Genomic DNA, 226,567 nt, shown 5'->3' with positions numbered 1-226,567 from the left:
CCGTGGCAATACCCGTACCCGCGATTACGTCATTCGCCGCGAATTCGATTTCAGCGAAGGCGATGCCTTCAACCAGGAAATGATTTCGCGCGCAAAGCGTCGTCTTGAGGCGCTCGGTTACTTCACGTCGGTCAATATCTCGACGACGCAGGGTACCGCTGCTGACCGCGTTGTCGTGGTCGTCGATGTCGAAGATCAGTCGACCGGTTCGTTCGGTATCGGCGCCGGTTACTCCGCCGGTGGTGACGGCTTCATTCTCGAAGCCTCCGTCGAAGAAAAGAACTTCCTTGGTCGCGGCCAGTATGTTCGCGTTGCTGCCGGTGGTGGCCTGAACGATTCGCGCACTTACTCGCTGTCGTTCACCGAGCCTTACTTCCTCGGTTATCGTCTGGCCGCAGGCTTTGACGTCTTCCGCAGCGAAACGTCGTCGAACGATAACTACGACTACTCGGAACAGGGCTTCACGCTGCGCGTGACGGCGCCAATCACCGAAGATCTGGCGACGACCCTCCGGTACACGTACAAGGAAATCGAATACGAAAGCGATGGCAACGACTTTGCCGATCTGTCGCCGATCTATCAGGATCTCGTCAATCACGGTAAGTACACGCAGTCGTCGGTCGCTCAGACACTGACCTACAACACGCTCGACAGCCAGACGATGGCACGTGAAGGTATCTATGCAACCTTCACGCATGAATTTGCCGGTCTGGGTGGTGATTCGGAGTTCTACAAGATTTCCGGACGTGCGCGCTACTATCAGACGCTTTCGACCGAAGCTGACCTTATCGGCTCGATCGCAGTCGGTGCAGGACATGTGTTCGGCACTGGCGACAATCTGAACGTCTTCGACCAGTTTACGCTTGGCGGACGTCAGGTTCGCGGTTTCGACAATAATGGTATCGGCCCGCGTACGAAGGAAGATGGCGACGCAATCGGTGGCACGACCTACTTCACCGTCTCTGCTGACGCTTCCATGCCAATGCCTGCCGTTCCGGAAGACATCGGTCTGCGCCTTGCTGCTTTCGCTGATGCAGGCACCCTGTACGGTAACGACGTAAAGACGACTGGCACTGCGATCGAAGGCACAGGCATGTCCTGGCGTGCGTCCGTCGGTGTCGGCGTCATGTGGGCTTCGCCGTTCGGTAATATCCGGATGGATTACGCGATCCCGGTTCTCAAGGAAGACTTCGACGAGACCCAGGAATTCCGCTTCAGCATGGCAAACCAGTTCTGATCGTTTCCGGCCGCGAAAGCGGCCGGAAGCCTGTTCTGGAGCTTTATCCTTATGGATCAGAATAATTTCTTTCCGCCCCATGATGGCGTTAGCCTGCGCGAGCTGGCGGCCCATCTTGGGGCTGAGCTTTTGGATGAAACCGCTGGCGATCGCATGATCCGCTCTGTGGCGCCGGTTGCGCGTGCGCAGGAGGGGCAGGTCTGTTACATCCTGTCGCGGAAGAACCGCCAGGAGCTCGATACCTGCAAGGCTTCCGCTATCCTTTGTGATCCCGGCCTTGCGAATATCGTTCCATCGCATATTGCCGTTCTGCAGACGAAGACGCCGCATTCAGCCTTCGCTATGGCTGGAGCGTTTCTGCATCCACTGGCGATGCGTCCCAGCCCGGTGACGTCTGAAGGCGAGGGAATTTCCCCTTCTGCCTATGTGGATCCCACGGCGCGTCTGGAAGACGGTGTGACGGTTGAGCCAATGGCTGTCATCGGCGCTCGCGTCCACATCGGTTCGGGCACGCGTATCGGAGCGGGTTCGGTTGTCGGCGCCGACGTTCAGATCGGCCGCAATTGCAGCATAGCCGCCGGCGCGAGTGTCGTGGCCGCGTTGATCGGTAACAATGTGATCATTCACAATGGTGTCCGTATAGGCCAGGACGGTTTCGGTTTCGCGCCTGGACCGCGCGGCATGCTGAAGATCGTGCAGATCGGCCGTGTGATCATCCAGGATAACGTGGAGATCGGTGCGAATACGACCATCGACCGTGGAGCCATGGATGACACGGTGATTGGCGAAGGTACGAAAATCGACAACCAGGTCCAGATCGCCCACAACGTCCATATCGGGCGTCATTGCGGTATCGCTTCGGGTGCCGGTATCGCCGGATCGACAAAGATCGGCAACGGCGTCTTGATCGGCGGCGCGTCCGGCATAAATGGGCATATCACAATCGGAGATGGTGTTCAGATCGCTGCCATGAGCGGCGTTGTGGCAAATATCCCGGCCGGCCTTACCTATGGCGGAATACCGGCGCGGCCGATGAGAGACTTTCTCCGTGAGATGGCGGAAAAAATGTCCCAGGTGGACGACAGGGCAAAACGCAGAGGAGACAAAAACAATGACTGATGAGACCAAGCCGGAGCTCGGCGCGGCCGACATTCAGGAAATCATGAAGCTTTTGCCTCATCGCTATCCGTTTCTGCTCGTGGACAAGATCATCGATATCGATGGCGATAATTCGGCTATCGGCATCAAGAATGTGACGGCCAACGAGCCGCAATTCCAGGGGCACTTTCCTGAGCGTCCGATCATGCCGGGCGTTCTTCTGGTCGAGGCGATGGCGCAGACCGCCGGCGCGATCTGTGCGCGAAAGGAAGGCGAAGGTGGAAACCTCGTCTACTTCATGACCATCGACAATGCCCGTTTCCGCAAGCCGGTCGTGCCGGGCGACAGGGTGGAATTCCACGTCGCGAAGCAGAAGCAGCGCGGCAATATCTGGAAATTCCATTGTGACGCCAAGGTGGAAGGCGTGCTCGTGGCAGAAGCTGATATCGGCGCCATGATTGTCCGTAAGGAAGGCGAATGAGCACGATTGCAGCCAGCGCACGCATTCATCCGATGGCGATCGTCGAGGATGGCGCTGTTATCGGTGAAAACGTTGTCGTCGGACCGTTCAGCCATGTGGGTCCTCGCGTCGTGCTCAAGGACAATGTCGAGCTTGTGTCGCATGCGATCGTGACCGGCAAGACGGAGATCGGCAAGGGTTGCCGGATTTTCCCGATGGCTGTCATCGGCGGCGTTTCGCAGAGCCTTCACGAGGCGGGCGAAGAGTCGAGCCTGACGGTCGGTGACAACTGCACCATGCGTGAAGGCGTGACGATGAATACCGGCACGGTCGGTGGCGGCGGCACGACGGTTGTCGGCAGCGATTGCCTGTTTCTGGCCAACAGCCATGTGGCGCATGATTGCCAGCTCGGTAGCGGCATCATCATGTCGAACAATGTGATGCTGGCCGGACACGTGCATGTCGGCGATCGCGCCATTCTCGGCGGCGGCTGTGCCGTGCATCAGTTTACCCACATCGGCCGCCAGGCCTTTATCGGTGGGCTTTCGGCGGTGAATTATGACGTCATTCCGTACGGCATGCTGAACGGCAATCCCGGTCTGCTCGGCGGTCTCAACATTGTCGGCATGACGCGGGCTGGCATGGACAAGAAGACGCTCCATCGTGTTCGCCGTGCCTTCAAGGATATTTTCGAAGGCGAGGGCAATGTGCGTGCAAACGCTGCTGCCATTCGTGACGATTATACCGATTGCAAGGAAGCGATGGAGATCATCGACTTCATCACTGTCGACAACGACCGTGCGATTTCCTCTCCCTTCCGCCGGAAGGGCTGAGGCTGATGAGCGGCCCGTCTGATGGCCGCCTGGCCATTATCGCTGGCCGGGGGCTTTTGCCGCTCCATCTGGCACGGGCTGCCAGGGGTGAAGGCGAAAATCCCTTCATCGTCGTTCTGGCGGACGAGGCTGATCACCGCTTCGATGATTTCGAAACCATTTCCGTCGGCGTCGGAAATCTTGCTGCGATCGAGAAAGCCTTCCGCGATCTGAAGATCGGTCGCGTCGTCATGTCCGGTGGTGTCGCCCGAAGGCCAGAATGGCGGGACATCCGACCTACATTCAAGACAATTTTGAAAATGCCGTCTGTCGTGCGGACGTTGATGTCACATGGCGATGACACGGTCCTGCAGATGGTCATCAAGCTCATCGAGGCCATGGGCTGCACCGTTATCGGCGCTCATGAAATCGCGCCCGGTCTGCTTGCGCGATCCGGACCATTGGGAAGCGTGTCTCCTGCTGGTGACGATCTGCGCGATATAGCGAGAGGAACCGAGGCGGCGTTGACGCTCGGCCGGCTGGACATCGGGCAGGGTGCCGTTTCCGTTGGTGGCAGGGTCGTCGCCCTGGAGGGTGTCGAAGGCACCGACGCCATGATGCAGCGCGTTGCCGATCTGCGAAGTGCAGGCAGGATTTCGGCGCGCAGGCGCGGTGTTCTCGTCAAACTTTGCAAACCACAGCAGGACATGCGCGCCGACCTTCCGACAATCGGCCCTTCAACGGTCGAGAATGCGGTTCGGGCGGGGCTCGCCGGTATCGCGGTCGAGGCGGGCAGGGCGCTTGTGCTTGAAGAGCAGGCTATGATCGCTGCCGCTGATGCGGCGGGTATCTTCGTGTGCGGGATCGAGCCGACCCTGGAGAATGGAGGGCTTCAATGAGCCGTGTCCTGAAGGTTGCCGTCATCGCCGGCGAAGTCTCGGGTGATCTTCTCGGTGGCGATCTGATCGCTGCCCTCAAGGTCGCTCATGACGGGCCGGTCGAGCTTTTAGGCGTCGGCGGCGATGCGCTGACCGCGCAGGGGCTGCAATCGCTTTTCGATTTTTCCGAACTGTCGATCATGGGGCTGACGCAGGTATTGTCGCGACTGCCGAACCTGATCAAGCGCATCAACCAGACGGCAAGCGCGATCATCGCTGCACAGCCGGATGTCCTTATCATCATCGACAGCCCCGATTTTACCCATCGCGTGGCAAAGAAGGTGAGAGCGGCATTGCCTCAGCTTCCAATCGTCAACTACGTTTGCCCCAGCGTGTGGGCATGGAAGGAATATCGCGCCAAGGCGATGCTTGCCTATGTCGATCGCGTGCTGGCGGTCCTGCCGTTTGAGCCCGAGGCGATGAAGCGGCTGGGAGGGCCTGAGACGATCTTTGTCGGTCATCGCCTGACCAATGATCCGGACCTTCTGAGGGTGAGAGGCTTGCGCTCCGCCCGCCCGGTAAAATCCGTAGAGGAGAGGAAAACGATCCTGCTTCTTCCTGGCTCAAGGTCGGCGGAAATCAAAAGTCTGCTGCCTGTCTTCGGTGAAGCCGCGAAAGAGTTTGTCGAGCGCAACGGCGATACACGTTTCCTGCTGCCCACCGTTCCGCGTCGCGAAGCGCTGGTTCGCGAGATCGCCGCGAAGCTTCCTGTGCCGGTCGAGGTAAGTTCTGGCGTTGAAGCAAAGTGGAATGCCTTTGCCGAGGCGGATGCCGCGATGGCGGCCTCGGGCACGGTCATCCTCGAGCTTGGCCTTGCGACCGTGCCGGTTGTCTCCGCCTACAAGACCGATTGGCTGATCAAGTTGCTCGCAGGCAAGATCAAGATATGGACCGGGGCATTGCCCAATCTGATTGCGGACTATGCCGTCGTACCGGAATATATCAATGAAGTGGTCCGACCCGGCAGTCTGTGCCGTTGGTCCGAGCAGCTGTCGAGCGATACCTCACAACGTCGGGCAATGTTGGAAGGTTTTGATATCGCATGGCAGCGACTGCAGGTTCCCGTGCCACCAGGTGAAACTGCAGCCGCGGCTGTGCTTGATCTATTGAAACAACGCCTCTGAAATTCGCGCTAATTTCGCCGGGCGGGGTTCTTCGCGGGCAAGTTCAGGCATAAAAAAACCGGCCATTTCTGGCCGGTTTTTTGTTCGTCTATGTTCTCTCGCGCTTAGCGCTTGGAAACCGGCACGTAGTCGCGCTTGGCTTCGCCCGTGTAGAGCTGGCGCGGACGACCGATGCGCTGCTGCGGATCTTCGATCATCTCGGCCCACTGGGCAATCCAGCCGACGGTGCGGGCAAGTGCGAAGAGCACGGTGAACATGGTCGTGGGGAAGCCCATCGCTTTCAGCGTGATGCCCGAGTAGAAATCGATATTCGGATAGAGCTTCTTCTCGACGAAATACTCGTCCGTCAGCGCGATCTTCTCGAGTTCCATGGCGACCTGCAGCAGCGGGTCATCCTTGTGGCCGAGCTCGGCCAGAACTTCATGCGTGGTCTTCTGCATGATCTTGGCGCGCGGGTCGTAGTTCTTGTAGACGCGATGACCGAAGCCCATCAGGCGGAACGGATCGTTCTTGTCCTTGGCGCGCGCGATATATTCCGGGATCTTGTCGACCGAGCCGATTTCCTGAAGCATGTTGAGCGCTGCTTCATTGGCACCACCATGCGCCGGACCCCACAGGCAGGCGATGCCGGCGGCGATACAGGCAAACGGATTGGCTCCGGAAGAACCGGCGAGACGAACGGTCGAGGTGGAAGCGTTCTGCTCGTGGTCTGCGTGAAGGATGAAGATGCGGTCCATGGCGCGGGCCAGAACCGGGTTCACCTTGTATTCCTCGCAAGGAACGGCAAAGCACATGCGCAGGAAGTTCGACGAATAGTCGAGATTGTTCTGCGGATAAACGAAAGGCTGGCCGATATGGTACTTATAGGCCATCGCCGCGATCGTCGGCATCTTTGCGATCATGCGCAGCGACGCAACCATGCGCTGGTGCGGATCGGTGATGTCGGTCGAGTCGTGATAGAAGGCGGAGAGGGCGCCGACACAGCCGCACATGACAGCCATCGGATGCGCGTCGCGACGGAAGCCGGTGAAGAAACGGCTCATCTGCTCGTGAACCATGGTGTGGTTCGTTACGCGATGATCGAAATCCTTCTTCTGCGCTGCGGTCGGGAGTTCCCCGTAAAGAAGCAGATAGCAGGTCTCGAGGAAATCGCCCTGTTCGGCGAGTTGCTCGATCGGATAGCCGCGGTGGAGAAGTACACCTTCATCGCCGTCGATATAGGTGATCTTCGATTCACACGAGGCAGTCGAAGTAAACCCCGGGTCGTAGGTGAAGGCACCTGTCTGCTTGTAGAGCGCGCCGATATCGATAACGTCCGGACCGATCGTACCGGACTTTACCGGCAGGTCGACTTTCTTGTCACCGAGAGCAAGATTTGCGCTTGTTTCCGTCATTCTGATCCTCCAACCGGTTGGCGGCATGACGCCTCAAAAGCGCCATAAGCATTAAGCGTTCCACGTTTAGCTATATGATCCTTTAGCAGATGCCAAGCTGTTCTGACGGCAAATTGTGCAGCGCGGCACGATAATGGGCACCGACATTTCCCCCTGTGGCCAACCCCTTGTTGCAATCGGAAAAACGTGTCTGACGGCAAGTCCACGTGCGTCAGGTTGACGCACATAAAAAGAACGCTCAGGTTGTATTTTGCTGGTGGGGCGGGTGGGCGAATGCGGTCGGGAAGTTTCGATAAGATAGATACCAAAACCTTGAAATTTGAGCCGGATATCGTTGCCGGCGCGACCCCGCGTTCCCGAACGGAGGCGGATGAGGCGCTCATGGAGATAGCTGTCTCTCCACGCGGTACAGCAAGCAGGTCTATTCCTCTTCGACCAAGGCTGGTTGCCCGACTGGCTCATGTGCGAAGGTCTGTTTCAGTCTCGATCGAAGAGGAACGACGCCATGGTCACGGCTTCCTTTTTGTGCCGGTTGCCATAGGCCTTGGTTCAGCGATCTGGTTTCTCAATCCAATGGCTCTGTCGCCTTGGATATCCGGCCTGATTGTCCTAGTGCTGGTATTAGCAACTTTGACTGTTCGGCATGGCCGGCCACGTATCGTTCTCACATTTGCGTGTCTGGTCTTCGTCGGAACGGCACTGGCCGGGATAGAGACCTGGCGCCGCTCTACGATCATTCTCGATTCGCCTGTCACTACTGATGTGGAAGGAGTGGTGGAGCGCAGCGAGGCTGCGGGGCCGGGTCGTCTGCGCTATGTCGTTGCTCTCCGGCAGACTACAAATCCTATCGTGAAGCGTCCTCCTCGCCGGGTTTCACTGCTGGCAAGAGCGCAGCACGAGCCTTTTGAAAATGGAGCGGTTATTTCGGGACGAGCGAGGCTCTCGCCTCCCTCGGGGCCGGCTTTGCCGGGTTTGCATGACTTTGCGTTTTCTTCCTATTTCGATGGTATCGGCGCAGTCGGCTATTTCTATCGTGCTCCGCAGCAGGCAAATGAAAGCGAACCGGACGTCGGATGGTCGGAGCTTGCCTTGCGCAAGCTTTTCGAATTGCGCCGACAGATCGGCAATCGCATCCGCGAGACGCTACCAGGGGATGCCGGCGCCTTTGCTGCGGCGATTGTCACCGATGAGAGACGCGCGATTTCCGATGACACGGTGGAGGCGTTACGGATATCCGGGCTCGCTCATATCGTAGCGATCTCCGGCCTGAATATGGCGCTGGCCGCCGGAATTTTCTTCGTCGGCTTACGCAGCGTCCTTGCGCTTATTCCAGGCTTCGCCCAGGCGTGGCCGATCAAAAAGATGGCGGCCGGCGGAGCACTGGCAATGGTGACCGCATATTATCTGATTTCCGGTTTCGGCGTGTCTGCGCAACGCGCGTATATCATGATGGCTGTGATGCTGGTCGCCGTTCTGTTGGACAGACCTTCCATAAGTTTGCGAAACGTCGCCTTATCCGCGTTGATCATACTCGTCTGGAGCCCTTCCGAAATCCTGGGGGCGAGCTTTCAGATGTCGTTTGCTGCGACGGTCGCGCTGGTGGCCGGTTATTCCGCTTGGTCGCGGCGCAGTCACGATAAAGACGATGAGCCGTTTCCTGTTTCTCGCCTGCTGGTGACATGGATTGCGTCCGGTTGGCGCTTTGTCTTCGGTATCATTGCGACATCCCTGATCGGCAGCCTGGCAACGACGATGTTTTCCGTCGAGCATTTTCACCGCATCGCGACTTACGGGCTTGCTGCCAATCTTGCGGCAATGCCGATCATCAGCTTTCTGGTGATGCCGGCGGGGCTGGTCGCCATGCTGCTGATGCCTTTCGGCCTCGATGGGCCGTTCATCAGGATCATGGCCCAAAGCCTTGAGTGGGTCATTGCGATTGCCAAGCATGTTGCAGGATGGGGAGGGGATGTTGTCGTTGGACAGCAGCATCCGTGGTTTCTGCCGCTCGGGGTCTGTGGCTTCCTGTTGCTGACGCTGTTGAGAACCTGGATCAGGTATTCAGGCCTGCCGTTTCTGGCGGCCGCAATCATCCTGTTCCAAGTCGGGGTTCCTCAACCCGCCGCAAGCCTTTTCATTGCCGAAGATGGCAGCCTGGTTGCTCATCGAAATGGCGAGCGGGTGGCCGTTAACAGAAAGCGCCCTTCGGAATTCATCTTCAGGCAGTGGACGCATGCCCGGCAGCTCGCTAGTCCGTCAATGCCAACGATGCTTGATGTCCATCCTCTCGTGAAGCAGACCGCTGCCCCGACAGAGCGGTTGCCACAATCCATCCTTGCCGATGCAAGAAAGCGAATGAGAGAAGCCGATAGCGACACATTTCTGTGTCAGCCCAAGGCCTGGTGCGCATTGATGTCACCGGAAGGTGTCTTGATCGTCGTCGTCGATGACGGCCGATACGCAGGAGTGGCCTGTGATGTTGCCGGCCTTGTGATCGCACCACGGGCGCGCTTCAATGATTGCCGGTCCGGTGCGCCGATGCTGGGCGGCGCGACGCTTCGCAAGACTGGTTCTATCGAAATCGACTTTTCCGCATCCATCAAGGCTGAAGACTGGCAGGTCATGACTGCAATGGCTGACACGGTTCAGCCCTGGAGTATCCATCGCCGATATGACTGGCGACGCGACATCTATGATCCGAACTTGCCGTCATGGCTTACCGCGCGAAAAAACAAAATCCGTGACGATGACAGGCCTACATCTGCAAATCAGCCTGATCGAGGCTCTCATTCACGATCTTCAACAGACGCCGCAGACGAATTCGGTGTCAGTGATAGCGACGAATAAGGCCGACCAGCTTACCCTGCACCTTCACCCGGTCCGGTGGGAAAATGCGGGTCTCGTAGGCCGGGTTTGCCGCTTCGAGCGCAATCGATCCACCCTTGCGGCGGAAGCGCTTCAGGGTCGCCTCTTCATCATCGACGAGCGCAACGACGATATCGCCCGGATTGGCCGTGTTGCCGTTGCGGATGATGACGGTGTCGCCATCCAGGATCCCCGCCTCGATCATCGAATCACCCTTGACCTCGAGCGCGTAATGCTCACCGGATCCCAACATCTCTACGGGAACGGAAATATCGTGCGTGTTGTTCTGGATCGCCGAGATCGGCACGCCAGCTGCAATGCGCCCCATGACAGGGACGCTTGCCGAAGCGCTGTCATTGGCGGAAACCGGTGGCGCGGCAGCAGGTGCCGGCTTCTTTCCGAGGCTTCCCTCGATGACGCTCGGTGAAAAGCCACGCTTCGGCTGCAGTGTCGGGACGTAAGCTTCCGGGAGCTTGATGACTTCGAGTGCGCGAGCCCTGTTCGGCAGGCGGCGAATGAAGCCGCGTTCTTCGAGAGCCGTGATCAGCCGGTGAATGCCCGACTTCGATGCGAGGTCGAGAGCGTCCTTCATTTCGTCGAAGGAAGGAGGCACGCCGGACTCTTTCATCCGTTCGTGAATGAACAGAAGTAGTTCCTGTTGCTTGCGAGTCAGCATGTGTGGCGCACCCTCAGATTTGAAACAAATGCAGAACGAACACTATATGTTCCATATGTGTTCCGCAAGCCTTAAATTTTCGTGACATCATGATCAGTTTCTTAGATGCCGAGTAACATTCTCAGTCGGAATCTACTTGCGCTCGGCGGCGCGCTGCTCAATCTACGTCAAGCGGATCTGAAGTCTGGGGGACATGCGTGACTGCTAGGAAAATCGATCATCTCGTTCTGCCTGTCGGCGACCTCGCCAAGGCACGCGAGCGGTTGTCATTATTGGGATTTACCGTCGCGCCGGATGGGCAGCATCCATTCGGCACGGCGAATGCCTGCATCTTCTTGGAAGATGGAACTTATCTGGAGCCGATCGCGGTTAGCGACAGGCGGAAGGCTGGTTTGGCGGCGAAGCGAGGCAATATCTTCCTCGAACGCGATCTGGCCTATCGAGGTCGCCGCGGGCGCGAGGGGTTCTCTGCCGTTGTGGTTTCAAGCGATGATGCGGCGGGCGATCACGAGCACTATGTGGCAGCCGGTTTCTCTGGTGGTGAGCCGCTAGAGTTTGGCAGAGCCTTCAAGTCTCCGGGCGGTGATGAGGTGGAGGCGCGTTTTCGTCTCGCTTTCGCCGCCATGGATGGTGCGCCTGATTTCTTTGCTTTCGCATGTCAGCGACTGGTGTCCTTTCCGCAAGATCTGGATGGTCTGCGCACGCATGCGAATGCGGTCTGCGGCTTGAAGGAGGTGGTTCTGGCGAGCGGCGATCCGAATGCTTCGTCGCCATTCTTTGAAGCTGTGCTGAGGACATCTGCCACGGAAGTCGATGGCGGCCTTGCATTTCAGGCAGAGGCCGGACATGTGCGCGTTCTCAATCATGAGCAGGTTACGCATGAGTTCGGTCTTTCCGCTGCAGCTGTCGGCGAAGGGTTCGTCGGACGGGCCGTGATATTTCGCACGGCTGATCTGGCCGTGACAGAGATCATCCTTGCTGCTAATGACGTCGCATTCATTCGCCGGGATGGCCGCGTGCTCGTGTCGCCGTCGCCCGGCCAGGGCGTTTTGTTCGGCTTCGAGGAATAGATTATGGCAGTTTCCCCCAATTCAGCAGTGTCGGTCGGCGAAGGCGACAAGAAGGTCGTGTTCTGCAATGCGGATCGGCTTTCGCTGATCGCGGGGCCCTGCCAGATGGAAAGCCGCGATCATGCTTTCATGATCGCCGGCACACTGTCTGAGCTTTGCGCGAAACTGGGTATCGGGCTGGTTTACAAGTCCTCTTATGACAAGGCCAACCGCACGTCACTTTCCGGCAAGCGCGGAATCGGGCTCGAAACCGCGATGGAAATCTTTGCCGACCTTAAAAAGGAATTCGGCTTTCCGGTTTTGACCGATATCCACACGGAAGAGCAGTGCGCGCTTGTCGCGCCGACCGTCGATGTGTTGCAGATCCCGGCCTTCCTGTCGCGCCAGACGGACCTTCTGGTTGCTGCCGCGAAGACCGGTCGGGCGATCAACGTCAAGAAGGGCCAGTTCCTGGCGCCCTGGGACATGAAGAATGTCCAGGCCAAGCTGATCGAAAGCGGCAATCCGAACGTGATGCTGTGCGAACGCGGCGCCTCCTTCGGCTACAATACGCTGGTTTCCGACATGCGCTCGCTGCCGATCATGGCGTCGCTCGGTTCGCCCGTCGTCTTCGATGCGACGCATTCGGTGCAGCAGCCGGGCGGGCAGGGCGGTTCGACCGGCGGACAACGCGAGTTCGTCGAAACGCTGGCGCGTGCGGCGGTTGCCGTCGGTATTGCCGGCCTGTTCGTCGAAACCCATGAGGATCCCGACAATGCCCCGTCGGATGGTCCCAACATGGTGCATCTGAAAGACATGCCGCGGCTTCTGGAGAAGCTGATGGCTTTCGATGCGGTGGCCAAGGCCACCTGAACTTCGAAAAGCGCTTGAGCGTTGTCAAAGCGCAGAAAGCGCGCGCACTGTAATTGGCGTGTCATTGAACGTGATACATTTTCAATGACCGCATGGACTTAACTCTGAGGAGAGACCCTTGACTGCTATTACCGATATTATCGCTCGCGAAATCCTCGATAGCCGTGGCAACCCGACCGTCGAAGTCGACGTTTACCTGGAAGACGGCTCGATGGGCCGCGCCGCTGTTCCGTCGGGCGCATCGACGGGTGCCCACGAAGCTGTCGAGCTGCGCGATGGCGGCAAGCGCTACGGCGGCAAGGGTGTCGAGAAGGCCGTTGAAGCGGTCAATACGGAAATCTTCGACGCAATCGGTGGCTTCGATGCCGAAAGCCAGATTCATATCGACAAGACGATGATCGCGCTCGACGGCACGCCGAACAAGTCGCGTCTCGGCGCAAACGCCATCCTCGGCGTTTCTCTGGCTGTTGCAAAGGCTGCTGCCGAATCGGCCGGCCTGCCGCTCTACCGTTACGTCGGCGGTGCCGGCGCTCACATCCTGCCGGTTCCGATGATGAACATCATCAACGGCGGCGCGCATGCCGACAACCCGATCGATTTCCAGGAATTCATGATCATGCCGGTCGGCGCCGAAACGCTGAAGGATTCGGTCCGGATCGGTGCTGAAATCTTCCACGTTCTGAAGAAGGAACTGGGTGCACAGGGCCACAACACCAATGTTGGTGACGAAGGTGGTTTTGCACCCGGCCTGAAGAGCGCGCCGGAAGCACTCGACTTCATCGTCAAGTCGATCGAAAAGGCAGGCTACAAGCCGGGCGAAGACGTGTTCCTCGGCCTCGATTGCGCCTCGACCGAATTCTTCAAGGACGGCAAGTACGTCATGGAAGGTGAAGGCCGCACGCTTGAGCCGGAAGCCATGGCTGATTATCTTGCAGAACTTGCTGCCAAGTATCCGATCATCTCGATCGAAGACGGCATGGCCGAAGACGACTGGGATGGCTGGAAGTACCTGACCGACAAGATCGGTTCCAAGGTTCAGCTGGTCGGCGACGACCTGTTCGTCACCAACTCGGCTCGTCTGCGCGACGGTATCAAGATGGGTACCGCCAACTCGATCCTCGTCAAGGTCAACCAGATCGGTTCGCTGACGGAAACGCTCGATGCCGTCGAGACGGCGCACAAGGCTGCCTACACCGCCGTCATGTCGCACCGCTCGGGTGAAACGGAAGATTCGACGATCGCCGATCTCGCCGTTGCCACCAATTGCGGACAGATCAAGACCGGCTCGCTGTCGCGCTCCGACCGTCTGGCCAAGTACAACCAGCTCATCCGCATTGAGGAAATGCTCGGCCCGCAGGCTGTTTATGCCGGCCGCTCTATTCTCAAGGGCTAAGGAAGGGTTGGCCGAAAGGCCACTCTTCTGAAAAGCAGAATGACATTCGAAGAAGCCCGCGTCCCCGACGCGGGCTTCTTCATATATGCGCTGCAGTGCGGCGAGCGAAACGAATGCTTAAGCAAGTTCTGCGATTTTCAGATCCTATCCCCGGGACGCTGAATCGCTCCCGCCGCGTAAGCTCAAGGTGTTAAGAACAGGCATGTGGACAAGACATCACAAACAGAGAAAGTTTGGCCGTTTCATCCTGCCTGCAATCACCGTCGCGTTTCTTTCCTATTTCGGCTATCATTCGATCCATGGCGATCTCGGCCTGATCGCGACCGAAGAGTTTGAGAAGCAGCGCATCGCGCGCAGCAACGAGCTTGCGGCGCTGACTGCAAAGCGTGAGGCGCTTGAGCGTCAGGTCCATCTGATGAGTGATGGCTCGCTCGACAAAGACATGCTCGATGAAATTGCGCGTTATCAATTAAATGTCTCGCGCCCGGACGAAATAGTCATATTTAACAATTATTTCTGAGTTAACCGAAATCCGGTTAACTGTACTTTTCGTGATTTATTTCAGTGGCTTATGTGGAATGAGAGCCATGCAAATATGTCATTGCTGGGGCGCGCTTTCTTCCCTATGTTAGATGCAGAAACCCGAGCGGGTTGAGGTGCGCTTTTGCTCGCCTCGATGCCGCTCTTTCAATGCAGCACATAGGGAGGGATCGATGGCGCAAACCAAATCCGCGTCTGCATCCGGCCGCAAGCCAGCGGCAAAATCTGCCAGCAAAACAACCTCGAAAGAATTCACCGGCAAGAACACGCCGGAATTCGGCAAGGAAGACGATCTGCACGCGTATCGCGAGATGCTGCTGATCCGTCGTTTCGAAGAGAAGGCCGGCCAGCTCTATGGTATGGGCTTCATCGGCGGTTTCTGCCACCTCTATATCGGCCAGGAAGCTGTCGTTGTCGGCATGCAGATGGCGCAGCAGGAAGGTGATCAGGTCATTACCGCCTATCGCGACCACGGCCACATGCTTGCTTGCGGCATGAGCCCGCGTGGCGTCATGGCCGAGCTTACCGGTCGTCGCGGCGGCTTGTCTAAGGGCAAGGGCGGCTCGATGCACATGTTCTCCAAGGAGAAGCATTTCTACGGCGGTCACGGCATCGTTGGCGCGCAGGTGTCGCTCGGCACAGGCCTCGCATTCGCCAATGCCTATCGCAACAATGACAGCGTTTCGGTCGCCTATTTCGGTGACGGCGCTGCAAACCAGGGCCAGGTCTACGAGAGCTTCAATATGGCTGCTCTCTGGAAACTGCCGATCATCTACATCGTCGAGAACAACCGTTACGCCATGGGTACGTCGACTGCCCGCGCAACCGCACAGTCGAACTATTCGATGCGCGGCGTCGGCTTCGGCATTCCGGGCGTCCAGGTGGACGGCATGGATGTTCGCGCCGTCAAGGCTGCAGCCGATGAGGCGCTCGCCCATTGCCGTGCCGGCAAGGGTCCGATCATTCTCGAAATGCTGACCTATCGTTACCGCGGTCACTCGATGTCCGACCCGGCAAAGTACCGCTCCAAGGAAGAGGTGCAGAAGATGCGCTCGGAGCAGGATCCGATCGAACAGGTTCGCAACCGCCTGCTCGAAAAGGGCTGGGCGTCCGAGGACGAGCTGAAGGCGATCGACAAGGTTATCCGCGACATCGTTACGGATAGCGCCGACTTCGCTCAGAACGATCCGGAGCCGGATGCATCCGAGCTCTACACCGATATCCTGCTCTAAGCGCGGGGAGGAAAGAACCTATGCCTATCGATATCCTGATGCCTGCACTTTCTCCGACGATGGAGGAAGGCACGCTTTCCAAATGGGTCAAGAAGGAAGGCGACACCGTCAAGTCCGGCGATGTCATTGCTGAAATCGAGACCGACAAGGCAACCATGGAAGTGGAAGCCGTCGATGAAGGCGTGATCGGCAAGCTGCTGGTCGAAGCCGGCACCGAGAACGTCAAGGTCAACACCAAGATCGCAATCCTGCTCGCCGAAGGTGAAAGCGCCGATGCGATCGGTTCTTCCGCCCCGGCCGCTGAGGCTCCGAAGGCTGAAGCACCCGCTGCTGCTGAAGAAGCCAAGCCTGCATCCGCTTCGGTTCCGGCTCAGCCGAAGGTCGAAGTCGCTGCCGATCCGGATATTCCGGCTGGCACGGAAATGGTTTCGACGACCGTTCGCGAAGCTCTGCGCGACGCAATGGCCGAAGAAATGCGCCGCGATGGCGACGTATTCGTCATGGGTGAAGAAGTCGCCGAATATCAGGGCGCCTACAAGATCACTCAAGGGCTGCTGCAGGAATTCGGCGCCAAGCGCGTTGTCGATACTCCGATCACCGAACACGGCTTTGCCGGTATCGGCGTCGGTGCGGCCATGTCCGGCCTAAAGCCGATCGTCGAGTTCATGACCTTCAACTTCGCCATGCAGGCGATCGACCAGATCATCAACTCCGCTGCCAAGACGCTCTACATGTCCGGCGGCCAGATGGGCGCTCCGATCGTGTTCCGCGGCCCGAACGGTGCTGCTGCCCGCGTTGGCGCACAGCACAGCCAGGACTTCTCCTCGTGGTACAGCCAGATCCCGGGCCTCAAGGTCATCATGCCGTACACGGCTGCTGACGCAAAGGGTCTGCTCAAGGCTGCAATCCGCGATCCGAACCCGGTCGTCTTCCTCGAAAACGAAATCCTCTACGGTCAGCACTTCGACGTGCCGAAGCTGGATGATTTCGTTCTGCCGATCGGCAAGGCGCGTATCCACCGCAAGGGCAAGGATGCGACGATCGTTTCCTTCGGTATCGGCATGACCTACGCCGTGAAGGCGGTTGCCGAACTCGAGAAGGAAGGCATCGATGTCGAACTGATCGACCTTCGCACGATCCGTCCGATGGACCTGCCGACGGTTATCGAATCCGTCAAGAAGACCGGTCGCCTCGTTACCGTCGAGGAAGGTTACCCGCAGAACTCGGTCGGCACCGAAATTGCCACCCGCGTCATGCAGCAGGCCTTCGACTATCTCGATGCCCCGGTTCTGACGATCGCCGGCAAGGACGTTCCGATGCCTTACGCCGCGAACCTCGAAAAGCTGGCTCTGCCGACCGTCGGTGAAGTCGTCGAGGCGGTCAAAACCGTCTGCTACAAGTAAGGGAAGGGTGATAGGATGCCTATCAACATCACCATGCCTGCCCTTTCTCCGACCATGGAAGAGGGCAACCTCGCAAAGTGGCTGGTCAAGGAAGGCGACAAGATCAAGTCCGGTGACGTGATCGCAGAAATCGAAACCGACAAGGCGACGATGGAAGTCGAAGCCGTCGACGAAGGCGTGATCGCCAAGATCGTCGTTCCGGCCGGCACCGAAGCGGTCAAGGTCAATGCGTTGATCGCCATCATCGCCGAAGAAGGCGAAGACGTTGCTGCCGTTGCTGCCGGTGCGGGTTCCGCGCCGAAGGCTGAGGCTGCTCCGGCTGAAAAGACCGCTGAAGCTCCGAAGGTTGCCGTTCCGGTCACTGACGCTGCTCCGGCACCGTCGACGCCTGCTCCGGTTGCCGATGGCAAGCGCGTGTTTTCCTCGCCGCTCGCCCGTCGTCTCGCCAAGGAAGCTGGTCTCGATCTGTCCGCCGTCACCGGCACCGGCCCGCATGGCCGTGTCGTCAAGGCGGACGTCGAAAAGGCTGCCGCTGGCGGTACTGCAAAGGCTGCTCCGGCTGCTGCACAGTCCGCTGCCGCTCCGGCTCCTGCTGTCGCGAAGGGTCCGTCGGACGATGCAACGCTCAAGCTGTTTGCGGAAGGCTCCTACGAGCTTCTGCCGCATGACGGCATGCGCAAGACAATCGCCGCACGCCTGACCGAGTCCACCCAGACGGTTCCGTCCTACACGGTGTCGATGGATTGCGAACTCGATGCGCTGATGGCTCTTAGAGCAGAGATCAACAAGTCGGCTCCGGTGAAGAAGACAGAGAAGGGCGAGGTTCCGGCCTTCAAGCTCTCCGTCAACGACTTCATCATCAAGGCAATGGCTCTGGCGCTGCGCGATGTTCCGATGGCAAACGCCTCCTGGACCTCGACCGCACGCGTGCTGCACAAGCATTCCGACGTCGGTGTAGCTGTTTCGATCCCGGACGGCCTGATCACGCCGATCGTTCGCAAGGCAGAAACCAAGGCTCTGTCAGTCATCTCCAACGAGGTGAAGGACATGGCCAAGCGCGCCCGCGACAAGAAGCTGAAGCCGGAAGAATACCAGGGCGGCACGACTTCCGTGTCCAACCTCGGCATGTTCGGCGTTTCTTCGTTCACCTCGATCGTTAATCTGCCGCAGGCTTCGATCGTGTCGATCGGCGCCGGCGTCGAGAAGCCGGTCGTCCGTAACGGCAAGATCGAAGTCGGTACGGTGATGTCGGCGACCTTCGCCTTCGACCACCGCGTCATCGATGGCGCGCTCGGCGCGGAACTCGCATCCGCCTTCAAGCGCTACATCGAAAACCCGATGTCGATGCTGGTCTAACGGCAAAAGGACGGCGGGATGAAAACCGTTCTCTGCTTCGGCGACAGTCTCACCTGGGGGTATAACCCCGAAGGGCCGGGACGGCATGCTTTCGAGGATCGCTGGCCAAGCGTCCTCGGGGCGGCCCTCGGGCCTGGTGTGACGGTGATCGCCGATGGATTGAACGGCCGCACGACCGGCTATGACGATCACCTGGCCGATTGTGATCGCAACGGTGTGAAGAACCTTCCAACGGTGCTTCACACCCATATGCCGCTTGATCTCGTCGTCATCATGCTCGGTACCAACGATATGAAGCCGGCGATTGCCGGGACCGCCTATGCGGCCCGTGCCGGCCTGCAGAGGCTTGTGGGGCTGATCCGCCACCACGAGTATTCGTTCGATTATGATGCGCCGGAAATCCTGATCGTTTCACCGCCGCCACTCTGCGAAACGGCCGATCCGGTGTTTTCGGCAATGTTCCGCGACGGTGTCGGGGAATCGGTCATGCTCGCGTCGCTCTACCGCGATCTTGCCGATGATCTTGGCTGCGGTTTCTTCGATGCAGGGTCGGTTGCCCGTACCAGTCCGGTTGATGGCGTACACCTGACGCCTGAGGGTACTCGGGCAATTGGTCGCGGTCTGGAGCCGATCGTTCGAATGATGCTTGGCCTTTGATCTGGATCAACGGAGGTAATTTTAGGCGGACCTAGCGTGGACACTTCCTCACTAATAAAGGGATTTGTTCGATGTCTGGCACGCTGCATGAACTGGCCGCAGATTTTCCGGATTTCAGGGCGCTGGTGCGCCATCTCCAGGAGACGGATGGGCATTTCGCCCGACTGTGCCGGAGTTATGAAGATCTGAGCCGGAGAGTTCACCTGGCCGAGAGACGTAACGAGCCCGCAGGCGATGCAATGCTCATCGACATGTGCAAGCAGCGCAGGCAGCTCAAGGAAGAAATCTACGGGATGCTGGTTCAGCCTGAACCGGAAGCTGAAGTGATCAAGCTGGCGGTCTGACCTCCAGGCGCTTTCATCCCGTGTAGACCTCAGGGCCTTTGCCCGGGTCTCGACAGAAGAGGATTGGAAGCGCTCATGTCCAACGCTTATGACGTTATTGTAATCGGCTCCGGCCCTGGTGGTTATATCGCTGCGATCAGGGCCTCGCAGCTCGGCATGAAGGTCGCCGTCGTCGAACGCGAGCATCTTGCCGGCATTTGCTCCAACTGGGGCTGCATTCCGACCAAGGCGCTGCTGCGCTCGGCCGATGTCATGCACACCGCTACTCACGCCAAGGATTACGGCCTGACGCTCGAAGGCTCGATCAAGCCGGACGTCAAGGCGATCGTTGCGCGTTCGCGTGGTATTGCCGCGCGGATGAACAACGGTGTGGGATTCCTGTTCAAGAAGAACAAGGTCGACATCATCTGGGGTGAAGCCAAGATCGTGAAGGCGGGTGAGATCGTTGTCGGCAAGTCGACCAAGCCGGTTGTTCAGCCGCAGGGTCCGGTTCCGAAGAATACGCTGGGTGAGGGCACCTACACTGCCAAGCACATCATCGTCGCCACCGGCGCCCGCCCGCGCGCGCTTCCCGGCATCGAACCCGATGGCAAGCTGATCTGGACCTATTTCGAAGCGATGAAGCCGGAAGAGCTGCCGAAGTCGCTGCTGGTCATGGGCTCGGGCGCGATCGGCATCGAATTCGCATCCTTCTATCGCACGATGGGCGTCGACGTTACCGTCGTCGAAATCATGAGCCAGGTCATGCCGGTCGAAGACGCGGAAATCTCCGCCTTCGCCAAGAAGCAGTTCGAAAAGCAGGGCATCAAGATCCTTCTCGAAGCTAAGGTCGCCAAGATCGAGAAGGGTGCGAACTCCGTCACCGCTACTATCGAGAAGAAGGACGGTTCGTCTGAAAAGATCACAGCCGACCGGATGATCTCGGCTGTTGGCGTTCAGGCAAACATCGAAAACATCGGCCTCGAGGCTGCTGGCGTAAAAACCGATCGTGGCTTCATCGTCATCGACGGTTACGGCAAGACTAACGTTCCCGGCATCTACGCTATCGGTGACGTTGCCGGTGGTCCGCTGCTCGCCCACAAGGCCGAGCATGAAGCCGTCGTCTGCGTCGAGAAGATCGCCGGCCTGCCGAACGTCCATGCCACCGACAAGAGCAAAATCCCGGGCTGCACCTATTGCAACCCGCAGGTCGCCTCGGTCGGTCTTACCGAAGCCAAGGCCAAGGAACAGGGTCGCGACATCCGCGTCGGCCGCTTCTCCTTTGCCGCGAACGGCAAGGCCGTGGCGCTCGGCGAAGACCAGGGCATGGTCAAGACTATCTTTGACAAGAAGACCGGCGAACTCTTGGGCGCCCACATGGTCGGTGCGGAAGTTACCGAACTGATCCAGGGCTTCGTTGTCGCGATGAACCTCGAGACGACCGAAGAAGACCTGATGGACACGATCTTCCCGCATCCGACCATTTCGGAATCGATGAAGGAAAGCGTTCTGGATGCCTACGGGCGTGTGCTGAACGCTTAATTGGTGTTTGGGGCTTGCCCCTCACCCTAGCCCTCTCCCCGCAGGCGGGGGGAGTGGACTTGCCCGAATTGAGGCTGGGAGAATGCGGCTAGCGTCCTTCTCCCCGTCTCTACGGGGAGAAGGTGGCGGCAGCCGGATGAGGGGCAGCTCCCTCGTCAATAGTCGGAGGGCAGCTTAAATGCTGGCGGAGTTTTCAGGAGGAATGATGGAAAGCGTTGGCTGGATCGGAGCAATTATCATCGGCGGACTGGCAGGCTGGCTTGCCGGCAAGCTGATGGATATCCGCTTCGGCATCTTCATGAACATCATTCTGGGTATCGTCGGTTCCGTCGTCGCCATCGCGGTTTTGGGAACCTTCGACATTGCCGTGAAAGACAGCCGTCTCGGCTATTTCGTCACGGCTTTCCTTGGCGCGAGCCTTTTGCTATTCGTCGCCAAAATCGTCAGACGCTAATGTAGCGGCCTGACAGGTTATACCGCGCAAAGATTTGCCGCGGTTCATGCATAGAGAATTTCCGAACGACAACATGCTCCGACATGAGTGCGGAGTTGAAGGCAGGATTTCATGGTCACCATTCTCGACAGGACCAATCTCTCCGAAGAGAAGCGCATCCGCCACCCGGAAAAGGCGCATCGGCCCGATACCGAAGTCATGCGCAAGCCGGACTGGATCCGCGTCAAGGCGCCGGTATCGAAGGGTTACCAGGAAACCCGCGCGATCGTTCGTGAAAACAAGCTGGTGACGGTCTGCGAAGAGGCGGGCTGTCCCAACATCGGTGAGTGCTGGGACAAGAAGCACGCCACCTTCATGATCATGGGCGAGATCTGTACTCGCGCCTGTGCGTTCTGCAATGTCGCGACAGGCAAGCCGAACCCGCTCGACATGTCTGAGCCGGAAAGCGTCGCGCGCGCCGTCAAGGAAATGGGCTTGCAACACGTCGTCATCACCTCCGTCGACCGCGACGATCTGGATGACGGCGGTGCCGAGCATTTCGAAAAGGTGATCTGGGCGATCCGTGCCGCATCACCGCTGACGACGATCGAAATCCTGACGCCTGACTTCCTGAAGAAACCCGGTGCGCTGGAGCGTGTCGTTGCCGCCAAGCCGGACGTCTTCAACCACAATATGGAAACCGTTCCCGGCAACTACCTCACGGTTCGCCCTGGTGCGCGTTATTTCCACTCGATCCGGCTTTTGCAGCGGGTGAAGGAACTCGACCCGACGATGTTCACCAAGTCCGGCATCATGGTGGGCTTAGGCGAAGAGCGCAACGAAGTGCTGCAGTTGATGGATGATCTGAGAACCGCCGATGTCGACTTCCTGACGATCGGCCAGTATCTGCAGCCGACGCGCAAGCATCACAAGGTCGAGAAATTCGTCACGCCGGAAGAGTTCAAGTCTTACGAGACCGTGGCTTACACGAAGGGCTTCCTGATGGTCGCTTCAAGCCCGCTCACGCGTTCGTCGCATCACGCCGGTGACGACTTTGCCCGGCTGCGGGCTGCGCGTGAAAAGAAGCTACTGGCTGCCGCCGAATAGGGCGGCAACCTCTCTCTGATTATTCGGCGGCCTCGATCTTGGGGCGCTTGTCCTGACCGTGCCTGCGTTCACGCAGCGTGCCCTTCTGCCCGCGTGCTTCGCCTTTTGCCATTTCGATGAAATAGGCGAGCATCGGCATGCCGTTCATATCCGCAAGCTGCTTCGCGGATTCGAGCAGCTTTATCATCTGTGCGAAATCGTCCATGGGTATGCGTCTTTCGGATCGATAGATTTTAGAATGTTGCAATGCACCAATATAGGCAGGATTGCGACGAGGGAATATTACAACTCCCCCCAAGCTACATTAAATTTCTTTAACTTGAAAATCGTCAAACCGAAAGTGTGCGTTGCATCGGACACATAACAGGTGGGAAATCAGTTGCGGATTGTCAATGTGGAGGACGGAGCAGAAGTGCTTCATGCCTCGAAGCGCGTGCTGGTGATCGGTTGTTCCGGAGGCGGCAAGTCGACGCTCTCACGGAAGCTGAGCGACGGATTGCGGTTGTCCTATATCTCAATGGACAGAGATTTTTACTGGCTTCCGGGCTGGGTGAAGCGGGATCGTGAGACGACGCGGGCCTTGATCTCGGAAGCCGTATCCGGAGATCGCTGGATCATGGATGGCACGGGTTCGTCCAGTTTCGAGCTGAGAATGCCGCGTGCCGATGCGATCATCTGGGTGCGGATGCCACGCTGGCTTTGCCTGTGGAGTGTCTTTTCCAGAAGCATTCGTCATATGGGGCAAACACGGCCGGATATGGCGGCGGGATGTCCTGAACGGCTGTTCGATCGCGAATTCTTCTCCTTCATCTGGAATTTCGAGCGGCAGACCTCTCCTCGGATCGTGGACGGGGTTCAGCGTTTCAATGCCGACTGCCCCGTATTGATCCTGACGTCGCGCGGCCAGATGCGGCAGCTTCTCTCCCTCGTCGGGGCTTGATCTTCCAAAGACCTCAGCTTAACTCCACACCATGCCAAAGTTCGATATTCGCCGCCCGGTCAAGCATAGTCCCGAAAAGATGTACGCCCTCGTTGCGGATATCGAACGCTATCCGGAATTCCTGCCGCTTTGCGAGGCGCTCAGCATACGCAGTTCCAAGGAGCGGGACGGCAAGACCCTGCTGCTGGCGGACATGACTGTGGGCTACAAGGCGATCAAGGAAACCTTCACCACCCAGGTGCTGCTCAATCCGGCCGAACAGGCGATCGACGTCAAATATATCGAAGGGCCGTTCAAGTATCTCGATAACCGCTGGCGTTTTGAACCTGCGCCCGACGGCGGCGAGGGCTGCATCGTGCATTTCTACATCGACTACGAGTTCAAGAGCATGATTCTCGGCGCGCTGATGGGCTCGATGTTCGATCGCGCCTTCCGCATGTTCACCGATGCCTTCGAAAGCCGCGCAGACAAGATCTACGCGGCTGCCTGAATACGTTCAGACGCCGGCAACTTCACACAGCATCTCGAAGGCCGTGCGCACCGTCGCCAGCCGGACTTCAATGCGACCGATATCGCCGTAACGCATTTCCCGGTGAATGATCATGCCCGAGCGGTTGCGGGCGGCAAGATGCACGAGACCCACCGGCTTTTCGGTTGAGCCGCCGCCGGGGCCGGCGATGCCGGTGACGGCGACCGCAAGATCGGCCCTGGAGCGGAAGAGGGCGCCCTGCGCCATCTGTCTTGCGGTCTGTTCCGACACGGCGCCATAGGTGCCGAGCGTTGCCGCATTGACGCCCAGAAGGTCCATCTTGGCTTCGTTCGTGTAAGTGACGAATCCGCGATCGACGACGGCAGACGAGCCGGCGATATCCGTCAGGGCGCCGACAATGAGGCCGCCGGTGCAGGATTCTGCGGTGGAGATCATCAATCTCCGTTCAGCGAATTCCCAAACGATCCGGCGCGCTTCGTCTTCTATGTCTAATGGAAACAGGCTCATACCTGAGATCCGCGATAGACGACGGTAGCGGTTGCGATCGCGGCAATGCCTTCGCGACGGCCGACAAAGCCGATCGTCTCGTTGGTCGTCGCCTTGACCGAACAGCGGTCCAGCGAAATGCCGAGGATGTCTGCCATGTTCTGGCGCATCCTGTCGCGATGGGGGCCGACCTTCGGTGCTTCGGCAATCAGCGAGACGTCGGCATTCATGATCGTGCCGCCCTTTTCGCGCACGATCCTTGCCGCATGTTCGAGGAAGATTTTCGACGGCGCGCCCTTCCACTGCATGTCCGATGGCGGAAAATGATCGCCGATATCACCGGCGCCGCAGGTGGCGAGCAGGGCATCCGTCAGGGCATGCAGCGCAACATCTGCGTCCGAGTGGCCGGACAGTTTCTGGTTATGGGGAATGAAGACGCCGCACAGCGTCACGCCATCGCCTTCAACCAGTTGATGCACGTCGTAGCCGTTGCCGGTGCGCACGTCGGGGAGGGCGGCGGCTGAAAGCCTTTCATCGGCCATGGTCATGTCCCGTTTTACGGTCAGCTTGATATTGTCTACGGAGCCTTCGACGATGGAAACCGGCAGTCCGGCCCATTCGGCGATCGCCGCGTCATCGGTAAAATCGTCGCGGCGAAGCGCCGCAGCCTTTTCATGCGCCGAGCGGATTTCCGACAGGAGAAAGCTCTGTGGCGTCTGGGCGGCATAGAGCCCGGCGCGCGGAACCGTCTCGTGGACGAGGCCATCTGAGCCGCCACGCTTCAGTGTATCCGTCACGCTGACTGCCGGCAGCACGGCCTCGACGCCGTTGTCGAAGGCGTCAGCGATGCGGTCAAGCATTGCGTGATCGACAAACGGACGTGCCGCATCGTGAATCATCACATGGGTTGCCTCGGTGGACGAAAGAGCCTTCAGGCCTTCATAAACAGAGCGTTGCCGCGTATCTCCGCCGAAGGCGAGGGTGATGTCTGGCGCTGAAAGCCCGGCCGTTGCTGCCGCATACAGTTCCTCGTCGTCCGGATGGATGACGACGACGATCGGTCCGCGCCTTTGCCAGCGAATAAACGTGTCGAGCGTGTGGGCGATGACCGGGCGGCCGCCGATGGGGCGGTATTGCTTCGGCCCCTCGTCCGGCGAGCCAGCTCTTTCCCCTCGTCCTGCCGCGACGATGACGATGCCGATTGTCATGGAGCTGCTGTTCCCGTTCTGTATGAAATTGGCCAGTATCGATTTGGATTGACAGGGCGAGAACTATAGCCTCAAAAGCCGTATTTCCAGCACGTCGCTCAAAAATAGCGCATTTCACGAATAGCTCTTGGCAAACGCTCAAGGGCTGAATAAAAATAGTGCATAATGCGAATTTGCCTGAAAGATCATCAATTGCATTGCAGCGACCTTGCCAGACCATTTCAGATCGGATCGGTCACTGTCCGCAATAGGATGGTGCTCGCGCCGATGTCCGGCGTGACCGATCTCGCCTTCCGCAAGCTTGCCTGGCGCTTTGGTGCCGGCCTTGTTGTCACCGAAATGGTGGCAAGCCGGGAGCTTGCCATGAACAAGGGCGAATCCTGGGCGCGGCTGAAGAATGCCGGCATGACGCCGCATATGGTGCAGCTTGCCGGTCGTGAAGCCCACTGGATGGCGGAAGCGGCAAGGATTTCGGCCGATAATGGCGCCGATATCATCGATATCAATATGGGCTGTCCGGCCAAGAAGGTGATCGGCGGCTATTCCGGCTCGGCGTTGATGCGCGATCCCGATCACGCCTTGTCACTGATCGAGGCAACGGTGAAAGCCGTCTCCGTTCCTGTCACCGTCAAGATGCGGCTCGGCTGGGATCATGACAGCCTCAATGCGCCGCTGATTGCGCGTCGCGCGCAGGAGGCGGGCGTGCAGCTTGTCACCGTGCATGGACGTACCCGCATGCAGTTCTATGAAGGCAAGGCGGATTGGGACGCCATTCACGCCGTGCGTGACGTGCTCTCCATTCCGCTAATCGCCAATGGCGACGTTCAGACGCCCGAAGATGCGACGGAAATCCTTCGCCGCTCCGGTGCCGATGCCGTCATGGTCGGGCGCGGTGCGCAGGGCCGGCCCTGGCATGTCGGCTGGCTTGCCGGTCACGCCGCGCCGTCACAGGCGGAGGTCGGCGCCATCGTCATCGAACATTACGAGGCAATGTTGGATTTCTACGGGGTCGAAGCCGGTCTTCGGCATGCCCGCAAACAGCTCGGCTGGTATATCGACCGCCAGGGTTGCGACATTGCGTCAGAGGACAAGGCGGCGATCATGATGTCTCGTGATCCGGCAGATGTTATCCGGCGTCTGTCGACGATTTTTGGAAATGACGCATTCCTATCAGCCCGCAAGGAGGCTGCATGACAAAGTCCGCCATTCAGGACACTGCCCATGGGCAGGCATTGGCCATGGCCGTCCTCAACTCGGTTCAGAACCCGGTCATTCTGGTCGATCAGGCCGGAAAGATCGCGTTCGCCAACTGGGAAGCGGAATCCTTCTTCGGCGCAAGTGCCTCGCATCTGGCAAAATACAAGATTTCGAGCTTTATTCCGTTCGGCAGCCCGCTTCTGGCCTTGATCGACCAGGTTCGCGAGCGCAAGGCTCCGGTCAACGAGTATCGCGTCGATCTGTCCTCGCCGAAACTCGGTCAGGAAAAGCTGGTCGATCTTTATGTCGCACCTGTCGTCAGCGAACCCGGTTCCGTCGTCGTTGTGTTTCAGGAACGCTCGATGGCGGACAAGATTGATCGACAGCTGACCCATCGCGCCGCTGCGCGTTCGGTGACGGGGCTCGCTTCGATGCTGGCGCATGAAATCAAGAACCCGCTTTCCGGCATCCGTGGTGCTGCCCAGCTGCTTGAAACCGTGGTTCCGGATGACGATCGTCCGCTGACGCGGCTGATCTGCGACGAGACGGACAGGATCGTTTCGCTGGTCGACCGGATGGAAGTGTTTTCCGACGAGCGCCCGGTCGATCGCGTGCCGCTCAACATCCACTCCGTGCTCGATCACGTGAAGGCGGTGGCCAAGGCCGGTTTCGCCCGCGAGATCAAGATTTCCGAGATGTACGACCCGTCGCTGCCGCCGGTCTATGCCAATCGCGACCAATTGGTTCAGGTGTTTCTCAACCTGATCAAGAATGCGTCCGAAGCCGTGGACGGTCAGCCTGACGCTGAAATCATGCTGACGACAGCCTACCGTCCCGGCATCCGCCTTTCGGTTGCGGGCACGCGGGAAAAAATCTCGCTGCCGCTCGAATTCTGCGTCATCGACAATGGTCCCGGCGTGCCTGCCGACCTCGTTCCGAACCTTTTCGACCCGTTCATCACCACCAAGACCAACGGTTCCGGCCTCGGGCTGGCGCTGGTCGCCAAGATCATCGGCGGCCATGGCGGCATTGTCGAATGCGACAGCCAGGCGCGCCGGACCATATTCCGTGTTCTGATGCCCATGCACAAGGAAGAGGCCGGTGACGGCCGCGCCTTGAACCCCACAGGAAGCGAAACATGACTGCCACGATCCTTGTCGCCGACGACGACGCGGCCATCCGTACCGTCCTGAACCAGGCCCTGACGCGGGCCGGTTACGAGGTACGCATCACCTCCAATGCCGCCACCCTCTGGCGTTGGGTTTCGGCCGGCGAAGGCGATCTCGTCGTCACCGACGTCGTCATGCCGGATGAAAATGCCTTCGATCTGCTTCCGCGTATCAAGAAGGCGCGGCCGGACCTGCCTGTGCTTGTCATGAGCGCGCAGAACACATTCATGACGGCGATCCGTGCTTCGGAAAAAGGCGCATATGACTATCTGCCGAAGCCGTTCGACCTGACGGAGCTAATTGCGATCATCGGCCGGGCGCTGGCCGAGCCGAAGCGCAAGCCGGCGCGTCTCGACGACGACATGCAGGATGGGATGCCGCTGGTCGGCCGCTCTGCTGCGATGCAGGAAATCTATCGTGTTCTCGCCCGCCTGATGCAGACGGACCTGACGCTGATGATTACCGGTGAATCGGGTACCGGCAAGGAACTGGTCGCCAAGGCTCTTCACGATTACGGCAAGCGCCGCAACGGTCCGTTCGTGGCGATCAACATGGCGGCCATCCCGCGCGACCTGATCGAATCGGAACTGTTCGGCCACGAGAAGGGCGCCTTTACCGGCGCACAGAACCGGTCCACCGGCCGTTTCGAGCAGGCCGAGGGCGGCACGCTATTTCTCGATGAAATCGGCGATATGCCGATGGATGCGCAGACACGCCTTCTGCGCGTGCTGCAGCAGGGTGAATATACGACGGTCGGCGGACGTACACCGATCCGCACCGACGTGCGCATCGTTGCCGCCACCAACAAGGACCTGAAGCACCTGATCAATCAGGGGCTTTTCCGCGAAGACCTCTATTACCGCCTCAATGTCGTGCCGCTGCGCCTGCCGCCGCTGCGCGACCGTGCCGAGGATATTCCAGATCTCGTGCGCCACTTCATGCAGATGGCCGAGAAGGAAGGGCTCGACGGCAAGCGTTTCGACAACGAGGCGCTGGACGTGATGAAGGCCTATGCCTGGCCGGGTAACGTGCGCGAGTTGGAAAACCTGGTACGCCGCCTGATGGCGCTCTATCCGCAGGATGTCATTACCCGCGAAATCGTCGATACCGAGTTGCGGTCTGATGTTCCCGATAGCCCGATCGACAAGGCTGCCCCGCGCAGTGGCTCTCTGACCATCGCCCAGGCGGTCGAAGAAAACATGCGCAGCTATTTCGCGAGCTTCGGCGATAACCTGCCGCCTCCGGGACTGTATGACCGGGTGCTGACCGAGATGGAATATCCGCTGATCCTTGCTGCGCTGACGGCCACCCGCGGCAACCAGATCAAGGCGGCCGATCTGCTCGGGCTCAACCGCAACACGCTGCGCAAGAAGATCCGCGAACTGGGCGTCTCCGTCTATCGCAGTTCGCGTTCCGCCTGACTTTTGAAAAAAAAAGACGCCGGATTTTGTCCGGCGTCCTGACATCAAACCGATCGCAACTGGCTAAAGTAGTGTGCTACGGATTTTCCTGACGGCTTCGTCAGGATCTGCGCCGTAGGGGATGAGACCTTTCAGGCGCCCGTCAGCGCCGATCAGGAAAAGGTCCATCGTGTGGCTCATCGAATAGCCGCCGCTCTTGTTCGGCACCTTTTCCGCAAATGCCTTCCAGCCGTAGACTACCCGCCTCATCTCTTCTGCAGTGCCCGTCACACCGGTGATCCGGTCTGAAAAGGCGGTAACGTAGCTCTTCATGATCTCTGGCGTATCCCGTTCCGGATCAACCGTGAACAGGTAGCTCTTGATCGATGCGCCATCCTCTCCAAGTGCCTTCAGGTATCCGGCGACTTCGAACAGCGTCGTCGGGCAGACTTCGGGGCAGTGCGTATAGCCGAAATAGACCAGCGACGGATTGCCCTTGAAGATTGTCTCGTCGACCTTTTCTCCCTGGTCGTTGACCAGGGAGAAGGCGGCGTTGAACCTGCTGTTTCGCGGCTCGTCCTTGAAGGTGAAAAACAGGATACCGACCAGGACGCAAAAGAAGATCGTGCAGAGTGCCGTGGCAATCAGCATGAACGGATTTTTGGTGGTCATTTTCCGTGCTCCGAATGTGCCGCGTGCCCCTTGTCGCCTGCGACCGGACCTACGGAAAATTCGACATCGACCGATCCTGCCTTCTCGAAGACAAGCGTCGCCTTGATCATTTCGTCTTGCTTGAAAGGCTGTGTCACATTCATGAACATCAGGTGATAGCTGCCGGGCTTCAGTTCGACGGTGCTATTGGCTGGGATCGCGAGGCCGCCATCCAGTTCACGCATTTCCATCACAGCGCCGTTCATCTTCATTTCATGGATTTCCACTGTCGTGGCGCGCTCGGATGTGATGCCGATGAGGCGATCGGCTGGTCCGCTGTTGGTGATTTTCAGATAGCCGCCGCCCACCTTGGCCATGGGCAGCATCGCGCGGGAATAGGGGTGACCGATCTCGAGTTGGCCGAGCTTGAATTCATGGGCCTGGGTCGAGCCGAAGGCGAGCACGGAGCCGAGCAGCGCGTAGGCAACGATCTTCTTGTTGAACATGGATTTCTCCGAAAGGAACCTGTTGGTTGGCTCTGGTCTGCCGGAATGTGGGCAATATGGTCCGGTGACGGCCGACGATATAAGGGGAGGGCGATAATTGCCTGATTTCATGGCCGGATGCGCATGGCGCATGGCCTGTCTTCACGAAATGACGGGTGGTCCGCGGGCGTCGGCCAGAATGCCTCGACGCGTTGGTGCAGGCATCTCCAGGCTTGGAAAAGCGATGTTTTCCGATGTGAACACCGAGAATTGCAGGAGCAATACGCCCGGCGTGAGGATGACGGGGGCAATGGAGGACGCCAGGCGGCACAGGCTTGCGCAGGGGCAATCCGTGGCTCTTTTCAACGGATTGTCGGCACTTGCCGGATCTGCTTCGACGATACCGGTAGAACCGCACAAGACGTGGAGCGGATCCTGGGCGGCTATTGCCGTCGATGCTTTAGCGAGATTTCCGGTAAATCCCTGAAATGCCAACAGATAGGCGAGGACTACCGCAAACGCGGTCGCCAGCATCCTGTCAGAGAGGATTTGCCGTATCGCTTTCATGAAATCTCCATGCCACAGGCTGGAGTTAAAGTCACCGGTGCGATGAAATTGCTCATGTGGCAGTTTGCCGCTTTTTCGTGGTGAAAGTCTTTTTCGGAATATACTCAGATAATACCTCCGCCAACGTCTAATTCCGTGGACATCCGTGTATTGTGATGGACCGGGATTGCTGGCTGCTTGACAGCTTGTAATGATCGTTGCATTTTCGCCACAATGCGTTGCTTAGAGGTCACGCAGGTGCCCTAGCTGAACCGGCGGCGTTTTTTTTCGGTCAGAGCGACGGACATCCTATTTCGGCGATTTCAAAAGCGTCTTTCCACAGTGTGGTCAGGCGATAAGGCAGTTGGCCCCAAAGCGGGAGGGACATGATGGTGGACGGCGGGACGGCACCACTTGCCGACGCTCAATCTGCGACCTTCATTCAGGATCGCCGCGCGTCCTTCGCCTTGCCGGGTATCCTGCTTGCCGGTGGCGCGCTGCTTTGCGCCATCCTGACACTGCTGGTCCTCCTCGGCCTTACTCCCATTGCACCTACGGGCAACGTGGTCATCGCCTCCGCTGTGATCAATTCGCTGTTCATTCTGGGGCTGATGTATCTCATCGGCCGCGAAGTTTCCCGGTTGCTCAAGGCGCGGAACAGGGGCAGGGCGGCGGCACGTCTGCACGTTCGGATCGTTGCCCTGTTTTCCATCGTCGCGATCACGCCTGCGGTTCTCGTGGCGATTTTTGCCAGCCTGACACTGAATGTCGGCCTCGATCGCTGGTTTTCGCTGCGCACTCAGTCGATCGTGCAATCATCGCAGGATATAGCGCGCGCCTACATGATGGAGAATGCGAGCTATCTGCAGGGACAGACGGTTTCGATGTCTAACGACCTCGAGCGAAACCGCGCTATGTTCTATCTCGATCGCACCGGGTTTCTGGATCTGATGACCCGACAGGCTCGCGGGCGCGGCATGCTTGGGGCATTCCTGGTGCGGGAAGACGGTCAGGCGATTGCGCAGGCCGATATCAAGACCGAGCGGCCGCTGCCTGCGATTCCCGCCGACGCGCTCAAATCTGCCGCGGGTGGTCAGCCGACACTCATTCCTCCCGGAATCACCAATCTTGTCGGTGCCGTCATGAAGACGGATGCGATATCCGGGACCTTCCTTTATACGATCCGCGCCGTCGACCCGAAGGTCATGAACGCGATGCGGCTGATGGAGGAGAATACGGCCGAATACAAGGCGATGGAGGCAGGCCGTTCGTCGCTGCAGTTCGCCTTTGCCGTGCTCTATCTCGGCTTTGCACTGATCGTTCTTCTGGCTGCCATCTGGGCTGCAATCGCGGTTGCCGACCGCATCGTGCGGCCGATCCGTCTTCTTATCAGCGCCGCCGATGCAGTCGGCAGCGGCAATCTCAATGTCGTTGTTCCCGTTCGCGCGGCCGATGGCGATGTCGGCAGCCTGTCGCGTACCTTCAACAAGATGATTTCCGAGATCCGTACGCAGCAGGACGAGATTCTTGAAGCGAAGGACGAGGTCGATGACCGCCGCCGCTTCATCGAGGCCGTGCTTTCCGGCGTAACTGCTGCCGTCATCGGCGTTGATGATCGCCGGATCAGCATCGTCAACCCTTCGGCAGAGCAGATGCTTGGCATCAGTGCCGATGATCTTATCGGCAAGACCTTGCAGGACATCGTTCCCGAGGTCGATCAGGTTCTCACCGAAGCCACCACGCGTGCCCGCGGCGACTTCCGCAAGGAGGTCAACCTGATGCGTGGCGGCAAGGAGCGGACTTTGTCCGTGCAGGTCACCCGCGAGGAACAACGCACGACGAGCGACAGCTACGTCATCACGCTCGATGATATTACCGACCTTGTCATCGCGCAGCGTTCGACCGCCTGGGCGGATGTGGCGCGCCGTATTGCGCATGAAATCAAGAACCCGCTCACCCCGATCCAGCTGTCGGCCGAGCGGCTGAAGCGCCGTTACGGCAAGCAGATCGATGAGAGCGACCGGGCCGTGTTCGACCAGTGCACGGATACGATCGTGCGGCAGGTCGGCGATATCGGCCGCATGGTCGACGAGTTCTCTTCGTTTGCGCGTATGCCCAAGCCATCCAAGGAGATCACCGATCTCCGGGGCATTCTGAAAGATTCGATCTTCCTGCGCGAAATGGGCACGAGCCATGTAGATTTCATCCGCGAACTCGGCGACGAACCGCTCAACGGCCTGTTCGACGGTCGGATGCTCGGTCAGGCTTTCGGCAATCTCGTCAAGAATGCCGTCGAGGCTCTCGAGATGGTGCCTGCTGACGAGGAGCGTGACGGGCGCAAGGTGATGGTGCGCTCCAGTTTTGACAAGGCACGCGATCTTTTCGTGGTGGACGTGATCGACAACGGCATCGGACTGCCGACCGAGAACCGCCACCGTATACTCGAACCCTATATGACGATGCGCGAAAAGGGCACAGGGCTCGGCCTCGCCATCGTCAAGAAGATCATTGAAGAACATGGGGGGCAGCTCGAGTTGCACGATGCCCCTGCCGATTTTGATCATGGCAAGGGCGCCATGATCAGGGTGCTTCTGCCGCATGCCGATGCGGCTGCCACGCCCATGACGGATAAAGACAAGGAAATTGCTTATGGCGTCTGACATTCTGGTCGTTGATGACGAGGCGGATATTCGCGAGATCGTTTCTGGCATCCTCTCGGACGAGGGCCACGAGACACGAATGGCGCATGACAGCGACAGCGCGCTTGCGGCGATTTCCGACCGCGTGCCGCGGCTGGTCTTCCTCGATATCTGGATGCAGGGCTCGAAGCTGGATGGTTTGGCGTTGCTGGACGAGATCAAGAGCCGTCATCCCGAGCTTCCGGTGGTGATGATTTCCGGCCATGGCAATGTCGAGACTGCCGTTTCGGCGATCAAGCGCGGCGCGTTCGACTTCATCGAAAAGCCGTTCAAGGCCGACCGCCTGATCCTGATCGCCGAACGGGCGCTGGAAAACTCCAAGCTCAAGCGCGAGGTTTCCGAGCTGAAGAAGCGCACCGGTGATGCGGCCGAGCTGGTCGGAACCTCGGTTGCCGTTTCCCAGCTGCGCCAAACGATCGAGAAGGTCGCTCCGACCAACAGCCGCATCATGATCCTCGGTCCCTCCGGCTCCGGCAAGGAACTCGTTGCCCGGATGATCCACCGCAAGTCTTCGCGTGCGACGGGGCCGTTCGTGGCACTCAATGCCGCGACGATCACGCCCGACCGGATGGAAATCGCCCTGTTCGGCACCGAGGGCACGCCCGGCCAGCCGCGCAAGATCGGCGCGCTGGAGGAGGCGCATCGCGGCATTCTCTATCTCGACGAAATCGGCGAAATGCCGCGCGAGACGCAGAACAAGATCCTGCGCGTGCTGGTCGACCAGCAGTTCGAGCGTGTCGGCGGTTCGAAGCGGGTGAAGGTGGATGTCCGCATCATCTCCTCGACCGCCTACAATCTGGAGAGCCTGATTTCCGAAGGCGCTTTCCGTGAGGATCTCTACCACCGTCTCGCTGTCGTGCCGGTCAAGGTTCCAGCCTTGGCGGAACGGCGCGAGGATATCCCGTTCCTCGTCGACATGTTCATGCGGCAAGTCTCCGAACAGGCGGGCATCCGTGCGCGCAAGATCGGCGACGATGCGATGGCGGTGCTGCAGGCGCATGACTGGCCGGGCAATATCCGCCAGCTGCGCAACAATATCGAGCGGCTGATGATCCTTGCCCGCACGGATGGGCCGGATACCGCGATCTCCGCCGACATGCTGCCGACCGATCTCGGGGATATGCTGCCGAAGGTCTCCTCGAAGGGCGACGTCCACATCATGACGCTGCCGCTGAGAGAGGCGCGTGAAATGTTCGAGCGTGATTATCTGATCGCGCAGATCAACCGCTTTGGCGGCAACATTTCCCGCACCGCCGAATTCGTCGGCATGGAGCGCTCGGCGCTGCACCGCAAGCTTAAGTCGCTCGGCGTCTGAGGTCTTTGCCCGGCTATCGGGGTCGCATCCGTGCGGCCCCACGTGTCTTTGACCACGGTTTCGCGCAGACTGCCGAAATCTGCATTCCAATCGTTTCAATCGATGGAAGACAGCGCCGGTGGACATCAAGGCAGTGTCGCATCGGATATGCGCGACGCCTTTTTCGAGATTGCGGAAAAGACGCCGATTTGGTAACCAGACTTGTGGGGGAAGGGAAACACGGGGCGTTTCTCCATCATCTCTTATCACGTGAGATCATTATCCCGGCAGATTGCCGGCAAGAAAGAAAGAATCGGCGCCATGGCGGAACGTTCTCAGAACCTGCAGGATTTATTTCTCAATACCGTTCGCAAGCAGAAGATTTCCCTGACTATATTCCTCATCAACGGGGTAAAGCTCACGGGTGTCGTCACTTCGTTCGACAACTTCTGCGTCCTTCTTCGTCGTGACGGGCACTCCCAGCTCGTGTATAAGCACGCGATCTCCACCATCATGCCGGGCCAGCCTATGCAGATGTTCGAGACCGAAGAAAACGCAGCCTAAGGACAAAGACAGATTTCTATCCGAGATACGTCTAACGAATCACTCGTCCCGGAAGCCGAAAAGCACCGGGACGATATGCGCGCAGTGGTCGTCGTGCCGGTGCTGAAACAGGCTCGGCCGAAGGCAGGGCAGGGCGACAGCCCGATCGTCGCCGCGCCGCAGCGTTCCAATGAGGCGCGCCTGGAAGAGGCGACCGGGCTTGCCCGCGCCATCGATCTCGAGATCGCCCAAGGCCTGATCGTGACGGTCAGCCAGCCGCGTCCTGCAACGCTGATGGGCACCGGCAAGATCGAGGAAATCAAGGCGCTTCTCGACGAGAAGGATGCCGGCCTCGTCATAGTCGATCATCCGCTGACCCCGGTGCAGCAGCGCAATCTCGAAAAAGAACTGAATGCCAAGGTTATCGACCGCACTGGCCTCATTCTCGAAATTTTCGGCCGCCGTGCCTCCACCAAGGAAGGCACGCTGCAGGTCGATCTGGCGCATCTGAATTATCAGAAGGGCCGTCTGGTCCGGTCCTGGACCCACCTTGAGCGCCAGCGCGGCGGTGGCGGGTTCATGGGCGGTCCGGGTGAAACCCAGATCGAAGCCGACCGTCGCCTGCTTCAGGACCGTATTGTCAAGCTGGAGCGCGAGCTGGAACAGGTCGTGCGCACCCGCCAGCTTCACCGCGCCAAGCGCCGCAAGGTGCCGCATCCGATCGTGGCGCTGGTCGGTTATACCAATGCCGGCAAGTCGACCCTGTTCAACCGCATTACCGGTGCGGGGGTTCTCGCCGAAGACATGCTGTTTGCAACGCTCGACCCGACACTGCGCCGGATGAAGCTGCCGCATGGCCGCACCGTCATCCTGTCTGACACCGTCGGTTTCATCTCCGACCTTCCGACCCATCTCGTCGCCGCCTTCCGCGCGACGCTGGAAGAGGTGCTGGAAGCCGATCTGATCCTGCATGTGCGCGATATGTCCGATCCGGACAATGCCGCCCAGTCGCATGACGTTTTGCGCATTCTCGCCGATCTCGGCATCGACGAGAAGGAAAGCTCCGAGCGCATCATCGAGGTTTGGAACAAGATCGACCGGCTCGACCCGGAAACCCATGACGCGCTGTTTGACCGCGTCAGAGACCGCGACAACATCATGGCGCTGTCGGCGATCACCGGCGAAGGTCTTGATCCATTGATGGACGAGATCGCCAAGCGCCTTTCCGGCGTGCTTACCGAAACCACGATCACCATTCCGACCGACAAGTTGGCGCTCGTCTCCTGGATCTACGGCAACTCGATCGTCGACGGCCGCAAGGACAATGAGGACGGTTCGGTGACGATGGATGTGCGCATGTCGGAAGCCCAGGCGACCGAGCTGGAGCGCCGATTGGGCAATGGCCCGAAGCGCGAGAAGGAAGACTGGGAGCGGTAAAAGCTCTCTGTCGTCATCCTCGGGCTTGTCCCGAGGATCTAATCACGTCGCATTTTTTGATACGTTGGTAGATGCTCGGGACAAGCCCGAGCATGACGGAGGTTATAATTGCCCGGCCCTTCGCTATGGCTCGCGGCGTTCGTCACTGCAATCGATTCACTGGATCGATTGCTCGGGCTCCGCCCGACCGTTCCTCACCCAACGAAAGCCCGCTCGATAACGAATTCGCTCGGCTTGTTGTTCGCGCCCTCGGTCAATCCTGCCCTTTCGAGCAGTTCCTTGGTGTCCTTCAGCATCGCAGCCGAGCCGCAGATCATGCCGCGGTCGACGGCCGGGTCTAGCGGCGGCACGCCGAGGTCGGAGAACATTTTGCCGTTTTCGATCAGATCGGTGATGCGGCCGGTGAAGGGGTAGTCTTCGCGGGTGACCGTCGAATAGAGTTTTAGCTTGTCGCCGACCAGTTCGGAGAGGAACTCGTGGTTCCTGATCTCTTCCATTAGGTCCTGGCCGTATTTCAGCTCGGACACTTCGCGGCAGGTATGGGTGAGGATGACTTCCTCGAATTTTTCGTAGGTTTCCGGATCGCGGATCAGGCTGGCGAAGGGCGCAATGCCGGTGCCGGTCGAGAACATGTAGAGACGCTTGCCCGGCGTCAGCGCATCGAGAACCAGCGTGCCGGTCGGCTTCTTGCGCATCAGCACGGTATCACCCGGCTTGATCTTCTGCAGGTGCGAGGTCAGCGGGCCGTCCGGCACCTTGATCGAGAAGAATTCCAGTTCCTCGTCCCAGGCCGGGCTCGCGATCGAATAGGCGCGGTAGATCGGCTTTTCTCCGACCATCAGGCCGATCATGGCAAATTCACCCGAGCGAAAACGGAAGCCGGCTGGGCGCGTCATGCGGAAGCGGAACAGCCGGTCGGTATAGTGCTGCACGTCCAGCACCGTCTCGGCGTAGACGCCATCCGGGATTTTTACGGCAAATTCTTCGTTCTTTGCAGGAGCGTTCATCGCGATCGGTCTTCCAGTCTCATCGTTCTGACAGCCAGATATACTATCAAGCTGCGCATTTGAAGGCATCCCCGCCCAATGTCGCGGAAAGCATAGAAAATATGTGTATGAAAGTCACCTTTAACTCTTCGCTTCGAGGAGAGTGTCAGGCCGAGCGGCGCCGCCAGCTGTAGCCTTCGCCGGGCTCGGCATGGCGTGCCGTGGGCTGGTAATGCATGGCAATGCCGGGCAGGCGCCCTTCCGACAGTCGCTTCAGCGCCGTCGCGTTGGTGACGGCAAAGCTGTCGATCCCACAGCGGAGCATCAACGGCACCTGATCGATCAGGACGTCGCCGACAGCGCGCAACTCGTTCCTGTATGACAGGCGATCGCGCAACAGCGAGGCGTGGCTGAAGGCGCGGCCGTCGTTGAAGGCCGGGAAATCCACCGCGACGATCTCGATGCGATAGAGATAGGGCTCCAGCTTGGTGACGTCGTCGGCGGGCTTGATCAGCACGCCGAGGCCGACATCATTGCTGGCCTCCGCCTTCTCGATAAACTGATCAAGCGGTAAAAGCGCCTTCTGCTCGCCTTCAGCTTTCACCTCATCGCTTTCGATGATCCACGGATCGTTCTCGACGAAACCGGTCTCTCTCCAGGTTTTTGTCATCACGCAGCCTCCGCCTTGGCATCACCATAAAGCGCATCCTTGAACGGCTGCGGGCCGACACGTCGATAGGCATCGAGGAATTTCTCGTCCTTGCTCTCACGCAGGCCGAGATAGGTATCGACGATGGTCTCGATCGCGTCCGTTACCTTGGAAGGCTCGAAACCGCGGCCGATGATTTCGCCGATCGAGGTGTTTTCGTCGCCGGAACCCCCAAGCGTGATCTGGTAGAGTTCGGCCCCCTTCTTCTCCACGCCCAGAAGACCGATATGGCCGACATGGTGATGGCCGCAGGCATTGATGCAGCCGGAGATTTTTATCTTGAGTTCACCAATCTCGGCCTGCCTTTCAGGCGCGCCGAAGCGTGAAGAAATTTCCTGGGCTACCGGGATCGAACGGGCGTTCGCCAAGGCGCAGTAGTCCAGGCCGGGACAGGCTATGATGTCCGTGATCAGGTTGGAATTTGCCGTTTCCAGCCCATGTGCCGTCAGAGCCCGATAGAGCGGCTCGAGATCGGCCAGCGCCACATGCGGGAAAATGACGTTCTGCTCGTGGCTGATGCGGATTTCGTCATGGGCGAATTCTTCCGCCAGATCGGCGATCACGTCCATCTGCACGTCGGATGCATCGCCCGGAATCCCGCCGATGGGTTTCAGCGAAATTGTCACCATGCCGTAGTCGGGGTGCTTGTGCGGCTGCACGTTCTGGTTCACCCAGCGGGCAAAGGCCTCGTCCTGCTTTTTCCAGCCGGCCAACTGCGCCCAGCCTTCGCCACGGTCGGGCAGGGCGGGCGGTGCGAAATAGGCGGTGATTGCCGCGACATCAGCTTCTGGCAGCTTCAGTTCGCTTTCCTGCAGATGGGAGAATTCTTCCTCCACCTGACGGGTCAGTTCCTCTACGCCCGTTTCATGCACGAGAATCTTGATGCGTGCCTTGTACTTGTTGTCGCGACGGCCATGCAGATTGTACACGCGCATGATCGCGGTGATGTAGGACAAGAGATCCTGCTCAGGTAGGAAGTCGTTGATCTTCTTGGCGATCAGCGGCGTGCGGCCCTGTCCGCCACCGACATAGACGGCAAAGCCGATCTGCCCTTGGTCATTCTTCTTCAAGTGCAGGCCGATATCGTGGACCTGGATCGCGGCACGGTCGCGCTCGGCGCCGGTCACTGCGATCTTGAACTTTCGCGGCAGGAAGGAGAATTCCGGGTGGACGGAGGACCACTGGCGCAGGATTTCGGCATAGGGGCGGGGGTCGGCCACCTCGTCTGCTGCCGCACCGGCAAAATGGTCGGCCGTGACATTGCGAATGCAGTTGCCGGAGGTCTGCAGCGCATGCATTTCGACGCTTGCCAGTTCGGCCAGAATATCCGGCGTGTCGGAAAGTTTCGGCCAGTTGTACTGAATGTTCTGGCGGGTGGTGAAATGACCGTAACCGCGGTCATATTTGCGGGCGATACGCGCCAGCATCCGCATCTGCTTCGAGTTCAGCGTGCCGTAGGGGATCGCGACGCGCAGCATATAGGCGTGAAGCTGCAGATAAACGCCGTTCATCAGACGCAGCGGCTTGAACGCATCCTCGGCGAGCTCGCCGGAAAGACGGCGCTCGACCTGATCGCGAAACTGTTCCACGCGGCTCGAAACAAAGGCGTGGTCGAATTCATCGTAACGATACATGGGGTTCCAGAACTCTTAAGTGTCAGACTGCGATGAAGGCTGCGTCGGCTTTGCCATAGCCGCTCGCGTAATTCATGGTGGGGCCAGCGGCGCGGATACGCTCGCGAAGGCGGGTCGGCCAAAGCACGCCATTGGTTTCCTCGACATCGATCACGGCGACATCAACAACCTTGTTGTCGGCGAAATCGCGCTTGCCGATCGCTTCCAGCGACGAGACTGCTTCCGCATGACGGGCGACCAGCGCATCCTGCAGGTTTTCCGTCCAGTGGCCTGCGGCATCCAGCCAGACGGCGATACCATCGGAAAGGCGGTTGGCGGTCAGAACCTTGTCGGTCATTGCTGGATTCCTTGTTTCTGGCCGTTTTCCTGGCCTGCATCTTCCGCTTGGCGAACGGATTTTCTGAAGGCGGAGAGCGGTTCGGATTTGTCAAAATTCGCGCCGGCGACCGCTTCGCCGATGATCACCATGACAGGGCCATCGAGGTCGTCACGCGCTTCCAGTGACGGCAGCTCGCTCAGCACGCCATGGAAGAGCTTGCGGTCGGTGCGGCTGGCATTCTCGATCACGGCAACGGTCGTGTCGCGGCTCAAGCCCGCATCCATCAAGCGTTCGGAGACCGAGGCTGCGACCGTGCGGCCCATATAGACGGCGATGGTGGCGCCGGAGATGGCAAGGCTTGCCCAGTCCGGCAGCACATCGCCGGTCAGGTCATGGCCGGTAGTAAAGATCAGGGACGAGGCGACGCCACGCAGGGTCAGCGGCAGGTCGAAATCGGCGGCAGCGGCGAAAGCTGAGGTGATGCCAGGCACGATCTCGTAAGCGATGCCGGCTTCACGAAGGGCTGCCATTTCCTCACCTGCACGGCCGTAAACCAGCGGATCGCCGGATTTCAGCCGCACGACGCGCTTGCCCTGGCGACCGAGATCGACCAGCAGGCGGTTGATCTCGTCCTGGCTTTTGGAGTGACAGTTCTTGCGCTTGCCGACTGACAGGCGCTCCGCATCGCGGCGACCCATGTCGACGATAGCCTGGGGCACGAGCGCGTCATAGACGATCGCGTCGGCTTCCATCAGCACGCGCTGCGCCCGAAGCGTCAGCAGGTCTTCGGCACCGGGACCGGCACCGACCAGCCATATCTTGCCCTCGGCCTGACCGGAGGTCGACAGAAGCACATTGGCCGCACGACGGGCGGAGGCATGGTCGTTCGCTTCGATCGCATCGGCGACATCGCCGGAGAAGAACCGCCGCCAGAAGATGCGGCGGGAGACACCGCGCGGAACGAGACGTTCGGCGGCATCACGGTAATCGGAAGCAAGGTTTGCAAGGCGGCCGAGAGACGGCGACAGCATCTGGTCGATGCGGGCACGGATCATCTGAGCCAAAACCGGGCCGGCACCTTCGGTGCCGATAGCGATGGCGACCGGCGCGCGGTTGACGAGGGCCGGGGTGAAGAAGTCGCAATAATCGGGCTGGTCCACGGCATTGGCCGGGATTTTTTGCGCACGGGCGGCGGTGACGATCGTCTGGTCCTGCTCAGCTTTACCGGTTGCGGCAAAAACCAGTACGGCACCCTTTACCTGCTCGGCGGAGAATTCGGCACGGATGACCTTGATCCCCTGCGCCTCGAGCCAGGCAGCATAATCCGCTTCCGGCTCGTCGGCATAGGCGACGATCTCGGCATCGGTATTTCGGAGCAAGCGGGCTTTGGCATAGGCTTCGTCGCCGTTGCCGAAGACCGCCACGGTTTTTCCATGTACACGGAAAAAGGCCGGGAAGGCTGACAGGCGTTGATGGCTGGCTGACATGCGGTTATCCTGAAACATATGACAGGAATATCCATAATCGGACGCAGGTTTTGAAGAAATGGATATGCGAAGTGGATTGGCCGCGGGTATTTCTGTTTCTCAATCAACCTGTTCTTGAGCAAAAGCCACCGCAGAGGATATTTTTCCAGTATTTCTGTAGAATACTAGGTTTTTGCCTCGATCGGTTCGGTCCACGTTATAAATTGCCTAGACATACCAGCCATAAAGAGCCTTCATGACCATTGCCGCCACACTCGCCCCCCGGCTTCTCGACGTTATCGAACACGACATCCTGCCGCTTACGCATGTGGGTGTTGCTGCCGGCAACAAGGTGTTCGGGGCGGCGATCCTGAAAAAATCCGATCTTTCGCTGGTGATTGCCGAGACGAATAACGAGCTCGAAAATCCGCTCTGGCACGGTGAAGTTCACACGCTGAAGCGCTTTTATGAAAAGACTTTAGGACTTTCCACCAAGGATCTGATTTTCCTGTCAACTCATGAGCCGTGCACGATGTGCATGTCGGCCATCACCTGGGCCGGTTTCGACAATTTCTATTCCTTCTTCAGCCATGAGGATTCGCGCGACGCGTTTGCCATCCCGCACGATCTGAAGATCCTCAAGGAAGTGTTCGGGCTGGAGCCCGGCGGTTATCGCCGGTCTAACGCGTTCTGGAATTCCTACTTCATTGCCGATCTAGTGGAGACGGAGCAGGACCCGCTGCGACAGCAATTGCGCGAACAGACGTCCCGGATCAAACAGACCTATCAGCGCCTTTCGGACAGCTATCAGTCCGGCAAGGGCGAAAACGACATACCGCTCAATTGAGCGCCCAAGGACATTTCACAATGGAAGCTTCAAAGGATATTTCGCGCCTGATCGAGATCATGGCGGCGCTGCGCACGCCCGTCACCGGCTGCCCCTGGGATCTCGAACAGGATTTCACGTCGATCAAGCCCTATACGATCGAGGAGGCCTATGAGGTCGCCGACGCGATCGAACGCAACGACATGGACGATCTCTGCGAGGAGTTGGGCGACCTGCTGCTGCAGGTGGTCTTTCACGCCCGCATGGCGGAAGAGGCGGGCGACTTTGCCTTTGGCGATGTGGTGGAAGCGGTGACGAGAAAGATGATCCGTCGGCATCCGCATGTGTTTGCCCGTTCCGATGCCGATACACCCGGTGCGGTGAAAATCCAATGGGACGATATCAAACAGGAGGAAAAGCGCGAGCGGGCCGAGCGGCGCTTGAGCCGGGGCATTACCGAGGATTTCAAGGCTGGTTTTCTCGGGTCGGTGCATCGCAGCCAGCCGGCGCTGACCGAGGCGCTGAAACTGCAGGAACGCGCCGCCAAGGTTGGCTTCGATTGGTCGCAGCCCGAGCCGATCCTCGACAAGATAGAGGAGGAGGTGCGGGAATTGCGTGAGGCGCTGCAGACAGGCCATTCGGAAAAAGTGTCCGACGAGCTTGGTGATCTGATCTTCGCGGTGGTCAATATCGGCCGTCATGTCGGCACGGATCCGGAAAACGCGCTGCGCGGGACGAATACGAAATTCCGGCGTCGGTTCAATCATATAGAGACGGAACTTGAAAAATCAGGCGAGAGCCTTGAGGGCGCTTCTTTGGAGCGGATGGAAGATCTGTGGCAGGCCGCCAAAGCCATCGAACGGCAGCTGGGTTGAGCGCGTGAACGTCGCGGACGGGACCCTGTCATGAAGATCGATGGGCTGGAAGTCGCAATCGCCGGTGCCGGTATCGGCGGGTTGTCGCTTGCGACGATGCTTGCCCGGCGCGGCGCGAAAGTCGTGGTCTATGACCAGATGGCTGCACCCCAGCCGATCGGCTCCGGCTTCGTGCTGCAGCCGACGGGGCTGGCAATCCTGAAGGCGATGGGCCTGTTCGATGCGATCGCGGCTCGCGGGCAGGTCATTACCCGTATGCACGGAGCTTTGGCCGGCGGATCGTCCGAGCCGGGAAAGACGGTGCTGGAGATCAGCTATCCGGGCGACGGTCATGGCATCGCCATCCAGCGGGTGGCCTTGTTCGATCTGCTGCTATCGGCGGCAATTTCTGCAGGCGTTCGGTTCGAGACGAAGGCGAGAACGACTGGCGCCATCGAAGGCGGCAGACCGGCACTGGTGCTCGATGGCGGGCGCGCAACGCCATCAGCAGATCTCGTCGTCGACGCCATGGGCGCAAGCTCACCGATCGGCCACGATCCGGCTAAGGAGCTGAACTACGGCGCGCTTTGGGCGACGGTGCCATGGCCGGAGAACGGACCGTTTCAGCCTCACGAGCTGGAGCAGCGTTACGAGCGGGCGAGCCATATGGCCGGCGTCCTGCCGGTCGGGACGGCGAGGGACGGGGCCGTACCGATGGCGACTTTCTTCTGGAGCCTGCGCAACCGCGATATCGATGCGTGGCGCAATGCGGGTCGGGAGGCGTGGCTGGAGCGGGTGAACGCACTCTGGCCGCAGGCAGTGTCGCTTGCCGAAGTGGCCGAGCCGGTGCATGCCCGCTATCGTCACCACACGCGAAAGCCGGTGGCCGGGCGCGGTGTCATCCGCATCGGCGATGCATGGCATGCGACAAGCCCGCAATTGGGCCAGGGCGCCAATATGGCGATGATCGATGCCGCTTCACTGGCCTCTGCGCTTTCCCGCGCACCGTCGATCGACGAGGCTTTTGCGCTGCATCTGCGCCAGCGCGGGCCGCATGTCTGGCTCTACCAGGCACTCAGTCTCGTGCTGACGCCGTTTTATCAGTCCGACAGCCGCATTCTGCCGGCGATGCGCGATATCGCGATCGGCCCGACGACGCGGATGCCGCTGGTGCGGCAACTCGTCAGCCGATTGGTCACGGGCGATTTCCTCAGCCCGATCAAGCGCATCGGGCTCGAGGAGCTTTAGGTGTTGTTTCAGGCGGGCCGAAGCGTGATGACCGTCAGTTCCGAAGGCACGCCGAGCCGAAGCGCAAAGCCGATCCACAAGGCCGTGCCGTTGTTGACGTAAAGCTGCATGTCGCCGACGTCGTAGCGGCCAGAGACGAAACCGTTGTTGAAGCGCGCAACCAGCCGATCCATGCCGAGGATCATGCCGCCATGCGTATGGCCGGAAAGCTGCAGGTCTGCACCGGCTTCCGCTGCAAGTCGCGCATTGCGCGGCTGGTGGTCCAGAAGGATGACCGGGGTTTCCGGCGGCCCGCCGGCCAAAGCCTTTGCGACATCCGGTCCTTCGAGGCCGAAACGGGTGGCGTTGACGTCATTGACGCCGGCAAGCGTCAGCTTCGCATCTCCGCGCGACAGCAGGACATGGCCGTTGGAGATGGTCTTGAGGCCAAGCTCCTGATATTTCGCCATCCAGCCGTCATGGCCGAAGTAATATTCGTGATTGCCCGGAATGGTGTAGACGCCATCGGTGGCTTTCAGCTTCGCCAGTGGTGCCACGTCATCCGTTCGGGCCTGAAGGTCGCCGTCGATCAGGTCGCCGGTAATGACGATCAGATCGGCGTTCTGCGCATTGGCCTTCGCAACCGTCTCTTCGACCCAGGGGGCCTGAAACAGGCGGCTGATATGCAAATCTGTGAGCTGGATCATCCGGTAGCCGTCGAATTCAGCCGGGAGATCCTTGATGCGAATTTCTACTTCCTTGACCGGCGGGACGCGGATTGCATGGGAAACGGCGAAGGCTGCCAGCGACATGGTCAGGATGCCGACGCCATAGCGCAGCCGAGGCGCGATCGAGATGCGCCGGCGTTTCAGGGCGGCGATCAGCAAGGCAACGATGTCGATTGCAAGCTGGCAGACGGCGGTGAGCAGCACGAAACCGGCAAGCCAGTTCACCAGGATCATCGCGACCCGCGGCACTTCCGGCGAGAACATCGTGCCGAAGACGAGAAGGCTGATCAGACTGTGCTGGAACACCACCATCAGGATGACGGCGAGAAATCCCTTCAGCCAGTTCGGCCAGGGCAGGGGATAAATGAAACGGGCAACGACATAGAGGCAAAGGATGGCTTTGAAGAGATGAAACAAGGCTGAATGCTCTGGGTCTTGGGAAAGGAGACCTCTCTTCTTCGAGTTCGCCGTATAACTCAACTGCCCAAGCCAATCGGCTGACGCGATTTTGATCGCGTCGAGACCTCCGTTCGCATCAATCGCGCTTGATGGTCAGCAGCAGGTCCCACATGTCTGCACCGGTTTCGAAGACGGCTGCATTGGCGGCAAAGCCTTGTTCGGCCGTCATCACGTCGATCATTTCGCTTGCCGGCTCGACGTCGTATCCGGGTGTTGAAGCATTGGCGATGTTGTTTGCAGCCGTGCCGAGGCGCTGGGATTGTGTCTGCATGCCGGAGACGGAAATGCTCATTGCTGCCGAAATCGTCATGGTCTTGCCTTCATCGTCGTTCGCCATCGTTATGACGGACAGCGACGAATGAAGGGTGAAGGGACAGGGTTAAGCCTCGGCATCGCTTATCCCGTCTCCTGTTTCGATCAGGGACAAGGATCCCGCAGCACGCATTGTTTCCGATTTGGGCCGCTCCCCATAATGGCCGCATTCATCGCCAAAACATCCGGTTCATGTCGATCCGACCGACTGCAACGCTCGATCGGAATTCGAGAGAAGTGTCAGATTTAGGGATTGCCCTAAAAACGCATGGGCCTATGTCGGTATTGCACTGCAATATTTCCGATGCCGGCTGAAGGAGCTGTTCATGGCGGGTAAAGCAGCAATCCCGAGAATTATCGGGATAGATCTGACCCGGTCGGTCGCCATCTTTTTCGCCATGCTCAGCCATGTCTGGGTCGTCACCAATATGGACACATTCTGGAGCGGTGCTTCGGCGGATTTCCTGCGTGCCTTGATGGCGCTCGCTACCCCGACATTCATCCTGTTGTTCGGCACGATGCTCGAGATTGTCTATCGGCCACGTTTTGTTGCCGGTGAGCAGGAGCGGGTCGCGGTCCGGCTGTTTTCCCGCGCGATACAGTGCTGGCTTCTCTACTGCGTCTCGGTCTTCGTCCTCTACCTGTTTGCCGATGGCTATTCGCTGAAGTTCTCGCTGGCGACTATGATGTTGATCGGTGTTACGCCGTTCACCGATATCCTCAAATTCTATGCCGTCGTGCTTTTCCTGGCGCCCTTCCTCTTGTGGCTGCGCTGCAGGGTCGGCTTGCTGCCGCTGGTGGTCATGGCGCTCATCGTTCATGCCGCCCATCCAGTCATTCGCGGGCTTCCTAGCCCCCTCGATTTCCATCTGGGCATGTATGCCGAGCGAGTGGTGACCTTCCTCTTCGGTGTCGGCGATGCCAAGCTTGGCGGTCCGTCGATCCTGCATGGAACAAGCCTGATCATCGCCGGAATGGCGTTCGGTCGGCTGATTGCCGGAGACAGGACGGTGCAATCCGACAAGCCGCCTATCGGTGTCGTCACAAGGGCGTCCTATCTCCTGGCGGGCTCGGCTTTGGTAATTGCTCTCGGCATCCTGTTCTGCGATGAGAAGTCGCTGGCGGAACTCGGCGACATGTCGCTGCGGATGGATAGCGATCCGCTTTATTTCGCAGCAGGCCTTTGCGGTGCGGTTGCGATGACGAGCCTTGCGGTTCTGCTTACCCAGCGCCTGTCGCCCGAGGTTAAGCAGCGGCTGGAAAAGCCGGTCTTCTTCGGCCGCACCAGCCTGTTCACCTTCGCCTTCGGCAACATGCTGCTCTACGGCTGGCCCGGTGAGCCGGATAATCTGCATTCTGCCGTCTTCCAGGTGGTGCTGATCAGCATTGTGATCACGCTGCTCAGCTATCTGTTCGACCGGGAAGTGCGCCGGGGCGGTACGTTGGCAGCCGTTGTGAAATGGATGCAGGCGCGGATCACATCGTTGGTCAACATGCTTGTCGGATGGAGAACGCCGCGGGTCAGGCAGGCCTGAAGGGAGGTCTTCAGGCGGCCTTCAGTTTCCGCATAAGGGTTTCCAGCTCCTCTGACTCGGGGAGCGGCGTCGCAGGGCCGGATTTCAGGTTGTTGCGGTCGCCCAGCTCGAACTGGTACCAGTTCATCAGCCCCGATGCGATCGCCTGGGCCTGCTCGCTTTCCGGCGAGACATCGTTTTCCTCGCACCAGGCCTCCAGAAACCGTTGCAGAAGCTCGAGATCATCCGATCCGAGTACGATGTTAGACGAAACCTTATCCCTAAACATTTCTGCCCTCACAACCATTCTGGAGTTTCCGAAAGAGCGCCTTTCCGCTGCGGGTTCGGAAACGGGAGGGTGCCGCTAGGACATGGCACCCATCGGATACATCTGATCATCCTCGATGCATCCGGCCTTGCGCCTATAATGCGCGACAGCGCAAATGGTTCATTTTGATACAGAAAAGGCGGCCCGAGGCCGCCTTTTCCAATCTTCTTGTACCTGTCCGTTTACTCGGCAGCTTCCGCATAATCCTCCAGCGGAGGGCAGGAGCAGACGAGGTTTCGGTCGCCATAAACGTTGTCGATACGGTTGACCGACGACCAGTATTTGTCGACGCGGAACGAGCCGGGCGGGAAGCAGGCCTGTTCACGGGAGTAAGGACGATCCCACTCGCCGACGAGGTCTTCCACCGTATGCGGAGCGTTCTTCAGCGGGTTGTTCAGCTTGTCTGAACGACCTTCCTCGATGTCACGGGCTTCCTCGCGGATCGCCAGCATCGCTTCGCAGAAGCGGTCGAGTTCGGCCTTGGTTTCCGACTCCGTCGGCTCGATCATCAGCGTGCCGGCAACCGGCCAGCTCATGGTCGGTGCGTGGAAGCCGCAGTCGATCAGGCGTTTCGCCACGTCGTCCACCGTCACGCCGGCAGAGGCGTTGAGCGGACGGGTGTCGATGATGCATTCATGCGCCACGCGGCCGGCTTCCGACTTGTAGAGCACGTCATAGGCACCCTTGAGCCGAGCCGCGATGTAGTTGGCGTTGAGGATCGCAACCTTGGTTGCCTGCATCAGGCCTTCACCGCCCATCATCAAACAGTAGGACCAGGAGATCGGCAGGATCGACGGGGAACCGAACGGAGCAGCAGACACCGCACCCTCGCGACCATCGCTTGCCACATGACCCGGCAGGTAAGGAGCAAGATGCGCCTTGACGCCGATCGGGCCCATGCCGGGGCCGCCGCCGCCATGCGGAATGCAGAAGGTCTTGTGCAGGTTGAGGTGGGATACGTCGGAGCCGATGTCGCCGGGGCGGGCGAGGCCGACCATGGCGTTCATGTTGGCGCCGTCGAGATAGACCTGACCGCCATGCTTATGCGTGATGTCGCAGATTTCCTTGACCGTTTCCTCGAACACGCCATGCGTGGACGGGTAGGTGATCATGCAGCAGGAAAGATTTGCGGCATGTTCTTCGGCCTTCAAACGGAAATCGTCGAGATCGATATCGCCATTGTCACGAACCTTGACGACCACGACCTTCATGCCGACCATCTGTGCCGAGGCCGGGTTGGTGCCGTGGGCGGATGTCGGGATCAGGCAGACGTTGCGATGCGTGTCGCCATTGGCAATGTGGTAATTGCGAATGGTGAGCAGGCCCGCATATTCGCCCTGCGCGCCGGAATTCGGCTGCATGGAGAAGGCGTCGTAACCGGTAACCTGGCAGAGCTTTTCCGACAGGTCGTCGATCATTTCCTTGTAGCCGAGCGCCTGGTCCTGCGGAACGAACGGATGGATATCCGAAAACTCAGGCCAGGTGATCGGCAGCATTTCCGCTGTCGCATTGAGTTTCATCGTGCAGGATCCGAGCGGGATCATCGCACGGTCGAGCGCGAGGTCACGGTCCGACAGGCGGCGGATGTAGCGGGTCATCTCGCTTTCGGCGCGGTTCATGTGGAAGATCGGATGGGTCATGTAATCCGATTTCCGCAGAAGCGCCGTCGGCAGGCGGTATTCGACTTCGAAGTCGGAGACCTTGAAATTGCCGCCGAATGCGCGCCAGACGGCTTCGAGCGTGACTGGGCGGGTGCGCTCATCGAGCGACATGCCGATCTTCGTCTCGCCGACCTTGCGCAGGTTGACGCCTTCGGCAACGGCTGCACGCAGGATAAGGCCCTGCATGTGGCCTACCTCGACCGTGATCGTGTCGAAGAAGTTCTCCTGCTCTATTCTGTAGCCAAGCTTTTCCAGGCCCTTTGCCATCAGCACGGCCTTCCTGTGGACCTGCTGGGCAATCGCCTTCAGGCCCTGAGGCCCATGGAAGACGCCGTACATGGAGGCCATGACGGCGAGCAGAACCTGCGCGGTGCAGATGTTCGACGTCGCCTTTTCGCGGCGGATATGCTGTTCGCGGGTCTGCAGCGACAGGCGATAGGCACGGTTGCCGCGGGCATCGACCGAAACGCCGACCAGACGGCCGGGCATGGCGCGCTTGTGGGCGTCCTTGACGGCCATATAGGCGGCGTGCGGACCACCGTAACCGACCGGAACGCCGAAGCGCTGCGAGGAGCCGATGGCGATATCTGCGCCCATCTCACCGGGAGACTTCAGAAGCGTCAGGGCCAGAAGGTCGGCAGCGACCGCGGCCAGCGCACCGGTCTGGTGCAGGCGGGAGATCAGGCCGGTGAAGTCGCGGACTTCGCCATGGGTGCCCGGATACTGGAAGATCGCGCCGAACACGTCAACCGGATCGAGATCGGTCATCGGGTCGCCGATGATGACGCTCCAGCCGAGCGGGGCGGCGCGGGTTTCGATCAGGGCGATGGTCTGCGGGTGGCAGGCCTTGTCTACGAAGAAAGCGGTTGCCTTGGTCTTTGCCTGGCGCTGGCAGAGTGCCATGGCTTCGGCCGCCGCGGTCGCCTCATCGAGAAGCGAGGCGTTGGCGACGTCGAGGCCGGTCAGGTCGGCGATCATCGTCTGGAAGTTCAGGAGCGCTTCGAGACGGCCCTGGCTGATTTCCGGCTGGTAAGGCGTGTAGGCCGTGTACCAGGCCGGGTTTTCCAGAATGGTGCGCTGGATGACCGGCGGGGTGATGGTGCCGTAATAGCCTTGGCCGATGAGAGAGGTCAGGACCTGGTTCTTGTTGGCCGTCTCGCGCAGCTTGTCGAGCGCTTCGCGTTCCGAGAGCGCTGCACCCCAGGTGAGCGGGACCTGCTGGCGGATCGAGGAAGGCACGGTGGCATCGATCAGAGCATCGAGCGACTTATAGCCGATGACCTTCAGCATTTCGGTCATTTCAGCCGGTGAGGGGCCGATATGACGCCGGTTGGCGAAGTCATACGGATTGTAGTCGGTGAAATGGAAATCGGTATTTTCGGTCATCCGATCAGGTCCTTGTAGGCGGCTTCGTCCATCAGGCCTTCGACGTCGGAAACGTTCTTCAGCTTCAGCTTGAAGAACCATGCGGCGCCCTGCGGATCGGAATTGACGAGCGACGGGTCATCAACGATCGCCTGGTTGACTTCGGTGACTTCGCCGTCGAGCGGAGAATAGACGTCGGATGCAGCCTTGACGCTCTCAACGGTGGAAGCATTGCCGTCCTTGACGAGTTCTGCGCCGATTTCCGGCAGTTCGACGAAAACCAGGTCGCCGAGCTGGTCGGCCGCATGCTGGGTGATGCCGACGGTTGCGACATCGCCCTCAAGTTTCAGCCATTCGTGTTCAGCGGTAAATTTCAACATTTTGGTTCTCTCCGGAGGATTTCTTAGCGTTTATAGGTGGGTGTGATGAAGGGAAGGGCAGAGACGGTCATCGGCAGATACTTGCCGCGGACTTCCGCATAGACCTGTGTGCCGGCGTTTGCGTGGCTGACCGGCAGATACCCCATGGCGACCGGGCCTTCGACGCTCGGGCCGAATGTGCCGGACGTGACTTCGCCGAGTTCGACCTTGCCTTCCGCATCGGCAAAAAGCTTTGCATGTGAGCGGACCGGTGCCTTGCCTTCCGGCTTCAGGCCAACGCGGCGGCGGGTCGTGCCGTTTGCGAGCTCGCCGAGAATGCGCTCAGCACCCGGAAAACCGCCTTCGCGGTCACCGCCGGCCTTGCGGGCCTTCTGCAGCGCCCATTCGAGAGAGGCTTCGATCGGCGAGGTGGTGGTGTCGATATCGTTTCCGTAGAGACACAGGCCGGCTTCAAGACGTAGTGAATCACGGGCGCCGAGGCCGATCGCCTCACAATCTGGATGCTCCAGAAGCGCCTTGGCAATCTCGACAGCGTTGTCGGACGGCACGGAGATCTCAAAACCGTCCTCGCCGGAATAGCCGGAACGGGAAACGATGCAGGGCACGTCGTGAAGCGGGACTTCGCGCACATCCATGAACTTCATGGCCGATACGCCGGCCCAGAGTTCGGCCAGAACCGCCTGCGCACGCGGACCCTGAAGGGCGATCAGCGCGCGATCTTCCAGAAGTGTGACGTCGCAATCGACGAGGTTGGCCTTCATGTGGGCCACGTCCTGGTCCTTGCAGGCAGCGTTGACGACGACGAGAAGATGATCGCCGCGATTGGTGATCATCAGGTCATCGAGGATGCAGCCGTTGGCGTCGGTGAAGAAGCCATAACGCTGGCGGCCTTCCTTGAGGCCCAGAATGTCGACCGGGACGAGCTTTTCGAGCGCCAGCGCCGCGTCGGCATAGTCGCCGGATTTCGCCTTCACGATCACCTGGCCCATGTGAGACACATCGAACAGGCCGGCAGCAGTGCGGGTATGAAGGTGTTCCTTCATCACGCCGAGCGGATATTGTACCGGCATGTCATAGCCTGCGAACGGCACCATTTTTGCGCCGAGCGAAATATGCAATGCATGAAGCGGAGTGGTGCGCAGAACTGCTTGATCGTCCAAAAGACGCCTCCAGGTTTTTGGCGCGCGCTGAATGAAAACAGCTCGCACGCCGGCTCAGATTAGGACACGGGTCTGCCCCAAAGGGTTTCCCTTGTCGGTTTCGAGCCCCCTCTGTCCCTTTCGCCTGAGATTGTTATCCCTTCGGCGAGCCTCCGAAAAACGGCTGCTACTCTCCAGAGTTCCTGCAGTCTACCCGTGGTCCTTTTGCCTGAGAGTTTCCGGGGCGGTTGCTCCTTCGGCACCGCACTGAAGCGGCTTCTCCCTACGGGTCGCGCTCATTATCGTTGCAGCATACGGTTTGGCAAGGGCCGCATGTCGAAACCAGCACGATTTATGTCGCAGGACCGGTATGGATTGATCTGGTTCAATGACAGGTGATTGCGGCGATGTGCCGTGACCGGTGCGGTGGTGCGTGATCGACAATTTCCGATGGGAGGAATAAAGCGGCAGGCAGCGAAAAAATGGTGCGACGGGCCCGGCCGCTCTGTGCAAAAAAAATCAGTCTTCGAAGTCGCGATAGGCCGCCTGGACCTGCTGCAGCGTATATTGCTGCTGAGGCTGTTTGCCAGTTGTCAGCACATCGATACTGACCTTGATTGCCGGGACCATGGAATCTACTGCTTCGGGATCGCTGACGTTTTCTCTGGCCTTGGCGTTCAGGTCGGAGTCCGCCTTGACATCGGCCACCTGGTCCTTCACGGAAACGCGACGCGGCGTGCGGAGCGCTTCGATATTCAAAGCCGCCGTACTTGCAGAAATGGTCACGATCTGGGTCATTTGCCTCACCTTCGATCTTCCACCCTTACGGGAAGGGGTGTTCTTCGATGTTTAAGCGGAACCATTGCTTTTTAACGATGTGTGCTTTTAGTCGCGCAGTCAAGGGTTGAGGTCATGACGAATATTCTACTGGCTGCATTTGGTGGCGCTATCGGATCAGTTCTTCGTTATCTGGTGGGCGTCTTTTCAGTCCGTTGGTTCGGGCCGAGCTTTCCCTGGGGAACGCTTGCAGTAAACGTCGTCGGTTCCTTCATCATTGGCCTGATGGTGGAAATGATCGCGCGCCGCTTCAATGCCTCGATGGAATTGCGGGTGTTTATCGTCACCGGCATGCTCGGCGGCTTCACCACATGGTCGTCGTTTTCACTCGATACGATGGTGCTGTTCGAGCGCGGTGCTATCGCGGCTGCTGCCGCTTACGTGATCGGCAGCCTTGTGGTTTCCTTCGCCGCGGTCTTTGCCGGGCTGGCGCTCGGGCGGGCAATGTTCTAAAGACCGCGCATCACGAAGATATAAGAAAGAGCTTTGATGGCAGGCATCGAGCATATCCGCGTCGAGGCGGACGAGGCAGGCATGCGCCTCGACCGTTGGTTCAAGATCCACTATCCGGGTCTTGGCTTCGGCCCGTTGCAGAAATTGCTGCGCTCCGGTCAGGTGCGCGTCGATGGCGGTCGCGTCAAGACCGACACGCGCGTCGAGCCCGGCCAGACCGTGCGCGTACCGCCCATGGATACGGATTCCAAAAAAGGTCCGATTGCGTCGAAGGACCTGAAGCATGCCGGCGATTACGAGCTCTTGCAGCGCATGGTTCTGCATGAGGACGACAAGGTGATCGTCTTGAACAAGCCTGCCGGTCTTGCCGTGCAGGGCGGTTCCGGCGTGACGCGCCATATCGACCAGATGCTCGAATCCTGGATCAGCCCTAAGGGTGAGAAGCCGCGTCTGGTTCACCGTCTCGACCGCGATACGTCAGGTGTTCTAGTCATCGCCCGTACCCGCGGAGCCGCGCAGAAGCTGACGGCCGCGTTTCGCGAGCGCGATACCAAGAAGACCTACTGGTCGCTGGTCAAGGGCGTGCCGCGCAAGCGCGAGGACAAGCTGTCCTCCTGGCTGGTCAAGATTCAGACTCCGGATGGTGACAAGATGCGGATCGCCAAGCATGGCGAGGAGGGAGCCGATCACGCCATCTCCTATTACCGCGTGCTTGAAACGGCAGCGCAGTCGCTCGCCTGGCTGGAGATGGAGCCTTATACCGGGCGTACCCACCAGCTTCGCGTCCACGCGCTTTCCATCGGCCATCCGATCATCGGCGATCCGAAATATTTCGACGACGATATCAACTGGCCGTTCCCCGGCGGCATCCAGAAGAAGCTGCATCTGCATGCGCGCCATATCGACATCCCTCATCCGAACGGTGGTCGCCTGAAGGTGACCGCGCCGCTGCCGCCGCATATGGTGCAGACTTGGAACCTGCTCGGCTTCGACATGGAAAACGGTGCAAGGGACGACGACGAATGAAACTGGTTCTTTTCGATTGCGACGGCACGCTGGTTGATAGCGCGAGCCTGATCCACGAAACCATGCGCCGGACGTTTCTTCATTTCGGCAAGCCCGAGCCGACGGTCGAAGACACGAAGTCGATCATCGGGTTGACGCTCGATATCGCGATTGCCCGTATGCAGGGAAAACAGCATGCGGATGAGGAGGCTGTCGAGATGATGGCCTATTACAAGTCGCTGTTTTCCGTCGTGCGCGGCGATATGGATTATCGCGAACCGCTGTTTCCCGGCATTCTCGACCTGATGAACACGCTTGAAGGCCGTGACGAAATCATTCTCGGCGCCGTTACCGGAAAGTCCCGCCGCGGTCTCGATTCCGTCCGGGAAACCCACGGGTTCAAGTTCGTCGCCTCGCGCACGGCCGATGATTGCCCGTCCAAGCCGCATCCGGCGATGGTGACGGAATGCTGCGACGAGACCGGCATGCGGCCAACCGATACCTATGTAATCGGCGATGCCATTTACGATATGCAGATGGCAAAGGCGGCTGGTGCAACAGCCATCGGTGTTTCCTGGGGCTATGCCTCGGTCAACGAACTCAGAGAAGCTGGTGCCGACGTGATCGTCGATCATCCGAGCGAGATACTGGCCCATATCGGCTGAGGAATTATCACATGCGCGAACTTTTCCCCGACCCATCGGACGCGATGAGCCATCCGGACCCGACACGGCGGGCGCAGATTCAGATGCAGAAGCCGCTGCCGAAGCGCTTCTACACCGAGGTCTCGATCGTCGAAGGCGAGGGTGGGCATGCGGTACATCTCGACGGTCGCCCGGTGAAAACACCTGCGAAGGCTGCACTGGCCGTTCCGACTGTACGGCTTGCGGAATTGCTGCGTGACGAATGGGCGAACCAGGTCGAGGTCATCGATCCGCGCACCATGCCGGTGACGCGCCTGATCAATACCGCCATCGATGGTGTTGCCGTCGAAGCCCAGGCAGTGTTCGAGGATATTCTCCGTTTCTCGTCCAGCGACATGCTGTGCTACCGCGCCGAAAGCCCGGAAAATCTCGTTCTTCGCCAGCAGCAGCAATGGGATCCGATCCTCGACTGGGTGGCAAACCAGCACGGCGCGCGTTTCGAACTGATCGAAGGCGTGATGCCGAAGGATCAGCCGCGTGATGCGACGGCTGCATTTTCCTCGGTGTTGAGAAAATACGATACGGCGATCGAACTTGCCGTTCTCCATACGGTGACAACGCTGACCGGCTCCGCCATTCTGGCGCTAGCCTTTGCCGAGAGCCACCTTGCAGCCGAGGATATCTGGCGGCTTGCCCATCTGGAAGAGGACTGGACAGCCGAGCATTGGGGCGAGGATGCGGAAGCGCAGAACCGTCGGGAAAAACGGCATGCCGAATTCCAGGCAGCTGTGGCTGTTTTTCAGGCGTTGAAGCCCTCGGTTTAAGGCTTCACTAACCCTAAGCGGGGAGTATGCGGGCTCGTTGTTCCGGGTGTCTGCATGTCTCTTCGCCGTTTCCGTGTTGCTGCCGTCCTGCCGTTGGCCATGTTGATGCTGACCGGCTTTCGCATGCCGGCAGCAGAGGAGCAGGCGGAGCGCATGCTCTATGATGTGCGCGGAGCCTTCGTGACGGCACAGCCCGATGTCTCGCGCGATCTGATCACCGGCACCGATATCCTGGTCGATTCCGCGATCCGCGCCACATCGCGGTCGATGATGCTGCCGCGGACTATCCTGACGGTGAGGTTGTCGGATACGCGCCGATCCCCTGTTCTTTTCGGCCATCGTTACTCTGCGAAAGTCACGGTCAAGGTCATCTCGGTCGGGTCAGGCGAACCGGTTGCCGAGGGCGAGTTCGAGACGTCGGTCATGAGCTTCAGCAAGGAGCCTGCCGACAGTCCGCTTGCGGAAAAGATCGCCACTCGAATCGCGTCGGAATTCCAGCTTGGGCGGCCGCATCGTGCCGCACTGCTTACATCTCTTGCGAGTGGCGGAACTCCCTAAAGGCTTGCTTAAATCGGATTTACAACTTCTAAGGATGGTGTCGGAAAGTTGATTTCTGGCAAAAATGGCCGGGAACTAACGCTGTGCCGCTTATTCATCCGGGGAGATATCCGATGGCACTTTTCGATCGTCTGGCAGTCTATAGGGAACAAGGTCTCGCTGCCTTAAGAATCATGACCGGTCTTCTGTTCATCGAACACGGGACCATGAAGCTCTTTTCATTTCCGGTGCCGCAGGGCGATGGTGGGCCGCTTTCCACACTGATACTGTTTGCCGCGCTTCTCGAATTTATTGGCGGCATCCTGATCACCATCGGTTTCCTCACGCGCCCGGTGGCTTTCATTCTATCCGGCCAGATGGCGGTAGCCTATTTCATGGCGCATGCATCCAGAGGTTTCTGGCCGGCACCGAACGGCGGCGAAGCCGCAATCCTGTTCTGCTTCATCTTCCTCTACCTGTTCTTTGCAGGCGCGGGTGCATGGTCCGTGGATAAGCGATAAACAAAAACGCCCGCACCGGATGGCTCCGTGCGGGCGGTATATCACCGGGGTGACGGGCTCATAACAGCCAGTCGGCAAGTCGTGTGGCAACCTTCTGGTTCATCAGGTAGCCATAAAGGTCGTGCGGGTTGGATGTTGTCGTGCCGTCATGGATATCGTCGTATATCCAGCAGTTATAGATTTCGGTGTCGGTGATCTTGGGAAAACCTTGCTTGTCCTGCATGGCGCGATAGGTGGGTCCCATGTTTTCCCGGTGGGAAATGAAGTCATCCACGGCATAAAAATTCGCCCAGTTCCGGACCTGGCCGCTCGGGTACCGATCTTCCTCGGGGTAGCGTCCATCGAGGAGGTTTTGTCTGACCCCCGGTTCAGCCAGCGGATTGCCGATCGTCAGCCATAACGAGACCGGGTCTTGTTTCTTGCGGAACTGTTCGTACTCACTCTGGTGAGCGAATTTCCACAAAACGTCATAGGCGACCATGCAGCCCATGCTGTGTGTGAGCAGGCAGACGTCCTCCTTGGCGGCCAGCGCCTTTTCCAGCGTCACGCTCAATCGACTGCGTATCGACGAACCGATACTGTGCGAGGTCAGATATGCGCCAAGATCTTTCGTGGTGACGTTTATCGCAAGCTTGTTGAACAGGCCGCCGGTGAGCAACGCGCCGAAAAGGGAAAACGTGTCGGCGAGTTCATCGATGTAGCGGGCGTCACGGGCCTCGTTCAGCACCTTTTTATAGGCCGCCTTATCGAAAATTTTCGAGCGCGCATCGGTTAAGCCGAAAGCGGCGTGTAACTCCGCGGCCGCGAAGCAGGGTGCCCCGCCATGAGCAGGATCGCTCGCCGTCAATTTGCTCTTTTCAGTTTTGCTACTCTTGGCGAGGATATCGTTGCTAATGTCGCCATAATAGCCGAGCGAGACTTTTATCTCATCGAATGCTGCGAACGCATCCGGCCGCTTGGCACGACCGAATCCGCTCTTGATGGCTTTGATCGACAGATCCCGTATGACCTGCTCTGCGGGTTTTACGGCCCGTCCATGAACGATGATCAGATGCTTTTTTGACATGCAAAACACCCCGTTCTCATAACGCACTGCATCGTATGAGGGTGTTTTTGTGTTTTGCAATCTTTATTTTATGAGCCGCTCGGCATGCCAGCGCAGGTGATCGTCCATGAAGGTGGAGATGAAATAATAGGAATGGTCGTAACGCTCGTGCATCCTGAGCGTCAGGCCAATATCAGTATCCTTCACGGCATCTTCGAACAGCCACGGGCGCAGGCCATTTTCGAGAAAGCCGTCGGCCTTGCCCTGGTCGATCAGGAAATCGGGGAAGCGTGCGCCATCGGCTACCAGCGCGCAGGCATCATATTGGCGCCATAGAGCCTTGTCCGTCCCGAGATACTTTTCATAAGCCGGTGCCGACCAGTCGGCGGTCGACGGCTCGACGATCGGCGCGAAGGCCGAGCAGCTTTTGAAGCGGTCCGGATTCTTCAGAGCGATGGTCATGGCGCCATGGCCGCCCATCGAATGGCCGAAAATGCCTTGCCTTTCCATATCGACGCGGAACTGCTCGCTGATGAGCTTCGGCAGTTCCTGCGTGATGTAGGTATACATCTGGTAGTTTTCGGCCCAGGGCTTTTCGGTGGCGTCGAGATAGAAGCCTGCGCCCTTGCCCATCTGCCAGTTGGTCAGTTCGTCGGGCACGTCATTGCCGCGCGGGCTGACATCCGGGCAGACGATGATCAGGCCAAGCTCGGCTGCAAGGCGGCGATACTCGCCCTTTTCCATGACGTTGGCATGGGTGCAGGTCAGGCCAGAAAGATACCAGAGCACCGGACGCGGTTCGGCAATTGCCTGCGGCGGCACGAAGACCGCAAAGGTCATCTCGCATTTGCAGGCGTCCGACTCGTGGGTGAAGACGCCCTGCATGCCACCGAAGGCGGTGTTCTGGGAAATGATCTTCATGGAGATAGTCCTTTCGGGCTTTTGGTTCTTGCGTCTTCAGGTCGCCAGCGAGACGACGGCATTGACCGCTGCGGCTACCAGTATCGTATTGAAAAAGAAAGACACGACCGCATGCAGGAGATTGATTTTGCGCATGTCGGTGGCGGTGATCGCGACATCCGAAGTCTGGGCGGTCATGCCGATGACGTAACCGAAATAGAGAAAATCAAAGGCTCCGGGTCGCTCCGTCTGCGGGAAATCCAGCCCGCCGACCGACTTACCGTCATCCTTGTCGCCGGGCCGCCAGTAGAGATGGGCGTAATGCAGGGAAAACATCGTGTGGATGGAAAACCAACCGAGAATGACGGCGGCAAAACCCACGGTCACGTCCAGCAGGCCAGAGGGTTGCTTCTGGTTCAACGCTTCGAACAGGGTGATGAGTGCCGCGATGGCTGCGAGGAGGGTGACGGCAAGGATAATGGGAGCCGGCTCATCGGTATTCTGGCCGCTCGCCTGCAGCCGGTCGGCATCGAGATGACGAATGCGCAGGCCGATCAAGACTAGATAGATGACGAAAAAGATTATCGCGGTCAGGGCTGCCGAGATTTCCGGTAACACAACGATCAGGACGGGCAGGGCGACAAGGGCGGCGATTGCGGCCGCGAAAAACGGCCCATGGCGGTGGTGACCCCAATGCCGTTTTCTGTTGCCGCCACTCGTCTTCGCCATCTGCGATGTTCACCAATATGCTCAGCCGGCCGATTTTGCCCTGCGGCAGAGCCGGTCGAGGGTTTCCAGAAACGCCGAGCGATCCCTCGGCGAGAAGGCTGCGTTATAACCCTTGCTCTCGCCTGTCTCACGCAAGTGGGCGCCGAGATCACGCATCGCGGTTGCCATGCCGATATTGGTCTTGTCGAACAGGCGGCCGGTCGGGCCGGTGACGAAAGCACCTGCCGCCACGCAACGTCCGGCAAGCGGCACGTCGGCGGTCACGACGATGTCGCCCGAGGTCGCTCGCTCAGCGATCCAGTCATCCGCTGCGTCGAAGGCGCCCGAGACAATCACGTTCTTCACCATCGGATCGCGGGAAGGGCGCAGGCCGGAATTGGCGACAAATGTCACTTCAAGGCCGTGGCGTTCCGCAACCTTCAATATTTCCGGCTTCACCGGGCAGGCATCGGCATCGACATAGATCAAGACTGTTCGCTTCCTCGTAGACAGATTTAACAAGGAAGCGACTTAGCAGATCATGCCACGGCTGTCGTCTGGTCGTCGACAGTTGCGCCGGGTGCGTTCTTCTTGATGGATTCGATGGCCGCTATGGCTGAGGCCTTGGCCGCGTAACCTTCGGAGGAAAACATGCTTTGGCCATTGGAGGCCTTGAACCGGAAACGGAACTCGCCTGCCTTATCCTTGTAGACTTCGAATTTGTACATGGTGGCTTCCTCTCTCTACTTCCCGGATGGGATGATAGATCGGGGCATAGGAAAAGCAAGCGGGGCGGTTGGCTATGGATACGCTTCAGTCGTCGAAATAGCGATGATAGTCTCTTGCAGAATGGAGTAGTCGGATCAGCTCTATTCCGGCCTGATCCTGCAGAGGCGTGTAGATGATCAGGTAGCTGCGATAGGGGAATATCCGCATCGCCGGATATTTCGGAAAGCGGGCCGTGCCGAGCGCAGGATTTTCCGCCAGCATTCTGTATCGTTTTTCGAGTTCGAATACGAATTTATCGGCTTGTGTTTCGTCATCCCTGGCAATGAAGCGCCAAACCTCTCTCAGATCCTCGACGAATTGCGGGCGCCGAAGAAGAGTGGCCATCGATCTATCGATTCTTCCGAAATTCTGAGATCAGTTCTTCAGCGCTCTCCATCGCAATCGCAGGGCCGCTTGAGAGGCCGATTTCGACTTCGGCCTCCAGATCCTGTGTGAATGCCTGGGCATTGCGTTCGCGCTCTTCCACGAGCTTCAAGCCCATTGCCACGACATCACTTGCGCCGTCGTACCGACCTGTCTCAACCAGACGGTCAACGAGTTGCTGCTGCTTGTCATCCAGCGAAATAGCCTGGTTGCGCGACATCTAACCTCCAGATTACCGCGCCAGACCTCAGTATGTCAAAGGGCCTGACACGAGGGTCGACTTAACCTATCACTGCGCTGACGGCCTGACCATATCCACATGTGGAATCCCATCTTCCAGATATTCTTCCGACGTCCGTTCAAAGCCGAACGAGCGGTAGAATTTCTGCAGATGCGCCTGGGCGGAAATCTCGATCGCCTCGCCGGGATAGGCCTTTTCGCATTCGGTTATCGCCTCGCGCATCAGTGCGTCGCCGAGACGCTTGCCACGATGGTTCGGCGATACAGCCACGCGGCCGATGCGGGGCAGGTGGTCCTGCGTCGGACGCCAGAGACGGGCGCAGGCGAGCAGGTCCTCGCCATCGATCAGCCGCAGATGCAGACAGTCAGGATCGTTGCCGTCAAGCTCGGGATAGGGGCATGTCTGCTCGACGACGAAGACGTCGACGCGCATTTTTAGCATGGCGTAAAGATCGAGTGCGGAGAACTCGTCGAGCCTCCGCACATCAACCGTGTATGAGGGCAGGGCGGTCAATAGACCACCACGCCACGGATCGATTCACCCTTGTGCATCAGGTCGAAGCCCTTGTTGATGTCTTCGAGGGGCATGGTGTGGGTGATCATCGGATCGATCTGGATCTTGCCTTCCATGTACCAGTCGACGATCTTCGGCACGTCGGTGCGGCCGCGTGCGCCGCCGAATGCCGTGCCCATCCAGTTGCGGCCGGTGACCAGCTGGAACGGACGCGTCGAGATTTCCTGGCCGGCACCTGCAACGCCGATGATGACGGACTTGCCCCAGCCGCGATGCGAGCATTCCAGCGCCTGGCGCATGACCTTGGTATTGCCGGTGCAGTCGAATGTGTAGTCGGCGCCGCCGATCAGGTCGCCATGACGCTTGGTCATGTTGACCAGATAAGGAACGATATCCTCGCCGACTTCCTTCGGGTTGACGAAATGGGTCATGCCGAACTTTTCGCCCCATTCCTTGCGGTCCGGGTTGATGTCGACGCCGATGATCATGTCGGCGCCGGCAAGACGCAGGCCCTGAAGCACGTTGAGGCCGATACCACCGAGGCCAAAGACGATCGCGGTCGAGCCAATCTCGACCTTGGCCGTGTTGATGACGGCACCGATGCCGGTCGTCACGCCGCAACCGATATAGCAGACCTTGTCGAAGGGCGCGTCGGGATTGATTTTTGCAAGCGCGATTTCCGGCAGGACGGTGAAGTTCGCGAAGGTCGAGCAGCCCATATAGTGGTGGATCTTGTCCTTGCCGATCGAGAAGCGCGAGGTGCCGTCCGGCATGACGCCCTGGCCCTGGGTAGAGCGGATCGAGGTGCAGAGATTGGTCTTGCGCGACGTGCAGGAATAGCACTCGCGGCATTCCGGCGTGTAGAGCGGAATGACGTGATCGCCCTTCTTCAGCGAGGTGACGCCGGGGCCGACATCGACGACGATGCCAGCGCCTTCATGGCCGAGAATGGCCGGAAACAGGCCTTCCGGGTCTGCGCCCGAGAGGGTGAAATCGTCGGTGTGGCAAATGCCGGTGGCCTTGATCTCGACCAGCACTTCGCCGGCCTTCGGCCCGTCGAGCTGGACCGTCATCACTTCCAGCGGTTTACCTGCCTGAACGGCAACAGCGGCGCGGACATCCATCGTGTCACTCCCTTTGTTTGAAATCTGAAATTGTTGTTACTGAATTAGAATCTGCGCGGACTTTTGCACGCTGGAACGATGCGGCTCAAGCCGAAACCTGACGTGGCTTGCCGCAAAAACGACAGGTGCCGATCACGCTTTGATCAGCGCGGTTCGATGATCGGCACGTGAGGGGCGAGATTGCGCGCCATGCGGCCATCGAGCCGCGGGTCGTCGCAAATCTCGACCATGAAGGCATAAGGTGTGAAGCCGGAGCGCTGATAGAAGGCGAGCGCCGCCGGATGGTCGAAATTGCAGGTATGGACCCAGAAGCGCCTGATCGGCCGCGACCAGGCCGTCTCGATCGCTGCATTCATCAGAATGCGGCCCGCGCCATTGCCGATCGCTTCCGGCACAACGCCGAAAAAGGCGATCTCGCATTCGCCCTCTTCGCGGAAGTCGAGTTCCAGGAGCCCCAGCCGGCGCTTTCCGTCGGTCAGCACATATATCTCGATCAGTGGATCGGTGATGATCGCCTGCAGTTCCGCATCCGGCATCACGATGCGCGATACCCACAGCCAATCCTCGCCGACACGACGATAGAGATCGCGATAGTCGGCGACCGAAGGAGCTTCCCAGCGTTCGACCCGCAGGCCGGTTTCCGGCGGCAGGGGCCGGGCAGCCGGGCGCTCGAACATTTCGAGGCAGGTGACCATGTTGGCGAGCTTTCCCGCAGGAACGGGAGAGTAGCCGAAGGGGAGCGTGGGATTGGACGTTTGCATGCGCTCTTGGACTGTTTTGCCCGGCGCATGTCAACCGTTGCCAATGAAAAATCGCCGTCAGGCGACGCGTTCATCCCACGCTTCGGAGGGTTCGCTGCTGCGCAGCCATGGATGAGAACGAAGGCCGTCAATATGGCGTTCTTCACTTGCCACGTGATCCAAGACCTCCTGCCATCCCGGATGGTTATCGCGATGCCTTACCACGTCGTCGATCATGGCGAGGCTGGAAGCTTCCAGCGCCGAAATGAACAGACGGCCGCCGTCGATCCGGCAGCGCAACAGCCGCCAGATATAGGTCATGTCATCGGCTGTTATGCCGGCATGACGGCGTGCCGTCGCGCCATAGGATGTGTTCGACGGCGCAAGAAGTCTGTGGCGCAACTGGTCGAGCGCGAAGGCCGACAGGATATCAGGACAGGTTTCGGCGCGCTCGATGGCATGCAGAAGGGTTTCCAGCTGCAATGGATTTTCAACCCGACCTTCGAGCGCCAGCGCACGGATCAGCCATGCGGACTTTGCCGCATCCAGCCGTCCTCGGGGAGGCGCGTTATCCACGATGAATGCCGTCAACTGCTCGACGAAATAGCTCGGCCATTCCTCGCAATGAACCGGACACATGTCGTTCAAGGCTAGAAGCAGGAGCGCGTCGTCGTAACCACGGATTCCGTTCGTGAAGGCGTATTTTCGCAGAATCAACAGATCATGCCTGTCGATGCGGCCCTTTCCGGCGATCACACATGCCGGAAAAGAAAAGCGTATGCCGCTCATCTCTTTCTCCGTTTCATCATGAAACTGATATTGCTCTTAATTCGGAGAAGTTGAGAGGCCGACAACAAGGGCAGTTAACGAAAGCTAGCCAAGCGGTGGTTCGGCCGAAATCTGTCTCACCCTGACACGTTCGCGCCAGATAATGAACAGGCCGGAGGCGACGATGATGGCGATGCCGAGCCATTTGGAGGCCGTCGGGAAGTCGGCAAACAGCAGATATCCGAGCACGGTTGCCGAGATGATTTCGAAATACTGGAACGGTGCAAGCAGTGACAGCGGCGCCATGCGGAAGGCGCGGACCACCAGAAGGTGAACATAACCGGACAGGCTGCCGAGAATGATCAGCAGAACCAGCCCGAGGCTGGATGAGGGCAGGGAGGCTTCGAACTCCACCGGGTAGACGAAATGGCCGACGAAAAGCGCCGCGGTCATGAACAGTGTTCCGCCAACGCCTGCGACGAACTGCATCGTCAACGGCGAATCAGCGTCACCGATCGCGCGGTTGAGAAACAGATAGAGCGTATAGAGAAAGGCACAGAGCACCGGCAGCAGGGCCGTCCAGCCGAAAATCTCGTAGCTTGGCTGGATGACGATCATCGCGCCGCCGAAGCCGATGGCAATGGCGAGCCACCTGCGCCAGCCGACCTTTTCACCGAGGAACAGTGCCGACATCATCGTCAGCATGAAGGGCTCGACGAAATAGATGGCGAACACGTCTGCGAGCGGCATGTATTTGACCGCCATGAAAAACATCAGGCTGGCCGCGGCATGCAGCGCGCCACGTAACAGGTTCATCCAGGGACGTTTGCCGCCACGGATGGCGCCGGGAACGAAAAAGGCGATCGGCAGCAGCGCCAGAAACTGGAAGAAGAACCGGTAGAAGGTAACCTGGCCCGGCGACATGGTCTCAAAAGTCGCCATGTATTTGGCGATCGCATCCATCATCGGCAGCACGACCATGCAGGCCGCCATGATCGCCATGCCTTTAATCGGATTTTGCGGATGAGAATCGGGCATGGGCAACACTCTGAAGGGGTTTGAATTTCAACCATAGCCGCGAGGTGGGTTCAAGCCTGTGCCGAGAGCGGTAATTGCGTCGCCCTACTGGCGCGGCTCATCCGGCATCCCTATCTCCCCGTCAGAACTCAGGAGAGCGAGCTTGTCGGAATTCATTAGTTATCTATTCGCAATATTCGTCGTGACGCCGCTTCAGGCGGAACTGTCGGAACGTCTGCAAGGCGTGCCTTCGCAGGAACTCGTCGAGGCCGGCAAGGCGTGTATTTCCGTCGAGGCGCCGGAACTGTTGCGTTATGCGCAGGAAAACTGGGGTTGGGCTGCTGCCAATGCAATCGGCGTCGGCGCCGGTCTGGTCGATCCCATAACGCTGCTTCCGCAAGGGAACGAGAACTGCCGTCTGGTGATCCAATCCCTGGCTGTCGAAGGCTCTCGCAACGCCTGATGTTGCGTCGTCTCTGTCGCAAATAGGCAAGCCGTCCGGGTGTCCCGCAATGATTTGGCATGCGGGACGCCGTATCAGGTAACTCATTGCCAGAAAACAAAAAACCCGGCCGAAGCCGGGTTAATTTGGTGCGGTCGAGAAGACTCGAACTTCCACGGGTTGCCCCACAGCGACCTCAACGCTGCGCGTCTACCAATTCCGCCACGACCGCATCGTGGTAGGCCGATTTGCTTCGGCGAGGGAGCATCTAGCAAATGGATTCCGGCTGCACAAGTGTGCCGTGACAGTTTTTTGAAAGAAAAAACAATGTCCACAGCCGCCGCCTTTCGCGGTTCATATGAAGCCCTTGTTTTGCGGGCTTTAGAGGCGCATTGCAAAATCACAATCTTCTTGTCAGAAGGCCTGTCATGCAGACACGTACCGATCTCGACCACCAGATGTTTCCTGCCGCGCACTGTCCGCCGGTACGCTGGCGCATCTCGGACTGTCCCGTACCCTATGAAGAAGCGCTCGAGATAATGGAGCGCGAAGTCGCCGCCATTGCCGACGGCAAGGCGGATGAACTCGTCTGGCTGCTGGAACACCCACCACTTTATACGGCAGGCACCAGCGCCAACTCCGCCGACCTGATCGAGCCGAACCGATTCCCGGTTCATGAAACCGGCCGCGGCGGCGAATATACCTATCATGGTCCCGGCCAGCGGGTTGCCTATGTGATGCTGGACCTCAAGCGTCGCCGTCAGGATGTGCGCGCCTATGTGGCGGCCCTCGAGCAACTGGTGATCCAGACGCTCGAACTGATGAATGTTCGTGGCGAACGGCGCGAGGACCGAGTCGGCGTCTGGGTTCAGCGACCGGAAAAGCCGCGCCTGCCGGATGGCAGCATGGCGGAGGACAAGATCGCCGCTTTCGGCATTCGCCTTCGGCGCTGGGTTAGCTTTCACGGCCTGTCGCTCAATGTCGATCCGGACCTGTCGCATTTCTCCGGCATCGTTCCCTGTGGGGTAACAGCCTACGGCGTGACGAGCCTCGTCGATCTCGGCATGCTCGTGATGATGGAGGATGTGGATATTCGTCTGCGTGAGGCGTTCGAAGACATTTTCGGGCCAACGGTTATCGAGAAAGCGTAAAGCATGGTCGATCTGAAAATAAAGAAGCGCCCGATCGGGGCCGTTGCCAAGCTCCAGCGCAACGGTCACCCGCAGGTGACGAGCCGAACAGGCGGTGAAATCGGCGTCGTTACCGGCGCGTCGGAGGAAGGCTTCAATCCGCTCGACCTGATGTTCGCATCACTTTCCGCCTGCCTTGTTCTCAGTGCGCGGATCGCGGCCAGCAAGCTTTCGCTGCTCGAACGGTTTGATGGCGCGTCGGCCGATGTAACAGGTGAGAAATCATCTGAAGAGCCATACCGAATCGAGCGGTTTATCGTCGAAATCACGATCGATGGTGATCTTACGGCAGACGAGCGCCGCGATATCGTTCATATGGCCGAAGATATCTGCACGGTGAGCAACACCTTGAAGGTGCCGCCGGCCATCTCCCTCCGTATTCCCTGACCTGTTCAGTCTTCATCCGGAATGCGGCTGTCGACGCCGGCGAGGCGCAGGTGGTTGATGATCCTGCCGATACCGCTTACCTTCTGGGCTGCTCTAACGATGGCGTGTGAGGTGGCGGCATCGTCGACCTGACCTTCGATCGTGACATTGTTCCGGTCGACATGGATGTCGATCAGATCCATATCGATAATGCCCAAGGCGTCGATCGCGTCGGTGACGCGTTCCTCCAGATCGTCCCAGTTCTCAAGGCCTGTCGTGCCGGGCCGCAGGCTGTCGCGCTGCGGTTCTTGAAGTCCGTCGAAGCCTGCTTCATCGATAAGAAAGCCCGGATTTCGGCCTGTCTCCGTCTCGGGATTTGTATTGCCATAGGCGGCATTATCGACCGGGCCGGCCGCCTGGCCGGGCTTGTCGGCATAGGGCCATCCGTCATCAACGTTGCGATCGTCGAAGTCGCGAAAATCCTCTTCGCGGGAGATGTCGTTTACGTCTCTTTTCGGTGACATGATGCCTCCGTTGGGAATTCCGTTTGTGCAGCGACCTGCAGAACGCTCGTTTCTAGCTCTGCAAACCTGTCTTGGTGCCAGTCAGTGTCAGATGATTTTCCACATCATGGACACCATCGACCGTTTCCGTCGCCAGAATAACCTTGCGCGCCGTCATGATCGTATCGACAGCACCCTCCAGAACCACAGTCGTGCCCTCCATATGAGGTTCGACGGCGGACGTATCTATATCCGGCAATGAGGCAATGCGTGCCGCGACATCACTACTGAGTTTGCTGTCTTCGATCTTGGATGTTTCCGTCATGGTCTTTCTCCTCGTTCAACCATGAGCGGGTAACGCGCGAGTCTCCCCAGGGTTCGCAGGAAAATGCTATTTTTCCTTCAGCCACTTTTTCACTAGCCGCTCCCGCTTCAGTCGCGACAGCCGCTTCAGCCAGAAAATGCCATCGAGCTGATCGATTTCGTGCTGGATGCAGACGGCATGAAAATCCTTGGCCTCTTCCTCGTGGAAATTGCCGGACAGATCCTGATAACGAATCCTGATATGGCGAGGGCGCTCCACGTCATCTGTCGCACCGGGCATCGAAACGCTGCCTTCCGTATGCCGGATGATTTCTTCGCCTGCCCATAGAATCTCGGGGTTCACGTAATAAAGCGGCCCCTGGGTCGGAGAGAGTTCCAGCACGAAGATACGCTGGAAGACGCCGATATGCGCGGCCGTGATGCCAATGCCGGGTGCGGCGCGCATCGTTTCGAGCAAATCCTGCGCCAGTGTCGATAGCTCTGTATCGAAGCTTGTAACCGGCTCGCAGATCGTCGAAAGGCCTGGATCGGGATAGGTCAGAATGGTGCGGACAGTCATGTCGTTTCTCTTGATCTTGGCATGGCGGCAGATCTGCCACTCCATAAGGAAATGCGCATCGAAAGCCATATTGCGGCTGTCGATAAAATTGCTTCAGTCTTTCATGCTATCTGATTGTTGACTATATGTTTTCCGTCGCTGCTCCGGCTGCGGCAATCGTGCAAGGCGAGGGCGGTTGATGAGTGATATGGAAGACGACACCCTCATCAGCCCGAAAGTCGGCGGCGAAGGGCACGATATCTATTCCGAAGACGGTTCGATCCGGTCCGACTTTCTGGCGCGCGTCGGCGCAGCCGTTGCCGATCGCGATGTGCTTTTCCTTCGCCAGAATGTCGCCAGACTGCACGAATCCGAACTCGGTGACCTGCTCGAATCGATCCTGCCGGATCAGCGACTTGCGCTGGTCAAATTGCTCGGCAAGGATTTCGACCTCACGGCGCTTACCGAAGTCGACGAAGCCATCCGTATGGAAATCGTCGACCAGATGCCGAACGCGCAGATCGCAGCGGCGATCGGCGATCTCGATTCGGACGATGCCGTCTATATTCTCGAAGACCTCGACCATCAGGACCGGGAAGAAATTCTCGCGCAACTGCCGTTTACCGAGCGGGTTCGCTTAAGGCGCGCGCTGGATTATCCGGAAAGCTCCGCCGGCCGGCGCATGCAGACGGAATTCGTCGCCGTGCCGCCATTCTGGACCGTCGGTCAGACGATCGATTACCTGCGCGACGAGGAAAACCTGCCGGACAGTTTTTCGCAGATTTTTGTCATCGACCCGACTTTCCGGCTTCTCGGCATCATCGACCTCGACCGCATTCTGCGCTGCAAGCGGCAAATCCGCATCGAGACGATCATGCGGGAGACCAACCATCCGATCCCGGCCGACATGGACCAGGAAGAAGCGGCCCAGATTTTCGAACAATACGACCTTCTGTCCGCCGCCGTCGTCGATGACAATGGCCGCCTCGTTGGCGTGCTGACGATTGATGACGTGGTCGACGTGATCCAGGAAGAGGCGGAAGAGGATCTTCGGCTTCTTTCCGGTGTCGGTGACGAAGAACTGTCCGATTCGGTCAAAGATACGTCGCGCTCGCGCGTGCCGTGGCTGATGGTCAATCTGGTGACCGCTTTTCTTTCGGCATCCGTGATCGGACTGTTCGAGGCGACGATCGAGGAAATCGTGGCGCTCGCAATCCTGATGCCGATCGTTGCCGGCATGGGCGGCAATGCCGGGTCGCAGACGATGACTGTGACGGTGCGCGCTCTCGCTACCCGCGATCTCGATATTCACAATGCCTGGCGCGTCGTGCGGCGCGAAGCGGGCGTCGGGCTTATCAACGGCATGCTGTTCGGCACGGTTGTCGGGTCGGTCGCCGGCTGGTGGTTTGCCGATTTTCACCTCGGAATGGTGATTGCATCGGCGATGATGATCAACATGTTTGCCGCCGCAATGGCTGGTATGATGATCCCGCTTCTGCTCGACAAGGCCGGAACCGACCCGGCGGTTTCGTCGGCGGTATTCGTGACCGCGATCACCGATATGACCGGCTTCATGAGTTTCCTCGGTCTTGCGACACTGTGGCTGCTACATTAGGCGCGATTTGACTGTTACGTAAAAGTCAATTATTTTCGCGGGCCACAGCAGGGATACGACGTGGACAAATATTACAGCATTACCGAACTGACCCGCGAATTCGGCGTATCGACGCGTACGTTGCGGTTTTACGAGGACGAAGGGCTACTCCATCCCGAACGCCGCGGTCGGACACGTCTGTTCCGGGCAGCGGACCGCCGCCTGCTTCTGGAAATATTGCGTGGACGCCGTATCGGCTTCACGATCTCCGAAATTCGCGAGATCATTCAGGTCTACAGGGAGCCGCCCGGCGAAATGGGCCAGCTCAAGCTGCTGATGAAACGCGTTGACGAAAAGCGCGACGAGCTTCGCCAGAAGCGCAAGGATATCGACGAGACACTGGCCGAACTCGACAATGTCGAAGAGGCCTGCCTTACGCGTCTGGCTGAGATCGGCGTCGGCACCTGAGGCTTTCCGGCCTCATGGCTGCGCGGCGCTGATCGAGCATTCCTGAGCCATAATCCCAATCCGGTTGTCCTGCGCACTGATCTCGCCGTTCTGCAACGGCGTCATTAGTTGCTCAGTGATCAGCTTGTCGGCCGTGCAACCGCAAAAACGCTCGCAGAGAGCTTTATCGCTGGTTTCGCGCAGGCAGCTCGGTTGGCAGCTGTTCATGTAGACGACCCGTGGATCAGGCGCGGGTGCCGGGGAAACAAGCGAAAAGAGATAGACGAGAGCAAGCAGGATCGGCTGGTGTACCAGATAAACGATCAGGCTGTGACGCCCGGCCTTGGCGAGTATCGTGTCGTTGCGTTGAACATCGGCCAGCCGTCCGGTCCAGCCGCGGACGATCGAAAGCCGGGCGACTGCTATCCCCGTCAGAAGTGCGGCCAGCCAGGGGAACAGCGGTACGTAGTCGTTCGAGCGCGGCGGGAATTCCGCAAAGCCGATCCAGGCAAGCCAACGTGTATCGAACAGCGATGACTGCAGCATGCCTGGTATGGCCGTGGCATCGATAGCCATGCCGATGACGATCAGGATCGGCACCGCGAAGGCGAAAGCGAGGGGCAGTTGCAGGAAGGCCAAGCCGATCAGGCTCGATAGGGCAATATTGTGCAATATGCCGAAGAAGATCCATTCCTGCGGAAAGGCGAAAAGCGTTGCGATGCTGATGGCGATGGCCGCGCCTGCGACGATTGCCAGCCTTTTGCGGAATGCCGGCCAGCGTATGCCGCGGCCATGCGCCAGAACCAGGCTTACGCCAGCGAGAAACAGGAAGGAGCTGGCGATCGCGCGGGCATAGAGGCGGAAGAAGCCCTGTGTCGCCGTGCCGGGGTCGACATAGCCGAAAAATTCCAGATCCCAGGTGAAGTGGTATGTCGCCATAGCGATCAAGGCTATGCCGCGAAGTGTGTCGATCAACAAAATACGCGGCGGACGCTCGCCTGTCGGCTGCGTTTGGGTGTCGGCTGCAGTCAATCTACTCAATCCTTAGTCGTCATCCATGATGGCGAGCCGTGCCTCGGAAAAATACTGGCGACGGATCAGCGCGACGATGATGATCACCGTCGTTGCCATGAACACATAGGGTCCGGCGAACCAACCGAGATAGCCGATCGACAGAAAAAGTGTCCTCAGGCCGGAATTGAAGTGTTTCGCGGCGATCATGTTCATCCTGATCACATGATTGGCCGCTTTTCGCGCAGCCTCGGGATCGGCCTCGGCTTCCTTGGTCATCGGCAGCGCGCCGAACAGGATCGTGCAGTAGTTGAACAGCCGATAGGCCCAGCCGAACTTGAAGAAAGCATGGCCGAGAAGAAAGGCCAGTCCGCCAACCTTCAACTCGAAAACGGCTTGTCCGCCATAGGGCACGAAGGGCAGGTGGGAGAAGATCGCGTTCACCTTGTCGGTCGAGCCGAGAAGCGCGAAGCAGCTGCCCAGCGCGAAGATCGACGAGGTGGCGAAAAAGGCCGTTCCATTCTGCAATCCTGCAAAGATCTGTGTGTCGATCATCCGCAGTTCGCGCTTCAGGGAATTGTAGATCCAGCGATGGCGGCGCTCGACCATCGCCTGGTTAAGGCTCTGCCGTGGCAGATATTTTCCGCCCGAACCCGCTGAAAACCAGGAATAGGCCGTCCACAGAAAGGCGAAGAGGGCGAGCGCAATGTAATCTGCCAGAATCATGGAAAACTGCCGGGAGCCGAAATCGTGTGATCCGACTTTTGCGTTGTTTCATTCGCGGCGGCAAGGGGAGCGGACAATTCCTGACAACAGTTTGTCCGGACTTGCGCATCCATGGTCGAGGCAGCATATGGGATGCGCGTGTGATGTCGTTGATGTCCAATAGGGTGTCGGACTGCCAACATGACGGCACACTCATATGACATAGGCTGTGATCGTTCCCTCTCGGGCAGTCAGTATCTGGCCAATATCTGGATTGAAGAAATTCCATGTTCCTATCCGTCTTCGACGTTTTCAAGATCGGCATCGGCCCGTCGAGTTCCCACACGATGGGACCGATGTCGGCGGCTAACCGGTTTCTCGACCTTATTCTCTCGGACGACTGGCCGCGTCCTGCCGGTGCCCATGTCGCGGCCCTTCAGGCTTCGCTGCACGGCTCGCTCGCCTTCACCGGCATCGGTCACGGAACGGGAAGGGCGGTTATTCTCGGCCTGATGGGCGAATCACCGAATACGGTCGATCCTGACCGGATGGATGCTATCATCGAAGAGGTGGAGCGGATCGGTCGCGTTACGCCGCCCGGCCATCCGACTTATGATTTTCAGCCGAAGACGGACCTGATCTTCGACAAGAAGCAGGCTCTGCCCGGCCACGCCAACGGCATGAGCTTTTCGGCGCTCGACAAAAACGGCAGGCTGCTCCTCAAGCGTATCTATTATTCGATCGGCGGCGGTTTCGTCGTCACCGATACCGAGCTTGAGGCCATGCGCGCAACGAAGGATGCAGGCGGCGGCGAGCGCGTGCCTTATCCGTTTGCGACCGCCCGACAGATGCTCGACATGTCGCATGGCGCAGGTCTGTCGATCGCGCAGATGAAGCGCGCCAACGAGTTGACCCGGACGAATGAGCAGGCGCTCAACGAAGGGATCGACGCGATCTGGGAGGCGATGAACGGCTGTATCGATCGCGGCTTGAAGGTCGATGGCATCATGCCGGGCGGGCTCAAGGTCAAGCGGCGGGCGAGGGCGATCCATGATCGGCTCAACGAAGAATGGCGCAGCAACAGGCCCAATCCCCTCCTCGCCAACGACTGGCTGTCGGTTTACGCCATGGCGGTGAACGAGGAAAATGCCGGCGGTGGGCGTGTCGTGACCGCGCCGACCAATGGTGCTGCCGGCGTCATTCCGGCGACGCTCAAATATTACCTGCATTTCCATGATGATGCGACGAAGGATGATATCCGCGAGTTCCTGCTGACGGCTGCCGCGATCGGCGGCATCATCAAGCACAATGCCTCGATCTCCGGTGCAGAGGTCGGCTGTCAGGGCGAGGTGGGGTCTGCTGCTGCTATGGCCGCTGCCGGGCTTGCGGCCGTGATGGGCGGCTCACCGGAGCAGATCGAGAATGCTGCGGAAATTGCGCTAGAACACCATCTCGGCATGACCTGCGATCCGATTGCAGGCCTCGTTCAGGTCCCGTGTATCGAACGCAATGCCTTGGGCGCGGTAAAGGCCGTGACTGCAGCCTCGCTTGCCATCAAGGGCGACGGCACGCATTTCGTGCCGCTCGATGCCTGTATCGAGACGATGCGCCAGACCGGCAATGACATGAGCGAGAAGTACAAGGAAACCTCCACCGGCGGGCTTGCCGTCAATGTGGTGGAGTGCTGAACGCATTGATGATTGTGGACCCGGTCGGGATTTGACTTGACTGGCGGCCTTCGCGGGTCTTCAAGCCACTCATGGCTCTTCATCTCATCAAGCTTTGCGTCGGCGCCGACAGTATCCAGGATCTCAGGGACTGGGTTTCGGAGCGATCCCTGACCGCCATGGCTGCCGGCCTTGAGCCGCACAGCATCCACACCACCCGCATGGTTCCGAAGCGGGTGGACGAGCTGCTCGATGGCGGATCGCTTTATTGGGTCATCAAGGGGCAGGTTTCAGCGCGGCAGAAGCTGCTTGATCTACGCACCTTTAACGGTGGTGACGGCATTCAGAGATGCGAACTGGTTCTTGGCCCCGAAGTCATTGAAACGGCGTCGCAGCCGAAGCGGCCATTTCAGGGCTGGCGCTATCTGAAAGACGAGGAAAAGCCGCGCGATCTCGGTGCGCTGGGCGACGATGTCGCGGCGCTTCCCGAGGATCTGCGCCGCGAACTGTCCGATCTGGGCCTGCTTTAAGCCACCGTTTTGAGCGGCAGTTTCATCCGCACCGGTGCACGGCCGGAATGTGCCGATACGTGCAGATGGATGCCGACTTCGGGCTGGGACTGACGCCAGGCGCGTGCGCCATGGCTCAACAGAAGTGAGACCAGATCCCGTGTCTTTTCCTTCGAGCGGGTCAGGCCGAGGCCGGCCAGCCGCATCGCCGCTTCGTGAAGCGGATTGAGTGCCACGCCCCTGGCCCGAGACAGATGGGCCGTTCCGAGATTGGCGCTATTTTCATTCATTCCCATCGGAAACCCCGTTTACACATTACAATTCGAGATTTCGCCGAGCTGTTACCAACTCGGTGTCGAGGCGAGGGCTTTTCGCCCTCACGCTCATTGCATGGCTGCCCAGCAGCTTACTCCGCTCTTTTTCAGGGCGTTGCAGGCATTGACCGCAGTCTTCTGGTCATCAAATCCACCGAACCGAGCACGGTAGATCTGTTGGCCATTGCTGTTGAAGGCAACCGCAAAGGGTTTGGCGGAACGCAATACCTTGCCGCCTTTATCCTGCGCATTGTGCAGGAGATCGAGAGCCATCTTCTCACTCGGAGAGACGCCAATCTGAATGACCCAGCCGGACATGGCGGAGGCCGATGTCGGCGTGCGGGTCGAAGCCGTGGTGACCTGATCGACAGGTTCGGACGGCATGTCACGCTTGGTGGCAGCCGCTTCGCGCTTCGGCACAGATGCCGGAGGTGTGATTGCGGCCAGTGCCTGGGTCGCGGTTCTGCTCTGCGCGCTTTCACCGGCAAAGGCCGAAGCGGAAGCTGCAGCGATTTTCGGAACGGCAAGCGGTGCGGTCGGGCGGGCTTCGCGCTGTTCGTAACGGGCATCGAGACGGGGGCCACTGTCGGGCAGATCCATTGCCGCGACCTGGCGGCTTTCGGAAGCGTCAGCTGCAATTGCGGGCTGGCGCGGAACCGGAATGGCGGGATCTGCAATCGGCGCACGGGACGCTATAAGATTGGTGCGGCCTCCGCGGGACGCCTTCGGCAAATATTCGGCCACGAGTTTGCGCATCGTGGCATCGCGCGCTGCGCTGGAACGGCCGCCGAGAACGACTGCGACGATCGAGCGCCCGTCCAGTTCGGCGGAGGTGGCGAGGTTGCTGCCTGCTGCGCGCGTATAGCCAGTCTTGATACCGTCGACACCGCGGACCGTGCCGACGAGGCGGTTGTGGTTGCCGATGGTTACCTTGCCGTACTGAAAGGAGCGAATGCCGAAATAGGGATAATATTGCGGGAAGTGCTGACGCAATGCCATGCCGAGACGCGCCTGGTCGCGTGCGGTGGTCATCTGTGCGGTATTCGGCAAACCATGAGCGTTGCGATAGGTTGTGCGTGTCATGCCCAGCGCGCGTGCCTTATTCGTCATCATCTGTGCGAAGCGCGGTTCCGAGCCGCCGATAAATTCGCCCAGCGCCGTGGCAATGTCGTTTGCCGAGCGGGTCACCAGAGCGCGGATTGCCTGATCCACCGTGACGCTGCCACCTGCTTTGACATAAAGCTTGGACGGCGGTTCCTTGGCGGCATTGGCGGAGACGGGAACCTTGGAGTCGAGCGAGAAGCGGCCAGCTTCAAGCGCTTCGAATGTCAGGTAAAGTGTCATCATCTTGGTGAGGGAGGCCGGATAGCGCAAGCCATCAGGATCTTCGCCATAGAGAACCTTGCCCGATTTGGCATCAACCACGATGCCGGCATATTTGGGATCCGCGTGCGCCGACTGCGCCACAGCGGATAACGACAACGCAATTGCGAAGAGATATCCTAGGCGTTTCGCCTGGGTCTTCACTGCACCCTTGGGGAGGGACGCCGGGAACATGGTTTTCAACACTGCCGCACTCATCGATTTTGTCATTTTTCAATAGATCCGGACGTGCCCCCACCCCGGATTGCTGAGAGAGCAATCTAGGAGAACAGCGTTACCAAGAGGTTTATGATGAACGGCGACTTACTTCGATTTGAAGCATTTTAGTCGTCTTTCGAGGCAGAGTTGCTGTCGGATGCGTCAAGTCGCGCGCCGACAAAAGACCTAACTGCGGCATCAATATGGTCCCAGTCCTTCAAAATGCTCGAGGAGAATCGGTAGAGAACGGTGAGGTCGCGGCCGAGGTGAATATCGCGCTGGCAATCGCCGCTCGTGGCGCGCTCGCCTGTGGACGGCAGGAGGCAACGTACGGCATATGTCGGTTGGCCCGGATGCTCCGCCGTCAAAAGAACTTCCTGTCCGTAGCCGCTTGTGTTCTTGAGGTGATGGAGCGTCAATCCATTGCCGTAAGGCTCCGAAGGGCCGTCGAAGAGCTGGGTGTAGATGGGGGTGAGTCGCCCGGACATGTCCTTCGACATCGTGCTCTGGGAAATCTGCAGGAAGAGCAGCCTGTCGGGGCGTTCGATATTGTCGAAACTGTCGCGCCGCTCGGAGCTGTAGCCCATCATTCCCGGCCATGTGAGGTGGATGTCTACACGCTCGGCGGTGCCGGAGCGGCGCTGTTCTGCGAAGCGGACCGTATTTTCCGGGACTTTAAGTGTGTCCTCGCCGATCGTGACGGTAAGGATCGCCCCGCTTTCCGAGTGGCCGCCAAGGGCCATGCCTTGGCCAAGCCAGCGACCGCCAATGCTGATAGCCAGCGTGATGATGATGAGCAGGACGACGGCAAGCGTCAGGCGCAGCACGAACCGGTCGGAAATCAGTGGCAGCTCTTGCTGCGGCGGCGCTGAAGCGCGGCGTATCATGGTCTTGCCCCGTGTCCATGTGTCGTTATGCGGGACCAAAACAGCATACACGGGGTCCAAACGCCTCTGCCCGCGATAGTCTCGCGGGCAAGGTTAATTTTCGGTGAATTTATTGCGCCTGCTTACTGGCTGACGCTGCCGACGGCGATGGCGCGGCCGTCCTGAAGTTTTACCCAGCGCGACGGGTCAACCGTGTCCTGGCGCTTCAGGTAGGTGTATTCGGTGTCCATCCAGGGAAGGACTTTGTTGCGCATGTTGTCGAGGATGTAGTCGCCGCGATCGGTGCGAACGGTCAGAACTGCGTGGCCTTCGCCATTCGGCTGCAGCACTACGGTGATCAGCAGGTCGGATGCATCGAAACCCTTCTGCATCAGCATTTTGCGCTTCAGGAGAACGAAGTCCTCGCAATCGCCGGCAGTGGTCGGGTAGGTCCAGAATTCCTCGACGCCATAGAGTTCCTGGTCGGTCATTGGGGTGATTTCGGTATTGACCGTATAGTTGACGTCAAGGATCGTGCGCCACTTGTCTTCCGTCAGTGCTACCGGGCCGGCATCGCCCTTGAGCGGCTTGCATTCGCTGGCGTAGTTCTTGCAAAACTCATAGTGGCCGATCGGCGGGCTGGCCTTGCCGATGACGCGCATGGCTCCTGTCGACATTGCGAGCGACGGTGCGGCTGCTGCGATGGCGATGGCGGCGGTCAGGAATACCTGTGCAAGTCTTTTCGGAAGCGTCATTTTGCTGTCTCCCCGTGGTTGGTGAGACAATGCTTCAAAGCCTTTGATCGAACGCAAAATAGCGCCGTAAAATCAGATGCTTATTGTAATAGAATTTGACGAAAAACCGAATAAAACACGCGCAGTATTCGACTAAAACAAGCCGAAAATTCTCAGCAAATTTATCTAAAATTCGAGATAAATTCGCTGCATCGGGGCGCAAGTTATTGGATTTTCGAGAGGTTGGCTTGTTCGCGTTTCATCCGGCCGGCTGCTGATCGGGCGTCGGAGTTCTTCATTCAAGGCTGGATACGGTGAGTTGATCGGCCAAAAAAGGGGCTGAAATGCCCCTTTATGCGTCCGAAATGGCCTCGAAAAAAAATCCCGAAAAGATACATTTTTTTTCGAACATGGCCCGTTTCCGGATTCAGGAACGCGGAAAAGCGCCCCTGCCGTGCCAATTCTGGACGCGATAGCGGACGTTGGGTCTGCAGGAATTAGGATTGGATGACTTAGAGGAAGTCCCGCAGGGCTTCGCGTGACTGCACCGAGGCGAACTCGATCGCGACGCCTTCCATGAAGTGACGGACGACGCGGCCGCGCATGTTGCCGAGCCTTACCGGCGTTCCGATGACCGGGCGGATTTCGATGTCGACTGCGGCGCCGGACAGCGAAAGGTCCATCAGACGACAGGCGTAACGGCTGCCGTCTTCGAGTGTCAGTTCGGTCAGCGTGCTGCGCGGCGTCAGACGGTCGTGGCGACGGTCTTCGGGCAGGCCGAGCTCATGCTTGTTGGCAATCCAGGTCAGTTGGGCCGCCAGCTTCTCGCGTTTGCGCTCGGTTGCATTGATCGACATGACGAAGCCGTCATTCGACAGGCTGATGACGTTGCCTTCAAGGCGTCCGAGGTGATCGAGGTAAGCAATGACGCGCTCGTTGACGCGTGGTTGCCCGACGCAGACAAAGCTTACGTCGCCCGGCGACATGTCGATAACCGAGCAGGGGTATTCCTCGTGATCGGCCAGCATCAGTCTTCCTTCGACATTGACCGTGACACGCTGAAACGAGCGCTGGGCAGCGATCACGTTCGTCGGTTGGGTCTGTGCCGGCTGGAAGGAAAACATGTGTCGGTTCGGCTCTGAGCTAATATTGAGCCAGATAGATAACATTAGGCAGTTAACAGATGGTTGTTTTTGAGGTTTGCACTATCGTCCGGGTTGGGCGAAACGTTGTCCGACCAGTCGCCGGAAGAAGGTGACCGGCACCGAGGTGGATATATGACCATCGACGCTGATGGACGGCCGTGTTCCATCAGGTTTGACGAAACCCCAGCTTTCAAACGCCAGCCCGCGCACCGGAAGGGCGGTGAAGGGGAGTTGGGTTTCGCGGGCAATGAGAGCGCCTAGAACGCGATCGCTGCGGTAGCCCTGCGATCGCATGGGCATCAGAAGCAGGTCGTAAGCATAGCTCTCTTCTGCATAGGGCAGGCGAATATCCAGCAGTGCCGGCCTTTCATAAAAGAGAACGTGATTGAGGATCGCTGTCGGCGTATCATCCCCGGCACCCAGCCACATGGATGCGTAATCGAGGCCACGAAGTTCGCGGTCGAAGAGTTCACATATGCGTGTGCCGGCAAGCGCGAAAGTCGGGGTGTTGGTGATGGTCGCGTTGATGATGAACAGATGTGGCAGAAAACGGCGCAAGGCTGACGGATCGATCTCGGAGCGCAGCGGAGCCGGCCGAGTTCCTCTCAAGCCGTTCCAGTAGTTAAAGATTTCTTGTGTCGCCGTGTTCAACATGTGCTGATCCTGTCCGATAATGACCCAGAATCCCCCTTGGAATCGCGTGGTTGAGCTTGACGCAGCGAAAACCGTGCCAGTTGGCGCAGTCGTGTGGTCGGGGAATGGCGCGGGGCTCTCGACGTCAGGTGCTTCGCGCGGCTTTTCAACCCCTTGAGGCTGCTGTATGCCTGCTTGACTGGTGATGATGGAAGGATTGGCCATGGACGATAGGCCCGACATGGCCCCCGATAACAACGCGTTTTCGGAAAATGAAGAAAGCCAGAGGCAGCCGGTCTTCAATATGCCGGGCATTCTTCTTGCCAGCATGGCGCTGCTGGCCGGGCTCTATGTCGTGCAGGAATATCTGCTGAGTGAGCGTACTTATGGGTGGTTCATCTACACGCTTGCCTTCATACCCATCCGCTATCAATTTCCACTGCTGGAGCAGGGTTATGAATGGCTTTGGACGCCAGTCACCTACTCATTTGTTCATGGCAGCGTCGAGCATATCGCGTTTAATGCGCTTTGGCTTGCCGCCTTCGGCACGCCGGTGGTGCGGCGTATTGGTACTCTTCGCTTTCTTGTCTTCTGGGTTCTTGCTGCGGCAGCTTCAGCCTTTTTTCATGCGGGACTGGATTGGGGCAGTCAGGTGCCGTTGATCGGCGCATCCGGTGTGGTCTCGGCGCTGATGGGCGCTGCCTGCCGTTTCGCCTTTCCCGATGGCGGCGGTTATGACCGAACTTACGGGCATCTTTATCCGCGCCAGTCCATCCTCGGAGCGTTTTCGAACCGCACTGTCGTCATGTTCACGGCGATGTGGTTCCTCGGAAATATTCTCGTGGCGGTCGGACTGCCGCTGATCGGCAGCGATGCGGGTGATATTGCCTGGGACGCCCATATCGGCGGTTTTCTTTTCGGCTTCCTTCTGTTCGGGCTTTTTGATCCCATTCGCTACCGTGAGGTGTAGTGGCTGCCGCTTGAACTCGTCATAAGGCCGATCTACAATTCCAGATGTATGGAGAAAGTGCCGGAACTCTCGGAGGAGGAGAGGCCCGGTACGTTGTTTGGCCATGTGGATTGGTAAGGAGAAGGCATGTCGACTACCGTGAAGATGATGCTTGATGCCAAGGGACGCGCAGTTCAGACGGTCGAGCCCGACCGCAAGCTGCTGGAGGTTGCTACGGTCCTGAACGAAAAAAAGATCGGTGCCGTTGTGGTGGCCGGTCTTGAGGGACGTATCGCCGGCATCTTTACTGAACGTGATCTGGTCAGAACGATTGCGACCCACGGCGTTGCCGCGCTGGAAAAGCCGGTTCAGGCGATGATGACGACAGGTGTGACGCGCTGTCGTGAGGAGCAGACGGTGGACGAGGTCATGGAAATGATGACCGCCGGCCGTTTCCGCCACGTTCCCGTCGAAACCGATGGAAAGCTCTCCGGGATCATTTCGATCGGCGACGTGGTCAAGGCCCGCATGCGCGAGGTCGAGCACGAAGCCGAACAGATGAAGGCCTATATCGCCAGCTGAACCGTGAGAGTGCGATCTGAAAACCGCTTCGCCCGTGTCAGCGGGCGAAGACTTCCTGCATGCGCTTCAATGCGCCGATCTGCGCCATGGTTTCCTCGTAGCCGCGCTCGATCGCTTCGCCGGCACGGTGGAATTCCGAAAGGCCGATATCGCTCAGGCGCGGATGAAGCGCCAGATCCGGCGGATCGCCTGCAAGGCGAGCACGCGAGATGCGTTCCTGGATGATGTTGAACGCCTGCACCATTGTCGCGGTCATGCCGACGCGGCCTGCGTCCGACTTTTCCCGGATCACTTCATCGAATGTCTGGACGCTGGCATTGTGCTTGACCACCGCCGAGCGGCCAAAAATGTCGTAGTTGAGGTTCACCGCCACGACGAGCGGCTGCTCATAGGCGCGGCAGACCGACGTCGGCACCGGATTGACCAGTGCGCCGTCGACCAGTGTGCGATTGTTGCATTTCACCGGTTCGAAAATGCCCGGCAGGGCATAGGACGCGCGCAGGCCGGTGATCAGCGAGCCGCTGGAGATCCAGATCTCATGACCCGTGAGGAGTTCGGTTGCAACGGCAACGAAAGGACGGTCGAGGTCTTCGATGCTGAGGCCTTCGAGATGTTCCTGCATCCGCTTGGTCAGGCGCATGCCGCCAAGCAGCCCGCCGCCGCCAATGGTGAGATCGAGAAGCGCTGCGATGCGGCGCATGGTGAGAGAGCGGGCAAAGGCTTCCAGTTCATCGAGCTTGCCGGAGAGGTAGCAGCCGCCGACCAGCGCGCCGATCGAAGTGCCGGCGATCATGCCGACTTCGATGCCGGCTTCGTCGAGAGCCCGAAGCACGCCGATATGCGCCCAGCCGCGGGCGGCACCGCCACCAAGGGCAAGCGAGAGTTTTGCTTTGCGGGGAGGGACGATCACTGCAGGCGGCGTCGGGGTTTCCGCGCCTGTCGTGCCTGCATCTGGCGATGCGGACTGACGATCCTGACGGTTCCAGGTCCAGTTCAGCATTGATCCATACCCTCCTGAGCCGATCACTGCGTAATCGCCAATTAACGCATCGGATGGTTTCGAAAGCGTTTACTCTGGCGACAGCTGGATCGGAACGAGGCGGGTTACCTATTCGGTCGGCTTGCTGGAATACACGGCTTCAGGATCAAAATGACGCGCATCATCCCTGATTTCAAGGATGGTCCTATCGTCATCTTTTGTTACCGCCCGATAGAAACAGGAGCGGCGGCCGGTGTGGCAGGTGGCGTCATGGCCTGAAACAGAAACCTTCAGCCAGATCGCGTCCTGATCACAATCGGTTCGGATCTCGTGCACGGTCTGCAGGTTTCCCGACGTTTCGCCCTTCTTCCAGAGCGATTTGCGCGAGCGGCTGTAATAATGGGCGATGCCGGTATCGACGGTCAGCCGCAATGCCTCGGCATTCATATGCGCGACCATCAGCAATTCGCCGTCGCGCGCATCGGTAACGACGGCGGTGATCAGGCCGTTATCGTCGAAGCGCGGCGTGAAAAGGCCAGCCCCCTCAAGCTCGGCCTTGTTGGCGGAGGGGGGCGGGAATTCCGAAATGCTCATGGCAGCAACCTGTGCGCTCACCTGTTGCGGGCGAGCGTGAAGAAGCGCGCCTGCTCGGTCGGATTGGTCTTGAACTCGCCGGTGAACGTGGTGGTCAGCGTGCGGGAACCCTGCTTCTGCACGCCGCGCATTTCCATGCACATGTGCTCGGCTTCGATGAGGACGGCAACGCCGCGCGGCTTCAGGGTGTCCTGAATGGCGTTGGCGATCTGCGCCGTCATATTTTCCTGCGTCTGCAGCCGGCGACCGAAAATCTCGACGACGCGGGCGATCTTCGACAGGCCGAGAACCGGGCCGTTCGGAAGATAGGCGACCGTCGCCATGCCCTTGATCGGCAGCATGTGGTGTTCACAATGCGAGAAGAAGGGGATTTCGCGCACCAGCACGATATCGTCGAAGCCCGACATTTCCTCGAACGTGCGGCCGAGAACTTCCTCATAGGACTGGTCATAGCCGGCAAACAGTTCGCGGTAAGCCTTGGCAACGCGGCTCGGCGTGTCCAGCAGGCCTTCGCGCGCCGGATCGTCACCTGCCCAGCGCAACAGCGTGCGAACTGCCTCTTCGGCTTCCTGCTGGGTCGGACGAACCGGCTGCTGTGCCTTGTCCTTGACCTGTTCCTGGCCCTGAGCCGGAAAATTCTTCACAATCGCATCCATCTATTGTCTCCCGATGCGGTTCAAGGCCGCATCCGACATACATTCGGGTGTGTTATTACCGTTATTGTGGCGCCTCATATCAATGAGTTTGCGCCATTCAAACCTGTCTCAAGGCCCGTATCTGATCGCTGGCGGGGCTTTTGACAAGGTATTCTCTTTCGCCGACGGTCAAAATTGGCAAAAACCTGTTTTGTTGATCATCGGCTCACGGCATCACATATAGGCATTCAAGGCTCTATTCCATAGAGGCTTTACGTGACGATCCGTTCATTGGATCATCAGGGTGGATCACGACGCAACGGACGCATCGCATGGACGACATCTACAATCAGAAGATCCTCGAATTTGCCGGCAATATCACGCGAGCGGGCGTGATCGCTGACGCTGATGCGACATCCGAGAAACATTCCAAGCTCTGCGGCTCGAAAGTGCGGGTACATCTTAAGCTCGACGGCGGTGTGGTGACGGATTTTTCCCACGAGGTCAGAGCCTGTGCGCTCGGGCAGGCGTCTTCTGCCGTCATGGCACTGCATGTGGTCGGCGCGACCGCCAGCGAATTGCGTCAGGCGCGCCTCGACATGCTGGCGATGCTGAAGGATGGCGGCGTGGGGCCTTCCGGGCGTTTCGAGGATATGCGATATCTGAAGCCGGTGAAAGACTACAAGGCCCGCCATGCATCCACGATGCTGACCTTCGATGCGGTGGTGGATGCGATAGATCAGATCGAGGCGAAGCAGGTAGACAGGCTGGAGGCGTGAGTTGAGCCGATCGTTTCAACGTTCAGCGCTGTCGCTGCCCCTCATCCGCCTGCCGGCACCTTCTCCCCGCAGGCGGGGAGAAGGGATATGCCGCGCTGCCTCGTGCCATCTCACCCGCGATATCGGCACAAGGCTAGATGGTGTGCTAAGCCTTGCCGCAAGTGTCCTTCTCCCCGTCATTACGGGGAGAAGGTGGCGGCAGCCGGATGAGGGGCACGCGCCGACCTTCGCCATGCGCGATGCCAATAGCGGTCTGCACTGATGTGCCCATCGTGCTCACCTTCCGATGGAAATGGCGAAAAACCTGCCCCGCGGCGCTTCTCCCGCAACTGGCAAGGCCCGTTCCGCAAGACGCCGGGCCGTCTGTTCGGCATGGGCTTCATCCGCCTCTACCAGCTGACGCTCTCCGGCTTTATCGGCAATTCCTGCCGGCACATCCCCACCTGTTCAGAATACGGCTACGAAGCCTTCGCGCGACACGGTTTCTGGTCCGGTTTCTGGCTGACGCTGTTTCGTGTTGCGCGCTGCGGGCCGGGCGGCACGAGCGGGCTTGATCCGGTGCCGGATGAGCTCGAAGCCGGCTATCGGCAATGGCTGCCGTGGCGGCTCTGGCGTGTCGGTCGAAAGGCCTCGTAATCTTTACTCCGCCGCGATTTTTGACTATCACGCACGCGTTCGATGCCGCGCCTTAAAAGCCGCGCGGTCCTTTTTTGACCACCCGCATTCGTTGGCGGGACTGGACAGGAGAATTCAGATGTCCGTTTCCCTTACATTTCCCGATGGCTCCGTTCGCGCGTTCGACGCGGGCACGACCGGCCTTGCCGTCGCCGAATCCATTTCCAAGTCGCTGGCCAAGAAGGCCGTGGCCATCGCGCTCGATGGCGAGTTGCGCGATCTCTCCGATCCCGTCATCGACGGCAGGATAGAGATCGTCACGCGCACCGATCCGCGCGCGCTGGAACTCATCCGTCACGATGCCGCCCACGTCATGGCGGAAGCCGTGCAGGACCTGTGGCCCGGCACGCAGGTGACGATCGGCCCGGTCATCGAGAACGGTTTTTATTACGACTTCAAGCGCGTTCACCCGGACAGCAAGGAAGACTGGCCCTTCACGCCCGACGATCTGCCGAAGATCGAAAAGAAGATGAAGGAGATCATTCAGAAGAACGCCGCCTTCACCAAGGAAATCTGGAGCCGCGACAAGGCTAAGCAGGTGTTTGCCGACAAGGGCGAGGCCTACAAGGTCGAGCTGGTCGATATGATTCCGGAAGGCCAGGAGCTGAAGATCTACAATCAGGGCGGATGGTTCGACCTCTGCCGCGGTCCGCATATGGCCTCTACCGGCCAGATCGGCACGGCCTTCAAGCTGATGAAGGTTGCCGGAGCCTACTGGCGCGGTGATTCCACCAAGCCGATGCTGACGCGCATCTACGGCACGGCCTGGTCGACCCAGGAAGAGCTCGACCAGTATCTGCATGTTCTGGCCGAAGCCGAAAAACGCGATCACCGCAAGCTCGGCCGCGAAATGGATCTCTTCCATTTCCAGGAAGAAGGTCCGGGCGTGGTGTTCTGGCACGGCAAGGGCTGGCGGATGTTCCAGACGCTGACGGCCTATATGCGCCGTCGTCTGGCCGGTACCTATGAAGAGGTCAACGCACCGCAGGTGCTCGACGCTTCGCTGTGGGAAACGTCGGGTCACTGGGGCTGGTACCAGGAAAACATGTTCGCGGTAAAATCCGCCTACGCCTTCACCCATCCGAAGGACGAGGAAGCGGATAACCGCGTCTTCGCACTGAAGCCGATGAACTGCCCGGGTCACGTGCAGATCTTCAAGCATGGTCTGAAGTCTTACCGCGAACTGCCTATCCGCCTTGCCGAATTCGGTCTCGTGCATCGCTACGAAGCCTCCGGTGCTCTGCACGGCCTGATGCGTGTGCGCGGCTTTACCCAGGACGATGCTCACGTGTTCTGCACCGACGAGCAGCTGGCGGCGGAATGCCTGCGCATCAACGAACTGATCCTGTCGGTCTACGAGGATTTTGGCTTCGAGGAAGTCGTCGTCAAGCTGTCCACGCGTCCTGAAAAGCGCGTCGGCACCGACGACCTGTGGGATCGCGCCGAAAGCGTCATGACCGACGTTCTGAAGACGATCGAGGAACAGTCGGGCGGCCGCATCAAGACCGGCATCCTGCCGGGCGAAGGCGCGTTCTACGGTCCGAAGTTCGAATACACCCTGAAGGACGCTATCGGCCGAGAATGGCAGTGCGGCACGACGCAGGTCGACTTCAACCTGCCGGAACGTTTTGGCGCCTTCTATATCGACCAGAACTCGGAAAAGACGCAGCCGGTGATGATCCACCGCGCCATCTGTGGCTCGATGGAGCGTTTCCTCGGCATCCTGATCGAAAACTTCGCCGGTCACATGCCGCTGTGGTTCGCGCCGACGCAGGTCGTCGTTGCAACGATCACCTCGGATGCCGACGATTACGGTCGTGAAGTCGCCGAGCAGCTGCGCGAGGCAGGACTGCAGGTCGAAACCGACTTCCGCAACGAGAAGATCAACTACAAGGTCCGCGAGCATTCGGTTGCCAAGGTCCCGGTCATCATCGTCTGCGGCCGTCAGGAAGCCGAACAGCGTTCGGTCAATATCCGCCGCCTCGGTTCGCAGGCGCAGACCTCGATGTCGCTCGACGAAGCGCTGGCATCGCTGGTGGATGAAGCCACGCCGCCGGACGTCAAGCGCCGCAAGGCTGCCAAGGTGAAGGCTGCCTGACCTTTGGATTATCGACAGCGCCCGTCATGTACGGGCGCTGTCAGAATTTTGTCATTGATCTGAAATATTCTGTGCCTCTCATCAATGGCGGAGATCTCGCGGAGACGACATGCGCTTCAAGGAACTCTCCTACGCCAACGAGCGGGATGCCAAGCTGAAACGCTGGTTCATCCGCTCGATCGAAGGCCTTTCCGGCCGCGACCGTTATGCCCGCCTCTATGACATCTGGCGCACCGACATTGTCGGCAAAAGCGATCGTGTGTTCGGCAAGATGCTCGACCTCATCGATGTCGAACTCGACGTTCAGGGGGAGTGGCTGCCCGTGGTGGACAACGAGCGGCCGCTCGTTATCGTCGCCAATCATCCTTTCGGCATCGGAGACGGGATCGCAATTCTCGCCATGGCTGAACAACTAGATCGCCCATTCCGCGTTCTGATCAACGACGAGCTTCTGAAAGTGCCGGAAATGGCGCCTTACTCGCTTCCGGTATCCTTCGAGGAAACAAAAGAGGCACTGGCGATCAATATGCAGACCCGCCACGAGGCGCTAAAACTTCTGAAGGAAGGCGTGACAGTCATCATCTTTCCGGCCGGTGGCGTCGCCACCGCCAAGAAAGGTTTCGGCGCGGCCGAAGACCTGCCCTGGAAGATTTTCGCGGCAAAACTGGTGCAGACCGCCAAGGCCGATGTCGTGCCGATCTATTTCGAAGGGCAGAACGGCCCGCTTTTCCACATCGCCAGCAAGCTGTCGCTGACGCTGCGCCTGTCGCTTCTCATCCGCGAGTTCAAGCGACTTTCCGGCAGCGCGATCCGGGCGCGGGTCGGGGCGATGGTGACCTGGGAAGAGCTTTCGAGTGTCAAGGAACGCAAGGACCTGCTTGCGGTGCTGCATGACGCTGTGTTTTCGATGAAGCCAGTCAGGCGCTCGCGGTTGGCGAAGTTTCAGGAGCGGCGGCAGGCGTTGCGCAAAGAGGCGGCCTGATCCTAATCCAGATCAGTCTGTATCCACCGGGTGGAGTGGTGGATGTCGATCGTCTGCAGCCGTCCGGTGCCGATATTCTCGAAGCGATGCGGCACGCCGGCCGGTCCCAACACGGCTTCTCCCGCTTCGGCTTCGATCACTGCATCGCCAACGAAAAAGCGCGCGCGTCCCTCGATGATGATGAAGGTCTCGTCATAAGGATGGATATGCAGCTTTGGCCCCTGTCCGGGCGTGTCATTGCCATAGGCGAGAACGGTAACCGGCCCGTTGAGCACTTCGCCGAATAACGAGCCGCGCCATGCACCCTCGGCCTTCGGGTCGAAAACCGTGCCTTTGGCGGGTGGTCTGCCATCGGGGATGGCGGTGTTGGGATCGAAGTCTCTGCGCATGTCCGTTTTCCTCCCTAACCTCATCACAGTAATGGTAGGCGGGAAAGCGACAAATGCATGCGTTCGAGACTGGTCGAGACGAATCAGTCCTGCGTTTCCACCGCCGCCGTCTCGCCGCTGTTGCGCGGGTTGCGCATCAGCACTTCGACATCGCTGTTGCGTCCGGCCTTGACGCTGAATTCGCGCTGGTAGGTCTTGTCCTTGTTGCGGGCAACGGCGAGATAATTGCCTTCCGAAAGTACCATGGTCGAAAAGGCGCTGACGCTTTCATTCACCACGTCGCCGGCTTCGGTCAGCACCGACCATGCGGTATCGGCAATCGCTTCGCCGCCAGCCTGCGAGACCAGTTTCAGGGTGATCTGGGCTGCTTTGTGCTGTAGCACCGCCTGGGTCAGCTTGCCGGCCTCGACCTGGATATCGGCCCGTACCACGGCGTTCACATCGCCATAATCGGACACGATATGATAGGTGCCGGCGTTCAGCCGCACGATCGTATTCGGCTTGACGTCCGACATGACCAGCGCGCGGTCGCCATTTTCGCGAACCTCCGAGGAGTAGACCGAAAAGCTGAGCTGGTTCGGCGGTATTCTCTGGTCTGTCCCGGCAACGGCATTGAGCACGAAACCGCCCGCATCGAGCACGAGCGTCTGTTCGGAGACATTGCCTTCCGCAGGAACGGTCAATTTCTTGGTGATGCCCGCGCGGCCAAAGGCGACGTTGATGAAATAGTCGCCGGGTGCCAGCTGGAAATCGGCAGAGCCGCCATTCGAGCTTGCCACCAGAGGCAGCTTGCCGTCTTCGCCCGCGATCGGGCTGAAGACGCGCCATGCGAGGCCTTCCTGCATCACATCGCCGGTATTGGTCAGCTTGGCGCTGAAGCGCACGTCCTTGGCAACCGCGCTCTGCGGCAGGATCGACGATGGAGAAAAGGCATTCAGCTTCGGCATCTTGGCGGAGCTGTCGAGCTGCCGGAACGTCTTGAACGCGTCACCTTCCTGCGCATGGCTTGCCGGCGCCAACAGAAGCAGCAGTGCTTCCGCAAGGATGACTAAGCGAGCAAGGGAGATGGCTGACATTCGATGACCGATTGACTCTTGTTTTCTAACTGGCCACTTGAAGACCATGGGAAAGGCAAATTCAAGGCCTTATTCTACCACATCCCACCGATTGGACTACCAGACCTCTTGGCACACCCACTACATGGAAGTTTCCGACATGACCAATGACGTAAAGCTGATCGACTATCTGCGTGAACGCCACTCGACGCCGGTTGCGCAGATCAAGGGGCCGGCTCCGGATGCGGCGGAACTGAACGATATTCTCACCTCAGCCGTGCGTGTGCCTGACCATGGAAAGATCGCGCCCTGGCGGTTGGTCGTCTATCGCGGCGATGTCTGCGTCTCGCTCGGCGAAACATTTCTCGAAATCGCTTCTGCACAGAATGGTGAAATGACCGATGCGGCGAAAGAAGCCGAACGGGTGCGCTTCACTCGCGCGCCACTTGTCGTCGGCGTGATCAGCACGGCGGCGCCGCACGCAAAAATCCCGGAATGGGAGCAGGTTCTGTCTGCCGGTGCCGTTTGCCTCAACATGCTGATGGCTTGCGAGGCACGGGGTTATGTCGCCAACTGGCGCACGGAATGGATTTCCTATGACGAAAAGGCTTTGAAGGCTCTGGGCGTGAAGGAAGGCGAAAAGGTCGCCGGTTTCATCCATATCGGTTCCAGCGATTTCCCGACGCCGGATCGTCCGCGGCCGCAGCTTGCCGATATCGTCACTTACGCCTGAGGCGAGACAAGCATGTTTTACCGTACGGACACGAATGATCACGGCATGGCGCACGATCCCTTCAAGGCGATCGTGGCACCTCGACCGATCGGCTGGATCGGCACGAAGGGCAGGGATGGGTCGTTCAACCTCTCGCCCTACTCGTTCTTCAACATCGTGTCCGATACGCCGAAGCTGGTGATGTTTTCGTCGTCGGGGCGCAAACACAGCCTGAGGAATGCCGAGGAGACAGGCGTGTTCACCGCAAGTCTCGCAAGCCGGCATCTGGCAGGTCACGTCAATGCATCCTCGGCGCCGGTCGATTACGGCGTCAACGAGTTCGAGCTTGCCGGCTTGACTGCTACTATGGGGCAGGTGGTCGATGCGCCTTATGTGGCGGAGGCCTATACCGCGCTGGAATGCCGCCTGACCGAAATCATCCAGCCGAAGGGTCTCGATGGCGAAAAATCGCAATCCTTCATGGTTTTCGGAGAGGTTGTCGGCATCCATATCAGCGAGAGGATCATTCGCGACGGGCGAATCGCCATGGATCTCGCCCGGCCGATCGCGCGCATGGGCTATATGGATTATGCGGATGGCGGCACGGATGTGTTCCAGATTGCGCGCCCCACCCGCTAGGAACGGGTGCGAAATCGGGGTTAATAAACGTGGTGAACCAATATTAACCTTTTCGAACTAGCGTTCGGCAAGTCGGGCTGTTGAGGCGTCGGCCAGATTTCCGGGGCGCATTGTGATCGTACAGGCATTTCTACGTTGGGCTGAAACGGCAAGGACCGGCGATCGGGCAAGGGCTGCAAGCGCGCTTGCCAAGGCCTTCGTGCAGTCGTCGCTCGGTGCCGAAGAGCATCGCGCCGCGATGATGGCAATGACCTATCTTCTCGATGATCCGTCGCCGAAAGTGCGGCTGTCGCTGGCTCAGGCCCTTGCTGTTTCCGAGGCCGCACCGCGCGCCATCATCATGTCGCTTGCGGAAGACCAGCCGGAGATCGCCTGCACGGTGATCGCCTGTTCACCGGTGCTTCGCGATGCCGATCTGGTTGAACTTGTCGGCAGAGGCGATTCGTTTACGCGGTCGCTGGTCGCGACGCGGCCCACACTTGGTTACAGTGTTGCCGCCGCGGTCGCCGAAGTGGGTGACGGGCCCGAGATCATTCTTCTTCTCGAAAACGAGACGGCGTCGATCAGCCGTATTTCGCTCCGCCGCATGGCCGAACGTTTCGGCCATCTTGCGGATGTCCGACATCTGTTGCTCGAACGTGGCAATCTTCCGGCAGAAGCTCGCCATATGCTGGTCGCGCATGTGGCGGCGGCGCTTGCCGATTCGGATCTCGTGACGCGGACGATCGGGTCCAAGCGGATCGATATCATGACGCGAGAAGCGGGTGACGAAGCCGTTGTCGCGATCGCGGGCTCGATTTCGCAGGATGAAATTCCAGCGCTGGTAGAACATCTGAAGACGAGTGGGCGGCTGACGCCGGCGCTTCTCATTCATGCGCTTTGCAGCGGCAAGGTGGATTTCTTCGCATCCGCCATCGTTTCGCTCGTCAATCTCGAAGAGCGTCGCGTGCGTTCCATTCTTGCAACCGGCAGGGTCCATGCGGTGCGGGCGCTGTTCGAGGCTGCCGGGATAGGCCGCGATATCGTCGCCGTATTCGTCGAATCAGTGTTTCTCTGGCGGCGTGCCGCAGCCGGCGGCGGCATAGATACCTGTTATAGCGCGCTTCTGGAGCAATTCGACAATGCGCGCGGAGATGGCGGTGCGATCGGCCAGTTGCTGGATATGGTCGATCTGCTTCATCGCGGCGAGATGCGCCGCAGCGCACGCTCCTACGCTGCCGATGTTTCTCTCGTCGCCTGATTGATTCTAGGCATCAGGCCGCTTTGTCAGCGGTCAAACTTGCGAGCCACCCAGGAATACCCGCCTTCCACCAGACGAACGGGTTTGGTCATCAGTGTTTTCACGCCTTCGGTCGTGGGCAGGACGTTGCGCACGCGCTGAATGGCGCGCCCTGCGAGCGTCTCGCTTCCTCCGGCGTTACTTCCGTGATCTGAGCGGTTTCCGTTGCGGAATTTGTCTCCGCCGGCTGCTGTGCCTGATTTGAGGAAGGGCGTGTCACGGGGATTGGCCCGACATTCGGCACGCCTGCGATCTGCGGATCCTGGCATACGGCGATGAGAACCGGATAGGGCTGGTTCACGTAGGTCGGCAGATGATCTTCTGAGACGGCATCGCACATCGCCACTGTCGGCCAGCGCTCCGTTGCAGTTGCTATATAGTGGCAGTCGGTCCCGCTGTCGTTACAGCCGAGAATGGTCATGACAACAAGGGCGGCGTTCATTCATGTCTCCAACAGGTTCGCGCGAACTTATGGTGAAGATCATGGCCCGATAAAGGCTGGATGAGCTAAGCTATCGTCTCAGGGGCCGGAAGCCTTGCGGACTGAGGGCAAATCCTCTTCCGTCGGCACCGCCTCGGGATCGGACGGGGGGTCCGCTTCCGCCACATCCGCGATCTTGACCTCGCGAATCCATTCGCGCCAGATCGAGACGACGAGGGCCATCAGTACGGGGCCGATGAAAAGACCGAGGAACCCCATGGTCTTGACGCCGCCGACAAGGCCGAAAAAGGTCGGCAGGAACGGCAGCTTGATCGGGCCGCCGACAAGGCGCGGCCGCAATGTCTTGTCGACGATGAAGAGCTCGACACTGCCCCAGACGAACAGGCCGACACCGGCAACATAGGAGCCATTGGCGACGAGATAAGCCGAGACCAGAGTAAAGGAAAGCGGTGCGCCGCCGGGAATGAGGGCCATGATGCCGGTCAAAACGCCGAATGTGACGGGCGAGGGAACACCGGCGACCCAGTATGCAATGCCGAGCACGATGCCTTCACCGATAGCGATCAACGTCATACCGGTGACGGTCGAGCTGATGGTTGCCGGAACGACACGGGAAATACGCTCCCAACGATTCGGAAATATCCGTTCGCCGAGAAGATCGATCTGGCCGCTGAAGGATGCGCCGTCGCGATAGACGAAAAACAGTGCGATCAGCATGAACAGCAGCGTCAGCATGATGTGGAAGGCACTGTTACCGGCTACCAGCACGCCGTGATAGATCGCGCCGATATTGGCACCGCTGACGAGCTGCGCCAGTTCTCCGACAGCGCCCGGTGCGCCGATATGGCGTGTCCACTGGGTGCCGAGCCATTCTCCGGCAAAGGGCAGGCCGGTGATCCAGACGGGCGGCGGTGCGCCGTTACGGTTGACCTCGACTGCCCAGCGGAACCATTCGGCGATTTCGCGGGCGGCATAGGATGCGCCGATGCTGATCGGAATGACGATGAACAGGACGATGAAGATGATCGCCAGCGTTGCGCCGATCGTGGTGTTGCCGCCGATATGGTTGAGCAGGCGTCGGTAGAGCGGCCAACTGGCGAAACCGATCACCAGGGCGGCCAGAACAGGAACGAGAAAGCCGTGGAAGAAATAGATGGCGGCTGCGGCGACAATGATCAGCAGCCAGCGCGCGGCCGAAATCGGAGAGATCAGGGCAACCCTGTTGGGGCTGACGGGGCCAAGCCAGCGTGGCTCGGTGCCTTTTCGATTGCTGCTGCGGTTCACCATGGATTCCTGTCTAAATCTGGCTCCTATATGGCCAGCGGAGATCTTGAAAACAAGCTTCGCACCGATTCATTAAAACGCTACTTCCTTACTTGCGGTAACGCTTAGATGCGATAGAAATATGAAATTGCCAATTGGCGATACCGCTCCATTTAACACGGGTATGTTTTAAACATCTTGCGGGTCTGAAATTGACGCGTGAGGAAGAGGAGCCCTGTGTGCCATCGGCGGGACGGGAGCTTCAAGGGAAAATTGATGCGTCAGACTGAAGCGGTCAACCTCACCAACTGCGACCGTGAACCTATTCATATCCCCGGTTCCATTCAGCCGCATGGTTGCCTGATGGTCTGTGACGGCGTGGGCTCCGTGATCCTGCAGCATTCCGCCAATCTGGCCGATATGCTGGGTATCACTTCACCCGTGATCGGCGAAAGGCTGGAGACGGTGTTGGGCGGTGAAGTTGCCCATACGCTTCGGAATGCTTTGGCGACATCCGACGATCCGGCCCGGCCTGCGCTGCGCCATGCACTGAAGCTTGCTTCGGGCAAGTCCATGGATATTGCGCTCCATCGCAATGGCGAAAAAGTGATCCTCGAATTCGAGCCGGCGTCCAATGATACCGACCAGCCGCTCGAAGTCGCCCGGATGCTGATCAGCCGCATCCGCAACGTATCGAGCCTCGACCGGCTGGTGCAGAGTGCCACCCGGCTGATGTATGCGATGCTCGGCTATGACCGCGTCATGGTCTACCGTTTCGAGCAGGACGGTTCCGGCAAGGTCATAAGCGAATACAAAAGGCGCGATCTTGAAAGTTTTCGCGGTCAGTATTTTCCGGCGGGCGATATCCCGGTCCAGGCGCGGGCGCTCTACGTCAAGAACACGATCCGGGTGATCTGCGACGCCAACTACGAGCGTGTGCCGGTCGTGCCCGAACTGGACGAGGATAACCAGCCGCTCGATCTTTCCTTCGCGCATCTGCGCAGCGTCTCACCGATCCATTGCGAATATCTGCGCAACATGGGTGTCGGCGCCTCGATGTCGATCTCGATCGTGCTCGATGGCGAACTCTGGGGGCTGATCGCCTGCCATCACTATTCGCCTAAAATCCTGTCCATGCCGCAGCGGGTGGCGGCGGAAACTTTTGGCGAGTTCTTCTCGCTGCATCTGTCGGCACTGCGTCAGAAGGAATTGCACGAGACGGCAAGCGTTGCCCGGCGTTCTCTGGACCGGTTTCTGCAGGAAGCGTCCCATCATCGCGATATCAGCGTTTTGTTGCGCGGATCGCTGGAAGCATTTGCAACCATGTTGCCCTGCGACGGGGTGGGCTTGTGGCTCGACGGTGTCTGGACGAGCCTCGGGACCGCACCTCCACTCGAGATGATCGGCGAGCTGGCGGACGAGATCGGCAGGCTGACTGGCGGCAAGGTGTGGTCGACCTTCCAGCTTTCGCAGGCCATTCCCCAATCCGGCATTTCACCGGACGATGCCTGCGGCGTACTTGCCATCCCGCTTTCGCAGCGGCCGAGAGACTATCTGTTCTTCTTCCGCAAGGAGGTGGTGCAAACGCTCGATTGGGCAGGCAATCCGGACAAGTCCTATGTGACCGGCCCGATGGGCGACCGGCTGACCCCGCGCAAGAGCTTTGCCATCTGGAAGGAAACCGTCAGGCTGCAGGCCCAACCCTGGACCGACAGCGACCGGGAAATCGGCGAAGCCATTCGCGCGGTTCTCGTCGAGATCGTCCTGCACCACAATGAAATGCTGGCCGACGAGCGCGGCAAGGCCGATGTGCGGCAGAGGATGCTCAACGAAGAGCTCAACCATCGGGTCAAAAACATCCTTTCAATCATCAAGGCGCTGGTCGGCCATCCGGTGGAAAGCGGACGCAGCCTTGGCGATTATGTCGGCTCCTTGAAGGGGCGCATCCAGGCGCTTGCCTTCGCGCATGACCAGGTGGTGCGCGGCGGCGACGGGGGATCGCTTCTGGATCTTCTGGAGGCGGAACTGCGGCCCTATATGGAGGGCACTCGGTCCGTGGTGCTCGAAGGACCGCGCGTCTGGTTGGATAGCCGGGCGTTCTCCGTCATGGCGCTGGTCCTGCACGAAATGTCGACAAACGCAGCGAAATACGGGTCACTGTCCGTTCCGGGCGGAAGGCTGGATGTCTCATGGAAGAGGCTCGAATCGGGTGCCTGCGAACTGAACTGGATCGAAAGCGGTGGTCCGGTCGTCAAAGCGCCGAGCAGAAGCGGGTTCGGTAGTGTGCTGATCGGGCGGAGCATCCCTTATGAACTCGACGGCGAGGCGGAGGTGAACTATCCCGAAACCGGCATCGAGGCGCGCTTCCTGGTACCGTCAAAGCATCTGCATGGCGATGACGATGTAACGACCACCCGAATCGGCGACGCAGCGGCTGCCGAAACGGAAAGGCTCGAGACACCGCATCTTTCGGAAAAGGAATTCCTGCTGGTCGAGGACCAGATGCTGATTGCCGCCGACGTCGAATCCATGCTGGCCGAACACGGGATCAACAAGGTGACGACTGCGCCATCCGTTTCGGAAGCATTGCGCAGGCTGAGAGGCTTTACCCCCGACGTCGCCATTCTCGACGTCAATCTGGGATCCGGCACGTCGCTTCCTATCGCCGAAGAACTGGTGCGACGCGGCGTGCCCTTCGTGTTTGCCACCGGTTACAGCGATCGTTCGATCATTCCGGCCAACCTGACCGCGCCGATCGTCCGCAAGCCTTATGAGGCGGAGGCCTTGATCTCCGCCGTCACGAAGCTGCTCGAAACGCATTAGAGGCTGACGACAGCCAGAGGTGCCGGGCGAGCGAAATCGTCCTGTGCGGCGATCATGTTCAATTCGCGCCTTCCGGCAGCAAGCGTCTTTTCGAATAGCGCAAAAATGCTCGACGCGGTTTTCGACAGCGCCTGGTCGAGCGGTGCGCCCGAGAGGATGTGGCCGAGGAAAAGTGCGGAGGTGCAGTCTCCTGCGCCATTCGGTGCCGGATCGAATTGCAGGCGCGGCGTGGTGGCAAGGAACTGTTCGCCCGATTTCGACGAGGCCAGCATCTGGATTTCGTCGTCGCGGGTTCCGTCATGGATGAGCGAGGTGAGAAGCACCGTCTCAGGGCCCATCTCGTGGATCATCCGACAGGCCTTGCGCGCGTCTTCGAGTGTGCGGATCTGGCGACCTGCCAGATATTCCAATTCGAACTGGTTCGGCGTGATGATCGAGGCTCGGGTGAGCGCCTTCTCGCGGAAATAATCGGGAATGCCGGGGCGGACGAAAAAGCCTCGGCCGACATCGCCCATGACGGGATCGCAGAGCCAGCGGGTGCCCTTCGGCAGGCGGTCGAGGACAGAGAGTATGATTTCGCCGATCGCCGGATCGCCAAGATAACCGGTCAGGAGCGCATCCATCTTTTCCAGCGCGCCGAGGCTTTCCAGCCCGTCGAGAATGCTCTCGATATGGGCAGCGGAAAACACTTCGCCGGTCCATTTCAGATAACCGGTATGATTGGAAAACTGCACCGTATTGATGACGGTGACTTCGTGGCCGAGGCGCTGCAGGGGGAGCGTGGCAGCACGATTTCCCACATAACCATAGGCGACGTGGGACTGGATGGAGAGAATCTGCTTCATGGCGGGGTGCTTCGTTCAGGTGATCGAAAAACGATCCCTTTGGTGAAGCACGCCGCGCCTTGTCGCGCAATCCTATCTTGGACAGGAACGGTCAGATATCGAGATTTTCGGCAAATGCGGCGCGTTCCTGGATGAAGCGGAAGCGCGCATCGGCCTTGGTGCCCATCAGGTTGTCGACCGCCTCGCGGGTGCCTTCGAAATCCACCTCGTCGATGTCGACGCGCAAAAGCGTGCGCTTGGCCGGATCCATTGTGGTTTCCTTGAGCTGCGAGGCCATCATCTCGCCGAGACCTTTGAAGCGTCCGATCTCGACCTTCTTGCCCTTGAACACGGTTTCCATCAGTTCGGCGCGGTGGGCGTCGTCGCGGGCATAGACCGTCTTGCCACCCTGGCGGATGACATAGAGCGGCGGCACGGCCAGATAGAGATGGTTGCCGCGGATCAGTTCCGGCATTTCCTGATAGAAGAAGGTGATCAGCAGCGATGCGATATGCGCGCCATCAACGTCGGCGTCGGTCATGATGATGACGCGCTCGTAGCGAAGATCTTCCTCGCGGTATTTCGACCGCGTACCGCAGCCGAGCGCCTGTACCAGATCGGCGATCTGCTGGTTGGCGGACAGCTTTTCGCGGCTGGCGGAACCGACGTTCAGGATCTTTCCGCGCAACGGTAGAATGGCCTGGTTGGTGCGGTTACGGCCCTGCTTGGCCGAGCCGCCAGCCGAGTCACCCTCGACGATGAACAGTTCGGCTCCTTCAGCGGTATTCTGCGAGCAGTCGGCCAGCTTGCCGGGCAGGCGAAGTTTGCGTACGGCGGTCTTGCGGTTGACTTCCTTTTCCTTGCGGCGGCGAAGGCGCTCTTCGGCGCGTTCGATCACCCAGTCAAGCAGCTTTGCCGCTTCGGCCGGGTTGCCGGCGAGATAATGGTCGAAAGGATCGCGCAGCGTATTTTCGACGATGCGCTGGGCTTCGACGGTTGCGAGCTTGTCCTTGGTCTGGCCGACGAATTCCGGTTCGCGGATGAACACAGAGAGCATGCCGACGGCCGAAATCATCACGTCGTCGGTTGTAATATCCTTGGCACGCTTGTTCTGCGTCAGTTCGGCATAGTTCTTCAGGCCCTTGGTCAGCGCGATGCGGAGACCCGCTTCATGGGTGCCGCCTTCCTGGGTCGGAATGGTATTGCAATAGGAATGCAGTGCCGGATCGCCGCCATACCAGGTGATCGCCCATTCCATCGCGCCGTGGCCGCCGGTCTTTTCGGTGCGGCCGGAAAAGATCTCGCGGGTGACGGTGAAGTCCTTGCCAAGCGTGGCTGCCAGATAGTCCTTCAGGCCGCCGGGGAAGTGGAAGACCGCCTTTTCCGGGATTTCGCCGCCTTCCGGCACGACGCCGGGATCGCAACTCCAGCGAATTTCGACGCCGCCGAAGAGATAGGCCTTGGAACGGGCCATGCGGAAAATGCGACCGCCATCGAATTTGGCGCGATCGCCAAAGATCTGCGGATCGGGATGGAAGCGCACGCGGGTGCCGCGGCGGTTATGCACATCGCCGAGTTCCTGCAGACCACCCTGCGGCACACCGCGGGAAAAGGTCTGGCGATAGAGTTTGCGATTGCGGGCAACCTCGACTTCGAGAACGTCCGACAGCGCGTTGACGACCGAGACGCCGACGCCGTGCAGGCCGCCGGAGGTCTCATAGGCGTCGCCGTCGAACTTGCCGCCGGCATGCAGCTTGGTCATGATGACTTCGAGCGTCGACTTGCCGGGAACCTGCGGATGGTTTTCCACGGGAATGCCGCGGCCGTTGTCGGACACGGTGAGAAAGCCCTCGGCATCGAGATGCACTTCGATGAAATTGGCGTGACCGGCGACCGCTTCGTCCATCGAGTTGTCGATGACTTCGGCGAAGAGGTGGTGCAGCGCCTTTTCGTCCGTGCCGCCGATATACATGCCGGGGCGCATGCGCACCGGCTCAAGCCCTTCGAGAACGCGGATCGATGATGCGCCATAATCCTCGCCACCGCTTTTCAGCGGCGCAGGGCGCGGCGTGGACGGTTCGGCAACGACGGCGGGCGCGGCGGCAGCCGGCCTGGTGCTCATATCCTTGGCGCCAAGCGGCTGGGCATTGGCCGAGGGTTCACCGAAAAGATCGTTGCTGTTGTCGTCCATCTGGTCTTTCACTGCTGCCTGCCGAGGTGCCGAGGAGGAAGCCATGCCCATCTCATATTGTTTCGAATCACTTGCGATCTTGCCAAAAATCCGGCTTTTTCGCGATGCCGCATGTGCAGCTTTTATTGCCAGCAATGCTAGCTAGACCCTGCCAAGGCAAGCTTTCAAGGCATAAGGACCCAGATGAAATCCCGCATGTCCACAGTTCATTTCGTTTTCGGCGCGCTTCTCGCAGTCTGGATATCATCACTCGGTGACGTCGTCATAGCGCAGGAAGCGCCTATTCCGCCGTTCAAGGACAACCTGTTTTCCAGCCACAAGGTGCTGAAGAGTGAGGATGGCGGCGCTTACGAGGTGATGGACTATAACGAGCTGCGTGACATTAACGATCGGGACCAGGAGCCGGAGCGACGGGTGAGGGGCGCTTATGTCGACACTTCCGTTCGCCGGAGCCAAGAAAACGAGACGCTGATGCTTGGCGGCCGCAATGTCGAGGTGACGCGGGTTGGGCAATCTTCCGGTGAGCGGTTTTCGGTCATCTTCATTCACGGGCGTGGCGGCGATCGTCGTCTCGGTGTCAACGACTATTCGTTCGGCGGCAATTTCAACCGGCTGAAAAATCTCGTCGCGCGCAATGGCGGCACCTATTATTCGGTCAGCGTCCGCTCCTTCGACGACAAGGGGGCTGCGGATGTCGGCGCATTGTTGCGCCACGCGTTCGAACAATCTTCCGGCCGGCCGGTCATTCTGGCCTGCGCATCGATGGGCGGGATCGTCTGCCAGAATATTGTGCGCGACAGGGAAGCTGTCCGCTATCTCGGCGGCATGGTTCTGCTTGGTGGCCCACCGGATCAAGGGCTTGCCACAACGCCATATGCGAAACTCAAGCTGCCGATCTATTTCGGTCACGGAAGTGCCGACAGCGTCTACAGGGCTGAAGACCAAGAGAAGATTTTTCGGGGGCTGCGCGCAACCGGTTACCCTGCGCGTTTTGCGCTTTTCCAGACGGGCGGACACGGCACGCCGATCCGCATGGTGGACTGGCGCAAGGTGCTCAATTTCGTTCTGGTTGCTCACAGGTAAGTTTAGGGTAGCTCAAGCGATTTGTAGTGGCGCTTAACCGTTTGAATTTCAAAATAGACTTGTCATTTGTCGCTTATGGCGGGCGAACGGGGAAGTTTCACAAGCAAGCGCTTGAAACGGGATTGTTTTTCAGCGTACGAAAGATGCCGACCTGTCCGGGCTTCCGGATTTTAAAGCAATTGATGGCGATCCTGTTTCGAGATCGCCGATAAATTGAGGAGGATACCGTAGATGACCCCAGAAGTTCGCCCGCTTGTTGCCGGAAACTGGAAGATGAACGGCACGCGCGATGCACTCGGCGAGATCAAGGCGATGGCCGAAGGGGTAGCTGGTCCCTTGTCTGACAAGGTCGAGACACTGATCTGCCCGCCTGCAACGCTTCTTTATGTCGCGACGGCGCTCTGCACAGACAGCCCGTTGATGATCGGCGCACAGGATTGCCACCAAACTGTTTCTGGCGCACATACGGGCGACATTTCAGCGGAAATGATTGCAGATTGCTTCGGAACCCACGTCATTCTGGGTCATTCGGAGCGCCGCACCGATCATGCCGAGACCGATCAACTCGTTCGCTCCAAGGCTTCTGCAGCCTATCAGGCGGACCTGACTGCGATCATCTGCATCGGAGAAACCGCGGACCAGCGCGACAGCTATCAGACGCTGGATGTGTTGAAGCGGCAGCTGGACGGTTCTATTCCTGACGATGCGAATGCTGAAAACACCGTGATCGCCTATGAGCCTGTCTGGGCGATCGGATCGGGCCTGACCCCGACCAACGAGGACATCGCAGTCGCACATGAATTCATGCGCTCCGAGCTTACCAAGCGCTTTGGCGAGGAAGGCAAGAAGATGCGGATTCTCTACGGTGGTTCGGTCAAGCCGGGCAATGCCGCGGTGCTGATGGGCATCGCCAATGTCGATGGCGCACTGATCGGCGGGGCAAGCTTGAAAGCGGCCGACTTCCTCGCCATCTATCGGGTCTATGAAGGGCTGATCGCGGAAACCTTGTAATCAAGGCTTGGAAACCGCGATAGGCTCATGTAAAGAGCCGCCAAACTCTTGATTGTGCCCGCATAGGGCAGGGACCCGATACATGCAGACCGTTTTGATCGTCATCCATCTCATGATCGTGCTTGCGCTTGTCGGCGTAGTGCTCATCCAGCGCTCCGAAGGCGGCGGGCTTGGCATTGGCGGCGGATCCGGCTTCATGTCGGCGCGCGGCACGGCCAATGCGCTGACCCGCACGACGGCGATCCTTGCGGCGCTGTTCTTCGTCACGTCGCTGGCGCTGGGCATTCTCGCTCGTTACGATTCGCAGCCGAGTGATATCCTGAACCGTATTCCGCAGGGCCAGCAGGGCACGGGTAACGGCATTCTCGACCAGCTCGGCCCGGCACCGGTCGCACCGCCCGCACAGGCTCCGGCCGCAGGCAACGGTGTTCCGTCCGAAACCGGCGCTGCCACGCCTTCGACACCGGCTGCTCCGGCAGCAGGTCAGGCACCTGCCGCTCCGGCCGCACCCGCTGCGCCGTCGAACAGCGTTCCGACCGGCCAGTAAGGCTCAGGTCAAGACTTTCATCTCCGGCAGGCCAAAAGCCTGCCGGTTTTATTTTGTGAAGATTCCACAGCAGTTTTAGCGATCGGCGAAATTTGTGCTGGCGGAATCGTGTGTGAAAAGGTAACCGGTGACTCCCATGGCGCGATATGTATTCATCACAGGCGGCGTGGTTTCTTCCCTAGGGAAGGGAATTGCGGCCGCGGCCCTCGGAGCTTTGCTTCAAGCGAGGGGTTACCGGGTTCGGCTGAAGAAGCTCGATCCTTATCTCAACGTTGATCCGGGCACTATGAGCCCGACCCAGCACGGCGAAGTCTTCGTCACCGATGACGGTGCCGAGACGGATCTCGATCTCGGTCACTACGAACGCTTTACCGGGCGCTCGGCGACCAAGACCGACAACATCACCACCGGCCGGATCTACAAGAACATCATCGACAAGGAACGCCGCGGCGATTACCTCGGCGCGACCGTTCAGGTCATTCCGCACGTGACGAACGAGATCAAGGATTTCGTCACAGAAGGCAATGACGACTATGACTTCGTTCTCTGCGAAGTCGGCGGCACGGTCGGCGATATTGAAGCGATGCCGTTCATGGAAGCGATCCGCCAGGTCAACAATGACCTGCCGCGCGGCACTGTGATTTATGTCCACCTGACGCTGATGCCGTATATTTCGGCAGCCGGCGAATTGAAGACCAAGCCGACCCAGCATTCGGTGAAGGAACTGCAGGCGCTCGGTATTCATCCCGACATCCTGCTGGTGCGTGCCGACCGGGAAATCCCGGAAGCAGAACGCCGCAAGCTTTCGCTGTTCTGCAACGTGCGTGAATCGGCCGTTATCCAGGCGCTCGATGTCGCCAATATCTATGACGTTCCGATCGCCTATCACAAGGAAGGCCTCGACAACGAAGTGCTGGCCGCCTTCGGCATAGAGCCTGCTCCGAAGCCGCGTCTCGACCCGTGGGAAGATGTCTGCAGCCGCATCAGGACGCCGGAAGGCGAAGTCACGATCGCGATCGTCGGCAAATATACGGGTCTCAAGGATGCCTATAAGTCGCTGATCGAGGCGCTGCATCACGGCGGTATCGCCAACCACGTCAAGGTCAAGCTCGAGTGGATCGAGTCGGAAGTTTTCGAAAAGGAAGATCCGACCCCTTACCTCGAAAAGGTCCATGGCATTCTGGTGCCCGGCGGTTTTGGCGAGCGCGGTTCGGAAGGCAAGATCCTTGCCGCCCAGTTTGCCCGCGAACGCAAGGTGCCGTATTTCGGCATCTGCTTCGGCATGCAGATGGCGGTGGTGGAAGCCGCCCGTCATCTGGCCGGCATCGACAAGGCCTCGTCCACGGAATTCGGCCCGACGTCGGAACCCGTGGTTGGCCTGATGACCGAATGGGTCAAGGGCAATGCGCTGGAGAAGCGCGCGGCAGCCGGCGACCTCGGCGGCACGATGCGTCTCGGCGCTTACAATGCCGCGCTTAAGAAGGAAACGAAGATCGCCGAGATCTACGGTTCGACCGAGATTTCGGAACGCCATCGTCACCGCTACGAAGTCAATGTCGACTACAAGGACCGGCTGGAAAGCTGCGGCCTCGTCTTCTCCGGCATGTCTCCGGACGGCGTTCTGCCTGAAACGGTGGAATATCCGGATCACCCGTGGTTCATCGGCGTTCAGTACCACCCGGAACTGAAGAGCCGCCCGCTCGACCCGCATCCGCTGTTTGCAAGCTTCATCGAAGCCGCGCTGGAACAGAGCCGGCTGGTGTAATAGACCAGTCTACGGGTGTGAGTACACGTTGATTCGCGTCTAGGTTGGTGTTTTGAGGGGTGCAGCTTCGTTGTGCCTGTAGCCTGATCTGCCATCATCCCGCTGACCTGTAATAGGAGGCGGGATGATGCTTTCACTGAGACCGGAATTTTTCAGGGCCAGATTGGCCCAGCGACACTTCAGCCGTGGACTTCAGGCCATCGAGTGGGTCGCGCTGATCGGTATCATATTTATCTCTACCCTTGTTGTTCTGATGGCCATATCCGTGGCGATTTCCGGAGATGAAGTGAACGACAAACTGTTCTATCGGTCGCTTTCTGTGGGATTCGCTTGCGTCTTTGCGGCGAGCTCTCTCGGTGCCGCTTTCGGATTTATTTTCGGTATTCCACGTGTTCTTCAGCGTCGGCCCGGCAGCATCGAAAAGGGGCAGCAGTTCGCCATCACCGAGAAAACCGGCAGTCAGCTTTTTTTCACGAATACGAGCCTTGAGGAAATATCAGACTGGCTGACCAAAATCATCGTCGGTATCGGGCTCGTTCAGTTTACAACGATACTTGAATCCATCCATTCGGCGTCACTGTTTGCTGCGGCATTTGTCTACGATCAAATACCGACATTGGAACCTCCTACCGGAGCCAACTCGACACGCTGGCTGGTCGCCAATCATCCGATCAGTTCTTTTCTTTTCGCGCTCATCATTACGAGCCTGCTGTCGACATGTCTTTTCGTCTATGTCGAGATGCGCACGCGCGTAACCCGAATATTCCTCGTTACCGAAAAAGAGGTGGCCGGAACCGGCTCGGACGCCAAAATCTCCATGCCGAAACTGATTGGCGATATTCCGGATTCGGGGGGCTCTATCGGGAAAAAGATCGAAGGGGGTGGCACACAGCATTTTCTAACGCTGCTTGAGCCCTCCACCGAGGAACGGGCGCTTGCAACGACGTCCTGGGATCAACTTGATGGCCCCGCTCAGATCGGCACATGGGCCGTGGCTCAGGCAAAGGACAAGAATTTTCAGGTTGCTGAAGATGCCCTTCGCGAGGCTCTGAAACTTGCGCCTGGTAACGTCAACTTGCTGCAGAGGCTGGCCGAACTGAGGCTTGTCAGAAGAAACGATCAGGGCTTTGTCGAGACGATGAACGAGCTTGCTGCTCAAAAGGTCAGCATGGCCCCCGATCTGCAGGCACTGTTCGAAAAGGCGTTGCTGGTTGCCCTTTATCTTTCAGGGCGCGACAGCGTCGAGAAGGCCATCCACATCTCGAAGGTTCTGATCGACCACCCGCCGGTCAAAGCGATCACATATCTCCACCGCGCCTGCGCCTTGGGGCAGAAATACGCATTTCTGGATAGCGAGACTGCGGAGGCACAGAAGGTTCGGAAAAGTGCTTTGGATGCACTTCGGATGGTTGCCGAATTGGTGCCGGATCCGATGGCTTGGGAACGTGTGCTGATGAGGCAGCTTTACGATCCGGAACGTTTCAACGGAAACCGTAATGAAGACGATCTCACGACATTCAGAGGTGACAGGGAATTCGAAGACCTCATCACGGAAGGGGTTGAGTAGGCTGATCCGTCCCAGGTTAGCTTGCCCCGCCGCTCATCCTCGCTCTGTGGCATTCGCATCACTGACCGCCTTCAGCAGCGTGAGCATCGCGCCATTCAACGGCGTTGGAATGTCGTGTCGTCTGGCCGCCGCAACCACGGCGCCGTTCAGCGCCTCGATTTCCAGCGGGCGTGCGGCGAGGCAATCGAAATACATCGAGGTGCCTGCTTCGGCGGGATAGCCCAGAAACGTCTCAAGGATGGATTCCGCCTCGTTGTCGCGCAGTTGCGCTCCCTCTGCCCAGCCAACCACGACGGCCTCACGCAGAATGCCAAGGGACAGGTCCTGTATGTCCGATCTCTGGAAGACGCCAAGCCTCTGGCGCGTCAGGGCGGTGATCGGGTTGGCGATGACGTTGACCAGCAATTTACGCCATTGATAGGTGATGAATTCCGCGCTTATGCCGACATCGATCGGCGTGCCGTCGAAAAGGGCCGCGAAGGCACCGGCCTGCGGCCCTGCCGGAACGAGCAGATCGTGGCCGCTTATATGGCGGAGCCGGACGTGGTCCGGGGCAAGACGTTCGCCATTGTAATAGACGATTGCGGGAAGAACGGTGGCACCCTTTGCGTAAGGTCCGACGCGTTCCTCATGGGCAATGCCGTTCTGCAGCACGGCGATTGTCGTCTTCGAGGTACAGAGCTTCTCCAGCCAGGGTGCGGCGGAGGCGACATCCTGAGCCTTGGTGCAAAGGATCGCCCAGTCGACCGGTTCGGCCATGTCTGGTTCCGTCAGCGTCTTCAGTCGTATCCGGCTACTGTCTTCGTGATGGTCGAAGGTCAGCGTATCGATCTGCCTGCGGGCACAGACCGTGACGTCGTTCTCCGGTGACAGGCTGAGGCATGCGGCGGCAACACCGCCGATCCCGCCCAGTCCGACGACCGCAATTTTCCGTCCCGCCATGGCCTGTCCTCCATTTCCCAGGAGGAGCAGATTAGTCGCTGCGGATGGAGGTGAAAACGCCAATCGCTGCCGCTTCGGTACGCTTCAGCCTTTCAGCCCTTTGTAAGCCGCCAGCGCCCGGTCACGCGCCAGACCGTGATTGACGATGGGGTTCGGATAGGTTTTGCCGAGATCCACGCCGGCCTTTTCCAGAACATGATCCGGTGCCTCGAAGGGCTTGTGGATGTATTTCTTCGGCAAATTCCTCAGTTCCGGTACGAAATGACGGACATAATCGCCGTCGGGATCGAATTTTTCGCCCTGCAGGATCGGGTTGAAGATACGGAAGAAGGGGGAGGCGTCGGCACCGGAGCCTGCCACCCATTGCCAGTTGGCAGTGTTGCTGGCCGGATCGGCATCGAGCAGCGTATCGCGGAACCATTCCTCGCCGCGCCGCCAGTCGATCAAAAGGTCCTTGATCAGAAAGGATGCCGTGATCATCCGCACGCGGTTGTGCATGTAGCCGGTCTGCCAGAGTTCGCGCATGCCGGCATCGACGATCGGATAACCAGTCAGCCCCTTGGTCCAGGCGTTAAAATCGGTGGCGTCGAATTCCCATTCGAAAGCGTCGAATTTCTCGTCCCAGTTTTTTGTCCGCAGGTCGGGGAATTCGACCAGCAGATTGTAGCAGAAGTCGCGCCAGGCCAGTTCCTTGCGGTAATGCACCAGATCGTCCCGATGTTTTTCCGCCAAACCATTGGTGGCGTGCCAGATGCGGGCTGGAGAAATCTCGCCGAGCGCCAGATGCGGGGAAAGTTTCGACGTCGCCTCGATCGCGGGAAAATCGCGGCCGCGTTTGTAGTCGTGCAGGTCGGCATCGATGAGGTCTTCCAGCCTTTCGCGAGCGCCGGCCTCGCCGGGTGTCCAGTGCTCGGAAAAGCCTTTTGCCCAGTTGGGTTTGGTCGGCAGCAGGTTCCAGCCGTCAAGCGCTTCGGAGCGGGGATGGCTTGCGGGCGACGCGATGCTCTCCGGGGCGTCGATCGGTTCATGCGGCTCGTGCAGCTTCTGCATGGCGTTCCAGAACGGCGTATAGACCTTGAAGGCATTGCCGGAGCCGGTGCGGATCATCTTCGGATCGTGCAGCAACTGGTCGTGGAAGGCGCGAATGGCGATGCCGGCATCCTTCAGCGCTATGGCGATCTCGCGGTCCACCGATGTGCGTTCATAGGCGCGGTTGACATAGACCGTCTTCGCCCCGGTTTTTCCGGCCATATCGATGATGACTTCATCGGCCTTGCCGGTGGCAAGCGTCAGGTCGCTGCCCAGTGACTTCAGTCTAGCCTTGAGCGCCGCCAGCGAATGGTGCAGCCACCAGGCCTGTGCCGCGCCAAGCGGGCCGATATCGGGCTGTTCGGGCTCGCGGATATAGAGCGGGATGATCGGGCCGTCGGCATCGATCGCTGCATGGAGCGCTGCGTTGTCGTCAAGGCGCAGATCCTTGCGGAACCAGAGGATGGCGGGGGCGGGGTTTTGGTCTGGCACGATCTACTCCGTTTGGGCATTCATGCCCAAGCTTACGGATTTTTCGCCCGTCTGGATCAGTCGAAAGGACGGATGAGCAAAATGCGGCAAGGCTCGCCGGCGGCGACTTCCGGCGCATGCGCCTCCCGAATGACCAGACCATCGGCATGGGCAAAAATCTTCATCATCGACGAATCCTGTTTCGGATTGGCGTCGGCTACCAGATTGCCGCGTTCATCGCGGCTGATTTTGGCGCGCAGATAATCCTGTCGCTGGTCATTTGCTGCAAGTGGCCTTGCCGTGATGCCCTGAACTTCGCGCCTGCGCTCCGGCAGGTGGGCGAGGCGGCGCAGCAAGGGCTCCAGAAACAGCATGCCGGTGACCATGCTGGCAACCGGGTTTCCGGGCAGGCCGAGAACATGCATGCCGTCCAGCGAGCCGACCATCAGCGGTTTTCCCGGCCGCATGGCGATGCGCCAGAAATCGAGTTCCATGCCGGAGGCTCTTAGCGTCGACTGGACCAGATCATGATCTCCGACCGATGCGCCGCCGAGGGTGACGAGGATATCGGCTCCGGCATCTCGAGCGCGCTGAATGGCGGCGGAGATGGCATCCTGACTGTCCGGGGCAATGCCGAGATCCAAAACCTCGCCGCCATTATCGCGCACGAGGGCGGCGGCACCGAAGGTGTTGGAGGCGATGATCTGCGCCGGGGCGGGAGTGCCGCCTGGTTGTATCAGCTCGTCACCGGTGGCGAGGATCGCTACTATCGGCCTGCGAAACACGGGCAACGTCGGGTGGTTCATTGCCGCTGCGACAGTCAGATGCGAAAAATCTAAGACCGTGCCTGCCTTCAGTACCGTCTCTCCCTCGGCAAAATCCTGACCGCGGGGACGGATATGTCGCCCTGCGGTGACTTCGAATGTCGTGCGGATACGGTCTTCGCCGATCTTTTCGGCATCCTCCTGAATGAGGATCGTGTCGGCCCCTTTGGGGACTGGAGCGCCGGTAAAGATGCGGATGGTTTCGCCGCGGCCAAGAGTGCCTCCGAACGCGTGGCCGGCGGCGGCACTGCCGATGACGGTCAGTTCGGAGCCGACCTGCGGCGCGTCGGCTGCAGCCAGCGCATAACCGTCCATGGCGGAGGAGTTGAACGGCGGCTGGGTCAATCTTGCCTGAATGTCTGAGGCGAGCACACGCGTTGCAGCCTCACCGAGAGGCACGGTCTCGACTCCGGTAACCGGATGAGTGCGGGAGAGCAGGCGGGCCTTGGCGTCTGATACGGGCAAAAGCGCCATGGCGAAATCTCCTCGGGTTTTAAGCTTTGTAGTGGCCGGATTTGCCGCCGGTCTTTTCCATGAGCCTTATGCCGCCGATTTCCATCGCCTTATCGGCAGCCTTGGCCATGTCGTAGATCGTCAGGCAGGTGACGGAGACGGCGGTGAGCGCTTCCATCTCCACCCCGGTCTTGCCGGTGAGTTTTGCGGTGGCGGCTACGCGCAGGCCGGGCAGGGCTTCGTCCTCGGTGATCTCGACCGAGACCTTTGTCAGCATCAGCGGATGGCAGAGCGGAATGAGGTCGGACGTCTTCTTGGCGGCCATGATGCCGGCAAGCCGCGCGGTGCCGATGACATCGCCCTTCTTGGCATTGCCTTCGCGGATCAGCGCCAGCGTTTCCGGCAGCATGCGGACAAAGCCTTCTGCGGTCGCCGACCGGCTGGTTTCAGCCTTGTCGCCGACATCGACCATATGCGCCTCGCCGGCCTGATCGATATGGGTAAGCTTGTTGTCGCTGTCAGCCATCACTCAGCTGCCATCGTGCCTGTTTCGCCGGTCAGGAGCGCCCGCGTTGCCGCTGCCACATCGTCCTTGCGCATCAGGCTTTCGCCGACAAGGAAGGTGCTGATGTCGACCTTTTGCAGGCGTTGGCAATCCTCGTGGGTGAAGATGCCGCTTTCTCCGACAAGCAGCCGATCTTCGCCGGTGACCATGGCGGAGAGACGCTCGCTGGTCGAAAGGCTGACCTCGAAGGTGCGAAGATTGCGATTGTTGACACCGACGAGCGGCGAGGGAAGCTTTAGCGCCCGTTCCATCTCGGCTTCGTCATGCACCTCGATGAGGCTGTCCATGCCGAGTTCTGTCGCGGTTTCATAGAGCGCCATCGCCTCGTCGTCGGAAAGCGATGCCATGATGATCAGGATGCAGTCTGCACCCCAGGCGCGCGCTTCATAGACCTGATAGGGTTCGAACATGAAATCCTTGCGCAGCGCGGGTAGCGCGCAGGCATTGCGTGCGGCGACGAGGAATTCCGGTGCGCCCTGAAAACTCGGCGTATCGGTGAGGACCGAAAGGCAGGCAGCGCCGCCGGCTTCATAGGCGGCCGCCAGGGCCGGCGGATCGAAATCCGGGCGGATGAGGCCCTTAGACGGGCTTGCCTTCTTGATCTCGGCGATCAGGCCGAACTGGCCGGCCTGCTTCTTGGCCTGCAGTGCCTTGAGGAAACCGCGCGCGGCGGGTTGATCGGCTGCGCGCGCCTTGATTTCGGCAAGCGGAACGGCGGCCTTGGCGGCTTCGATCTCGACGCGCTTATAGGCTTCGATCTTCTGCAGGATATCGGCCATGGTCCTATTCCTTCTCGTTGGAGACCGCCACGAGCCGGTCGAGTGCTGCAGAGGCCTTGCCGCTTTCAAGCGAGGTGGTGGCGAGCTGCATGGCATCTTTCAGCGTTTCCGCCTTGCCCGCAACCACGAGAGCTGCTGCGGCATTGCAGAGGGCGATATCGCGATAGGCGTTTTTCGCACCACCGAGGACCGCACGCAGGGCAGCGGCATTGGCTATGCCATCGCCGCCTTTGAGGTCCGCAAGTGTTGCTGCGGGTACACCGAAATCGGCCGGCGACAGTTCGAATTCGCGGATCTTTCCGCTTTCGAGCGCCACGACCTGCGTCGTGCCCGTCGTGGTGATCTCGTCGAGACCCTGGCCGTGAACGACCCAGACGGTTTCCGATCCCATTTCACGCAGTGTCTCGGCAATCGGCATCAGCCATTGCGGGGAATAGACGCCGAGCAGCTGGCGTTTTGCGCCGGCCGGATTGGAGAGGGGGCCAAGCAGATTGAAGATCGTGCGGGTGCCGAGCTCCACCCGGCTCGGGCCGACATGGCGCATCGCCGCATGGTGCATCGAGGCGAACATGAAGCCGATACCTGCCTCGCGGATGCAGCGGGCGATCTGGTTGGCGCCGATCTCCAGGTTGACGCCGAGCGCCGACAGCGCGTCGGCGGTGCCGGATTTCGAGCTGAGCGCCCGGTTGCCGTGCTTGGCGACAGTCAGGCCTGCACCCGCCGCGATGATCGCGGCGAGCGTCGAGATGTTGTAGGTTCCTGCGCCATCACCGCCGGTGCCAACGATGTCGACGGCATCAGCCGGTGCGTCGACACGCAGCATCTTGGCGCGCATGGTGGAAACGGCGCCGGTCATTTCGGCAACCGTTTCGCCCCGCACTCTCAGCGCCATCAGGAAGGCCCCGATCTGCGATGGCGTTGCCTCGCCGGACATGAGAATTCCGAAGGCGTCCTGCGCCTCTTCGCGGGAAAGCGATTCGCCGGTGGCAACCTTGGCGAGGAACGGTTTCAAGTCAGGCATTTTACGGCATCCGCTTCAATTACTGGACTGTGGCTGCAGACTGTTCGAGGACGGCCTGGTTGATCGACACGCCGTAACGGTCCTTCAGGCTGTTGACCATCTGATCGAGCATGTCGTCACCGGCAGACTCCGCCAGGCGCTGAAGCTGCGGGTCGTTGGCCAGTTCGTCGGACGGAGCCTGATCGACAGCCGTTACCTTCATCAGCATGCGGCTTTCGCGGTCTGCGGCAAGGGCTGTGGCGGTGGTCTCGACCGGGCCGGAGAAGGCGGCAGTGATCGCTTCCGCGCCGAAGATCGCATCTTCGGCATTGCGGCGCAGGCCGGTCTTGGTTTCTACCGCGATGCCGAGATCCTCGGCGATGGCAGCCAGCGTTTCGCCCTTGTCGAGACGGGCCTTGAGCTCTGTCGCCTTGGCGGTCAATGCCTGGCTCTGCTGTTCGGCAGTCCAGTCGACCACGACCTTTTCGCGCACTTCGTCCAGCGCGCGTTCGCGCTCCGGCGTAATGTTCAGGACTTCGAACCAGACATAACCGACATTGCCGAGGTTGACCGGGATCGTGTCCTGGCCGGGTTCGGTGCGGAACACTTCGGCGATCAGGTTGTTGGCCGCGGGAAGGTTTGCGATTGGCTGTTCCTTCTCGTCCTGGCCCGATGCATCGGCCGTCACGGTCACGAACTTGAGGTTCAGGTCCTTGGCTGCGTCCTCGAGCGTTGCGCCACCGCCGCGCAGATCTTCGAAGCGATCATGAGCAGTGGTCATTTCGCGCGAAGCGGCGGCAACGGCGATCTGCTGGCGGAGTTCGTCCTTCACCTCGTCGAAGCTGCGGGTGCTTTCCGGGCGGATGTTGGAAATGCGCAGGATGGCCGAGCCGAACGTGCCCTTGATGACGGGGGTAATGCCGCCATTCGAGGATACCTTGAAGGCCGGTTCGGCCCAGGCCGGATCCGGAATGCTTTCCTTGGTGAAGTCGCCGAGATGGACGTCGGCCGGGGTCTTGCCCTGATCCTTGATGACCTGGTCGAAAGTGGTCGTCCCGTCACGCAGCTGGGTGGCCGCGGCATCCGCCATTTCCTTGTTCGGGAAGGTCAGCTGCTCGATGGTGCGGGTTTCATGCGTCTTGTAGCCGTCCTTGCGCTTGTCGTATTCGGCGCGCAGCTCGTCATCGGTAATCGAAGAGGCGTCGGCAATGTCGCTCGGCTCAAGCTTCACATAGGCGAAATTGCGGTATTCGGGCGCACGGTAACGGGCCTTGTTGGCGTCGAACCAGGTGGTCAGAACGTCATCCGCCGGAGCCTTGACCGGATCGATATTGGCGTTGGACAGAAGCAGGTAATCTACGGTGCGGGCTTCGTCACGATACTGCTTGAGCGCATCAAGCATGACCTGCGGCGCCTTGAAACCGTCGGAGACCGCTTCCACGACCTGACTGCGAACGGCGACCTTGCTGCGTTCCTCGATATAATCGTTTTCACGCAGGCCGGCATTGCGCAGGCGCGAGGCGAAAAGGTCATGGTCGAACTGGCCGTTGGTCCCCTTGAAGGCTGGGTCTTCGGCGATCAGGTTTGCCAGGCGATCCTGCGAAAGGCCGAGATTCATGTCGTCGGAAAGCTGGTCGAGGGCGGCGCCCGCGGCGAGCTGGGTCAGAACCTCACGGTCGATGCCGAAGGAGCGAGCCTGCTGGGCGGTCAGCTGCGTGCCGAACTGGCGGCTCAGATTGGCGATCTGACGCTGATAGGCAAGCCGGAACTGCTCTGTGGAAATTTCCTGATCGCCGACCGTCATGACGGTGTTCGCATTCGAAGCGATAAGCGACTGGCTGCCGCCCCAGACGGCAAACGAGGCAACCAGGAGCAGAAGCAGAGACTTCGCGACCCAAGAGCGGGCGGCGTTTCTGAGAGAATCAAGCATCGATCAACATACCTAAAGACAGTCTGCCGCGCAGTTGTGGCGGATGAAGCACTGTCTCTAGAACAAACTTAGCCGGAATAGAAGGCACCGGCGATGAAAAGGCCGCGAGCGGCGGCGCGGCTCTGCGTTCCATCAAAAAATTGGATGCAGCCGTAAGCGCCATGCGGGTAAAGCCGGCATGGTAAAAGCGGGAATGGGGCAGGCAGTGGCATTCAGTGGGTGGGTAGATGGTTGATCTGCCTGCCCCGGCCAATTCTTCAGGGCTTTCGAGACGTGTCAGTTCCCGTCTGCCCCGATCTTTCGACCATCACCGGAAAACCGAGCCGAGACCCGTTGAACGAGGAAGGCCGGTTCGCGAACCCGGTTTCCCATCCGATGACGAGCCGATTCTCGCCCATGGCGCGGCCGCGGGGATGAACGAAAGGCTGCGCCGCGGCCAAGTGGCTGCGGCGACACGCATTTAATTTTCGTGACGGCCGCTATCGTCCCCGCACTGCCCGCTGCAGGGATCGGAAGCAGGGCGCTACTTGGTGAAGATGAAGAAGGCACCGAGCGCGATGAAGCCGAAGCCGATCGCCTGTTTCCAGTGGAACGATTCGCCCAGATAGAAGACCGAGAAAATCACGAAGACCGAGAGCGTGATGATTTCCTGGATCGTCTTCAACTGGGCGGCATTGAAATAACCGTAGCCGATGCGGTTTGCCGGCACCTGGGCGCAATATTCGAAAAAGGCGATCGCCCAGCTCGCCAGAATGACGAGATAGAGCGGCTTGTTCTCGAACTTCAGGTGGCCATACCAGGCAAAGGTCATGAAGACGTTCGAGAGGATAAGAAGGCCGATGGTCAGAACGGGGGTGAGTGAGAAGCTCATTCTGTTGGGGGTCCGGAGATGAGCGAGGAGGGGGCGTGAGGCCGCCTCTCTGCGATTAGTGCAGGGTTTCCATGACGGGGGTTTCGTCATCCATGATGCTGAGCGCCTGGAAAAGGGCCTCAACGAGAATGTCGGTCAGGCCGTCCATGTCGTTTTCCTGCAGGAATAGCGCAATAGACTGGTCGGACGGCTGGCTCGCGTGGTCAAGTTTCTCAGACATTCATGTCCCTTTCATTTGTCCTCATGACGTGTGGGACATGTTTGGGTGCTTCGGCTTGCGCCGGGCTGGCCAACAGGGTGACGCTTCGGCCTTTGCTACCGATCGTTAGGCATAATCTTCTCCTAACATATTGTCCCAAAACCGGACGGCAAGGCCTTGAATCGGAACCGAAAGGTTTTTGACGGGTTCACCTTTTGTGAAGGTCTGGCGGCGAAAGTGCCTTCATGTACGGGCGATTCGGCCCATCGAGTATGGAGATGGCATGACACTGCTGCAGTTCCCCGCCGACCGGCGGACCGCCGACGTAAGGCGATGCGCCGACGCTCTTCAGCGTCTTCACGGTGAAGAGGCAAACCGTTTCTGGCGCACCGAAATGGCACAGTTCGCCAAGGGGTTCCGGGCGCAGGGTGTCGAGGACGAAGAGATCCGCCATCAGGCAGCGATCTTCATGCATGCCGTGCAGATGGAACTGCAGATGGCGTTTGCCGAAGACGAGCGCGACGCATCGGCATACTGACGAATTGTCGGTGTTTGCCGGTAATTCTGTACCTTCATTCGTGGCGGAGTGCGTCGATCGGGTTCAACTGGGCTGCGCGACGGGCAGGAAAATAGCCGAAGATCATGCCGATCGCGGCTGAGAAGAGAAACGCAAGCAGGATGATCGTCGGGCTTGCGACGAAGGGGACTTCGAGGAAAATGACGACCCCGTAGGCAAGAGCAAGGCCGGTGATGATGCCGGTCACGCCGCCGAATATCGACAGCATCACGGCTTCCACCAAAAACTGCGTGAGGACCTGGTTTTCCAGAGCGCCGATTGCAAGCCGGATGCCGATTTCGCGGGTGCGCTCGGTGACTGAGACCAGCATGATATTCATGATGCCGATACCGCCCACGAGCAGGCTGACGGCAGCGACCGCGCCGAGAAGGCCGGTCAGAAGCATCGTCGTGCCGGTCATTGCGGCTGCAATCTGCGACATGTCGTTGACGGAAAAGTCGTCGTCGCGGCCGATGGCGATTCGGCGACGTTCTCTCAGCAGGCTTTCGACATCCGCCTGAACTTTTGCGGTCGAGACGCCGTCCTGGGCGGAAAGGACGATGCTGGATATGGTCGTGGTGCCGCCGATGCGGCGCTGATGCAGCTTGAGCGGCATGATGACCGTGTCGTCCTGATCGTCACCCATGCCGGACTGACCCTTGACGGCAAGCACGCCTATGACCGGGCAGGAGACGTTGCTGACGCGAATGCTCTGGCCGACCGGATCTGCCGCGCCGAACAGTTCACGGCGCGTCGTTTCGCCGATGATGCAGGCCGCCTGGCTTCCGCGGTCCTCGTTTGGCAGAAAATCCCGTCCGAGTGCCAATTCCCAATCCTGGGCGATGAGATAATCACTCGTCGTGCCGATGACGCTGGTGGAGCGATTGGCGCCGCCGGCAATGACGGTCGCCGTGCCACGGTTGATCGGGGCAACCGCGCGCAGGCCGCTCACCTGATCGCGGATAGCTGTGATGTCATTATCGGTGAAGCGTTTGGCCTCGGCGCTTGCCCGGCCAGGACCCCATTGGCCAGGACGGACGAAAAGCGTGTTTGTCCCCAGCCGCGAGAGCTCGTCGCGCACCTTGGCGGTGGTGCCATTACCGATCGTGACCATGGCGATGACGGCTGCAACGCCGATGACGACGCCGAGCACGGTGAGGAAGGAGCGCAGCATGTTGCGGCTGATGGCGCGCCAGGCGAGTTTTGCCGTCTCAAACCACATGGGAGGCTTCCTTTACCTGCGTTTCGTCGCTGACGAGATGGCCATCGACGAAGCGGAGGAGGCGTCTCGCATAGGCGGCAATGTCCTCCTCATGGGTGACCATGATCACGGTGATGCCGTTTTCGCGGTTCAGCCTCGTTATCAGATCCATAATCTCGATGCTCGTCTTGGTGTCGAGATTGCCGGTCGGTTCGTCGGCCAGAAGGACGGCCGGGTCGGTGACGATGGCTCTGGCGATGGCGACGCGCTGCTGCTGGCCGCCGGACAGTTCCTGGGTCGTGTGGCCCTCGCGTCCGCGAAGACCGACCTGCTCCAATGCCGCCATGGCCCGGCCCCGTCTCTCGGCATGGCTCATGCCGCGATAGACCAGTGGAAGCTCGACATTTTCGACTGCTGACGTGCGGGCGAGAAGATTGAACCCCTGAAAGACGAAGCCGAGCATGTGCCGACGCAGCAGGGTCAGTTGCGCGCGGCTGAAGCCGCTCGTCGGGATGCCCTGGAATATGTATTCGCCGGAGGACGGGAGGTCGAGGCCGCCGATGATGTTCATCGCCGTCGATTTGCCGGAACCGGACGGCCCCATGATCGAGACAAACTCACCCTGTGCGATCGTCAGGTCTATCTTGTCGAGCGCGCGAATGGTCGCTTCGCCCCGGCCATAGACTTTTGAGACCTGTTTGAATGCAATGAGGGGAGCTGTCATCGTCAGTCTCCCGTCAACGACCACGGATTGTGGCTTCGGTGATCAATTGGTCGCCATCCTTCAGGTCCTCCGATTTGACGACGGTGAACTGGCCATCGGTCGGGCCCATCTCGACGGGGACGCGCTGCGGCGTGCCATTGCGTAAGGCCCATACCGAACGGCTTGCCGCTGCCGCATCGTTGCGGCTACCGCGATTTCCGCGCGGACGGGGCGGGGAGAAGAGGCGCGACAGGAAGCTGCCGCGTGGCTGCATGTTCGATGGCGGCGAATAGCGCAGCGCCGCATTGGGCACGAGCAGCGCACCAGTGACCGATTGCACGGTGATGTCCGATGTCGCGGTCATGCCGGGGCGCAGGAGCAGGTCTTCGTTATCGACCGTCAGGATCGCCTTGTAGGTGACGACATTGTTGACGGTTTCCGAGGCGAAACGGACGGCCTCGATTCTCGCCGGAAAGTGTCGGTCGGGATAGGCATCGACAGAGAATTTCGCCTCCTGTCCTTCCGTGACCTTGCCGACATCGGCCTCATCGACGGCGACCTGGAGTTCCATGTGTCTGAGATCGCCGGCAATGGTGAAAAGCACGGGTGCGTTGAGGGACGACGCGACGGTTGCGCCCGGATCGACATCGCGGGTCAGAACGACGCCGTCGATCGGCGAGACGATCTTCAGCTTGGAGAGATTGACTTCGGCCAGGCGCAGGCTCGCTTCGGCCGAAAGCACGGCCGCCTCGTTGATTTCCGTCGTCGCAATCGCCGAATCATATGCATATTTGGCAGCGTCCAGATCCTGCTGGCTGGAAATGCGATTGCTGACCAGCGAGGTCAGGCGGTCGAAGCTGATCTTTGCGGAAGCTGCTTCGGCCTGCGCCTTCAGGACATTGGCTTTTGCAGAAGCAAGCTGGGCTCTGGCGCTCTGGACATCGGCTTCCTGCTTGTTGGTGTCGAGTTCTAGCAGGATCTCGCCCGCCTTGACCGGGCTGTTATAGGTGACATTGACCTTGCGCACGGTGCCCGACAATTCGCTGGATATATCGACCTGATCGGTTGGCTGGATCGAGCCGGTGGCGGTGACGATCACCTGCAGATCGCCGGTCTTGGCAGCCTGCGTCGTATAGTCGAACTGCTGGCCGTCGCTCGAGCCGAAGAAATGCATGCCGAGGCCGCCGCCTATCAGCAGCAGACAGAGCGCAATCAGCCACTTGCCGCGGCCGCGCTTGCGGTTCTGGCCGGAGGTTGCCAGGATCGCGGCGATATCCGGGGCGTCCGGCTTGCCGGATGTGGCGGGATCGGTAGGAGCGTTCACTTCTCAGCCTCGTTCTTCATCGGGTCCGCTCTGCTTTCATCGGCACCGGCTCATCTCATTCCCGGCCAACCAGCGGGCGCAGAATCTCACGCGCTCCATGCCATGAAACGCGCTGTGGGAGAAATTAAATAACCGTAAGTTGTCGGTGAGCGCCGCTCCAATGACAGGAATCAACCGGGATATACGGTCCGCCGAATCAATATGGCCGGGCTTGCGTGAAGCGCCGGCCATAACCTGTCTGCGGGTATATCTATTGCCTGCTGCTCGGTACGCCAAAACGTTCGGGCAGGAATGCCGTCTGCGTCTGCTCTCCGCTCAGCCGGTCCGTTTTGACCGGATTTCCGGGGTGAGGGGGAATCAACGCAGAGAAGATTGCCAGGGCTCCGGCAATAAGGGTCGCCAGAACAATCACTTCAGTGCTGCGTCTCATCTGGATTTCTCCTTCGTTTCAATGAAAGGGAAAACAAGGATTTCGATGTCGTTCCTTCTCGGCGCGCTGCGCTTGCATAGCGTGTCGGGATGTAAAGGAAGGAGATGCCCTGCGGATGATGACGCGCTGTCAGTGCTTGCCTTCGACCTAGCTGTTGGCCGAAAGTTCGCTCGGGGATGCCATGATCTGCTGCTCACCGATCGAGCGATCCATGTATTTGAAGCCGAGGATGCTCAGGACAGACGCGATAAGAATAACGAATATAATCCGCATGGAAGTCTCCTTCGGCGGCAATAACACGCTGGCGAAACACTTGTTCCGTCTAGTGTGACGCCAAGGCTGCATATCGTATTGAAGAATTGTATCGAAAACGGGTGAAACGTTACCGCCTCTCTTGCGAGGGAAACCTTTCGAATGGTGAGAGCACGCTTTGGAGGAAAGCGTGATCAGGGTATCCCGCCGTTTGCGAATGCTTGCACCCGTCTTTGGTTGCGTGACAATATATCACGTTGGAGGCTGGGAACCCCTATGGAACCTTGCTCCCTGCACCGATATCGCTCGCGAGTCCGTGTGCAGTCCGGTCAGGAGCGATCAGTCGGTTCCAGTGTGAGGAGGTCACGGGAATGTCTGCTTTGAGAATGCACGGTCCATGGGCCGTGCTGGGTATCGTCGGCGCGCTATGCCTCGCCGTTCTGGCTACGCAACGAGGGGAGCCCGTCAACGCGCTCTGGATCGTCGTGGCCGCGATCAGTATCTACCTGGTCGCCTATCGTTACTACAGCCTATACATCGCCGAACATGCGATGCGTCTCGATCCGAGACGATCCACGCCGGCTGTCCGTCTGAACAACGGCCTCGATTTCGTGCCGACCGACCGATACGTGCTTTTCGGTCACCATTTTGCGGCGATCGCCGGCGCTGGCCCGCTGGTCGGCCCCGTGCTTGCCGCGCAGATGGGTTATCTGCCCGGCACGTTGTGGATCATCTTCGGTGTCGTTCTGGCTGGCGCGGTACAGGATTTCATGATTCTGTTCGTCTCGATGCGGCGTGACGGCCGCTCGATCGGTGAGCTCATCCGATCAGAGCTTGGCCCGATCCCCGGCGTCATCGCGCTGTTCGGTACGTTCATGATCATGATCATCATCCTCGCCGTCATGGCGATGATCGTGGTGAAGGCCCTGACGCACAGCCCCTGGGGCACGTTCACTGTGGCGGCAACCATTCCGATCGCCATGCTGATGGGCGTCTACAGCCGCTACATCCGACCGGGCCGCATCGGCGAGGTGTCCGTCATCGGCTTCATCCTGTTGCTGCTGGCGATCGTCTACGGCCAGGATGTCGCGGCAAGCCCGACATGGGCGCCGTTCTTCGATTATACCGGCACCCAGCTCGTCTGGGCTCTCGTCGGTTATGGTTTCGTCGCATCGGTCCTGCCCGTCTGGTTGCTGCTCGCACCGCGTGACTATCTGTCCACCTTCCTGAAGATCGGTACCATCGCCGCGCTGGCGCTGTCGATCTTCATTCTGGCGCCGCAACTGCACCTGCCAGCCGTCACCAAGTTTGTCGATGGCAGCGGACCGGTCTGGTCGGGCGGGCTTTTCCCGTTCCTGTTCATCACCATCGCCTGCGGCGCCGTGTCCGGTTTCCACTCGCTCATCTCGTCGGGCACGACACCGAAGATGATCGACAACGAGACCAATGCACGGTTCATCGGTTATGGCGGCATGCTGATGGAATCCTTCGTCGCCATCATGGCGCTGGTTTCCGCAGCCGTCCTCGATCCGGGCGTCTATTTCGTCATGAACAGCCCGGCCGCCGTGATCGGCACCACGCCGGAAAGTGCCTCTGCGGCGGTGACGGCGATGGGCTTTGCCATCACGCCCGAGACGATATCGCAGGTGGCGTCGGATGTCGGCGAAGCCTCGATCATCTCACGCGCCGGTGGCGCACCGACGCTCGCCGTCGGCATGGCCCAGATCATCTCCAGCGTCTTCGGGGATAGGTCGATGATGGCCTTCTGGTATCACTTCGCCATCCTGTTCGAAGCCCTGTTCATCCTGACGGCCATCGACGCGGGCACGCGTGCCGGTCGCTTCATGCTTCAGGACCTGATCGGGCTGGTCGCACCCAGCTTCCGCACGACATCTTCATGGGTGCCGAGCATCATTGCGACGGCACTTTGCGTCACCGCATGGGGTACACTTCTGCATCAGGGGGTCTCCGATCCGCTCGGGGGCATCAATACCCTATGGCCGCTTTTCGGCATCTCCAACCAGATGCTCGCCGCCGTGGCGCTGACACTGGCAACCGTTGTCCTCTTCAAGATGAAGCGGCAGCGTTATGCCTGGATCACCATACTGCCGGCAAGCTGGCTGGTGCTTTGCACGCTGACCGCTGGCCTGCAGAAGATCTTCTCGACCGATGTGAAGGTCGGCTTCGTCGCCGCTGCCCGGCAGTTTTCCGATCGCATCGCGAGCGGAGACACGTCCGGGCCGTTGAGTGCCGCGCAGATGCAGCAGATCGTGCAGAACAACTACATCAATACCGCGCTGACGATCGTCTTCGTCGTCGTCGTGGTCTCGATCGTTGGCTTCGGCATCAATTCCTGCATCAAGGCGCTGCGCAATCCTGACTGGACCGCACGCGAAGCAGCCGACAGCACCATCGCCACACCAGCCCCGGGAGAATAGAGCGTGAGTGTCCTAACAGGAAAGTCCAGAAAGGTACTGAAAGGCCGTCTCTCCGACATTGGGCGTTGCCTCTGCGACGGCGCACGGTTGATGGTGGGAATGCCGAATTACGATACCTACGTGGCGCATGTGCGCGCCACCCACCCGGACAGGCCGGTGATGACATACGAGGAGTTCTTCCGCGATCGCCAGAACGCGAAGTTCGGCGGTGGCGGAAAGGGTGGATTCGTTTGCTGCTGAGCAGGCAGTATATGCTGCGCGTCTCCTTTTCGAGGCGCGCAGTCTTCAGCCGGGATTTCACATCGCTATCCAGCCCTGTCACGGACCATGATCTAACGAATCTGTACGATATGGCGGCGATAGAGTCGGGCTTTGTTACCTAGGACGGAATGGGAGGCCATTTCTCCCTTTCAAACTGTGCGAGACAGGTATGAGGCTGATTCCAGCCTGTTTGCAGGCCGCACAATGGCTAAGTCTTCGGTGTGGGAATGTTTCGAATGGTGAGAGCACAGGGATTCGAACCCTGGACCTACTGATTAAAAGTCAGTTGCTCTACCAGCTGAGCTATGCTCTCTCACCAATGCGCCGGGGCGCCTTTCGAAAGTGCGCGATACATATGCAGGTCACATCTTGCGGTCAACCCGCAAAACATCCAAAAAAAATGCTATTCGACGCTTTTCCCATCGATTTCTGTCGATGCACAAAAGGTGATTGGCATTAAAAGCTGATCGGCGGTAGCGCCTCGGTCCTATCTGATAAGCGGAGCAATCCAGTGTCCATTGCCGAAATATCCATCTTTACTGCGCTTCTGGCCGGGACATTGTCGTTTCTTTCTCCCTGCGTTCTGCCGCTCGTTCCGCCTTATCTCTGTTATATGGCAGGCATCTCCGTTGATCAGTTTCGCGATCCGTCTTCTCAAACGGCATCTCCGGCGCGCAAGGCGGTGCTGCGGTCGGCGTTTTTCTTCACGCTCGGATTCGCGACCGTCTTCGTCATGCTGGGTGCCGGCGCATCGACGGTCGGTGTGCTGTTGAGGCAGCATCTCGATCTTCTGTCGAAGATCGGCGGACTGATCATCATCGTCATGGGCCTCAATTTTCTCGGCGTGCTGCGTATAGGTTTTCTGTCGCGGGAGGCGCGTTTCCAGTCTTCCGGCCAGCCTGCGACGCTTTCCGGGGCCTATCTCATGGGGCTTGCCTTCGCCTTCGGCTGGACGCCCTGCATCGGTCCGGTTCTCGGCGCCATCCTCGGTGTTGCCGCATCACGCGAGACAGTGGGCGAAGGGGCGGCACTGCTCGGCATCTATTCGCTCGGGCTTGCCGTACCGTTCTGGATTGCAGCGGCCTTTTCCGGCGTCTTCATGCGGTTTATGACCCGGTTCCGTCGTCATCTCGGACTGGTCGAAAAGGCGATGGGTGTGCTCCTGATCGTCACCGGCCTTGCCTTCATCTTCGGCTTCGTCAGCTCGGCGGCGATCTGGTTCCAGGAGACGTTTCCAATCCTGATGCAGATCGGCTGACCGGTCTGCGGAAAATGCGGGTCAGAAATAGCCGATGATCGATGTCGTTGCACTTCTCCTGCCGTTCTTCGGCCTGATCCTGATCGGTTATGTGGCGGCAAGAGCGACGGGGCAGCCGCTTGAGGCGCTCGGCTGGCTCAATACATTCATCATCTATGCGGCGCTGCCGGCGCTGTTCTTCAAGCTGGTGTCACGCACGCCGATCGGAGAACTGACGCGCATCGATTTTATCTTAGGTGAAATCGCTGCGGTCTATCTGGTTTTCGCGGTCGCCTTTCTCACCGGCTATGTGCTGCGACGCAATTCATTCGAAGACTGCACGATCCAGAGCTTTACCGCTGCCTATGGCAATATCGGCTATATGGGGCCGGGGCTGGCATTGCTGGCCTTTGGCGAAAAGGCGGCGGTGCCGGTGGCGCTGATCGTCTGCCTGGAAAATGCCGCGCACTTCATCATGGCGCCGGCCATGATGGCGATGGCCGGCGACGATGCGCGTCCAAAACACCGGATCGCCCTCTCGATCGTGCAGAAAGTCGCCCTGCATCCGTTCATCCTGTCGACGGCGCTCGGATTTGCTTGCGCTGCATCCGGGCAGCAACTGCCCGGACCTGCGCTGAAACTCGTCGATTACCTGGCGCAGGCGGCTGCTCCCTGCGCGCTGTTTGCCATGGGGGTGACACTGGCATTGCGGCCGGTGAAACGCATTCCGGCAGAGCTCGGTTATCTCGCCGGGCTGAAGCTCATTGTCCTGCCGCTCAGCGTCTATCTCGTCCTGTCGCTTGTAGGTGACTTCGATCCGGTCTGGATGCATACGGCGATGCTGCTTGCGGCGCTACCCACGGCGACCAATGTCTTCGTCATCAGCCAGCAATATGGCGTGTGGCAGGAAAGGGCATCGGCCAGCATCCTCATCATCACGCTTTTATCGGTCGTGACTTTGCCGATCTGGCTTTACGTGATTTCGAGCGAGATATTACCGCCGGATCTGTTTCCCTAATTCGCGCACGAAATTCTTCAGGCTGCGGCCCGGTTCGACACCTTCCTGCATCAGCGCGTTGCGTAGCGGAGAGACGGCGTTCAAAACGTGCATGCCTGCAGCACGCACCATCTGTACCGGCAGAAGATCGGTCAGCAGGGAGCGGTTCAAAAGGTCGACGCTGTAGGTGCGGCTGATGACGTCCGGGCGGCGGCGGCGATTGTAGCGATCACCGGCGTCTGCGGGGATCGGCCGGTCACGGACGGCGGAGAGAAGATCGGCAAGCGTCATGCTGTCACGCAGCGACAGGTTCAGGCCCTGCGCACCGATCGGCGGGAAGGCATGGGCGGCCTCACCGATCAGCGCGACACGGCCTGCGCCAAAACGTTCCGCCACCATGCTCGACAGCGGCCATGCCTGGGGCTGGCCTTCGACCGTGACCTTGCCGAGGATGGATTGCATGCGGGTCTCGACGATTCTCGACAGTTCTTCTGTCGGAAGGGCGACGAGCCTTGCCGCCTCTTCCGGCCGGACCACCCAGACGAGGCTGGAGCGCTGACCCGGCAACGGGACCTGGGTGAAGGGGCCGGTCTCGGTGTGGAATTCCGTCGAGACATTGCCGTGAGGAAGGGTGTGGCTGAAATTCAGCACCAGAGCCGATTGCTGGTAGGACCATTTCTTCACGCCAATGGCGGCCGCCTCGCGGGTGATCGACTTGCGGCCATCTGCACCGATAACGAAATCCGCCTCGATGACATCTCCGCCGGCAATCGCAATCGTCACCTTGTTACCCGTGACGGCGACGCTTTCGACATTCGTCTCGATGCGGGTGAGGTTCGGTTCTATCGCAAGTGCGCCATCGAAAACCTCGGCAAGCGCCTTGTTGGGAATGTTGTAGCCGAAGGCATAAAGCCCGATGTCGCTGGCGCGGAACTGGGCCGGCGGAGCGCGCAGCAGGCGGGAGGTGCCATCGAGGATCTGCATGACGGAAAGCGGTGCCGAGGAGGACACGATGTTTTCCCATACGCCGAGACGCTCGAGATAACGCACCGATTGATCCATCAGGGCGGTGGTGCGACCATCGTCGTGTTTGGGGGCTGCAGCGACGAGGCAGACTTTTCGACCCGCGCGCCCGAGGGCAAGAGCTGCCACCTGGCCTGCCAGGCCGCCACCGACGATCGCGATCTCGTAATGCTGCATTGTCCGCTTCCAATTCTGTGTCGGGCTCTATGTAGAGCGTCTTGAAGCCTCAATCCATGGGGTATCGACGATTGTCCTCCCGTAGGCGCTAAGTGGTGCAAAACCCGTGATAAAGGCCGCCGCCGGTTGCAATATACTGGAATTGGCAGCATACCCGGAAATCTAGACAAGGCGGACAAGAACAAAACGGGGCGCGCGTGTTCAGACGAATCTTCAATTATCGTGCAGTGCCCTATGCCGAAATCCGCGCCTTTTGCGTCCACATCTTCACGGCATCCGGCTCCTTCCTCGCCTTTCTCGGCGTGGTCGCTGCTGCCGAACACCGTTTTATCGACATGTTCTGGTGGCTCGGCCTGGCTTTGCTCGTCGATGGCGTCGACGGACCGATCGCCCGCAAGCTGAACGTCAAGGAAGTGCTGCCGAACTGGTCCGGCGACATGCTGGACAATGTCATCGATTATGTGACCTATGTTCTTCTGCCTGCATTCGCGCTCTATCAGAGCGGCATGATCGGCGAACCGTGGTCCTTCGTGGCGGCGGGCATGATCGTGGTTTCGAGCGCGATCTATTATGCCGACATGGGCATGAAAACGGACGAATATTTCTTCTCCGGCTTTCCGGTCGTCTGGAACATGGTCGTGTTCACGCTTTTCGTCATCGATGCGAGTGCGACGACTGCGATGATCGTCGTGACGATTTCGGTGATCCTCACCTTCCTGCCGATCAATTTTCTGCATCCGGTACGCGTCAAGCGGCTGCGGTGGCTCAATCTGGCTGTCGGTGCCATTTGGTGCGCACTTGGCGGCTATTCGCTGCTCCTGCATTTCAATTCGCCGGACTGGGTTGTCTGGGGTGTGGTGATCAGCGGCATTTACCTCTATTGCATCGGTGGAATATTGCAGCTTTTTCCGAACCTTGGAAAATAGGCCAAGGTGACCGGCAAGCCATTCTTTCATGTTGTGGAAGTCTGCAAAACCGGTATCAATATCCGAGCGGCTGCCTTCTGACACCAGGAGGGCGGCCACTTCATTTTAAAGACAAGCACTGCAGCGCTTCAACGGACGGCACTGCATGATAAAAGGGGGTTCCGTGAGCGTTTCAGGGGGCGTTGAGGCAAGCCCGCTCCTATCTGTGCAAGGGCTGACAAAGCTCTTCGGCAGTTTTGCGGCCTGCAACAGCATCGATCTCAATATCGGCCATGGGGAAATCCATGCGCTGCTCGGTGAAAACGGCGCCGGAAAATCGACGCTCGTCAAGATGCTCTTCGGCGTATTGCAGCCGAGTGCCGGCACGATCTCCTGGGAGGGCGCGCCTGTCGTCATCCCGTCGCCCGGTGACGCGCGGAAGCTGGGCATCGGCATGGTGTTCCAGCATTTTTCCCTCTTCGAAGCACTGACGGTGGCGGAAAACATCGCCCTGTCGCTCGATCCGAAAACACCGCTTGCAAAGATCGCCGAAGAGACCGCAACCGTTTCGAGGGCCTACGGCCTGCCGCTCGATCCTTCCGCCCATGTGGCCGATCTGTCCGTCGGCGAACGCCAGCGCATCGAGATCGTCCGGGCGCTGTTGCAGAACCCGAAACTGATCATTCTCGACGAACCGACCTCGGTTTTGACGCCGCAGGAAGCCGAACGGCTGTTCGAAACGCTGATGCGGCTGAAGGCAGAGGGGCGGTCGGTGCTTTATATCAGCCACCGGCTGGAAGAGGTGCAGCGCATCTGCGACCGCGCCACCGTGTTGCGGCACGGCAAGGTGACCGGCGCCTGCGACCCGAGACAGGAGACGCCGGCCTCTCTCGCGCGGATGATGGTCGGAACCGAAGTTGCCGAAGTGAAGCGCGATAGTGCCGATGCGCTTGGCGATGTTCTGGTGCAGGTAAACAATGTTTCGGTCGCTTCGCGCACGCCGTTTGCTGTTGCGCTCAAGGATATTTCGCTGAAGGTCAGGGCCGGCGAAGTGCTGGCGATTGCGGGCATCGCCGGCAATGGCCAGTCGGAATTGTTCGATGCAATCTCCGGCGAATATCCGATTTCGGACAATGACGGCATTCTGCTGCGCGGAAAGCCGGTCGGCCGGTTGAGGATCAACGGACGCCGGCTGCTTGGCGCTGGTTTCGTGCCGGAGGAACGGCATGGCCATGCGGCGGTCTCGGCGATGCCGCTTTCCGACAACCTGCTTCTGGCCCGCAGCCGATCCGACAGAAAGGCATTCCTTTCCGGCGGACCGCTCGGGATTTTGAAACGCGATGCGATCCTGTCTGCTTCGCGGCGGATCTGTTCGATGATGGATGTGCGCAAGAGCGGCGAGGATCCGACGGCGGGCTCGCTTTCGGGCGGCAACCTGCAAAAGTTCATCGTCGGGCGCGAGCTCGATCGACAGCCTTCGGTGCTCGTCGTCAACCAGCCGACCTGGGGTGTCGATGCGGGGGCCGCAAGCCGGATCCGGCAGGCGCTGATCGATCTTGCCAAGGCCGGTTCTGCGGTCATCGTGATCAGTCAGGATCTCGACGAGATTTTCGAAGTGGCAACGACGATCGCCGTCATCTCGGACGGCAAGCTCTCAGATCCCTATCCGGCGGGTGAGCTGACGCTCGAACAGATCGGGTTGCTGATGGGCGGTATTCACGAAAGTCATGCAGGAGTGGAGACCGCTGATGCGCATTGAACTGCAGAAGCGCGCCGGTACGTCCACGCTGTTTTCGATCGTCTCGCCGCTGCTTGCCCTGGCGCTGACGCTGGTTGCCGGCGCCATCATGTTCTGGCTTCTCGGCAAGAGCCCGATGAACGCGCTCTATATCTATTTCGTCGAGCCGCTTCTGGACGTGTGGTCGCTGCATGAACTTGCCGTCAAGGCGGCGCCGCTGATCCTGATCGCGGTAGGTCTCTCCATCTGTTTCCGGTCGAACAACTGGAATATCGGTGCTGAAGGGCAGTTTACCGTCGGCGCCATCACCGGTTCGATCCTGCCGGTGCTGAACCCCGAATGGCATTCGCCCGTGATCCTGCCGCTGATGCTCGTCATGGGCATGATGGGTGGCGCGCTCTACGCGGGCATTCCCGCACTTTTGAAGACCCGGTTCAACACGAACGAGATCCTGACCAGCCTGATGCTGGTCTATATCGCGCAGCTTTTCCTTGACTGGCTGGTGCGTGGCCCTTGGCGCGACCCGCAGGGCTATAATTTCCCGCAGACGAAGAGCTTTCAGCCGGAAGCGGTGCTGCCGGAAATCCTCGATTCGGGGCGTGCGCATCTCGGCATCGTCTTCGCGCTCGTTGCGGCCGTGGCCCTGTGGTTCATGATGCGCTTCATGCTCAAGGGTTTTCAGGTCTCGGTGCTCGGGCAATCGGAACGGGCAGGGCGGTTTGCCGGCTTTTCGGCAACGAAGATGGTGTGGTTTTCCATGCTTCTCTCCGGCGGCCTTGCAGGCCTTGCCGGGATTTCTGAAGTCGCAGGCTCGATCGGCCATGTGCAGCCGGTGATTTCGCCGGGTTACGGATTTACCGCGATCATCGTCGCCTTCCTCGGCCGTCTCAACCCGCTCGGCATCATCGCCTCCGGTTTTGTGCTGGCACTGACCTATCTTGGCGGTGAGGCAGCGCAGTTGTCGCTCAGCATTTCCGACAAGGTGAGCCGCGTCTTCCAAGGGCTGATCCTGTTCTTCGTGCTCTCCTGCGATACGCTGATCCACTACCGGATCCGCTTCGTCTCCACCCCATCGGCCGAAGCGGAGGCGAAGAACTGATGTTCGAAGCGATCCTTCTTACCGTCATCACCGCATCCACCCCGCTCGTCATCGCAGCACTCGGCGAGCTTGTCTCCGAGCGTTCGGGCGTTCTCAATCTTGGTGTCGAGGGGATGATGATCATGGGTGCGGTTGCCGCCTTCGCGACGGCGCAGCTGACCGGTTCCCCCTATCTCGGCATTTTAGGCGGGATTATCGGCGGCGGGCTGTTTTCGCTGCTCTTCGGTTTCCTGACGCTGACGCTGGTTGCAAACCAGGTGGCGACGGGCCTGGCGCTGACCATCCTCGGCCTCGGTCTGTCGGGCCAGATCGGCGAGGCCTTTGTCGGCATGCCGGGCGTTCGCCTGCAGCCGATCGTCATTCCGCTGCTTTCCGACATTCCTTTTTTCGGGCGTGTGCTGTTTTCCCAGGACCTGATCTTCTACATGTCGGTGGCGCTGGTCTTCGGCATCAGCTGGTTCCTGTTCAAGAGCCGCACCGGCCTGAAGATGCGCGCGATCGGCGACAATCACGGCTCGGCGCATGCGCTTGGCATTAATGTGGTTCGGACGCGGTATCTAGCGGTGCTGTTCGGCGGGGCCTGTGCCGGTCTTGCGGGCGCGCAGCTGTCGCTCGTCTACACGCCGCAATGGGTGGAGAACATGTCGGCCGGGCGCGGCTGGATCGCGCTGGCGCTTGTCGTCTTCGCCTCGTGGCGTCCGCTCAGGGTTCTCGCCGGCGGTTATCTCTTCGGCGCGGTCGGTATCGGGCAATTGCATGCCCAGCTGCTCGCCCAGAGCGGCGGAATTGCCATTCCGTCGCAGCTTCTTTCAGCACTTCCCTATGTCGCGACCATTGTGGTGCTGATCATCATTTCGCATAATCGTCGCACGACGCTCATCAATACGCCGGCATCGCTCGGAAAACCGTTTGTCCCCGATCGGTGATCACGTTAACGTCCATGTCATACTCCATCAGAGGTTGGAAAATGAAGAAACTCATCATTGCGCTGGCAGCAACGACCGCCATGCTCGGCGGTTTCGCCGGTAGCGCATCGGCGCAGGAAAAGAAGAAGATCTGCTTCATCTATGTCGGCTCCAAGACCGACGGCGGCTGGACGCAGGCGCATGATATCGGTCGCCAGGCGCTGCAGAAGGCGCTGGACGACAAGATCGAGACGCCTTTCCTGGAAAGCGTTCCGGAAGGCCCGGATGCCGAACGCGCCATCGAGCGCATGGCACGTTCCGGCTGCGCCCTGATCTACACGACCTCGTTCGGATTCATGGATGCGACCGTCAAGGTTGCCGCGAAATTCCCGGACGTGAAGTTCGAACATGCGACCGGCTTCAAGGCTGCCGAAAACCTCGCAACCTACAATGCGCGCTTCTATGAAGGCCGTTACATCCAGGGCCAGATTGCGGCCAAGATGTCGAAGAAGGGTCTTGCCGGTTACATCGCCTCCTTCCCAATCCCGGAAGTGGTGATGGGCATCAACGCCTTCGAACTGGGCGCGAAGTCGGTCAATCCCGAATTCAAGCTGAAGGTCGTCTGGGCCAATACCTGGTTCGACCCGGGCAAGGAAGCCGATGCCGCCAAGGCGCTGATCGACCAGGGCGTCGATATCCTGACCCAGCATACCGATACGACGGCTCCGATGCAGGTTGCCGCCGAGCGTGGCATTCCGGCCTTCGGCCAGGCTTCCGACATGATCGCGGCCGGCCCGAAGACGCAGCTGACGGCGATCGTCGACACCTGGGGCGCCTATTACATCAAGCGCACCCAGGCGGTTCTCGACGGTTCGTGGAAGTCGGAGCAGATCTGGGACGGCCTGAAGGACGGCATCCTGACCATGGCGCCCTACACCAACATGCCTGACGACGTGAAGGCGATGGCCGAAGAGACTGAAGCCAAGATCAAGTCGGGCGAACTGCATCCGTTCACCGGCCCGATCAACAAGCAAGACGGTTCCGCATGGCTTGCTGCCGGCGAAAAGCCGGAAGACAAGGTTCTGCTCGGCATGAACTTCTACGTCGAAGGCGTGGACGACAAGCTGCCGAAGTGAGCCTTGTTCACATGATTTTTCGGAAAGGGCGCCACGAGCGCCCTTTTTGCTTTCCAGCGATTTGTTTCGCGTCGATACAAGCCGTTTATCGCGCGGCAAGATTGTTGCTGCTAGATAGCGGCAAATGCCTAAGGAGATTCCCCATATGAGCCGTTCCTGCCTTGCCGTCATTCTTGCTGCGGGCGACAGCACGCGGATGAAGTCGTCGATGTCGAAAGTGCTGCATCCGGTCGCCAACCGTCCGATGATCGCGCATGTGATGGCGGCAGTGGCGTCTGCCGGAATGACCGATGCAGCGCTGGTCGTCGGCCGCGATGCCGAAAAGGTCGCCAAGGCCGGATCGATCGACGAGATCTCGGTGAAGAGTTTTTTGCAGACCGAGCGGCTCGGCACCGGGCATGCGGTGCTGGCCGCCCGCGAGGCGATTGCGCAAGGGTTCGACGATGTGCTGGTCGCTTACGGCGATGTGCCGCTGATCACCGCTGCACCGTTTGCCGCCGCGCGTGAAAAACTGGCGGAAGGCGCCGATGTCGTCGTCATCGGTTTCCACACCGACAAGCCGTTCGGTTATGGCCGTCTGCTGGTGGAAAACGGCGAACTTGTCGCCATCCGCGAGGAGAAGGATGCCACCGACGAGGAACGCAAAGTTACCTGGTGCAATAGCGGGCTGATGGCGATCAACGGCCGCAAGGCGCTGGCGCTGCTCGACAAGATCGGCAACGCCAATGCCAAGGGCGAATATTATCTGACCGATCTCGTCGAAATCGCCCGCGCTGAGGGTGGCAAGGTGGTCGCCGTCGACGCGCCGGAAACGGAACTGACCGGCTGCAACAATCGCGCCGAACTCGCCGTGATCGAAAAACTCTGGCAGGAGCGCCGCCGCCACGAGTTGATGGTTTCGGGCGTTTCGATGATTGCGCCGGAAACCGTGTTCCTCTCCTTCGATACGCAGATCGGTCAGGACGCGTTGATCGAGCCGAATGTGGTCTTTGGCCCAGGCGTGACGATCGATGGCGGGGCTGTCATCCATGCCTTCTCGCATATCGAGGGAGCGCATGTGAGTGCGGGGGCAACTGTCGGTCCGTTTGCGCGGCTTCGTCCGGGCGCGGATCTTGCCGAAGGCTCCAAAGTCGGCAATTTCTGCGAGGTGAAGAACGGCAAGGTGGGCGAGGGCGCCAAGGTCAATCACCTGACCTATATCGGCGATGCCGTGATCGGCGCGCATGCCAATATCGGTGCGGGTACGATCACCTGCAATTACGACGGGGTGAACAAGTTTGAAACACGCATTGGGGCAAACTCCTTCGTCGGCTCCAATTCCTCGCTCGTGGCACCGGTTTCGATCGGTGACGGGGCGTATATCGCGTCGGGCAGTGTGATTACCGAAGACGTACCGGCAGATGCGCTGGCGCTGGGCCGCGCGCGGCAGGAGGTGAAGCCTGACCGGGCGACGCTGATCCGCGAACGGGCACTGGCGATCAAGGCCGCCAAGAAGGCTGGGAAGTAAGGCTGCAAAATAGAGATTGCGGCGCGTTACGCGCCGATACCGAAAGTGACGAATGAGGCGATTGCGCAAGTGCAGCAATCGTCTAGGACTTGCGTCCATCTGATTTATCGAAAGGTTTTTTTATGTGCGGAATTGTTGGTATCGTCGGTCGAGAGCCGGTGGCTGCGCGTCTGGTGGATGCGTTGCGCAGGCTCGAATATCGCGGTTATGATTCCGCCGGTGTCGCCACCATCCATGAGGGCCAACTCGATCGCCGTCGCGCCGAAGGCAAGCTGTTCAATCTCGAATCGAAACTCGCCGGCGAACCGCTGCCGGGCACGATCGGTATCGCACACACACGCTGGGCGACCCATGGCGTGCCGAACGAGGTAAATGCGCATCCGCATTTCGTCGAAGGCGTCGCCGTCGTTCATAACGGCATTATCGAGAACTTTTCCGAGCTGAAGGACGAGCTGATCGCTGACGGCGCGGTCTTTACCAGCCAGACGGATACGGAAGTCGTCGCCCATCTCTTGGCCAAATACACCCGCGAAGGCCTGGGCCACCGCGAGGCGATGCTGGCCATGCTGAACCGCGTTTCCGGTGCCTATGCTCTCGTGGTGATGTTTCAGGACGATCCGGGCACGATCCTGTCGGCTCGGTTCGGGCCGCCGCTTGCGATCGGCCACGGCAAGGGCGAGATGTTCTTAGGGTCTGACGCCATCGCGCTGTCGCCGTTCACCAACGAGATCACCTATCTGGTCGATGGCGACTGCGCCATCATCACCCATGACCGTCTCGAGGTGATGGATTACCAGGGCCGCCCGGTCACGCGCAAAAGCCAGATTTCCCAGGCCACTGCCTTCATGGTCGACAAGGGCAACCATCGCCACTTCATGGAAAAGGAAATCTACGAGCAGCCGGAGATCATTTCTCACGCGCTCGGTCACTATGTCGATTTCGCCAGCCACACGGTGAAGGCGACCGACAAGGCGATCGATTTCTCAAAACTTTCGGGCCTTGCGATCTCCGCCTGCGGCACCGCCTATCTGGCCGGCCTCGTCGGCAAATACTGGTTCGAGCGGTATGCGCGTCTGCCGGTCGAGATCGATGTCGCGTCGGAATTCCGCTACCGCGAGCTGCCGCTGTCGCCGACGCAGGCGGCATTGTTCATCTCGCAGTCCGGCGAAACTGCCGATACGCTCGCCTCGCTGCGCTATTCTAAGGATGAAGGGCTGAAGATCGGCGCGATCGTCAATGTCCGCGAATCGACGATTGCGCGGGAATCCGACGCGATCTTCCCGATCCTTGCTGGTCCTGAAATCGGCGTTGCCTCGACTAAGGCGTTTACCTGCCAGCTGGCTGTGCTCGCAAGCCTTTCGATTGCCGCCGGTCGTGCGCGCGGCACGGTTTCAGAGGCTGACGAGAAGGCGATGGTCAAGCATCTGGCCGAGATGCCGCGGATCATGAGCCGCGTGCTGAACGAGATCCAGCCGCAGATCGAAGCCCTGTCGCGCGATCTGTCGCGTTTCAAGGACGTGCTCTATCTCGGCCGCGGCACCAGCTATCCGCTCGCCATGGAAGGCGCGCTGAAGCTCAAGGAAATCTCCTATATCCACGCCGAGGGTTATGCGGCGGGCGAGTTGAAGCATGGGCCGATCGCGCTGATCGATGAAAACATGCCGGTCATCGTGATTGCCCCGCATGACCGCTTCTTCGAGAAGACCGTGTCGAACATGCAGGAAGTGGCGGCCCGCGGCGGCAAGATCATCTTCATCACCGATGAAAAGGGGGCAGCCGCTTCCAAGCTCGAAACCATGGCGACGATCACCCTGCCGAATGTCGATGAGATCATCGCGCCGATGATCTTCTCGCTGCCGATCCAGCTCTTGGCATATCATACGGCGGTGTTCATGGGCACCGATGTGGACCAGCCGCGGAACCTAGCGAAGTCCGTCACAGTTGAGTGATGGCGGAGGCCTAAGGCTCTCCTTGCATCGCAGCAAGCCATCCTGCATTGTCGCATCTTACCGATGCGGCAATGCCCAAAACTGATTCGGGCCAAAAAATCCTAGGAAGATCAGATGAGTGAAAGCCCCGAGCGCATTTCCATGGCGGGTCGGCTCAGGAATAATTTCCTTACCGGTCTGATCATTTGCGCGCCTCTGGCGATCACCGTCTGGCTGACCTTCACCTTCATCGACTGGGCCGACAGCTGGGTAACGCCCTATCTGCCGCAGCGCTATAATCCTCAGTATTATTTCGACGTGACGATCCCCGGTACCGGGCTTTTGATCGCGGTCGTCTTCATCACCATTGTCGGGTTTCTCGGCAAGAACCTGATCGGCCGCTCTATCGTCAATTTCGGTGAGTCGATCCTGCAGCGTATGCCGCTGATCCGCAGCGTCTACAAGAGCATCAAGCAGATCTTCGAGACGGTGCTGCGGGAGCAGTCCACCTCGTTCAAGAAATGCGGACTGGTGGAGTTTCCAAGCTCCGGCACCTGGGCGTTGGTTTTTATCGCGGGCGATGCGCAGGGCGAGATTGCCGCCAAGCTCAACCAGAATGGCGAGGAAATGGTGGCTGTGTTCCTGCCGCCGACGCCGGTTCCGACGGCGGGTTTCCTGATGTTCGTGCCGAAGAGCAAGATCGTAATGCTCGACATGACGCCGGAAGAAGGGGCCAAGCTTCTGATTTCCGGCGGCCTGATCGCACCGGATTACAATCCCGATGGTGCTCCGGTTGCAGCGCTGCCTGCGCCGCGCAAGAAGGCGGCCAAGCTTCGCCGCAAGGGTGGCGAGGATATCGCGGTTACCCCGCCCGCAGAAACCTGATCGCCTCGTCGCGACGGTGCAGGTACAGCAATACCCGCACTGCTTCACCGCGTTCGCTGGTGAGGTCCGGGTCACGATCCAGGAGATAGGTCGCGTCCTTGCGGGCGATTTCCAGTAGATCGGCATGCGCTGCCAAGCTTGCTATTCGAAAGCCCGGCGTGCCGGACTGGCGGGTGCCAAGAAGCTCTCCTTCGCCGCGAAGCTTCAGGTCTTCCTCGGCAATCAGGAACCCGTCCTCGCTGTCGCGCAGGATCGATAGCCGTGCATGGCCGGTTTCACTGAGCGGTCCCTTGTAGAGCAGAATGCAGGTCGAGGCTTCGTCGCCGCGTCCGACGCGACCACGCAGCTGGTGGAGCTGCGCGAGACCGAAACGTTCGGCATGTTCGATCACCATGATCGTTGCATCCGGCACATCGACGCCGACTTCGACCACGGTGGTTGCGACCAGCATGCGGATTTCACCAGCCTTGAAGGCGGCCATCACCCCGTCCTTTTCCGGTCCTGCCATGCGGCCATGGACGAGACCGACGTTTTTTGCGCCGAGTTCGCGGGCAAGGACGGCGTGGCGCTCTTCCGCCGACATCAGCTCGGACACGTCCGATTCCTCCACAAGCGGGCAGATCCAGTAGGCCTTCTTGCCCTCGGCAATGGCGCTTTTCAGCCGCCCGACGATGTCGCCGATACGTTCGGTCGGCACGGTAACTGTCTGGATCGGCTTGCGGCCGGCCGGCTTTTCGGTGAGTTTCGAGACGTCCATATCGCCGAAGGCGGCAAGCACCAGCGTGCGCGGGATCGGCGTTGCGGTCATCACCAGCATATGCGGGGAAATGCCCTTGGCCGTCAGGCGCAGGCGCTGGTGGACGCCGAAACGATGCTGTTCGTCGACCACCGCCATCATCAGGTTGGCGTAGCTGACCGTATCCTGGAACAGCGCATGGGTGCCGACGATGATCTGGGCTTCGCCGGATGCGATGCGTTCGACGATCGCATCACGCTCGCGGCCCTTGGTGCGGCCGGTGAGCAACTCGACGGTGACACCGGCGGCACCTGCGAGTTTCGAGATGGTTGAAAAATGCTGGCGCGCGAGGATTTCGGTCGGGGCCATCAATACGGCCTGACCGCCTGCCTCGACGGCGGCGGCCATGGAGAGAAGGGCTACCAGCGTCTTGCCGGCGCCGACATCGCCCTGCAGCAGCCGCAGCATCCGGTCTTCACCGGCCATATCCCTGATGATGTCGTCGACGGCGGCCTTCTGGCTCGGGGTGAGCGTAAAGGGCAGGGCGTGGACGATCTTTGCGGCGAGGTCGCCCTTCACCCGGATCGGTTGGCCGGGCACCTTGCGGATCTTCTGGCGCACCAGAGCGAGTGAGACCTGTCCGGCCAGAAATTCGTCATAGGCAAGACGCCGGCGGGCCGGGGCGTTCGGATCGATATCCTTCTCATCCTCCGGGTGGTGAAGGGCGCGGAAGGCTTCGGCAATCGGCGGAAAATTCTGTTTCTGCGTCAGCGCCGCATCCGCCCATTCCGGGAAACTAGGCAGACGCTCGACGGCGCCTTCAACCACCTTGCGCAGCGTTTTCGGCGAAAGACCTGCGGTCAGCGGATAAACCGGTTCGACCAGCGGAAGGTTCTGCGCTTCGGAAACTCTCACCATGAAATCCGGATGGACCATGGAGGCGCGGCCGTTGAACCAGTCGACCTTGCCGCTGACCATGACCTGCTCGTCGATCGGCAGCGATTTCGCCAGCCAGTCGCCCTTGGCGCGGAAGAAGGTGAGTGCCAGTTCGCCGGTCTCGTCATGCAGAAAGACGCGATAGGGCTGGTTGGTGCCGCGCGCCGGTGGCTGGTGGCGGTCGACACGTCCCTCGATGGTGACAATCGTTCCCTGCGGCGCAAGCGCAATCCCCGGGCGGTTGCGCCGGTCGATGAGCGAGAAGGGCGCATGGAAAAGGAGATCGACGACACGGCAGTCTTCGGCATCCTCGCGGCCCGTCACCTTGGCGATCAGGTCGGCGATCTTCGGCCCGACACCGGGCAGCGACGAGGCGGAAGCGAAGAGGGGATCGAGTATGGCTGGGCGCATGGCGGTTAAATGGGGCAAGTTTTGGCCATTTGGCAAGGTGACGAGCGCGCATTTCCATCCTATATGAACCGCAAAACAGGGATTTGCACATGACCGGATTGGCACGCACGAGCGCCGACCTCGACCCGCGCCGCAGGCGTATCCTCTATCGCTGCTGGCATCGCGGCATTCGCGAGATGGATCTCGTCTTCGGTTCGTTTGCCGAAGCGGAGATTGCAAAGCTTTCGGACACTGAACTCGACGAGTTCGAGCAGATCATGGGCGAGGACGATCACGATCTGCATGCCTGGATCACCGGTGCAAAACCGCTTCCCGAAGATCGCAACACCCCGCTTTTCGCTCGGGTCGCGGCTTATAAGCCGGATTTCGATCCGGTCACGAAAGAGTCGCTGAAAGAGAAACTCGGCCAATGATTTCCGGTTTTGATGCAAGCAAGATCGCGGCCGCATCCCAGCCGCTGACGATCGGCAATGTGCCGCCCGGCATGGAGCCGATGGTGCTGGCGGAGCTGGCGCGTTCGGGCCAGTCGGTGGCCTATGTGCTCTCCGACGGCCAGCGCATGCCGGATCTGGAGCAGATGCTCTCCTTCGTCGCACCGGAAATTCCCGTCCTGACCTTGCCGGCCTGGGACTGCCTGCCTTATGACCGCGTTTCGCCGAGTGCCGATGTCTCCGCGCGGAGACTATCGGCGCTGTCGGGCCTGATCGCGCATGCGAAAAAGCCGCATCCGTCGATCGTGCTCGTCACCGTCAACGCGATGCTGCAAAAGATCGCGCCGGCGGAGATCATCGAAAGCCTGGCGTTTTCGGCAAAACCCGGCAACCAGATCCGCATGGACGATATCGCCGCGCGGCTGGAGCGCAATGGTTTCGACCGGGTGTCGACCGTGCGCGAAGTCGGCGAATTCGCCGTGCGCGGCGGTATTCTCGATGTCTTCGTGCCGGGCACGGAAGAGCCGGTGCGGCTCGATTTCTTCGGCGACACGCTGGAAAGCATCCGCTCATTCGATCCGGCAAGCCAGCGCACGACGGGGCAGGCACGGTCGCTCGATCTCAACCCGATGAGCGAAGTGACGTTGACGCCGGACACGATCAGCCGATTCCGCACCAATTACCTGTCGCTGTTCGGTGCTGCGACCCGTGACGACGCGCTTTATCAGGCCGTCTCCGAAGGACGCCGTTATGCCGGCATGGAGCACTGGTTGCCGTTGTTTTATGAAAAGCTGGAAACGGCTTTTGATTATCTCGCCGGTTTTCGGATCGTCACCGATCACACTGCGCGTGAGGCGGCGGCGGAGCGTTCCAAGCTGGTCCTCGACTACTTTGAGGCGCGTCGCGATCAGGGTTCGCAGGGCAAAGGGGCGGCTGCCCATTCGACGCCCTACAAGCCGGTTTCGCCCGGCCAGCTCTATCTCGACGGCAAGACGTTTGCATCGGCTCTGGATGAGGCGGCGGCGCTTCGCCTGACACCGTTCAACGAGATGGATGCGTCTGGTCGCCCGGTGGTGACACTCGATGCGCATACCGGTCCGCGCTGGGCGAAAAGCCAGGCGGAAGCGAGCGCCGAGACACAGGATCGCGATACCGGCGAACAGGCGCGCGTCAATGTCTTCGACCTCGTGGTCAAGCATATTGCCGACAAGAGAGCTGAAGGAACGAAGGTACTTGTCACCGGCTGGTCGGTCGGCTCGCTCGATCGCCTTTTGCAGGTGCTTGATGAGCGTGGGCTGAAGCGGATCAAGCCGATCGAAAAACTTGCCGATCTCGACAGGCTGGACAAGGGTGAGGCGGCGTCTGCCGTGATGAGCCTCGAGGCCGGTTTCGAGACGGGCAATATCGCTGTCATAGGCGAGCAGGACATTCTGGGCGACCGCATGGTTCGTCGCGGCAAGCGGCGCAAGCGCGGGGCGGATTTCCTCACCGAGGTCGCGGGGCTCGATGAAGGTTCGCTCGTCGTTCATGCCGAACATGGTATCGGCAAGTTCGTCGGGCTGATTACCATCGAGGCTGCAGGTGCGCCGCGCGCCTGCCTTGAGCTGCATTATGCCGATCAGGCAAAGCTGTTCCTGCCGGTCGAAAACATCGATCTGCTGTCGCGCTATGGTTCGGATGCGGCGGAAGCCAATCTCGACCGGCTGGGCGGCGGCGCGTGGCAGGCCCGCAAGGCGAAGCTGAAGAAGCGGCTGCTCGATATGGCAGGCGATCTCATCCGCATCGCCGCGACCCGCATGGTGCGCAAGGCGCCGGTTCTGGCGACGCCCGAAGGGCTTTATGACGAATTTGCCGCCCGTTTCCCCTATGACGAGACTGAAGACCAGGAAAACGCCATCGAATCGGTGCGCGAGGATCTGGCCGCCGGCCGGCCGATGGATCGCCTCGTCTGCGGTGATGTCGGCTTCGGCAAGACGGAGGTGGCGCTGCGTGCCGCCTTCTTCGCGGCGATGAACGGGGCGCAGGTTGCCGTCGTGGTGCCGACCACGCTTCTTGCCCGCCAGCATTTCAAGACATTTTCCGAGCGTTTTCGCGGATTGCCGATCAGGATCGCGCAGGCATCCCGCCTCGTCTCGGCCAAGGAGCTGGCGCAGACGAAGAAGGATCTGGCGGAAGGCAAGGTCGATATCGTTGTCGGCACTCATGCGCTGCTCGGCACCGGCATCCAGTTCGCCAATCTCTCGCTTCTTATCATCGACGAGGAGCAGCACTTTGGCGTGAAGCACAAGGAGCGGCTGAAGGACCTGAAGACCGATGTCCACGTGCTGACGCTTTCGGCAACGCCGATCCCGCGGACGCTGCAGCTGGCGATGACGGGCGTTCGCGAACTGTCGCTGATCACCACGCCGCCGGTCGACCGCATGGCGGTCCGAACCTTCATCTCGCCGTTCGATCCGCTGGTCATCCGAGAGACTTTGATGCGCGAGCATTATCGTGGTGGCCAGAGTTTTTATGTCTGCCCGCGACTGGCGGATCTGGCCGATATTCAGGCCTTCCTGCAGTCGGATGTGCCGGAACTGAAGGTGGCGGTCGCCCATGGCCAGATGGCGGCGGGTGAGCTGGAAGACATCATGAATGCCTTCTATGACGGCAAGTATGACGTGCTTCTCTCGACCACGATCGTCGAATCCGGCCTCGACGTGCCGACGGCCAATACGTTGATCGTGCATCGTGCCGACATGTTCGGTCTTGCGCAGCTTTATCAGCTGCGTGGCCGCGTCGGCCGCTCGAAGGTGAGGGCGTTCGCGCTCTTCACCCTGCCGGTCAACAAGACGCTGACGCAGATGGCGGATCGTCGCCTCAAGGTACTCCAGTCACTCGATACGCTCGGCGCCGGTTTCCAGCTGGCGAGCCACGACCTCGATATCCGCGGCGCCGGCAATCTCTTGGGCGAGGAACAGTCCGGCCATATCAAGGAAGTCGGTTTCGAGCTTTACCAGCAGATGCTGGAGGAGGCGGTGGCCGAGGTGAAGGGCGAGGACGAGGTGGTCGATACCGGCTGGTCGCCGCAGATTTCGGTCGGCATCACCACGATGATCCCGGAAAATTACGTGCCGGATCTGCATCTTCGCATGGGGCTTTATCGTCGTCTCGGCGAAGTGCAGGAGCTTTCGGAAATCGATGGGTTCGGCGCGGAGATGGTCGACCGGTTCGGGCCAATGCCGCCGGAAGTGCAGAACCTCCTGAAGGTCGTCTATATCAAGTCGCTCTGCCGCAAGGCGAATGTCGAGAAGGTGGATGCCGGTCCAAAGGGCGTCGTCATCGCTTTCCGCGACAAGCAGTTCCCCAATCCGGCAAATCTCGTCGGCTATATCGCCAAGCAGGGTTCGCTTGCCAAGATCAGGCCGGACCAGAGCATTTTCCTCAACCGCGACCTGCCGACGCCGACCAAGCGGCTTGCCGCTGCGGCGCAGATCATGACGCAGTTTGCGGAGCTGGCGAAGGGGTAGGGATGGCAGGCAGGATGAAGAGTGGCTGCTGGAGTATGGTGTCGATCCCCTCACTTGCGATTTCTAAGACTTAGCCTTTGGCTAAGATCTTGAAATCGCTTTCTCTCCCAGAAGGGGAGAGATAACGGTGCGGCACCCTCGGCGCTTTACCTCTCCCCTTGTAGAAGAGGATACAAAATCAAGATCTTAGCTTCAGCTAAGTCTTAGATTTTGTTGGTGAGGGGATATGGACTCGGAGTGTCAGGCTTTCGTCTGCCCGTCTTCAGGTGCCATCACAGCAGCAGCCTGGGCGTCCGTGCCGACGGCGGGCGGCAGGGGGGTGCCGCGGACGCGTTCGCGTACCAGGGTCAGCATGCCGGAGCCGACGATGAGCAGGATGCCGAGCAGCATCCACATATCGATCCCGTCGCCGAAGACGAGGTAACCGAAGGCGACGGCCCAGAGCATCTGGCTGTACTGGATCGGGCCGATCATCGAGGCGGGAATGTGGGTCGCTGCATACATGACGAGAATGGCGGCAAGAGCTGCGAGAAGGCCGTAGCCTGCGAGCCAGACCCATTGCATGGCTGTCGGTGCCTGAAAGCCCGGAATGGCGAGCGCACCGCAGACGGCGAGCGTGCCGAGAACGCCTGCGCCATATAGCGAGATGTTCTTTTCCTTCGGTCCCATGGCGCGGAAGATGACGATCGAGATCGCGCCGGAGAGGCCGCCGAAGACCGCGCCGAGATGGCCGATCGACAATTCGCGGAAGCCGGGGCGCAACACGACCATGACGCCGATGAAGCCGATGACGACGGCAGCCCAACGGCGGTATCCGACCTTCTCCTTCAAAAAGATCACCGACATGATGGTGACGAAGGAGGGAAGGAGGAAGATCAGCGCAAAAGCTTCCGCCATCGACAGATGGGTGAAGGCCGTGACACTGCCGATCGTGCCGCCGGCCTGGGCGACGAAGCGCAGAAGCCAGAGCGGGCGGTTGGTGGTGTTGAAGATATCGGCCCAGCGATCGCCCTTCTTCATGATGAAGGGCAGGCCGACGAGGCAGAAGACCGCGCCGAGGAAGGAGGACTGGATCGGGTTGAACTCACCCTCGATCAGCTTGACGCTGGCGTCACTCCAGGCGTAGGCGGCGAAGGCCGCAAAGGCGAGGAGGACACCTTTGAGGGTCTGGTCTTTCTGCACGGGCCGGTCTTTCCAAAAAATCAGATCATGCCCTTGCGGGCTTCTGCCTTGAGCTTGGCAATATCGCGGAATGCACCGGCGAGCACGTCGGGCATCTGGGCGCCGCTGATCGCATATTGCCCGTCCATGATGAAGAAGGGAACGCCGTTGACGCCCATCTTCTGGGCCGCATCGATTTCGCCAATCACGCTGTCCTTGTCGGCCTCGGAGGCCAGCAGGTTTTCGACGAGCTTGCGATCCATGCCACATGCCTCGGCAAGGTCCGCCAAAACGGCGTGATCGCCGATATTGCGGCCTTCCTCGAAATTGGCCTTGAACAGGGCGGTGACGACGCGGTCCTGAACTTCACGGCTTTCCAGCAAGGCCCAGTGGATCAGGCGATGTGCATCGAGCGTATTCGGGCCGATCTTGATGGCCTCGAAATCGTAGTTGATGCCGACTTCCTTGCCGAGCTTCGTCAGCATTTCGTGACCGCGGGCGACGGCTTCCGCGCCACCGAGCTTTTCTTCGAGATAGGATTTCTGATCGACGCCTTCCGGCGGAATGTCGGGGTTCAGCCGGTAGGGCCGCCAGTTGACGTCGATACCGACTTCATCCTGAACTTCGGCGATGGCAAGTTCCAGTCTTGCCTTGCCCAGATAACACCAGGGGCAGACGACGTCCGAGACGAGGTCGATTGTGACGCGCTCCATGGCGGTGTCCTTTTAAAGATGAATGTTTATTGCGCCCGGTTATCCCACCAGGTGTTGAGCTGGTAGCCATAGAGCGGCAAGATTTCGGGATAACTTATATGCTTGCGCCGCGCCACCCATTGATTGGGTACATGATAGAGCGGCACGATATAGTGACCGGAAAGCAGCAGTCGATCATAGGCGCGCACCGAGGCCTGGAAATCTTCCTGGCTGCGCGCTGTCAACATGGATTCGATCAGGCGGTCGATATCCGGATCAGCGGTACCGGCAAAATTGAAGCTGCCCTGTGCATCACGCGCAGCCGATCCCCAGCGGCCGATCTGCTCGATACCGGGAGAGAGCGATGACGGATAGGATTTTATGATGACATCGTAATCGAAGTTCGACGAGCGTGCCTGGTACTGCGAATCATCGACGGTTCGGATGCGCATGTCGATGCCGATCAGGCGCAGGCTGCGCTGATAGGTGATGGCGAGCTTTTCCTGATCGACGGTCTGGGCCATGACTTCGAAGGAGAGCTGGCGGCCGCGATCATCCGACATCCTGCCATCCTTGATCGTGTAGCCGCCCTTTGCCAAGAGATCGACGGCCTTTCTCAAGACAGCGCGGTCAGCGCCCGAACCATCGGTTTTGGCCAGGCGATAGGTGCCGTCGAGCATGTCCGGTTCTATACGATCCTTCGCGGGGCCGAGGATGTTCAGTTCCCGCTCGTCGACCGGTTTGCCGAGTGAGGAGAGCGGTGAGCCCTGCCAGAAACTTTCGGTGCGCGTATAGGCGTTTTCGAAGAGGTTGCGGTTGGCCCATTCGAAATCGAAGACGAGCGAAAGGCCGGCGCGGACATTGACGTTAGAGAAGAGCGGGCGGCGCGTGTTGAAGACGAAGCCGAGCATGCCTGTCGGCAGCTGCGGCGTGAACGTATCCTTGATGACGTCACCGTTGTGGGCGGCGGGAAAATCATAGGCGCGCTCCCAGTGAGTGGGGCTGCCCTCGAGATAGATGTCGACGGCGCCCTTCTTGAAGGCTTCGAACATCGTCTGTTCCTGCAGGAAATATTCCACCGAGATCCGGTCGTAATTGTCGAAGCCGACCTTGGCCGGAATGTCCTTGCCCCAGTAATCGGGGTTGCGCTCGTAGACGATACGTTCGCCGGGGGCGACCGTCCTGATGAGATAGGGGCCGGAGCCGATCGGCACCTTCAGCGTCGACTGGTCGAACGAATCAGCGTCGATCGCATGTTTGGGGAGGATGGGGGTCGAGCTTGCGAGGATCAGCGGAAATTCGCGGTCGGCCTTTTCGTTGAAGGTGAAGCGAACGCCGTGTTCTCCTACCTTTTCCATTTTCGCGATCCGGTCTATCCGCGACGAAAACGGTACGCGGCCTTTGTCGCGCAGAACTTCCAGCGAGAAGATGACGTCATCGGGGGTGACCGGCTGGCCATCGGACCATCTGGCCTTCGGGTTGAGGTTGAACTGGATGAATGTGCGCTGATCATCCCACTCGACTGATTCCGCCAACAGGCCATAAAGCGTGAAGGGCTCGTTGCCGGAGCGGGTCATCAGGGTTTCGTAGATCAGGTTGCCGAAAGCCGGATCCCAGATGCCGCGGGCGGTGGTGCGGATGCTTTTCAGGTTGAAGGGGTTGAGGCTGTCATAGGTGCCGACCACGCCATAACGAACCGCGCCGCCTTTCTTCACCTCGGGGTTGACGTAGTCGAAATGGCGGTAGTCCGCCGGCAGGTTGGGCAAGCCATGCATGGCGATCCCGTGGACCGGTTCTGCCACCACCGGAAGCGGCATCAGGACCGCAATCAACACTGTAAGATAACGCCGCATGAAAAACACCGATAGGGACTGCCGATTCGCCGCAAAATAGACCAGTCTCGCCTTGCGACCAACCTCGCAGCGTCTATAAAACAACGGTGAACGGCGCTTACAGATGTTCAAAAATCGCCACGGGGGCTGGATATAAGAGCGGCCGCGATGTAACAGAGGGGCAAGAGGTGGGGTCATTCAAAAGCCTCATTTGAACCCCAGGTCACACATCAGAAGGACGCCCCGAGGGATTGAAGGCATTGCCGCGTCCGAGGGTTTTCAGGAGACGGATCTCGTTATGAATCTCAAGGCTAACAAAGTTCTGCGGACGGCACTGTCCGCTCTGGCTCTTACCGTTGGTACGGCTGCCATGCCGTTCGCGGCATCGGCGCAGCAGGCCGCAGCACCGGCAGCGCCCGGCACTCCTCCGCTCGGCTGGTTCAAGACCTGCACCAAGCAGGAAGACAACGATCTTTGCGTTGTGCAGAACGTCATCCTGGCGCAGAACGGTCAGCTGATCACGGCCGTCGGCCTGATCACGCTCGAAGGCAAGGTCAACCGCAAGATCCTTCAGGTTTCGGTTCCGACCGCGCGTCTGGTTCCTCCGGGCGTCGTCATGCAGATCGACGGCGGCAAGGGCCAGAAGCTCGACTATACCGTCTGCCTGCCGGACAAGTGCACGGCTGAAGTTCCGCTGACGGACGCGATGATCGCCAGCCTGAAGAAGGGCAATGAGGTTGTCTTCACCTCGATGAACTTCCGTCGCGCTCCGAACCCGATCAAGGTTTCGCTCGGCGGTTTCACCGGCGCATTCGACGGCCCGGCCATCACCCAGTCGCAGTTGGCTGAAAGCCAGCGTTCGCTGGAAGAAGGCATGCAGAAGAAGGCTGAAGAAGCCCGCAAGAAGCTGGAAGAAGCGCAGGCTGCTGCCAAGCAGGGTCAGTAAGACCTTTTCGCCAGAACAGATTTCAAGCAAAGGGCGCTCCCATGGGGCGCCCTTTCTGTTTGTAACGAAGCGATGTCTAGGTGCCCGTGACGATGCGTAGAAACAAAAAAGACCGCGGCGCTGATTGTGCCGCGGTCTTTTCAGTTTCGGGGATATCCGGGAGGGCTATCTTCCTGTGAGAGAAGCTCCGCTCCGTTCAAATCTTGGGATTGTGCGGGTGGAAGAGCTTTCCCTTTTCACCGATCAGGACAAACAGCAGGCCGATGATCGATACAGTGAAGAAACCCGCGACCATCGGCAATGCGGTACCGTTGTAGGACTGGCCGATCAGGGCGCCGATTGCAGCGCCGCCGACCGTTCCCATGAAACCGAGGACCGAGGATGCCGTGCCGGCGACGTGTCCGAGAGGCTCCATCGCCAGCGAGTTGAAGTTCGAGGCGATCCAGCCGAACTGAAACATGGTCAGCGCGAAGAGGATGATGAACAGAGGGAAAGGCATGGGCTGTGGCCCGAGAACCTGGATCAGAAGCCAGATCAGGGTGGTGGTGATGAAGCCGATCAGGGCACCATGCGAGAGGCGGCGCATGCCGAAACGTCCGACAAGCCGGGAATTGAGGAAGGCCGACAGGGACATGAAGACCGCGACGGCAGCAAAAGCCACGGGGAACCAGACGCCGAGACCATAGATCTGATTGTAGACCTGTTCGGCGGAATTGATGAAGCCGAACAGAGCGCCGAGGATGAAGGTGCTGGCGAGCGTGTAGCAGAGCGCCATCCGATTGGTCAGAACGATCATGAAGCCTGCCAAGACGGAAGAGGCTGTGAAGGGACGGACATCATCTTCGTGCAACGTTTCAGGCAGGCGCTTTGCCACCCACCATGTAACGATGATGCCGACGACCGCGATGAAGGCGAAAATCAGGTGCCAGTTGCCGAAGAACAGGACGATCTGGCCGGTTCCCGGCGCGATGATCGGGACAATCATGAAAACCATCATGATCAGCGACATGACTTCAGCCATGGCGCGTCCGCCGTAGATATCGCGGACGATTGAGACCGAGATGACACGGGTTGCAGCCGATCCGAGGCCCTGAATGAAACGAAGAACCAGCAGGCCGGTAAAGCTTGGAATAAAAACGACGGCGATGGCGGAGACGATATAAATGCCCAAGCCGGCCAAAAGCGGCTTGCGGCGGCCGAACCGGTCGGACAGCGGTCCGTAGAGAAGCTGCGCGACGCCGAAGCCGAAAAGATAGGCCGAGACGACATATTGACGGTGATTCGGGTCTTCGACGCCGAGCGATTCGCCGATCTGCTGCAGGCCGGGAAGCATGATGTCGATGGCAAGGGCATTCAGCGCCATCAGCGCTGCCATCATTGCAATGAATTCAGTCTTGCCTACGCCCTGAAGGCGCGCAGGTGGCATTTGTGAAGAATTTGTCACAACCAATTCCTTAACAATGGGAAAGGCGCCGCGGGGGCGGCGCCTTCCTAAAAATCTCAAATAACCCGGATTGGCCCGGTCAGGCAGCGCGTACGTTTACGCCCTGGCCTTCAAAATGGCTCTTGAGTTCTCCGGACTGGAACATTTCGCGGACGATATCACAGCCGCCGATGAATTCACCCTTCACATAGAGCTGCGGGATGGTCGGCCAGTTGGAATAGTCCTTGATGCCCTGGCGGATTTCCGCGTCGGCAAGAACGTTGATGCCCTTGTAGTCGACGCCGAGGTAGTCGAGGATCTGGACGACCTGGCCGGAGAAGCCACACTGGGGAAACTGCGGCGTGCCCTTCATAAAAAGCACGACGTCGTTGGTCTTGATTTCGTTATCGATGAGATCGTTAATGCCGCTCATATCATATCCTTTCACATGCGGTTTCAAGGGCCGCTGCGCTGCGCGTTGCCTTTAAATAGCAAGGCAGCCTTATTAATTCCAGCGCTGAATACCAGACGTCAGCCTCAAATGACAGGACCTCAGCGGCTGCGCTGCTTGCTTCGGCTCGCTGTGGTGCGACGTTTGCTGACCTGCTTGGCTGCGGGTTTCGCATTGCGCTTTGCTGCCGTCTTCCGCTTCGTCGTGCCGGTTGTCGTCGAGGCGGACTTTGCGGCGCGCTTCTTGCGCTTGCTCGCCGTCTTGCCATGAGACTTGCCGAGCAGTTCCTTGACCAGGCTTTCGACGACGCCTGTCACGATCTGGTTGACGAGGCTGTTCATTGGATCAATCCGCAGGTGCCGAGGTCTGAAGTGCGAGTGCGTGAAGCACGCCGCCCATATTGCCCTTCAGCGCGTCATAGACCATCTGGTGCTGCTGCACGCGGGTCTTGCCGCGAAAGGCGTCAGCCACGACTTCGGCGGCATAATGATCGCCGTCACCAGCGAGGTCCCTGATGGTGACCTTGGCGCCGGGAATGCCGGCCTTGATCATGTCTTCGATTTCGCCGGGTCGCATGGGCATGCAGTTATGTCCTTTTTTCTTAGCCCGGAATCGTTGCCGGGTGCTTGTTCAATTGAACACTGCCTCAAACTTGCGGCTCGGTCAAAGCGACAATGCCGGCGAAGATTGCTCTTCGCCGGCATTGTCATCAATTCAAGGTGCGCAGGCGGGCAATTACGCCATGAAGGATGGGAACCAAGCTTCGTGCGCGGCGGTCAATTCGCTGACGGCAATATCGATAACACCTTCGACCACGAGCTTGTCGCCACCGACCTTGCCGAGCGTGCGGAACGGAACGCCGGCGCTTTCGGCGCTTGCCTGGACGAAGTTTGCCAGATCCGCCGATACGGCAATGACGTAACGCGCCTGATCCTCACCGAAGAGAAGCGCGTGTGCCGGACCCTGCTGGTCGGAAAGGCTTATCGTCATGCCCTTGTTCGATGCCATTGCCATTTCGGCAAGGGCGACGCCGAGACCGCCGGACGAAATGTCGTGGCAGGCGGTGACCTGGGCATTGCGGATGACGGCGCGGACGAATTCGCCGTTGCGGCGCTCTGCGACGAGATCGACGGTCGGGGCCGGGCCGTCGGTCGATGAGAGTACGTCACGCAGATAGACGGAGGAACCGAGATGGCTGCCATCGGTGCCGATCATGATCAGCACGTCGCCGTCCTTGGCCGAGCCGATGCGGGCCATCTTCTGCCAATCGCCCATCAGGCCGACGCCGGCAATGGTCGGGGTCGGCAGGATGGCAACGCCGTTGGTCTCGTTGTAGAGCGAGACGTTGCCGGAGACGATCGGGAAGTCGAGCGCGGTGCAGGCTTCGCCGATGCCCTTGATGGCGCCGACGAGCTGGCCCATGATTTCCGGCTTTTCCGGGTTGCCGAAGTTGAGGTTGTCGGTTGCCGCCAGCGGTTCTGCACCGGTCGCAACAATGTTGCGCCAGCATTCGGCAACGGCCTGCTTGCCGCCTTCATACGGGTCTGCCTCGACATAACGCGGAGTGACGTCGGAGGAGAAAGCGAGCGCCTTCGATGCATGGCCTTCGACGCGGACGACACCGGCGTCGCCGCCGGGAAGCTGAAGCGAGTTGCCCTGGATCAGCGTGTCATACTGTTCCCAGACCCAGCGGCGGCTGGACTGGTTCGGCGAACCGACGAGCTTCAGCAGTGCGTCGTTGTAATCGGACGGTTCTGCGACCTGCGAAACGGGCAGGGCTTCGCGGGTGGTGTGCTGGATCCATGGACGGTCGTATTCCGGTGCCTGGTCGCCTAGATCCTTGATCGGCAGATCAGCGACTTCCTCGCCCTGGTGGATGACGCGGAAACGCAGGTCGTCGGTGGTCTTTCCGACGATGGCGAAGTCGAGGCCCCACTTGACGAAGATCGCCTTGGCGACGTCTTCCTTGGAGGGTTCCAGAACCATGAGCATACGCTCCTGGCTTTCCGACAGCATCATTTCATAGGCCGTCATCTGCTCTTCGCGGACCGGAACCTTGTCGAGGTAAAGCTCGATGCCGAGGTCGCCCTTGGCACCCATTTCGACGGCCGAGCAGGTGAGGCCAGCGGCCCCCATGTCCTGGATGGCGATGACCGCGCCGGTCTTCATCAGTTCGAGGCAGGCTTCGAGCAAGCACTTTTCGGTGAAGGGGTCGCCGACCTGAACGGTCGGGCGCTTTTCCTCGATCGACTCGTCGAATTCGGCCGATGCCATGGTGGCGCCGCCGACGCCGTCGCGGCCGGTCTTTGCGCCGAGATAAACGACCGGCAGGCCGACGCCCTTGGCTTCCGACAGGAAGATGCCGTCGGACTTGGCAAGGCCAGCTGCAAAGGCGTTGACGAGGATGTTGCCGTTATAACGCGGGTCGAACTCGACTTCGCCACCGACCGTCGGGACGCCGAAGGAATTGCCGTAGCCGCCGACACCGGCAACGACGCCGGAGACGAGGTGCTTGGTCTTGGCATGGTCGGGAGCGCCAAAACGCAGCGCGTTCATTGCCGCAACTGGACGGGCGCCCATGGTGAATACGTCGCGCAGAATGCCGCCGACGCCGGTCGCCGCACCCTGATAGGGCTCGATATAGGACGGGTGGTTGTGGCTCTCCATCTTGAAGACCACGACATCGCCGTCATCGATATCGACGACGCCGGCATTTTCGCCCGGTCCCTGGATGACGCGGCGACCCTTGGTGGGCAGCGTGCGCAGCCATTTCTTCGAGGATTTGTAGGAGCAGTGCTCGTTCCACATGGCGGAGAAGATGCCGAGTTCGGTAAAGCTCGGCTCGCGACCGATCAGATCGAGGATGCGCTGGTATTCGTCCGGCTTGAGGCCGTGCGAAGCGATGAGTTCCGGGGTGATCTGGCGGGAATTGGAGATCGTCATCTTTTATCCTGGAATGGCGGCCGGTCGGGGGCTTTTGCGGCCTCTTTAACCTAACTATGGCGCGAGTGCGACAGGAAAATCAGCCCGTCACCGGCAATCACCGGAGATAACGGACGCGAGAGATAAGCGGAGGCGCTGGGCGCGGCGCAGACTTGTTTCAAGCAACACTGTCGTAACCGGCGGAGCCGTTGTCCAGCAGGCTTCTGACAATCCGCAGGCCATCGGCGACTTCCTGCCTTGATCCGGGTGAAGAAAAGCCGAGACGGACCCGGTGGCTGATCTTCTCAGACCGTCCAGCCTTGAACTCGTCCTCGTCATCGACAAGAACGCCATCGGCATAAACGGCATTCTTGAAGGTTGCCGAAAGCCAGGGTTCGGGCAGTTTCAGCCAAAGGAAGGGAATGTCGCTACTCGAGTTGAAATCATAGCCGGACAGGATTTCCCGGGCCATGGCCTCCCGTGCATTGATCTCGTCGCGGCAGCGCTCCCAGATGGATTCGGCTTCGCCGCTCAAGACGAGACGGGCGCTGAGTTCTGCGAGCAGGAAGGGCATGCCGCCGGTCATCATCTTGTGTGCGACGCGGACGCGCTGGGCGAAATGGGGAGGGCAGGCGACCCAGCCACCCCGTATGCCGGCCGATACCGACTTGGAAAGCCCGTCGACGACAAAGGTGCGCTCCGGTGCAAGGGCCGCAATGAGCGGAATATCCTTCTTGTCCATCGAGCCGTAGAGATTGTCTTCTATCAGCCAGACATTGTACCTGCGGGCAATCTCCGCGATCTCCCGCCGATGTGCGAGCGGCATGGTGGCGAGCGTCGGGTTTTGCGCCGATGACATGAAGAAGGCGATCTTGGGATGTTCCTGAACGCAGACGCGTTCAAAATCTTCCGGCATCACGCCTGATGCATCCGACGCCACCAGCGAGATGCGGCGGCCGATCAATCCGGCAGCGCGGCTGACCTGGGAATAGGTCAGGTGTTCGAATGCTATCCGATCCCCCGGGTTGGTCAGTACGCTGATGATCGCCATGATGCCTGCGTGAGCCCCCAATGTCGGGACAACGGCATCGGCCTGAGGCGCCCAGTCGCCATAGTTGAGCCAGCGGACGCCCGCTTCCTGCCAGTGCACTGGGCTGCCGCGGGTGTATCCCGCAACTGCCTGGGGACAATCCCGCATGATGTCTGAAATGACGCTGGCCAAGGTCTCTCCCTGGCCGATGTCGGGGGCTGCCGTGCTGTCGAAGCGGATTTTGTTGGCGGGTGCATTCAAGGGGCGTGTGCCCGCCAGGCTGGTGCTGACGATATCGCGATCCGATGGAGATGCATTCTCATCGCGCGCAAGGACATAGGTGCCGCGGCCTACCTCGCCGCTGACCAGTCCGCGTTCATGCAGCAAGGAGTAAGCCCTGCTGATGGTGCCAATTGTCACCCCTATGTCGTAGGCGAGATTTCGTTGCGGTGGCAATTTGCTGCCAGCCGGCAAATCGCCGCTCGCAATTGCGTTTTCCATCTGGTCTGCGAGACGAATGTAAAGCGGGCCGGAGCCTTCGCGTAAATCAGGGAGCCAATTTGTCATAGTGACAATTAGGTACATTGTACCCCTTTAGGAGTCAATGTATTCAATCTGTACGAAATGCAAAGCAACGCCAACGGGTGCGACATGCGCAAGTACGACGAATACCTTGCTACAATCGATACAATGTATCCCGACCGCTATGAACGCGAGACAGCGTTCTACGTCGCCGGAGATCTCATGGAGCCGGCGCCGATGCCGGTTCGTCCAGGCTTCATCGGAGGTCTGATCGATATGGTTGCGAATTGGTCGGTGCGTCGCAAGGGGCGGCAGGAATTGCTCGATATGGGCGATGACCAGCTGGCCGATATCGGGATCACACGGATCGGTGCGAACCGGGAAGCTTCAAGGTCCCGCTTTCTGATATAAACGTCGATTGTCTGTCGTGTTGTGCAGGCAAAAGCGGCCCATTCGGCAGTCCCAACCGCCGAATGGGTCTTTATTTTGTCAGCAATTGCTGTTGCCTGCGGCCCAGCGCTTGACGTCGGTGCCGATGCGGGTGCCGAGCTGTTCGTCCATCAATGGGCCGAAGGCGCTGAGGCTCGCGGGCTTTCCTTCTGCCTGGACGACGAGAAGCGGGCGAATATCGGCCGAGCCCTTGCGCGTCAGGAGAATGCGCGGCCGACCTGAGAAGGATGTCAGTTCAGGTGCGAAGGCGTAGGTTTTGAAAGCCGCATCGCCGGACTTGAACCAGCAGCGATTTGCGGCAACCGCCACCTTTTCCATGACATCCAGCGCCGACGGGCTCGTTTGAGCGACGGGCTTGGCCTGGCAGGCTGCGAGCAGGCTTGCGAGAACGGTGACAGAAATTGCAGTCGAAATCCGGCAGGCCATCTGCGTGCGTTCCCGAAAATGTCAGAGAAAACGAGCGCCGGTGTTTTCCGGCGCCCGGATGAAGGTCAGGCTGCGATGACGTCGAGGGCGGAGGCGAAGATGCCGCGGCCATCGCTGCCGCCATGGGCGGCTTCGATCAGGTTTTCCGGATGCGGCATCATGCCGAGAACGTTGCCGCGGGCGTTGACGACGCCGGCAATGTCCTCGATCGCACCGTTCGGGTTGGTGCCTTCAGCATAACGGAAGATGACCTGGCCATTGCCGTTCATGCTCTTCAGCGTTTCGGCATCGACGAAGTAATTGCCCTCATGATGGGCGACCGGGCAACGGATGACCTGGCCCTGTTCATAGGCGCGGGTGAAGTCTGTCTCGGCATTGACGACTTCGAGCTTCACTTCCTTGCAGACGAATTTCAGCGACGCGTTCATCATCAGGGCGCCGGGCAGGAGGCCTGCCTCGACGAGGATCTGAAAGCCGTTGCAGACGCCGAGAACCTTGACGCCCTTCTCGGCCTTCTCCTTGATCGCCTGCATGACCGGCATGCGCGCGGCGATCGCGCCGCAGCGCAGGTAATCGCCATAGGAGAAGCCGCCCGGAATGACGATCAGGTCGACGTCATCGGCAATGCTCGTCTCCGTCTGCCAGACGGTGATCGGCGCCTTGCCGGAAATTTTTGTGAGGGCGGCGATCATGTCGCGATCGCGGTTGAGGCCTGGGAGCTGGACGACGGCTGACTTCATGGCTGTGGTTCAAACCTTGCTTGGGCTTCCTGGAACTCCCGCAGTTCCAGGCGGTTTTCGATACGGTCGAGGCGGTTTTCAATGTGGCCTATAGAGACGCGAACATTGTTCACATCTCCCTGGAGTACGTGAAGCTGCCCTCTCAGTGTCATGTGGTCGGCTCGCAACTCGCTGATCGCGATATCGACCTTGTCGAAGCGGTGATGAAGCTTCTTCAAGAGTTCGTACATCAACTCACCGTTGACTTCAGTCATCACGCGCTTCCCGCAACCTTTAGTCGATTGCGATAGTGTAGTTCTCAATTACCGTGTTAGCCAGAAGCTTTTCGCACATGGCTTTCAGGTCGGCTTCGGCCTTGTTCTTGTCTGCCGTGTCGAGTTCGAGGTCGAAAACCTTGCCCTGGCGGGCCTGGTGGACGCCTTCGAAACCGAGGCTGCCGAGCGCACCTTCGATTGCCTTGCCCTGCGGGTCGAGAACGCCATTCTTGAGCGTGACGGTTACGCGTGCCTTGATCACTGCAAATTCCCCTGATTACTTGACCAGAACCGGACCCGTTCCGCGGATCGGTTCGTTTTCATTGATGATGCCGAGGCGGCGGGCGACTTCGGAATAGGCTTCGACCAGACCACCCAGATCACGGCGGAAACGGTCCTTGTCCATCTTTTCCTTCGTTTCGATATCCCACAGACGGCAGCTGTCAGGCGAGATTTCGTCGGCGAGGATGATGCGCATCATGTCGCCTTCGTAAAGGCGGCCGCATTCGATCTTGAAATCGACGAGCTGGATACCGACTCCGAGGAAGAGACCGGTCAGGAAGTCGTTGACACGAATGGCAAGCGCCATGACATCATCCAGTTCGGCCGGATTGGCCCAGCCGAATGCGGTGATATGCTCTTCGGACACCATCGGATCGGCGAGCTGGTCCGACTTGTAGTAGAATTCGATGATCGAGCGGGGCAGGACGGTGCCTTCCTCGATGCCGAGGCGCTCAGACAGGGAACCGGCGGCGACATTGCGCACGACGATTTCGAGCGGGATCATCTCCACTTCCTTGATCAGCTGTTCGCGCATGTTCATCCGGCGGATGAAATGCGTCGGAATGCCGATCTTGTTCAGATGGGTGAACAGGTATTCGGAAATGCGGTTGTTGAGCACGCCCTTGCCGTCGATGACATCATGCTTCTTCTTGTTGAAGGCGGTTGCATCATCCTTGAAGAACTGGATCAGCGTGCCCGGCTCGGGTCCTTCGTAAAGGATCTTGGCCTTGCCCTCGTAAATACGGCGGCGACGATTCATGGTATTCTTATCTCGTTCTAGGCGGCCGGAACGGCTGCAATCATATTTGAAGCGGTCCCTTATCGGAAAACTTTCGTTTTCACAATGCAGGCATATGCTGGGTGGGCGTAGGCTGGCATTAAACTTGCCCGCTATTCGGCCCGGTATTCGGCATGCGACGAATCAGTGGGACCAGACTACATCGGTTTGACCGCGTTTTTTTCTCAGCCTGCGACTTTCCACGACAGATAGGATCTTGAGGACTATCTTTCCATAGCGGCCGCAATCGGGCGCAACCGGGAGATCGGCCGATGCCTGTTGTCGGGACCGGTGGAACGCAGATCTGCGCCGGCAGATTGCGAAAGGTGCCGAATATGCTTATCTGATTATTCTAATGTTGCCATGGGAGGAAAACATGAGTGGCATGAGTGATCGTGAAAAGGCGTTCGAAAACAAGTTCGCGCACGATGAGGAGTTGAAGTTTCGGGCTATTTCCCGACGCAACAAGCTTGCAGGATTGTGGGCGGCCGATCTCATCGGGAGATCGGATCGGGATGCCTATGCGACGGAGGTGGTGGTTGCGGATTTTGCCAAAGCCGGACATGAGGATGTCTTCCTCAAGCTCAGGCAGGATTTCGACGCGGCAGGTGTTGCCGTGACGGATACGGAAATCCGCACGAAGATGCTGGACTTGCTGACCGAAGCTTCTGCCCAGGTGGAGAACCAGTAGGTTATCCCGGCGTCACACCGCCGCCTCGAAACACACGTATCTGTTTCGACCCTGGCGTTTGGCTTCGTAAAGGGCGATATCGGAGTTGCGCAGCAGCTGGCGCACGTCGATGGCGTCGCCGCATCTGGAGGCTATGCCGATACTTGCTCCAACGCGGCAGTTGTGGCCCTCGTAGAGGATCGGCTTGCGCAGCGCGTCGATCATGCGGGTCGCGACTGAAGACGCAGGCTCCCGGACGCCACCAAGCTGCGATACGACGATGAATTCGTCGCCGCCGACACGGGCAATGAAATCCTCGTCGCTGAGCGTCGTGCGCAGGGTGCGGGCGGTGTGGACGAGGATCGCATCGCCTGCGTCATGGCCGAGCGTATCATTAATCTGCTTGAAGCGGTCCAGATCGATATGCAGGATCGCTATGCCGGTCTCATTGGTGCTTTCGGCGGCCATGCGGTCGAGGACTTCATCGAGATAGCGTCGGTTCGGAAGCTCGGTCAGATAATCGTGCATGGCGCTATGCTCGATCCGGTCCTTTGCAGCTTCCAGTTCGTCATTGCGTGCTTCCGCCAGCAATTTGGCTCGCTCAAGCTCGCGATGCAGGCCGACATCCTCGGTGACATCCCAATTTGCGCCAACGGTCATCTGGTGGCCGTTTCCGTCGAGGAAGGTCATGGTGCGCGCCCGGATGACACGGTCAGAGCCATCGCGCAGAACGACGCGATACTGATCGGAGAAGCGGTTGCCGCTCTTTACATGTTCATCGACATTTTTCAGCACGCGCCCGGAATCCTCGGGATGAAGGAGGCTCTCCCATAGGCCACCAACCCTGACATCCTCGCGCCTGCCTACGCCATAGATGCGATACATGCGGTCGTCCCAGTCGACGACGCCGGTGGTGAGATCGCATTCGTAAGTGCCGATGCCGGATATTTCGAGCGCCATGTCCAGGCGCCTTGCCATGCGGGCCGTGGTTTCTTCCGCCAGTTTTCGGGCGGTGATATCGGTATCTGTTCCGACGATATGTGTCGGCTTGCCGTTCTCATCCCATTCCACGCAGTCGCCGCGGCATTCGATCCAGACCCAATGGCCGGCCTTGTGGCGCTCGCGGTACTCGAAAATTGCGTAGTCGGGGTCGCCTGCGTTCTGGCGCTCTATGCAGTGAATGACGTGATCCCGGTCGTCGGGATGCAGAAGGTCCAGCCATTCGGCTGTGCTGGCGGGAAGAGGATCGTCCATCGACATGCCCCGGATACGGCGCCAGGTGGGGGAGTAATATTTCTGGCCGGTCGCCCAGTTGTGATCCCACACGCCGGTGACGGAACTGACAAGCGCGCTGTTCCAGCGGCTCTCGCGGTCCGTCAGTTCCTGGATTTCCGTCTTGAACGCGGTGATGTCGACGAAGAAGGCCGCCCTGAAGCTGTCCGCCGATATTTCAGGCGCGGCAGGCGCAAGCGTCGCCTCGATCCAGCGGATGACGCCATCGGCCGGCTGGAGCCGAAATTGTATCCGGTCGGTGACGTCCGTGCGGCCATCGCGCAGTCGCGTGACGAGATTTTCACGATCGTCCGGATGAACGAGGCTGACAACCCTGCCGGTCTGCGATCCGCCGAAGGTCCGCTCGAAGGCTGCATTCAAATGAAAGGGGTTTCCCTCCCGGTCGATCAGCGCGACCGGAAAAGGGATGGTTTCATAAATGGCAATCAGGATCCCGAGGTTTTCGGGCGGTGCGGCAAGGGCACCGGCATGCGCAAGGTTGAACGGCATCACGTCGCCTATGCTGGCAAAGGTGATGTAAATTAGCGAGACCGAATTAATCTCCGCTTAAAATCTGCAGTCGAAATCGAATGGACCGCGCAACCTTTTCCGTCAGGCCTTGAGCTTGCCGAGGAACTGGGCAAACACCATCGTGCCTTCAGGCCATGGTCCATGTCCGGATTCGGCATTGATATGCCCGGATTCACCCGCATCGACCAGAAGCGATCCCCAGGCATTGGTGATGTCGTCGGCGTGATCGTAGGTGCCGAACGGATCGTTGCGGCTGGCTACAGTCAAGGCCGGAAAGGGGAGCGGATCGCGCGGATAGGGGCCGAACGTCATCAGGTGTTTCGGCCGGATCTGCGGGTTCTGCACGTCCGGCGGTGCGACGAAAAACGCACCGGCGACAGGTTTCCTGAAATGCGGAATGGCGTGGATGGCCGTCGGGACCCCAAGCGAATGGGCGACGAGCACGACAGGCTTCGTCGAGGCGTTGACTTCCTCGACGAGACGTTGGACCCAATCGTCCTTGACCGGTTTCGACCATTCCGCCTGTTCCACCCGGCGGGCCGTTGCGAGCTTCTGCTCCCAACGGGTCTGCCAGTGGTCAGGCCCGGAATTGGTGTAACCGGGGATGATGAGGATATCGGCTTCTGATGCTTTCATGCCGCCTATCTGGGCCTTTCCAAGGTCGATATCAAGCTTCGCCGAAGACGCGATTGAAAATCGTGTCGACATGCTTGGTGTGATAACCGAGATCGAACTTTTCGCGGATTTCTTCTTCGGAAAGCGCTGCGCGGACTTCCTGGTCGGCAAGCAGTTCTTCCAAGAAATCTGCGCCGCGTTCCCAGACCTTCATGGCATTACGCTGCACGAGGCGGTAGCTATCCTCGCGGGAGACGCCGGCCTGGGTCAGCGCCAGGAGAACGCGCTGGCTCATCACCAGACCCTTGAACTTGTTCATGTTCTTCAACATGTTCTCAGGATAGATGACGAGCTTTTCGATGACGCCGGCAAGACGGTTGAGGGCGAAGTCGAGGGTGACGGTCGTATCCGGACCAATGGCGCGCTCGACGCTCGAATGGCTGATGTCACGCTCGTGCCACAGCGCAACATTTTCCATGGCCGGCACGACCGACATGCGCACGAGGCGCGACAGTCCGGTCAGGTTTTCCGTCAGGACCGGGTTGCGCTTGTGCGGCATGGCCGACGAGCCCTTCTGGCCCGGCGAGAAGAATTCTTCCGCTTCCAGAACCTCGGTGCGCTGCATGTGGCGGATTTCGATCGCGACGTTTTCGATCGACGAGGCGATGACGCCGAGCGTTGCGAAATACATGGCATGACGGTCGCGCGGGATGACCTGGGTGGAGACCGGCTCCGACTTCAGGCCCATGGCGGCGGCGACATGTTCTTCAACGCGCGGATCGATATTGGCGAATGTGCCGACGGCGCCGGAGATGGCGCAGGTGGCGATTTCCTCGCGGGCTGCGAGAAGGCGCGTCTTGTTGCGGTCCATCTCGGCATAGAAGCGGGCAAAGGTCAGGCCCATCGTCGTCGGCTCGGCATGGATGCCGTGGCTGCGGCCGATACGGACGGTGTCCTTGTGTTCGAAGGCGCGGGTCTTCAATGCCGCAAGAACACGATCGACACCGGCGAGCAGGATGTCGGTGGCGCGCACCAACTGGACATTGAGCGTCGTGTCGAGAACGTCCGACGAGGTCATGCCCTGGTGGATGAAGCGGCTGTCGGGACCGACGAATTCTGCGAGATGGGTGAGGAAGGCGATGACGTCATGCTTGGTGACGGCTTCGATCTCGTCGATGCGGGCAACGTCGAATTCGGCCTTGCCGCCCTTTTCCCAGATCGTCTCGGCGGCAGACTTCGGAATGACACCAATGGCGGCCAGTGCGTCGCAGGCATGTGCCTCGATTTCGAACCAGATGCGGAACTTTGTTTCCGGCGACCAGATGGCGACCATTTCCGGGCGGGAATAACGGGGGATCATGGGCAGCTCGCTTGCTAGAATGGAATTGCCGCCGCTCTATCAAGAACGGCGGCAAAGCTCAATGTTTCAGGAAGAAAAGGATGGTGGGCAGTGGGCGCACTGATTGAAGACGGTGCTGTGTCCCGCGGTTCAGGCCTTTGCGGCGGAAACCAGTGCTGCGATATTGGCCTTGTAGGCGTCCTTGGCGCCACCCTTGTAGACGGCGGAACCGGCGACGAAGACATTTGCGCCTGCCTTGTGGGCGGCACCGATCGTCTCGGCGGTGATGCCGCCGTCGACCTCAAGCTCTATCGGCCGGTCACCGATCAGGGACTTGATGCGAGAAATCCTGTCGAGGGCCGAGGGGATGAACTTCTGGCCGCCGAAACCGGGGTTGACGCTCATCACCAGGATCAGATCGACATCGTCGAGCACGTCTTCCAGAACCGAGATCGGGGTTGCCGGATTGAGCGTGACGCCGACCTTCTTGCCGAGCGCGCGGATGGTCTGCAGCGAGCGGTGCAGGTGTGCGCCGGCTTCGGCATGGACGGTGATGCCGTCGCAACCGGCCTTGGCGAAGGCCTCCAGATACGGATCGGCGGGGGAAATCATCAGGTGGCAGTCGAAGAAGGCATCCGTATACGGGCGCAGCGACTTGATGACGTCGGGGCCGAAGGAGATGTTGGGGACGAAATGGCCGTCCATGACGTCGAGATGGACCCAGTCGGCACCGGCATCAATGACGTCCTTCACTTCCTGGCCAAGTTTTGAAAAATCGGCGGCGAGAATGGAGGGGGCAATGCGAAGCGGCAGCGTCATGGGCGGATCTCCTGTTTCCGTCTGCCGACTAGCATTCCGGGGCGCTTGTCGCAATCGCTACTCGGTCGCAGAAGGGGCTGGGACAAAGGCGTTGGCGCGCCATTCCAGGAGGCGATAGGGATTTTCTGCGAGTTCATGTCCCTGATCGAACCGGATGTCTCCGATCACGGTCTGGAAACTGCGCGCAGTCAGCGAAGAAATCAGCTTTGCCGTATCGTTGCCGGAGGATGCTGCGGCCTGGCTTGCCAGCTGCATTGCCGCATAGGCTGGCAGCACGTTACCTTCCGGCTCGATCTGGCGGCTTTTCAGCGATGTGGCGACATCCGTCGCAGTCTGCAGCGTCTGGTAGGGCGGTAATGTCACCGCGAGTGAGCCATCGCGAAGTGGGACCGGGCGATTGGAGGCTTTCATCACGTCGCCACCCATCACGGTGAGGGGAATGTTCTCGCTTGCAGCGTCGCGGGCGATGATGGAGACATCATTGCGGTCCGCGCCGATCAGTACGTGGGTGGCACCGGCTTTCTGCAGGCGTCTGATGAGCGCAATCTGCTGCTCCTGGCCCGGGCGCAGCGTATCGGTGAAAACCGGAGTGATGCCGAGCGGTTCAAGCTTCTGGCGCACCGCGCTGACAAGCTCGCGTCCATAAATGGTGCCATCATCGATGAAGGCGACCGGTTCGGCTTTCCAGCGATCGACGATCACCGCGGCGATTTTTTCGGCCTCGGCCGTTTCGGACGGCGCCATGCGGAAGAGCGGCCAGCCATTGCGCAGGGCGTCTTCCATAAGGATGCGCGAACGAACGGAAACCGTGATGGCCGGGATCTTGCTGCTCGCCAGCGCGGGCATGGCTGAGCTTAGGGTTTCGACGCATAGGAAGCCGATTGCAATCGAGACCTTTGCATCGGCAAGGGCTTTGGCTGCATCTGTTCCGCCGGCCTCGTTGCAGGTCTCGTCAATTTCGACCAGTCTGTCGCCGGTGACTTCTGCTGCAGCGCGTGCGCCTTCGAAAACCTGCGTGCCAAGCAGCGCATAGGGCCCCGTCCGAGGAGCGACCACACCTATGGTCGCGGCCGAGACTGCCGGTGCCTGGGCAATATAGCCGAACGTCGCTGCCGTCAGCAGGATGGCGAGATCGAAACGCAGGGAGGCCATGCTTTTCCTTGATGCCGTTTTTCACTGCAGCTTTAACCGGTAAGGGCCGGAGCGTCCAAGCTTTTTCCCATTTCCTGCCTTGCTGGCATAAAAGCTGATGGGAACGTGAGCGGGATCGAATGTGGCGCGGTGCCGAACATCGAACCATCCATTGATGCCGGATGATGGGTGAAGCAGAACCCGGCAGACCTAAATTCGGTAGCTGGCTTTCAAAAATATCAGAAAATCAGCCTTCCATTGAACCTAGATCGAAAAATACCAATGGCTTGATGGAGTGCCGTTTCATAAGTCGGCTACCGTTTTTCGCGCGGAGTTGCGCTTTGTGCTCGTTTCAGGCCGCAGCTTTTCTTTCCAAGATAGCTTCCGTGAACGGGTGGGTAAGAGTATTCCGGGTGGTGTCGCTACAGCCGAAAAGCGGCGAATGCCGAAGATTTAGGATGCCGTAATGGACGATGCAGCTATCGAGGAAATGTTCGAAGGTCTTGGGCCTGTCACCATCCGACGGATGTTCGGCGGTAAAGGCATTTATCATCAGGGGCTGATCATCGCCCTCGACCTGCGCGACGAGATTTTGCTGAAGGCAGATGAGACGAGCGCTCCGGCTTTCAAGGCTGCCGGATCCGTCCAATGGTCCTATGAAGGCAGGAAGGGCAAGCCGGTTCTCATGCCCTGTTGGTCCATTCCGGATGCCGCTTTGGACGAACCTGACGAGTTGCGCAACTGGGTGACAATGGCGTTTGAAGCGGCGCTGCGGGTCAATCGCGACACATGATCGCGTTTTCTTCGCAAGTGCGAGATTTAACGTATTGCCGGATGCGGCAGGCCGCGGATATTCTTACACGCGTAATGGGGGATGTGGTCCGGGTCATGCCGGGCCGACGACAGCATCCGACGATACTGCGTGATCTTTTTATCAAGAGAGCCGTCCTGGGAAACCGGGACGGCTTTTTTAGTGGGACTTCAGCAGTTCAAACGCCTGTGAGGAAAAGACGGACAGTGGCGCTGGCGGATCCTGGATGTCGATCCACTTGAGGTCTGCGTGTTTTTCCGGCTCCGTGAGGGAAGGTTCACCACTAAAATCGTCGGTCACGTAGATCAGCGACAGCCAATGCTGATGTTCTTCTTCAAGAATTCCTTCGATCACACAGAGAAAGCTGATTTTTCCGATCTTCAGACCGGTCTCTTCCTCGGCTTCGCGGCGTGCCGCATCCTCTGCCTGTTCCATCATATCGACCTTGCCGCCGACGATGTTCCAGTGGCCTGCTTCCGGAGCCTTGAGGCGCCGGCAGACGAGAACCTTGCCGTCAGCCCGGCGAATGACCAGGCCGACGCCGAGACCAGGAAAATCCTGGCCGGGTTTTGCGAGAGCGGACATTACTTTGCTGCGTTGGCAACGATCAGCATGAAGGCCGGGATATCGTCGCCGAAGCCGACCGGGGTCGGGCCGTCGTCATGGTCGCGGTAGCGGCGACGATCACGGTTGTCGTCGTTTGCCGGGCTCTGGCGGCGTTCGCGGCCGCGGTTGTTCGCAGGCTGATTCTTCTTGTCGGAACGACGCTCCGACTTGGTGTTTTCCAGAACTGCTTCCACGCCTGTCTCTTCCGTGACGATTTGTTTTTCCTGCGGTGCTGCTGCTGCGGCTGCCGATTGTTCGTGGCGGTTGCCGCGGCTGCGGTCCTTGCCGCCGCGCTCCCGGCCACCCTTGCGTCCGCCACGGTCGCTGTCGTGGCTTTCCATGGGAGCGGGAAGGGCGGTCAGATCACCGTTGTTCCATTCGATCTTTTCGGCGATCAGCTTCTCGATTGCGTCGACATATTTAGTGTCTGCGCGTGTCACGATTGTGAAGGCCTTGCCGGAGCGGCCGGCGCGACCGGTGCGGCCGATGCGGTGGACATAGTCTTCCGAATGGATCGGCACGTCGAAATTGAAGACGTGGCTGACATCGGGAATATCGAGGCCGCGGGCGGCGACATCGGAGGCGACGAGCAGCTTGATGTTGCCGTCCTTGAAATTGGCCAGCATGGTCATGCGCGAGCGCTGGTCCATGTCGCCATGCAGGGCGCCGACGGAGAAGCCGTGACGCTCCAGCGAGCGGAACAGGTCTGCCACGTCCTTCTTGCGGTTGCAGAAGATGATGGCGTTCTTCAGATCGTCCTGCGCCTTGATGAGATCGCGCAATGCCGCGCGCTTCTCGTAATCCTTGTTGTGGGCGGCGACCAAGCGCTGCGTCACGGTCTTTGCGGTCGAAGACGGCTTGGCGACTTCGACGCGTTCCGGGTTCTGCAGGAAGCGGTCTGCCAGCTTCTGGATTTCCGGCGGCATGGTGGCCGAGAAAAACAGCGTCTGACGGGTGAAGGGGATCATTTTTGCGATGCGTTCGATATCCGGGATGAAGCCCATGTCGAGCATGCGGTCGGCTTCATCGATGACCAGGATTTCAACGCCGGTCATCAGAAGCTTGCCGCGCTCGCAGTGATCGAGTAGGCGGCCGGGGGTGCAGATGAGGACATCGGCACCGCGCTCAAGCTTGCGGTCCTGCTCTTCGAAGGAAACGCCGCCGATAAGAAGGGCGACGTTGAGCTTGTGGTTCTTGCCGTATTTCTCGAAGTTTTCGGCAACCTGTGCGGCCAGTTCGCGGGTCGGCTCGAGGATGAGCGTGCGCGGCATGCGCGCCCGCGCTCGGCCCTTTTCCAGAAGCGTCAGCATCGGCAAAACGAAGGAAGCTGTCTTGCCCGTTCCGGTCTGCGCAATACCGCAGATATCCCGGCGCTGCAGCGCATGCGGGATCGCTCCTGCTTGGATAGGCGTGGGGTTTGTGTAGCCGGCGTCGGTGACGGCGTTAAGAACTTTCTGGCTCAGGCCAAGATCAGCAAAAGTGGTCAAAGGAAATACAATTCCATTCCGTTCTAGAAGAACATGATCCGTCGCTACGCTCAAATGGGGCGACAACAGGGCGCGACATATGACCAAAATGCTTGAAAGTCAAGAAAACCACCTGCGGTGGCGCAGGTTTTGGTGAATGAAAGCAACTTCGCGGCGATACGCCGCGCGAACGGCAATCTCTCCTATTCGAGATAGGTGGTGAGCTTCATGCCGGCATTCAAGAAGTGCATCGGGTCGATCGCCTGGCCATTTCGTCGCACTTCATAGTGTACATGAGGGCCGGTGGAGCGTCCGGTCGATCCGGCGCGCCCGATCAGATCGCCGGTCTTGATCTCGTCGCCGACGCTGACAAGGATTTTGGAAAGATGGCCGAAGCGGGTGGAAATGCCGTAGCCATGATCGATCTCCACCATATTGCCGTAACCGCCGACAACACCGGCCGTGACTACTTTTCCCGCACCCGTGCTTTTCACCTCGTCTCCTGTCTGGGCGGCGAAATCCACGCCGGCATGCAAGGCGAGGCGGCCAAGGAAGGGGTCGACACGATTGCCGAAACGGCTGGTGATGGGCTGTCCCGGCGCGGGATTGGAGAAGGGCAGGTCGCGTGCCGTCTCGCGCACGCTTTCCAGCCGGGTCAGGGCGGTGTCGAGGTCTTCAAGCGAGGTGTCGAAGCGAGTGCCGGGCAGGCTCGGTTCGATATAGGGGCCGCCGATACCCGCCTGCTTGCCGGACATGGCCTCGACCTCAATGCCGCTGCGCAACAGGATCGTGGTAATCGCGTCGGCTGCTTGCGAAGCACCCGTCGTCAGGCTGGCTATCTTTGTAAGCTGCTGATTTTCAAGCGCCTTGAGCGAAAGGGTTACTTTCGAAAAGACCCGGTCGGCACGATCGGCCGCGCCTTCACGCAGGCTGGCGCCGGAGAGCGGGAGTGCCATGTCTGACCTTACCGCCGGCTCACCACCCTGGAGGATCCTGGTGATTGCGGCGGATCCTCCTGACAGGGATGCGCGGCGGTCGTCGGCTGCGGGTGCGAAGGCGGGGATTTCGGTTGCCGGCCGTTCAGTGCCGGATTGAAGCCCTGATTCTTCGGCGCGATTGAGAAGGGATCCAAGCTTGCCGTGCCGGGAGAACAGGGCGTCCTGTTGCTCAAGCAGCTTTTCGACCTTCTTCTCGACCACCTGCTGATCGAGCAGCTGGCGGGAGGTAATGCGGTCCAGCTGGGCGCGAAGTGCTGCGATACGATCTTCATAATCGTGCTGCATGCGCGCCTGGCGGGCCATTGTCGCGCCGATCAGGTCGTCGCGGATAACGAGATAGGAGGTGGCGCCGAGATAGGAGATGGTCAGCAGGCCGGCGAAGCAAGCGGTCAGAGCGACCATCCAGGGACGGATTGTCATGTGACGGATATGGTCGCCACTTGCGAGAATCAGGACGTGATTTTGTGCCCGTTTTCCAAAAACCTTGTTTTCGGCTCGGTAGGCCACGTTTTGCTCCTGAAAAGGCTGAATCAATTCCGATACTTGGTTTGAGTGATTACACATCCTTAAGGTTAATGAAGTCTTGTCTTGGCGGTCGCGGGTTGCGCTTTGGATGCTGGGGATCACTTTTGGAGTGATTATGCGAAAAAACGGTGCTAGACGCCGTTTCGCAACTTAAAAACACATCCACAGAGTAGAGAGATGTCCAGGTTCAAGTCAGATTTCCTTCGCACGCTCGATGAGCGCGGCTTCATTCACCAGATCTCCGACGAGGCAGGTCTTGACGAACTGTTCGCCAAGGAAACCGTGACGGCCTATATCGGCTTCGATCCGACGGCACCTTCTCTGCATGCCGGCGGACTGATCCAGATCATGATGCTGCATTGGATGCAGCAGACCGGTCATCGCCCGATCTCGCTGATGGGCGGCGGTACCGGCATGGTCGGCGATCCGTCGTTCAAGGACGATGCCCGCCAGCTGATGACGATCGACACGATCGAAAGCAATATCGCATCGATCAAGCGCGTCTTCGCCAATTACCTTTCCTACGGGGAAGGCGCGAAGGAGGCGATGATGATCAACAATGGCGACTGGCTGCGCGATATCAATTACCTCGAATTCCTGCGCGATGTCGGCCGTCACTTCTCGGTCAACCGGATGCTGTCTTTCGACAGCGTCAAGACGCGCCTGGACCGCGAGCAGTCGCTGTCCTTCCTCGAATTCAACTACATGATCCTGCAGGCCTACGACTTCGTCGAGCTGAACAAGCGTTACGGCTGCCGTCTGCAGATGGGCGGTTCGGACCAGTGGGGCAATATCATCAACGGTATCGACCTCGGTCACCGGATGGGGACGGAGCAGCTCTACGCGCTGACGTCGCCGCTCCTGACCACGGCATCCGGCGCCAAGATGGGCAAGTCGCTGAACGGCGCCGTCTGGCTCAACCCGGATATGCTGTCGGCCTATGATTTCTGGCAGTACTGGCGCAATACCGAGGATGCCGACGTATCGCGCTTCCTCAAGCTCTACACGACGTTGCCGATGGACGAGATCGCGCGGCTTTCGGCGCTGGGTGGTTCTGAGATCAACGAGGTGAAGAAGATCCTCGCGACCGAAGTGACCGCAATGCTGCACGGCCGTGAAAACGCCGAGCAGGCGGCCGAGACTGCCCGCAAGACCTTCGAGGAAGGGGCGCTTGCCGACAACCTGCCTTCGATCGATGTCGCCAAGGGCGAACTGGACGCAGGCATCGGCTTGCTTGCGCTGATCGTCAAGGCCGGCCTTGCTGCGTCGAATGGCGAAGCCCGCCGTCACATCCAGGGTGGTGCGGTGCGCATTAACGACGTGGCGATTTCCGACGAGCGCAAGGTGATCGGATCGGGTGAAGTGACAGCCGATGGCGTAATCAAGCTTTCGCTCGGCAAGAAGAAGCACATCCTGGTTCGCCCGGCTTAAGTGCAGTAGCCGGCAATCGAAAAAAAGGCCGTTCCCGCAACCGGGAGCGGCTTTTTCTTATGCGCCGATTACTGGAACTCAAAAATCTGGCGGAAGACGCCGGGGGCGATGAGGGACAGCGGATTGACGGTGAGGCGCGGCTTGTCAAAGGGGCCTTCGAGCTTGAAGGTGATGCCCAGCAAGCCACGGTCGCGGCCATTGCCGAGGATTGCGCCGATCAGGGGGAGTTCGCCGAACAGGCGGTTCAGTCCATATGCCGGCATGAAGGTGCCGGTCATATCCATATTGCCGCCTGCGTCGCGCAGCCTGCCCTGGAAGGTCGCACCGATCTGCTCTCCGCGCACGACGCCATTTGCGACGGAGAGTGCGCCATCGCGATAGACCAGAGCCGCAAAACCGCGCTGGAAGCGTGCCGAACTGACATCGATGTCGCGCTTGACGGCCGAGTTCAGGCTTTGGCCATCCTGACCCACAGGGGTGGAAACAAGCGACTGCAGGCGCTCTTCGTTGCGAAGCTGGAAATTGCGAATGTCCAGCGAGCCGACCCAGTCATTGCCGCGTGCCTTCAGTTTCAGGTTCAAAAGTCCTGCGTTCATGTTGTCATAGAGATCGGCGAAGCGCGCCACAGAGCCGGCATCGCCACTGGTGACGGAAATCGTATCGCCACGCGACATCTGGCTGACGATAGCCTGTCCACTTCCGGTAATGGCGGACAGGTCAGCACGCTGGATGTTCGATCCGCGCGAGGAGAAATTCAATGCGACATTGGACAAATGCTCGTCGTTGAAGCCGACAACGCGATCCACCTGAGCGCGCAGGCTGATGCCGGTGCCTTCACTACTGCCAGACGGACTGCCATTGTTGGCGCGCAACATCGTAATGATCGGCCGCATATCGACCGCGCTGCCGCCGATCCCAATTTCATAGGCTCCTCTGGAGCGCTTCACGCTGAGGCTGTAATTGTCGGCTGGCGAAAGCTGGACGTGAGAGAAGGAGGCTGAGGTCAAATCGCCATCGGCAAGCTGCAGATCGCCTTTGACGCCGAAACTTTCGCCGCTGAGCTGAAAACCGCTGAGCGTGGTCTGTTTGCCGGCATCATTCGACACTTCGAACTGCGCCTTGGCGCCGATGCCGCTACCCTTGGTCCAGCCGATCCATGGAACGGTCAAGGCTGTCCGACTGAGATCGAGCGTCACGGCCTGGCGCTTGTCGTCAAGGCGCGTCAGTTCGGCGGTGATCTGCCCGTCGACCATGTCCGACAGTCCCGGAATGAGTTTGTCCCGCTGGGCGTTGCTGAGTGTCGCCTTGATGACGCGTTCCCGCTTGACGCCGGAACTCTGATCCACGGGTTCAGTGACCGCAAATTCGGCGGGGATATCGTCTACCGTTCCGTTTGCCGTCAGCTTCGCGGCCTTCGTGTCGATTGCCAGAAGACCGGTCAAAGCACCTATCTTGTGACCTTCCATCGGCGTTGCCAGATTGACGCCGTCGAGATGTATCTGGGCGTTCCAGGTGGGCTTGGGCGGGTTGTGATCGGAGATCAAGCCGAAACGAGCCTGAATGTCGGCCTTGGTATTGCCTGAAAAATCCTCGGCCTTGAAACTGGTGCCTTTCAAAGCGTTCACAGGCTTGAAGTTCGCGAGTTCGGTGATCGCGTCGGCATGGCCGGCGATCTTTAATGCAAGGTCGGCCATCAGCGGCTTGGCATAGGTCGAGGCGATGGCAAAGCGGCCATTCTCCACCGAGACCACCCGGCCGGAAGGGGCGTAGGAGGCGGCCTTGGTGACGTCGACCACCAGTTCCTGCCCTTTCAGCGAGAAATGCCCTGCGAGATCACGCAAAGGCGGGAATTCTCCCGGCAGGTTGAGGCGGGAATCCGCCAGGTCGAAATTGATCTGCAATTCGTTGGCGTCGAGCTCCATCGGAATTCCGGGGCCCTTCATGCGGCCTGCGGGGATGAAGACGGCGATCGTGCCGTTGGCGACGCTGCCGCCGAACATGTTTGCCAAAACCCAGTCACGTGGCTTGCGCGCCATCCAGAAAGGCCAGAGCTGTTTGACGCCGGTCACCTGCATCTGCGGGATCTGGCCGCCGAACGAGATTTCGGGAGACTGTTTGCCGAAACGGACCTTGAGTGCTGCGGCCATGCGGCCGAGCGGGCTTGCCACCGTCATTTCGTCAAACTCAAGCTGGCGGTCGGACGACAGATAACGCCCCGTTGCCTTGAGATCGAAATCCGCTGGCTGTTCTCCCTGCGATGCGCCTATAGCCCTGCCGCCGCGAACGAGGAGGTCAAGCCCGAAACCAAGACGCTTGTCCTGCTGATCAAGCCGGTTGAGATCGATCACGGCTCCGGTGAAAGGAACGACCGTCGGGCCGAAACTCGCCTCCGACTTCATGATCTCGATCGAGTCCTTGGCGAAATCATAGGCAACGTTGATCGTGGCGCCACTGAAGGTCTGCTGGATACCGTCGAAATAGAAATTGCCCGGCGCATTGGTCAGTGTCGCCGACATTGCCGGCTTTTGAGCCTCGCCGCGGGAGCGTTCCGCCGACATGTCGAAATCGACCGAGCTTTCCAGGCCCTCGCGCGGTTGCCCATCTTCGGTTCGCTGCAGCAGGAAAGGCGTGATTTCAAGCCCCGACAGGCGGGCGGAGAGGGCGGCGGTTACGCCATCGACCGTTTTCGAGGCGGCCGTGAGCTTGGCTTCCCGGTCATTGATGCTGATGGTGCCGTCTACGCCGATCTCGCCTATCGCATTGCGGGCCAGTTGCAGATCATTGACCTTGAGCGTCGTCGGGCTGCGGCCGGGAGCGGCCGGCAGAACGATGTCGATGCCGGCAAGGCGGATGGAGGCCGTGCCCGTTCGCTCGATCAGCCCGCGCGCCTCATCAAGCCTTTGAAAAGCCTGCTCCAGCAATTGCGGGACTGCATCGACCCGGACTTTGGCCAGGGCGATGGGATCGCCCTCGGGTAGTTGCGCCGTCTCCAACCGAATGGACTGCGCCGAGATGCTGTTGATGGATATGCGCCCGCCAAGCAGCCTGAGCGGATCAACCGCCATGCGCAAAGCGCCGGCCCGGCTCAGGTGCTGTCCGGTCGCGCGCTCGACGATATCCACATCCCTTGCTTCGATCGCCAGGCGGTAATCCGAATCGAAACGGATCGCGGTCGAGCCGACATTGGCGACGTAACGAGGCCCGATCGCATTGTTTAAGGCGGATTGGGCGCGGCTGGTCAGCGTTCCATCGACAACGCCGCCTTCGATGGCAAAGATCGCGCTGCCGATTGCAAGGGTGACGAGAACGACGAAAAGCGCCACGGTCTTGCAGAAACGCCAGGTTCGCGTGCTGTGCGGCGGGCAGTGGACGATGATCGGGTCTTCTATCTGAGCGGACGGGAGTTCATGCAGCGGAACGATGTCCTTCCTGCTGAAATCGATCTTCTCTCCGCGTATTTCAGCCATTCAGTCAGGAACTCGTTATTTTCGCATCCACACCTGATCTGGACGCCTCGTCGGGCTGTATATACCCATGGCAACAATAGTCACTCAAGATGCTGGCAAAAGAAAGGAAAACCATGGCGAACCTCAATATCGGCGATGATGCGCCGGATTTCACGTTGCCCGGAAATGGTGGTCGGACGATTTCTCTCGCAAGCTTTCGCGGCAAGCCGCTGGTGCTGTATTTCTATCCCAAGGATGACACGACAGCCTGCACGACAGAGGCGATTTCGTTTTCGAAACTTCTGCCGGATTTCGAGACATCGGGTGCGTCGGTTGTCGGCGTTTCGGCCGATAGCGTCAAGAAACATGACAACTTCGTTGCGAAGCGTGAGCTGACGATCGGGCTTGGTTCCGACGAGGATACGGCGGTTTCGCAAGCCTATGGCGTGTGGAAGGAAAAGAGCATGTACGGCAAGACCTATATGGGCATCGAGCGCACGACCTTCCTGATCGATGCGGAAGGTCGGATTGCCCGGATCTGGCCGAAGGTGAAAGTCGCCGGTCACGCTGAAGACGTGCTGGCGGCCGTTCAAGCTCTGTAAAAACAGAAAAGGCCCGGACAGGTTATGCCGCCGGGCCTTCTTGCCAAACTGGATCACGAAACTGGCGGTTTCAGGCGCCGGATAGATAGGCCGATACGATCGGCAGGACCTCGTGGAAGCCGTGGTAGATCATGCTGAGGGCGACATAGACGATGATGATCAAGCCGAGATAGCCGATCCAGCGATAGCGTGCGAGAAGCATTGCGACGAAATTGGCCGCAACGCCCATCAGTGCGATCGAGATGATCAGGCCGATGATGAGGACAGTCGAATGACCTTGCGCAGCACCCGCTACGGCCAGGACATTGTCCAGCGACATAGAAACGTCAGCCAGAACGATCTGCATGGCGGCCTGGAAAAACGTCTTTTCAGAACCACCGCGAGACCCCGCTCCGTCCTGCGATCCTTGGGCTTGATCGCCGGCCGCGTGACGCAGTTCGGTGTACATCTTCCAGCAGACCCAGGCGAGCAGAAGTCCACCGACAAGCTGCAGCCCCTTGATGCCCAGAAGATATGTGGCGACGACCGCGAAGATGAGCCGTAGGACTGTGGCGGCGATGATGCCGAAAAGGATCGCCTTCTTACGTAAATGTGCGGGCAGGCCGGCTGCGGCCAGTCCGATGACGACCGCGTTGTCGCCTGAAAGGACAAGATTGATTGCGATGACCTCGACGAGTGCCATTAAGGTTTCGATCATGAGGCGTGACCTTTGTGCCCGTTATGAAACTTGATGTGAGAGATGCTGCAGGGATGTCGACAGGCTCGCAGTCGGAAACTCGGGAGTGCTCGTCAACGGAAGCCGCAATTATTCGCCTAATGAGGGTATGGCAAGCCCGGTGCTGCGTGCGTTTTATGCCTGTTTACGCCTGAGATTTCGCGCCTGATAATCGCAATGGTTGCGTTTGTCGTTTTTCCTTGATCTTCACGCTGCAGAGATAACCTGCTGGTTGTTGGCAGCCTCTTTTGCCCGTAGGTCGCCTCACTTTTGCAGGAGTTCAAATTCCTTCTTGTGATGTGGTGATTTCATGTTTTGTCGCATGGGCGGGCGGCGAAAGAAGGCGAAGACCGGCGCAAAACTCCGCTGGTTTTGCCGTAGAAGACCTGCAGATGATTCGCGTTGGAAGCTCCCGCTATCGAGGAGCCCGGGACGTCTGCCTTGGTCCGCATTCCGAATAAGGCTATTGGCCTCCAGCGGTCACCTCGGTGAAGCTGCTGCCTTTGCGGACGGTCTTCGAAGTGATAGGTCGAATAATATGGCCGTGTCATACGGTGACAGGGATCGGTAACTGGATATTTGAATGACGCAGTTGAAGCTTGTTGGTTTTTCGGGAAGTTATGGCCGTCCATCCAAGACATCTGCTCTGGTCGAGCATATCGCGGGACTTGCCTGTGATCGCTATGAACTGGCCAAGTCCGTGTTCGACCTGACGGATGTGGGAGGCTCTCTCGGGCTGGCGAAGTCGCAGTCCGATCTCGATGCGGATGCGGCAGCCATTCTCAAGGCGGTGGTTGAAGCAGACCTTTTGATCATCGGCTCTCCGACCTACAAGGGCAGCTATCCAGGCATGTTCAAGCATTTCATCGACCTGATCGATCCGGAGCAATTGCGTGGCAAACCGGTTCTGATCGCCGCTACCGGTGGCGGCGAACGGCATGCCCTGATGGTGGAACATCAGCTGAGACCGCTCTTCGGATTTTTCATGGCGCACACGATCCCGACGGCGATCTATGCCTCAAACCGCGATTTCTCCGGCTACGAGATCGTGTCGCAGGCTCTTCAGGAAAGAATCGGTTTTGCCATTGACGAGCTGGCTGCTTTCGTTTCGCGAAAACACGGATCGTTTGGCGAATAGAGGAGATTGGTCTGCCAGGGGCTGGTGTTGACCGTTATACGACCGAGGGAGGGAGTTTGATGTCAGTGGAAGAGGATATCGAAGCGATCGCGGAGCAGGAGCGACTGCTCGTGTTCGACAGGTTCGACGGTGACACGGCCTGGGTGCTCGGGGAGCGGCTGAGGCGCGTGGCGAGCGAACGCGGCCTTGCGGTGGCAATCGATATAACGCTCCATGCCATGCCTGTATTCTATAGCGCTCTTCCGGGGTCCACTGCGGACAATGCCCGATGGATCCGCCGCAAGCGAAACGTCGTCCTGCATTTCCTTAGGTCCAGTTACGCCGTCGGTCGCAGGCTCGCGCAACAGGATGCCACGCTGGAAAGCAAATTCAGCCTTTCCGATACGGACTACGCTGCCCATGGCGGGAGTTTTCCGATCACGGTTGCAGGGGTAGGCTGTATCGGGGCTGTAACGGTTTCGGGATTGCCGCAGCGGGAAGACCACAATCTCGTTGTCGAGATCCTAGCCGGCATGCTGGGGCATGATGTGGGGAAAATCGCGCTTGCCGATTGAGGCGCGCCGAAGTCGGCCGGATCAGCCCGGCCGATTTTTCATCGGTTTTGTCAGCGCCTGAAGGCGCGGGCGACGGCGATCAGGATGCAGGCGCCGATGAAACCGGCGATCAGATATCCTATCCAGCCGCCGAGAACGACGCCGAACAGGCCCAGAATGGCGTTCGCAACGATTGCACCAACGATGCCCAGAATGATGTTCATGAAGATGCCCATGTCGCTCTTCATGAATTTTTCGGCGAGCCAGCCGGCAATGCCGCCGATGATGATGGCTGCGATCCAGCCGATGCCTGCGTCTTCCATGGCCTTACCCTTTCCTGAAACCCCGTCCTTGGGGTGCGGCAGGTAACGCGTAAAAATGTTCCAGGGTTCCCAATCACTTTATTAGAGAGACAACATTCCTTTCAATCGCCGCGAACTGCCCCTATTTTGCCAGCCGATTCGGTTAGCAAAACGAGATACCAGTAGTGACCTCATCCTTCCTCCACGACCGCAAGCTCGGTGCGCTTCCTGACCTTTGGCGGGGACGCCTATCGATCGCTCTCTTCGTTATGTTCGCCTTTTGGGCGGTTGTGGCGCAGAACGCGGCGGCGCAATCCCAGCCTCAGGTCCAGCCGCCCGCTGCGGCTCAGTCCGATCAGGCAGTGCCGACCGATGTGACCGCCGACTCGATCAATATCGAGATGAGGGACAAGCTGGATGGCCTCAGGCAGCAGCTCAACACGTTTCGCGAGAGCGTGCAAACAGCACCTGACGATGATGCAAAACTCGCTGACATAAGGGTCAAGGCGGAGGCGATCGTTGAGGAAATGCGCACCGCTTCTGATGCGATGAAAGTGCGCGTCGAACAAATTCAAGGTCGCCTGACCAGTCTTGGCGAACCGCCTGCGGCGGGACAGCCTGCCGAAGCGCCTGCCGTGGTGGAGGAGCGGACGAAGCTCGAGAACGAAAGATCTCAGCTTAATCTGATTGTAGATGATGCGGGCAATCTGTCGAACAGCGCCACGCAGCTTGCCAACATGATCACCAATCTGCGCCGGACGCTGTTCGCGCAGACGCTGTTCAGGCACACGGAACTCACTGCCGATGTTTTTGTCGATGCCGGCAATGCGTTCGTCACGGAAATGCGGAATTTCTCATCGACGATCGGAAGTTGGGCGAGTTTCGTGTGGCGGTTCAAGGCTATTCCGCTGCTTGGCGCGATTGCCCTGTCGGTCGGTTCGGCGTTTCTTTTTCTTGCCGGCGGATATCGGCTGTTCGGTCGCTTCCTGACCCGCAGCGAGATCGACAACCCCGCCTATATAAAGCGGCTTTCCTATACGTTCTGGTCGACGGTCATGCAGAGCATCACCTTCGCCGCGTTTCTCGTTACGTCCTATCTTTTCCTTGAGGGCTTCAACGTTCTGCGTCCTGACGTGGCGCCGATCATCGCGACATTTTTCGGTTTCGTCTGGTTCGTGCATTTCGTCTGGAAATTGACCTACGCCGCACTTGCGCCGCATGAGCCCGGCTGGAGGCTTGTGAAAATCACCGATGGCGGTGCGCGGCTGCTCAGCCTGGCCATTATCGCCATGGCTGTGGTCAATGGACTGGATTATCTGCTCGGCGCCGTCAGTGAAGCTCTCGGTTCGCCGCTGGTGCTGACGATCGCAAAGAGCCTGATCGCCTCCGTGGTCATCGGGCTCATCCTCATCGGAATTTCGTTCATCCGTCCGGTCATGGCGGAAGGAGAGGACGCTACGGGGCAGGGGCGGCCCTGGCCGCGTTATTTCTCGGTCACATTGCGTATCATGGGCGGGGTGCTGCTGCTCTGCGTCATTGCCGGTTATGTCGGGCTCGCGCGGTTTGCATCTACGCAGATCGTCCTGACTGGTGCAGTGCTCGCGCTCATCTATATCGGGCTTCTTTCGGGCAAGGCGATCTCGAAGCGCGGGGCGTTCAACGATACGGCCCTCGGGCGGCGTCTGGTCGAGCGGCATCGTTTCGGGGATGTCGGCCTCGATCAGGCCGGTCTGGTTGTCGGTCTCGGCATTTATGTCGTCGCACTGGCGCTCGGCATCCCGCTGATCCTGATCACCTGGGGTTTTCAGATTACGGATATCGAATCCTGGGTCGTCAGTTTCTTTACCGAATTCCGCATCGGAAGCATTTCGATCTCGATCGTCGGTATATTCGGCGGCCTGCTGCTCTTTGCGCTTGGATATATCATTACCCGATGGGCGCAGAAGTGGATCGACGGGAATGTTCTTGCCCGCAGTCACGTCGATATCGGCGTGCGCAATTCGGTCAAGACGGGCATCGGTTATCTGGGGGTAGGTCTTGCGGTCATCGTCGGCGTTTCGGCAGCCGGCATCAACCTTTCAAACCTTGCCCTTGTCGCCTCGGCGCTTTCTGTCGGTATCGGTTTCGGCTTGCAGAATATCGTGTCGAACTTCGTGTCGGGTCTGATCCTTTTGGTCGAGCGGCCCTTCAAGGTAGGAGACCATGTCGTGACGGGCACGACGGAAGGGATCGTGAAGCGTATTTCGGTTCGCGCGACCGAGATCGAAACGTTCCGCCAGCAGGCGATCATCGTTCCGAACTCCGATCTCATCAATGCCGCCGTGGGCAACTGGACGCTGAAGAACCGGATACAGAGATCCGAAATCAAGGTGTCTACCAGCTACGAAAGCGATCCCGAGAAGGTGATCGCAATTCTCATGGACATTGTTTCTGACGTGCCAGAAATCCTTCGAAATCCCGGGCCGCATGTGGAATTCCTCGCCTTCGGCGGTTCCTCGCTGGATTTCGAACTACGGTTCCATCTGGCGGACATGTCCGAGGGACTGCGTATACGCAATGATATCCGTATCGAGATTTTGAAGCGGTTCCGCGAAGAGAATGTCGAGATACCATTCCCTCGCTCGGAAGTGGTTTACCATCGCGGTCTGCCGATCCCGCTTGAGGAACCCGACGTTCGCGGCGGAGCGTGACAGTTCGGGTTTGCCGCTATCCTTCGTCGTTACTCCGGCCGAGATTTCGGCCGGTTTTTCTTCTTCATTAAGCATGTGTCGCTGGGATTTATTGACCTAAATAGCAGGCGATGTAGTTCTTCGACGCGATTTGTTCCAGAATGAGCTGTCGGGTTAACTGTTCTGCAAAGCGTGACAAATAGAAACTTGCTCAAGGGTATGATTTTATTTGTAAGGGTCAAAAATGACGTTCCTTGGCATTTCCGGAATGCAGTATTCCGGTGAAACGCTTGGCAATTCCCGTATTCTTCTTGCCGAGGATTCCAATGTCTTCACATCGATGATCGGTATGCGGCTCAAGGAGCTGTTCGACATCGATATCGAAATCTGCCGCAATTTCGAAGACCTTCAACTTGCCTATGACAGATCGACTGATCCGATCACGCTGGCGATTTCGAACATCAATCTTCCGGGTGCCGAGAACGGCGAGGCGCTGGAATATCTGATCGACCTGTCGATCCCGACGATCGTGTTTACCGGCACATTCCATCAGGAAACGCGTGACAAGCTGCTGACCAAGGATATCGTTGATTACATTCTCAAGGACAATGTCTTTGCTGTGGAGATGCTTGCCGAGTCGGTGTGCCGGTTCCTTACCAATCATCGCCACCATGTGCTGATCGTCGATGACAGCCCGACGGCGCGGGCGCTGCTTTCCAGCCGCCTCAAGCGCTATAACTTCCGCGTCAGCACGGCTGACAGCGGCGCCAAGGCGCTCGAACTGCTCAAGAAGAACAGCGATGTCGGCCTGGTCATTACCGACTACAACATGCCGGATATCGACGGGTTCGAACTGACCCGCCGCATCCGGTCGGTCCGCGGCTCACACGAGTTGCGGATCATCGGTGTGTCGTCCTCGTCGGACCGGCACCTGTCGGCGCGTTTCCTGAAAGCCGGTGGTAACGACTTCATGCTGCGCCCGTTCATCGACGAGGAGTTTTATTGCCGCGTCAACCAGAACCTCGATACGCTTCTGCAGATCCGCTCCATGCGGTCGGCACAGGGCGCAGGCGCGATCAAGAACGTTGCTTGATTGCTGATACAGGTGCCGCATGCCATATATTGTCAGCCAGAAACGGATGCACTCGGATCTTTGCAGCTATTCGCAGCAGCTTGCTACGGACATGGCGGCCAAAAAGATCGCGGCATCGACTGCGATTGACGAGAACCTGCTGCCGATCGAGGATTTCTATCGACTGGGAGAGCCGATCGTTTCCGATTGCGTCGAAGCGGAGCTGACTTGCTCCATTGCAATCATCGACATAGACCGGCTTTTTCGGATCGTGGAAACGCAAGGGGCCGAATGCGCCGAGCATGTGCTTTCGACGTTCGGCGCCAATCTTCTGCGGTTTACCGCCAATCTCTTTGCCTGCGTAGCCCATCTGGGTGAGGATCAGTTCGGCATATTGCTCGTGGGCCTGGATATTGCGAGCGCCACGGACGTTCTCGATCGGCTGAGGCAGGAACTGGCATCATGCCCTATCGGCTGGAAGGGCGAGATGATCAACGTCACCGTTTCGATCGGCGCGGCTGAAATCCATGGGCCGGAGACCTTCGATAACTATCTCAATGCCGCCGAGCAGTTTCTGTTCATGGCGAAAATGTCCGGTCGCAATCAGGTCATTTCCGACCACACATTTGCCACCGCCGTTCACTGAATAGCGGTTTGATCATTGAAAGGCCCGCAAGGCCCGCAGAGACGATACTCTCTGCGGGCTTTTTTGCGTCGGCGCGGTTCAATGCGCGCCGAGAAGCGCGTTCTTGCTGGATTCGAAATAGGCGGAAAGCGTCTGCGGCTTACGGCCCGTCAGGGTTTCGAAATCGCCGGTCACCAGATCGAAATTGCCGGCCCGGATGTTGGCGTCGGCCGATACGAGCATCTTGACCAGGAAGTCCGGAAGACCGGCCGAGGTCAGGCCGCCCGCCAGTTGCTCATCGGTGACATGCACGACGTTGAGCGGCTTGCCGGTTGCCTTGGAGACGAGCGCGGCGATCTCTTCGGCATTCAGGCTTTCCGAGCCGGTCAGGGTGAGGGTGGTGCTGCCGGCCGGCGGATTGGCAAGGGCGGCTGCGGCTGCGCGGGCGCAATCGTCGCGGCTGATATTGGAGACCTTGCCTGCGCCATAGGCCGAGTACCAAGTGCCGGTTTCCAGATTGTGCGGCATCGACATCAAATAGTTGTCGTCATACCAGGCGTTGCGCAGGATCGTGTAGGGAGTGCCGGTTGCCTTGATGGCTTCTTCGGTGCCGAGGTGATCGGGCGCGAAGCTGACGAGCGATTTGTCCGGGTTCGGCATGGATGTGTAGAGGATATGCTTGACGCCGGCCTTGGCTGCTGCGGCCACAGCCGTCTTGTGCTGCTTCAGGCGGCCGCCCGGCGTGGCGAGATCATCCGTCGAGATGATCAGGACGCGGTCGATGCCGCCAAAGGCTGCTGCAAGGCCTGCCTCGTCAGTGAAATCCGCCTTGCGGGTTTCGACGCCCTTGGCGGCAAGATCGGCAAGCTTGGACGTGTCGCGGCTGGCGGCAACGATATCGCTCGGCGAAACCTTCGATGTCTCCAGAAGGTGATTGAGGACTGCGCGGCCGAGCTGGCCGGCGGCGCCGGTGACGAGAAGTTTGGTCATGTCGTTTCCTCTTGCAATGCCGCCGGATCGTACCGGCATGGTTGTTGGTCTCAAAAAGAGACTAGCACTAGAATAGGAATTGACGTGGTCCTGTAAAGGAGGCACATTTCCGGGAGATCGTTACCAAAAGGGAACTACCGGCATGGACAATGCAGCACGAGTGACCACGCTTGCGGGTGAGCCTTGTGACATGTCCAACTGGGATGCGGGTAACTGTCCGGTTCGCGACGTGATGAACCAGATCGCCGGAAAGTGGTCGACGCTTATTCTCGAATTGCTGGCGCAGCGGCCCTATCGCTTCGGTGAGTTGCGCCGTCTGGTGCCGGATATTTCCCAAAGGATGTTGACGCAGACTTTGCGGGATCTGCAGCGCGACGGCTATATCGACCGTCAGGTGTTTCCGACCAAGCCGCCAAGCGTCGAGTATAGCATGACCGAGCTCGGCCATTCGCTGTTCGAGCCGCTGTCTAAGGTGCTGGCTTGGGCAGGGGACAATCATGCCGCGGTAAAGGCTGCGCGCGTGAAGTTCGATGCGAGCGAACTGGGGTAGTCTCCGGGGCTTGAACGACGAAGGGCGGCCGAAGCCGCCCTTGTCTTGTCAGTCATGCCGATCGATCAGGCGTCGATCGATGCCATGTCGATGACGAAGCGGTAGCGGACGTCGCTTTTCAGGACGCGTTCATAGGCTTCGTTGACCTGCTGGATGTTGATCTTCTCGATTTCCGAGACGATGCCCTTCTCGCCGCAGAAATCCAGCATTTCCTGGGTTTCCTTGATCGAGCCGATCATTGAGCCGGAAAGTTCCTTGGCGCCGAAGATCAGCGAGAAGGCGTGGACCGGGATGGGATGTTCCGGGGCGCCGACAACGACCATGGCGCCCTTTGGCTTGACGAGGCCGAGATAGGCGTTCCAGTCGAGCGCCACACCAGCGGTGCAGATGATCAGATCGAAATAGCCGGCGAGCTTCTTGAAGGTTTCCTCGTCGCTAGTGGCGTAGTAATCCTTGGCGCCGAGCTTGAGGCCGTCTTCCCTCTTCGACAGCGACTGGGAAAGTACGGTGACATCCGCACCCATGGCTGCGCCGATCTTGACGCCCATATGGCCGAGGCCCCCCATGCCGATGATGGCGACTTTCTTGCCGGGGCCTGCCTGCCAGCGGTGCAGCGGCGAGTAAAGCGTGATGCCGGCGCACAGAAGCGGGGCTGCTGCGTCGAGCGGCAGGTTGTCCGGGATCGACAGGACGTAACCTTCCTTGACGACGATCGAGTCGGAATAGCCACCCTGGGTGGGGGCATTGCCGTTCAGCGTGTCGACATCGTTATAGGTCTGGACCAGACCCGGCATGTAATGCTCGTTATCGAGGTCGCGGGTGGCGCAGCCGACGCAACTATCGACGAAGCAGCCGACGCCGACGCGGTCGCCGACCTTGAATTTGGTGACCTTGGAGCCGACGGCCTTGACGATGCCGGCGATCTCATGGCCCGGAACGATCGGATAAACGGCGTTCTTCCATTCGTTGCGGACGGTATGGATGTCGGAATGGCAGATGCCGGCGAACTTGATGTCGATGACGACGTCGTCATCATTCGGTTCGCGGCGCTCGAAGGTGAAAGGGGTGAGCGGGCTCGACGCGTCGGTCGCAGCATAGCCTCTGGCGATAGGCATGGGGAACTCCATTCATTGATGGGTTGAAAATCAACGGCCGGACTATGCGTCACGACACGGGGCAGGCGTTAGATCGATCCTCCAAGCTTCTTGCACGATCCTGCAATATTGCGAGGCATCCCTCGTTGCGAAGACTACAACGCATTATAGAATGGAGACGGTTCGACGCCTGCTTCGGAGAAATGGCTCAATGACACTTCCTTTCAATCCCTATCAGGAGATTGCCTCGATCGCGGCGCGGCATGGAGGCGGTGAGGGGGATGGAACGACGGCGATCGACGGGCTGGGGATCAGCCGGCGGACGTCGCCTAGCGAGCCTTGCCACGGAAGTTATCGACCCTGTTTCGCGATGGTGATCCAGGGGGCGAAATGCGTTCAACTCGGTAATGAGACGATCAATTACGGGGCGGGCGACTATCTTCTGACATCACTCGACCTTCCGGTTGCGTGGCGGGTGGTGGAGGCCAGTCCGGAGGTTCCGCATTTCTGTATCACGGTTGCGATCAGCAGCGACAAGGTGCTCGACCTGATGGGCAGGAACGGGCTCTCTAAGCCCGTTGGGCCGAGCAAGAACCAGCGCGGCATCGTGGTCAATGTTGCGACGCCCGAGCTTCTGGATGCGGCCGTTCGGCTGATGCGCTTGCTTGATCGTCCAGCAGATATCGCTTCGCTCGCACCGCTGATCGAGCAGGAAATCCTCTATCGCATTCTGACCGGGCCGGCAGGCGGGCAGTTGATCAACATCGCGATCGCCGACAGTCACGGCAATCGAGTGGCGCGCGCCATCGCATGGTTGAAGGGAAACTTTGCCGGATCGCTGAGGATCGAGGAACTGGCCGAACATGTCGGCATGAGCGTCTCGTCCTTCCATCACCATTTCAAAGCAATCACGGCGATGACGCCGGTTCAGTACCAGAAGCAGCTAAGGCTGCATGAGGCCCGGAGGCTGATGCTTGTCGAAGGGCTCGATGTCGGCAATGCCGGCCACCGTGTCGGATACCAGAGCCCGTCGCAGTTCAGCCGCGAATATAGCCGTCTCTACGGCCTGTCTCCGGCGCGTGACATGGATGCGGTCCGGGTTTCGGCCGCGGGCTGACCTTTCGCTGCAATCAAATTCCTCCCTACCGTTTGAAAATCCGGCTTGACGGAAAGCAGAATTGCTTTATACGCCAGAACCGTACCGTACGGTACCTGAGAGGAGCAGCCGCAAGTGAGACCCGATACCGCCGACACGCCCCAGTTTTCGCCGCGACAGAACGAGGTTCTGGAGCAGGCGCTTCGTCTTCTCGTCGAAGGTGGCGACAAGGCTCTGACGACATCGGGGCTTGCGCGTGCAGCGAGCTGTTCCAAGGAAAGCCTGTACAAATGGTTCGGCGATCGCGACGGTGTTCTGACCGCGATGATCGCCTATCAGGCGAGCAAGGTTCGCACCGCCGACCGTTCCGGCGAAAAGCTGACGGAACAGGTCTTGAAGCAATATCTCGAACAGTTCGGGCGCGATTTGCTGGAAGTTCTCGGCGGTGACGTGTCTCTGGCTCTCAACCGGCTGGCGATCGGCCAGACGAGCCGCGACGGCTCGAAACTCGGTAAGCTTCTGGTCGAACATGGCCGCCGGCAGATTGATCGCCGCGCCATGGCGCTGATGGAGGCCGGCAAGCGGGCAGGGCTTCTGCGCTTCGAGAATGCCGATGCCGCCTATCACACATTTTACGGCCTGGTGGTTTCCGATCTGCATGTTCGCATGCTGCTCGGCGAGCCGGGGCTGAAAGACAATTCGCGCCAGGCGGAGAGGGCGGTCGAAGCCTTTCTCGCGCTGCATGGCGTCGAACAGAAAACTGCGGATGCGCTTCGCGTTTCCGCCGGACGATGAACAACCGAAACAAACACTCGCATAGGGAAGGAATTTAAGATGCGCGTTTATTACGATCGTGATGCCGACCTCAACCTGATCAAGTCGAAGAAGGTCGCCATCATCGGCTACGGTTCCCAGGGTCGCGCACACGCGCTGAACCTGAAGGATTCTGGTGCGCAGAACATGGCAATTGCCCTCAAGGCCGGTTCCGCCACTGCCAAGAAGGCCGAAGCCGACGGCTTCAAGGTCATGACGGTTGCCGAAGCTGCCGCCTGGGCCGACCTGATGATGATGGCAACCCCGGACGAACTGCAGGCCGACATCTACCGCGATGAAATCGCCGGCAACATCCGCGACGGCGCAACCATCGCATTCGCGCATGGCCTCAACGTTCATTTCGGCCTGATCGAGCCGAAGGCATCGATCGACGTCGTCATGATCGCACCGAAGGGCCCGGGCCACACGGTTCGCGGCGAATACCAGAAGGGCGGCGGCGTTCCCTGCCTCGTTGCTATCCATCAGAACGCTTCCGGTAACGCGCTTGAACTCGCTCTCTCCTACGCCTGCGGCGTCGGCGGCGGTCGTTCGGGCATCATCGAAACGACGTTCAAGGAAGAATGCGAAACCGACCTCTTCGGCGAACAGGTCGTTCTGTGCGGCGGTCTGGTCGAATTGATCCGCGCCGGTTTCGAAACGCTGGTCGAAGGCGGTTATGCGCCTGAAATGGCCTATTTCGAGTGCCTGCACGAAGTAAAGCTGATCGTCGACCTGATCTATGAAGGCGGCATCGCCAACATGAACTACTCGATCTCCAACACGGCCGAGTGGGGCGAATACGTCACCGGTCCGCGCATCATCACCGAAGAAACCAAGGCTGAGATGAAGCGCGTCCTGAAGGACATTCAGACCGGCAAGTTCACCTCGGACTGGATGCAGGAATACCGTGCAGGCGGCGCCCGCTTCAAGGGTATCCGTCGCAACAACGACGCGCACCAGATCGAAGAAGTCGGCACCAAGCTGCGCGCCATGATGCCCTGGATCGGCAAGAACAAGCTGGTCGACAAGGCCGTCAACTGATCGGTCAAACTATCGATTGGAGATAAGGCGCCGCGCGGCTCGTCCGCGCGGTGTTTTGCATCTTACTCCTTTGGCGGAATGACGCCCTTGGTGAGGATGAAGCAGCCGTAGAAGCGCAGTTCGCCGGTGGCGACGACGCAGTAGGCTTTCTTTGCCGTCTCGTAGAATGCGTGGCGTTCGATCGCATACATGGGTGCTGGTTTGCCCTCGGCGGCATCTATTTCCGCCTGTATCTCTTTCTGGATCTCCGGGATCGCGTTCGGATCGCCGATGACTTCCATGCGCCCGACCGAGGGCTGCAGCGGCGTGTCGAGCGGCAGCACCGACAGGATCGCCTGCATGGCGCGGGGCGCCGAAATATTGTCCATCCGGATCACCTTGCCGAGCACGGTCTGGCGGGCAATCGAATCGGATGGGAAATTGGCGTCGGCCAACACGAGCGTATCGCCGTGGCCCATGGATTTCAGGGCATAAAGGATATCGGCATTGAGCGCCGGATCCAAGTTCTTCAGCATTCGTCTCTCCTCCAAGACAGATGAAAATTCCGTCGCCCGTTATCGCAGGCAAAGGCTGGCGCGCACCAGCAAAATATAAGTCTTGGCGGAATGTCATGGAGACAAAAAATGTCGCAGCGGTCGATAGGTCAGCATTGCTGACCTGTCGGAATTTCTATAAAGCAGAATGCAACAAAATTGAAATAACAGGAAACATCCCTATGCTTGATTGGGAACATATCTTCGCTTCGCGTTCCAGCCGAATGAAGGCGTCGGAAATCCGCGAATTGCTGAAACTGCTCGAACAGCCTGACATCATCTCGTTTGCCGGAGGCATTCCAGATCCGGCTCTGTTTCCGGCGGAAGAATTCAAGGCGGCCTATGCCGATATCTTTTCGGGCGCACAGGTGAACTCGGCGCTGCAATATTCGGTCAGCGAGGGCTACAAGCCGCTACGCGACTGGATCGTCGAGGATGTCGCAAAGATCGGTATCGACTGTTCCGCGGATAACGTCTTCATCACCTCCGGTTCGCAGCAGGCGCTCGATTATCTCGGCAAGCTGTTTCTGTCGCCGAAGGACACGGCGCTCGTCACTTGGCCGACCTATCTGGGTGCGCTATCTGCCTTCAATGCCTATGAGCCGAACTATGATCAGCTGTCGCTGAACGGCAACCGGACGCCGGACGCCTATCGCGATACGGCCTCCAAGCTCGGCGGTTCGGTCAAGTTCGCTTATCTGTCTGCCGATTTCTCCAACCCGACCGGTGAGACGATCGATCTTGCTGGCCGTGAAAAGCTGCTGGCGCTGGCGGATGAACTGGATATCGCGATCCTTGAGGATGCGGCCTATCAGAACCTGCGCTTCGATGGCGAGGCGATCCCGCCGATCCTGTCTCTGGATATCGCGCGTAAAGGCGGCATCGAGAATACCCGCACGATTTATAGCGGCAGTTTTTCGAAGACGCTGGCTCCGGGCCTGCGCGTCGGCTTCGTCATTGCCGCGATGCCGGTCATCCGCAAGCTGGTTCTGATGAAACAGGCTGCCGACCTGCATTCCTCAACGATCAACCAGATCGCCGTCGAGCATGTCGCATCGCGCGGGTTTTCCGAGCAGGTCGCCAAGATCAAGCGGGTCTATAGCGGTCGCCGTGATGCGATGCTGGCGGCGCTTGCGAAATACATGCCGAAGGGCACGACATGGACGAAGCCGGAAGGCGGCATGTTCGTCTGGATCACGCTGCCGGAAGGCATGGATGGTGCAGAGCTTCTGGCGAAGTCGCTGGCGACGGAGAAGGTCGCCTTCGTGCCGGGCAAGGCGTTTTATGCCGATGGCAGCAATGCCAACACGCTGCGCGTCTCGTTCTCCTGCGCCAACGACCAAATGATCGACGAAGGGATCAAGCGGCTCGGGCGACTGGTCGCCAATGCTTTCGGTGAGCGAACATGAAAGCTTGCCGATCATCTGATCGATAGTCGTATTCACAAGCAAAAGCGGCGGAAAATCTGGGTTTCCGCCGCTTTTGCTTTCATTCCTTACCTGGACGTCAATCATTGTCACAAGAGTGTCAATGTATATGTGTTTAAGCGCGTCATCTCAAACTGGATGACCCTCATGAAAAAGCTTCTGTCCACGTTCACCGCGCTCGTTGCGCTCGGTCTTTCCGGCGTTGCCAACGCTGCCGACCTCGTCATCTATACCAGCCAGCCGAATGCCGATGCACAGGCAACCGTCGATGGCTTCAAGGCTGCCAATCCGGGCGTGGATGTCGAGTGGGTGCGTGACGGAACTCCGCAGATCATGGCGAAGCTCAATGCGGAAATCGCTGCCGGAAACCCGATCGCCGATATTCTGCTGATCGCCGACACGGTAACGTTCGAACGCATGAAGGCCGCCGGCCAGCTGCTCGCCTACAAGTCGCCGGAAGCAAAGAACTTCGACGCCTCGCTCTATGATGCAGATGGTTACTACTACTCGACCAAGCTGATCACCACCGGTATCATGTACAACACCCAGGCTGCGATGAAGCCGACGAGCTGGGCTGATCTTGCCAAGCCGGAAGCCAAGGGCCTCGTCACCATGCCGAGCCCGGTTGCTTCGGGTGCTGCTCTCATTCACGCCCAGACGCTTGCTGCCGTCGATGGTCTCGGCTGGGACTATTACAAGCAACTGAAGGACAATGGTGCGGTCGCCGCCGGTGGTAACGGTGGCGTGCTTAAGGCCGTCGCTTCGGGCGAAAAGGCATATGGCGTCGTTGTCGACTACATGCCGATCCGCGAAAAGGCCAAGGGCGCTCCGGTCGAGTTCGTCTTCCCGAAGGAAGGCGTCTCCGCCGTCACAGAGCCGGCTGCAATCCTGTCGTCGACCAAGCATCAGGACAATGCCAAGAAGTTCATCGATTATCTTCTCTCCGAAAACGGCCAGAAGATCGCCGCAGGCCTCGGTTACATCCCGGCTCGCAACGGCATCGACCTGCCGGCCGGCTACCCGGCGCGCAGCGAGATCAAGGTCCTGCCGCTCAACGCTGCGGACGCGCTGAAGAACTCGGAAAAGGACGTGAAGACGTTCTCCGATATTTTTGGCACCAAGGGCTGATATAAGGCCTGATGTTTCGATCTCAGAATCAAGGAAACAGCCAGCCCCGCTGGCTGTTTTCCTTTGTCGTCGTGGTGATCTTCTTCCTGAGCGTACTTCCGCTCGGACGGCTTGCCGCGACCGGCTTTTCATCGCTTTTCAGTGGTGGGGCGCGTGCGCTTCTTTCTGATCCTGTCGTCTGGCAGGCGGTCTACGATACGCTCACCACATCGATCCTCGGCATGATTGCAGCCGTCATCCTCGGCGGCGGGTTTGCGCTGCTGCTGACGCTGTTTGACGTGCGCGGCAAGACGGCCCTCGGTTTCCTGTTCATGCTGCCGACGATGATCCCGCCGCAGGTGACGGCGCTTTCCTGGATCGGCATGACCGGACCGTCGAGCGCGCTTTTGAAGGCGATCGGCATGGCGCCGCCGCTGGGCAGTCCGCAGCCGCTCTATTCGATCGGCGGTATTGCGCTGCTCTATGGCGTGCAGAATGCGCCGCTGGTTTTCCTGTCGCTGCGCGCCGGTCTTCTGGCGCTGCCGCGCGACGGGGTAGAGGCCGCACGGCTTTCCGGCGCTTCGTCCTGGCAGGTGCTGAAGGATATCATTCTGCCCTTGTCTCTGCCCGGTTTCGTCGCTGGCGCAGCGATCGCCTTCGTTTCCTGCGTCGGCAATTTCGGCATTCCGGCCATTCTCGGCATTCCGGCTTCGATCTATACGCTGCCGACCCTGATCTATTCGAAATTTGCCGCCTTCGGCCCGAATACCTTCGCCGATGTTTCGCTGCTTTCCGGCCTCATCGCCATCCTTTCGGTTATCGGCCTGACGGTCGAGGAACGGGTTTTGCGCGGACGTGACTATCGCGTCATCGGGCTTTCGGGGCAGGTGGCGATGTTCCGGCTCGGCAACTGGCGGTTGATCGGTGAACTGGTGCTGTGGCTGGCGATTTTCATCACGCTCGTGATGCCGCTGACGGCGCTGATTGCAAGCTCTCTGGCGCCCGCCTATGGCGTGCCTTTGACGCCTGCAACGGCAACGCTGGATGCCTATCGGGAGGTCCTGTTCAAACAGGCGATCACCCGCACGGCGTTCACGAATTCCGTATCGCTGTCGCTTGCGACGGCGCTTGGTCTCCTGGTGGTGACTGTGCTGACGGGGTATTATCTCGTGCGCTCAAAAAGCAAGGTGGCGCCGGTGCTTTCGGCGCTTGCCGAAATCCCTTACGCGCTGCCGGGTATCGTGCTCGCTGTCGCACTGATCCTCGTCTTCGCCGCGCCGATCCCGATCATCGGGGTTTCGATCTACGGCACGATCTGGATCATTCTTGTTGCTTATTTCTCCAGCTTCTTCGCTGTCAGCCTGAAGCCGGTGGTGAGCGCGTTCCGGCAACTCGATCCGTCGCTGGAAGAGGCCGCACGCCTCGCTGGTGCAGGTTTCGGGCGGCGGCTGACGGATATCGTTGTGCCGCTGGTCGCACCGGCTGCGGGCGCGTCCGTCATTCTGGTCTTTCTCATTGCCTGCAACGAGCTCACCGTCTCGGCCATCCTCTGGTCGGCCGGAACGCAGACGCTTGGTGTGGCGATTTACAATCTCGATGATAGCGGCAGCTTCAATCTCGCTGCAGCGCTTTCCGTCCTCGTGGTCATCATGGTGATCGCGATGATGCTGGTGCTGGAACTGATGGCGAAGAGACTGCCGAAAGGTGTGGTGCCGTGGCGAAGCTGATCCTCAACCGCCTGTCCAAGGCATTCGAAACCGGCGGTCGAGCTGCCGTCAACGACGTGTCGCTGGAAGTGCGCGACGGCGGGTTTCTGGCGCTTCTCGGGCCTTCCGGCTGCGGCAAGACGACCGTCCTCAGAATGATCGCCGGTTTCGAGCAGCCGACGGATGGCTCGATCCTGCTCGGCGACCGGGTGCTGGCGGATGCCGGCGAGATGGTGGCGCCGGAACATCGCAATATGGCGATGGTGTTTCAGTCCTACGCGCTGTGGCCGCATATGAGCGTTGCCGACAATGTCGGATATCCCCTGAAGGTGCGTGGTGTCACCGGTGAGAGACGAAATGCCAAGATCAGGGAAGCGCTTGCTGCGGTGAGGCTCGAAGCCTATGCGGATCGCCGCCCTGCCGATCTCTCCGGTGGACAGCGACAGCGCGTTGCGTTGGCGCGCTGCCTGGTGACGGAGCCGGACGTGGTTCTGCTCGACGAGCCGCTCGCTAATCTCGACCGGCATCTGCGACAGGAAATGGAAGAAACGTTCCGCGAGTTTCATCAACGCTCCGGTGCGACGATGATCTATGTCACGCATGACCAGGCGGAAGCGATGGCGCTGGCGACGGATGTTGCGGTGATGTCGGAAGGCAGGCTTCTGCAGGTAGCAAGCCCACAGGAAATCTATGCGCGGCCGGAAGGACGGCTGGTCGGCGGTCTGGTCGGGCAGGGGGCGATTGTCGCCTGGCCGGCAGCTTCGGCTCAGACTCGCCAGTTGGACTGGGATGTGCTGCAGCAGCTTCTGAGCCGCTCGCATGGCGCCGATTACGCCGACATTCTCATTCGTCCGCAGGATGTAGAGATTGCCGGCGAAGGTGTGCCGGCGCGGGTGACGTCGGTGCTGTTCGAGGGTGAACGTTACGCGTTGAAGCTGGCGCTTGGCGACGAGCAGGCTCTGCGGGCGTTCAGCCGGCAGCCGGTCAAGGTGGGCGATATGGTTTCGATCGTCATTCGATCGGCCTGGAGGCTTTAGCTCTTTGTTTTGCACATGTCTTTATCCCGAAACTGGTGACCATCTTCGGGAGATATGCTGTAGCCGTTCGGAAAGTCCGGTAGCCAGCCACATTTCGGCTGGCTAAGGTGCCGCGCAGAATAGGGAAACATGCATGTCTCTTCGCCTCGGCACCTTCAATATCGAAAACCTGATGACGCGCTTCGATTTTTCCGGCTGGCGCAACCAGTTGCGACAGGACCGGGTGTTGCGGCTTTTCGAAGTGGGCAGCAAACAGGAATACGAGCAGCTTGAGCAGGCGCGCCTGATCGCTGAAACGGATGATACCCGGCAGCTGTCGGCGCTCGCCATTGCCGATGCGGATGCCGATATCCTCTGCCTGCAGGAGGTGGACAACATGCCGGCGCTGCAGGCTTTCGAATACGGCTATCTCTACCGTATGGTCGGCAACGGTTATCTGCAGAAATTCCTTGTCGAGGGCAATGACGGGCGCGGCATCGATGTTGCCGTCCTGATGCGTGAAGAGACGCGAAGCGGTGAAAAGATAGAGGTTCTCGACGTGCGCAGCCACGCGATGCTGACCTATCAGGATCTTGATCTGTTCAACGACGAACTGGCGCTGACCAACCGCCCGACCGACAAGATCTTCAAGCGCGACTGCCTGGAACTGGACCTGAGGATCGGTGGCAAGCCGCTGTCGCTTTATGTCGTGCATTTCAAATCGATGGGCAATGCGCGCGACAACAAGGACGGGCGTATCGGCACGATGGCGATCCGCATCGCCGAAGCGAAGGCCGTGCGGCACATCATCCAAAAGAGGTTTGGTGCGGAGAATGCAGGCCGGATGAATTTTGCCATCTGCGGCGACATGAACGATTATCAGGAGCGGGTGAAGGTCATCGGCACCCGCCGTTCGGGCTATCAGTTCGAGGCCGTGACGGAAGAGGCGAGTGCGCTCGACGTCTTCAGCCATGACGGTTTTGCGCACAACGTGATGACCCGGCGCGACGTGATGGATCGCTGGACGCTCTATCATGCCCGCGGACCGCTGGAGCAGCATCTCTGCCAGCTCGATTATATCTGGCTATCGCCTGCGCTGGCCGAGAGAAACCCGACGACCGTTCCCGATGTCATTCGCAATGGTCAGCCTTTCCGTACCGTCTTTCCGCCGGGTCAGGAGATCGAGCGCTATCCGCGTATCGGCTGGGATAGACCCAAGGCGTCGGATCATTGCCCCATCGTGGTGGAGTTCAACCTTTCATGACAACGAATTTCGCCGGCAAATTCGCCGGCAAGCCTGCCGGAATCTGGCCGCCGCCGGAAAGCCCCGCTCGCGTCGATGCCTTCGATCTTTCGGTGGTGGACGGGCCGCATCCGCTTTATGCCGCGCATCAAAAGGAGATCGAGGCGAACTGGGTAAGAGAATCGGAAGCCAATCCGCATCTCTTCAACGGTCAGATGGTGCTGCAGCGGCACCTGACCTACGACAAGGGTGTCATTCGCGGTGTGGCGCATGTCATTCCCTATTCGACGCTTCTGTGGTGGCGCAAGCGACCTGATCCCGAAGGGGCGCTGCATCTGTTCGGCTATCCCGTGCTTGTCTCGTCCGATGGCGCGATCATCGCCATCCGCATGAGCGACCGCACGGCCAATCCGGGGCAGGTTTATTGCGCGGCAGGCTCGCTCGATCTGAGTGATATCATCGATGGAAAGCTCGATCTTGCCGGCAACATGGTCCGGGAGGTTCGCGAGGAGACGGGGCTTGATCTCGCCGAGGCTGAGGCCGATTCGCATTTTTACGCCAGCCACCTGAATAGCCGTATCGTTGTTTTCAGACTTTATCGCTTCCCGGTGACATCGGCTGAGCTCAAGGCCCGGATCGAGGCGCATATGCCGTATGACGAGGAGCAGGAGATCGATGGCGTTGTCGTCATACGATCTGCCGACCCCAAGGCCCATAACTACAATCCGCTGATGCTGCCGATCATGGACTGGTTCTTCGCAAGCGTACGCAGTTAACCCCTCGCTTGCTTCCTTTCGCGCGGTCGGGCAGGGTGCGACACTGTCTTGAAGGGGAGGAGAGCTGTGGCAAGACATTATGCCATCTATGATGTTTTCACCGATCGGAGACTTTCCGGAAACCCGCTTGCTGTGATTTTCGATGCGGAAGGACTTTCGGACGACGCCATGCAGGCAATCGCACGGGAAATGAACCTGTCCGAGACTGTCTTCTTATGGCCGGCGGAAGCAAACGGGCATTCGGCGCAGATCCGCATTTTTACGCCAGGCAAGGAATTGCCCTTTGCCGGGCATCCGACGGTCGGAGCCGCCATCGCCCTTGCCGAGCGCGATCACGAACCGGGTGTGACCGAGCTCGATCTGATGTCGGTGCTTGAGGAGCAGGTTGGTCCGGTACGCTGCGCCATCAAGATGCGGCGGGGAGAGGCGACATTTGCCGAGTTCGAGCTTCCGCGCCGTCCGACAAGGATAGAGATTCCGCTCGATCGGGAGGGGATAGCGGATTCGATCACGGTCAAAACCACCGACATGGCTTTCGAAAATCATACGCTGTCGATCTGGAGTGCGGGCGTGCCTTTTCTGCTCGTGCCGCTGCGCAACCTTGCAACGGTGCAAAATCTGGAATTCGAAGCAACATTATGGGAGCGGGTCGCTCCATTCGTGGATGGTGCGCTTGCATCGGCCTATGTCTATTGCCGGGGGGGCGTGCATCATCAGGCGAAGTTTCATGCGCGGATGTTTTCACCGGATATGCGGATCTGGGAGGATCCGGCCACGGGCGCTGCCGTCGCAGCTCTGGCGGGAGCGATCCAGCAATTCGACGCGCTTCCCGACGGTCACCACCCGATCGTCGTGGAGCAGGGAGTGGAAATCGGCCGCACCTCCTTCATCCATCTGCATATCGATTCCAGGGGCGGCGAGATTTCCAAGGCTCGTATCGGCGGGCATGCGGTGAAAGTGGCGGAGGGCATGCTGCATATCTGAAAAAAATGCAGAGGCCAAAGCCCGCGAAACAAGGCTTTCCGGCTGTCGTCGTGATTTTTTTGAGCAGTTGCACAAAGAAAATCATTTTGGCCGCTAGACAAGCCAAAAGAAGCTCTTTATACGGCCACTCACACCAACGGCGCAGGCCACTGAGGCGGTTGGTTACGGGTGATTAGCTCAGTTGGTAGAGCAGCTGACTCTTAATCAGCGGGTCGTAGGTTCGAGCCCTACATCACCCACCATCTCTTCTTAAAATAAAGATATGACAATAGTTTATCGCTGAAAACAAAGTTTTCGGCGAAGGGAACTTCTTTTGTCTTTCGTGCATTTATCCGGCAATTCAAACCTTGATGGACTGCCTGGCGTGCGCGCGATTTTTACCCTCGTCTCCACAATCGCATGTGCGGTGATTCTCTTCGCCGCAGGACTTGGCATCGTGGCTTATGCGACGCGGGACTACGAGCCTCATCATTTCGCCCATATGGAGACGCCCGACCTGTGGACGTCCACGCCGACCGCGGTCGATCCGGCCAAGCAAGATTATCAGCGAATAGAAGGCGTGCAGGTGGCAGCCTACGTTGCGCCGACCGATGGGGATGTGGAAACGGCCTCCTTTGCCCGTAGCGAAGAGCGTGACGTGCAGAAACGCGCCATCGCGGAAAATGCCTCAGAGCCTGCCCAACCGGTAGACACTGCCTCAGCGGGCAATGCGCAGATCGATGCAGGGCATGTGGATTGGTGTCTTGCCCGCTACCGCTCCTATCAGGTTGAAGACAACAGCTATCAACCCTTTGGCGGCGGTCCGCGACGGGAATGCGTGTCGCCGGTCATGGACATGGTATCTGCCCAGCCTGCAATGGACGCGTTCGATATCGATGGGGGCGAACAAGTGGGGGCTATTCCCGTAGCGTCGGCTGCGGTCATGACATCGCAGGAGCAGCAGACGGCAGACGTGAGGTCGATGCCGAACGGGACGCATGAGGCCTGGTGCCACGAGCGCTATCGCTCCTATCGGAGCGAAGACAACAGCTACCAGCCTTTCGACGGTGGTCCGCGCCGAGCCTGCATGTCGCCTTACGGCTGATACGCCAATAAGGCTACTAGCTCGCCTCGCGCATCAGCATACGGTTTTCCTCGACCTTCAACGTCTGCACACGCTTGGCAAGCCAATCGACGACGACCCGCACCTTGTTGCTGAGGTGGCGGGTCTGCGGATAGACGATGTAGAGCGGAAAACTTTCGCAGGTCCAGTCCGTCAGGATCGGCACCAGCTTTCCTTCCTGGATGGGTTTTTGGGCCATGAAGCGCGGAACCTGCGCCACACCGACGCCGGCAATTGCGGCATCGAGGTAGGAGCGGGCGTCGTTGACCGAGACGATGTAGTTCGGATCAATCTCGATTTCCTCGTCGCCGCGAGTGAAACTCATCTGCATGATCTTGCCGGACGGCGCCTGCAGATAGCCAACGCAGCGATGGCCGTTATTGAGGTCGGTCGGGTGCATGGGCTCGCCCATCTTTTCGAGATAGAGCGGAGCTGCATAGGCTTGCATGCCGATTTCTCCGACCTTTCTAACAATCAGCGACTGGTCCGTCGGAGTGCCGCCGCGAAGGGCGCAATCGACGTTTTCTGCAATGTAATCCACCAGCCGGTCACCGACACCGATATCGAGCTTAATCAGCGGATATCGTTCATGAAAATCACATAGGTGCGGGATGATCAGGAGATCGGCAAAGGCGCCTGCCATTTCCAGGCGGACACGGCCGCTGGGCTGTGTCTGTGAGGTGGAAAGACTGCCGTCGAGCTCGGCTATGTCCGCGAGGATCTGGATCGCCCGTTCATAGTAGAGGGCGCCGTCAGTGGTGACCATGACGCGCCGTGTCGTGCGGTTGAGCAGGGTGGTGTGCAGATGCGCCTCGAGCGCCTGCACCATGTTGGTGACAGTGGTTTTCGGGATGTTGAGCGTCGTTGCCGCCCGGGTGAAATTCCCGGTCTCGACGACCCTTACGAAAACACGCATTGCCGATAGCTGGTCCATGGAATTCTCCTTGCGACGCGATTATCCATGAATTTGGAAAAGTGTTGCCGATCGGAGCGTATTGCGCTTGCGATCCCGAACAATAATATCTGAATACGAATTCGCCGCAAGACCTGCGGCTAAAACGAAAGAAACGTCATGTCGCTGCGCTGGGAAACATTGGAGATCGATGGGCCTTGGAAGGCCTCTATCCCCGTGCGCATTCACAAGGGCAATGTGCAAGGCGGCAAGCCGCCGGTCGTGCTCTACCTGAAGGGCGATGCGTTTCAGGCGACTGCAGATCGTGACGCTCCACGTCCGGTCGTCAGCGCTCTTGAAGAGGCAGGCGCGGTCGTGGTCGAAGCCGATTACGGGCGCGTGTCGGGCAATGTCTTCCCCAAGGCAATGGAATGCGCGTTTCTGGCGCTCTATGGCCTCAGCAAGAAGCTGAACGATTACGGCAAGGGTAAATCGCCCCTGCTGATTGCCGGAGATGAGGCCGGCGGCAATGTTGCCGCAGGAGCCGCGTTGAAGGCGAGGGACCAGATGCCCGGCCGCCTGACCGGGCAGGTTCTGCTCTCCCCGATGATCGATCCGATGATGACATCGGCCTCGATCCGGGGGGCAGACGAGATCGGCATGCGTGAACGCTGGTCGGACGGATGGAGCCATTATCTCGGTTCCGCCTGCTCGATGCAGCACCCTTATGCCGCGCCCTGTCTGTGTTCGCGGTTATCGGGTGTCGCACCGGCTTTGGTCATGACATCGGAAGACGATCCCCTGCGGGACGAAGCACTCGGTTATGCCGAGAAGCTTTCCGTGGCAGGGGTGAGCGTCACCAAACGTGTATTGCCCGCCGGCAGCGGCTGGACGGGCTTGTATCACGGCGTTGGCGGAGCCTGGTTAGCCGGGCTTTGCACGGAGTTTTCGACCTTCGTTCGTCAGTTGACGAGCTGAGGTCAGCAGTTTCTGCCCGCATTTTAGTTCCAGGAAACGATAACAGCCCTTCCCAAGGCTGAAGGAGTTCACAATGACATCGAAGACACCCCGCTGGGCCCTGTTGGGCGCCGGCCTGACTGCCTCTGTGCTTTTTGCAGGCGCAGCCTTCTATTTCGACATGCCGAATGGCGCCAATGCTGCATCGCCTGCAGAGGCAGCGGCACCTGCGGCCATTCCGGTCACCGTTGCCACCGTGCAGCCCCGCAAGGTCGTTACGTGGCAGGAGTTTTCCGGCCGTCTGGAAGCTGTCGATCGCGTTGACGTTCGTCCGCGCGTTGCCGGTGAGGTCAAGTCCGTCCATTTCCGCGAAGGCGGACTGGTCAAGGCTGGTGACCTGCTGGTGACACTCGATCCCGAGCCTTACATGGCGGCTGTTGCCGAAGCGGAAGGCTCCGTTGCCTCGGCGGAAGCAAAGCTTGCCTTTGCCGAAACCGAGCTTGAGCGGGGCAATACGCTTCTTTCGCGTAACACGATTTCGCAGAGCGATCTGGCGCAGCGGCAGAGCACGCAGCGCGAAGCCAAGGCTAATCTCCAGTCGGCCAAGGCAGCGCTGCGTGTCGCTGAACTCAATCTCGGCTATACCGAAATCAAGGCGCCGATTGCCGGACGTGTCGGCAGAATAGAGGTCACGGTCGGCAATCTGGTTGCCGGCGGCTCGGCTTCGGCTCCGCTGACGACGCTGGTTTCCGCCGATCCGATTTATGCGAGCTTCGATGCGGACGAGCAGTTGGTAACCCGCACGCTTGCCGAACTGCCGCTTGTCGACGGGCAGCCGGCCATTGATCAGGTTCCGGTCGAAATCGCAACGCTTGCCCCCGGCTCGGAAGCCATCAAGGGGCATCTGCAGCTCATCGACAACCAGGTGGCGGCCGGTACCGGCACGATCCGGGTGAGGGCGGTGTTCGGCAACCCGGGCGGCAGGCTGATCCCTGGCCAGTTCGTGCGGGTTCGCATGGGCGAGCCTGAACCGATGGACCGCGTTCTCGTCAGCGAACGGGCGCTCGGCAACGACCAGGACAAGAAATTCGTTCTCGTGGTCGACGGCAAGAATACCGTCGCCTACCGCCCGGTCGAACTGGGTGAGGCCATCGACGGCATGCGCATCGTCGAAAAGGGACTGAGTGCCGGCGACCGCATCGTCGTCAACGGATTGCAGCGCGTGCGCCCCGGCGCAACGGTCGATCCGCAGGACGAAGCGAAACTCGCCTCCAAGTAACCAGCGGGCCGGCTGACCGGCCTTTCCAAAACTGAACCAATCGATCGCCCGCGGCAGTGTGCTGCGGGCGCAAGGGCCCTTTGCGCCCTGACCATCGCCCAGGAGAGAGGGCTTCAAGATGAACATATCCCGATTCTTTATCGACCGGCCGGTGTTTGCGGCGGTCCTTTCCGTCCTCATCGTCGTTGCCGGCCTGCTAGGCCTGCGCTCGCTGCCGATCTCGGAATATCCGAATGTCGTGCCGCCATCCGTGGTGGTGAAGGCGACCTATCCCGGCGCCAACCCGAAGGTCATCGCCGAAACGGTGGCGACCCCGCTCGAAGAGCAGATCAACGGCGTCGAGGACATGCTCTACATGTCCAGCCAGGCGACGTCTGACGGCGTCATGACGCTGACCGTCACCTTCAAGCTCGGCACCGACCCGGACAAGGCGCAGCAGCTGGTGCAGAACCGCGTCAGTCAGGCGGAACCGCGCCTACCGACCGAAGTGCGCGCACTCGGCATTACAACCGTGAAAAGCTCGCCGGACTTCATCATGGTGGTCAATCTGGTCTCGGATACCGATCGCTATGACCTGACCTATCTGCGCAACTATGCGACGCTCAACATCAAGGACCGGCTTGCCCGGATCGAGGGCGTCGGGCAGGTGCAGATTTTTGGCGCCGGCGATTATTCGATGCGCGTCTGGATCGATCCGCAGAAGGCCGCAGCGCTTTCGCTGGCTGCAAGTGACATCACCGAAGCCATCCGCGGGCAGAACGTGCAGGCGGCTGCCGGCACGATCGGCGCATCGCCATCCGTTCCGGGCGTCGACATGCAGTTGAACGTCAATGCGCAGGGCCGTCTGACGACACCGGAAGAGTTCGGCAATATCATCGTCAAGACCGGTTCGAATGGTGAAATCACCCGCCTGCGCGATGTTGCTCGTATCGAACTCGGCGCGGCCGATTATTCGTTGCGGTCGCTTCTCGACGGCCAACCTGCCGTGGCCATTCCGGTCCTGCAGGCTCCGGGGTCGAACGCCATCGAGATCGCCGATCAGGTTCGTTCCACCATGGACGAATTGCAGAAGGCGATGCCGGAAGGCGTGAAATACGAAATCGTCTATGACACGACCAAGTTCGTACGCTCGTCGATCGAAAAGGTCATCGATACGTTGCTTGAAGCCGTTGCCCTCGTTGTTCTCGTGGTCATCATCTTCCTGCAGACATGGCGTGCCTCTATCATTCCGCTGATTGCGGTTCCGGTCTCGGTCATCGGCACGTTTGCGGTCATGTATGCCTTCGGCTTCTCGATCAATGCGCTGACGCTGTTCGGGCTTGTGCTGGCGATCGGCATCGTCGTCGATGATGCGATCGTGGTGGTCGAAAACGTCGAGCGAAACATCGAGAACGGCCTAAGTCCCCGCGAGGCGACATATAAGGCGATGAGCGAAGTGTCCGGTCCGATCATCGCGATTGCGCTGGTTCTCGTCGCGGTCTTCGTTCCGCTCGCCTTCATCACCGGTCTGTCGGGCCAGTTCTATCGCCAGTTCGCGCTGACGATCGCCATCTCGACCGTCATTTCCGCGATCAACTCGCTCACTCTGTCTCCGGCTCTGGCGGCTCTTCTTCTGAAGGATCATCATGCGCCCAAGGACTGGCTGACACGTGGCATGGACAAGCTGTTCGGCTGGTTCTTCCGTGGCTTCAACCGAGGTTTCGGTAAAGCAGCGAACGGTTACGGCCGCTCGGTCGGCGGGCTTCTGTCGCGCAAGAGCATCGTCATGGTGATCTATCTTGCGCTGGTCGGCGCCACCTACAGCGTCTTCACGGCGGTTCCCGGCGGTTTCGTGCCGGCGCAGGACAAGCAGTACCTAATCGGCTTTGCCCAGCTTCCAGACGGCGCCACGCTCGACCGGACGGAAGACGTGATCAAGCGGATGAGCGATATCGCCATGGAACAGCCGGGCGTCGAACATGCCATCGCCTTCCCGGGCCTGTCGATCAACGGTTTCACCATCGGCTCCAACTCGGGCATCGTGTTCGCCGTGCTTGACGATTTCGACAAGCGCAAGACGCCGGAGCTTTCGGGCGGTGCCATCGCCATGGCGCTGAACCAGAAATATGCCGGTATCCAGGATGCGTTCATCGCAATGTTCCCACCGCCGCCGGTCAACGGTCTCGGCACGACGGGCGGCTTCAAGCTGCAGATCGAGGATCGGGCCGGCTATGGTTACGAGGCACTCGACGAGGCAACCAAAGCGGTGATGGCAAAGGCCATGGCTGCACCGGAACTGACGGGCGTCTTCTCAAGCTTCCAGATCAACGTTCCGCAGCTCTACGCAGACCTTGATCGTGCCCGTGCAGAACAGCTCGGTGTCTCGGTGCAGGATGTGTTCGAAACGCTGCAGATCTATCTCGGCTCGCTCTATGTGAACGACTTCAACGCCTTCGGCCGCACCTACAGCGTCCGCGTCCAGGCCGATGCGCAATACCGCGCCAAGGCTGAGGATATCGGTCAGCTGAAGGTCCGTTCGCAATCGGGCGAGATGATCCCGCTTTCGGCGCTTCTGAAGGTCGATGCGTCGGCAGGTCCGGAACGGACGACCCGTTACAACGGTTTTCTGTCGTCGGATATCAACGGCGCTCCGGCACCGGGCTATTCGTCGGGTCAGGCGGAAGCTGCGATCACCAAGATCCTCGCCGAAACCTTGCCCTCGGGTATCGATTTCGAATGGACGGACCTGACCTACCAGCAGATCCTTGCCGGCAATTCGAGCCTCATCGTCTTTCCGCTCGCCCTGCTGCTGGTCTATCTGGTGTTGGCTGCCCAATATGAGAGCCTGACATTGCCGATTGCGATCATCATGATCGTGCCGATGGGCGTGCTGGCTGCATTGACGGGCGTCTGGCTGACGGGAGGCGACAACAACATCTTCACCCAGATCGGATTAGTGGTGTTGGTGGGGCTATCGGCGAAGAATGCGATCCTGATCGTGGAATTTGCCCGCGAACTCGAACTTGCCGGAAGAAAGCCGTTCGAAGCGGCGGTCGAGGCAAGCCGGCTGCGCCTTCGCCCGATCCTGATGACGTCGATGGCGTTCATCATGGGCGTGGTGCCGCTGGTCATCTCGACCGGTGCCGGTGCGGAAATGCGTGCCGCCATGGGTGTTGCCGTCTTCTCCGGCATGATCGGCGTCACCTTCTTCGGCATCTTCATGACCCCGGTCTTCTACATGCTGGCACGTCTGCTTGCGGGCAACCGTCCGCTGCGCAGCCACGGCACCGAGGTTGCACCTGCTCTCTCCCCGGCCGAGTAGGTGCACAGGCCGCGCGGGCATCTCTCTCCGTCCGCGCGGCGTTTTCTTTCAGAGCGCTCCGCCGTCTATGATCAGCGTCTGCGCTGTCATGGCGGCGGATGCGTTTGAAGCTAGAAAGAGGCAGGGGCCGACAAGATCTTCGGCGTCGAGCGTTCGCTTCAGGCATTGGCGAGCGAGCATTGCCGCCATCCCGTCATCCGTCAGCCAGAGACGTTTTTGCCGTTCGGTGACGATCATGCCCGGCAGGATCGCATTGACCCGGATACCCTCCGGACCAAGCTTCCCTGCCAATCCCTTCGTCAGGCCTATAATCCCGGCCTTGGCGGTCGTGTAACTCGGATAATCCCCCATATTCAGCAGGTACGAGATCGACGAGAAATTGACGATCACGCCACCGGCTGCCTGGCGGATGAACGGAACAGCAGCCTGCGAAACGAAGAACATCTGCTTCAGGTTGATCGCCTGGGTTTTATCCCAGTAGTCCTCTGTGACGTCCGCCATCTCATGCCGGTCATCCCAGCCCGCGTTATTGACCAGAACGGAAAGCGAGCCCAGACGCTCAGCGGCTTCACGAACGGCGGCTTGAGCCTCATCCACATTGGAAAGGTCCGCCTTGACGAATACCGGCTCGTGGGCCGCATCCTGCGCCAGTTGCTCGACCAGTGTCCGGCTCGGTTCCTCGGCGATATCGATAAAGGCGACCTTCGCGCCTTGTCTCACGAAACCTTCGACAAGAGCCGCGCCGATCCCCGAACCGCCACCGGTGATTAAGACGCCGCGTCCATCAAGATCAGCATGGCTTACGGATGGGTATGTCAAATGATCCTCCCTTTGATGTCCCGCGGCAAACTTACGCCAGTGGGTGAAAAATTCACGGGATTATTTGCGCCTGCGTCACTGGCGAGATAGTCATGGAGACCCCGCCATTCGCCACTCAATTCGAGAGGAAATTCCTTGTCTTCTGCTTCTGCTGAAAACCCGGTCCTGCCGTCGCGCGACTATGCCGCCTTCCTGTTCGACATGGATGGCACGATTCTGAGCTCGACGGCCGCGGCGGAACGGGTCTGGGGCAAATGGGCAGAGGGCATGGGGCTCGATGTCGAAAAGTTCCTGCCGACCATGCATGGCCGTCGCGGCATCGACACGATCACCGACCTCAATCTTCCCGGCGTCGATCCGCAGGTCGAGGCGGAGAAGATTTTGCGCGGAGAGATCGATGATGTGGAAGGTGTCGTGCCGCTTGGCGGGGCTGCCGAGTTCCTGAAGGCCCTGCCGGTCGAGCGCTGGGCGATCGTCACATCCTCGCCGCTGGAACTTGCCAAGGCGCGACTTGCTGCAGCCGGTATTCCCGTGCCGAAATATCTGGTTTCGGCGGAAGACGTGACAATCGGAAAGCCTAATCCTCAGGGCTATCGGCTCGGTGCGGACCGGTTGGGCGTCAAGGCGGAGGACGTGTTGGTTTTCGAGGATGTGCCGGCAGGCATACAGGCAGGCGAGGCGGCTGGCGCCGAGGTGATGGTGATCACCGCGACGCATCATCATCCGGTGGATGGCGGACGGTACAGGATGAAGGATTACACGGCCGTCGCCGCGCATGTGGGCGACGACGGCCGTTTGTCGGTTCGCAAGGCCTGAGGCCCGTCAGGCGGTCTCATTGGAGGTTCGCATATACTGGACGGTGGCGAACCACAGAACCGTACCGAAAGCGAGCAGGGCGCCTGCGATCACGTATTGAACCGGGTCGCGGCCTGTCCACGGACCTGCGAGGAACGCGCAGGTGATGGCGCCGAGCACAGGCAGTATCGTCGGCGTGCGGAAATGCTTGTGCTCGACCTTGTCCTTGCGCAGGACGAGGACTGCGACATTGACGATGGCGAAGACGCAGAGCAGCAGCAGTGCCGTCGTGCCACCCAGCGCCTTCACGCCACCGGCAAACACGATCAGGGCGACAGCCAGCAGCGAGGTGAAGACGATCGCCACATAGGGCGTGCGGCGTTCGGGATGAACCTTGCCGAGTACATCCGGCAGCACGCCTTCGCGGCTCATGCCGTAGATCAGGCGGCTTGCCATCATCATGTTGATCAGGGCCGAGTTGGCGACCGCAAACATGGTGATGACGGCAAAAACACCGATCGGGAAATCGGGCGCACCGGCCTGGATGACCTTCAGGAGCGGTGTGTCGCCTTCGCCCAGTTCAGTCGCCGGGACCAGCGTGATCGCGGAGATCGCAACGAGGATGTAGATCAGGCCGGTGATGGCGAGGCCACCGAGCAGGACTTTTGGAAAGATGCGGCTCGGCTGCTTGCATTCCTCTGCCATGTTGACCGAATCCTCGAAGCCGACCATGGCGAAGAAGGCGAGCGTGGTGGCGGCGATGACCGGCCAGAAAAAGCCGGTGCCTTCCGGGTGCTCGAAGGTCCAGGCGCGCGAGACATCGCCCTGACCACCGGCGATGGCCCAGAAACCGATACCGATGATGATCAGCAGGCCGGTGAGTTCGACGACGGTCAGAAGCACGTTCAGCTTGACGCTTTCACCGACGCCGCGAAAATTCACCGCCGCAACAAGCGCGATGAAGCCGACGGCGAGCAGTGGAACACCCCAGGAACCGAGATCAAGGCCAAGCGAGGTGGTGAAGTTGGCGGCAAAGGCCTGCGATGCAGTGGAAGCAGAGGTGATGCCGGAGGACATGACTGCGAAGGCCACGAGGAAGGTGATGAAATGCACACCGAACGCCTTGTGCGTATAGAGTGCTGCACCCGCCGCCTGAGGATATTTGGTGACAAGCTCCAGGTAACTGCAGGCCGTCAGCAGGGCGACGATGAAGGCGATCAGGAAGGGCAGCCAGACGACACCGCCCACTTCGGCAGCGACCTGTCCGGTCAGGGCATAGATGCCGGTTCCCAGAATGTCGCCGATGATGAAGAGGAGAAGCAGGCCCGGCCCCATGACGCGCTTCAGTTCAGGACGGTCGCCCTTTTCCTTGGTGACATTCTGCATCGCTTGTTCCTCCCAGCATCGAAATCATCGCAAACAATGGCGTGAGGTGGCGGAAGGTTCCAAGGATGCGAAATTGATGTGGATGTGATCTGGCGTCAGATCTGCAGGAATCCCAGTGTGATAGCGGCCAGAACAAGGTAGCGCGCCGCCTTGCCGATGAAGACGAGGATGAGGAATGTGGGCAGCGGTTCACGCATCACACCGGCGGCGACCGTCAGTGCATCCCCGCCGATCGGCAGCCAGCTCAAGAGAAGCGACCATTTTCCATAACGGCGGTACCAGCCCTGCGCCTTTTCAAGCTGCGCCGGCTTGACCGGAAACCAGCGCCGGTCCTTGAACCTCTCGACGCCACGGCCCAGCAGCCAGTTGACGGCGGACCCGAGCGTGTTGCCGACCGAGGCGGTCAGAAGCAGGGCGATCAGCGAATAATCGCCCTTCAGGATCAGGCCGACGAGAATGGCTTCCGATTGCAGCGGAAGGAGCGTCGCCGCGATGAAGGCTGCGGAAAACAGACCCGCATAGGCGGCGAGGTCGAATACCATCTGATCGTGATCCTAGTGGAGACAGGGATAGAGAAAAGGGCGACGTTGCCGCCGCCCTTCGATAGTTCCTGGTGACCGGAAGGATCAGGCTTTGGTCGCGCCTGCCGTGTCTTCGGTAACATCGTCTGCCGGCTTCTGGGCGCGGTGGCGAGTACGCCAGTCGCCGAGGAAGAGCAGGATCGGGGCTGCGATGAAGACCGACGAAAGAGCTGCGACCGCAATACCGAAGACCATCGGGATGGCGAAGCTCGACACGGCGCTGCCGCCCCAGATTGCCATCGGCAACATGCACAGGAACGCGGTGGCGGATGTGTAGAGGCTTCGTGCCAGCGTTTCGTTGATCGACAGGTCGATCAGGTCGCGCAACGGCATCTTCTTGTAGATACGCATGTTTTCGCGCATGCGGTCATAGACCACGACCTTATCGTTCACCGAGTAGCCGACAAGCGTCAGCACGGCGGCGATAGCGGTCAGGTTGAAGTCCAGGCCGGTGATCGCGAAGAAGCCGACGGTTTTGGTGATGTCGAGGATCAGGGTAACGATCGCACCGACCGCGAACGGCCATTCGAAGCGCACCCAGATATAGATCATCATCGCGATCGAAGCGAGGAAGAGCGACAGGAAGCCTGCAACGGCAAGCTCGCCCGAAACCTTCGGGCCGACGACTTCGGTGCGCTCCACCTTGGCGGTCGGGTCGATCTTGATGACTTCAGCCTTGAGGGCCTCGACAGCAACAGTCTGTGCCTCTTCGCCGCCTTCCTGGCGCTCGACACGCACGAGAACGCGGTTGTGGGCACCGAATTCCTGCAGGCCGACTTCACCGAAGCCGAGTTCGCTGAGGCCGGAGCGGAAGGCCGCCAGATCGGCTTCGTTCTGGGTTACGACTTCCATCTGGATACCACCGCGGAAGTCGACGCCGTAATTCAGGCCAGGCTTGAAGAACAGGAAGACCGAGGCGATGGAGAGTACGATCGAAATGCCGATACCGATATAGCGACCGCGCATGAAGCGAATCTGCGTGCCATCCGGAACCAGATTGATCGGCAACAGCGGCTTGATCTCGATCTTCTTCAGCTTGCGGCGGGCGGTGATGGCGACCATGGCGACGCGCACGACCGAAACGGCGGTGAACATCGAGATCATGATGCCGAGGCCCATGGTGACGGCAAAGCCGCGAACCGGGCCGGAGCCGAACCAGAAGAGAAGAACCGTTGCGATAAGGGCGGTGACGTTGGAGTCGACGATGGTCGAGTAGGCGCGGGCAAAACCTGCGTCGATCGCCGCAAAGGCGCTCTTGCCCTTGCGGGTTTCTTCCTTGATGCGCTCGTTGATCAGAACGTTGGCGTCAACGGCCAAGCCGATACCGAGCACGACGCCGGCGATGCCGGGCAGTGTCAGTGTCGAGCCGATCAGCGTCAGGCCTGCAAAGGTGAGGATAACGTTGATGAGCAGGGCCGTGTTGGCGAGGATGCCCCAGAAGCCATAGAGGAAGAACATGAAGCCGACGACCAGCACGAAGCCGATGAAGCCGGTGAAAATGCCCATTTCGATGGCGTCAGCACCGAGGTCGGCACCGACGGTGCGCTCTTCGATGACGGTCAGCTTGGCCGGAAGAGAACCGGCGCGCAGCAGGGCTGCGAGCGTGGTGGTTTCCTGAGGCGTGAAGCTGCCGGAGATCTGACCGGAGCCGCCTGTGATCGGCGTCTGGATGGTCGGTGCGCTCAGGACCTTGTTGTCGAGAACGATGGCAAAGGGACGGCCGACATTGGCGGTCGTGATCTGGGCAAAACGGGTCGCACCGGCGCTATCGAAGCGGAAGGTGACGATCGGCTGCTGTGTCTGCTGTTCGAACGCGGCGCGGGCATCCGTCAGGCGGTCGCCGGAAAGTTCGACGCGGTCGAGAACCGGATACTGTTGGCCGCGCTCGTCGGAGAGCATGGTGACGCCGGGTTCACCCGGATTGCCGAGCAGGTGGAAGCTCATCTTCGCGGTTGAGCCGAGAAGCTGGCGCAGGCGCGACGGATCCTGTTCGCCCGGAAGCTGAACGAGGACACGGTCTGAGCCGACGCGCTGGATCGTCGGTTCGGCGACGCCGACCTGGTCGACACGCTGGCGGATGATCTCAAGGCTCTGCTCGACGGCACCGGCGATGTGGGCATTGATGCCCGCTTCGGTCTGCGAGATCGAGATGGAATTCTCGCTTGGCGTGGTGATCGAAAGGTCGGAACTGCCGACGGAGCCGAGACCGACCGGGTTGGACAGGGTCTGCAACTCGGTGACGGCCTGATCGCGCTGGGCGGGATCGCGCAGCGTCACCAGGATCGCGTCGCCTGCGCGGCGGATGGCGGAGGTGTTGATGTTCTTGTCGCGCAGGACGCGGCGTGTGTCCTGGGTCAGGCTCTGGATACGCTCGTTGATCAGATCGGCGCGATCGACTTCGAGCACCAGATGCGAGCCGCCGCGAAGGTCGAGACCGAGCGATACGCGGCTATGGGGAAGCCAAGACGGCATGCGGTCCAGCGTGGACTGCGGAATGACATTCGGCAGTGCCACCAGAATGCCGATGAAGATGATGAAAGCATAGCTTGCCACCAACCACGGGGAATTTCTCATTGTTCAGATCCTGTTTGGCCCGGACCGATCAGCGGTCAGCTTGGCCGTCAACTTTCATGCCGTGAGGCGAATGTCGTGCTCAAGCCGGGACAGGCGGTGCGCGGGGCAGGGCGCTTGGCCAGTCATCACCGGAAAACAGAGCATTCTTATGACCGGGAGCCTGTGCGGCTGTGTAGATCTTTGCCGGCAGGGCGAAGAATTGCGGCGCAGGAAGGCCTTCGTCGGTCGAGGCATGGTTGCCCGTACCATCCTTGCGCTCGGCAATGGAAACGGCACGCAAGGGCTCGCGCTTGGTCAGCGCCGGGGAGCGGTCCGAGCGATCATCCACCGGTCGTGCCGAGGCGGCGATGTCAGTATTGCGTGGGGAGCCGGCGAGAAGACCGAAGAGGGCAATGAGGAAAGCGGCGGCGAGAACAGGCAGGCGCGCAAGATCGGCTTGCACGCGCTCGCTTTTCTTCCGATGTCGCAGCGGAAATACCGCCATCCGCACCTTCCCGGATATTAGAGATTCGGAAATAGCTCCGAACGAGGCCGCCTTCTAGAGGACGGTGCCAATTCGGTCAACAAAACGGACCTCTTTCGAGGCCCGATGTATTTTAGCGGATGCGCTTGGCGGCGGGTTCCGGCACCAGTTCGCCATTCAGGCGGCGATCGAGGTAATCCTCGCATTCGCCCATCAGCGTATCGACCTGACCGTTGAAGAAGTGGTTCGCACCTTCGACGATCTTGTGCGTGATGAGGATGCCCTTCTGGGTCTTCAGCTTCTCGACGAGGCCGTTGACGTCCTTCTCCGGCGCCACCTTGTCCGAATCACCGTTGATGATGAGGCCGGACGACGGGCAGGGGGCGAGGAAGGAGAAGTCGTAGATGTTCGGCTGCGGCGCGATCGACATGAATCCTTCGATTTCCGGACGGCGCATCAGCAGCTGCATGCCGATCCAGGCGCCGAAGGAATAACCGGCAACCCAACAGCTTTTCGAATCGGGATGCAGGCTCTGCACCCAGTCGAGCGCCGATGCGGCATCCGACAGTTCACCGGCGCCATGGTCGAATTCGCCCTGGCTGCGGCCGATCGAGCGGAAATTGAAGCGCAGCGTCGTGAACCCGCGCTTCTGGAACATGTAGAAGAGCTGGTAGACGATCTGATTGTTCATCGTGCCACCGAACTGCGGGTGCGGATGCAGGATGATCGCGATCGGCGCACTCTTTTCCTTGGAGGGCTGGTAACGTCCTTCCAGGCGGCCGGCAGGGCCGTTGAAAATCACTTCGGGCATCGGTACTCCGGTCAATCGTGTTTGGTTCCAACTTACGCTTGCCGTCGAGTTTGACTTGACGAAGGCGCTCAGCTTTTCTAGAACTCAGTTTAGAACCATTCGAAACTTGAGCATGCGACAGCAATGCCCGTTGCGAAGTCTCTTAAGGCAAGCGCAGTTGAGATTTCAACTAAAATGAGGATTCTGCGTCCGCGTGGAGTTCAAATCTATCTGTCGACCAAGGAAGCGCAGCTAAACGATGGCGTTGAAGCGGACATATCTCGACTGGAATGCGACGGCTCCCCTGTCTGAGGCCGCGCGTCTTGCGATGATCGAGGCGTTCTCGTTGCCTGGAAATGCATCTTCCGTTCACACTGAGGGAAGGGCTGCGCGTGCCGCCGTGGAAAAGGCGAGACGCCAGGTGGCTGCTCTTGTCGGCGCGGACCCCGCCCACGTGACATTCATGAGCGGCGCGACCGAAGCCTCCAATCACGTTTTGACGCCGGATTACCGGATGGGTCGGGCGCCGGTGACGGTTTCTCGTCTTTATTGTTCTGCGATCGAACATCCGGCAATTCGCGAGGGCGGTCGCTTTGACGCAGAGCAAGTGAAGGAAGTGCCGGTCAATTCGGCTGGCATTGTCGATCTTGCGGCTCTCGAAGCGCTTCTCGCCAATCACGATCCAGCCTCGGGACTGCCCATGGTGGCTGTGATGTTGGTCAATAACGAGACGGGTATCGTTCAGCCGGTCGCCCAAGCCGCAGCGCTTGCGCATAAATATCGTGGCCTGATGGTGGTCGATGCGGTTCAGGCGGCAGGGCGCATCGCACTCGATATCAATGCGCTGGACGCCGACTTTTTGATCGTCTCTTCGCACAAGATCGGCGGTCCGAAAGGCGTCGGCGCACTTGTCTCCCGCGGGGAGGTGCTGATGCCGAAACCGCTCATCCGTGGCGGCGGCCAGGAAAAGGGTCACCGTTCGGGGACAGAGAATTTTCACGCAATCATCGGCTTCGGCGCAGCGGCTGAAGTGATGTCTGAAGATCTGGAAAGCCGCACGACCCGGATCGGCGAACTGCGGGACAGGTTGGAACATGCGATGGTGCAGGCGGCACCGGATGTTGTCATCCATGGTGCAGACGGTCCGCGTGTTGCCAATACGAGCTTCTTCACACTTGCGGGGCTTAAAGCGGAAACGGGGCAGATTGCCTTTGATCTCGAAGGCATCGCGCTTTCTGCCGGATCCGCCTGTTCTTCCGGCAAGGTCGGCCAAAGCCATGTCCTGACGGCCATGGGCTTCAACTCGGATATCGGGGGCTTGCGCATTTCTCTCGGCCCGGAAACGACCGAGGCCGACATCGAGGCAGCCATCGCTGCCTTTCGGAAAATAGCCGGTCGTCGCAAGCTGCCGGAACAAGCCGCATAAGTGGCTTTCTGATTTGGCGGAAAAGCAATTTTCTGCTTGCCAAAAGGTGGGAAAGTCTCCTTTTGGCGCTTACATGGGGGAGGCATTGTTTTTCCCCGCAAGACTGACGGAATTGCCGGAATTTGAACCGGCAAAATTTGGAGACTGAAGATGCCTGCTGTCCAGGAAACGATCGATCAGGTCCGTGGGATCGATATCGATCAGTACAAATACGGCTTCGAGACTGTTATCGAAGTGGACAAGGCTCCGAAGGGGCTTTCTGAAGATATCATCCGCTTCATTTCGGCCAAGAAGCAGGAGCCGGACTGGATGCTTGAATGGCGTCTGGATGCCTATAAGCGTTGGCTGACCATGGAAGAGCCGACCTGGGCTCGTGTCGATTACCCGAAGATCGACTTCAACGACATTTACTATTATGCCGCACCCAAGAACGTGACCGGCCCGGTGTCGCTCGACGAAGTCGATCCGGAACTGCTGCGCACCTATGAGAAGCTCGGCATTCCGCTGCGCGAACAGGAAATCCTGGCCGGCGTGCAGACCTCCAAGGTTGCCGTCGACGCGGTGTTTGATTCTGTTTCGGTCGTCACGACGTTCAAGAAGGAACTTCAGAAGGCCGGCGTGATCTTTATGTCGATCTCCGAAGCCATCCGCGAGCATCCCGAACTGATCAAGAAGTATCTCGGTTCGGTCGTGCCGACGACGGATAACTATTACGCGACGCTGAACGCTGCGGTCTTCACCGACGGTTCGTTTGTCTTCGTGCCGAAGGGCGTTCGCTGCCCTATGGAACTGTCGACCTATTTCCGTATCAACGAGAAGAATACCGGCCAGTTCGAGCGCACGCTGATCATCTGTGAGGAAGGCGCCTACGTTTCCTATCTGGAAGGCTGCACGGCGCCGCAGCGTGACGAAAATCAGCTCCATGCCGCCGTCGTCGAACTCGTTGCTCTCGATGATGCAGAGATCAAGTATTCGACAGTGCAGAACTGGTTCCCGGGCGACAAGGAAGGCAAGGGCGGCATCTATAACTTCGTCACAAAGCGTGGCGATTGCCGTGGTCACCGCTCGAAGATTTCCTGGACCCAGGTTGAGACCGGTTCGGCGATCACCTGGAAATATCCGTCCTGCATCCTGCGCGGCGATGAAAGCCAGGGTGAGTTCTATTCGATCGCCGTCTCCAACGGCCATCAGCAGATCGACAGTGGCACCAAGATGATCCATCTCGGCAAGAACACGTCGAGCCGCATCATCTCCAAGGGTATTTCGGCCGGTGTGTCGCAGAATACCTATCGCGGCCAGGTGTCTATCAACCGCCGAGCTGAGAACTCCCGCAACTTCACCAACTGCGATTCGCTTCTCATCGGCGACAAGTGCGGTGCGCATACTGTGCCCTATATCGAGGTGAAGAACCAGTCGGCGCAGATCGAACACGAGGCGACCACCTCGAAGATCTCCGACGACCAGAAATTCTACGCCATGCAGCGCGGCATTCCGGAAGAAGAAGCGATCGCCCTGATCGTCAACGGCTTCGTCAAGGATGTCATCCAGCAGCTGCCGATGGAATTTGCCGTCGAAGCCCAGAAGCTGATCGGCATCTCGCTTGAGGGTAGTGTGGGGTAACGAATGAAGGAGCGTGAACCTCTCCCTGTCCGACTGCAAATCTACATCCTAGCGCTGTTGGTTTCGCTGTCGGGGTTTGGGGGCGCCGCGCTCTCCTACTGGTTCGACTGGCCATTCACAACGCCCTTGGTCGTCGGATCCGGTTTTCTGCTCATGGTGGCCCTCCTGATGGCCGAATATCTAAATTTTCCAGGCTCCTTCTCAGGGAAGAAGCCGCCTGAACGAGAGAAGTAAGCAATGCTTGAGATCAAGAACCTGCACGCCCGCATCGCCGAAGACGGTACCGAGATCATTCGTGGCCTGAACCTGACCGTGAAGCCGGGCGAGATTGCCGCCATCATGGGACCGAACGGCTCGGGCAAGTCGACGCTCTCCTACATCCTGTCGGGCCGCGAAGATTACGAAGTCACCGAGGGTGACATTACCTATAACGGCGAGAGCATTCTGGAACTCGACCCGGCGGAACGCGCCTCCAAGGGCATTTTCCTCGCCTTCCAGTATCCGGTCGAAATCCCGGGCGTCGCCACCATGCAGTTCCTCAAGGTGGCGATGAACGAGCAGCGCAAGGCGCGTGGCGAAGACGAACTGACCACGCCGGACTTCATGCGCCGCGTCAAGGAAGCCGCCGAAGGCCTGAAGATCGATCCGGCCATGCTGCGCCGTCCGCTCAATGTCGGCTTCTCCGGCGGTGAAAAGAAGCGTGCCGAAATCCTGCAGATGGCGCTTTTGGAGCCGACCCTTTGCGTTCTCGACGAAACGGATTCGGGCCTCGACATCGACGCGCTGAAGATCGTCGCCGACGGCGTCAACGCGCTACGTTCGCCGGATCGTGCGGTCATCGTCATCACCCACTACCAGCGCCTGCTCGATTACATCGTGCCGGATACCGTCCACGTTCTCTACAAGGGCCAGATCATCCGTTCGGGCGACAAGGAACTGGCGCAGGAACTGGAAGCCAACGGTTATGCCGATGTGATCGGGACTGCGGCCTGATACCGGGAAGGATTTTGGCATGAATATCCAGACAAATCAGCCAGTGGCCAAGCTCACGGTTGCCGAGACGGCACTCGTCGAGGCTTTTTCCGCGCAGATCGGCGAACTGCCGGGCAATGGCGCCGTTACCGGGACCCGCGACCGTCTTCTCGACGACCTGAAGAATGCCGGGCTTCCGACACGCCGGATCGAATCCTGGCATTATACCGACCTGAAAAACCTGCTGCGCGCCGTGCCTGAGCGTGTTGCCGGCGCGAAAGCCTCGTCGGTCTCGCCGCTGGTAAAGGGCTCGACCGTGCTGCCGGTGCTGCAGGGCGAGGCCCATGCGGATGCTGAGATCGACGGCGTGACGATTGTCGCCTTCCGTGATCAGTTGAGCGACGGTTCTGCTGTTGCCGGCCTCACCGCACTCGACAAGGACGACGCGATCGGCCGCCTCAACGGTTCGTTCGTGCGTGACGGCCTTGCACTCGACATTACGGCCAATGCGGAGATCGAGGACGTCATCGAGCTGCAAGCCTCGCATGGCGAAGGCCAGATCCATACGCGTTTTCCGGTTTCCTTCGGCGCGGGTTCGAAGGCCACGATCGTCGAGCGTCACCGCTCGGAGACGGAGGCTGCGGCGCTGGTTTCCTCTATCAGTGATCTGACGGTTGGAGACGGGGCAGACATCACCTGGATCATCCTGCAGCAGCAGGGCGCTTCCGACACGCATCTGGCGCAGATCCGCGTCAAGCTCGGTGCGGAATCCAAGCTGCGTCTTTACGTGGTCAATGCCGGCGGCAAGCTGGTGCGCCAGGAGCTTCGTATCGAGGTTCAGGGCGAGGGCGCGGAACTGACGCTGCGCGGCGTCAACCTGCTCGGCGGCGACACGCATACGGACGTGACTCTGGTTCTCGGTCATAACGTACCGCATACCAGCTCTACGGAAACCTTCCGCAATGTCGTGTTCGACAAGGCGAGCGGCGTTTTCCAGGGCATGATCAAGGTCGCGCCCGATGCACAGAAGACCGACGCGAAGATGGCGTGCAACACGCTGCTCATGTCCGATGACGGCGATTTCTCCGTCAAGCCGGAACTGGAAATCTTCGCCGACGACGTCATCTGCGGCCATGGCGCCACGGTTGCCGATATCGACCGCAACCATCTCTTCTACCTGATGGCTCGTGGCGTGACCGAGAGCAAGGCGCGCGCCATGCTGGTCAACGCGTTCGTCGCCGAAATCGTCGAAGAGCTGGAAGAGGAAAAGCTGGTCGAACCGCTGGAAGACGTGATCTCCAGCTGGCTTGAGAAGCACGCCTGATGTGAGGCGAGGAGGAGATACGTCATCTCCTCCCGTCATGCTCGGGCTGGTCCCGAGCATCTGCGACCGTTGAACCGGTTGCAACGTGATTGGATCCTCGGCACAAGGCCGAGGATGACGCAGCGACGGTGGCGACCATGCCGGTAACCGCTGCGATCTTTGCGGGATTTCGCCTAAGGGCGTGACAGAAAGGGTCTGCGATGGACCAGATTACACCGGCCGCCTATGACGTCGATGCCATCAGGCGGGATTTTCCGATCCTGTCGACCAAGGTGCATGGCAACAAGCCGCTCGTGTATCTGGACAACGGAGCCTCTGCGCAAAAACCGAAGGCGGTGATCGACGCGATCAGCCATGCCTATTCCAACGAATATGCGAATGTGCATCGCGGCCTGCATTTCCTTTCCAATGCCGCTACCGATGCCTATGAGGCGGCGCGAGAAAAAGTTCGGCGGTTCCTCAACGCAGGTTCGGTGGACGAGATCGTCTTCACCAGTAATTCGACCGCAGCGATCAACACGGTCGCCTATGGTTACGGCATGCCGCATATCGGCGAGGGCGACGAGATCGTCATCACGATCATGGAGCATCACTCCAATATCGTGCCGTGGCATTTCATCCGCGAACGGCAGGGTGCGAAAATCACCTGGGTGCCGGTGGATGATGACGGCGCTTTCCATATCGAAGATTTCGTGAACGCGCTGACGGACAAGACCAAGATGGTTGCCGTCACCCATATGTCGAATGCACTCGGCACGGTCGTACCGGTGAAAGAAATCTGCCGCATCGCCCATGAGCGCGGCATTCCGGTTCTTGTTGACGGCAGCCAGAGCGCGGTTCATATGCCGATTGACGTCCGCGATATTGATTGCGACTGGTTCGTGATGACCGGCCACAAGCTCTACGGTCCGTCGGGTATCGGCGTGCTTTACGGCAAGATGGATCGGCTGAAGGAGATGCGGCCTTTCCAGGGCGGCGGCGAGATGATCGTCGAAGTGGCAGAGGATTTCGTCACCTATAACGATCCGCCGCATCGTTTCGAGGCCGGCACACCGCCGATCGTCCAGGCGATCGGGCTCGGTTATGCGCTGGACTACATGGATAAGGTCGGCCGCGCCGCGATCGCCGCGCACGAGGCGGACCTGACGGCCTATGCAACCGAGCGGCTTTCGGCGATCAATTCGCTGAGGATCATCGGCAATGCACCGGGCAAGGGGGCGATCTTCTCCTTCGAACTTGCCGGCATTCATGCGCATGACGTATCGATGGTGATCGATCGTCGCGGTGTCGCGGTTCGCGCCGGCACCCATTGCGCCATGCCGCTCTTGAAACGTTTCGGCGTCACCTCCACATGCCGCGCATCGTTCGGCATGTATAATACCCGTGCCGAAGTCGATGCGCTCGCCGACGCGCTTGATTACGCCCGCAATTTCTTTGCTTGAATTCAGCGAACTGACTGGGACATTTGAAGGCCATGGACCAAGACATACCGAAGTGGGACGCCCGCGAAGGGATCATCGAATCCGCCATTCCAGCGGATGAACTGGAGCGCCTGTCGGACGACATCATCGCGGCGCTGAAGACTGTCTACGACCCGGAAATCCCGGCCGACATCTTTGAACTCGGGCTGATCTACAAGATCGACATCGAGGACGACCGCATGGTCAAGATCGCCATGACGCTGACCGCTCCCGGTTGCCCGGTTGCCGGCGAAATGCCGGGCTGGGTGGAAAATGCCGTGAGCGCCGTGCAGGGCGTATCCGGCGTCGAAGTCGAAATGACCTTCGATCCGCCGTGGACGCCGGAACGCATGTCCGAAGAAGCACAGGTGGCTGTCGGCTGGTACTAACGCGCGGACAAGATCGCGCGGGCGGCTGGTATTGATCCGCCGCGTCGCCGAGACTAAATTGAGTGTCAGAAACACCGGGCCTTGAACCCGGTTGTGGAAGAGGAATGAGCCGATGGGCTTTGCAGTGATGACCATGACCGATGCGGCAGCAGACCGCGTCAAGCAGATCGTTTCCAATTCCGGTCCGGATGCCAAGGGCATACGCGTCGGCATCAAGAAGGGCGGCTGCGCCGGTATGGAATACACGATCGACCTCGTCACCGAGGCGAATGCAAAGGACGATCTCATAGAGCGTGAGGGGGCGAAAGTCTGGATCGAGCCGTCCGCGGTTCTTTATCTGCTCGGGACGCAGATGGATTTCGAGATAACCAAGATGCGCTCCGGCTTCACCTTCGTGAACCCGAACCAGACATCCGCCTGCGGTTGTGGGGAATCGGTCGAACTGAAGCCGGCAGACCTTGCCGCACTCGCCAAGCAACGCGAAGCAGGCGTCAGCGCTTAATCGATCCGATGTTGCCGACTTGCGATGCAAAGGCGCGCAATGGGCTTAGGTGTAATGCCGAATTGAAAGAGCTTTACAAGTCTGCTGTTTGATCAAAAGCCCCATGGTGACGCCCTGGGGCTTTTCTCGTTCATGGGCAAAATAACAGCCGCCGCGCTAAGAACGCAGGACGGGGGCTGGAAAAGCGAAGAGCATGAACAGAAATGAAGAACGTTTGATTTCGAATCGTGGAGCCGAAACGCGGCGCGTTTCGCTTATCAGCAACGCGCTCCTAATCAGGGCTGGTGCAGAGGCGGCAAAAAGTTTTGTTGATCTACGTCTACAGGAAAAGAATCGGCAGATGAGTTCCTAAATCGGCGACAAGCGATAAGTGCGATTTCCTGGGCTTTTTGTTTCATAGACTAGGATACTGCTGTGGAAACCTGTGGGAATTCAGCGATTTGACGTCCGTGACTGGAAAACCATCCAAGCTTCGGTTCACTCTGTGACACGCAACTAGCCGGCGATTCGAACCGTGAACACTCTACCCACATTTTCGATATTTCTCGACGAGAGCAGTCAGACGAAGCACCGCTTCCTTACTCTAGGTTGCTTGGTCATAGAGACTAGGTGGGTGCCGTACTTCGAGTTGGCGATTCGCTACAGCAAGCAACTCGAACTACCCGACGGAGAACTCAAGTGGAACAAGGTGTCGAATGCCGAGCTTCACGCGTACAAGCTAGTGATTGATCGATTTTTCGATTTCTCAGTTGGAGAAAGCCCGATCCAGTTTCATTCTCTAGTCGTCGACACCTCGAAGCTACGGGATGATCTGTACAATGAGGGCGACCGAGAAACGGGCTTCAATAAGGAGATCTACCAGCTGCTCATGAAGTGCGCAAAGATCTATCCTGGCGCGATATTCCACGTTTATCCCGATCACCGAGATACTAAGGCCACGACGGAGGAGCTACGCGCCATACTCAACGCTGGCTGTCGGAAAAATGGAGACCGGCGCGCACCTTTCCGCAGAGTTCAATTTAGAGACTCGAAGAAGATAATTTGCCTGCAGATGACAGATCTACTACTTGGCGCAATGACGTTTCGGATTAATGGCCATCACAACCGCCCTGATGCATCGGCTTCGAAGGCGCACCTGAGTTCTTATGTGTTGGAGCGAGCAGGGATAAGAGATCCGATGCAGAATTCCCCGATCAGAGGCAAATACACGATCTGGCATCGCCGCCTCCGTGAGGAGAGGTCTCGCAAGATCAAGGCCCGATCGTAGCCGCCGTCGAAACGGTTCACACTGCTCTTGGTAGTGGAGTCACCTTGCGAGAGTGGTAGGAGGATATCGTAGAAACGATTCGTGTCAAAGCACATGAGGACATGCCCCTAGGGACACAAACCTACATCAGACGAACGCACATGTTCATCGTTATGATAAAACGACCTGCAGATCGTTTTGCGCAACCCAAATAATTGATTTTACTAGATAAATGGCGGAAGAGGTGGGATTCGAACCCACGGTACGGTTCCCCGCACGACGGTTTTCAAGACCGTTGCCTTAAACCACTCGGCCACTCTTCCGAACCGTTGCGCTTTATCGTTCCTTGATCGCTGCGTCAACGGCGACCAGGACGAAGCTGAGGGACGAACGTGGCGTAAAGCGTCAGCAATGGGTGATCGCAGGTGCGCGAAACGTGATTCCCGAGGAGGTTTGCGCCGCAGAATAGTTAACCTTAAGTATACATCTCGACGTGCCCCGTATTGAAACAGCTGTAAATTTTGTCGACTTCATTATTCATTAACCATAAGTCGTTGTATTTTAACAACTCCACAGATTTTGTTCGCATTTCCGCCACGAACAAAGCAAAACCTGTTCAATATTGAGCCTGAGTGTTTGCACGAGGGTGGAGTGATGGGCGCGAATGGGACGGTTTTAAAGGCCTCCGCATCATATTCGCACAGTACGACATAGGGACGGACGAGTTTTGAGTTTGAGTGGCGGCAGACTTTCCCTCTGGTCTAAATGGCTGGGGATCAGTGTAATGTGCGCGACGATGGCATCCTGTGCCTCGACGAAGACGGCGGAAGTTCCGAAGAAGAAAAGCCAAAGCAAGGAATATTTTGCCGAGTCGGAATACGGCGTGAAAGCCAGCCCGCGGGTCGTCACTGATGGCAAGCCCGTTCCCAAGGGTGGCGGCCGGTTCATGGTCGGCCAGCCTTATGAAGTGAAGGGCAAGACCTACGTGCCCAAGGAAGATCCGAACTACAACAAGTCCGGCCTTGCTTCCTGGTATGGTTCGGCCTTCCATGGTCGCCTTACCGCCAATGGCGAGGTCTATGACAGCTCGCACCTGTCCGCCGCGCATCCGACGTTCCCGCTGCCGAGCTACGCTCGCGTCACCAATCTCGATACCGGATCTTCGGTCGTCGTTCGCGTCAACGACCGTGGTCCTTATCATGCCGGTCGCATCATCGATGTTTCCGACAAGACCGCCGAGATGATCGACATCAAGCAGACCGGCACCGGCCGCGTCAACGTTCAGTATATGGGGCGTGCGCGGATGGATGGCGAGGACATGCCGTTCCTGATGGCCTCCTACGTCCGCAAGGGTGATCGCCTGCCGTCCTTCAATCCTGGCGGTCAGATTGCAAGCGGCGTCATGGTTGCGTCGAACCAGCCGCTTGGCGATCAGTTGCAGAGCTATGGCTCGGCGGTTCCCAAGACTGCCTATGCAGGACGCACGCCAAGCGCATCCCAGGCGAAACGCCCGGCGGCAGCCCAGTTCGAGCAGCAGACGGCGCAAATGGCGTCCGTCGCACGCGCCGCGCCGGTTCCGGTCGAACGCAAGGCGGCACCTGCCGCTCGTCCGGTCCAGCAGGAACGCGTTGTCGCATCCGCATATTCGCCCGCGCCGATCCAGCCGAAGGCTCAGCGTGCCCAGCCAGCACAACGCGTTCAGCAGGCGCGTGTACAACAGCCGGTTCAGATGCAGACGACGGAAACCGCCTATGCCGCCGAACCGCAGCAGGGCAAGGTTACGCGCGTCATGTTCGGCAACATGCTGCTCGAGCCGCCGAAGCCCGGCCAGAAATATTGATGCCGGCCTTGGCCGGAATTTCCGATCAGGACTGACAGCTCATCACCCCGGAAGCCGACAAGGTTTTTGGGGTGATTTGCTTTTGTGAAGTGTCATCGCGTTCTTTATCCAGCATAAATGCGACGATGCTGCTTAAGCGTGATCTTTGCGAGTCGTTTATCGCGCTTTAGCTTCTTGTCTCTACGCATGTCCTTACGCCGAAACCGAGGACAATCTTCGGGAGGCATGCGTTAGCGAGAACTGGACGGACTGCGGGGGAATAATGAAAGGTTTTCTGGCTCTGGGTTTTGTACTGGCTGCATTCGCACTGCAACCGGCACAGAGTGTATATGCGCAGGAGGCCCAGCCCGCATTCGCGACAAAGGCGAAGCAGGCCTATCTCGTTGAAGCCGCGACCGGCACCGTGCTTCTGGCCGTCAATGAGAACCAGTCCTTTCCGGCCGCATCTCTTGCCAAGCTGATGACGATGGAAGTCGTTTTCGATACGTTGAAAAGGGGCGCGATCTCACCCGAGACGCTTTATCCCGTCAGCGAATATGCCTGGCGCACGGGCGGCGCGCCCTCCGGTACGACAACGATGTTTGCGGCGTTGAAATCGCAGGTGCCGGTGGCTGATCTGATGCGTGGCGTGATCATCCAGAACGGCAACGATGCCTGCATCATTCTTGCGGAAGGGATTGCCCGTTCGGAGGGAGAGTTTGCTGCGCGCATGACGGCGAGGGCCAAGGATCTCGGGCTTTCGCGTTCGAGCTTCGGCAATGCCACCGGTCTTCCCTATGCCGAAAGCTGGACCACCGCCCATGATCTCGTGGAGCTTTCGCGGCATCTCTATCGCAGCTATCCGGACTATTATCCGCTTTATGCACAGCCGGATTTCGAGTGGAACAAGATTTTCCAGCGCAACAAGAACCCGCTTCTGTCGCTCAATATGGGCGTGGATGGGCTGGGGGCCGGCTTTGCCGAAGGGTCGGGTTACGCGATCTCGGCATCCGTCGAGCGGGATAGGACACGTCTCTTCCTGGCTCTCGGCGGGCTTGCAACGGACAAGGAACGCTCGGAGGAAGCCAGGCGCATTCTGGAATGGGGATTGTCCTCGTTTGAAACCCGCGTCGTCCTGAAGGCCGGAGAAGTCATCGGGCAGGCAAGCGTCTATGGCGGCGTCGACGGCCGCGTCGACCTCGTTACGCGCGAACCCGTCGATATTTTCGTGCCGAAGAGCAATCCGGAGCGGTTGTCCGGCCGGATCGCCTATCACTGGCCTTTGCGGGCACCGGTGGAGCAGGGCAGGGAGATCGCCACCTTGAAGATTTTCTCCGGTGACAGGGTTATCCGCGAAATCCCGCTCGAGGCTGCGGCCTCCGTCGAGGTTGGTGGTTTGAGGGCGCAAGCAAGCGACGCCCTGATGGAGCTTCTGTTTTTCTGGCTTTGACAGCCTTATCCGGCATGCTGAAATTCGTTCCGAATTTGCGGCCGATGGGTTATATGCCGATCAGACAGAGACAGGTTCAAAGACACGCGTGACAGATCGTTCGGGCATATTCATCACCTTCGAAGGCGGCGAGGGGGTCGGCAAATCGACCCAGATTCGCCGGTTGGCGGATCGTCTGCGCCGCTCGGGTCATGATGTTCTGGTGACGCGGGAACCGGGCGGATCCCCCGGCGCGGAAGCCGTTCGGCACGTTCTTTTAAGTGGTGCCGCCGAGAGTTTTGGCGTGCGCATGGAGGCGATCCTGTTCGCCGCCGCTCGCAACGATCACATAGAAGAGGTCATCCGTCCGGCGCTCGACACGGGCGCGGTCGTGCTCTGCGACCGATTCGTCGATTCCTCGCGCGTCTATCAGGGTGTTACCGGAAATCTCGAACCGGGTTTCATCGAGGCGCTGCAGCGCATCGCGACCAATGGGGTGATGCCTGACCTCACCTTCATTCTCGATCTTCCGGCCGAAGCAGGCCTTGCGCGGGCGCGCCGTCGCGGCGGCAGCGATGCGCCGGATCGTTTCGAGAAGGAAGAAGTCGAGACGCATGAGAAGCGCCGACAGGCCTATCTCGATATTGCGGCGGCAGAACCTAACCGCTGCAGAATTGTCGATGCCGGACGACCGGAAGACGAGATTGCCGACGAGATCTTCACGCTCGTGGAAACGACGACCGAGGACGCAATCGCCACGGAGCAGGTCTCTTGAGCGATACGGCAGCCAATATTCTGGACGGGGCCATTCACCCGGCTGCAAACACGCAGATTTTCGGCCATGCCGAGGCGCTGGATTTCCTGGCGCGCAGCTATCGGACCGCCAAGTCGCATCATGCGATCCTGATCGAGGGGCCGGAAGGTATCGGCAAGGCGACGCTTGCATTCCGCTTTGCCAACTACGTGCTTTCCAATCCCGAACCGGGTCTCGCGCCGGTGACAATTCCCGATCCCGATCCGTCGACACCGATCAGCCGGCAGATCCTGTCGGGCGCATCCCACAATCTTCTGCACCTGACGCGACCGGTAGACGACAAGACCGGCAAGGTGAAAAGCGCGATTACCGTCGACGAGGTGAGGCGGGCAGGGCGCTTCTTTTCGCAGACTTCGGGCACAGGAAACCGCCGTATCGTCATTATCGATCCGGCCGACGACCTAAACCGGAACGCCGCCAACGCAATCCTGAAAATCCTGGAAGAGCCGCCGCGTGGCGCCATGTTCCTGGTTCTGTCCCACGCACCCGGAAAACTTCTGCCGACGATCCGCTCGCGCTGCCAGACACTGAAGCTGTCACCGCTTGGTGATGGTGAGCTTGCAGGAGCGTTGAAAGCTCTCGGTCAGTCGCTCGATGGCGGTCAGACGGAGGAGGCGGTACGAACCCTTGCCAAGGGCAGCGTCGCACGCGCCCTGAAGCTGAAGAATTACGGCGGGCTCGATATCATCGCCGCATTCGACGAGATCGTCACCGGTGAGGGGCCTTCGGCGCGCAAGGCCATGCACCGGCTCGCGGACGTTCTCTCCGGCAAGGACAGCGAGGTGATCTTCACCTTCTTCCTCGAGCACCTGAGCGAATATCTGGTGGAGCAGGCTCGTCATGCCGCGCTGCAGGGGCAGTTGGCGATTGCCGACCGCAGGGCGAAGCTGGTCAGCGAGATCGTCGAGAAGATCACCGTGTCGACCGCCTATAATCTCGATAAAAAGCAGACGCTGCTCTCCATCCTCGAAGCCGCAAAAGCCGCCTGACCATCGCCCGTTAAAGGCTTTCATCAGGAAGTTTGGGTTTCGCATCAGCCAAACATGCGCTAAGAGCGGCATGACCCGCGCCGCTGTGCCGCGAAAAACCATTTTCCGAGTGTTCCATGTCCGACAAGACGCCTTTCTACATCACCACCGCGATTTCCTATCCGAACGGCAAGCCGCATATCGGCCATGCCTACGAACTGATCGCGACCGATGCCATGGCACGCTTCCAGCGCCTTGATGGAAAAGATGTTTTCTTCCTGACCGGTACGGACGAGCACGGCCAGAAGATGCAGCAGACGGCGCGCAAGGAAGGCATTTCGCCGGAGGAGCTTGCGGAGCGCAATTCCAACGAATTCCGCGAAATGGGCCGCGTGCTCAACGCCTCCAACGACGATTTCATCCGCACCACCGAGCCGCGCCATCATGAAGCCTGCCAGATCATCTGGAACCGGATGGCCGACAATGGCGACATCTACAAGGACAGCTATGCCGGCTGGTATTCCGTGCGCGACGAGGCCTATTACGCCGAGGACGAGACCGAGGTGCGTGCCGACGGCGTTCGTTACGGCCCTCAGGGCACGCCGGTGGAGTGGGTCGAGGAGTCCAGCTACTTCTTCAAGCTGTCCGACTATCAGGACCGGCTTCTGAAGCTTTACGAAGACCAGCCCGATTTTATCGGTCCGGCGGAACGCCGCAACGAGATCATTTCCTTCGTCAAATCGGGGCTCCGGGATCTGTCGATTTCGCGCACGACATTCGACTGGGGTGTAAAGGTTCCGAACGATCCGGAACATGTGATGTATGTGTGGGTCGATGCGCTGACCAACTATGTGACGGCCACCGGCCTTCTGACCGACGAGAACGGTCCGCGGGCAAAGTTCTGGCCGGCGGATGCGCATATCATCGGCAAGGACATCATCCGCTTCCACACGGTCTACTGGCCTGCCTTCCTGATGTCGGCCAATCTGCCGCTGCCCAAGCGCGTCTATGCGCATGGTTTCGTGCTGGCCAAGGGCGGCGAGAAGATGTCGAAATCGCTCGGCAACGTACTTGATCCGTTCGAGTTGATCGAACATTTCGGTCTCGATGCGATCCGTTTTTACCTGATGCGCGAAATTTCGTTCGGCCAGGACGGCCATTGCAGCGAGGACGCAATCGGCACCCGTATCAATGCCGATCTCGCAAACGGTATCGGCAACCTTGCCAGCCGCTCGCTGTCGATGATCTTCAAGAATTGCGACGGCCAGATCCCCACACCGGGTGAACTGACGGATGCGGACCGCGAGATGCTCGCTTCCGCCGACGCGATGATCGCCATCTGCCGCGAGGAGATGGGCAAGCATCTGATCCATAAGGCGCTGGCAGCGATCATTGCCGTCGTCTCGGAAACGGACCGTTATTTTGCCGGCCAGCAGCCATGGGCGTTGAAGAAGACCGATCCGGAACGCATGGGCACGGTTCTTTACGTCACCGCCGAGGTCGTGCGCCAGATCGCCATTCTGCTGCAGCCTTTCATGCCGGGTTCTTCGGAGAAGCTGCTTGATCTGGTTGCCGCTTCCGCAGACGCGCGTGATTTCGCAGCACTTGGCGAGGCCGGTCGCCTGCAGCCGGGCACCGCGATCGAAGCGCCGACGCCTGTCTTCCCGCGCTATGTCGCGCCCGAGGCAAGCGCCTGAAACGATCAAGTACGGTCCGGCATTTCATGCCGGACCGTCGCACATATTGAAGTCAAGGTTTGAATAACGTGTCCATGCTGATCGATACCCATTGCCATCTGGATTTTGCCGAGTTCGATGAAGAGCGCGAGGATCTCATCGAGCGAGCGCATCAGGCCGGCGTGAAGCAGATGGTGACGATTTCGACGCGCGTGAAAAAGCTCGATACGCTGCTGGCAATCGCAGACAAATACCCGTCAGTGTTCTGCTCCGTCGGCACCCACCCGAACAATGCGGGTGAAGAACTGGATATTCAGGCGGAAGACCTGATCCGGTTGGCTAATTCCCATGAAAAGATCGTGGCGATCGGTGAAGCCGGTCTCGATTACTTTTATGATACGCAGACGCCGGCGGACCAGAAAACCGGCCTGATCCGGCATATCGAAGCGGCGCGCATCACCAAGCTTCCACTGGTCATCCATAGCCGCAGCGCCGATGAGGACATGATCGCGATCCTGCGCGACGAAAGCGGGAAGGGGGCCTTCCCCTTCATTCTTCACTGCTTTTCGGCTGGACCCGGCCTCGCCCGGACCGGTGTCGAACTCGGCGGCTACGTATCCTTCTCCGGTATCCTGACTTTCCCGAAATCACAGGATATTCGCGATATAGCCAAGACCGTGCCGCGGGACCGTCTGCTGGTGGAAACCGACGCGCCGTTCCTGGCGCCCAAGCGCTGGCGCGGCAAACGCAACGAACCGTCCTATGTCGTCAATACGGCCGAGGTTCTGGCCGAAGTTCATGGCGTCAGCTACGACGAAATCGCTGCCATCACGACGGACAATGCCTTCCGCTGCTTCTCCAAGATGCCGAGGCTGTAGGCGTGCCAGAGGTCGCAACCGGATACCGCAGGCGCTTCACCATCCTCGGCTGCTCGTCATCTCCGGGTGTGCCGCGGCTGAATGGCGACTGGGGAGCCTGCGATCCCGATAATCCGAAAAACCGGAGAACGCGAACGGCGTTTCTGATCGAACAGATTGCTCCGGATGGCGGCCTGACCACCGTCGTGGTCGATACTGGTCCCGATTTCCGCGAACAGATGATTGCCGCCGGAGTGCAAAAGGTCGATGCGGTTCTGTATACGCATGCCCATGCCGATCACCTTCATGGCATCGACGACCTACGCGGTTATGTGCTTCTGCAGAGGCAGAGGATCCCGATCTATGCCGATCCGCTGACCATGGAGCGCATCCGCGACGGGTTCCGCTACTGCCTGGAGACACCGCCCGGCGGAAATTATCCGCCAATCGTGACGCCGATGCTGATCGACGATCTGGAGGACGAAATCGTTATCGATGGCGCCGGCGGGCCGATCCGGTTTCACGCGCATATGCAGGCCCATGGCGATGTTCATTCGCTCGGCTTCAGGATCGGCAACGTCGCTTACTGCACGGATGTCAGCGATTTCCCGCCTGAGAGCATCAAGCGGCTTTCCGGCCTCGACATGCTGATCATCGACGCTCTTCAATATACGCGTCACCCGAGCCATCTGTCGGTGGAACAGGCTCTGGACTGGATTACGCGTCTCGACGCCAAGCGTGCCATACTCACGCATATGCACATTCCGCTCGACTATCAGACTGTGATGGACGAGACACCGGATCATGTGGAGCCGGCATATGATGGATTGAGTTTCGAGATCGACGTACCGGGCGGCGATTTATAAGAGCATCTCAAGGGATCTCTGCAAGTCTCTGGTAGTTTTGCCATATCAGATTGTTCCATAATCTATCTTATGCGATCTTCGCGTGTAAGGGCTATTTAGTAATGCGACAGTTGGGCCAGTTAGAGATGCGACAGTCTCGCCTCTCTACGCACTGGTCAAAACCAACGTTGGGAGCAAGGATGACGGTCTTCAGCCTGGTCGAGACCATGAGCGGTCGGAGTCGTCATGTCCTTTTTGATCACCATGTCGCAGAAAGAATTGCATCGCCTCGAACTCATCCAGAAGATCCGTGACGAACGCCTGAGCGTCGTCCAGGTGGCCGAACGTCTCGACCTCAGTCGAAGTCAGGTCCATCGGCTGCTGCAGGCCTATGACCGGGATGGTCCGGCCGGGCTCGTTTCGAAGAAGCGATCACGGCCGAGCAATCGGCGCCACAGCGAGGAGTTCCG

Annotated in this window: 221 protein-coding genes, 4 tRNA genes, 1 pseudogene and 1 riboswitch (1 of these 227 cut by a window edge); of the genes and pseudogenes, 120 read left to right on the top strand and 106 right to left on the bottom strand. The window is 59.4% G+C overall.

From position 1 onward, the window contains the following. The 6 genes in view from bamA to lpxB are tightly spaced (at most 51 nt apart) and all read left to right on the top strand, a layout consistent with a single transcriptional unit that may run on beyond the window. Positions 1-1,237, top strand: the 3' portion of a protein-coding gene (bamA, locus tag JNB91_RS06985; protein ID WP_220324798.1) for an outer membrane protein assembly factor BamA. Its footprint begins 1,100 nt before the window's first position; 1,237 of the gene's 2,337 nt are visible here — the last part of the coding sequence; the start codon falls outside the window, past its left edge; the stop codon is at positions 1,235-1,237. Between the two features lie 51 nt (positions 1,238-1,288). Further along, positions 1,289-2,356 (top strand): UDP-3-O-(3-hydroxymyristoyl)glucosamine N-acyltransferase, encoded by a 1,068-nt coding sequence (lpxD, locus tag JNB91_RS06980; RefSeq protein ID WP_220324797.1) that lies wholly within the window; start codon positions 1,289-1,291, stop codon positions 2,354-2,356. Then, on the top strand, positions 2,349-2,816 hold the full coding sequence (gene fabZ / locus JNB91_RS06975) for a 3-hydroxyacyl-ACP dehydratase FabZ (protein ID WP_220324796.1): 468 nt from the start codon (positions 2,349-2,351) through the stop codon (positions 2,814-2,816). Before lpxD ends, fabZ begins: the two co-directional genes overlap by 8 nt. Next, on the top strand, positions 2,813-3,628 hold the full coding sequence (gene lpxA, locus JNB91_RS06970) for an acyl-ACP--UDP-N-acetylglucosamine O-acyltransferase (RefSeq protein ID WP_220324795.1): 816 nt from the start codon (positions 2,813-2,815) through the stop codon (positions 3,626-3,628). Before fabZ ends, lpxA begins: the two co-directional genes overlap by 4 nt. A gap of 5 nt (positions 3,629-3,633) precedes the next feature. After that, a complete protein-coding gene (locus JNB91_RS06965) occupies positions 3,634-4,506 on the top strand; it encodes an LpxI family protein (protein ID WP_220324794.1) in 873 nt (290 codons plus the stop codon). Beyond that, a complete protein-coding gene (gene lpxB / locus JNB91_RS06960; protein ID WP_220324793.1) occupies positions 4,503-5,669 on the top strand; it encodes a lipid-A-disaccharide synthase in 1,167 nt (388 codons plus the stop codon). Before JNB91_RS06965 ends, lpxB begins: the two co-directional genes overlap by 4 nt. Positions 5,670-5,773: 104 nt before the next feature. On the opposite strand, the gene gltA is transcribed toward lpxB, so the two are convergent. Then, positions 5,774-7,063: a citrate synthase gene (gene gltA / locus JNB91_RS06955; protein WP_220324792.1), complete on the bottom strand. Its 1,290-nt coding sequence runs from the start codon at positions 7,061-7,063 to the stop codon at positions 5,774-5,776. A gap of 186 nt (positions 7,064-7,249) precedes the next feature. Between gltA and JNB91_RS06950 the strand changes: the two genes are divergently transcribed. Further along, on the top strand, positions 7,250-9,907 hold the full coding sequence (locus tag JNB91_RS06950; protein WP_346269283.1) for a ComEC/Rec2 family competence protein: 2,658 nt from the start codon (positions 7,250-7,252) through the stop codon (positions 9,905-9,907). Here the strand turns inward: JNB91_RS06950 and lexA are convergent. Beyond that, entirely contained in the window at positions 9,888-10,601 is a 714-nt protein-coding gene (lexA, locus tag JNB91_RS06945) for a transcriptional repressor LexA (RefSeq protein WP_220324791.1), read from the bottom strand. The genes JNB91_RS06950 and lexA overlap by 20 nt on opposite strands. A gap of 197 nt (positions 10,602-10,798) precedes the next feature. On the opposite strand from lexA, the gene JNB91_RS06940 reads away from it, so the two are divergent. From JNB91_RS06940 to lipA, 12 genes are all read left to right on the top strand, one after another. Further along, positions 10,799-11,671: a VOC family protein gene (locus JNB91_RS06940; RefSeq protein ID WP_220324790.1), complete on the top strand. Its 873-nt coding sequence runs from the start codon at positions 10,799-10,801 to the stop codon at positions 11,669-11,671. Positions 11,672-11,674: 3 nt separating this feature from the next. Beyond that, complete coding sequence (kdsA, locus tag JNB91_RS06935; protein WP_220324789.1) at positions 11,675-12,523, top strand: 3-deoxy-8-phosphooctulonate synthase; 849 nt, start codon at positions 11,675-11,677, stop codon at positions 12,521-12,523. 118 nt (positions 12,524-12,641) lie between these two features. Then, the gene (gene eno / locus JNB91_RS06930; RefSeq protein ID WP_220324788.1) at positions 12,642-13,916 is read left to right on the top strand and encodes a phosphopyruvate hydratase; all 1,275 of its coding nucleotides are present in this window, start codon (positions 12,642-12,644) and stop codon (positions 13,914-13,916) included. A gap of 202 nt (positions 13,917-14,118) precedes the next feature. Beyond that, the gene (locus JNB91_RS06925; RefSeq protein ID WP_220324787.1) at positions 14,119-14,436 is read left to right on the top strand and encodes an FtsB family cell division protein; all 318 of its coding nucleotides are present in this window, start codon (positions 14,119-14,121) and stop codon (positions 14,434-14,436) included. A 193-nt stretch (positions 14,437-14,629) separates the two neighbouring features. Continuing rightward, the gene (gene pdhA / locus JNB91_RS06920) at positions 14,630-15,688 is read left to right on the top strand and encodes a pyruvate dehydrogenase (acetyl-transferring) E1 component subunit alpha (protein ID WP_220324786.1); all 1,059 of its coding nucleotides are present in this window, start codon (positions 14,630-14,632) and stop codon (positions 15,686-15,688) included. A 20-nt stretch (positions 15,689-15,708) separates the two neighbouring features. Then, positions 15,709-17,091: a pyruvate dehydrogenase complex E1 component subunit beta gene (locus tag JNB91_RS06915; protein ID WP_220324785.1), complete on the top strand. Its 1,383-nt coding sequence runs from the start codon at positions 15,709-15,711 to the stop codon at positions 17,089-17,091. Between the two features lie 15 nt (positions 17,092-17,106). Next, a complete protein-coding gene (locus JNB91_RS06910) occupies positions 17,107-18,447 on the top strand; it encodes a pyruvate dehydrogenase complex dihydrolipoamide acetyltransferase (RefSeq protein WP_220324784.1) in 1,341 nt (446 codons plus the stop codon). A gap of 18 nt (positions 18,448-18,465) precedes the next feature. Then, entirely contained in the window at positions 18,466-19,104 is a 639-nt protein-coding gene (locus tag JNB91_RS06905; RefSeq protein WP_220324783.1) for an SGNH/GDSL hydrolase family protein, read from the top strand. Between the two features lie 71 nt (positions 19,105-19,175). Further along, complete coding sequence (locus JNB91_RS06900; protein WP_220324782.1) at positions 19,176-19,448, top strand: HP1242/YdcH family protein; 273 nt, start codon at positions 19,176-19,178, stop codon at positions 19,446-19,448. A 75-nt stretch (positions 19,449-19,523) separates the two neighbouring features. Further along, a complete protein-coding gene (gene lpdA, locus JNB91_RS06895) occupies positions 19,524-20,969 on the top strand; it encodes a dihydrolipoyl dehydrogenase (RefSeq protein WP_220324781.1) in 1,446 nt (481 codons plus the stop codon). A gap of 205 nt (positions 20,970-21,174) precedes the next feature. Further along, a complete protein-coding gene (locus tag JNB91_RS06890) occupies positions 21,175-21,423 on the top strand; it encodes a GlsB/YeaQ/YmgE family stress response membrane protein (protein ID WP_220324780.1) in 249 nt (82 codons plus the stop codon). A gap of 111 nt (positions 21,424-21,534) precedes the next feature. Next, positions 21,535-22,509, top strand: a complete 975-nt coding sequence (gene lipA, locus JNB91_RS06885; RefSeq protein ID WP_220324779.1) for a lipoyl synthase — start codon at positions 21,535-21,537, stop codon at positions 22,507-22,509. A gap of 19 nt (positions 22,510-22,528) precedes the next feature. On the opposite strand, the gene JNB91_RS06880 is transcribed toward lipA, so the two are convergent. Further along, positions 22,529-22,714 (bottom strand): hypothetical protein, encoded by a 186-nt coding sequence (locus JNB91_RS06880; RefSeq protein ID WP_148144882.1) that lies wholly within the window; start codon positions 22,712-22,714, stop codon positions 22,529-22,531. Between the two features lie 174 nt (positions 22,715-22,888). Between JNB91_RS06880 and JNB91_RS06875 the strand changes: the two genes are divergently transcribed. Together JNB91_RS06875 and JNB91_RS06870 are read left to right on the top strand one after the other, a co-directional pair. Continuing rightward, complete coding sequence (locus JNB91_RS06875; RefSeq protein WP_222857462.1) at positions 22,889-23,449, top strand: P-loop NTPase family protein; 561 nt, start codon at positions 22,889-22,891, stop codon at positions 23,447-23,449. 31 nt (positions 23,450-23,480) lie between these two features. Next, positions 23,481-23,939: a type II toxin-antitoxin system RatA family toxin gene (locus JNB91_RS06870; protein ID WP_220324778.1), complete on the top strand. Its 459-nt coding sequence runs from the start codon at positions 23,481-23,483 to the stop codon at positions 23,937-23,939. Between the two features lie 6 nt (positions 23,940-23,945). Here JNB91_RS06870 and JNB91_RS06865 read toward each other — a convergent pair whose 3' ends face one another. Together JNB91_RS06865 and JNB91_RS06860 are read right to left on the bottom strand one after the other, a co-directional pair. Continuing rightward, positions 23,946-24,446 (bottom strand): CinA family protein, encoded by a 501-nt coding sequence (locus tag JNB91_RS06865; RefSeq protein WP_220324777.1) that lies wholly within the window; start codon positions 24,444-24,446, stop codon positions 23,946-23,948. Further along, positions 24,443-25,633 (bottom strand): bifunctional 2-C-methyl-D-erythritol 4-phosphate cytidylyltransferase/2-C-methyl-D-erythritol 2,4-cyclodiphosphate synthase, encoded by a 1,191-nt coding sequence (locus tag JNB91_RS06860; protein ID WP_220324776.1) that lies wholly within the window; start codon positions 25,631-25,633, stop codon positions 24,443-24,445. Before JNB91_RS06860 ends, JNB91_RS06865 begins: the two co-directional genes overlap by 4 nt. Positions 25,634-25,798: 165 nt before the next feature. Here JNB91_RS06860 and dusB point away from each other — a divergent pair, with 165 nt between their 5' ends. The 3 genes from dusB to ntrC are packed head-to-tail and all read left to right on the top strand — an operon-like array spanning position 25,799 to position 29,420. Continuing rightward, positions 25,799-26,827 (top strand): tRNA dihydrouridine synthase DusB, encoded by a 1,029-nt coding sequence (dusB, locus tag JNB91_RS06855; RefSeq protein WP_220324775.1) that lies wholly within the window; start codon positions 25,799-25,801, stop codon positions 26,825-26,827. After that, positions 26,824-27,972 (top strand): two-component system sensor histidine kinase NtrB, encoded by a 1,149-nt coding sequence (locus JNB91_RS06850; protein ID WP_220324774.1) that lies wholly within the window; start codon positions 26,824-26,826, stop codon positions 27,970-27,972. The genes dusB and JNB91_RS06850 overlap by 4 nt, the downstream gene beginning before the upstream one ends. Continuing rightward, positions 27,969-29,420 carry a nitrogen regulation protein NR(I) gene (gene ntrC, locus JNB91_RS06845; protein WP_220324773.1) on the top strand — a complete coding sequence of 484 codons (1,452 nt, stop codon included), beginning with the start codon at positions 27,969-27,971 and terminating at the stop codon, positions 29,418-29,420. The genes JNB91_RS06850 and ntrC overlap by 4 nt, the downstream gene beginning before the upstream one ends. A gap of 63 nt (positions 29,421-29,483) precedes the next feature. On the opposite strand, the gene JNB91_RS06840 is transcribed toward ntrC, so the two are convergent. The 3 genes from JNB91_RS06840 to JNB91_RS06830 form a co-directional block, all read right to left on the bottom strand. Beyond that, a complete protein-coding gene (locus JNB91_RS06840; RefSeq protein WP_223218079.1) occupies positions 29,484-30,071 on the bottom strand; it encodes an SCO family protein in 588 nt (195 codons plus the stop codon). After that, positions 30,068-30,556, bottom strand: a complete 489-nt coding sequence (locus JNB91_RS06835; RefSeq protein WP_220324772.1) for a copper chaperone PCu(A)C — start codon at positions 30,554-30,556, stop codon at positions 30,068-30,070. The genes JNB91_RS06840 and JNB91_RS06835 overlap by 4 nt, the downstream gene beginning before the upstream one ends. Before the next feature lie 141 nt (positions 30,557-30,697). Beyond that, positions 30,698-31,102 (bottom strand): hypothetical protein, encoded by a 405-nt coding sequence (locus tag JNB91_RS06830; RefSeq protein ID WP_220324771.1) that lies wholly within the window; start codon positions 31,100-31,102, stop codon positions 30,698-30,700. 368 nt (positions 31,103-31,470) lie between these two features. On the opposite strand from JNB91_RS06830, the gene JNB91_RS06825 reads away from it, so the two are divergent. From JNB91_RS06825 to hflX, 4 genes are all read left to right on the top strand, one after another. Then, the gene (locus JNB91_RS06825) at positions 31,471-33,741 is read left to right on the top strand and encodes a sensor histidine kinase NtrY-like (protein ID WP_220324770.1); all 2,271 of its coding nucleotides are present in this window, start codon (positions 31,471-31,473) and stop codon (positions 33,739-33,741) included. After that, on the top strand, positions 33,731-35,095 hold the full coding sequence (gene ntrX / locus JNB91_RS06820) for a nitrogen assimilation response regulator NtrX (RefSeq protein WP_220324769.1): 1,365 nt from the start codon (positions 33,731-33,733) through the stop codon (positions 35,093-35,095). Before JNB91_RS06825 ends, ntrX begins: the two co-directional genes overlap by 11 nt. 300 nt (positions 35,096-35,395) lie before the next feature. Continuing rightward, entirely contained in the window at positions 35,396-35,638 is a 243-nt protein-coding gene (gene hfq / locus JNB91_RS06815; protein WP_007757453.1) for an RNA chaperone Hfq, read from the top strand. A 75-nt stretch (positions 35,639-35,713) separates the two neighbouring features. Beyond that, positions 35,714-37,054: a GTPase HflX gene (gene hflX, locus JNB91_RS06810; RefSeq protein ID WP_222857461.1), complete on the top strand. Its 1,341-nt coding sequence runs from the start codon at positions 35,714-35,716 to the stop codon at positions 37,052-37,054. A 194-nt stretch (positions 37,055-37,248) separates the two neighbouring features. Here the strand turns inward: hflX and JNB91_RS06805 are convergent, their stop codons facing one another. The 5 genes from JNB91_RS06805 to cysG form a co-directional block, all read right to left on the bottom strand. Beyond that, positions 37,249-38,061, bottom strand: coding sequence for a ferredoxin--NADP reductase (locus JNB91_RS06805; RefSeq protein WP_220324768.1), 813 nt, complete (start codon positions 38,059-38,061; stop codon positions 37,249-37,251). Between the two features lie 145 nt (positions 38,062-38,206). Continuing rightward, positions 38,207-38,710 carry a DUF934 domain-containing protein gene (locus JNB91_RS06800; RefSeq protein WP_220324767.1) on the bottom strand — a complete coding sequence of 168 codons (504 nt, stop codon included), beginning with the start codon at positions 38,708-38,710 and terminating at the stop codon, positions 38,207-38,209. After that, a complete protein-coding gene (locus tag JNB91_RS06795) occupies positions 38,710-40,383 on the bottom strand; it encodes a nitrite/sulfite reductase (RefSeq protein ID WP_220324766.1) in 1,674 nt (557 codons plus the stop codon). The genes JNB91_RS06800 and JNB91_RS06795 overlap by 1 nt, the downstream gene beginning before the upstream one ends. Before the next feature lie 22 nt (positions 40,384-40,405). After that, positions 40,406-40,720: a DUF2849 domain-containing protein gene (locus tag JNB91_RS06790; RefSeq protein ID WP_220324765.1), complete on the bottom strand. Its 315-nt coding sequence runs from the start codon at positions 40,718-40,720 to the stop codon at positions 40,406-40,408. Next, positions 40,717-42,189, bottom strand: coding sequence for a siroheme synthase CysG (gene cysG / locus JNB91_RS06785; RefSeq protein ID WP_220324764.1), 1,473 nt, complete (start codon positions 42,187-42,189; stop codon positions 40,717-40,719). Before cysG ends, JNB91_RS06790 begins: the two co-directional genes overlap by 4 nt. A 235-nt stretch (positions 42,190-42,424) precedes the next feature. Between cysG and JNB91_RS06780 the strand changes: the two genes are divergently transcribed. Genes JNB91_RS06780 through JNB91_RS06770 form a run of 3 tightly spaced genes read left to right on the top strand, consistent with a single transcriptional unit; the run spans position 42,425 to position 45,096 of the window. Continuing rightward, positions 42,425-43,015: a deaminase gene (locus tag JNB91_RS06780; RefSeq protein WP_220324763.1), complete on the top strand. Its 591-nt coding sequence runs from the start codon at positions 42,425-42,427 to the stop codon at positions 43,013-43,015. 20 nt (positions 43,016-43,035) lie between these two features. Further along, complete coding sequence (gene mazG / locus JNB91_RS06775) at positions 43,036-43,869, top strand: nucleoside triphosphate pyrophosphohydrolase (RefSeq protein ID WP_220324762.1); 834 nt, start codon at positions 43,036-43,038, stop codon at positions 43,867-43,869. Positions 43,870-43,899: 30 nt separating this feature from the next. Then, positions 43,900-45,096 (top strand): FAD-dependent oxidoreductase, encoded by a 1,197-nt coding sequence (locus JNB91_RS06770; protein ID WP_220324761.1) that lies wholly within the window; start codon positions 43,900-43,902, stop codon positions 45,094-45,096. An 8-nt stretch (positions 45,097-45,104) separates the two neighbouring features. On the opposite strand, the gene JNB91_RS06765 is transcribed toward JNB91_RS06770, so the two are convergent. Both JNB91_RS06765 and JNB91_RS06760 read right to left on the bottom strand, forming a co-directional pair. Next, positions 45,105-46,220 (bottom strand): metallophosphoesterase, encoded by a 1,116-nt coding sequence (locus JNB91_RS06765; protein ID WP_220324760.1) that lies wholly within the window; start codon positions 46,218-46,220, stop codon positions 45,105-45,107. A 118-nt stretch (positions 46,221-46,338) separates the two neighbouring features. Next, on the bottom strand, positions 46,339-46,572 hold the full coding sequence (locus JNB91_RS06760) for a flagellar basal body protein (protein WP_220324911.1): 234 nt from the start codon (positions 46,570-46,572) through the stop codon (positions 46,339-46,341). Positions 46,573-46,900: 328 nt separating this feature from the next. Between JNB91_RS06760 and JNB91_RS06755 the strand changes: the two genes are divergently transcribed. Next, entirely contained in the window at positions 46,901-48,109 is a 1,209-nt protein-coding gene (locus JNB91_RS06755; RefSeq protein ID WP_220324759.1) for a DUF418 domain-containing protein, read from the top strand. A 10-nt stretch (positions 48,110-48,119) separates the two neighbouring features. On the opposite strand, the gene JNB91_RS06750 is transcribed toward JNB91_RS06755, so the two are convergent. The 5 genes from JNB91_RS06750 to JNB91_RS06730 all read right to left on the bottom strand — a co-directional run bounded on the left by JNB91_RS06750 (position 48,120) and on the right by JNB91_RS06730 (position 53,759). Further along, on the bottom strand, positions 48,120-48,377 hold the full coding sequence (locus JNB91_RS06750; RefSeq protein WP_220324758.1) for a hypothetical protein: 258 nt from the start codon (positions 48,375-48,377) through the stop codon (positions 48,120-48,122). A gap of 221 nt (positions 48,378-48,598) precedes the next feature. After that, positions 48,599-51,463 carry an aminomethyl-transferring glycine dehydrogenase gene (gene gcvP / locus JNB91_RS06745; protein WP_220324757.1) on the bottom strand — a complete coding sequence of 955 codons (2,865 nt, stop codon included), beginning with the start codon at positions 51,461-51,463 and terminating at the stop codon, positions 48,599-48,601. After that, positions 51,460-51,822 (bottom strand): glycine cleavage system protein GcvH, encoded by a 363-nt coding sequence (gene gcvH, locus JNB91_RS06740; RefSeq protein WP_220324756.1) that lies wholly within the window; start codon positions 51,820-51,822, stop codon positions 51,460-51,462. Before gcvH ends, gcvP begins: the two co-directional genes overlap by 4 nt. Before the next feature lie 23 nt (positions 51,823-51,845). Continuing rightward, a complete protein-coding gene (gene gcvT / locus JNB91_RS06735) occupies positions 51,846-52,982 on the bottom strand; it encodes a glycine cleavage system aminomethyltransferase GcvT (RefSeq protein WP_220324755.1) in 1,137 nt (378 codons plus the stop codon). 186 nt (positions 52,983-53,168) lie between these two features. Beyond that, positions 53,169-53,257: riboswitch (glycine riboswitch) on the bottom strand. A 223-nt stretch (positions 53,258-53,480) separates the two neighbouring features. Next, positions 53,481-53,759, bottom strand: coding sequence for a hypothetical protein (locus JNB91_RS06730; protein ID WP_220324754.1), 279 nt, complete (start codon positions 53,757-53,759; stop codon positions 53,481-53,483). A gap of 114 nt (positions 53,760-53,873) precedes the next feature. Here JNB91_RS06730 and crcB point away from each other — a divergent pair, with 114 nt between their 5' ends. The 6 genes from crcB to JNB91_RS06700 all read left to right on the top strand — a co-directional run bounded on the left by crcB (position 53,874) and on the right by JNB91_RS06700 (position 57,782). Further along, positions 53,874-54,251 (top strand): fluoride efflux transporter CrcB, encoded by a 378-nt coding sequence (gene crcB / locus JNB91_RS06725; protein ID WP_220324753.1) that lies wholly within the window; start codon positions 53,874-53,876, stop codon positions 54,249-54,251. Positions 54,252-54,287: 36 nt separating this feature from the next. Continuing rightward, positions 54,288-55,277, top strand: a complete 990-nt coding sequence (locus JNB91_RS06720) for an RluA family pseudouridine synthase (protein WP_220324752.1) — start codon at positions 54,288-54,290, stop codon at positions 55,275-55,277. Continuing rightward, positions 55,274-55,921: an HAD-IA family hydrolase gene (locus JNB91_RS06715; protein ID WP_220324751.1), complete on the top strand. Its 648-nt coding sequence runs from the start codon at positions 55,274-55,276 to the stop codon at positions 55,919-55,921. The genes JNB91_RS06720 and JNB91_RS06715 overlap by 4 nt, the downstream gene beginning before the upstream one ends. An 11-nt stretch (positions 55,922-55,932) precedes the next feature. Next, complete coding sequence (locus JNB91_RS06710; RefSeq protein ID WP_220324750.1) at positions 55,933-56,724, top strand: ATP12 family chaperone protein; 792 nt, start codon at positions 55,933-55,935, stop codon at positions 56,722-56,724. Positions 56,725-56,778: 54 nt separating this feature from the next. After that, positions 56,779-57,282, top strand: coding sequence for a hypothetical protein (locus JNB91_RS06705; protein WP_220324749.1), 504 nt, complete (start codon positions 56,779-56,781; stop codon positions 57,280-57,282). A 113-nt stretch (positions 57,283-57,395) separates the two neighbouring features. Next, a complete protein-coding gene (locus JNB91_RS06700; protein ID WP_220324748.1) occupies positions 57,396-57,782 on the top strand; it encodes a DoxX family protein in 387 nt (128 codons plus the stop codon). 58 nt (positions 57,783-57,840) lie between these two features. On the opposite strand, the gene JNB91_RS06695 is transcribed toward JNB91_RS06700, so the two are convergent. The 12 genes from JNB91_RS06695 to JNB91_RS06640 all read right to left on the bottom strand — a co-directional run bounded on the left by JNB91_RS06695 (position 57,841) and on the right by JNB91_RS06640 (position 66,011). Then, positions 57,841-58,875: a hypothetical protein gene (locus JNB91_RS06695; protein ID WP_220324747.1), complete on the bottom strand. Its 1,035-nt coding sequence runs from the start codon at positions 58,873-58,875 to the stop codon at positions 57,841-57,843. A gap of 36 nt (positions 58,876-58,911) precedes the next feature. Next, positions 58,912-59,748, bottom strand: coding sequence for an S-formylglutathione hydrolase (gene fghA / locus JNB91_RS06690; RefSeq protein ID WP_220324746.1), 837 nt, complete (start codon positions 59,746-59,748; stop codon positions 58,912-58,914). Positions 59,749-59,784: 36 nt separating this feature from the next. Then, positions 59,785-60,456: a DUF1345 domain-containing protein gene (locus tag JNB91_RS06685; protein ID WP_220324745.1), complete on the bottom strand. Its 672-nt coding sequence runs from the start codon at positions 60,454-60,456 to the stop codon at positions 59,785-59,787. Positions 60,457-60,477: 21 nt separating this feature from the next. Continuing rightward, positions 60,478-60,924 (bottom strand): YaiI/YqxD family protein, encoded by a 447-nt coding sequence (locus tag JNB91_RS06680; protein ID WP_220324744.1) that lies wholly within the window; start codon positions 60,922-60,924, stop codon positions 60,478-60,480. Between the two features lie 50 nt (positions 60,925-60,974). Then, positions 60,975-61,163, bottom strand: a complete 189-nt coding sequence (locus tag JNB91_RS06675) for a YegP family protein (protein WP_183821573.1) — start codon at positions 61,161-61,163, stop codon at positions 60,975-60,977. Positions 61,164-61,248: 85 nt separating this feature from the next. Then, positions 61,249-61,548 (bottom strand): type II toxin-antitoxin system RelE/ParE family toxin, encoded by a 300-nt coding sequence (locus tag JNB91_RS06670; protein WP_220324743.1) that lies wholly within the window; start codon positions 61,546-61,548, stop codon positions 61,249-61,251. A gap of 4 nt (positions 61,549-61,552) precedes the next feature. Next, positions 61,553-61,807 (bottom strand): ribbon-helix-helix domain-containing protein, encoded by a 255-nt coding sequence (locus JNB91_RS06665; RefSeq protein WP_220324742.1) that lies wholly within the window; start codon positions 61,805-61,807, stop codon positions 61,553-61,555. Between the two features lie 69 nt (positions 61,808-61,876). Next, positions 61,877-62,341: a GNAT family N-acetyltransferase gene (locus JNB91_RS06660; protein WP_220324741.1), complete on the bottom strand. Its 465-nt coding sequence runs from the start codon at positions 62,339-62,341 to the stop codon at positions 61,877-61,879. Beyond that, the gene (locus JNB91_RS06655) at positions 62,338-63,465 is read right to left on the bottom strand and encodes an S-(hydroxymethyl)glutathione dehydrogenase/class III alcohol dehydrogenase (RefSeq protein ID WP_220324740.1); all 1,128 of its coding nucleotides are present in this window, start codon (positions 63,463-63,465) and stop codon (positions 62,338-62,340) included. The genes JNB91_RS06660 and JNB91_RS06655 overlap by 4 nt, the downstream gene beginning before the upstream one ends. Positions 63,466-63,608: 143 nt before the next feature. Further along, positions 63,609-64,226, bottom strand: coding sequence for a GNAT family N-acetyltransferase (locus tag JNB91_RS06650; protein ID WP_220324739.1), 618 nt, complete (start codon positions 64,224-64,226; stop codon positions 63,609-63,611). Positions 64,227-64,283: 57 nt separating this feature from the next. Next, a complete protein-coding gene (locus tag JNB91_RS06645; RefSeq protein WP_220324738.1) occupies positions 64,284-64,994 on the bottom strand; it encodes a hypothetical protein in 711 nt (236 codons plus the stop codon). A gap of 84 nt (positions 64,995-65,078) precedes the next feature. Further along, positions 65,079-66,011, bottom strand: a complete 933-nt coding sequence (locus JNB91_RS06640; protein ID WP_220324737.1) for a DMT family transporter — start codon at positions 66,009-66,011, stop codon at positions 65,079-65,081. Positions 66,012-66,153: 142 nt separating this feature from the next. Between JNB91_RS06640 and JNB91_RS06635 the strand changes: the two genes are divergently transcribed. Next, positions 66,154-66,453, top strand: coding sequence for a hypothetical protein (locus JNB91_RS06635; protein WP_220324736.1), 300 nt, complete (start codon positions 66,154-66,156; stop codon positions 66,451-66,453). A gap of 126 nt (positions 66,454-66,579) precedes the next feature. Here the strand turns inward: JNB91_RS06635 and JNB91_RS06630 are convergent. Continuing rightward, positions 66,580-66,664 (bottom strand) — tRNA-Leu (locus JNB91_RS06630). A gap of 196 nt (positions 66,665-66,860) precedes the next feature. Between JNB91_RS06630 and lipB the strand changes: the two genes are divergently transcribed. Together lipB and JNB91_RS06620 are read left to right on the top strand one after the other, a co-directional pair. Then, positions 66,861-67,583, top strand: coding sequence for a lipoyl(octanoyl) transferase LipB (gene lipB, locus JNB91_RS06625; RefSeq protein WP_220324735.1), 723 nt, complete (start codon positions 66,861-66,863; stop codon positions 67,581-67,583). A gap of 3 nt (positions 67,584-67,586) precedes the next feature. Next, positions 67,587-68,009: an OsmC family protein gene (locus JNB91_RS06620; RefSeq protein WP_220324734.1), complete on the top strand. Its 423-nt coding sequence runs from the start codon at positions 67,587-67,589 to the stop codon at positions 68,007-68,009. Positions 68,010-68,014: 5 nt separating this feature from the next. Here JNB91_RS06620 and JNB91_RS06615 read toward each other — a convergent pair whose 3' ends face one another. From JNB91_RS06615 to JNB91_RS06605, 3 genes are all read right to left on the bottom strand, one after another. Then, positions 68,015-68,512, bottom strand: a complete 498-nt coding sequence (locus JNB91_RS06615; protein ID WP_220324733.1) for a BON domain-containing protein — start codon at positions 68,510-68,512, stop codon at positions 68,015-68,017. A gap of 52 nt (positions 68,513-68,564) precedes the next feature. Further along, on the bottom strand, positions 68,565-68,816 hold the full coding sequence (locus JNB91_RS06610; protein ID WP_220324732.1) for a BON domain-containing protein: 252 nt from the start codon (positions 68,814-68,816) through the stop codon (positions 68,565-68,567). A 66-nt stretch (positions 68,817-68,882) separates the two neighbouring features. After that, positions 68,883-69,374: a peptide deformylase gene (locus tag JNB91_RS06605; protein WP_220324910.1), complete on the bottom strand. Its 492-nt coding sequence runs from the start codon at positions 69,372-69,374 to the stop codon at positions 68,883-68,885. A gap of 178 nt (positions 69,375-69,552) precedes the next feature. On the opposite strand from JNB91_RS06605, the gene mgtE reads away from it, so the two are divergent. Together mgtE and JNB91_RS06595 are read left to right on the top strand one after the other, a co-directional pair. Further along, entirely contained in the window at positions 69,553-70,968 is a 1,416-nt protein-coding gene (gene mgtE / locus JNB91_RS06600) for a magnesium transporter (RefSeq protein WP_220324731.1), read from the top strand. A gap of 60 nt (positions 70,969-71,028) precedes the next feature. Beyond that, positions 71,029-71,415, top strand: coding sequence for a MerR family transcriptional regulator (locus JNB91_RS06595; RefSeq protein ID WP_148144831.1), 387 nt, complete (start codon positions 71,029-71,031; stop codon positions 71,413-71,415). A gap of 12 nt (positions 71,416-71,427) precedes the next feature. Here the strand turns inward: JNB91_RS06595 and JNB91_RS06590 are convergent, their stop codons facing one another. Next, complete coding sequence (locus JNB91_RS06590) at positions 71,428-72,426, bottom strand: acetyltransferase domain-containing protein (protein WP_223218090.1); 999 nt, start codon at positions 72,424-72,426, stop codon at positions 71,428-71,430. A 12-nt stretch (positions 72,427-72,438) separates the two neighbouring features. Further along, positions 72,439-73,131: a DUF599 domain-containing protein gene (locus JNB91_RS06585; RefSeq protein WP_220324730.1), complete on the bottom strand. Its 693-nt coding sequence runs from the start codon at positions 73,129-73,131 to the stop codon at positions 72,439-72,441. 266 nt (positions 73,132-73,397) lie between these two features. On the opposite strand from JNB91_RS06585, the gene JNB91_RS06580 reads away from it, so the two are divergent. Together JNB91_RS06580 and JNB91_RS06575 are read left to right on the top strand one after the other, a co-directional pair. Next, complete coding sequence (locus JNB91_RS06580; protein ID WP_220324729.1) at positions 73,398-74,798, top strand: L-serine ammonia-lyase; 1,401 nt, start codon at positions 73,398-73,400, stop codon at positions 74,796-74,798. Between the two features lie 71 nt (positions 74,799-74,869). Then, a complete protein-coding gene (locus tag JNB91_RS06575) occupies positions 74,870-75,307 on the top strand; it encodes a DUF1489 family protein (RefSeq protein WP_220324728.1) in 438 nt (145 codons plus the stop codon). Here JNB91_RS06575 and JNB91_RS06570 read toward each other — a convergent pair. The 6 genes from JNB91_RS06570 to JNB91_RS06545 form a co-directional block, all read right to left on the bottom strand. Then, a complete protein-coding gene (locus JNB91_RS06570) occupies positions 75,304-75,582 on the bottom strand; it encodes a hypothetical protein (RefSeq protein ID WP_220324727.1) in 279 nt (92 codons plus the stop codon). The genes JNB91_RS06575 and JNB91_RS06570 overlap by 4 nt on opposite strands. A gap of 87 nt (positions 75,583-75,669) precedes the next feature. Next, positions 75,670-77,181 carry a D-alanyl-D-alanine carboxypeptidase gene (locus JNB91_RS06565; protein ID WP_220324726.1) on the bottom strand — a complete coding sequence of 504 codons (1,512 nt, stop codon included), beginning with the start codon at positions 77,179-77,181 and terminating at the stop codon, positions 75,670-75,672. 125 nt (positions 77,182-77,306) lie between these two features. Continuing rightward, complete coding sequence (locus tag JNB91_RS06560) at positions 77,307-78,068, bottom strand: hypothetical protein (protein WP_220324725.1); 762 nt, start codon at positions 78,066-78,068, stop codon at positions 77,307-77,309. Between the two features lie 122 nt (positions 78,069-78,190). After that, the gene (locus tag JNB91_RS06555; protein WP_223218078.1) at positions 78,191-78,802 is read right to left on the bottom strand and encodes a transglutaminase-like cysteine peptidase; all 612 of its coding nucleotides are present in this window, start codon (positions 78,800-78,802) and stop codon (positions 78,191-78,193) included. A gap of 491 nt (positions 78,803-79,293) precedes the next feature. After that, positions 79,294-79,905 (bottom strand): PilZ domain-containing protein, encoded by a 612-nt coding sequence (locus JNB91_RS06550; protein ID WP_220324724.1) that lies wholly within the window; start codon positions 79,903-79,905, stop codon positions 79,294-79,296. 81 nt (positions 79,906-79,986) lie between these two features. Next, positions 79,987-80,862 (bottom strand): PAS domain-containing protein, encoded by an 876-nt coding sequence (locus tag JNB91_RS06545; RefSeq protein ID WP_223218077.1) that lies wholly within the window; start codon positions 80,860-80,862, stop codon positions 79,987-79,989. Here JNB91_RS06545 and JNB91_RS06540 point away from each other — a divergent pair. Both JNB91_RS06540 and JNB91_RS06535 read left to right on the top strand, forming a co-directional pair. Next, a complete protein-coding gene (locus tag JNB91_RS06540) occupies positions 80,801-81,529 on the top strand; it encodes a rhomboid family intramembrane serine protease (RefSeq protein ID WP_223218076.1) in 729 nt (242 codons plus the stop codon). The genes JNB91_RS06545 and JNB91_RS06540 overlap by 62 nt on opposite strands. Positions 81,530-81,655: 126 nt before the next feature. Continuing rightward, a complete protein-coding gene (locus JNB91_RS06535; protein WP_220324721.1) occupies positions 81,656-82,090 on the top strand; it encodes a CBS domain-containing protein in 435 nt (144 codons plus the stop codon). A 37-nt stretch (positions 82,091-82,127) separates the two neighbouring features. Here the strand turns inward: JNB91_RS06535 and JNB91_RS06530 are convergent, their stop codons facing one another. The 3 genes from JNB91_RS06530 to folE all read right to left on the bottom strand — a co-directional run bounded on the left by JNB91_RS06530 (position 82,128) and on the right by folE (position 84,319). Then, positions 82,128-83,090 (bottom strand): patatin-like phospholipase family protein, encoded by a 963-nt coding sequence (locus JNB91_RS06530; RefSeq protein WP_220324720.1) that lies wholly within the window; start codon positions 83,088-83,090, stop codon positions 82,128-82,130. Positions 83,091-83,198: 108 nt separating this feature from the next. After that, a complete protein-coding gene (gene hisI / locus JNB91_RS06525; protein WP_220324719.1) occupies positions 83,199-83,663 on the bottom strand; it encodes a phosphoribosyl-AMP cyclohydrolase in 465 nt (154 codons plus the stop codon). Positions 83,664-83,680: 17 nt separating this feature from the next. Further along, the gene (gene folE / locus JNB91_RS06520) at positions 83,681-84,319 is read right to left on the bottom strand and encodes a GTP cyclohydrolase I FolE (RefSeq protein ID WP_220324718.1); all 639 of its coding nucleotides are present in this window, start codon (positions 84,317-84,319) and stop codon (positions 83,681-83,683) included. A 311-nt stretch (positions 84,320-84,630) separates the two neighbouring features. On the opposite strand from folE, the gene JNB91_RS06515 reads away from it, so the two are divergent. The 4 genes from JNB91_RS06515 to JNB91_RS06500 all read left to right on the top strand — a co-directional run bounded on the left by JNB91_RS06515 (position 84,631) and on the right by JNB91_RS06500 (position 88,832). After that, positions 84,631-85,077 (top strand): iron-sulfur cluster assembly scaffold protein, encoded by a 447-nt coding sequence (locus JNB91_RS06515; RefSeq protein ID WP_220324717.1) that lies wholly within the window; start codon positions 84,631-84,633, stop codon positions 85,075-85,077. A gap of 261 nt (positions 85,078-85,338) precedes the next feature. Next, complete coding sequence (yidD, locus tag JNB91_RS06510) at positions 85,339-85,713, top strand: membrane protein insertion efficiency factor YidD (RefSeq protein WP_220324716.1); 375 nt, start codon at positions 85,339-85,341, stop codon at positions 85,711-85,713. Positions 85,714-85,831: 118 nt separating this feature from the next. Beyond that, positions 85,832-87,850 (top strand): threonine--tRNA ligase, encoded by a 2,019-nt coding sequence (gene thrS / locus JNB91_RS06505; RefSeq protein WP_222857460.1) that lies wholly within the window; start codon positions 85,832-85,834, stop codon positions 87,848-87,850. A 109-nt stretch (positions 87,851-87,959) separates the two neighbouring features. Beyond that, entirely contained in the window at positions 87,960-88,832 is an 873-nt protein-coding gene (locus JNB91_RS06500; RefSeq protein ID WP_220324715.1) for a lysophospholipid acyltransferase family protein, read from the top strand. A 2-nt stretch (positions 88,833-88,834) separates the two neighbouring features. On the opposite strand, the gene JNB91_RS06495 is transcribed toward JNB91_RS06500, so the two are convergent. Both JNB91_RS06495 and JNB91_RS06490 read right to left on the bottom strand, forming a co-directional pair. Next, positions 88,835-89,221 carry a cupin domain-containing protein gene (locus JNB91_RS06495; protein WP_220324714.1) on the bottom strand — a complete coding sequence of 129 codons (387 nt, stop codon included), beginning with the start codon at positions 89,219-89,221 and terminating at the stop codon, positions 88,835-88,837. Between the two features lie 83 nt (positions 89,222-89,304). After that, on the bottom strand, positions 89,305-90,297 hold the full coding sequence (locus tag JNB91_RS06490) for a hypothetical protein (protein ID WP_220324713.1): 993 nt from the start codon (positions 90,295-90,297) through the stop codon (positions 89,305-89,307). Positions 90,298-90,436: 139 nt separating this feature from the next. Here JNB91_RS06490 and JNB91_RS06485 point away from each other — a divergent pair, with 139 nt between their 5' ends. The 3 genes from JNB91_RS06485 (at position 90,437) to JNB91_RS06475 (ending at position 92,867) form a co-directional block, all read left to right on the top strand. Further along, a complete protein-coding gene (locus JNB91_RS06485; RefSeq protein WP_220324712.1) occupies positions 90,437-91,009 on the top strand; it encodes a nitroreductase family protein in 573 nt (190 codons plus the stop codon). Between the two features lie 12 nt (positions 91,010-91,021). Next, positions 91,022-91,627: a flavin reductase family protein gene (locus JNB91_RS06480; RefSeq protein ID WP_220324711.1), complete on the top strand. Its 606-nt coding sequence runs from the start codon at positions 91,022-91,024 to the stop codon at positions 91,625-91,627. Positions 91,628-91,739: 112 nt separating this feature from the next. Further along, positions 91,740-92,867 carry a DUF2336 domain-containing protein gene (locus tag JNB91_RS06475; RefSeq protein ID WP_220324710.1) on the top strand — a complete coding sequence of 376 codons (1,128 nt, stop codon included), beginning with the start codon at positions 91,740-91,742 and terminating at the stop codon, positions 92,865-92,867. Positions 92,868-92,967: 100 nt separating this feature from the next. Here the strand turns inward: JNB91_RS06475 and JNB91_RS06470 are convergent, their stop codons facing one another. After that, a complete protein-coding gene (locus JNB91_RS06470) occupies positions 92,968-93,348 on the bottom strand; it encodes a hypothetical protein (protein WP_223218075.1) in 381 nt (126 codons plus the stop codon). Positions 93,349-93,426: 78 nt separating this feature from the next. Continuing rightward, complete coding sequence (locus JNB91_RS06465; protein WP_220324709.1) at positions 93,427-94,635, bottom strand: AI-2E family transporter; 1,209 nt, start codon at positions 94,633-94,635, stop codon at positions 93,427-93,429. A gap of 252 nt (positions 94,636-94,887) precedes the next feature. On the opposite strand from JNB91_RS06465, the gene JNB91_RS06460 reads away from it, so the two are divergent. After that, positions 94,888-97,434 (top strand): HWE histidine kinase domain-containing protein, encoded by a 2,547-nt coding sequence (locus JNB91_RS06460; RefSeq protein WP_220324708.1) that lies wholly within the window; start codon positions 94,888-94,890, stop codon positions 97,432-97,434. On the opposite strand, the gene pdxY is transcribed toward JNB91_RS06460, so the two are convergent. Next, a complete protein-coding gene (gene pdxY / locus JNB91_RS06455; protein WP_220324707.1) occupies positions 97,431-98,279 on the bottom strand; it encodes a pyridoxal kinase PdxY in 849 nt (282 codons plus the stop codon). The genes JNB91_RS06460 and pdxY overlap by 4 nt on opposite strands. Before the next feature lie 91 nt (positions 98,280-98,370). Beyond that, on the bottom strand, positions 98,371-100,494 hold the full coding sequence (gene parE / locus JNB91_RS06450) for a DNA topoisomerase IV subunit B (RefSeq protein ID WP_430736245.1): 2,124 nt from the start codon (positions 100,492-100,494) through the stop codon (positions 98,371-98,373). A 150-nt stretch (positions 100,495-100,644) separates the two neighbouring features. Here parE and JNB91_RS06445 point away from each other — a divergent pair, with 150 nt between their 5' ends. The 5 genes from JNB91_RS06445 (at position 100,645) to JNB91_RS06425 (ending at position 106,422) form a co-directional block, all read left to right on the top strand. Next, positions 100,645-101,532: an alpha/beta fold hydrolase gene (locus JNB91_RS06445; RefSeq protein WP_220324706.1), complete on the top strand. Its 888-nt coding sequence runs from the start codon at positions 100,645-100,647 to the stop codon at positions 101,530-101,532. A gap of 231 nt (positions 101,533-101,763) precedes the next feature. Then, the gene (gene tpiA, locus JNB91_RS06440; protein WP_220324705.1) at positions 101,764-102,543 is read left to right on the top strand and encodes a triose-phosphate isomerase; all 780 of its coding nucleotides are present in this window, start codon (positions 101,764-101,766) and stop codon (positions 102,541-102,543) included. Between the two features lie 82 nt (positions 102,544-102,625). Next, the gene (gene secG, locus JNB91_RS06435) at positions 102,626-103,090 is read left to right on the top strand and encodes a preprotein translocase subunit SecG (protein ID WP_220324704.1); all 465 of its coding nucleotides are present in this window, start codon (positions 102,626-102,628) and stop codon (positions 103,088-103,090) included. A 136-nt stretch (positions 103,091-103,226) separates the two neighbouring features. Then, complete coding sequence (locus tag JNB91_RS06430) at positions 103,227-104,855, top strand: CTP synthase (protein WP_220324703.1); 1,629 nt, start codon at positions 103,227-103,229, stop codon at positions 104,853-104,855. Positions 104,856-104,982: 127 nt separating this feature from the next. Next, the gene (locus tag JNB91_RS06425; RefSeq protein WP_220324702.1) at positions 104,983-106,422 is read left to right on the top strand and encodes a tetratricopeptide repeat protein; all 1,440 of its coding nucleotides are present in this window, start codon (positions 104,983-104,985) and stop codon (positions 106,420-106,422) included. Positions 106,423-106,455: 33 nt separating this feature from the next. Here JNB91_RS06425 and JNB91_RS06420 read toward each other — a convergent pair whose 3' ends face one another. The 9 genes from JNB91_RS06420 to JNB91_RS06380 all read right to left on the bottom strand — a co-directional run bounded on the left by JNB91_RS06420 (position 106,456) and on the right by JNB91_RS06380 (position 115,506). Then, a complete protein-coding gene (locus JNB91_RS06420; RefSeq protein ID WP_220324701.1) occupies positions 106,456-107,364 on the bottom strand; it encodes a 2-dehydropantoate 2-reductase in 909 nt (302 codons plus the stop codon). Between the two features lie 84 nt (positions 107,365-107,448). Next, positions 107,449-108,885, bottom strand: a complete 1,437-nt coding sequence (locus JNB91_RS06415; RefSeq protein WP_220324700.1) for a cryptochrome/photolyase family protein — start codon at positions 108,883-108,885, stop codon at positions 107,449-107,451. Positions 108,886-108,941: 56 nt separating this feature from the next. Then, positions 108,942-110,162, bottom strand: coding sequence for a molybdopterin molybdotransferase MoeA (locus tag JNB91_RS06410; RefSeq protein ID WP_220324699.1), 1,221 nt, complete (start codon positions 110,160-110,162; stop codon positions 108,942-108,944). A gap of 19 nt (positions 110,163-110,181) precedes the next feature. Then, entirely contained in the window at positions 110,182-110,667 is a 486-nt protein-coding gene (gene moaC / locus JNB91_RS06405) for a cyclic pyranopterin monophosphate synthase MoaC (RefSeq protein ID WP_220324698.1), read from the bottom strand. Continuing rightward, positions 110,667-111,485 carry an indole-3-glycerol phosphate synthase TrpC gene (gene trpC, locus JNB91_RS06400; protein WP_220324697.1) on the bottom strand — a complete coding sequence of 273 codons (819 nt, stop codon included), beginning with the start codon at positions 111,483-111,485 and terminating at the stop codon, positions 110,667-110,669. Before trpC ends, moaC begins: the two co-directional genes overlap by 1 nt. A 4-nt stretch (positions 111,486-111,489) precedes the next feature. Further along, the gene (gene trpD / locus JNB91_RS06395) at positions 111,490-112,506 is read right to left on the bottom strand and encodes an anthranilate phosphoribosyltransferase (RefSeq protein ID WP_220324696.1); all 1,017 of its coding nucleotides are present in this window, start codon (positions 112,504-112,506) and stop codon (positions 111,490-111,492) included. 19 nt (positions 112,507-112,525) lie between these two features. Then, positions 112,526-114,415, bottom strand: a complete 1,890-nt coding sequence (locus JNB91_RS06390; RefSeq protein ID WP_220324695.1) for a peptidylprolyl isomerase — start codon at positions 114,413-114,415, stop codon at positions 112,526-112,528. A 523-nt stretch (positions 114,416-114,938) separates the two neighbouring features. Then, on the bottom strand, positions 114,939-115,286 hold the full coding sequence (locus JNB91_RS06385) for a DMT family protein (protein ID WP_220324694.1): 348 nt from the start codon (positions 115,284-115,286) through the stop codon (positions 114,939-114,941). A 55-nt stretch (positions 115,287-115,341) separates the two neighbouring features. Beyond that, entirely contained in the window at positions 115,342-115,506 is a 165-nt protein-coding gene (locus JNB91_RS06380; protein ID WP_220324693.1) for a hypothetical protein, read from the bottom strand. A gap of 262 nt (positions 115,507-115,768) precedes the next feature. On the opposite strand from JNB91_RS06380, the gene JNB91_RS06375 reads away from it, so the two are divergent. Continuing rightward, the gene (locus tag JNB91_RS06375) at positions 115,769-116,023 is read left to right on the top strand and encodes a DUF6074 family protein (protein ID WP_220324692.1); all 255 of its coding nucleotides are present in this window, start codon (positions 115,769-115,771) and stop codon (positions 116,021-116,023) included. A gap of 34 nt (positions 116,024-116,057) precedes the next feature. On the opposite strand, the gene JNB91_RS06370 is transcribed toward JNB91_RS06375, so the two are convergent. The 5 genes from JNB91_RS06370 to JNB91_RS31100 all read right to left on the bottom strand — a co-directional run bounded on the left by JNB91_RS06370 (position 116,058) and on the right by JNB91_RS31100 (position 119,972). Next, a complete protein-coding gene (locus tag JNB91_RS06370; protein WP_220324691.1) occupies positions 116,058-117,263 on the bottom strand; it encodes an ABC transporter permease in 1,206 nt (401 codons plus the stop codon). Then, entirely contained in the window at positions 117,253-117,966 is a 714-nt protein-coding gene (locus tag JNB91_RS06365; RefSeq protein WP_220324690.1) for an ABC transporter ATP-binding protein, read from the bottom strand. Before JNB91_RS06365 ends, JNB91_RS06370 begins: the two co-directional genes overlap by 11 nt. A gap of 13 nt (positions 117,967-117,979) precedes the next feature. Then, entirely contained in the window at positions 117,980-119,269 is a 1,290-nt protein-coding gene (locus JNB91_RS06360) for an efflux RND transporter periplasmic adaptor subunit (protein WP_220324689.1), read from the bottom strand. 250 nt (positions 119,270-119,519) lie between these two features. Then, on the bottom strand, positions 119,520-119,699 hold the full coding sequence (locus JNB91_RS06355; protein ID WP_220324688.1) for a hypothetical protein: 180 nt from the start codon (positions 119,697-119,699) through the stop codon (positions 119,520-119,522). A 147-nt stretch (positions 119,700-119,846) separates the two neighbouring features. Beyond that, positions 119,847-119,972 (bottom strand): hypothetical protein, encoded by a 126-nt coding sequence (locus tag JNB91_RS31100; protein ID WP_262927994.1) that lies wholly within the window; start codon positions 119,970-119,972, stop codon positions 119,847-119,849. A 350-nt stretch (positions 119,973-120,322) separates the two neighbouring features. On the opposite strand from JNB91_RS31100, the gene JNB91_RS06350 reads away from it, so the two are divergent. Beyond that, entirely contained in the window at positions 120,323-122,389 is a 2,067-nt protein-coding gene (locus JNB91_RS06350; protein ID WP_220324687.1) for a carbon starvation CstA family protein, read from the top strand. 36 nt (positions 122,390-122,425) lie between these two features. After that, positions 122,426-122,629, top strand: a complete 204-nt coding sequence (locus JNB91_RS06345) for a YbdD/YjiX family protein (RefSeq protein WP_220324905.1) — start codon at positions 122,426-122,428, stop codon at positions 122,627-122,629. 258 nt (positions 122,630-122,887) lie between these two features. Here the strand turns inward: JNB91_RS06345 and JNB91_RS06340 are convergent. Next, positions 122,888-122,963: transfer RNA gene (locus JNB91_RS06340), tRNA-Lys, on the bottom strand. A 198-nt stretch (positions 122,964-123,161) separates the two neighbouring features. On the opposite strand from JNB91_RS06340, the gene JNB91_RS06335 reads away from it, so the two are divergent. Then, positions 123,162-123,908: a cytochrome c biogenesis CcdA family protein gene (locus JNB91_RS06335; protein WP_220324686.1), complete on the top strand. Its 747-nt coding sequence runs from the start codon at positions 123,162-123,164 to the stop codon at positions 123,906-123,908. A gap of 34 nt (positions 123,909-123,942) precedes the next feature. Beyond that, positions 123,943-124,905 (top strand): AEC family transporter, encoded by a 963-nt coding sequence (locus JNB91_RS06330; RefSeq protein WP_220324685.1) that lies wholly within the window; start codon positions 123,943-123,945, stop codon positions 124,903-124,905. Here the strand turns inward: JNB91_RS06330 and JNB91_RS06325 are convergent. Then, positions 124,882-126,084, bottom strand: a complete 1,203-nt coding sequence (locus JNB91_RS06325) for a UbiH/UbiF family hydroxylase (protein WP_220324684.1) — start codon at positions 126,082-126,084, stop codon at positions 124,882-124,884. The genes JNB91_RS06330 and JNB91_RS06325 overlap by 24 nt on opposite strands. A 197-nt stretch (positions 126,085-126,281) precedes the next feature. On the opposite strand from JNB91_RS06325, the gene pcsA reads away from it, so the two are divergent. The 8 genes from pcsA to JNB91_RS06285 all read left to right on the top strand — a co-directional run bounded on the left by pcsA (position 126,282) and on the right by JNB91_RS06285 (position 136,187). Then, complete coding sequence (gene pcsA / locus JNB91_RS06320; protein WP_220324683.1) at positions 126,282-127,010, top strand: phosphatidylcholine synthase; 729 nt, start codon at positions 126,282-126,284, stop codon at positions 127,008-127,010. Positions 127,011-127,155: 145 nt separating this feature from the next. Beyond that, positions 127,156-128,748: an ABC transporter ATP-binding protein gene (locus tag JNB91_RS06315; protein WP_220324682.1), complete on the top strand. Its 1,593-nt coding sequence runs from the start codon at positions 127,156-127,158 to the stop codon at positions 128,746-128,748. Next, on the top strand, positions 128,738-129,826 hold the full coding sequence (locus tag JNB91_RS06310; RefSeq protein WP_220324681.1) for an ABC transporter permease: 1,089 nt from the start codon (positions 128,738-128,740) through the stop codon (positions 129,824-129,826). The genes JNB91_RS06315 and JNB91_RS06310 overlap by 11 nt, the downstream gene beginning before the upstream one ends. Then, the gene (locus JNB91_RS06305) at positions 129,826-130,752 is read left to right on the top strand and encodes an ABC transporter permease (RefSeq protein ID WP_220324680.1); all 927 of its coding nucleotides are present in this window, start codon (positions 129,826-129,828) and stop codon (positions 130,750-130,752) included. The genes JNB91_RS06310 and JNB91_RS06305 overlap by 1 nt, the downstream gene beginning before the upstream one ends. 41 nt (positions 130,753-130,793) lie before the next feature. Continuing rightward, positions 130,794-131,867: a BMP family ABC transporter substrate-binding protein gene (locus JNB91_RS06300; protein ID WP_220324679.1), complete on the top strand. Its 1,074-nt coding sequence runs from the start codon at positions 130,794-130,796 to the stop codon at positions 131,865-131,867. A 145-nt stretch (positions 131,868-132,012) separates the two neighbouring features. Next, positions 132,013-133,374, top strand: a complete 1,362-nt coding sequence (gene glmU / locus JNB91_RS06295; protein WP_220324678.1) for a bifunctional UDP-N-acetylglucosamine diphosphorylase/glucosamine-1-phosphate N-acetyltransferase GlmU — start codon at positions 132,013-132,015, stop codon at positions 133,372-133,374. Positions 133,375-133,496: 122 nt separating this feature from the next. Beyond that, the gene (glmS, locus tag JNB91_RS06290) at positions 133,497-135,323 is read left to right on the top strand and encodes a glutamine--fructose-6-phosphate transaminase (isomerizing) (RefSeq protein ID WP_220324677.1); all 1,827 of its coding nucleotides are present in this window, start codon (positions 133,497-133,499) and stop codon (positions 135,321-135,323) included. Positions 135,324-135,437: 114 nt separating this feature from the next. Further along, positions 135,438-136,187 (top strand): DUF502 domain-containing protein, encoded by a 750-nt coding sequence (locus tag JNB91_RS06285; RefSeq protein WP_220324676.1) that lies wholly within the window; start codon positions 135,438-135,440, stop codon positions 136,185-136,187. Here the strand turns inward: JNB91_RS06285 and recG are convergent. Next, on the bottom strand, positions 136,165-138,270 hold the full coding sequence (gene recG, locus JNB91_RS06280; protein ID WP_220324675.1) for an ATP-dependent DNA helicase RecG: 2,106 nt from the start codon (positions 138,268-138,270) through the stop codon (positions 136,165-136,167). The two genes, JNB91_RS06285 and recG, sit on opposite strands and share 23 nt — an antisense overlap. Before the next feature lie 89 nt (positions 138,271-138,359). Here recG and JNB91_RS06275 point away from each other — a divergent pair, with 89 nt between their 5' ends. After that, complete coding sequence (locus JNB91_RS06275) at positions 138,360-138,683, top strand: succinate dehydrogenase assembly factor 2 (protein WP_220324674.1); 324 nt, start codon at positions 138,360-138,362, stop codon at positions 138,681-138,683. Beyond that, entirely contained in the window at positions 138,680-142,210 is a 3,531-nt protein-coding gene (mfd, locus tag JNB91_RS06270; protein ID WP_220324673.1) for a transcription-repair coupling factor, read from the top strand. The genes JNB91_RS06275 and mfd overlap by 4 nt, the downstream gene beginning before the upstream one ends. A 240-nt stretch (positions 142,211-142,450) precedes the next feature. Here mfd and JNB91_RS06265 read toward each other — a convergent pair whose 3' ends face one another. From JNB91_RS06265 to JNB91_RS06255, 3 genes are read right to left on the bottom strand one after another with little or no spacing between them, the layout of a single operon-like run. Further along, on the bottom strand, positions 142,451-143,392 hold the full coding sequence (locus JNB91_RS06265; RefSeq protein ID WP_220324672.1) for a DMT family transporter: 942 nt from the start codon (positions 143,390-143,392) through the stop codon (positions 142,451-142,453). 20 nt (positions 143,393-143,412) lie between these two features. Continuing rightward, positions 143,413-144,084, bottom strand: a complete 672-nt coding sequence (locus JNB91_RS06260) for a DsbA family oxidoreductase (RefSeq protein ID WP_220324671.1) — start codon at positions 144,082-144,084, stop codon at positions 143,413-143,415. Between the two features lie 26 nt (positions 144,085-144,110). Continuing rightward, complete coding sequence (locus JNB91_RS06255) at positions 144,111-145,916, bottom strand: extracellular solute-binding protein (RefSeq protein WP_220324670.1); 1,806 nt, start codon at positions 145,914-145,916, stop codon at positions 144,111-144,113. A 277-nt stretch (positions 145,917-146,193) separates the two neighbouring features. On the opposite strand from JNB91_RS06255, the gene JNB91_RS06250 reads away from it, so the two are divergent. Then, entirely contained in the window at positions 146,194-146,841 is a 648-nt protein-coding gene (locus JNB91_RS06250; RefSeq protein ID WP_220324669.1) for an invasion associated locus B family protein, read from the top strand. Positions 146,842-147,037: 196 nt separating this feature from the next. Here the strand turns inward: JNB91_RS06250 and JNB91_RS06245 are convergent, their stop codons facing one another. From JNB91_RS06245 to JNB91_RS06220, 6 genes are all read right to left on the bottom strand, one after another. Continuing rightward, positions 147,038-148,267 (bottom strand): multidrug effflux MFS transporter, encoded by a 1,230-nt coding sequence (locus tag JNB91_RS06245; protein ID WP_220324668.1) that lies wholly within the window; start codon positions 148,265-148,267, stop codon positions 147,038-147,040. Positions 148,268-148,364: 97 nt separating this feature from the next. Then, on the bottom strand, positions 148,365-148,697 hold the full coding sequence (gene grxD, locus JNB91_RS06240) for a Grx4 family monothiol glutaredoxin (RefSeq protein ID WP_183821628.1): 333 nt from the start codon (positions 148,695-148,697) through the stop codon (positions 148,365-148,367). 119 nt (positions 148,698-148,816) lie between these two features. Continuing rightward, positions 148,817-149,056, bottom strand: coding sequence for a hypothetical protein (locus JNB91_RS06235; protein WP_220324667.1), 240 nt, complete (start codon positions 149,054-149,056; stop codon positions 148,817-148,819). A 4-nt stretch (positions 149,057-149,060) separates the two neighbouring features. Continuing rightward, on the bottom strand, positions 149,061-149,297 hold the full coding sequence (locus tag JNB91_RS06230) for a BolA family protein (protein WP_220324666.1): 237 nt from the start codon (positions 149,295-149,297) through the stop codon (positions 149,061-149,063). A gap of 153 nt (positions 149,298-149,450) precedes the next feature. Beyond that, positions 149,451-151,658 carry a phosphoribosylformylglycinamidine synthase subunit PurL gene (purL, locus tag JNB91_RS06225; RefSeq protein WP_220324665.1) on the bottom strand — a complete coding sequence of 736 codons (2,208 nt, stop codon included), beginning with the start codon at positions 151,656-151,658 and terminating at the stop codon, positions 149,451-149,453. Between the two features lie 157 nt (positions 151,659-151,815). Continuing rightward, on the bottom strand, positions 151,816-153,234 hold the full coding sequence (locus JNB91_RS06220) for an aminotransferase-like domain-containing protein (protein WP_220324664.1): 1,419 nt from the start codon (positions 153,232-153,234) through the stop codon (positions 151,816-151,818). An 84-nt stretch (positions 153,235-153,318) separates the two neighbouring features. On the opposite strand from JNB91_RS06220, the gene JNB91_RS06215 reads away from it, so the two are divergent. Continuing rightward, entirely contained in the window at positions 153,319-153,600 is a 282-nt protein-coding gene (locus JNB91_RS06215) for a DUF1127 domain-containing protein (protein ID WP_220324663.1), read from the top strand. A gap of 78 nt (positions 153,601-153,678) precedes the next feature. Here JNB91_RS06215 and JNB91_RS06210 read toward each other — a convergent pair whose 3' ends face one another. The 5 genes from JNB91_RS06210 to purC form a co-directional block, all read right to left on the bottom strand. After that, entirely contained in the window at positions 153,679-154,065 is a 387-nt protein-coding gene (locus tag JNB91_RS06210; RefSeq protein ID WP_220324662.1) for a hypothetical protein, read from the bottom strand. Between the two features lie 65 nt (positions 154,066-154,130). Continuing rightward, complete coding sequence (gene purQ, locus JNB91_RS06205; protein ID WP_220324661.1) at positions 154,131-154,805, bottom strand: phosphoribosylformylglycinamidine synthase subunit PurQ; 675 nt, start codon at positions 154,803-154,805, stop codon at positions 154,131-154,133. Then, positions 154,802-155,059 (bottom strand): hypothetical protein, encoded by a 258-nt coding sequence (locus JNB91_RS06200; RefSeq protein ID WP_220324660.1) that lies wholly within the window; start codon positions 155,057-155,059, stop codon positions 154,802-154,804. Before JNB91_RS06200 ends, purQ begins: the two co-directional genes overlap by 4 nt. Positions 155,060-155,078: 19 nt before the next feature. After that, on the bottom strand, positions 155,079-155,321 hold the full coding sequence (gene purS, locus JNB91_RS06195; RefSeq protein WP_220324659.1) for a phosphoribosylformylglycinamidine synthase subunit PurS: 243 nt from the start codon (positions 155,319-155,321) through the stop codon (positions 155,079-155,081). Positions 155,322-155,336: 15 nt separating this feature from the next. Beyond that, the gene (gene purC / locus JNB91_RS06190; RefSeq protein WP_112459136.1) at positions 155,337-156,101 is read right to left on the bottom strand and encodes a phosphoribosylaminoimidazolesuccinocarboxamide synthase; all 765 of its coding nucleotides are present in this window, start codon (positions 156,099-156,101) and stop codon (positions 155,337-155,339) included. A 394-nt stretch (positions 156,102-156,495) separates the two neighbouring features. On the opposite strand from purC, the gene JNB91_RS06185 reads away from it, so the two are divergent. Beyond that, complete coding sequence (locus JNB91_RS06185) at positions 156,496-156,810, top strand: DUF1476 domain-containing protein (protein WP_220324658.1); 315 nt, start codon at positions 156,496-156,498, stop codon at positions 156,808-156,810. Positions 156,811-156,831: 21 nt separating this feature from the next. Here the strand turns inward: JNB91_RS06185 and JNB91_RS06180 are convergent. The 5 genes and pseudogenes from JNB91_RS06180 to JNB91_RS06160 form a co-directional block, all read right to left on the bottom strand. Continuing rightward, a pseudogene (locus JNB91_RS06180) lies at positions 156,832-158,571 on the bottom strand (sensor domain-containing protein); the annotation flags it as partial. 102 nt (positions 158,572-158,673) lie between these two features. Further along, the gene (locus JNB91_RS06175; RefSeq protein ID WP_220324656.1) at positions 158,674-159,228 is read right to left on the bottom strand and encodes an RBBP9/YdeN family alpha/beta hydrolase; all 555 of its coding nucleotides are present in this window, start codon (positions 159,226-159,228) and stop codon (positions 158,674-158,676) included. Between the two features lie 31 nt (positions 159,229-159,259). Continuing rightward, entirely contained in the window at positions 159,260-160,567 is a 1,308-nt protein-coding gene (purB, locus tag JNB91_RS06170) for an adenylosuccinate lyase (RefSeq protein ID WP_220324655.1), read from the bottom strand. 129 nt (positions 160,568-160,696) lie between these two features. Beyond that, positions 160,697-161,365 carry a ribulose-phosphate 3-epimerase gene (gene rpe / locus JNB91_RS06165; RefSeq protein ID WP_220324654.1) on the bottom strand — a complete coding sequence of 223 codons (669 nt, stop codon included), beginning with the start codon at positions 161,363-161,365 and terminating at the stop codon, positions 160,697-160,699. A 57-nt stretch (positions 161,366-161,422) separates the two neighbouring features. Next, the gene (locus JNB91_RS06160) at positions 161,423-162,517 is read right to left on the bottom strand and encodes a branched-chain amino acid ABC transporter substrate-binding protein (RefSeq protein ID WP_220324653.1); all 1,095 of its coding nucleotides are present in this window, start codon (positions 162,515-162,517) and stop codon (positions 161,423-161,425) included. A 445-nt stretch (positions 162,518-162,962) separates the two neighbouring features. Between JNB91_RS06160 and JNB91_RS06155 the strand changes: the two genes are divergently transcribed. Beyond that, positions 162,963-163,289, top strand: a complete 327-nt coding sequence (locus JNB91_RS06155) for a TfoX/Sxy family protein (RefSeq protein WP_220324652.1) — start codon at positions 162,963-162,965, stop codon at positions 163,287-163,289. Positions 163,290-163,466: 177 nt separating this feature from the next. Here JNB91_RS06155 and JNB91_RS06150 read toward each other — a convergent pair whose 3' ends face one another. The 3 genes from JNB91_RS06150 to JNB91_RS06140 form a co-directional block, all read right to left on the bottom strand. After that, a complete protein-coding gene (locus JNB91_RS06150) occupies positions 163,467-163,892 on the bottom strand; it encodes an NUDIX domain-containing protein (protein WP_220324651.1) in 426 nt (141 codons plus the stop codon). Then, positions 163,892-165,400: a DEAD/DEAH box helicase gene (locus tag JNB91_RS06145; protein ID WP_220324650.1), complete on the bottom strand. Its 1,509-nt coding sequence runs from the start codon at positions 165,398-165,400 to the stop codon at positions 163,892-163,894. Before JNB91_RS06145 ends, JNB91_RS06150 begins: the two co-directional genes overlap by 1 nt. 182 nt (positions 165,401-165,582) lie before the next feature. After that, entirely contained in the window at positions 165,583-166,884 is a 1,302-nt protein-coding gene (locus JNB91_RS06140; RefSeq protein WP_220324649.1) for a M23 family metallopeptidase, read from the bottom strand. A 195-nt stretch (positions 166,885-167,079) separates the two neighbouring features. Between JNB91_RS06140 and tyrS the strand changes: the two genes are divergently transcribed. Further along, a complete protein-coding gene (tyrS, locus tag JNB91_RS06135; protein ID WP_220324648.1) occupies positions 167,080-168,333 on the top strand; it encodes a tyrosine--tRNA ligase in 1,254 nt (417 codons plus the stop codon). A 68-nt stretch (positions 168,334-168,401) separates the two neighbouring features. On the opposite strand, the gene JNB91_RS06130 is transcribed toward tyrS, so the two are convergent. Then, on the bottom strand, positions 168,402-171,800 hold the full coding sequence (locus JNB91_RS06130; protein WP_220324647.1) for an AsmA-like C-terminal region-containing protein: 3,399 nt from the start codon (positions 171,798-171,800) through the stop codon (positions 168,402-168,404). A gap of 113 nt (positions 171,801-171,913) precedes the next feature. Here JNB91_RS06130 and bcp point away from each other — a divergent pair, with 113 nt between their 5' ends. Then, positions 171,914-172,381 carry a thioredoxin-dependent thiol peroxidase gene (gene bcp, locus JNB91_RS06125; protein WP_220324646.1) on the top strand — a complete coding sequence of 156 codons (468 nt, stop codon included), beginning with the start codon at positions 171,914-171,916 and terminating at the stop codon, positions 172,379-172,381. Positions 172,382-172,451: 70 nt separating this feature from the next. Here the strand turns inward: bcp and JNB91_RS06120 are convergent, their stop codons facing one another. Then, complete coding sequence (locus tag JNB91_RS06120) at positions 172,452-173,078, bottom strand: TerC family protein (protein ID WP_220324645.1); 627 nt, start codon at positions 173,076-173,078, stop codon at positions 172,452-172,454. 601 nt (positions 173,079-173,679) lie between these two features. On the opposite strand from JNB91_RS06120, the gene msuE reads away from it, so the two are divergent. Continuing rightward, on the top strand, positions 173,680-174,234 hold the full coding sequence (msuE, locus tag JNB91_RS06115; RefSeq protein ID WP_220324644.1) for an FMN reductase: 555 nt from the start codon (positions 173,680-173,682) through the stop codon (positions 174,232-174,234). A gap of 59 nt (positions 174,235-174,293) precedes the next feature. After that, the gene (locus JNB91_RS06110) at positions 174,294-174,788 is read left to right on the top strand and encodes a heme-degrading domain-containing protein (protein ID WP_220324643.1); all 495 of its coding nucleotides are present in this window, start codon (positions 174,294-174,296) and stop codon (positions 174,786-174,788) included. Positions 174,789-174,838: 50 nt separating this feature from the next. Here the strand turns inward: JNB91_RS06110 and JNB91_RS06105 are convergent, their stop codons facing one another. Beyond that, positions 174,839-175,090 carry a GlsB/YeaQ/YmgE family stress response membrane protein gene (locus JNB91_RS06105; protein ID WP_220324642.1) on the bottom strand — a complete coding sequence of 84 codons (252 nt, stop codon included), beginning with the start codon at positions 175,088-175,090 and terminating at the stop codon, positions 174,839-174,841. 164 nt (positions 175,091-175,254) lie between these two features. Between JNB91_RS06105 and JNB91_RS06100 the strand changes: the two genes are divergently transcribed. The 3 genes from JNB91_RS06100 (at position 175,255) to JNB91_RS06090 (ending at position 179,456) form a co-directional block, all read left to right on the top strand. After that, positions 175,255-177,759: a mechanosensitive ion channel domain-containing protein gene (locus JNB91_RS06100; RefSeq protein ID WP_346269276.1), complete on the top strand. Its 2,505-nt coding sequence runs from the start codon at positions 175,255-175,257 to the stop codon at positions 177,757-177,759. Positions 177,760-177,982: 223 nt separating this feature from the next. Continuing rightward, the gene (locus JNB91_RS06095) at positions 177,983-178,831 is read left to right on the top strand and encodes a response regulator (RefSeq protein WP_220324641.1); all 849 of its coding nucleotides are present in this window, start codon (positions 177,983-177,985) and stop codon (positions 178,829-178,831) included. A gap of 19 nt (positions 178,832-178,850) precedes the next feature. Next, complete coding sequence (locus tag JNB91_RS06090; protein ID WP_220324640.1) at positions 178,851-179,456, top strand: GGDEF domain-containing protein; 606 nt, start codon at positions 178,851-178,853, stop codon at positions 179,454-179,456. Between the two features lie 78 nt (positions 179,457-179,534). Here the strand turns inward: JNB91_RS06090 and JNB91_RS06085 are convergent, their stop codons facing one another. After that, on the bottom strand, positions 179,535-180,425 hold the full coding sequence (locus tag JNB91_RS06085; RefSeq protein ID WP_220324639.1) for an SDR family oxidoreductase: 891 nt from the start codon (positions 180,423-180,425) through the stop codon (positions 179,535-179,537). Between the two features lie 142 nt (positions 180,426-180,567). Between JNB91_RS06085 and JNB91_RS06080 the strand changes: the two genes are divergently transcribed. Next, positions 180,568-180,975: a winged helix-turn-helix transcriptional regulator gene (locus JNB91_RS06080; protein WP_220324638.1), complete on the top strand. Its 408-nt coding sequence runs from the start codon at positions 180,568-180,570 to the stop codon at positions 180,973-180,975. 65 nt (positions 180,976-181,040) lie between these two features. Here the strand turns inward: JNB91_RS06080 and JNB91_RS06075 are convergent, their stop codons facing one another. Further along, entirely contained in the window at positions 181,041-182,090 is a 1,050-nt protein-coding gene (locus tag JNB91_RS06075) for an NAD(P)-dependent alcohol dehydrogenase (RefSeq protein ID WP_220324637.1), read from the bottom strand. 190 nt (positions 182,091-182,280) lie between these two features. On the opposite strand from JNB91_RS06075, the gene JNB91_RS06070 reads away from it, so the two are divergent. The 3 genes from JNB91_RS06070 (at position 182,281) to ilvC (ending at position 185,019) form a co-directional block, all read left to right on the top strand. Next, on the top strand, positions 182,281-183,186 hold the full coding sequence (locus JNB91_RS06070) for an AraC family transcriptional regulator (protein ID WP_220324636.1): 906 nt from the start codon (positions 182,281-182,283) through the stop codon (positions 183,184-183,186). 114 nt (positions 183,187-183,300) lie between these two features. Continuing rightward, the gene (locus JNB91_RS06065) at positions 183,301-183,960 is read left to right on the top strand and encodes a TetR/AcrR family transcriptional regulator C-terminal domain-containing protein (protein WP_220324635.1); all 660 of its coding nucleotides are present in this window, start codon (positions 183,301-183,303) and stop codon (positions 183,958-183,960) included. A gap of 39 nt (positions 183,961-183,999) precedes the next feature. Next, positions 184,000-185,019, top strand: a complete 1,020-nt coding sequence (gene ilvC / locus JNB91_RS06060; protein WP_220324634.1) for a ketol-acid reductoisomerase — start codon at positions 184,000-184,002, stop codon at positions 185,017-185,019. Positions 185,020-185,081: 62 nt separating this feature from the next. On the opposite strand, the gene JNB91_RS06055 is transcribed toward ilvC, so the two are convergent. After that, entirely contained in the window at positions 185,082-185,534 is a 453-nt protein-coding gene (locus tag JNB91_RS06055) for an RbsD/FucU family protein (protein WP_220324633.1), read from the bottom strand. A 200-nt stretch (positions 185,535-185,734) separates the two neighbouring features. Here JNB91_RS06055 and JNB91_RS06050 point away from each other — a divergent pair, with 200 nt between their 5' ends. The 9 genes from JNB91_RS06050 (at position 185,735) to JNB91_RS06010 (ending at position 194,895) form a co-directional block, all read left to right on the top strand. Further along, entirely contained in the window at positions 185,735-186,961 is a 1,227-nt protein-coding gene (locus JNB91_RS06050) for an aminotransferase-like domain-containing protein (protein WP_220324632.1), read from the top strand. 165 nt (positions 186,962-187,126) lie between these two features. Next, positions 187,127-188,107 carry an ABC transporter substrate-binding protein gene (locus JNB91_RS06045; protein ID WP_220324631.1) on the top strand — a complete coding sequence of 327 codons (981 nt, stop codon included), beginning with the start codon at positions 187,127-187,129 and terminating at the stop codon, positions 188,105-188,107. Between the two features lie 11 nt (positions 188,108-188,118). Then, positions 188,119-189,813: an ABC transporter permease gene (locus tag JNB91_RS06040; RefSeq protein WP_220324630.1), complete on the top strand. Its 1,695-nt coding sequence runs from the start codon at positions 188,119-188,121 to the stop codon at positions 189,811-189,813. Further along, positions 189,801-190,829, top strand: a complete 1,029-nt coding sequence (locus JNB91_RS06035) for an ABC transporter ATP-binding protein (RefSeq protein WP_220324629.1) — start codon at positions 189,801-189,803, stop codon at positions 190,827-190,829. The genes JNB91_RS06040 and JNB91_RS06035 overlap by 13 nt, the downstream gene beginning before the upstream one ends. Positions 190,830-190,962: 133 nt before the next feature. Next, complete coding sequence (locus JNB91_RS06030) at positions 190,963-192,072, top strand: endonuclease/exonuclease/phosphatase family protein (protein WP_220324628.1); 1,110 nt, start codon at positions 190,963-190,965, stop codon at positions 192,070-192,072. Beyond that, on the top strand, positions 192,069-192,827 hold the full coding sequence (locus JNB91_RS06025; protein ID WP_220324627.1) for an NUDIX hydrolase: 759 nt from the start codon (positions 192,069-192,071) through the stop codon (positions 192,825-192,827). Before JNB91_RS06030 ends, JNB91_RS06025 begins: the two co-directional genes overlap by 4 nt. A 66-nt stretch (positions 192,828-192,893) precedes the next feature. Further along, the gene (locus JNB91_RS06020; protein ID WP_220324626.1) at positions 192,894-193,811 is read left to right on the top strand and encodes a PhzF family phenazine biosynthesis protein; all 918 of its coding nucleotides are present in this window, start codon (positions 192,894-192,896) and stop codon (positions 193,809-193,811) included. A 166-nt stretch (positions 193,812-193,977) separates the two neighbouring features. Beyond that, positions 193,978-194,053, top strand: a tRNA-Lys gene (locus JNB91_RS06015). Between the two features lie 122 nt (positions 194,054-194,175). Further along, complete coding sequence (locus JNB91_RS06010; protein WP_220324625.1) at positions 194,176-194,895, top strand: BA14K family protein; 720 nt, start codon at positions 194,176-194,178, stop codon at positions 194,893-194,895. A 16-nt stretch (positions 194,896-194,911) separates the two neighbouring features. Here JNB91_RS06010 and JNB91_RS06005 read toward each other — a convergent pair whose 3' ends face one another. Then, positions 194,912-195,847 (bottom strand): LysR family transcriptional regulator, encoded by a 936-nt coding sequence (locus JNB91_RS06005; RefSeq protein WP_220324624.1) that lies wholly within the window; start codon positions 195,845-195,847, stop codon positions 194,912-194,914. Between the two features lie 138 nt (positions 195,848-195,985). On the opposite strand from JNB91_RS06005, the gene JNB91_RS06000 reads away from it, so the two are divergent. The 3 genes from JNB91_RS06000 to JNB91_RS05990 all read left to right on the top strand — a co-directional run bounded on the left by JNB91_RS06000 (position 195,986) and on the right by JNB91_RS05990 (position 201,342). After that, positions 195,986-196,783, top strand: coding sequence for an alpha/beta hydrolase fold domain-containing protein (locus tag JNB91_RS06000; RefSeq protein ID WP_220324623.1), 798 nt, complete (start codon positions 195,986-195,988; stop codon positions 196,781-196,783). 73 nt (positions 196,784-196,856) lie between these two features. Continuing rightward, positions 196,857-198,041, top strand: coding sequence for an efflux RND transporter periplasmic adaptor subunit (locus JNB91_RS05995; protein WP_220324622.1), 1,185 nt, complete (start codon positions 196,857-196,859; stop codon positions 198,039-198,041). Positions 198,042-198,159: 118 nt separating this feature from the next. Then, positions 198,160-201,342, top strand: coding sequence for an efflux RND transporter permease subunit (locus JNB91_RS05990; RefSeq protein ID WP_220324621.1), 3,183 nt, complete (start codon positions 198,160-198,162; stop codon positions 201,340-201,342). Between the two features lie 48 nt (positions 201,343-201,390). Here JNB91_RS05990 and JNB91_RS05985 read toward each other — a convergent pair whose 3' ends face one another. Beyond that, on the bottom strand, positions 201,391-202,161 hold the full coding sequence (locus JNB91_RS05985) for an SDR family NAD(P)-dependent oxidoreductase (protein ID WP_220324620.1): 771 nt from the start codon (positions 202,159-202,161) through the stop codon (positions 201,391-201,393). A 201-nt stretch (positions 202,162-202,362) separates the two neighbouring features. On the opposite strand from JNB91_RS05985, the gene JNB91_RS05980 reads away from it, so the two are divergent. Next, positions 202,363-202,977: an HAD-IA family hydrolase gene (locus JNB91_RS05980; protein WP_430736257.1), complete on the top strand. Its 615-nt coding sequence runs from the start codon at positions 202,363-202,365 to the stop codon at positions 202,975-202,977. Positions 202,978-202,983: 6 nt separating this feature from the next. Here JNB91_RS05980 and JNB91_RS05975 read toward each other — a convergent pair whose 3' ends face one another. The 5 genes from JNB91_RS05975 to JNB91_RS05955 all read right to left on the bottom strand — a co-directional run bounded on the left by JNB91_RS05975 (position 202,984) and on the right by JNB91_RS05955 (position 208,771). Further along, positions 202,984-204,342 carry an APC family permease gene (locus JNB91_RS05975; RefSeq protein ID WP_223218074.1) on the bottom strand — a complete coding sequence of 453 codons (1,359 nt, stop codon included), beginning with the start codon at positions 204,340-204,342 and terminating at the stop codon, positions 202,984-202,986. A 95-nt stretch (positions 204,343-204,437) separates the two neighbouring features. Further along, positions 204,438-204,884 (bottom strand): YqaA family protein, encoded by a 447-nt coding sequence (locus JNB91_RS05970; RefSeq protein ID WP_220324618.1) that lies wholly within the window; start codon positions 204,882-204,884, stop codon positions 204,438-204,440. Between the two features lie 84 nt (positions 204,885-204,968). Further along, on the bottom strand, positions 204,969-207,497 hold the full coding sequence (gene secD, locus JNB91_RS05965) for a protein translocase subunit SecD (RefSeq protein WP_220324617.1): 2,529 nt from the start codon (positions 207,495-207,497) through the stop codon (positions 204,969-204,971). A 79-nt stretch (positions 207,498-207,576) separates the two neighbouring features. Next, positions 207,577-207,939, bottom strand: coding sequence for a hypothetical protein (locus tag JNB91_RS05960; RefSeq protein WP_220324616.1), 363 nt, complete (start codon positions 207,937-207,939; stop codon positions 207,577-207,579). A gap of 154 nt (positions 207,940-208,093) precedes the next feature. Beyond that, entirely contained in the window at positions 208,094-208,771 is a 678-nt protein-coding gene (locus JNB91_RS05955) for an alpha/beta hydrolase (RefSeq protein WP_220324615.1), read from the bottom strand. 238 nt (positions 208,772-209,009) lie between these two features. Here JNB91_RS05955 and JNB91_RS05950 point away from each other — a divergent pair, with 238 nt between their 5' ends. The 9 genes from JNB91_RS05950 (at position 209,010) to JNB91_RS05910 (ending at position 217,710) form a co-directional block, all read left to right on the top strand. Continuing rightward, complete coding sequence (locus JNB91_RS05950) at positions 209,010-210,176, top strand: cysteine desulfurase family protein (RefSeq protein WP_220324614.1); 1,167 nt, start codon at positions 209,010-209,012, stop codon at positions 210,174-210,176. A 150-nt stretch (positions 210,177-210,326) separates the two neighbouring features. Beyond that, positions 210,327-211,796: a Fe-S cluster assembly protein SufB gene (gene sufB, locus JNB91_RS05945; RefSeq protein WP_220324613.1), complete on the top strand. Its 1,470-nt coding sequence runs from the start codon at positions 210,327-210,329 to the stop codon at positions 211,794-211,796. A 3-nt stretch (positions 211,797-211,799) separates the two neighbouring features. Continuing rightward, the gene (locus tag JNB91_RS05940; protein ID WP_220324612.1) at positions 211,800-212,030 is read left to right on the top strand and encodes a hypothetical protein; all 231 of its coding nucleotides are present in this window, start codon (positions 211,800-211,802) and stop codon (positions 212,028-212,030) included. A gap of 3 nt (positions 212,031-212,033) precedes the next feature. Then, positions 212,034-212,789 (top strand): Fe-S cluster assembly ATPase SufC, encoded by a 756-nt coding sequence (gene sufC / locus JNB91_RS05935; RefSeq protein ID WP_220324611.1) that lies wholly within the window; start codon positions 212,034-212,036, stop codon positions 212,787-212,789. A gap of 19 nt (positions 212,790-212,808) precedes the next feature. Beyond that, entirely contained in the window at positions 212,809-214,092 is a 1,284-nt protein-coding gene (gene sufD / locus JNB91_RS05930) for a Fe-S cluster assembly protein SufD (protein WP_220324610.1), read from the top strand. A 200-nt stretch (positions 214,093-214,292) separates the two neighbouring features. Further along, positions 214,293-215,534: a cysteine desulfurase gene (locus tag JNB91_RS05925; protein ID WP_220324609.1), complete on the top strand. Its 1,242-nt coding sequence runs from the start codon at positions 214,293-214,295 to the stop codon at positions 215,532-215,534. Between the two features lie 32 nt (positions 215,535-215,566). Further along, on the top strand, positions 215,567-215,941 hold the full coding sequence (locus JNB91_RS05920) for an SUF system Fe-S cluster assembly protein (RefSeq protein WP_112511628.1): 375 nt from the start codon (positions 215,567-215,569) through the stop codon (positions 215,939-215,941). A gap of 112 nt (positions 215,942-216,053) precedes the next feature. Continuing rightward, a complete protein-coding gene (sufA, locus tag JNB91_RS05915) occupies positions 216,054-216,443 on the top strand; it encodes a Fe-S cluster assembly scaffold SufA (protein WP_220324608.1) in 390 nt (129 codons plus the stop codon). Positions 216,444-216,957: 514 nt separating this feature from the next. Continuing rightward, positions 216,958-217,710 (top strand): DUF3800 domain-containing protein, encoded by a 753-nt coding sequence (locus JNB91_RS05910; RefSeq protein ID WP_220324607.1) that lies wholly within the window; start codon positions 216,958-216,960, stop codon positions 217,708-217,710. A 212-nt stretch (positions 217,711-217,922) separates the two neighbouring features. Here the strand turns inward: JNB91_RS05910 and JNB91_RS05905 are convergent. Next, positions 217,923-218,012: transfer RNA gene (locus JNB91_RS05905), tRNA-Ser, on the bottom strand. Positions 218,013-218,473: 461 nt separating this feature from the next. On the opposite strand from JNB91_RS05905, the gene JNB91_RS05900 reads away from it, so the two are divergent. The 8 genes from JNB91_RS05900 to JNB91_RS05865 all read left to right on the top strand — a co-directional run. Continuing rightward, positions 218,474-219,529: a septal ring lytic transglycosylase RlpA family protein gene (locus tag JNB91_RS05900; protein WP_220324606.1), complete on the top strand. Its 1,056-nt coding sequence runs from the start codon at positions 218,474-218,476 to the stop codon at positions 219,527-219,529. A 262-nt stretch (positions 219,530-219,791) separates the two neighbouring features. Continuing rightward, positions 219,792-220,958: a D-alanyl-D-alanine carboxypeptidase family protein gene (locus tag JNB91_RS05895; protein WP_220324605.1), complete on the top strand. Its 1,167-nt coding sequence runs from the start codon at positions 219,792-219,794 to the stop codon at positions 220,956-220,958. A gap of 88 nt (positions 220,959-221,046) precedes the next feature. Then, positions 221,047-221,712, top strand: a complete 666-nt coding sequence (gene tmk / locus JNB91_RS05890; protein WP_220324604.1) for a dTMP kinase — start codon at positions 221,047-221,049, stop codon at positions 221,710-221,712. Continuing rightward, positions 221,709-222,740: a DNA polymerase III subunit delta' gene (locus tag JNB91_RS05885; protein ID WP_220324603.1), complete on the top strand. Its 1,032-nt coding sequence runs from the start codon at positions 221,709-221,711 to the stop codon at positions 222,738-222,740. Before tmk ends, JNB91_RS05885 begins: the two co-directional genes overlap by 4 nt. Before the next feature lie 116 nt (positions 222,741-222,856). Continuing rightward, complete coding sequence (gene metG / locus JNB91_RS05880) at positions 222,857-224,416, top strand: methionine--tRNA ligase (protein WP_220324602.1); 1,560 nt, start codon at positions 222,857-222,859, stop codon at positions 224,414-224,416. 74 nt (positions 224,417-224,490) lie between these two features. After that, positions 224,491-225,273, top strand: a complete 783-nt coding sequence (locus JNB91_RS05875; protein ID WP_220324601.1) for a TatD family hydrolase — start codon at positions 224,491-224,493, stop codon at positions 225,271-225,273. Positions 225,274-225,275: 2 nt separating this feature from the next. Beyond that, positions 225,276-226,118: an MBL fold metallo-hydrolase gene (locus JNB91_RS05870; protein WP_220324600.1), complete on the top strand. Its 843-nt coding sequence runs from the start codon at positions 225,276-225,278 to the stop codon at positions 226,116-226,118. Between the two features lie 225 nt (positions 226,119-226,343). Next, a partial coding sequence (locus tag JNB91_RS05865; RefSeq protein ID WP_220324599.1) for a helix-turn-helix domain-containing protein occupies positions 226,344-226,567 on the top strand: 224 nt, incomplete at its 3' end.

Source organism: Aliirhizobium wenxiniae (assembly GCF_019511445.1).
In the GTDB taxonomy this organism is placed as follows: Bacteria; Pseudomonadota; Alphaproteobacteria; order Rhizobiales; family Rhizobiaceae; genus Neorhizobium; species Neorhizobium wenxiniae_A.
This window is presented reverse-complemented; position numbering and strand designations above follow the sequence as displayed.

Excerpts from the sequence above, each read along its gene's own strand:
- rpe (WP_220324654.1), bottom strand. The coding sequence starts at position 161,365 with ATGACGCTGCCGCTTCGCATTGCCCCCTCCATTCTCGCCGCCGATTTT.
- JNB91_RS06310 (WP_220324681.1), top strand. The coding sequence starts at position 128,738 with ATGCGCATTGAACTGCAGAAGCGCGCCGGTACGTCCACGCTGTTTTCG.
- JNB91_RS06850 (WP_220324774.1), top strand. The coding sequence starts at position 26,824 with ATGACAAAGTCCGCCATTCAGGACACTGCCCATGGGCAGGCATTGGCC.
- JNB91_RS06045 (WP_220324631.1), top strand. The coding sequence starts at position 187,127 with ATGAAAAAGCTTCTGTCCACGTTCACCGCGCTCGTTGCGCTCGGTCTT.
- JNB91_RS06705 (WP_220324749.1), top strand. The coding sequence starts at position 56,779 with ATGTCTCTTCGCCGTTTCCGTGTTGCTGCCGTCCTGCCGTTGGCCATG.
- JNB91_RS06390 (WP_220324695.1), bottom strand. The coding sequence starts at position 114,415 with ATGCTTGATTCTCTCAGAAACGCCGCCCGCTCTTGGGTCGCGAAGTCT.
- JNB91_RS06720 (WP_220324752.1), top strand. The coding sequence starts at position 54,288 with ATGGCAGGCATCGAGCATATCCGCGTCGAGGCGGACGAGGCAGGCATG.
- JNB91_RS06460 (WP_220324708.1), top strand. The coding sequence starts at position 94,888 with ATGCGTCAGACTGAAGCGGTCAACCTCACCAACTGCGACCGTGAACCT.
- JNB91_RS06805 (WP_220324768.1), bottom strand. The coding sequence starts at position 38,061 with ATGAACGCTCCTGCAAAGAACGAAGAATTTGCCGTAAAAATCCCGGAT.
- JNB91_RS06365 (WP_220324690.1), bottom strand. The coding sequence starts at position 117,966 with ATGACAGCTCCCCTCATTGCATTCAAACAGGTCTCAAAAGTCTATGGC.
- JNB91_RS06480 (WP_220324711.1), top strand. The coding sequence starts at position 91,022 with ATGTTTTACCGTACGGACACGAATGATCACGGCATGGCGCACGATCCC.
- JNB91_RS06575 (WP_220324728.1), top strand. The coding sequence starts at position 74,870 with ATGGCTCTTCATCTCATCAAGCTTTGCGTCGGCGCCGACAGTATCCAG.
- JNB91_RS06755 (WP_220324759.1), top strand. The coding sequence starts at position 46,901 with ATGGCGGGTAAAGCAGCAATCCCGAGAATTATCGGGATAGATCTGACC.
- JNB91_RS06150 (WP_220324651.1), bottom strand. The coding sequence starts at position 163,892 with ATGTCCGCTCTCGCAAAACCCGGCCAGGATTTTCCTGGTCTCGGCGTC.
- JNB91_RS06245 (WP_220324668.1), bottom strand. The coding sequence starts at position 148,267 with ATGCCACCTGCGCGCCTTCAGGGCGTAGGCAAGACTGAATTCATTGCA.
- JNB91_RS06285 (WP_220324676.1), top strand. The coding sequence starts at position 135,438 with ATGAGTGAAAGCCCCGAGCGCATTTCCATGGCGGGTCGGCTCAGGAAT.
- ntrX (WP_220324769.1), top strand. The coding sequence starts at position 33,731 with ATGGCGTCTGACATTCTGGTCGTTGATGACGAGGCGGATATTCGCGAG.
- JNB91_RS06870 (WP_220324778.1), top strand. The coding sequence starts at position 23,481 with ATGCCAAAGTTCGATATTCGCCGCCCGGTCAAGCATAGTCCCGAAAAG.
- JNB91_RS06410 (WP_220324699.1), bottom strand. The coding sequence starts at position 110,162 with ATGGCGCTTTTGCCCGTATCAGACGCCAAGGCCCGCCTGCTCTCCCGC.
- JNB91_RS06055 (WP_220324633.1), bottom strand. The coding sequence starts at position 185,534 with ATGCTGAAGAACTTGGATCCGGCGCTCAATGCCGATATCCTTTATGCC.
- sufB (WP_220324613.1), top strand. The coding sequence starts at position 210,327 with ATGCCTGCTGTCCAGGAAACGATCGATCAGGTCCGTGGGATCGATATC.
- fghA (WP_220324746.1), bottom strand. The coding sequence starts at position 59,748 with ATGAAGATCATTTCCCAGAACACCGCCTTCGGTGGCATGCAGGGCGTC.
- ilvC (WP_220324634.1), top strand. The coding sequence starts at position 184,000 with ATGCGCGTTTATTACGATCGTGATGCCGACCTCAACCTGATCAAGTCG.
- JNB91_RS05950 (WP_220324614.1), top strand. The coding sequence starts at position 209,010 with ATGGCGTTGAAGCGGACATATCTCGACTGGAATGCGACGGCTCCCCTG.
- JNB91_RS06835 (WP_220324772.1), bottom strand. The coding sequence starts at position 30,556 with ATGTTCAACAAGAAGATCGTTGCCTACGCGCTGCTCGGCTCCGTGCTC.
- JNB91_RS06305 (WP_220324680.1), top strand. The coding sequence starts at position 129,826 with ATGTTCGAAGCGATCCTTCTTACCGTCATCACCGCATCCACCCCGCTC.
- JNB91_RS06255 (WP_220324670.1), bottom strand. The coding sequence starts at position 145,916 with ATGCGGCGTTATCTTACAGTGTTGATTGCGGTCCTGATGCCGCTTCCG.
- JNB91_RS06075 (WP_220324637.1), bottom strand. The coding sequence starts at position 182,090 with ATGCCTATCGCCAGAGGCTATGCTGCGACCGACGCGTCGAGCCCGCTC.
- purQ (WP_220324661.1), bottom strand. The coding sequence starts at position 154,805 with ATGAAGTCAGCCGTCGTCCAGCTCCCAGGCCTCAACCGCGATCGCGAC.
- mazG (WP_220324762.1), top strand. The coding sequence starts at position 43,036 with ATGGAAGCTTCAAAGGATATTTCGCGCCTGATCGAGATCATGGCGGCG.
- JNB91_RS05990 (WP_220324621.1), top strand. The coding sequence starts at position 198,160 with ATGAACATATCCCGATTCTTTATCGACCGGCCGGTGTTTGCGGCGGTC.
- JNB91_RS06000 (WP_220324623.1), top strand. The coding sequence starts at position 195,986 with ATGTCGCTGCGCTGGGAAACATTGGAGATCGATGGGCCTTGGAAGGCC.
- trpC (WP_220324697.1), bottom strand. The coding sequence starts at position 111,485 with ATGGCCGATATCCTGCAGAAGATCGAAGCCTATAAGCGCGTCGAGATC.
- recG (WP_220324675.1), bottom strand. The coding sequence starts at position 138,270 with ATGCGCCCAGCCATACTCGATCCCCTCTTCGCTTCCGCCTCGTCGCTG.
- secD (WP_220324617.1), bottom strand. The coding sequence starts at position 207,497 with ATGAGAAATTCCCCGTGGTTGGTGGCAAGCTATGCTTTCATCATCTTC.
- JNB91_RS31100 (WP_262927994.1), bottom strand. The coding sequence starts at position 119,972 with ATGCGGATTATATTCGTTATTCTTATCGCGTCTGTCCTGAGCATCCTC.
- JNB91_RS06370 (WP_220324691.1), bottom strand. The coding sequence starts at position 117,263 with ATGTGGTTTGAGACGGCAAAACTCGCCTGGCGCGCCATCAGCCGCAAC.
- JNB91_RS06715 (WP_220324751.1), top strand. The coding sequence starts at position 55,274 with ATGAAACTGGTTCTTTTCGATTGCGACGGCACGCTGGTTGATAGCGCG.
- JNB91_RS06385 (WP_220324694.1), bottom strand. The coding sequence starts at position 115,286 with ATGAGCTTCTCACTCACCCCCGTTCTGACCATCGGCCTTCTTATCCTC.
- JNB91_RS06235 (WP_220324667.1), bottom strand. The coding sequence starts at position 149,056 with ATGAACAGCCTCGTCAACCAGATCGTGACAGGCGTCGTCGAAAGCCTG.
- JNB91_RS06605 (WP_220324910.1), bottom strand. The coding sequence starts at position 69,374 with ATGACTGTCCGCACCATTCTGACCTATCCCGATCCAGGCCTTTCGACG.
- JNB91_RS06645 (WP_220324738.1), bottom strand. The coding sequence starts at position 64,994 with ATGAGCGGCATACGCTTTTCTTTTCCGGCATGTGTGATCGCCGGAAAG.
- JNB91_RS06865 (WP_220324777.1), bottom strand. The coding sequence starts at position 24,446 with ATGAGCCTGTTTCCATTAGACATAGAAGACGAAGCGCGCCGGATCGTT.
- JNB91_RS06830 (WP_220324771.1), bottom strand. The coding sequence starts at position 31,102 with ATGAAAGCGATACGGCAAATCCTCTCTGACAGGATGCTGGCGACCGCG.
- sufC (WP_220324611.1), top strand. The coding sequence starts at position 212,034 with ATGCTTGAGATCAAGAACCTGCACGCCCGCATCGCCGAAGACGGTACC.
- ntrC (WP_220324773.1), top strand. The coding sequence starts at position 27,969 with ATGACTGCCACGATCCTTGTCGCCGACGACGACGCGGCCATCCGTACC.
- JNB91_RS06210 (WP_220324662.1), bottom strand. The coding sequence starts at position 154,065 with ATGGCCTGCCGGATTTCGACTGCAATTTCTGTCACCGTTCTCGCAAGC.
- JNB91_RS06175 (WP_220324656.1), bottom strand. The coding sequence starts at position 159,228 with ATGAAAGCATCAGAAGCCGATATCCTCATCATCCCCGGTTACACCAAT.
- JNB91_RS06700 (WP_220324748.1), top strand. The coding sequence starts at position 57,396 with ATGGCACTTTTCGATCGTCTGGCAGTCTATAGGGAACAAGGTCTCGCT.
- JNB91_RS06910 (WP_220324784.1), top strand. The coding sequence starts at position 17,107 with ATGCCTATCAACATCACCATGCCTGCCCTTTCTCCGACCATGGAAGAG.
- yidD (WP_220324716.1), top strand. The coding sequence starts at position 85,339 with ATGTGCCCATCGTGCTCACCTTCCGATGGAAATGGCGAAAAACCTGCC.
- JNB91_RS06325 (WP_220324684.1), bottom strand. The coding sequence starts at position 126,084 with ATGCAGCATTACGAGATCGCGATCGTCGGTGGCGGCCTGGCAGGCCAG.
- sufD (WP_220324610.1), top strand. The coding sequence starts at position 212,809 with ATGAATATCCAGACAAATCAGCCAGTGGCCAAGCTCACGGTTGCCGAG.
- JNB91_RS06780 (WP_220324763.1), top strand. The coding sequence starts at position 42,425 with ATGACCATTGCCGCCACACTCGCCCCCCGGCTTCTCGACGTTATCGAA.
- gltA (WP_220324792.1), bottom strand. The coding sequence starts at position 7,063 with ATGACGGAAACAAGCGCAAATCTTGCTCTCGGTGACAAGAAAGTCGAC.
- gcvP (WP_220324757.1), bottom strand. The coding sequence starts at position 51,463 with ATGACCGAAAATACCGATTTCCATTTCACCGACTACAATCCGTATGAC.
- kdsA (WP_220324789.1), top strand. The coding sequence starts at position 11,675 with ATGGCAGTTTCCCCCAATTCAGCAGTGTCGGTCGGCGAAGGCGACAAG.
- JNB91_RS06665 (WP_220324742.1), bottom strand. The coding sequence starts at position 61,807 with ATGTCGCGCAACCAGGCTATTTCGCTGGATGACAAGCAGCAGCAACTC.
- JNB91_RS06685 (WP_220324745.1), bottom strand. The coding sequence starts at position 60,456 with ATGGCGAAGACGAGTGGCGGCAACAGAAAACGGCATTGGGGTCACCAC.
- JNB91_RS06530 (WP_220324720.1), bottom strand. The coding sequence starts at position 83,090 with ATGCTGAACTGGACCTGGAACCGTCAGGATCGTCAGTCCGCATCGCCA.
- pdhA (WP_220324786.1), top strand. The coding sequence starts at position 14,630 with ATGGCGCAAACCAAATCCGCGTCTGCATCCGGCCGCAAGCCAGCGGCA.
- msuE (WP_220324644.1), top strand. The coding sequence starts at position 173,680 with ATGACGCAGTTGAAGCTTGTTGGTTTTTCGGGAAGTTATGGCCGTCCA.
- JNB91_RS06120 (WP_220324645.1), bottom strand. The coding sequence starts at position 173,078 with ATGATCGAAACCTTAATGGCACTCGTCGAGGTCATCGCAATCAATCTT.
- JNB91_RS06380 (WP_220324693.1), bottom strand. The coding sequence starts at position 115,506 with ATGTCTGAGAAACTTGACCACGCGAGCCAGCCGTCCGACCAGTCTATT.
- dusB (WP_220324775.1), top strand. The coding sequence starts at position 25,799 with ATGCGAATTTGCCTGAAAGATCATCAATTGCATTGCAGCGACCTTGCC.
- JNB91_RS06540 (WP_223218076.1), top strand. The coding sequence starts at position 80,801 with ATGGCCCCCGATAACAACGCGTTTTCGGAAAATGAAGAAAGCCAGAGG.
- JNB91_RS06615 (WP_220324733.1), bottom strand. The coding sequence starts at position 68,512 with ATGTCACCGAAAAGAGACGTAAACGACATCTCCCGCGAAGAGGATTTT.
- JNB91_RS06925 (WP_220324787.1), top strand. The coding sequence starts at position 14,119 with ATGTGGACAAGACATCACAAACAGAGAAAGTTTGGCCGTTTCATCCTG.
- lpxD (WP_220324797.1), top strand. The coding sequence starts at position 1,289 with ATGGATCAGAATAATTTCTTTCCGCCCCATGATGGCGTTAGCCTGCGC.
- JNB91_RS06860 (WP_220324776.1), bottom strand. The coding sequence starts at position 25,633 with ATGACAATCGGCATCGTCATCGTCGCGGCAGGACGAGGGGAAAGAGCT.
- hflX (WP_222857461.1), top strand. The coding sequence starts at position 35,714 with ATGCGCGCAGTGGTCGTCGTGCCGGTGCTGAAACAGGCTCGGCCGAAG.
- JNB91_RS06200 (WP_220324660.1), bottom strand. The coding sequence starts at position 155,059 with ATGACTGAAGTCAACGGTGAGTTGATGTACGAACTCTTGAAGAAGCTT.
- JNB91_RS06350 (WP_220324687.1), top strand. The coding sequence starts at position 120,323 with ATGTCTGCTTTGAGAATGCACGGTCCATGGGCCGTGCTGGGTATCGTC.
- JNB91_RS06770 (WP_220324761.1), top strand. The coding sequence starts at position 43,900 with ATGAAGATCGATGGGCTGGAAGTCGCAATCGCCGGTGCCGGTATCGGC.
- JNB91_RS06900 (WP_220324782.1), top strand. The coding sequence starts at position 19,176 with ATGTCTGGCACGCTGCATGAACTGGCCGCAGATTTTCCGGATTTCAGG.
- JNB91_RS06880 (WP_148144882.1), bottom strand. The coding sequence starts at position 22,714 with ATGGACGATTTCGCACAGATGATAAAGCTGCTCGAATCCGCGAAGCAG.
- fabZ (WP_220324796.1), top strand. The coding sequence starts at position 2,349 with ATGACTGATGAGACCAAGCCGGAGCTCGGCGCGGCCGACATTCAGGAA.
- JNB91_RS06105 (WP_220324642.1), bottom strand. The coding sequence starts at position 175,090 with ATGGAAGACGCAGGCATCGGCTGGATCGCAGCCATCATCATCGGCGGC.
- JNB91_RS06465 (WP_220324709.1), bottom strand. The coding sequence starts at position 94,635 with ATGGTGAACCGCAGCAGCAATCGAAAAGGCACCGAGCCACGCTGGCTT.
- JNB91_RS05970 (WP_220324618.1), bottom strand. The coding sequence starts at position 204,884 with ATGGTATTCGACCTCGCCGCCTATGCGGGTCTGTTTTCCGCAGCCTTC.
- glmU (WP_220324678.1), top strand. The coding sequence starts at position 132,013 with ATGAGCCGTTCCTGCCTTGCCGTCATTCTTGCTGCGGGCGACAGCACG.
- JNB91_RS06445 (WP_220324706.1), top strand. The coding sequence starts at position 100,645 with ATGTCCACAGTTCATTTCGTTTTCGGCGCGCTTCTCGCAGTCTGGATA.
- JNB91_RS06300 (WP_220324679.1), top strand. The coding sequence starts at position 130,794 with ATGAAGAAACTCATCATTGCGCTGGCAGCAACGACCGCCATGCTCGGC.
- JNB91_RS06750 (WP_220324758.1), bottom strand. The coding sequence starts at position 48,377 with ATGTTTAGGGATAAGGTTTCGTCTAACATCGTACTCGGATCGGATGAT.
- JNB91_RS05995 (WP_220324622.1), top strand. The coding sequence starts at position 196,857 with ATGACATCGAAGACACCCCGCTGGGCCCTGTTGGGCGCCGGCCTGACT.
- JNB91_RS06670 (WP_220324743.1), bottom strand. The coding sequence starts at position 61,548 with ATGGCCACTCTTCTTCGGCGCCCGCAATTCGTCGAGGATCTGAGAGAG.
- JNB91_RS06840 (WP_223218079.1), bottom strand. The coding sequence starts at position 30,071 with ATGACCACCAAAAATCCGTTCATGCTGATTGCCACGGCACTCTGCACG.
- purC (WP_112459136.1), bottom strand. The coding sequence starts at position 156,101 with ATGAATCGTCGCCGCCGTATTTACGAGGGCAAGGCCAAGATCCTTTAC.
- JNB91_RS06495 (WP_220324714.1), bottom strand. The coding sequence starts at position 89,221 with ATGCGCAGAGACTTCGATCCCAACACCGCCATCCCCGATGGCAGACCA.
- JNB91_RS06355 (WP_220324688.1), bottom strand. The coding sequence starts at position 119,699 with ATGAGACGCAGCACTGAAGTGATTGTTCTGGCGACCCTTATTGCCGGA.
- JNB91_RS06585 (WP_220324730.1), bottom strand. The coding sequence starts at position 73,131 with ATGATTCTGGCAGATTACATTGCGCTCGCCCTCTTCGCCTTTCTGTGG.
- JNB91_RS06655 (WP_220324740.1), bottom strand. The coding sequence starts at position 63,465 with ATGGATGTCCGCGCCGCTGTTGCCGTTCAGGCAGGTAAACCGCTGGAA.
- JNB91_RS05875 (WP_220324601.1), top strand. The coding sequence starts at position 224,491 with ATGCTGATCGATACCCATTGCCATCTGGATTTTGCCGAGTTCGATGAA.
- JNB91_RS06025 (WP_220324627.1), top strand. The coding sequence starts at position 192,069 with ATGACAACGAATTTCGCCGGCAAATTCGCCGGCAAGCCTGCCGGAATC.
- JNB91_RS06095 (WP_220324641.1), top strand. The coding sequence starts at position 177,983 with ATGACGTTCCTTGGCATTTCCGGAATGCAGTATTCCGGTGAAACGCTT.
- hfq (WP_007757453.1), top strand. The coding sequence starts at position 35,396 with ATGGCGGAACGTTCTCAGAACCTGCAGGATTTATTTCTCAATACCGTT.
- lipB (WP_220324735.1), top strand. The coding sequence starts at position 66,861 with ATGCAGACACGTACCGATCTCGACCACCAGATGTTTCCTGCCGCGCAC.
- JNB91_RS06160 (WP_220324653.1), bottom strand. The coding sequence starts at position 162,517 with ATGGCCTCCCTGCGTTTCGATCTCGCCATCCTGCTGACGGCAGCGACG.
- thrS (WP_222857460.1), top strand. The coding sequence starts at position 85,832 with ATGTCCGTTTCCCTTACATTTCCCGATGGCTCCGTTCGCGCGTTCGAC.
- JNB91_RS06550 (WP_220324724.1), bottom strand. The coding sequence starts at position 79,905 with ATGTTTTCCTTCCAGCCGGCACAGACCCAACCGACGAACGTGATCGCT.
- crcB (WP_220324753.1), top strand. The coding sequence starts at position 53,874 with ATGACGAATATTCTACTGGCTGCATTTGGTGGCGCTATCGGATCAGTT.
- lexA (WP_220324791.1), bottom strand. The coding sequence starts at position 10,601 with ATGCTGACTCGCAAGCAACAGGAACTACTTCTGTTCATTCACGAACGG.
- JNB91_RS06555 (WP_223218078.1), bottom strand. The coding sequence starts at position 78,802 with ATGACGCTTCCGAAAAGACTTGCACAGGTATTCCTGACCGCCGCCATC.
- JNB91_RS05895 (WP_220324605.1), top strand. The coding sequence starts at position 219,792 with ATGAAAGGTTTTCTGGCTCTGGGTTTTGTACTGGCTGCATTCGCACTG.
- JNB91_RS06090 (WP_220324640.1), top strand. The coding sequence starts at position 178,851 with ATGCCATATATTGTCAGCCAGAAACGGATGCACTCGGATCTTTGCAGC.
- JNB91_RS06965 (WP_220324794.1), top strand. The coding sequence starts at position 3,634 with ATGAGCGGCCCGTCTGATGGCCGCCTGGCCATTATCGCTGGCCGGGGG.
- JNB91_RS06560 (WP_220324725.1), bottom strand. The coding sequence starts at position 78,068 with ATGATACGCCGCGCTTCAGCGCCGCCGCAGCAAGAGCTGCCACTGATT.
- JNB91_RS06570 (WP_220324727.1), bottom strand. The coding sequence starts at position 75,582 with ATGGGAATGAATGAAAATAGCGCCAATCTCGGAACGGCCCATCTGTCT.
- JNB91_RS06675 (WP_183821573.1), bottom strand. The coding sequence starts at position 61,163 with ATGTACAAATTCGAAGTCTACAAGGATAAGGCAGGCGAGTTCCGTTTC.
- mfd (WP_220324673.1), top strand. The coding sequence starts at position 138,680 with ATGATTTCCGGTTTTGATGCAAGCAAGATCGCGGCCGCATCCCAGCCG.
- JNB91_RS06230 (WP_220324666.1), bottom strand. The coding sequence starts at position 149,297 with ATGCCCATGCGACCCGGCGAAATCGAAGACATGATCAAGGCCGGCATT.
- lpdA (WP_220324781.1), top strand. The coding sequence starts at position 19,524 with ATGTCCAACGCTTATGACGTTATTGTAATCGGCTCCGGCCCTGGTGGT.
- JNB91_RS05975 (WP_223218074.1), bottom strand. The coding sequence starts at position 204,342 with ATGCAGAATGTCACCAAGGAAAAGGGCGACCGTCCTGAACTGAAGCGC.
- secG (WP_220324704.1), top strand. The coding sequence starts at position 102,626 with ATGCAGACCGTTTTGATCGTCATCCATCTCATGATCGTGCTTGCGCTT.
- purB (WP_220324655.1), bottom strand. The coding sequence starts at position 160,567 with ATGATCCCCCGTTATTCCCGCCCGGAAATGGTCGCCATCTGGTCGCCG.
- JNB91_RS06005 (WP_220324624.1), bottom strand. The coding sequence starts at position 195,847 with ATGGACCAGCTATCGGCAATGCGTGTTTTCGTAAGGGTCGTCGAGACC.
- JNB91_RS06425 (WP_220324702.1), top strand. The coding sequence starts at position 104,983 with ATGCTTTCACTGAGACCGGAATTTTTCAGGGCCAGATTGGCCCAGCGA.
- JNB91_RS06890 (WP_220324780.1), top strand. The coding sequence starts at position 21,175 with ATGGAAAGCGTTGGCTGGATCGGAGCAATTATCATCGGCGGACTGGCA.
- JNB91_RS06220 (WP_220324664.1), bottom strand. The coding sequence starts at position 153,234 with ATGACAAATTGGCTCCCTGATTTACGCGAAGGCTCCGGCCCGCTTTAC.
- JNB91_RS06535 (WP_220324721.1), top strand. The coding sequence starts at position 81,656 with ATGTCGACTACCGTGAAGATGATGCTTGATGCCAAGGGACGCGCAGTT.
- JNB91_RS05955 (WP_220324615.1), bottom strand. The coding sequence starts at position 208,771 with ATGCCCGAAGTGATTTTCAACGGCCCTGCCGGCCGCCTGGAAGGACGT.
- JNB91_RS06580 (WP_220324729.1), top strand. The coding sequence starts at position 73,398 with ATGTTCCTATCCGTCTTCGACGTTTTCAAGATCGGCATCGGCCCGTCG.
- pdxY (WP_220324707.1), bottom strand. The coding sequence starts at position 98,279 with ATGAAGCAGATTCTCTCCATCCAGTCCCACGTCGCCTATGGTTATGTG.
- purL (WP_220324665.1), bottom strand. The coding sequence starts at position 151,658 with ATGACGATCTCCAATTCCCGCCAGATCACCCCGGAACTCATCGCTTCG.
- JNB91_RS06080 (WP_220324638.1), top strand. The coding sequence starts at position 180,568 with ATGGACAATGCAGCACGAGTGACCACGCTTGCGGGTGAGCCTTGTGAC.
- JNB91_RS06085 (WP_220324639.1), bottom strand. The coding sequence starts at position 180,425 with ATGACCAAACTTCTCGTCACCGGCGCCGCCGGCCAGCTCGGCCGCGCA.
- JNB91_RS06420 (WP_220324701.1), bottom strand. The coding sequence starts at position 107,364 with ATGGCGGGACGGAAAATTGCGGTCGTCGGACTGGGCGGGATCGGCGGT.
- JNB91_RS06260 (WP_220324671.1), bottom strand. The coding sequence starts at position 144,084 with ATGGAGCGCGTCACAATCGACCTCGTCTCGGACGTCGTCTGCCCCTGG.
- JNB91_RS06915 (WP_220324785.1), top strand. The coding sequence starts at position 15,709 with ATGCCTATCGATATCCTGATGCCTGCACTTTCTCCGACGATGGAGGAA.
- JNB91_RS06215 (WP_220324663.1), top strand. The coding sequence starts at position 153,319 with ATGCGCAAGTACGACGAATACCTTGCTACAATCGATACAATGTATCCC.
- JNB91_RS06430 (WP_220324703.1), top strand. The coding sequence starts at position 103,227 with ATGGCGCGATATGTATTCATCACAGGCGGCGTGGTTTCTTCCCTAGGG.
- JNB91_RS06790 (WP_220324765.1), bottom strand. The coding sequence starts at position 40,720 with ATGACCGACAAGGTTCTGACCGCCAACCGCCTTTCCGATGGTATCGCC.
- JNB91_RS06515 (WP_220324717.1), top strand. The coding sequence starts at position 84,631 with ATGGACGACATCTACAATCAGAAGATCCTCGAATTTGCCGGCAATATC.
- JNB91_RS06030 (WP_220324628.1), top strand. The coding sequence starts at position 190,963 with ATGTCTCTTCGCCTCGGCACCTTCAATATCGAAAACCTGATGACGCGC.
- JNB91_RS06070 (WP_220324636.1), top strand. The coding sequence starts at position 182,281 with ATGACACTTCCTTTCAATCCCTATCAGGAGATTGCCTCGATCGCGGCG.
- JNB91_RS05980 (WP_430736257.1), top strand. The coding sequence starts at position 202,363 with ATGGATGGCACGATTCTGAGCTCGACGGCCGCGGCGGAACGGGTCTGG.
- JNB91_RS06185 (WP_220324658.1), top strand. The coding sequence starts at position 156,496 with ATGAGTGGCATGAGTGATCGTGAAAAGGCGTTCGAAAACAAGTTCGCG.
- JNB91_RS06905 (WP_220324783.1), top strand. The coding sequence starts at position 18,466 with ATGAAAACCGTTCTCTGCTTCGGCGACAGTCTCACCTGGGGGTATAAC.
- JNB91_RS06490 (WP_220324713.1), bottom strand. The coding sequence starts at position 90,297 with ATGTCAGCCATCTCCCTTGCTCGCTTAGTCATCCTTGCGGAAGCACTG.
- grxD (WP_183821628.1), bottom strand. The coding sequence starts at position 148,697 with ATGAGCGGCATTAACGATCTCATCGATAACGAAATCAAGACCAACGAC.
- lipA (WP_220324779.1), top strand. The coding sequence starts at position 21,535 with ATGGTCACCATTCTCGACAGGACCAATCTCTCCGAAGAGAAGCGCATC.
- JNB91_RS06040 (WP_220324630.1), top strand. The coding sequence starts at position 188,119 with ATGTTTCGATCTCAGAATCAAGGAAACAGCCAGCCCCGCTGGCTGTTT.
- JNB91_RS05900 (WP_220324606.1), top strand. The coding sequence starts at position 218,474 with ATGTGCGCGACGATGGCATCCTGTGCCTCGACGAAGACGGCGGAAGTT.
- JNB91_RS06640 (WP_220324737.1), bottom strand. The coding sequence starts at position 66,011 with ATGCCCGATTCTCATCCGCAAAATCCGATTAAAGGCATGGCGATCATG.
- JNB91_RS06825 (WP_220324770.1), top strand. The coding sequence starts at position 31,471 with ATGGTGGACGGCGGGACGGCACCACTTGCCGACGCTCAATCTGCGACC.
- JNB91_RS06250 (WP_220324669.1), top strand. The coding sequence starts at position 146,194 with ATGAATCTCAAGGCTAACAAAGTTCTGCGGACGGCACTGTCCGCTCTG.
- JNB91_RS06500 (WP_220324715.1), top strand. The coding sequence starts at position 87,960 with ATGCGCTTCAAGGAACTCTCCTACGCCAACGAGCGGGATGCCAAGCTG.
- JNB91_RS05925 (WP_220324609.1), top strand. The coding sequence starts at position 214,293 with ATGGACCAGATTACACCGGCCGCCTATGACGTCGATGCCATCAGGCGG.
- JNB91_RS06760 (WP_220324911.1), bottom strand. The coding sequence starts at position 46,572 with ATGACGATTTCGGCAGCAATGAGCATTTCCGTCTCCGGCATGCAGACA.
- JNB91_RS06275 (WP_220324674.1), top strand. The coding sequence starts at position 138,360 with ATGACCGGATTGGCACGCACGAGCGCCGACCTCGACCCGCGCCGCAGG.
- lpxB (WP_220324793.1), top strand. The coding sequence starts at position 4,503 with ATGAGCCGTGTCCTGAAGGTTGCCGTCATCGCCGGCGAAGTCTCGGGT.
- bcp (WP_220324646.1), top strand. The coding sequence starts at position 171,914 with ATGGCGAACCTCAATATCGGCGATGATGCGCCGGATTTCACGTTGCCC.
- JNB91_RS06375 (WP_220324692.1), top strand. The coding sequence starts at position 115,769 with ATGACACTGCTGCAGTTCCCCGCCGACCGGCGGACCGCCGACGTAAGG.
- JNB91_RS06565 (WP_220324726.1), bottom strand. The coding sequence starts at position 77,181 with ATGAGTGCGGCAGTGTTGAAAACCATGTTCCCGGCGTCCCTCCCCAAG.
- JNB91_RS06620 (WP_220324734.1), top strand. The coding sequence starts at position 67,587 with ATGGTCGATCTGAAAATAAAGAAGCGCCCGATCGGGGCCGTTGCCAAG.
- JNB91_RS06800 (WP_220324767.1), bottom strand. The coding sequence starts at position 38,710 with ATGACAAAAACCTGGAGAGAGACCGGTTTCGTCGAGAACGATCCGTGG.
- JNB91_RS06130 (WP_220324647.1), bottom strand. The coding sequence starts at position 171,800 with ATGGCTGAAATACGCGGAGAGAAGATCGATTTCAGCAGGAAGGACATC.
- JNB91_RS06050 (WP_220324632.1), top strand. The coding sequence starts at position 185,735 with ATGCTTGATTGGGAACATATCTTCGCTTCGCGTTCCAGCCGAATGAAG.
- tpiA (WP_220324705.1), top strand. The coding sequence starts at position 101,764 with ATGACCCCAGAAGTTCGCCCGCTTGTTGCCGGAAACTGGAAGATGAAC.
- hisI (WP_220324719.1), bottom strand. The coding sequence starts at position 83,663 with ATGAGCATTTCGGAATTCCCGCCCCCCTCCGCCAACAAGGCCGAGCTT.
- mgtE (WP_220324731.1), top strand. The coding sequence starts at position 69,553 with ATGAGTGATATGGAAGACGACACCCTCATCAGCCCGAAAGTCGGCGGC.
- folE (WP_220324718.1), bottom strand. The coding sequence starts at position 84,319 with ATGGATGCGATTGTGAAGAATTTTCCGGCTCAGGGCCAGGAACAGGTC.
- JNB91_RS06330 (WP_220324685.1), top strand. The coding sequence starts at position 123,943 with ATGATCGATGTCGTTGCACTTCTCCTGCCGTTCTTCGGCCTGATCCTG.
- JNB91_RS06730 (WP_220324754.1), bottom strand. The coding sequence starts at position 53,759 with ATGACCCAGATCGTGACCATTTCTGCAAGTACGGCGGCTTTGAATATC.
- JNB91_RS06485 (WP_220324712.1), top strand. The coding sequence starts at position 90,437 with ATGACCAATGACGTAAAGCTGATCGACTATCTGCGTGAACGCCACTCG.
- JNB91_RS06650 (WP_220324739.1), bottom strand. The coding sequence starts at position 64,226 with ATGCAAACGTCCAATCCCACGCTCCCCTTCGGCTACTCTCCCGTTCCT.
- JNB91_RS06155 (WP_220324652.1), top strand. The coding sequence starts at position 162,963 with ATGGACGATGCAGCTATCGAGGAAATGTTCGAAGGTCTTGGGCCTGTC.
- cysG (WP_220324764.1), bottom strand. The coding sequence starts at position 42,189 with ATGTCAGCCAGCCATCAACGCCTGTCAGCCTTCCCGGCCTTTTTCCGT.
- sufA (WP_220324608.1), top strand. The coding sequence starts at position 216,054 with ATGGGCTTTGCAGTGATGACCATGACCGATGCGGCAGCAGACCGCGTC.
- JNB91_RS06315 (WP_220324682.1), top strand. The coding sequence starts at position 127,156 with ATGATAAAAGGGGGTTCCGTGAGCGTTTCAGGGGGCGTTGAGGCAAGC.
- JNB91_RS06110 (WP_220324643.1), top strand. The coding sequence starts at position 174,294 with ATGTCAGTGGAAGAGGATATCGAAGCGATCGCGGAGCAGGAGCGACTG.
- metG (WP_220324602.1), top strand. The coding sequence starts at position 222,857 with ATGTCCGACAAGACGCCTTTCTACATCACCACCGCGATTTCCTATCCG.
- gcvH (WP_220324756.1), bottom strand. The coding sequence starts at position 51,822 with ATGTTGAAATTTACCGCTGAACACGAATGGCTGAAACTTGAGGGCGAT.
- JNB91_RS06610 (WP_220324732.1), bottom strand. The coding sequence starts at position 68,816 with ATGACGGAAACATCCAAGATCGAAGACAGCAAACTCAGTAGTGATGTC.
- JNB91_RS05940 (WP_220324612.1), top strand. The coding sequence starts at position 211,800 with ATGAAGGAGCGTGAACCTCTCCCTGTCCGACTGCAAATCTACATCCTA.
- lpxA (WP_220324795.1), top strand. The coding sequence starts at position 2,813 with ATGAGCACGATTGCAGCCAGCGCACGCATTCATCCGATGGCGATCGTC.
- JNB91_RS06470 (WP_223218075.1), bottom strand. The coding sequence starts at position 93,348 with ATGAACGCCGCCCTTGTTGTCATGACCATTCTCGGCTGTAACGACAGC.
- trpD (WP_220324696.1), bottom strand. The coding sequence starts at position 112,506 with ATGCCTGACTTGAAACCGTTCCTCGCCAAGGTTGCCACCGGCGAATCG.
- tyrS (WP_220324648.1), top strand. The coding sequence starts at position 167,080 with ATGTCCAGGTTCAAGTCAGATTTCCTTCGCACGCTCGATGAGCGCGGC.
- JNB91_RS05920 (WP_112511628.1), top strand. The coding sequence starts at position 215,567 with ATGGACCAAGACATACCGAAGTGGGACGCCCGCGAAGGGATCATCGAA.
- moaC (WP_220324698.1), bottom strand. The coding sequence starts at position 110,667 with ATGGCTGACAGCGACAACAAGCTTACCCATATCGATCAGGCCGGCGAG.
- parE (WP_430736245.1), bottom strand. The coding sequence starts at position 100,494 with ATGGCTTCCTCCTCGGCACCTCGGCAGGCAGCAGTGAAAGACCAGATG.
- glmS (WP_220324677.1), top strand. The coding sequence starts at position 133,497 with ATGTGCGGAATTGTTGGTATCGTCGGTCGAGAGCCGGTGGCTGCGCGT.
- JNB91_RS06710 (WP_220324750.1), top strand. The coding sequence starts at position 55,933 with ATGCGCGAACTTTTCCCCGACCCATCGGACGCGATGAGCCATCCGGAC.
- JNB91_RS06795 (WP_220324766.1), bottom strand. The coding sequence starts at position 40,383 with ATGTATCGTTACGATGAATTCGACCACGCCTTTGTTTCGAGCCGCGTG.